This is a genomic window from Aeromonas sp. ASNIH1, assembly GCF_002934285.1.
GTDB lineage: Bacteria > Pseudomonadota > Gammaproteobacteria > Enterobacterales > Aeromonadaceae > Aeromonas > Aeromonas caviae.
Window position 1 is genome coordinate 845,001 of the sequence record NZ_CP026228.1, and the last position, 224,218, is coordinate 1,069,218.

Consider the following 224,218-nt stretch of genomic DNA (forward strand, 5'->3'; position numbering starts at 1 on the left):
GGAAGTGTTTCTCAACAACTTCATCAAGTTCAACAAGCCGCAGGATCGCCTGTTCGCCGGCCAGATTGACCGGATGTCCCGCTTTACCCTGCGCTACGAAGCGCTGGTCAACCAGCACCAGCGTCGCCGCAACCCGACTCGCGGCCTGGCTGGCGGGAAAGTCAGTCTGATCCCGCACCAGCTCTACATCGCCCATGAAGTGGGTCACCGCTACGCCCCGCGCGTATTGCTGGCAGACGAGGTGGGTCTGGGCAAGACCATCGAAGCAGGCATGATCATTCACCAGCAGTTGCTCTCCGGCCGCGCCCATCGGGTGCTGATCCTGCTGCCCGAAACGCTCCAGCACCAGTGGCTGGTCGAGATGCTGCGCCGTTTCAACCTGCACTTCTCCCTGTTTGACGAGGAGCGCTGCATCGAGGCGTTCGCCGATGCGGAGAACCCCTTCGAGACCGAACAGCTGGTGATCTGCAGCCTCGACTTCCTGCGCAAGAAGCGTCGTCGCTTCGAACAAGTGCTGGAAGCCGAGTGGGATCTGCTGGTTGTCGACGAAGCGCACCATCTGGAGTGGAGTGAGGAGGCCCCCAGCCGCGCCTACGAAATGGTGGAAGCGCTGGCCGAACAAGTACCGGGCGTGCTGCTGCTGACCGCGACCCCTGATCAGCTGGGCCACCAGAGTCACTTTGCTCGTCTGCGCCTGCTCGACCCGGAGCGTTTCTACGACTACGACGCCTTCCTTGCCGAGGAGCAGGCCTACGGTCAGGTCGCGAGCGCAGCCCAGGAGCTGCTGAATGGCGAGACCCTGAGCAATGAAGCCAAACAAATCCTCTCCAGCCAGCTGGAAGGGCTGGACTTGAGCGATAGCGCCGCCCGTCAGCAAGCGGTCGCCAAGCTGCTGGATCAGCATGGCACCGGCCGGGTGCTGTTCCGTAACAGCCGCGCCAATATTCAGGGCTTCCCGGAGCGCCACCTCAACGTCTACCCCATGCCGCTGCCGGAGCAGTACAAGACCGCCATCAAGGTGATGGGCATGATGGGTGGCAATGGCGGCGATCTGCAGACCCGTGCCCTGCGCTACCTCTATCCCGAGAAGATCTTCCAGCAGTTCGAAGGCGACAACGCTACCTGGACCCAGTTCGACCCGCGCGTCGAATGGTTGCTGGAACGGCTGCTCTCAGCCCGTCAGCAGAAGGTGCTGGTGATCTGCTCCGAAGCAGCCACCGCCATCGCCCTGGAGGAGGCGCTGCGCACCCGTGAAGGGATCCGTGGCGCCGTGTTCCACGAAGGGATGTCGATCCTCGAGCGGGACAAGGCCTCCGCCTATTTCGCTCAAGCTGAGGGGGGCGCTCAGGTGCTGCTCTGCTCCGAGATCGGCTCAGAAGGTCGCAACTTCCAGTTTGCCAGCCATCTGGTGCTGTTCGATCTGCCACTCAACCCGGATCTGCTAGAACAGCGTATCGGCCGACTGGACCGTATCGGTCAGCAGAACACCGTCGAGATCCACGTCCCCTATCTGGAAGGGACTGCACAGCGCGCCCTACAGCTCTGGTATCACGATGGTCTGGATGCATTCGAGCAGACCTGCCCGACCGCCCGGCCGGTGTTCGAAGCGGTACGTGACGAGCTGTTCGAGCTGCTGGCTGCCAACACCGGCGAGCAGGGCCCCCTCGACGCCCTGCTGGTCAAGACCCGCGAACTGCACGAGCCGCTCAAGGCCCGGCTGGAACAGGGTCGCGATCGCCTGCTGGAAATCCACTCCAGCGGTGGCACCGCCGCCCAGCAGCTGGTCGAGAAGCTCGCCGCCGAAGATGACGACACCGGCATGATCTCCTTCGCCCTCAAGATGTTCGACGAGATCGGCGTCAACCAGGATGATCGTGGTGAAAATGCGCTGGTGCTGACACCCGGGGATCACATGCTGGTGCCGAGCTTCCCTGGCCTGCCGCAAGACGGTATGACTATCACCTTCGATCGCAACACCGCCCTGTCGCGGGATGACATGGCGCTGCTCTCCTGGGATCACCCCATGATGCGTGGCGGCATCGACCTGATCCTGGGTTCCGAGATCGGTGCCACCTCGGTGGCCCTGCTCAAGAACAAGGCGCTGCCGGTCGGCTCCATCTTGCTTGAGCTGATCTTCGTTGCCGAGTCCGCAGCTCATCCACAGCTCTACCGCTTCATGCCGCCGACGCCGATCCGTCTGCTGATGGACAAGAACGGCCAGAATCTGGGCGAGAAAGTGGCGTTTGATGCCTTCAACCGCCAGCTGACACCGGTCAACCGCCACCTTGGCAGCAAGCTGGTTACCGCATCCCAGCCGGTGATCCACGGCCTGATTGGCAAGGGCGAGGTCATTGCCAACGAACTGAAAGCCGGGATTGTAGACAAGGCACGTGCCCAGATGGCGCAGACCCTGCAACAGGATCTGGACAGGCTGGAGGCACTCAAGGCGGTCAACCCGAATGTGCGCGACAGCGAACTGGATTATCTGCGCAATTTGCAGGCAGAATTGCACCACCTGATCGACCAGACCCAACTCAAGCTGGATGCCATCCGCTTTATTGTGGTTACCCATAACTGATAAAACGGTGCAGGCATCATCTGGTTGCTAACGACCAGACCCAACTCAGGCTGGATGCCATGCACTTTTTATCGTGGTTACCCATAACTGATGGGGGCTTGCCCCCGCTTTGACCCAAGATGCGAGACGCTATGTTTGTATACTCCCCGCCCCTGGAACCCTGGCTCGATATCCTGTTCAAGGACAAGGACATCATGGTAGTCAACAAGCCCACTGGCCTGCTGAGCGTCCCCGGGCGCGGCCCCGAGAATGAAGACAGCGTGCTCCATCGGGTCAAGCAGCAGCACCCCAAAGCGGCGGCTGCCCATCGCCTCGACATGGCGACCACCGGCGTGCTGGTGATCCCGCTCACCCCCAACTCCCACCGGGAGCTGAGCCAGCAATTCCGCGAGCGGGAGACCGAGAAGCACTACCTCGCCTGGGTGTGGGGTGAACCGGAACAGGATGCGGGCGAAGTGGATCTGCCGCTCTGCGTCGACTGGCCCAACCGGCCGAAGCAGAAGGTGGATTTTGAGGAGGGGCGTCATGCCCTGACCCTGTGGCAGAAGCTGAAGGTGGAGAACGGCAACAGCCTGATCAAGCTGACCCCGATTACCGGTCGCTCCCATCAGCTGCGGGTCCATATGCTGGAGCTGGGTCACCCCATCCTCGGCGATAACCTCTACGCCAACCCGGATGCGCTGGCGGCTGCACCGCACCTTTATCTTCATGCGGCCAGCCTGACCATCAGCCACCCCAGAAGCGGCGAGCGGATGACCTTCGAGGCACCGGCCCCTTTCCCGGTCTGAGCCTGGCAGATAACAGCCCAATAAAAAGAAAGCCCCCATCGAGAGATGGGGGCTTTTTTATCGCTCAGACGCGGATATCGATCTTGCTTCCGAGGGAAGCACTGGCCGATGTCGGCGCTGCCGGAGCGGATTGCGCTGCTGTTTCCAGCAGTTTCAGTGCGGATTCGCCTTCTTGGGTCTGCTGCTTTTTGGCCAGGCTGGCCACCATCAGTGCAGAACCGAACGACGCATTTGCAGAACTAGAAATATCCATTGTGTACCTCCTGCCAAGAGACTATCGGCCGGGCCCGATGAGACATGAGCCATATCGTTCAACGCAGATATGCCTTGTCCGGCGAGCGCCGGGCCAACCAGCGCTCTTCCATCTCCAGCAATGTCTGATAGGCCTTTTCAGCATGCTCCGGGCGACTGAACAGATATCCCTGCCCATACAGATGTATGTCGGTCAATGAGCGCAGCACATCGAGCTGCCCCTGGGTCTCGATCCCTTCACATACCAGTTTCTTGCCAAGCATGGAGCCCATACGGCAGATGTTGGCGACCAGTTCGGCCGCCTCGATGGAGGTGTCGATACCCTGAATGAAGGACCTGTCTATCTTCACCTTGCTCACCGGCAGCTTCTGCAGATAGCTGAGGGAGGAGTAGCCGGTGCCGAAGTCGTCAAGGGCCAGATGTACCCCCTGCTGGCTGAGATCCTGCATCAACTGCAGCGAGTTCTTGACCTCGCGCATGGTGGTGTCTTCCGTCACCTCCAGCACCAGGCTGGACGCAGGGATATGGTGCTCCATCAGCGCTCTGGCCACCAGCTTCAAGAGGTTGCGCTGGTACATGCCCGGGGAGATATTCACGCACATCTGTAAGTCCACTAAACCCAGGTGCTGCCACTGATGCAGTTGTTCACATGCAGTATTCAATACCCAGCCGCCCAGTTTCTCGGCCAGCTGAAACTCTTCCGCCACCTGGATCACCTCGTTGGGGGGAATAAAGCCAAGCTCGGGATGGCGCCAGCGCAACAGCGCCTCCACAGCTTCACAGCGGCCACTTTCCAGATTGACGATGGGCTGGTAATAGAGCTCGAGCGCATTGTGCTCCAGCGCCATCACCATGTCAGACGCAAGATGCTTGCGCCTGGCCGTCTCGTTGAGCAGGGAACTGTCATAGATGACATAGGGAACATGGGTCTTGCGGCTGTGAGAGAGGGCCTGCTCCGCCCGGCTGAGCAACTCCTGGGTCTGGTTGCTGTCGGTCGGGAAGAAGGCGATACCGATACCGACCTCAAGCCGGAAAGGGTAGTTGTCGATGATGATGTCTTGCTTGATGGAGTGGAGCACTCTGGCCACGAGCTCCCTGACCTGGCGAAGATCGCTCCCCTCCCGTTGCAGCATGGCAAGCTGATCTCCCCCCAAACGCGCCACCCACTCCCCGTTTTCGCACAGGGCACGCAGCCGCTTTGCCACCTCTTGCAGCAGGAGGTCCCCTGTGTTGTAGCCAAACTTGCTGTTGATATCGCGAAAGTCGTTGATGTCGACCAGCACCAGTCCGAAGGAGGTGTCACGGGTGACATAGGCATCCATCTTTTCCAGCAGCGCCAGCCGGTTGGCGAGCCCGGTGAGGGGATCGATCCTAGCGGTCCTGAAATGGCGCCTGGCTTCTCGCACCAGCAGGCCGCTGAGCAGAATGACGGACACCACCAGCCCCAACACCATGAACAGCAGGGCATTGCGCAACTGGCCAAAACGCGCGTCGTTGCCCGTATAGACGTTGATGTTGTTCTGCATGACGGAAGCAAGAGAGTAAGAGAGGGGTTCCTGCAAGGGCGCCAGTGTCATCATGACTTGCTGGTAATCCGGCGTCCCCGGTTTGAGCCTGACCAAATCAGGCTCCAGCTTGCGGATACTGCTTTCGGTCAGTTTCACCAGCCGCAGCGTCTTCGGATTGTCCGCGAGGCTTTTTCTCAATTGGCCGCTCAGGAGGATGGGGGTACGACTCCAGAGAATGTCGTAGCGGAGCAGCAGGGCTTCCTGGTCTATGCCGCCATAGTGGTAAATCTCGACTGCATTGAGAAAGCGGCCCAGCTCGAGCTGCAACTGCATCAATGCCCAGGAGACGTCATAGGTGTACTTCTCCATCACCCGGGTCGCATTTTGTATCTGCACCAGGCAATAGAGGGTGCTACCCGTGAACAACAGAATGGATAGATAAAGAACGCCGAGTAAGGGCCATGCCCTGGTCTTCGCTTTCACCCAGTACTCCCGTAAACCACCGTTTTTACTGCTGAATGTCGATCGCACTCAGTTGCCAGATCATCATGTCGGTGAACTCGGAACGCCTGAGTTCGGGATGCTGATCCAGTGGCAGGATAAACCAGAGCGGCCCCTTGTCACGTACCCGCATGGTCATCCCGTCATCCTGCCAGGCCAGGATAGGATCGTATTGCTTGACCTTATCCCAGTTGATCCGGATCTGGAAACTGTTCAGGGCGGTGAGTGTGATGCTCTTGCCGTTGGCCTTCACCTCAGTCAGCACGTCCGCCAGTTTCGGCCCTACGTATTTGTGCGGTTTGTCCACCCAGGGATTGCTCGTCACCACCTCATGCTGCGGCAGCGCCTGGATCATGGCCATATCGAACAGCACCTCTCCATCTGCCGGATCGGCAGGGTCCAGATTCCCCGTCACCTTGAGAATGACCGGCCCCTGCGGTGTCGCCTGCGCCATGCCCGGCAAGGCCAGGGAAAGGAGTAACGGGAGAAGCCCTAAGTATCGCATGTTCACCTCAGATCATTTCACTATCAACAACTTCAGCTTAGTAGCACTAAAAAAAACGGCCCGCAAAAGCGAGCCGTTTGATGACTTGACGGGATTACATCATACCCATACCGCCCATGCCACCCATATCAGGCATGGCAGGTGCATCTTTCTTCGGCAGCTCGGAGATCATGCACTCTGTGGTGATCATCAGGCCAGCAACGGACGAGGCGAACTGCAGGGCAGAACGGGTTACCTTGGTCGGATCCAGGATACCCATGGCCAGCATGTCGCCGTACTGTTCGGTGTAGGCGTTGTAACCGTAGTTGCCTTCACCGTTCTTCACGGCATTGGCGATGACAGAGGCTTCTTCGCCGGCGTTGATGACGATTTGACGCAGCGGCGCTTCCATGGCGCGCAGGGCAACCTTGATACCGACGTTCTGGTCTTCGTTGTCACCACGCAGGGAGGCCAGCTTGGCAGCAACGCGCACCAGCGCTACACCACCACCGGCAACCACGCCTTCTTCCACGGCTGCGCGAGTGGCGTGCAGGGCATCGTCAACACGGGCTTTCTTCTCTTTCATTTCAACTTCAGTGGCAGCACCCACCTTGATCACGGCAACACCGCCGGCCAGCTTGGCCACGCGCTCTTGCAGCTTCTCACGGTCGTAATCGGAAGAGGTCTCTTCGATCTGCTGACGGATCTGGGCCACGCGGCTTTCGATCAGGGCAGCATCACCCACGCCATCGATGATGGTGGTGTTCTCTTTGGTGATGACGATGCGCTTGGCACGGCCCAGATCTTCCAGGGTCGCTTTTTCCAGCTCCATGCCCACTTCTTCGGAGATCACGGTACCACCGGTCAGGATGGCGATATCCTGCAGCATGGCCTTGCGGCGATCACCGAAGCCCGGCGCCTTGACGGCGGCCACTTTCACGATGCCACGCATGGTGTTGACCACCAGGGTCGCCAGCGCTTCGCCTTCCACGTCTTCGGCCACGATGATCAGCGGTTTGCCCGCCTTGGCCACACCTTCCAGCACCGGCAGCATTTCGCGGATGTTGGAGACTTTCTTGTCCACCAGCAGGATGAAGGGATCATCCAGCTCGACGGAGCCGGTTTCCGGCTTGTTCACGAAGTAAGGGGAGAGGTAGCCGCGGTCGAACTGCATGCCTTCTACCACCGCCAGCTCGTCGTCCAGGCCCTGACCGTCTTCCACGGTGATGACGCCGTCACGGCCGACCTTGTCCATGGCTTCGGCAATCAGCTTGCCGACCTTCTCGTCGGAGTTGGCGGAGATGGTGCCTACCTGGGCGATGGCATTGTTGTCGGCACAGGGAGTGGACAGTGCTTGCAGCTCGGCAACGGCAGCCACAACGGCCTTGTCGATACCACGCTTCAGATCCATGGGATTCATGCCGGCGGCAACGGCCTTCAGGCCTTCGTTGACGATGGCTTGAGCCAGCACGGTGGCAGTGGTGGTACCGTCACCGGCGGCGTCATTGGCCTTGGAAGCGACTTCCTTGACCATCTGGGCACCCATATTCTGGAACTTGTCTTCCAGTTCGATTTCACGGGCAACGGAGACGCCATCCTTGGTGATGGTCGGGGCGCCGAAGGACTTGTCCAGCACCACGTTGCGGCCTTTCGGGCCCAGGGTCACCTTGACGGCATCGGCCAGGATGTTGACACCTTCCAGCATTTTGATGCGAGCTTCGTTGCCAAACTTAACTTCTTTAGCTGCCATGTTCTTCAATCCTTAAATCAATTCGGGAAAAGAGGGAGGGTGATTACTCTTCGACAATCGCCAGGATGTCGGTCTCGGACAGGATCAGTACGTCCTGGCCATCCAGCTTTTCGGTCTTCACGCCGTAGCCTTCGTTGAAGATCACCTTGTCACCCACCTTGACGGCCAGTGCTTTGACATCCCCATTGTCCAGAATTCGACCAGTCCCCACGGCAAGAACTTCACCACGGGTGGACTTCTGGGCCGCAGTGCCAGTCAAGACGATGCCGCCAGCGGATTTGGCTTCAGCTTCGATGCGCTTGATGATGACGCGGTCGTGCAGTGGACGAATTTTCATCGATAACTCTCCCAAAATGAGTCTCTGTGTTGCTTGAGGAATGGCCGCAATCGGCCAAATTTGTCATGCCCCTGATCTGGGGCAACAGGGCTAGCCCTTCAAGGGCAAATACAAAAAAAATATTTTCACGTACTATGAACACCTTCGATGGATCACCCATCCCCAATCAGGAAGGCGGATGGAGACGGCCAGCATTCAGGCCCAAAGCACCTAGAGACTCTGCCTTGAGCCGACCCAATCCCATGCTGACCGCTCCCATGACGCCCATGCTGCTGCGCATGACGGGCCCCATGATCCTGGGCATCATCGCCATCCTCGCCTTCAACCTGGTCGATACCTTCTTCATCGGCATGCTGGGTACCCAGGCGCTGGCCGCCATCAGTTTCACCTTCCCGGTCACCTTTGTCGTCACCTCCCTGAGCATGGGGTTGGGGGCTGGCCTGTGCGCCCTGCTCGGTCATGCCCTGGGGCAGGGTCGCCATGACGAGGCAGCCCGCATCACCACAGACTGTCTGTTCCTTGCCGTCATCCTGGTGAGTCTGCTCGCCGGGCTGGGGGCATTGACCATTACCCCTCTGTTCACCCTGCTGGGGGCCAGCGCCGAGCTCATCTCCCTCATCCACGACTACATGCTCATCTGGTATCTGACCGTCCCCATGCTGGTCGTGCCCATGGTCGGCAATGCGGCTATCCGGACGACGGGGGATACCAAGACCCCCAGTCTGGTGATGGGGGTCGCCGGTCTGGTCAACGGCGTGCTGGATCCTCTGCTCATCTTCGGGCCGGGCCCCTTCCCCGAGTGGGGCATTCGGGGAGCCGCCATCGCCACTTCCCTCTCCTGGTTGATGGCCATGCTGGTCAGCCTCCATCTGCTGCGCAAGCGGGAGACGCTGCTGACCTGGCGCCTCTCTCCCCGCACGCAGTTACTGGCCCACTGGCGCGCCCTGCTCCATGTGGCGGTGCCCGCATCGTTTACCAACATGCTCAACCCACTGGCCAACGCCGTGTTGATGATCATTTTCGCCGGGCTCGGAACCGAGGTGGTCGCCGCCTACGGCGCGGCATCCCGGGTCGAGGCCTTGCTGCTCATCGTGATGATGGCGCTCTCTTCCGTGCTGGCCCCCTTCATCTCGCAGAACTGCGGCGCCGGGAATCCGGCCCGAGCCAAGGCCGCCCTGCTGCTCTGCATGCGCTTCGCCCTGCTGTTCCAGCTTGGGGTCTACGCGCTGACCTGGCTTCTCGCACCCTTCATCGCCGATCTGTTCAGCGATCATCCGCAAGTGGTGCGACTCATCGTGCTCTATCTGCATCTGGTCCCTATTGGCTACGGCTTTCAGGGGATGGTGATGCTGCTGGCATCGGCGCTCAACGGCGTCAGGGCATCGGCGGTGTCACTGCTGATAAACGGCATCAGACTGTTTGTCTTCTTGCTGCCGGGGGCCTGGCTGGGGGCAAAACTGGGAGGAGAACAGGGGATCTATCTGGGGATGCTGCTGGCGAACCTGGCCGCCGGATTGCTGGCATGGGGGTATGCCCGCCACAGATTCGAGCGGCTGTGCCATCAGGGGAAACCCTGACTGCACAGCTCGGGGCTCGCGATTACTCTTTGCGTTCGAACTCCCCTTCGATGGTATTGCCACCCCCTCGCGGGGATTGTCCGGGTCTGTCATCGCCCGGGCCTGGTTCAAACGGCTGCTGGCGAGCCTGGAAGCCCCCCATCTGCATCCTGAACTGATTGCTGCCAATCAGCTTGTCGGCCAGCATGTTGCGCAGCCAGGGCTGCAGCAGCAGGATACCGACAATATCGCTCACAAATCCCGGGATAATCAGCAGCAAGCCCGCCAGCGCCAGCATCATGCCACCCATCACCTCGCGGCCGGGCATCTCCCCCAGCTGCATCTTCTGCTGGGCAGTGAGCAGGGTCTTGATCCCCTCGCTGCGCACCAGAGACGATCCCAGCACGGCGGTCAGCACCAGCAAGCCAACGGTCGGCAAGGCCCCGATCACGGAGCCCACCTTGATCATGACGGTGAGCTCCAGCAATACCAGCCCGACCAATAACAGTAACAACTTGCCCATAGCAACCTCGGAGCGATGAATGAATGGACCCGGGGTGTCCGGTCGGCAGCCGCACATCGCTGATGCTGGCGCGCCGGGTTCAGGTCTTCTGACATTAAAATGGGGCTGGTTGATCATTTTTCAAGCCTCTCCTGCCGCAGGCCCCGGAATACGGATAAATATTTGTCCGCCCAACTGGGATTGAGGTGGTTGTTCTGTCAAAGTTAATCGCCCGATTGCAATATCTGTTTAATGACCACAAGAAATTTGAGGTTGCCTCAAATTTAGTGATCCAGGTCTAATACCGGATACCTCAATTGGGGTAACATCAACACCAGTCATTGCACAGGGAGCAACTGGCTCCCAACTGCCCCACCCGATGTGTGGTGCTTCAGGATGAAATGTGCGTAGGGAAATCGCGACCACTCGGTGAGGATCGTTTCCATTTATTTGATTTCTGAGGCATAACAATGAGCGACATCAAGAACGTCCGCATTGAAGAAGACCTGCTGGGCACCAAAGAAGTTTCCAACGACCTCTACTACGGCGTGCACACCCTGCGCGCTGTTGAAAACTTCAAGATCAGCACTCAGAAGATTTCTGACGTTCCCGAGTTTGTTCGTGGCATGGTCCTGACCAAGAAGGCGGCTGCACTGGCCAACGGTGAACTGGGCACCATCCGTCCCGAGATCGCAGACAAGATTGTCGAAGCCTGCGACCTGATGCTGAACACCGGCAAGTGCTTCGATCAGTTCCCGGTCGATGTCTATCAGGGCGGCGCCGGTACCTCCGTCAACATGAACACCAACGAAGTGCTGGCCAACATCGCCCTCGAGCTGATGGGACTTGAAAAGGGTCGCTACGACGTCATCAACCCCAACGATCACGTCAACAAGTGCCAGTCCACCAACGATGCCTACCCCACCGGTTTCCGCGTGGCCGTGGTCAACAGCACCGACACCACCCTGCACGCTCTGGAAGCCCTCATCGCCGCCTTCGATGTCAAAGCCAAGGAATTCAAACATATCCTGAAAATGGGCCGTACCCAGTTGCAGGACGCCGTGCCCATGACCCTGGGTCAGGAGTTCCACGCCTTCGCCGTCACCCTGCGTGAAGAGATCAAATCCATCAAGCGTTGCCAGGAGCTGCTGCTGGAAGTGAACCTGGGCGCCACCGCCATCGGTACCGGTCTGAACACTCCGCCCGAGTACTCCGGTCTTGCCATCAAGCGTCTGGCCGAGATCACCGGTCGTGCCTACGTGCCGGCAGAGGACCTCATCGAAGCGACCTCCGACTGCGGCGCCTATGTGATGCTGCACGGTGCGGTCAAGCGTCTGGCCATGAAGCTCTCCAAGATCTGTAATGACCTGCGTCTGCTCTCCTCCGGCCCGCGCACCGCGCTCAAAGAGATCAACCTGCCGGAAATGCAGGCTGGCTCCTCCATCATGCCGGCCAAGGTCAACCCGGTCATTCCGGAAGTGGTCAACCAGTCCTGCTTCAAGGTATTCGGCAACGACGTCACCATCACCTTCGCTGCCGAGGCCGGTCAGCTGCAGCTGAACGTCATGGAGCCGGTGATCGGTCAGGCCATGTTCGAATCCCTGAGCCTGATGGAAAAAGCCTGCATCTCCCTGCGCGAGAAGTGCGTGGAAGGCATCACCGCCAACCCGGACATCTGCATGAACCACGTGCTGAACTCCATCGGCATCGTGACCTACCTGAACCCCTTCATCGGTCACCATGAAGGCGACATCGTCGGCAAGATCTGTGCCCAGACCGGCAAGAACGTCCGCGAAGTCGTGCTGGAACGCGGCCTGCTGACCGCCGAACAGCTGGACGAGATCCTCTCCATCGAGAACCTGATGAACCCGCAATACAAAGCCAAGCGTTACACCCGCGAAGCCACCGTATAAGCGAGCAGATGGGCCGGGGTTATCCCGGCCCATTTAAAGTCAATTCCCGAGCGGTCTCCCCACAGCCCCATCGGGAATTGGCTTTTCAGCCTAATAAAACCTAAAAAAACTGGAAAATGGAGTGTTCGCTATGATTGGAATCGAGTTACTTGTCGTGCTCGCCGCTATCTATCTGGGGGCCCGGATAGGCAGCATAGGTATCGGCTTTGCCGGTGGTCTGGGGGTATTGGTGCTGACCTGGGGGCTGGGCATGCCCATCCCGAGCGATCAGCTGGTGACTTATCTCCCGTGGGACGTGATCATGATCATCGCGTCCGTCATCTGCGCCATTGCCTGTATGCAGCTGGCCGGCGGGATGGATTATCTGGTGCACCTGGCCGAAAAAGCCCTGCGCAAGAATCCCAAGCACATCACCTTCGCCGCGCCGGTCGTCACCTACCTGATGACCATGCTGGCCGGTACCGGTCACACCGCCTTCTCCACCCTGCCGGTGATCGCCGAAGTGGCCAAGGAGCAGGGCATTCGCCCCTCCCGTCCGCTCTCCATCGCGGTCGTTGCCTCCCAGATTGCCATCACCGCCTCCCCCATCTCGGCGGCCGTGGTCGCCTTCTCCGGTATGCTGGAGCCGCTTGGCGTCGACTACCTGACCCTGCTGGCCATCTGCATCCCGTCCAGCTTCATCGCCTGTCTGCTGGGGGCCTTCATCGCCAACCTGCTGGGCAAGCCGCTGGATCAGGACGAAGTCTATCTGGAGCGCAAAGCCAAGGGACTCATCAAGCTGCGCGGTACCAGCCAGGTTGAGATCAAGCCTTATGCCAAGCTCTCCGTCGGCATCTTCGTCGCCTCCATCGTGGCCGTGATGGCCTATGCCACCGCCATCTCCGGCAATGTCGGCCTCATCAGCAATCCGCCGATCCCCCGCGATGGCGCCATCATGGGCATCATGCTCTCCGCCGCCACCCTGATGGTCCTGTTCTGCAAACTGGACGCGGCCCAGATCACCAACATGCCGACCTTCAAGTCCGGTATGTCCGCCTGTATCTGCGTGCTGGGCGTAGCCTGGCTGGGCAACGTCTTCGTGAAGGGCAACATGGTCGAGATCCAGGCGTTCGCCGGCGATCTGCTGAGCCAATACAGCTGGCTGCTGGCCGTGGTGCTGTTCTTCTCCTCCATGCTGCTCTACTCGCAAGGTGCCACCACCAAGGCCCTGATGCCTGCCGCCCTGGCACTGGGTGTCAGCCCGCTGGCGGCCATCGCCTCCTTCGCCGCCGTGAGCGCCCTGTTCGTGCTGCCGACCTACCCGACCCTGCTGGCCGCGGTCGAGATGGACGACACCGGCTCCACCCGCATCGGCAAGGCCGTGTTCAACCACCCCTTCTTCATCCCGGGTGTAGCCACCATCGCCATGGCTGTGGCGCTCGGCTTCTTCTTCGGTGGTCTCATCCTCTGACCGGTGAACCACCCCATGTAAAACGGCCCGAACGGGCCGTTTTTTTATGCCAGGCCACCGCCGGGCTCCCATGAAAAAGCCGCTCCCGGGAGCGGCTTTCGTCATCTTTGCAGCATCCTCAGACCGTGGTCTGGCGGGTACCGAAATAGTCGGCTAGGAAGTCGTCGAACGACAGGCTGTCACTGCGTTCCCGCTCCCGCTGCTTGGCCAGGGAGTCCCGTGCCTCGCCGGCAAAATAGGCCTCGTCCCAGTACTGCAGCTCGCCGGCCAGCATCTCTTCCCGGTAGCGGCTCGCCAGCGCATCGCCGAAGCAGCCGTTGTCCTGGCCGCTTGAAAGCAACTGCTTGAGCAGGCGGGCGGAGTAGGTCTGCTCGGGGTCGAGCAGCTTCTCACGGTGCATCGCCAGCGTCTCGCGATAGCGGTTGCGACCGCAGCAGCGATCCAGCAGCGCTGCGACCTCGGCCAGCTCGTCAAACAGCTTGAGGCCGTACTCCTTGAGGCCGATGGCATTGCCCTGCTCATCTTCAAGCGTCAGGCCGGGGCGACGCCCCTCCAGCACCACCTTGTTCTGGTTGCGGCGGTTGCGGGCAACCTCGTCATCCGAGAGCACGGGGGACGGGCGCAACAGGCACCAGACCAGGAAGAGATCGAAGAAGCGGATCTGATCCACCTCGATACCGAACGGGGTGAAAGGATTGACGTCCACCGTGCGCAGCTCGATGTATTCGATGCCGCGCTGCTCCAGCGCATCCGAGGGCTTCTCGCCGCTGCGGGGGGTGCGCTTGGGGCGGATCGGCGCGTAGAGCTCGTTCTCCAGCTGCAGCACGTTGTCGTTGAGCTGGCGGTACTCGCCGTTCACCTTGACCCCTATCCTGGCGAAGTCGGGATCATGGGTGTTGATGGCCCGGCGCAGGCTGCTCACATAGGCGGGCAGGCTGTCATGACTGATCTTGAGCCCCGCCTGGGCGCTGTTGGTGTAACCGAGATCGGACAGGCGCAGAGCCGTGGCATAGGGCAGGTAAAGGGTGCCCTTGCCGGTCTTCTGGAACGGCAGGCTGCTCTTGCGCCCCTTGAGGAAGGAGTCGCAGATGGCCGGAGACGCGCCGAACAGATAGGGCACCAGCCAACCGAAGCGGTAGACGTTGCGAATAAGCCCCATGTACTTGTCGGAGATGAAGCGCTGGCTGCAGCAGCCCTCTCCCACCAGATCCTGCCACTCGCACCAGAAGCTGTCCGGCATGGAGAAGTTGAAGTGCACCCCGGCGATCACCTGCATCAGGCTGCCGTAGCGGTTCTTCAGCCCCTGGCGATAGAGGGTCTTCATCCGCCCGATGTTGGAACTGCCGTACTGGGCCAGGCGGATGCTCTCCTCGTCACCGACGAAGCAGGGCATGGAGAGGGGCCAGATCCGCTCCTCTCCCAGATGATGAATGGTGTGGCGGTGAATGTCGCCGAGCTGCTCGATCAGGCTCTCGATGGAGTCGGTGGCCGGCGTGATGAACTCCAGCAGGCTCTCGGAGTAGTCGGTGGTGATGTTGGCATGGGTCAGGGCCGACCCCAGGCTTCTGGGGTGATCGGTCTGGGCCAGGGTCCCTTCGGGGGTGATGCGCAGACATTCGCGCTCGATCCCGCGCCGGATCCCCTTGAGGGCGGTCACCCGTTCCGGGGTGCCCAGCGCAGCCAGCAACTCGGTGAGCGACAAGCTAGTAGTAGTCATATTCACGGCTCATGTGTGGCCGCCCCACCCGGGGCGGCACTTATTGTTGCGACGCCCCTCAGGGCAGTTGCAGTGGATAGATGGGAAGATGAAGCTCGCTCAAGGGTTTTTCAAGCTTTTGCTTGTCTCCCACCACCACAATCACCATCTCGGCCGGATCCAGCCAGCGGGCTGCACTGGCCTTCAGCGTCTCGGGTGACACCGTTTTGATCAGGTTGTTCTGGGCCTGCACATAGTCCGGCTTCAGGTCGTACATGATCATCTGCAGCAGGAAGCCAGACTTCTGCCCCAGGGTCTCGTAGGAGAGCGCATCCTGCTGGGAGACGGCGCTGCGCATGTAGGCCAGCTCCACCGGGGTGGGCCCGCTCGCCCGGTAGCCGTCCATCTCCTTGAGGAACTGGCGGATGGCATCCACAGTCGCATCGGTGCGCACGTTGGCGCCGGTCGCGAAGACCCCCGCCTCGCGGTTGGCCTGGAAGCCCGAGCTGGCACCATAGGTGTAGCCCTTGTCTTCCCGCAGGTTGAGGTTGATGCGGCTGTTGAAGTTGCCACCCAGGTTGAAGTTCATCAGGTTGGCGATGAAATAGTCTCCCGTGGTGTCAAACGGCATGGCGCGGCGGCCGATGCGGATCACCGACTGGGGGGCCCCCGGCTTGTCCACCAGATAGATGCCTGGCTTGGCCTGCTCTCCCCCGGGCTTGAGATCCCCCAGGGTCGGGGCGGCTCCCTGCCACTGGGTCAGGAAGGCGAGACCGGATTCCACCTGCTGGGCGGTCACATCACCTGTTACCACCACCTTGGCATTGGCCGGATTGTAATAGGCCTCATAGAAGCGCTTCACATCCGCCAGGGTCAGCTTCTCCACGTCCGCCAGCACCCCGTCAGAGGGTTGGCCGAGGCGGTTCTGCTTGCCATAGACCAGTTCGCGGAACGCCTGACCCGCCAGCCACTCGGGTTGCTGCTCGCTCTGCTTCATGCCTTGCAGCATCTGGGTCTTGAGCCGCTCGAAGTCCGCTTCCCGCAGGCCGGGTTGCAGCAGCACTTCCCGCACCAGCGCCAGGGTTTCGGGCAGCTTGTCCGCCAGACTGCTGATGGTGATGAGGTTGTTGTACTGGGCGCTGGAGACACTGATGCTGGCGCCGAGTTTTTGCAGCTCGTCGCTCAGCTCGGCCTCGGAGAGGCGCGTCGTCCCCTGCTCCAGCATGGCGGCGGTGAGACTGGCCAGCCCCAGTTCTCCCTTGCCTTCGGCCCGGATGCCACCCGGCAGGGCGATCATGATGGAGACGGCCGGGATCTCGTCGCTGTGGGTGCCGATGATCTCGATCCCCTTGTCGAGCTTGCCACGCCAGATGGCGGGCACCTTGACACTCACCGCATCGGCCGCCTTGGGCTGCACGCTGCGATCGAAGTCATCTTTCACCGGCCGCTCGGCCAGCACTTTGTCATGCTTGCTGTAATCCGGCAGCTCCCGCTTGGCGGGAGTGAAGTTCGGGGTCGCGGCCTGCCAGTCGCTCTTGCCCTTGGGCACCACGCTCAGCACCACGGCAGGCTTGTTCTGGATGAACTTGTCGTAGGCAGCCTTGACGTCAGACCCCTTGACCCGGGCGATGGCATCCAGATTCTTGAACACATAGTCGGGATCCCGGGCCAGCACCTGCCCCATGGCAAGCTGGCTGACCTTGCCCTCGATGCTGTCGAGTCCCCAGATGGCGGACGCGCGATAGCTGCTGATGGCCTTCTCCAGATCCGCGGGCTTGATGCCGCGCTGGGCGAACTCGCCGATCACCTTGTCCACCTCGCCCTTGAGGGTCTTGAGGCTGCCATCCGCCGCCGGATTGGGGTAGGCATAGACCGTCAGGGTACAGGCCAGCTCTTCGCAGGAGTGGGAGGCACCCGCCTCGATGGCCTTGCCGGTTTTCACCAGGGACTGGTAGAGCATGGAGCTGGCAGAGCCCCCCAGCACATCGGCAAAGATGTCCAGCGCCGGCTCCTGCGGGTCACCCAGGGAGACGGTCGGGTAGCTGATATACAGGAGCGGCAGATGCACCTTGTCTTCCAGCGTCACGTAGCGGGTTGCCGGCAGGGTGGCAGGCTGGGGCGTCGGTTCTGCCACATCCGGACCGCGCGGGATGGAACCGAAGTACTGCTCAATCCAGGCCAGCGCCTGCTTGGTATCAAAGTCGCCGCCCAGGGTCAGGGTCGCGTTGTTGGGACCATACCAGCGCAGGAAGAACTGCTTGAGGTCGTTGACGTCGACCCGGTCGAGATCCTCCACATAACCGATGGGTTGCCAGGAGTAGGGGTGGGTACGCGGATAGAGTGCCTCCCCCACCCGCTCGCCCACCAGGCCATAAGGCTGGTTGTCGATGCGCTGGGCCCGTTCGTTCTTGACGGTGGCGCGCTGGATCTCGAACTTCTTCTGGCTCACCGCATCGAGCAGGAAGCCCATGCGATCCGCCTCCAGCCAGAGCACCTTCTCCAGCTGGTTGGCCGGCACGGTTTCGTAGTAGTTGGTGCGGTCCTTGTTGGTGGTGCCGTTCATGTCACCGCCCGCCTCGTTGATGATCCGCATGTGTTCCTGATCACCAACGTGCTTGGAGCCCTGGAACATCATGTGCTCGAAGAAGTGGGCAAAGCCCGACTTGCCCACGGTTTCCCGGGAGGAGCCGACGTGATAGGTGACGTCCAGATGCACCAGGGGATCGGAGTGGTCGGGGGCCAGGATCACGGTCAAACCGTTGTCCAGCTTGTACATCTGGTAGGGAATGCCGAGCTTGCCCTCTTGTTTGACCTGCTCGGACACCAGGGTCGGGGCCGCCAGCACGGGAAGGGAGAAGCCCAGCAGCATGCTTAATGGAATGAGTTTGTTCACGGGTACCTCGTGAGTGACAAAAGGGCTAGAAGATCTGACTGGCCAGCAGAAACACCAGGGCATAACGAAGCAATTTGCCGAGCCCGATCAAGATGAGGGAGCGCCAGAAGGAGAGGCGCAGCCAACCAGCCAGCAGACAGAGACCATCGCCGACCACAGGCGTCCAGGCAAGCAGCAGACACCAGTGGCCATGACGTTTGAGCCAACCAAGGGCTTTTTGTTCCCCACGGCCTTGAAAATCTTCCGGTTTTTTCTTGTGGGTGGCGAGCCAGCCGAGCCACCAGGTGGTCATGGAACCCAGGGTATTGCCCAGCGTCGCCCAGAAAAGCAGGCTGGTCATGCTCCACTCCCCCTTGACCGCCATGGCGCCCAGCAGCACTTCCGAGCTGCCGGGCAACAGGGTGGCGGAGGTGAAGGCACTCAGAAACAGCCCTCCCAGCCCCATCCCGGTGAAGTCTATCATCCGGGCTGGCCGTCTGCGGCGGACATGCGCAGCAACAGCTTGCCGCGCACATGGCCCTGCTCGATGGCCTGATGGGCCAGCGCCCCTTCTGCCAGCGTGTATTCACCGGAGACGGTGATCTTCACTTCCCCCTGGCGAAGCAGCGTCAGCATCTGGGTCAGCTGCGTTCGATCGGGATGGACCAGCATGCCGACAACCTCGACACCGAGCTCGGCCCCCGTGTCCTTGATCTGCTGGGCCGTGATGGTGGGTACCGTCACCAGACGGCCGCCCGGCTTGACGCAGGCCAGCGCCGCCTTGCCGCTCTCGCCCCCCACCAGATCCAGCACCAGATCGAACGGACCATCGGTGATCGCCTCGGTGCACCACCCGGCCTGGTGGTAATCCACCATCCGGCTCGCCCCGAGACTATGAAGGAAGCTGTGATTGTCGCCGCTTGCCGTGGCAACCACGTGGGCACCATAGGCGGCGGCAAACTGCACCGCCAGATGGCCGACGCCACCGGCACCGGCCAGGATCAGTACCCGTTGCCCCGACTGCAAGCCACCGTGCTCCAGCAGCCCCTGCCAGGCGGTGAGTCCCGCCAGCGGCAGGGCCGCTCCCTGCCTGAGGCTCACCCCATCGAGCTTGACCAGCTCCTCCTCGCGGGCCACCACGGATTCGGCATATGCACCGGCGGCGATGGGGAAACCCACCATGCCGCACACCTGATCCCCCTCGGCCAGGGAGGTCACGCCGGGCCCCACCTTTTCCACCACACCGGAGACGTCATAGCCCGGCGTCCAGGGCAGGTTGTCCTTGTTCTGGGCGGCCGCCCAGCCGAGACCGGCCCGAGTCTTGGCATCGATGGGGTTGATCCCCGCAAAGCAGATGCGCACCCGCACTTCGCCGTCGGCTGGCACCTTGTCCAGGGAAGGGTTGAGCCTGAGTACCGAGGGGTCGCCGAATGCGGTAATCTGTAGCTGCGTCATTGCACAATCCATCCTGTTGATTGATCAAGGGTCAACAGAATAACAGCGAGGACACCATGGCTCGAATGTTTCTTATTCCTCTGTTGCTGGCCCTGGGGTGGTGGGCGTTTCTGCTCTACTTCCGCATTCCGCTCAAACAGGGGGCAAAGGGCTTTTACTGGATCATCGGCATCGGCGGCGGGCTTGCCGCCTTCCTCTGCCTGATGATGGTGCTCACTCACTAGGGTTCGGGGACAAGGGGGAAGAAGAGAAGATGCTGCATGGACTGAACCATCTCACGATGGCAACCGGCGATCTCGACAGCAGCGTTGCCTTTTATGTCGACTTGCTGGGATGTCGCCCCAGGGTGAGATGGGCACGGGGAGCCTATCTCACCCTCGGCGATCTCTGGCTCTGTCTCTCCTGCGATCCTCCCCAACCGGCCAGAGATTACAGCCATGTCGCGTTTGGCATCTCGCCTGAACAGTTTCCTGCCTTCTGCGCCCGTCTGCGCGCGGCGGGCGTCGTGGAGTGGAAGAAGAACAGCAGCGAAGGGGATTCACTCTATCTGCTGGATCCCGACGGGCACCGGCTGGAAATCCATGCAGGCAACCTGGATAGCCGGCTCGCTTCCCTCAGACAGCAGCCCTATGAGGATCTGATCTGGTTCGACTGAGCCGGATTCATCCCTGCTCGGCACGAAGATGGTAGTGACGATTGCTGCCCTGCCCCAGCACGCCCTGCGCCAGCAGATGCTGGAACACCCGGTCCACCTCCTCCAGAGACAGTGACAATGCCTCAGCCACCTTGCGTTTGCTGCATTTGAGCTCGCCGCTCTCCAGCGCGCCGCGCACCTGGGCGACCACGGCTGGTTCGGGCACGGGTCTGCTGATGGCTGGCGGCTCCGGGGTCGGCACTGCGACCCTGGCCTCGGCTTGCGCCTTCTCCCGTTGCCACATCCATTGACGGCGGAAGCGGTTCTCCTCACCGATCAGGCTGACGAAAAAAGCACCAAACGCATCGAGCAGGATAGACAGGAAGCAGACCAGCAGGAACTGCACCTGGCCGATGCTCATGCCCACCCCGTCCGCCAGACTGCTCATCAGCCCCAGCATGGAGGACTGCTCCCCCAGCGGCTTGGCGTCCCGCTCCTGGCGCAGCTCGTCCTGACGCAGCCTGAGCTTGGTGTTGGCCTGCTGCAGACCGCTGACGCCGCTCGAGATACGCGCCATCTCGATGTATTTGCGGGCCGCTTCTTCGTTGAGCTGGATCTGCCGCTCTATGCTGGCTATCTGCTCGTCGAAACGGGCTATCTCCCGCTCGTGACGCGCCTGCTGACTCAGGATGGTGTTGGTGGCGCTGTTGATGCCGCCGATACTGCCCCCGATGGAGATGGCGGCCAGCACGCTGTAGAACAGCAGCGACCAGAAGGCGCCGCCCAGATCCCGCCTCGCCTTGCACTCGCCGTACTCGTACCAGACGTAGAACTTGCCCAGCTCGAAGATGATGGCCAGCCCGCCGAACAGCCACTTCATCAGGGGGTTTTCGTCGATGGAGAGAAACAGCAGCAGGGAGAAGACGATGGAAGCCAGAATGGCCAGCCCGGTAAAACTGTAGACAGTCGTGAGGGCGAACCATCCCTTGGGGTAGCGCAATGCGGCGCAAGCCTGTGTAGTCATGATGAAGCGGGAACCGTCTGCAGGAAAAGTTGGCTGCCGATTATAGTCGCCACTCCCCCGGAGAGAAGGGCAAATCCCCGAATTCCCGCCCATGGACGATCAGCTGCCCAGAGTGCGACCAAAACGTGCAAATCGGCAGCAGAAAAACACTACAATCGACCCCGTACCTGAAGGACATCTGCGGTTATGCTCGGGTTAAGCCCGCCGCATTACACTCATTTCCACCGAACACGACTCGAGGACATCATGAACAGAACGACGGCTTTGTTGCTCTCTCTTTTTCTGATCACTGGTAGCGCTCTGGCACAGGACGAAGGGAGCCAGACCTTCTCCGTGGATGCGCTGACCTTCAATCTGGACTGGAATGACACGCAGTTTGACTGGTCCCAGAGCAACTGCTTCGATCTCGGGAGCGGTGACACGGCCGCCGCCGACTGCAAGAGGATCAACCTCAATCTGGAGGATGAGACGCAGCGCAACCAGCCCCCCAGCACCAACCAGATCAGCACGCAACCGGATCAATGATCCCCCTGACAGGAGCCTTGATGCGATGACCCACATGACCATGACTTCCCGCGGCGCACTGCTGCTCTCCCTGCTTCTGGTTCAGGGAATGGCCTTTGCTGCCCCCCCCCTTCCAAACACGATGACGACATCCGGATCTCCACCGACCGGGGCCGGGTAAGCCTGGATTGGGACGACAAGGAGTACGAGTGGTGGCAGCACAACTGCCTGGATGTCAGCACCCGGACCAGCCGTATCCAGCTCAACTGCGACAACGTGGATGGCAAATACCGCGACCATTACAACCGCAGCATTCACAGTGGCAACAACCCGGGTCAGGGCCATGACAAGCCCGGAAACAAGCACGGCGGCAACGGCCACCAGAAACACTGACCAGCATGCCCATGGACATGGTTGAGGGGCCTGTGGCCCCTGGAGTCATCTCCCCTACCAGTAGTTTTCCATGCTGATATTGCCGGGGGCGCGACGCAGGTTCTTGGCAAGCCCCAGCCCGAGAAGGGTCTGCTGAGTCTCTTTCACCATGGCGGGGTTCCCGCAGATCATCACCTGGCTCAACTCGGGGGAGAAGTTCAGCCCCACCCTCGCCTGCAAGCTGCCATCGACGATGGCTGCCGGGATGCGCCCTGCCATCGCCCCCGGCCAGGTCTCACGACTGACGAAGGGAACATAGCGAAAACGCTCGCCATGCTGCTCGGCAAAACTGGCGATAAGCGGCTGGTAGCTGAGCTCTTCCCCTTTTCTCACCCCGTGTACCAGCACCAGATGCTCGAAGCGGTCGAAGACCTGTCCTTCTGCCAGCATGGCGAGGAAGGGGCCGATGGCGGTGCCGGTTGAGAGCAGCCAGAGGTCCCGTCCCGGGGGAATCTCATCCAGGGTCAGGAAACCGGTGGCCTGGGACTGCACCAGCAGGCTGTCGCCCACCTGCAGGGAACCGAGAGAGGGGCTCAGTTCACCGCCGGGGATCTCCACCAGATAGAATTCGTGATAGGGCGTGCCGGGAGGATTGACGAAGGAATAGGCACGCTGGACGCGACGCTCGCCCTGCTCCAGAGCCAGCTTGGTGAATTGACCCGCCTTGTAGGGGGCAAGTTCCGCCTCCACACGCAGGGAGAGCAGGGTGGGAGTCCACTCGATGCGCTCGATGACCCGACCTTCAACCCAGGCAGCCATAAAGGTTCTCCTCCAGAGGAACAGACCTTCACTTTACCCCTTGATCTGAAAATAAAAAACCCGCGCATGTGCGCGGGTTTTTCTGCAAGAGCGGAACGCTATTACAGAGCAACAACCTGGATTTGTACGGTTGCTTTGACGTCAGCGTGCAGCTGAACAACAACTTCGTACTCACCAGTGTTACGCAGAACGTTGCCCATGCGGACTTCGCTCTTGGCAACGGCTACGCCGGCAGCCGTGATGGCTTCAGCCACGTCACGGGTACCGATGGAACCGAACAGCTTGCCTTCGTCGCCAGACTTGGAGGCGATGACAACGGCAGCCAGCTCACCCAGCTTGGCAGCGCGCTCTTCGGCAGCAGCCTTGTTGGCAGCCAGTTTGGCTTCCAGCTCAGCGCGACGAGCACCGAAGGCTTCGATGTTGGCCTTGGTGGCCATAACAGCTTTGCCTTGCGGGATCAGGTAGTTACGGGCATAACCAGCTTTTACGGAAACTTGGTCACCCAGACCGCCCAGTTTGGCGATCTTATCGAGCAGGATAACTTGCATTACCTTTCCTCTATAAATTTCGTTGAGTTAGGCGTAAGCGCCGGGCCGATTCTTACTTGTTGTGCAGATCGGTGTACGGCAGCAGAGCCAGGTAACGAGCACGCTTGATGGCGCGTGCCAGCTGACGCTGATACTTGGCGCGGGTACCGGTGATACGGCTCGGTACGATCTTGCCAGATTCAGTGACGTAGTTTTTCAGAGTAACGATATCTTTGTAGTCGATCTCGGTAACGTTCTCGGCGGTGAAGCGGCAGAACTTACGACGACGGAAATAACGTGCCATGGCCTTTATCCTCTAATGCGGTGATCTAAGAATTACTCTTCGGAAGACGCTTCAACAGCATCTTCGCGACGCTCGTCGTCACGACGGGTGAAGCGCTCTTCCTTGGCCTTGGCCATCGGAGAAACTTCAGTCACGGCGTGCTTGGTGCGCATGATCATGTTGCGGATAACGGCATCGTTGAAGCGGAAGTTGGTTTCCAGCTCATCGATAACGGCCTGTTCAGCTTCTACGTTCATCAGAACGTAGTGAGCCTTGTGCAGCTTGTCGATCGGGTAAGCCAGTTGACGACGGCCCCAATCTTCCAGGCGATGAATGGTACCACCAGCGGTGGTGATAGCGCCGGTGTAACGCTCGATCATGCCAGGTACTTGCTCGCTCTGGTCCGGATGAACCATGAAGACGATTTCGTAATGACGCATTTTAGCTCCTTACGGATTAATTCAGCCTCCGCCCAGGTGCAGCCAGACCTCGGAGGCAAGGAACATAGTGATGTTTAGACGCTGCTTTCTAGGGCGGCGTATTGTACGAAATCACCTCTCCCACTGCAACTGGCGAAGCAAGATGTTTTTCTCGATGAGCCCGATACAAAACTTTAATTGATAACAATTATCATTTAGATCCATACTCTCCTCATATCCCCACGGAGGATGACAGTATGCAACCTGCGCTCACCACGGCCATACCGGCCCGCAAATTCAAGCTGACCCTGCTCGGCCCCGCCTTCATCGCCGCCATCGGTTATATCGACCCGGGCAATTTTGCGACCAATATCCAGGCCGGCTCCACCTTCGGCTATCAACTGCTGTGGGTAGTGGTGTGGGCCAACCTGATGGCCATGCTGGTGCAGACCCTCTCGGCCAAGCTCGGTATCGTCACTGGCAAGAACCTGGCGGAACACATTCGTGATCGTCTGCCCAGGCCCGCAGTCTGGGCCTATTGGGTGCAGGCCGAGATCATCGCCATGGCCACCGATCTCGCCGAGTTCATCGGCGCTGCGGTCGGCTTCAAACTGCTGCTCGGCATCACCCTGCTGGAAGGGGCCTGCATCACCGCCGTGGTCACCTGGGGGATCCTGATGCTGCAATCCCGCGGCCAGAAGCCGCTGGAGTTCGTGGTGGGGGGCCTGCTGCTGTTCGTGGCCGCCGCCTACATCGTCGAGCTGGTGTTCTCGCGCCCCCACCTGCCGAGTCTGCTGGAAGGGGCACTCTTCCCCGGCCTCCCCAATGGTGATGCTGTCTATCTTGCCGCCGGCGTGCTTGGTGCCACCGTGATGCCCCATGTCATCTATCTCCACTCGGCCCTGACCCAGCATACCCAGGAGCAGGGCACGGTGACCCAGCGACTGCACAGCACCCGGGTCGACGTGGCCATCGCCATGACCATCGCCGGCTTCGTCAACCTGGCCATGATGGCCATGGCGGCTGCCGCCTTCCACAGCTCCGGCAATCAGCAGGTGGCCGAGCTGGAAACGGCCTACCAGACCCTCACGCCCCTGCTGGGCCCGGCAGCCGCCACCCTGTTCGGCCTCTCCCTGGTCGCCTCCGGCATCTCCTCCACCGTGGTGGGAACGCTGGCGGGGCAAGTGGTGATGCAGGGCTTCGTGCGCTTCACCATTCCGCTCTGGCTGCGCCGAGCCATCACCATGGCTCCCGCCTTCGTGGTGATCGCCATGGGCCTCAACACCACGGAAATTCTGGTACTGAGCCAGGTAGTGCTGAGCTTCGGCATCGCCCTCGCTCTTATTCCGCTGCTGATCCTGACCGGTGATCGCGCCCTGATGGGGGCACATCGCAATCACCCCGTCACCCAGGCCGTGGGGCGCCTCATCGTCGCCCTGGTGATCGGCCTCAATGCCTATCTGCTGGTCACCACCCTCTAACGCCATCTTGAGGCTCATTGACCCGGGTTGATGAGCCTCTTCGCACTTTCGCGTATGCTGCCCCTTTCCCTTCTCATCATCTCGTTGCGGGAGCCCTGCCATGGAACATACCCGAGCCAGCTTCGTACTGGGCCACCATCAGGAACAGGCCAGCGTTGTCTGTTGCAAACAGGGGGATCCGACCCTGCTGGTCACCGACCTCACCCCCTTTCATCCCCAGAGCCACCTCTGGCCCGATCAACCCGGTGACGTGGGCACTGTGCGCTGGGAAGGGGGGGAAGCGGCCGTGGGCCCCTGCCGCATGGGAGCCATCAGTCCCGAGGGCGAGCTGTTCGTGGATACGGAGATTCCGGTCAAGCGGGGTGCGGATGGGTGGGCTTTCGTGGTGGTGCATCCCCTCGCCGGTTCCCATCACCTTGCCATTGGCTCGCCTGTGGAACTGACAGTGGATGCCGAGGCACGCCATGCCCTGAGCCTGGGCCACAGCGCCTGCCACCTGGTGGCACTGGCCCTCAATCGGGCGCTCACGCCCTATTGGCGAAAGGAGACAAGCGAGCTTGACGCTCTCGGGCAGCCGGATTTCGACCGCCTCGCCATCCAGCTCTCCCGGGTCGAGCCCAGAGGATCAAAGGAGCAGTACCGGATCGGCAAGAGCCTTCGAAAAAAGGGAATTAACAGCGAGGCACTGCTGGCCGACCTCGACAGGATAGCGCTCCAGGTCAACGAGCAGCTGATGCGCTGGCTCAAAGAGGGAGGCGAGATCCGCCGCAGCCGGGCCGGTGAGGCCATCATCGATTCCCGCTACTGGCATGGCATGCTGGAGGGTCGGGAGATCACCATTCCCTGTGGCGGCACCCATGTGGGCAGTCTGACCGAGTTGGGCCAGGTTCAGGTGACGCTGGCCTCCAGTGAAGAGGGATTAACCCTCACCACCCGGGTCACTCCCTGAACCACCCCAGCCCTCCTGATGCCGCACCGCCCTGACCGGGGCGGTGCCCCGACAGAGAGGCCCGCAGGCAGATCAGCGCGGCGGTATCTAATCCCGGGCTGACGACCACACGGCCACGGGGTAGCAAAAAACCATGAGATGCACCACGGATGAGGGGCCACTTGCCCCTTTCCTGGCGCCTGACGATGTCAGGCAGGCTCCCTTCGCATCCCCATGTGAGGGATGTCATCTTCCAGATACCCTTCCCCTTCGGCCACGAAACCATGCTGGCCGTAAAAACCTTGCAGGTGGGCCTGTGCACCGAGCCAGATGCTGTGTGCAGGCCAGCGTGCCTCGCACTCTCTGACCGCTTGCGCCAGCAGGCGGTGACCCAGTCCGCCCCCCCGCGACGTGGGAGAGGTGACCACGCGGCCGATGGCTGCGCCGCAGTCATCACCAATGCCGGGCGCCATGATGCGGGCATAGGCCGCCAGGTGAGCACCCTCACGACCGAGCAGATGCAGCACGCCGTCACGGCGATCCAGCCCGTCCAGATCCTGGAAGGGACAGGTCTGCTCCACCACGAACACCTCGGCGCGCAGGGCAAGCAGCTCATACAATTCATCCGTGGTCAGCTCGGACCAGGATTTCATACTCCAGTTCATGAATGACTCCTGTTTAATGGGGTCTGACAGCATAATCTTGCTCCCGACGAGGGGCATTAACCTTGGTTAAGTTGGCCCCCTTCTCATCCAATGCGGACATGGTCGACAAAGAGCCGCTCTCTGCCCAGGTTCATCGGCAATCCCTTCTGGCTCAACCCTGATCGCGCGTTTTCAGCCGCCTGCGGATGCGGCTCAGGCTGATGGGGGTGATCCCCAGATAGGCGGCAATCTGGTGATCCGGAACCCTGGCATCCAGCGCGGGGAAGCTGCGCAGAAAATGCTGATAGCGCGCCTCTGGGCCCCCGGTCAGCAGCAACAGCTCTTTCTCCTCCTTGATGCGCAGTTGCACTTCAAGGAGATGGTGATACCAGGCGGGCCAGCAAGGGAGTCGGCGCAGATCCGCCAGCGGAAGAAGCTGCAGTCGGCAAGGCTCCAGCGCCTCCACACTGTAGCGGGCGGGCTCACCACTGAGCAGGTGGTGGAAGTCGATAAACTCGTCCCCCTCCCAATAGAACTCCTTGATGTACTCGCGGCCATCCGCCAGCACCACCCTGGCCCGCAGCAACCCCTCCTCCACCCTGACCAGCAGCGCCGGACTGTCACCGGCATGCCAGAGGCAGGTGCGAGGGGGCAAGGTCAGGGAGCGGACAAAAGAGAGGAGGCGCTCGGCCTCCTGCTCATCTGCAACCCGTTCCCAGACAAAGGGGGGTCTGTCGGTCATCGTCTTGTCAGACGCGGCGCTGGCGCACGGCTTCGAACAGGCAAACACCGCTCGCCACCGAGACGTTGAGGCTGGATACCGCCCCCGCCATGGGGATGCTCACCAGCTCGTCGCAGTGCTCGCGGGTCAGACGGCGCATGCCCTTGCCTTCGGCCCCCATCACCAGCGCCATGGGGCCGGTGAGTTTGGCCTGATAAAGATCGTGATCCGCCTCGCCGGCGGTACCCACGATCCAGACGCCGCGCTCCTGCAGCTCGCGCAGGCTGCGGGCCAGGTTGGTGACCTGGATGAGCGGCACCACTTCGGCGGCGCCACAGGCGACCTTGCGCACCACGGACGTGAGGCCTGTGGCCTTGTCCCGCGGCACGATCACCGCATGTACCCCGGCCGCATCGGCACTGCGCAGACAGGCGCCGAGATTGTGCGGGTCGGTCACCCCGTCCAGTACCAGCAGGAAGGGCGCTGTCTCTTGCGCCGCCAGACCGTCCAGCAGACTGGCCAGGTCGTGCTCGGCCAGCTTGGGCGCTTCAATCACCTTGGCCATGATGCCCTGGTGATTGTTACCTTCCGCCTTGTCATCCAGCGTCTTGCGATTCACGCTCTGCACCCTGATACCGAGGGACTCCAGCTCGGCCAGCAGGGGATGCAGCCGCTCGTCATCGCGGCCCTTGAGAGCCCACACCTCGATGAAGCGCTCGGGGGTGCGCTCGAGCAGCGCGGAGACGGCGTGAATGCCGTAGATCAGTTCAGTACTCATTTAGTGCTCTTGGCCTTGTCGCGAGCCTTTTTGCTCGGTCGTCTGTTGCTGGGCTTGGCACGGCCACCCTTGTCGGATTTGCCGCTCTCCTTGCCCTCTTTGCGTTTCTCGTGGCGCTGGGCGCTCTTGGCCTTCTCTTTCTTGATCTCGGCCTGCTTGCGCGCCATCTCCTTGGCGTTCTTGCCGGTGGCCTTGAGGGGCTCTTCCACCATCACGAAGTCGATCTTGCGATCGTCCAGGTTCACGCCCATCACCTTGACCCGCACCTTGTCACCCAGACGGTAGCGACGGCGGAAGTTCTCGCCGATCAGCTGCTGGTGCAGCGGGTCGAACTGGTAGTAGTCGTTGGTGAGGGTGCTGACGTGCACCAGACCGTCGATGTGGATCTCCGCCAGACGCACGAAGAAGCCAAAACCGGTGACGCTGGCGATGACGCCGTCAAACTCGTCACCCACGTGATCCAGCATGTACTCGCACTTGAGCCAGTCTGCCACGTCGCGGGTGGCATCATCGGCACGGCGCTCCGTCATGGAGCAGTGCTCGCCCATCGGGTCCACTTCTTCCAGCTGGTAGTGGTAGCCACCGCTCGGGGTCCACTTGTGGCGCAGGTTGGCCTGCTGCTCCTTGGCGGTCTGGTACTTGATCGCCCGGTGCAGGATGAGATCCGGGTAGCGACGGATCGGCGAGGTGAAGTGCGCATAGGACTTCAGGGCCAGACCGAAGTGACCGATGTTGTCGGCCTGATAGATGGCCTGACGCATGGAGCGCAGCAGCATGGTGGAGAGCAATTCCGCATCCGGGCGCCCTTCGAATTTGGCGGCCAGGTCGGCAAAGTCCTTCGGCTCGGGCTCCAGGCCCCCCTTGAGCTCCAGACCCAGTTCGGCCAGGAAGTCGCGGAAGCCGGTGAGACGCTCCTCGCCCGGGCGGTCGTGCACCCGGAACAGGGCGGCGGCCTCGTTCTTCTCGATGTAGCGGGCGGCTGCCACGTTCGCCTGGATCATGCACTCTTCGATGATCTTGTGGGCGTCATTGCGCACCAGCGGTACGATACGGTCGATCTTGCGCTGGGCGTTGAAGATGAAGCGGGTCTCCTCGCTTTCGAACTCCACCGCACCGCGTTGATGACGGGCATGCTTGAGCGCCTTGTAGAGGTTGCTCAGCTCCTCGATGTGGCCCACCAGCGGATCATACTGCTGACGCAGCTTGGGATCCCCGTCCAGGATCGCCGCTACCTTGGTGTAGGTCAGGCGAGCGTGGGAGTTCATTACCGCTTCGTAGAACTTGTAGCCGGACATGCGGCCGGCGGCGGAGATGGTCATCTCGCACACCATGCAGAGCCGGTCGACCTGCGGGTTCAGGGAACACAGACCGTTGGAGAGCACCTCCGGCAGCATGGGCACCACGAACTCGGGGAAATAGACCGAGTTGCCGCGCTGATAGGCTTCGGTGTCGAGGGCCGTGCCCGGTTTCACATAGGCAGAAACGTCCGCGATGGCGACCCACAGGCGCCAGCCGCCTCCACGCTTGGCTTCACAGAAGACAGCGTCATCGAAGTCGCGGGCGTCTTCCCCGTCGATGGTCACCAGCGGCAGGGCGCGCAGGTCGATGCGACCCTCTTTGGCCTTCTCCGGCACCTGCTCGCCCAGACCGGCGACCTCCTTGGTCACCTCTTCCGGCCAGGTGTGCGGAATGCCGTGGGTACGCAGGGCGATCTCGATCTCCATACCGGGCGCCATGTTCTCACCCAGAACTTCCAAGACGGTACCGACCGCATTGAAGCGGGCAGTGGCGCGCTGGTTGATGCGCACGACCACGACCTGGCTCTGGCGAGCCCCCTTGTTCTCCCCTTCCGGGATGATGATGTCCTGGCCGATGCGGCTGTCATCGGGTACCACAAAACCGACGCCGTTCTCGACGAAGTAACGACCGACGATGTCCGCCTCGCGGGATTTGAGCAGGCGCACCAGACGCGCTTCCTGACGACCCTTGCGATCGATCTCGGTCGGCTGCACCAGGGCATAGTCGCCATGCATCAGGCGCTGCATCTCGCGGTTGTTCAGGAAGAGATCCGCTCCACCACCCTCGGGGCGCAGAAAACCGAATCCATCTTTGTGGCCAAGCACATAGCCTTTGACCAGATTCAGGCGATCCGGCAGGGCGTAACATTGGTTGCGGGTGAACACGAGCTGCCCGTCTCGCTCCATGGCGCGCAGACGACGTCGCAAGGCTTCCAACGGCTCTTCATCGGTCAGCTTGAGGACCTTGGCCAGCTCTTCCCGGGACATGGGTTTCTCATGGCCCTTGATGAGCTCCAGCAGCATCTCGCGACTGGCGATGGGGTTTTCGTATTTTTCGGCCTCGCGTTGGAGGAAAGGATCTTTTTGAGACATAAGCAGGCCTTAGGGTAGGTAATAACGCAGACATTATATCGGAGGGGGGAGCTAATGGCATCCATCGACTGCCTTTTGGCCATTCTCTCTGTCATACTGGACACAGTTTGCAGGTATGTGAGACTCGGAACTCATGAGCAAGGACTCGTTCGCCCAATCTGCCGCCTATTTGAAACAGGCGGTTCCCCTGATGATCAAGTATCAAATTCCCACCACGCCGAACAACTATCACCTTTGGTACAGCTACGTCTCCGGCGACATGCCCGAACTCAACCATGCCGTCGATCAGGCGATAAAGCAGCAGGGAACCTTCTCCCTGACCACCTGCGAGCGTCTCTACCACCAGCACCTTGCGGCCCAGGACGAGCAGCAGATGGAGGCGATGAAACTCAACCTGGCGGCCATGGCCAGCGAGCTGAGTCACTCGATGCAGGATGCCATCTCCGATACCGGGCTGTTTCAGGAGATGCTCGACAAGAGTTTCGACAAGCTGAGCAAGATAGACGACGAGGGGCTCAGCCTGGAAGACACCATGGGGATCCTGCGGGATCTCGTGCGCGAGTCACGTGACGTACGCATGTCCACCCTCCACTTTCGCAACCAGCTCAGCAGCGCCGAGAAAGAGATAAAGGAGCTGAAACAGGCCCTGAACGAGACGAGAAAGCTGGCCACCGAGGACCCGCTCACGTCTCTGCTCAATCGACGCGCCTTCGATCTCGAGATGGACAGCCTCATTCGCAGCAAGCAGCCCTTCTCGCTGATCCTGACCGATATCGATCGCTTCAAGAACTTCAACGACGAATACGGACATCTGCTGGGGGACCAGGTGCTGCGCATCGTCGGCAAGCGGCTGCGAGAGGCCAGCAAGGAGGGCATAACCGCCTATCGCCTGGGGGGTGAGGAGTTTGCCCTCTTGGTGCCAAACCGCGCCCTGGCGCTGACCCGCCAGATGGCCGAGAGCCTGCGTCGCGTCATCGAGCGGATGTCGATTCTGGATCGCAAATCCGGGCGACGCATCGATCACATCACCGCCTCGTTCGGCGTGGGGGAATACATCTCTCAGGAGACGGCAGACACCCTGATCGAGCGAACCGACAAGCTGCTCTACAAGGCCAAGGAGCTGGGGCGCAATCGGGTGATGCCACTGCCCTCCTGATCCCACCAGATGCAAAAAGGCCGGTCATTGACCGGCCTTTTTCATGCTTCCCTTCTCGGGATCAGAGGCTTTTCAGCTTCTCTTCCGGCAGGGCCAGCTCGTCATTGTGGTTGACACCGATACCGCGCTCCAGCACATGGCGGGCGATGGCATGGGCCTCTTCCAGCGAATGCATTCTGTAAGTACCGCACTGGTATTCGTTCAGCTCGGGGATCTTGCCCTGATCCTGCACGGTCAGCACGTCGCTCATGGCGGCCTGCCAGGCAGCGCCAACACGGGCTTCATCCGGCGCACCGATCAGGCTCATGTAGAAGCCGGTGCGGCAACCCATGGGAGAGATGTCGATGATCTCCACCCCATTCCCATTGAGATGATCACGCATGAAGCCGGCAAAAAGATGCTCCAGGGTATGGATGCCGCGCTCGGAGAGGATCTCCTCGTTCGGCACGCAGAAACGCAGGTCGAACACGGTGATGGTGTCCTTGTTCGGGGTCTGCATGGTCTTCGCCACTCGCACTGCCGGGGCGGCCATGCGGGTATGGTCGACGGTAAAACTGTCCAATAACGGCATTTCTGACTCCTGATTTGGTTACCAGAACCAGCCCCCGCTGGAGAGCTGATCCTTGCATTGTCGATACTGGGCACCGTAGCGCTGGGCACGGGCCTCCACCTTGCGGGAGACCTTCAGCAGCCATCCCTTGCTGCGGTAGCTGCCACGTCGGTAGCCCCCCCAGCCTTCGTGATAATTGAGATACTGGCCATAGGCATCCCACTTGGACGTGCCGTTGAGCCGCTGTGCCTTGTGAGTGTACCAGCCCATGAAATCGATGGCGTCGGCAAAGTCGTCGCGATCGCTCCAGCCGTTGCCGGTTTCCCGCTGATAGTCGGCCCAGGTTTCGTCTTTCACCTGGGCATAGCCGTAGGCTGAACTGGCCCGCCCGGTGGGGATGAAGAGGAAATACTGCATCGGCGGCTGGGCATCATGCACGAAGGAGGACTCCTGGTACATCATGGCCATCACTACCTGGACAGGTGTCCCCCACTTCTCGTTCATCTTGAGCGCCGCCTCGTGCCATTCGGGTTTCTCCCGAAAGATCTGGCACAGGTTTTCCGGCTGGGCCGGCGGCCGGGTGCTGCACGCGGTGAGTGCCATCAAGCACGCCGCCACGACCCCGATACGGTAAAACGACATCAGAGCGACAGACTCTTGCTGTTCATCACAGGGCACATCCACCACATCAGATCGCGTCTTCGTTCTCTTCACCAGTACGAATACGAATGACGCGCTCCACCTCGCAGACGAAGATCTTGCCATCACCGATCTTGCCGGTACGCGCTGTGTTCTGGATGGCTTCCAGGCAGGCATCGAGATCCTCGTCCTGCACCACCAGCTCCACCTTCACTTTCGGCAGGAAGTCGACCATATATTCGGCGCCGCGATAGAGCTCGGTATGGCCCTTCTGGCGGCCGAAGCCTTTGACTTCGGATACGGTCATGCCGTTGATGCCGATCTCGGCCAGGGCCTCGCGCACATCGTCCAGCTTGAACGGTTTGATGATGGCTTCAATCTTCTTCATGGTGACTCCTTACCAGTTCTGTTTGCCGAACCCGGATGTAATGGGGTAACGGCGATCCTTACCAAAGTTGCGAGCCGTAATGCGGGGCCCGACCGCCGCCTGACGGCGCTTGTATTCGTTGAGATCCACCAGCCGGATCACCTTGCGCACCACCGCTTCCTCGAAGCCTTCCGCCACCATGTCGGCGACAGACGCATCCTCTTCCACGTAGCGCTTGAGGATGGCATCCAGAATGTCATAGGGGGGTAGGCTGTCCTGGTCCACCTGATCCGGTGCCAGTTCGGCCGACGGGGGACGATCGATGACCCGCTGCGGGATCACGTACTCCACGCTGTTGCGATATTCGCACAACTTGAAGACCAGGGTCTTGGGGACATCCTTGAGCACATCAAAGCCACCCGCCATATCGCCGTACAGCGTGGCATATCCCACGGCCATCTCGCTCTTGTTGCCAGTGGTCAGCACGATACGGCGGCGCTTGTTGGACAGCGCCATCAAGAGCACGCCGCGGCAGCGGGCCTGCAGGTTCTCTTCGGTGGTGTCGCGGGCAGTCCCTTCAAACAGAGGCGCCAGCTGGGTCATGAAGCCTTCGAACATGGGTTCGATGGAGATGATGTTGAACTCCACCCCCATCCGCTCGGCCTGCTCCTTGGCATCCTCCACGCTCATCTGGGCGGTGTAGCGGAACGGCATCATCACCGCCTGCACCTTGTCCGCCCCGATGGCATCGGCCGCAATGGCCAGGGTCAGCGCCGAGTCGATGCCGCCGGAGAGACCCAGCACGGCGCCGTGAAAACCGTTCTTGGTGACATAGTCGCGCACCGCCAGCACCAGGGCCTGATAGATCTCGGCCAACGGCTCCAGCGGTGCGGCGGGTTCCCGCTCCTTCACCGGCTGACCATCGGCAAAGCGCACCAGCGCCAGCTCTTCGGCAAATGGAGCAAGCTTGTGGGTCAGCTCGCCCTGGCTGTTGAACACTTTGGAGCAGCCGTCGAAGATCAGCTCGTCCTGGCCGCATACCTGGTTGAGGTAGATGAGCGGCAGGCCGGTCTGATCGCAGCGTTCCGCCATCAGCTCGCGGCGGACCCAGGGTTTTTCCTGATCATAAGGAGAGGCATTGATGGTGAGCAGCAGCTCGGCCCCCGCCGCCTTGGCGGCCAGCGCCGGACCCGGCTGCCAGAGATCTTCGCAGATGAGCAAACCCAGCTGATGGCCACGGAACGGCACCACACAGGTATCGGTCGCCGCAGTGAAGTAGCGCTTCTCGTCGAACACCCCGTAGTTGGGCAAGTCCTGTTTGAAATAACGTGCCCGCAGTTGCCCGCGCTCATAGAGAGACGCCGTATTGTAAAGCGCCCCCTCTTCGCGCCAGGGATGGCCCACCAGAATGGCACATTGGCCCTGCCATGCCGCGATGCGGGACAGAGCGGCCTCGACCCGGACCATCAGGTCGGCGCGCAGCAGCAGATCCTCAGGCGGGTATCCTGTCAGGGCCAGCTCGGAGCAAACCAGCAGATCGGCCCCTTGCTGATCGGCATGGGCTGCTGCCGCCAGTACCTTGTCACAGTTATCTTCGATGGCGCCTACCGTCAGATTTAACTGGGCAAGCATCAGAGAGAGGGCTTTTGCCATGGCGATGCATCTTGAATTCGAAAATGATGGGGAATGATAAAGAAAAGGCGCTGGCTGTGCCAGCTCAACACTTGGGCTTTGCGCTGGTGTTCTGGCTGTCTGGAGATAAGATGTAACTAATCGAGGGAGATATTGACATGATCAAGGACGAGAAAGGATTCACCCTGCTGGAACTGATGATCGCCGTCAGTCTGGGGGTCATCTTGCTTGGTATTGGTGCACCGGCCATGTCGAGCCTGCTCAATGAGAATGCCTTGAAATTTGAATCTCGCACACTCTTGAAATATCTGCGTTTTGCTCGTAGCCAAGCCATCGACAACCAGCAATCTGTCACTGTGTGCCTTGCCAATGCCAGTGACAATTGTGTCACCGCCAATCCGACCCAATTCCTCGTGTTCGTCGACGGTAATGGCAATGACATTTTCAATAACGGTGAGCAGATTCTGGCAAGAAGCCCTCAGCTATCTGACTCGCTGACTGCTGCAAACAATCGAACTTCCACTACCTTCAGCCCTGATGGCACCAGCCTGGGTACCAATGCCACTATCACGCTGTGTCGTTCAGGAAATGCCCAGATAAATCTGGTCATCTCTCCCTCCGGCCGCACCACCCAATCTACCCAGGCAAATATCTGCCTCTGAATGAAGTCCTTCGCTATCGCAGTTGACGGGCATCCTGTTGCTGACCCTCTTTAGACTGGAAATTTTCCTCCGCAGTGCGGCATTCCAGGATTTTCTTCACAGGCTGTACCGCACCATCCACCTCGTATCCTCTTTGTTTGAATTTATCCTGCACCGCCTTTGGCGTGTTGTCTGCCACAGTACCGTGCAGGACAACCTTCTGGCCGTTAACCAACTCGACATAACATTTTATGTCATCTGCCAAGACGGACCCGGATAACAAGAGGCACAAACCCAACACCCCGCTGCGTGTTTTCATTGCGCCTCTCCTTCGTAGAGGTAAATTTTCTTGGGCGACATATCCATCTCAGCCTCCTCTGCCCCCTGGTTGCACTCTCCCGCTCCGGTACAACGCTCAGGCTCACCATCCCCTTCATCTTTCAGGATGACCTCTTCCCCGACACCGCCTCCAATAATGCGGATCTTGGCATCGTCTCCTGCATGCACCACCAAATCGTCGGCAACCTTGTTCTGTACTTCGACATAACGCTCAGGTGTCTGGTTGCCTTCAAGATCAACCACATAACGGAAGGAACTGCCATAATGCATGTCTACCATGTATTGCCGTGCAGCCCCGATGGATTGAATGGTGCATTGCTGGAACGACTGCACTTGCGGCAGGAACGAGGTGAAGTAAAGCTTGCCCTGAAGTACGACCCCGGCCCCCATGGATTTCTCACCCGGTTCGTTCAACCAATTGACCCACCCTTTGGCAGTGGTAATTCCCGCCTTGGTCGCCAATATTCCATCCGTGTTTGTCTGGGCAGACAAAGGATCAGAGGTCACATCATAAAGGTCAGTAATCAAGATGGGGCTTCTTGCCTGCGCATTGGCGGCACGCGGCACGACATCATAATCACGCAACATGAAATAGCCATTGCGGACGGTCGCTTCCGATGAGGGGCGATTGCGGTCTCCACTCCCAATCAGCACTGCATCAAAGGGACGATCCTGATAGGAATAGACCACATTCCCTCCCACAACGGTGCGAGTGACCTGCTTGTTGATGGTACGCACCACGATAGGCTGGGTGAAGAAACGGCGATCATCGGCTTGAGTGACATCCGACCCCAGGCTGGCAAATTTGAAGACGCGCCAGTCAGATTTGTTGGTGCCAGGGAGATCCATGCGCCAGATATTGCCCCCCGTATCACCCACATAGATGCGATCGACTTTGCCATCACCATCGCTGTCAAGCGTAGCTACCGATCCGGGCATGCTGTCGGTCATCTCCGTGACCCTGAGGTTGCTGGTTGAAGTCGCTGCTGGGGTCGCACTGAATATCAGCGCCCCTGTATCGGCATTGACGATGTAGATACCTCTGCCCATGCTGTCACTGGTTCCCAATCCCAGCACGCTCTTGTTCACGTCATAACCGCCAGCAAAAATAAGCACGGGATCACTGACTCCCGGCACAAACGCGACTTCCGGCACCGACCAGGTCAGCCCCAACTCACCAAAACCAGTCGTCAGACTGTTCAGACGCCATTTCAGTGTCGGCGTATCCGGGCTGGAAACGTTGAATGCATAATAGGCTTTGCCGCCGCTCCTCAAGCCGGTGAATACCCAGACAAAATCGCTTTCCGAGGATTTCAGCACCCCGTTGCGATTGGCATCTTTGATAAGGGCCACCGGAGAAGAGTCAACACCGTAGATATGTTCGGCTGATTCCGCATTGAGACGCAGCGCCTTCTGATTGGCCATGAACTCATAAGGTATCGCCGCCCAGCTTTCGTCTATGGTGCTCCCCATGTCCTTGAACATATGCAGGAAACCGGCATTGGTCCCAAACAGAATACGCAAGTCCGGTGCATCCGTCGGGTTACCGGATTGCGGGCCATAGTTCAGCACCAGGGGACGTGAGTGCAGGGGGTCACCCATGATATGGGCGCGGATCAGGGTTGATGTATCAAAGTCCTCATCGTCGACATCCAACCCCTTGGTCCAGTTGATCAGGGAATCGAGTTCAGTCGTCGTAACTGCCTGCATGAAGGTCATGAGCGCGGCTTCACTGCCAGCCTGCGTTACCAGATTTGCCTTGGTCAGCTGATCGAGACGGTTCTGGGCATTGTTGATGACATAGAGGCTGCGGTTGCTTTTCCCCGCCAACATCTCTTGCGCCCCACCTTCGGCCACAACGTTCCCGTCACGGCCGGATGACCAGAAAGTCTGGGCACTGTCGATGATGGTGCCATCAAACTTGATAGCAGGCAGTCCCCGGCTGTCAGCCACATAACCATCAGGAGAAAAGATCAGTTTTTTCAGATTGCCCCGCCATCTGGGACCATCATCCGGCTCAAACATGGCGTAATAGATGTTGTTGAGACTGCGTGTCCGGTCAAAGTTGTTGCTGGCAATGGCGGGGGACACCAGCGAGGTATTGATCCGCAGGATCGCCAGCAGCGACGCCTTCAACGCATCACTCAGGGCAGAGGCGTTGGTTGCCGGATAATAAACACCGCCACCACGACGGGCGGTTTCAGCAAGCAAATTACCGGCCCCGCTGATCGCCTCGTCACCAAACCCGACGGTAAAGGTCGTGACTGTCTGGGTACCAGGAGAAACGGCATTCACATCCTTGTGTTTCATATAGCCCGCCAATGCGGCCAGATAACTGCTGGACCTGTTCCCCGAACCATAAGAAACGGTAGTGCCATAAGCCGCTTTTTCATCGCTGGACAATGTATTTACCAATCCCTGGACAAAGGTATTGGCATCCCCGTCCTGAGTCGGCTCCCCATCGGTGATGTATATGACGTAGCCGTTGTTTGAGCAGTTGTCATAGGGGGCTTGATAGGTACCTGTCGGGCTTTCGGCGGTCGTATCTCTCGTGCCTCCTTGCAAGCCATAAACAACGCTTCGTCCCCCGAAGAAGCGATACGCCTCACTCAACGTCTCGCATAATGGTGTGTTGGTACTGGCAGTCAGTCCTTCGACCCTGTCGAGCAGGTCTTGTTCTCCGGTCTTGCCATTCGACAACGTGACCTCGCTACCCAGAATATCCCGGACAACTCTGCCGCCATTGGTACTGCTACTGTCATTCCTGTTGAAAATAGCCAGACCAAAATCAACCCCGGGGGCAGATGATATCAATCCTTTGACTGCATCTTTGGCAATACGCAGCCGGGATTCTATAGAGTAACCCGTAGGCCCGTAATACCACCTGATATAGTTGGCAGAATAAAGCACCACGGCCGTATTGCTGGCATTAACAGAGTCTCTTGTTGCCGCTGTATAAAACCATGAGCCTTGATTATTGCTGGTTTTATTGACCGGATACCCGGTGCCAACACTCCAAGTACCTGTGTATGGGTTGGCAGGGTTATTTGCGGTCACATCCTGCTTGCAATCGACCAACTCGATGTTGTTTTCCTGATAACCACTAATTGAATACCAGCTTCCCCTCCCTCTCCCCGGAGGGTTGCCACTTGTCACTTCATAAGTCCAGACTTGCGACTGAAAATAACCGATACTTGCAAGAGGCCCCTTGGAGGTGGCACAAGCGTTCAGTTTGTCAGAGAAACGCTTGTTGCTATTAATAGCGGGAATGCTCCCATCGGTTGAAAAATAGATATATCGTTTAGTATTGCTTTTGTCGGGATCATTGCTCAAGGCTGGATAGACAGTCGCTGGATTATAAGCTTCCTTTATCTGTTCCATGGTGTCAGCCATACTGCCGGAGTTATCAAATATCAACAGCACTTTAGGTCTGAAATCACCAGCCTTATTAAAGTCGTATATAAAAAGCTCGGTGTCATCGGCTCGTGTTGACGTCATGCCAAAAACAAGACTGCACCAGCATAAAATTGAACCGAATCGTTGTAACCACATATCCTTCGCTCCTATTTTGTGAGCAGTGGCTGTTCCACACCCGCAGTCCAGGTCAGCGGGCGAGAATATTTTCCATAATTGACACCGGCCTGTAGCTCGACATATTTGCATACAGGAATCACATTGCTGCTGCTGGCATCCACCTTGCGTTTGCAGACAGTTTCCGTGCGATTGGTGAGGGCCACATTGGCTGAATTATTGCTGCTATTGACACTGATGGCAGCACTCGCCCCCTGCGCAGAACCTATGTTTGCAATCACCGTCGATATGTTATTGCTCTGTACCGCCGCTTCGATGATGCCTTCCAGTCTGTGTTCTGCCTGCCTGAAATTGGCCGCAGAGCCTGCCATCTTGAGATCCTGCCCGGAGGACTGCATCACCACCACGGCGATCAGCGTCAGAGGTACCAGAATGATCAGCGCGACGATCAGGGCTACGCCATGCTGAGACCTCATGAACCACCTCCAGTCATGACCACCGGGTTGCGCAGCGACACGCTGCTCTCCAGCAGCAAGCGACGAAACCCATCCCCATTGCCTGATACGCTGGTACTACCTACCTGATAGATGTTGTTGTTCACATAGCTGCTGGATGCTTGCGACGATCGCACCAGAATAAAAACACGGGCAGCAACGACACGCCCTTCGCTCCATTCCTGCTCGGTCACGTTTGTAGACGCGACATAGCGATCAATGACCCCATCGGCAACAGGAGTGTCGTCAACACCAAACAGCACCGTCATGCGCTCAATCCCTTCCGCCATGGGGCCTCCTATCAGAACCGAGCCCCCATTGGCAGTCAAGTAACGCTTTCTCAGTTCCGGGTTGCCTGCGGCATTGGGAGCGAGATAATAGATAAAGTGCTGGTATTCCCAGAGCTGACGAGCCGGCATATCTGTCATCGTGGGCACTGTTTCTCCCCCTTTGAACATCAGCGCCGCTTGCGTCGTAGTAGCAAGATAGAAGCGATTATCAGTAGCTGCGGCATCGGCCAGGGGCTGCCCAATCAATCGCTTGATGCTGATGACATCCGTATTGGCAATACGTGACGTCACGGGAATACAGGCAAAAGCCCCCCCGTTAATCGCCCTGTTATTGTCCACCCGAGCGACCCAGACCCCCCGATTTGTTCCCACGCTGGGTGGCAAGCTGCCACGCCCCAAATTGTCCAGACAATCGTTCGCCGAAAGCACCGCAGACCCGCTGCTGAGAGTCACGCCTTGCCCCGTTGCCATGGGGGAACCGGTGTAGTCCCCCCAGAAGCCCGCCCACTTCAGGTCCTGGGTTACCAAACGCATCGCAATACGTCCATTCTCCTGCAACTCGCTCTGATCGAAAGCATCTTCCGTTGTGGCGCGGGAAGCCACGAAGATGCTCAAGCCGCCGCCGACCAGAAATACGCCGATCAACATGGCAATCAGCCATTCAATCAGGGTGAAGCCACGGGCATTCATAGTGTGGTCGTCAGTACGAACTGACGCCTCTGTCTGTCTGCCGCATTACCCAACCCACAACTGTTGCGCACCGCGGCCACTGCAACGGCACCATCGGACAAAGACTCCCGCCCCTGCCAGAAGATCCCTATGGTCAAACTGTTGTTGGCGCCACGAATCACGCAGCCGACCGGAGATTGCAGAGGTGACGCGGCACCGGATACCGCGGCTCCCAGCAGGGACTGCTGCCAGTAGAAGAGGTCCAGTGCCTGCCGCTCTGTCCTGCTGCAATCCGACATGGTGCCATTGTTGTTGGCACAGCTCGGCATATCCAGGATCGCGTTGCCGGATACCACTGTCGTTCCCTGACCAGCCCAGCTGTCTTTGTTGATCCTGGCGCGTTCCACCAGATCATTGGCTAGCCAGTTGGCGATGGTGCGCTGACGCGCTTCGTAGCTGGAAAACTTGGCGGTGACCTGCATGGCAACCAATCCCAGCAAGCCGAAGGAGAGCACCACGGCCGCAATCATCACCTCCAGCAGGCTGAATCCCCTCGTGTGTCGATGGTGCAGTGGTTTCATCGCCTAGTCCCAGCAAGCATTGTTGACGGTATCTCCGAGCCGGGTGGCACTCCGGGTGCCATCCTGGTCGATGGAGAAAATGATGCAGTCGCTGTCTGACCCCTGCGCACCAGAGGCCGTGGCAAACAAGATGTATGTATTGACCCCGGCCGAGATGACCAGGTGATAGAAGCCGGATTCGGAGTTCTCCGAGATATTCAAGTCGGCTGCAGATGAGGTATACCGATTGAAGTCCATAAAATAGGTTTCTTGTCTGTTGGCGGCGTCCAACAGCATTTTTTTGGCATCAATTCGGTGGCTGGACAGCAGGTAACGCTGATAGGAGGGATAGGCAATAGTGCCAAGAATCGCCACGATTGCGACGACAATCATCAATTCAATGAGAGAAAAGCCTCGATAGAACCCAATCATAACCCATCCTTGGTGACTGGCGGTTCATATAGTCTAATGCCGGATAGGTCGCAACGACAAATCCGGCATCAGGAACATAACTCTTTATTCTCAGGCCATCCTGGCCACATTCAAATAATTCTAAGCTCGGGCGGCACTTCAAACACCACATTCTCTTCTCGGCCAGGATGCTCGGTCACTATCTTGCCTCCCAACTCGCGCAGACGAGCAATGACATTCTGAACCAGCACATCGGGGGCTGACGCACCCGCCGTGACCCCGATACGGGCAACTCCGTCCAGCCATTGCGGCTCAATCATGGAGGCATCGTCGATAAGGTAGGCCTTGGCGCCCACCTTCTCGGCCAGCTCCCGCAGACGGTTGGAGTTGGAAGAGTTGCGCGACCCCACCACCAGCATGGCGTCCACCAGCCCGGCCATCTCCCGCACCGCATCCTGGCGGTTCTGGGTGGCATAGCAGATGTCATCCTTGCGCGGCCCCTGGATCTTGGGGAAGTGCGCACGCAAGGCATCGATGACGTCTGACGTCTCATCCACGCTGAGTGTCGTCTGGGTGACGAAACAGAGGTCGTCCGGGTTCTTCACCTTGAGTTTGGCCACATCTTCCGGCGTCTCCACCAGATACATGCCACCCTCACTGTTCTCGTACTGTCCCATGGTGCCGATCACCTCGGGGTGGCCGGCATGGCCGATGAGCACGGCTTCGGAGCCCTTGCGACTGGCGCGATGGACCTCCATGTGCACCTTGGTCACCAGCGGACAGGTGGCATCGAACACCTTGAGGGCGCGGGATTTGGCCATCTCGCGCACGACCTTGGCGACACCGTGAGCGGAGAAGATGACGATGCTGTCATCCGGCACCTCGTCCAGCTCTTCGACGAAAACGGCACCCGCCTCCTTGAGCTTGTTCACCACGTAGCGGTTGTGCACCACTTCGTGACGGACATAGATCGGGGCACCGAACTTCTCCAGCGCGCTCTCGACGATGCTGATGGCCCGGTCGACACCGGCACAGAAGCCACGGGGGTTAGCCAGCAGAATATCCATCAGTGCACCTTCTCCTCGTCATCAACCCCCAGGATCTCCACCTCGAAGGTGACGGTGTGACCGGCCAGGGGGTGGTTGAAATCGACCGTGACCGACATCCCTTCCACCGCCCGGATGATCCCGGGCAGTTCACTGCCGTTGGGCTGGTCGAACAGAATGATGGTACCCACCTTGGGCTCAACTTCGTTACCGAATTTGGCGCGATCGAGATGGTAGATGTTGTCGGGATTGGAAAGGCCAAACGCCTCTTCCGGCGCCAGGGTAAAGCTCTTGCTCTCCCCTTCGCGCAGCCCCAGCAGGCATTGCTCGAAGCTCGGCGTCAGACTGCCGTCTCCCATCCGCAGACGGGCAGGCTTGCCGTGCAGCGCCGTGCTGTCGGCCACCGAGCCATCTTCCAGTTTGATAGAGAAATGGAACAGCACGCTGCTGTCCGCAGCAATCAGCTGGCTCATGAGGTCGCGTCCTGTTTTTTCTCGCCACGAAAGCCATCCAGCACGATCATGGCGGCACCGATGAAGATGAAGCTGTCGGCCAGATTGAACGCCGGCCAATGGGCGCGCTGCCAGTAAAAGTCGAGGAAGTCGACCACATGGCCCAGCACCAGTCGGTCAAACACGTTGCCGAGCGCCCCGCCGATGATCAGGCTGTAGGCGATACCGCTCCAGCGCTGGGTGACCGACTGCTTGCGCAGCCAGTGGATCAGCAGGCCACAGATGGCGAACGCCAGAACAGCGAAGAACCAGCGCTGCCAGCCTCCCTGATCTGCCAGGAAGCTGAAAGCCGCCCCCTTGTTGTAGACGTGGACCAGGTTGAAGAAGGGGGTGATCTCCACCCCCGGGTAGCCAAACGGCAGCAGCTTGACCACGGCGAGCTTGCTCGCCTGGTCCAGTACGAAGGCCAGCACCGCCAGCCACAGCCAACGCAGGCCACTTTTATGTTGAGTCATGTTCATCAGGCAAATTGACGCGTTTCGCCGTCACCCTCGACGTTGGTGACGCAGCGGCCACAGATCTCTTCATGACCCGTAATGGTGCCCACGTCTTCCACATGGTGCCAGCAGCGGTCGCACTTGGCGGCGGCAGACTGGGCCACGCAGAGCCACAGGTCATCGCGCTCGGTTGCCACGGCCTCTGCCGGTGCAGCATCGACGCTGACCACCTTGGCCTTGGAGGTGAGCAGCACGAAGCGCAGCTCATCGGCCAGGGCGTTCAGACGCGCGGCCAGCTCCGGCTTGGCGAACAGGGTCAGCTCGGCCTGCAGAGAACCGCCGATGCGCTTCTCGCCACGGGCCACTTCCAGCGCCTTGTTCACTTCACCGCGCACGGTGAGGATCTCGGCCCAGAACTCGTCGTTCAGCACTTCGCCCGCTTCCAGCCCGAACAGGCCGTCGTACCACTCCTCGGTGAACACGAACTCGCCGCGCTCGCCCGGCAGCAGGGCCCAGATCTCGTCGGCGGTGAAGCTCATGATGGGCGCCATCCAGCGCACCATGGCCTCGGCGATGTGATAGAGGGCGGTCTGGCAGGAGCGACGGGCCAGGCTGTCAGCCTTGGCTGTGTACTGACGATCCTTGATGACGTCCAGATAGAAGGAACCCATCTCGATGGAACAGAACTGCATCAGCTTCTGGGTCACGCCGTGGAAGTTGTACTCGTCGAACGCGGCCACGATCTCGGCCTGTACCGCTTTGGCACGGCCCACTGCCCAGCGATCCACCACCACCATGTCGGCAGGCGCCACCATGTCGGTCGCCGGATTGAAGCCGTTCAGGTTGGCCAAGAGGAAACGGGCAGTGTTGCGGATACGACGATAGGCGTCGGCGGAGCGCTTGAGGATCTCGTCGGAGACGGTCATCTCACCGGTGTAGTCAGTGCTCGCTACCCACAGACGCAGGATGTCGGCACCCAGCTTGTTCATTACATCTTGCGGGCTCACCACGTTGCCGATGGACTTGGACATCTTGCGGCCCTGACCATCCACGGTGAAGCCGTGAGTCAGCACCTGGTTGTAGGGAGCCTTGTCTTTCATCGCCACGCCGATCATGAGCGATGACATGAACCAGCCACGGTGCTGGTCAGAGCCTTCCAGATACATGTCGGCCGGCTTGCCGTTGAACTCGGGACGGGCGTCGACCACGGAGGCGTGGGTAGAACCGGAGTCAAACCAGACGTCCAGGGTGTCGGGCACCTTCTCGTAGTTGTCGGCATCGGCGCCCAGCAGTTCGGCCTTGTCCAGATCCCACCAGGCCTGGATGCCGGACTGCTCGACCCGCTTGGCCACCTCTTCCATCAGGCGCACGGATTCCGGGTGCAGCGCCTGGGTATCCTTGTGAACGAACAGGGAGATGGGCACGCCCCAGGTACGCTGACGGGAGATACACCAGTCAGGACGGTTCTCGACCATCGCCTGGATGCGATTCTTGCCCCAGGCCGGGACCCAGCCGCTCTGGCCGTGTTCGGCAATGCCCTGAGTCTCGATACGCTCGATCTCTTCCAGGGCACGCTTGCGCAGACCCTTCTGCTCCATGCTGATGAACCACTGGGGGGTGGCACGGAAGATGATCGGGGTCTTGTGACGCCAGCAGTGCGGGTAGGAGTGGTTGAATACCTTGTGATGCAGCAGGGCACCGCGCTCGGTCAGCACCTCGACCACGGAGGCGTTGGCCTTGAACACGTGCTGGCCGGCAAACAGTTCGGTATCCGGCAGATAGACGCCGTTGCTGCCAACCGGGTTGGCGACTTCCAGACCGTACTTCTGACCGACCACGAAGTCTTCCTGACCGTGACCAGGGGCGGTGTGCACCGCGCCGGTACCGGCGTCCAGGGTAACGTGGTCACCCAGCACCACAGGTACGTCGAAGCTGTAGAAGGGGTGGTTGAAGCGCAGCAGCTCGAGTGCGGCACCCTTGGCGTAACCCAGGTTGTGGAAGTGCTCGATGCCTGCGCGATCCATCACATCCTTCACCAGCTCAGCGGCCAGGATCAGACGCTCGGGATTGTCGCCCTCAACCTGCACCAGTGCGTAGTCGAGATCGGCGTGCATGGCGATGGCGCGGTTGGCCGGCAGGGTCCACGGGGTAGTGGTCCAGATCACGGCAGAGAGCGCGCCCTTGCCGGTGTGGCCTTCGGCGCAATCAAACTTGGCGGCAACGGCAGCCTCGTCGACGGCCTTGAAGCGCACGTCGATGGAGGGGGAGTTCTTGTCGTAGTACTCCACTTCCGCTTCAGCCAGCGCGGAGCCGCAATCGGTACACCAGTGCACCGGCTTGGATCCTTTGTGCAGGTGGCCGTTTTCAACGATCTTGGCCATGGAGCGGATGATGTTGGCTTCGGTCCCAAAATCCATGGTCAGGTAGGGGTGTTCCCAGTCACCCAGCACGCCCAGACGGATGAAGTCGGTCTTCTGCGCTTCGATCTGGGTTTTGGCGTATTTGCGGCACTCGGCGCGGAACTCGGCGGCGGAAACCTTCTCGCCCGGCTTGCCGACCATGCCTTCCACTTTCAACTCGATAGGCAGACCGTGGCAATCCCAGCCCGGTACATAGGGGGAATCGAAGCCAGAAAGGCCTTTGGACTTGATGATGATGTCTTTGAGGATCTTGTTGACCGAGTGACCGATGTGAATGCTGCCGTTCGCATAGGGGGGGCCATCGTGCAGAATGAAAGAAGGCTTGCCCGCTTTGGCGCGGCGAATGGCGCCGTAAAGATCCTGATCGTACCAACGTTTCAACATGTTGGGTTCGCGTTTGGCCAGATCGCCACGCATCGGAAACTCGGTTTCCGGCAGATTCAGGGTGTGTTTATAGTCGCTCATCAGTCCTGGGTTCCCTTCTTTTCTAAAAGAGTGCTGGGTAAATGAAATTGTGGCAGCCCGAACCAGGCTCGGGCCGCCAGGGCATCTCGTTCGATCTGCTCTTTCAAGGCGGTGAAAGAGTCAAATTTCTGCTCTTCGCGCAGCTTGTGGCGAAGCAGCACCTTGACCTGCTGACCATATAGATCACCAGAAAAATCAAATAGATGTACTTCCAATCTGGCTTGTGTACCGCTCAAGGTCGGGCGTACACCCACATTGGCGACACCGGGGAAAGTCTTGCCGGAACATATCACTTCCACCGCAAACACGCCACCGACCGGGACAACCTGGCGTTTGAGGGCCAGATTCGCGGTGGGAAAACCTATGGTGCGCCCCAGCTTGTCGCCATGGGCCACCCGGCCGCTGATGGCATAGGGGCGACCGAGCATCAACTCCACCTCCGCCATGCGACCCGCTTTGAGGGCCTCGCGCACCAGGGTGCTGCTGACCCGCTGGCGGGAAAGCTGGAAACTCTGGGTGCTGATCACCTCGAACCCGAAGCGCCGACCGGCCTCCTCCAGCAGGTGGAAGTCCCCTTCCCGCCCCTTGCCGAAGCGAAAATCGTCGCCGACCACCAGATAGTGCACACCGAGTTTCTCCACCAGCAGTTGCTCGATGAAGGTGCTGGCTGCCTGCTCGGCAAAACGATGGGTGAAACGCACGCAGAGCATGCGATCGATCTGCATTCCCTTGAGGGCTTCGTACTTCTCCCGCCAGCGGCTGAGGCGGGCGGGCGCGGCACTGCCCGCAAACAGCTCCAGCGGCTGGGGTTCGAACAACATGACACAGGCGGGCAGGCCAAGTTGGGCGGCCTTCTCCTGCAAGCGGGCCAACACCGCGTGGTGCCCCTGATGAACCCCATCGAAGTTGCCTATGGTCAATACACAGCCCCGGTGACGGGGCTTGATATTGTGAATGCCGCGAATAAGCTCCATCAGTGCCTTGTGCGTTGCTGCCATGGAAATCGGCGGATTATATATCAGGCAGCAGGCAGGGTCAGCCCTGCCGTTGAGCCGATTTAGCCATCCCGCCCACTTCTCGGACTCGGCCAGGAGCATCGCACCTCATTGGCGGGTCAACCCGACAGCCCCTGAGACCGCTCCCATCTCCCTTGTGCTGTCCCCCGGCCCTGCCGCTGGTTCGTTATTGCTGATCGGCTCTCAGGTGCCGTGGCCGGATCCCCAATGCCAAGAGGACAATGCCATACAGCGCTCCGCCCAGGCAGAGCAGCAGGGTCAACTCCAGGCTGGCCTTGCCCATGCTCCAGGCCCCCCATTGGGCGAGATCCGGTGACAGATAGGCCAGAAGCCCCCCCATCAAGACCGTTGCCGCCAAGAGCTTGAGGCAGAACAGCCCGGTGTTGCGGGAAGGGCGATAAACATCCTGCTGATAGAGCCCCTTGAACAGCAGTGCGGCGTTCAGGGTGCCGGAACAGGCGGTGGCGAGAGCCAGCCCCACGTAGCCGAGCGGATAGATGAAGATGAGGTTGCACACCATGTTGGCTACCATGGCCATGATGCCGATACGCACCGGCGTCCTGGTATCCTGGCGGGCGTAATAACCGGGGGCCAGCACCTTGATGAGCATCAAGGAGAGCAGCCCCGTAGTGGAGGCCAGCAGGCTGGCACTGGACATGCTCACCTCGTGCAGACCGAACTCACCGCGCATGAAAAGTACCCGCAGTATGGGCTCGCGCAGTACGGCGATGCCGACCATGGCTGGCAAGCCGAGCAGCATCACCATGCGCACCCCCCAATCCATGGTGCGAGAGAAATCAGCCGGATCCGCATCCACGTGTTTTCTGGCCAGGGCAGGCAGGATCACCGTGCTGATGGCCACCGCAAAGAGGCCGAGGGGAAACTCCAGCAACCTGTCAGAGTAGTAGAGATAGCTGATGGCACCGGTGGCCAGAAACGAGGCCAGCATGGTGTTGATCAGCAGGTTGATCTGGCTGACCGACACGCCGAACAGGGCCGGGATCATCAGGGTACGGATCTTCACGACCCCGGGATGGTGCCAACCCCACTTGGGCCAGACCAGCATGTTGAGCTGGCGCAGAAAAGGGTACTGGAACAAAAACTGGACCAGACCGCCGAGGAAGACACCGATCGCCAGGGAGATCTCGGGGCGCTCCATCAAGGGCGCTATCCACCAGGCCGCCGCAATCATGGTGATGTTGAGGAACACCGGCGTGAAGGAGGACACGGCAAAACGGCCAAAGGTATTGAGAATGGCCCCCGCCATGGCGGTGAAGGTGATGAACCAGAGATAGGGGAAGGTGATCTTGAGCATCAGACTGGCCAACTCGAACTTCTCCGCCGCCGGTCCGCCGTGCAGCCAGTCCCAGAACCAGCCCCAGCCAAAGAGGGCCGTCAGGACACCGGAACCCAGCACCCCGAGCAAGGTGACCACGGTGACGATGCCACCCAGGGTGCCCGCCACCGCCGCCAGCAACTCGCGAACCGCCTGCTCGTCACCGTTTTTCTTGTACTCCGTCATCACGGGCACGAAGGCCTGGTTGAATGCCCCTTCGGCAAAAAGACGGCGCAAGAAGTTGGGAATGCGATTGGCGAAGAAGAAGACGTCTGCGGCCACCCCGGCACCGAGCAAATTGGCGATGACCACATCGCGCACCAAGCCCATCACACGGGATGCCAGCGTCATTCCGGACACTATCATGCCGGATTTGATCAATTTCTTACTCAAGACGAGGCCTCTGGAACTGTCGGAAAGAAAAGAATGCTGTTAGAATCGGCCGACAGTTTAACCGTCTCCCATCTGACACACCACCGGGGGGCGGTGTTTATTTGCACAAATCATTTGACAATATGTGGTTGGGAAGGCATATTTCCGGGCCTTTTCAATACACTCGCTAAGACAGTTTTAGGAGTTTTACCTTGGCTAACATCAAATCTGCTAAGAAGCGTGCTCTTCAGTCAGAGAAACGTCGTCAGCACAACGCCAGCCGTCGTTCCATGACCCGTACCTACCTGAAGAAAGTGATCGCTGCCATCGCCTCTGGTGACAAGGCTGCTGCCACTGCCGCTTTCGCTGTTGCTCAGCCGATCATGGATCGTATGGCGACCAAAGGCCTGATCCACAAGAACAAAGCTGCTCGTCACAAGAGCCGCCTGTCTGCCCAGATCAAAGCCATGGCTTAATCAGCATCCGCTGATGAAAGCTGAAAAAACCGGCCTAGTGCCGGTTTTTTATTTGGGGTCGCTACAGTACAGTCTGTGCAACAGTCCGATCATCTCACGCACTTCATGGCTGCGCAGGGAATAATAGACCGTCTGGGCTTCCTTCCTCGTCGCCACCAGCTCATCCCGGCGCAACACCGCCAGATGCTGCGACATGGCTGACTGGCTCAATCCCAATACCTCGTTCAGCTCGCCGACCGACAGCTCCCTATCCAGCAACTGGCACAAGATAAACAGCCGCCGTTCATTGGCCAATGCCTTGAGCAGGGTGACGGCACGCCCGGCATTCGCTTCCATCTCTTCCAATTGCATCTCACCCTCCTCTTCCAAGACTGGCATCATAGCGCCGTCACCGTCGATTTAAAACGAGAGGCTTGCCGGCTGAATGGCCGTGAAATCCTCCTGCCCCGCAAAGAGGAAGGAGAAATCACTCTCGCATACTCGCTTGACCGCAGGATGTTGGATCATCCGCTCGGCAAAGATGACGTAATACTCCTCCATCAGATCCTGGGTTTCACCTAGCAGCATCACCTCCTCCCCCTCCAGGATCTCTTCCCGATAGATGGTCGGAGCCATGAAGATGCCCTGGTTGAAGAAGCCGAACGCCTTCATCAGCGCCGCATCATCGAATTCTCCCAGAATACTGGGGGAAATCCCCTGCTGCTCGAACCACTGGGTCAGTTGACGACCCATGGCGGTACGGCGGCCCGGGATGAGCAGCTTGCGCTCTTCCAGGCAAGCAGGGAAAGGCTGGGAGGGCAGAGGCGCCTTGCAGAAGAAACTGACGCCGCATCCCCCCAGGCGCTTGGACAGCAACCCGGCATGCTGGCTGGAGTCCACCGGGCAGTCAGAGAGGATCATGTCGAGCTTGTGCTCGCTCAACTGCTCCAGGAGCAGTTCATGGGTCGACTCGAAGCAGCGCAGGTGAATGGAACCGTCATTGGGGATCACGGAGAGCAGTACCCGGCTGGCGAGACGCTTGGAGAGTGCATCGGCGATGCCCACGTCGAACAGGATCTGGCTCTCCTTGCGGTAGTTGACGATATCCAGCATCTCGTAGGAGAGGCTGAACATCTTGTCCGCATAGCGAAATACCAGTTGGCCAAGCTCGGTGGCCTCAAGGGAGCGCCCCTTTCTGATCAGCAACTTGCCGCCAAGACGCTGCTCAAGCAGTTTGATCTGACCGGTCACGGTCTGTGGGGTCAAAAAGAGGGCTTCCGCCGCCTGCGTGACGGAGCCCTTCTTCTGAGTCATCCAAAAATAGTAGAGATGGTTGTAGTTAAGGTGTGACATCCGATGGGGTTCCCGCGCCAGGCGGGCTCCGGTAGCAGCTGAGTTCAACCGCCAGAATGTCATACATGTCGCTGATCGAGTCAACCTTGTTCGCGTCGAACTGTGCCTGCAGATGGGCCTTGAGACGACCGGCATCCGGCATTCGCTCGGTACAATAGCGCTTGTTGGACAGCTTGACTCGCTCGCCGGCACGACTGCTCAGTGCCCGTTCGGCGAAGGTCTCTCCGAACCGGGCTTTTACCTGTGAGTCCCCCAGCATGAGTGCGCTGTCGACCACCCCGTTGAGATAGGCAGAACAACTTGCCGAGGTGGCATCCCGCTGACAATCAACCAGGCTATTCGCCCAGATTGCAGGGCTAGCCAGCATGACTAACCATCCTAGTTTTCTCATAACCCCTCCGTACTTTGATTCGCCTCCCGATTGGGCAGCGATATCCGCAGGGCGATGTAACCGATCACAGCCGCGAGTGTGGAACCTGCCAGGATCCCGAGGCGCGAGTAGCTGCCGTAGTCCAGTCCGCCATGCTCGAATGCCAGCGATGCGATAAACATCGACATGGTAAAGCCGATGCCACACAGAATGCTGACGGCAAAGATCTGTCTGAAGTTCACTCCTTGCGGCAGTTGGGCAATGCCTGATTTCACTGCCAGCCAGCTGATGGTGAAAATCCCGAGCGGCTTGCCGACGAAGAGCCCCAGTATGATCCCCATGGGGAGCGGATTGAGCAGAGCCGAGAAGTAGATCCCCTCCAGCGATACCCCGGCGTTGGCGAAAGCGAACAGTGGCAGGATCAGGAAGGCGCTCCAGGGGTGCAGCACATGCTCCAGATGCTTGAGTGGCGATGCGTAACGCTTGCCGTTGAGGGGGATCATGAAGCCCACGATGACCCCCGCCAGGGTCGCATGGACACCGGACTTGAGCACGGCAACCCAGAGCACCAGGCCGACCAGCATATAGAGTCCAATCCTGTCCTCACCACGACGATTCATCCAGAGCAAGGCCAGGGTGGCCACCACACCTATCGCCAGCGCAGTCAGCGACAGTTGCTGGGTGTAGAAGAGGGCAATGATGATGATGACCCCCAGATCGTCCATGATAGCCAGCGCCAGCAAGAAGACCTTGAGGCTGGTCGGTACCCGCTTGCCCAGCAGCGCCATGACCCCGAGAGCGAAGGCGATGTCGGTGGCGGCCGGAATTGCCCAGCCAGCACGGGTAGCCTCGTCTCCGTAGTTGAAGAAGCTATAGATGAGGGCCGGTGCCAACATACCCCCCACGGCAGCAATGGCCGGGAAGGTTGCCTGCACCCGGGAGGAAAGAGCTCCCTCCAGCATCTCTCGCTTCACCTCGAGACCCACCAGCAGGAAGAAGATCGCCATGAAGCCATCATTGATCCAGAGCAGCAGCGGCTTGTTGATGTCGAGGGCCGCGATGCGAACCTGCACCTCGGTATTGAGGAAGCTCTGATAGTGTTGCGCCAGCGCCGAATTGGCCAGGCCGATGGCAAGCAGGGCGGCCAGGATCAGAATGATCCCGGAAGCGGACTCCAGTTTGAGAAAACGCTTGAATACATCGCTCATATCTAACTACCCATAAAATTGCATCTTTTCAGTCTAGGGCTCGAGTAGCTCAATGAAAAATCGTTTCTTACGGCTGATAACAACGAAAAAACCGAAAGCAAAACGAATAATGCCTGCTATAAGCAGGTTATCTCCCCCTTTTCAGGAGCCGCCTCCCAGCCCGAAAATTGCATATTAATTCACAAAAATGCAAAAAGGCGCCAGCAGGCGCCTCTAATAGCTGAGTGTAGATTCATCGTCACCTGAGAGACGGGGCTCGCCCCGTACTCATAACCTACTCAAATGGCGACAGGCGCCTTGATCCCAGGATGGGGATCATAGCCCTGGATCTCGAAATCCTCGAATCTGTAATCGAAGATGGAGTCAGGTTTGCGCTTGATCACCAGTTGCGGCAAAGGGCGCGGCTCGCGGGTGAGTTGCAGTGCCGTCTGCTCCATGTGGTTGGAGTAGAGGTGCACGTCGCCGCCGGTCCAGACAAAGTCCCCCACTTCCAGATCGCACTGCTGCGCCATCATGTGGGTCAGCAGCGCATAGCTGGCAATGTTGAACGGCAGGCCAAGGAAGACATCACAACTGCGCTGGTAGAGCTGGCAGGAGAGCTTGCCATCCGCCACATAGAACTGGAAGAAGGCGTGGCAGGGTGCCAACGCCATTTTGTCCAGCTCGCCCACGTTCCAGGCGGAGACGATGATGCGGCGGGAATCCGGGTTGTGCTGGATGTCATCCACCGCCTTCTGGATCTGGTCGATGACAGACCCATCGGCCGCCGGCCAGGAGCGCCACTGGGCACCATAGACAGGCCCCAGATCACCGTGCTCGTCGGCCCACTCGTCCCAGATGCTGACACCGTGCTCTTTCAGATAGGCGGTGTTGGTATCGCCGTTGAGGAACCAGAGCAGCTCGTGAATGATGGAGCGCAGGTGGCACTTCTTGGTGGTCACCAGCGGGAATCCTTCCGCCAGATTGAAGCGCATCTGATGACCGAACAGGGAGACGGTCCCGGTCCCGGTACGATCGGATTTGACGGTCCCTTCATCCAGAATTTTCTGCATCAGGTCGAGATAGGCACGCATTATTTCGCCTCCTTGGGTGCATTGCCGAACAGACGGGGCTGCTTGTAGGCGGCCCAGACCATGAGCGCACCCGCCACTATCATCGGGGTAGAGAGGATCTGGCCCATGCTGATCTCGTTGAAGTAGAGACCCAGCTGGCTGTCAGGCTGACGAACAAACTCCACCAGGAAGCGGAACAGACCGTAGAAGAGCAGGAACATGCCGGAGATGGCGCCACGGGGCGGGTGCTTGCGCCAGAACAGGTTCAGGATGATGAAGAGCACCACCCCTTCCAGCGCGAACTGATAGAGCTGGGACGGGTGACGCGGCTCGGGGCCAGCCTCGGGGAAGATGATGGCCCAGGGGACATCGGTCACCCGACCCCACAACTCGCCGTTCATGAAGTTGCCGATGCGGCCAACACCGAGGCCAAACGGAATCAGCGGCGCCACGAAATCCGCCACGGTGAAGAAGTGGCGTTGGGTTTTGTGGGCAAACCAGATCATGGCGGTGATCACCCCGATGAGGCCGCCGTGGAACGACATGCCACCGGTCCATATCTTGAACAGATAGGTCGGGTCGGCGAGGAAGAGATCGAAGTTGTAGAACAGCACATAGCCGATACGGCCACCCAGGATCACCCCGAGAAAGCCATAAAACAGCAGGTCGGATACCTCGTTGCGGGTCCAGCCGCTATTGGGTGCATCGGCGCGGCGACCTGCCAGCCACATGGCGAAGGCAAAACCGAACAGGTACATGAGACCATACCAGCGTACCGATAATGGTCCCAAACTGAATGCTACGGGATCAATCTGCGAGAAAACCCAATATCCGTCGTGCTGCATAGGCGGCCCCAATCATAAGAAAAGCCGCATTCTCCGATCATTCTTACGCAGTAACAAGGTGGAATATCAATCGGGCAGCCTGACCTTGTGCCCAGCCCGCAGCAAGCCTCCCAGACCGTGCTCTTCCAGATAGCGGGCAAACAGGCCGCGCAGCACGTGAGGATTGTCATGCTTGAGACCATCCGCCATCAGCGCCTTCAACTCGCCAAGGTCGGATTGCCGCAGCACGTATTTGATACGGGAGATGTTGTGGGTATTCATGCTGAAACGACGATAGCCCATGGCCAGCAGCAGCAGCACTCCGACCGGATCGCCAGCCAGCTCGCCACAAACAGAGACCGGCTTGTGATAGCGCCGGGAGGCATCGACCAACAGTTGCAAAGCGCGGATCACCGCGGGATGGAAGGCATCGTAGATGCTGGCGACACGGGCATTGTTGCGATCCACCGCCAGCAGGTACTGGGTCAGGTCGTTGCTGCCCACCGACCAGAAGTCGATGAGCGGCGCCATCTCCGGCAGGATGTACAGCGCGGAGGGGACTTCGATCATCACCCCGAGACTGGGGTAGCGGATCACCGCATCGCGGCTGGCCGCTTCTTCCGACACCTCGCGCCACGCCTGATCCAGCAGACGACGGGAGGCCTTGATTTCACTGACGCTGCTGATCATCGGCAGCATGATGGCCAGATTGTCCAGCCCTTCGCTGGCCCGCAACATGGCCTTGAGCTGAACCAGGAAGAGTTCGGGGTGATCCAGGGTGAGCCGGATCCCCCGCCAACCAAGGAAGGGATTTTCCTCCACGATGGGGAAATAGGGCAGTTGCTTGTCCCCCCCCACGTCCAGAGTCCGCATGCAAACCGGGCGATCCCGATAGGTTTCCAGGATCCCGCGATAGCGGGCAGTCTGCTCCCACTCCGAAGGGAAGCAGTCCTGCAGCATGAAGGGGATCTCGGTGCGATAGAGCCCGACCCCGTCCGCCAGATGATTGAGGGAGATCTCGGTATCCGCACTCAGCCCTGCGTTGAGCAGCAGAGAGACCTTGGTGCCGTCGGCAGTCTCGGAGGGCTGGCTGTCGACGCTACGCACTAGGGTGTCGAGTGCCCGCTCCTCACTCAGCAGTTGCCGGTACTCGGTCAGGATCACCTGGTTGGGTTCGATGAAGAGATCGCCGCTGTAGCCATCGATGACCAGAGTGCGACCGCCGATGTCACCGAGGGGCAGATCCACCCCCATGATGGCCGCCACCCCCATGGCACGGGCCAGGATGGCGGCATGGGAGTTGGTCCCGCCCTTGAGCGACACCACACCGCTCAGAAATTCCCTCGGGATCTCCGCAAGGATGGTGGCCGTCACTTCATCGGCGACCAGCACCACGGGTTCGCCGATGGTAAGCTGCTCGGGTTCGTCCTGCACCAGCCGGCTGATGAGCCGCTGGGCGATGTCTTTCACATCGGTGGAGCGCTCCCGCAGATAGGGATCCTTCATCCCCTTGAACTGCTCTATCAGCCGATCGCTGATGAGTTTGACCGCCGAGATCGCCGTCCAGTGTTCCTTGCTGACCTTGTTGCGGATGGGCTTGATGTAGCCGGGATCGTTAAGCAGGTGCAGATAGATGTCGAAGATGGCGACCGAGTCCTGGCTGTAGCTCTCGCGAAAGCGCAGTGCCAGGCTCTCCAGATCATGGCGCACTTCCTCTACCGCCAGCTCGAGACGGGCAAGCTGCTTGGCATGATCTTCATCCTTGCGCGGCGTGATGGTATTGAGCGCCTTGCGCGGACGCCACACCCAGGCCTTGGCGATGGCGATGCCACTCGCCCCGGCAATACCGCGCAGCGGCTTGCTCCAGTCGGTCTTCTGCAGCCACCCCTTGGCCTGGGCCTGGGCGATGCGGGCAGCCAGCTGAGCCGCCAGGGTGACCATGAAGGACTCCTCCCCCTCATCGAAGAGGCGGCTCTCCTTCTGCTGCACGACCAGAATCCCCACCACCTGACGCTGATGCATGATGGGAGCGCCGAGGAAGGAGCGAAACGCCTCTTCCGCCACATCGGGCAGGAACTTGAAACTGGGGTGAGAGGGGGCATCGGCCAGGTTGATCAGCTCTTCACGCTGACCCACCAGGCCGACGATACCCTGCTCGAACGGCAGGGTGGCCTTGCCCACGGCCGATTCGGCCAGACCATCGGTCGCAGCCAGTCGATAGCGGCGCATGTCGGGCTCGGCCACATAGACGGAGCAGCAGTCCACCGTCATGGCGAGCCGGGTCTGGCTCACCAATGCTTGCAAGGCCTGTTCGAGGGTGTTGGCCTCGGCCATGCTTTCCACGATGCGTCTGAGTTCCGTCAGCAACTAGTTGTGCTCCTTAACGCGAGCGGTTGCGCCGCCCATCTTTTCGGTTAGCCTGCACCACGGGGACTGGCATGGCCAGCGGGGCAAACTCCTTCATCACCCGGCGGTAAACCTCCCGCTTGAAGGAGACGACCTGACGAACCGGGTACCAGAAGCTGACCCAACGCCAATCATCAAATTCCGGGTGACCATGACAGCCAAACTGGATCCTGGCCTCTTTGCCAGGATCGAGCTGCAACAAAAACCATTTCTGCTTCTGGCCAATACAGACCGGTGAACTGTCCCAGCGGACGAGTCGTTTGGGTAAGCGATACTTCAGCCAGTTGCGACTGGTCGCCAGTATGGTCACATCGTCCTGCTTGAGGCCTATCTCCTCATACAGCTCACGATACATGGCCTGTTCCGGCGATTCACCATCATCAACCCCCCCCTGCGGAAACTGCCAGGAGTGCTGCCCATAGCGCTTAGCCCACAATACTTGTCCGTCACGGTTACAGATCACGATGCCGACATTGGGACGAAATCCGTCACCATCTATCACGTGATCACCTTATAAAGGCTGAATCTATAACGAGATTGTTCCACATTCACCCCGTGGCGGCAAACAGGGACTGTCATCTTCCATTCATGAATAACTTGGCATTTCAAGCAAAGTTATAAACAAATTGAAGGTTCATGCTAGGCAAGTTGCCCACCCAGACTGTGCATAAACCTGTGATCAAGCAGGTATATACAGTAGTTTTATACTGTGGCATTGCACGGAAGCATATCATACCCGATTCACTTAAAAACAAAATATACATTTAAATACATAAGGTTATAGTTTAATTGCTGGATCAAGATCCATGTCTTTTGCCTAAGAGGATCCAGCCTGTCAATTGTGAACAAGTTCGACTGCTCAAAGATCCACCAAGACGGATTTATCCACAGATATGGCGCATTATCTGCACCGAAATGGCGCTGAAAATCGGCGTACTCTCACATTTATTTCTGGTGCCACGCTTCCTTTCACCACTTTACGCCAGTTATCCAAGATTTCTGTGGATAACTGTGTGCAACAGCTCGCACAAACCCTTGGACAACTCGTTTATGCGGGGAACCGGCGGGCCAACATACTGGATAAATAAAGTAAAACCCTTTAAAATCATTTAGATATGTTGAATTCTGTCACCCATATCTCCCTGTGTATAGTCGGGCGAGGATCGGTTATAAAATCAGCGATACCATGCAAGGATCCGTATTGCGATGTCTATTATCTCCAGAGGAGCCCTCATGCCTGCCAATCCCCAGTCAGAACAAGAGCTGCTCAGTCGAGCCTACGCCATGGCTGGCTTCACTCTGGCCCAGCTTGCCGCAACGGCGGGCATCCCCGTACCGCGGGATCTCAGACGTGACAAGGGCTGGACAGGGCAGTTGATCGAGTGGCAGCTGGGGGCCAGTGCAGGTAGCCGTCCCGAGCAGGATTTTCCGGATCTCGGTATCGAGCTCAAGACGATCCCCGTCGATCCTCAAGGGCGCCCGCTGGAAACCACCTTTGTCTGCGTGGCCCCCCTCATCGGGGTCAGCGGCCAGCGCTGGGAGGAGTCGAACGTGCGCAACAAGCTGTCGCGGGTGCTCTGGATCCCGGTGGAAGGCAGCCGCGACATCCCTGTCGGCGACCGTCGCGTCGGCATGCCGCTGCTATGGAGCCCGAATGAAGAGGAAGAAGGACTGCTGCGCCAGGACTGGGAAGAGCTGATGGACATGATAGTGCTGGGGGAAGTGGAGCAGATCAGCGCCCGCCACGGCCTGGTATTGCAGCTGCGCCCCAAGGCGGCCAACAGCAAGGCGCTGACCCGCGCCATCGGCCGCAATGGCCAACCCATCATGACGCTACCACGGGGCTTCTACCTCAAGATCGAGTTCACCCATCAGCTCCTGAAGCGCCATTTTGCCCTCCCCCTTTGATCCTGTTTATCAACATCCTTGTCATAAAGTGATATAAAAATAACCAGCACTACTTTCTTCGCAGCCAGTGACAAGGAGTCCATATGCCGATCAACAAGCAATTCCTCAAATCCCGTCCCGAGGTCAAGGTGACCTTTGCCGTCGAAAAGGAGGCCGCCGGTGATGCCGAGCAGGTCTTGCTGCTGGGTGAATTCAGCCAGTGGCAGCCCATTGAACTGAAGAGGATGAAAAACGGGGAGTTCAAGGCGACACTCAACCTGCCGACCGATGGCCCCAGCCATTTCGAGTATTGCTATCAGCTAGTGCAACCCGATGGTGAAACCCTTTATGACAACGACTGGGAGGCGGACGACTACGTGCCTGGCCCCTTCGGGCGTGACAACTCTGTGGTGCGGGTCAGCCAGCCCAGTTGAGCCAATACCCCGCACACGGATACAAAAAAGGCTCGCCATTGGCGAGCCTTTTCACTACCTGTCGAGCTTTTCGCCGACATACCGACACCAATTCGAATCGAATTAGTTGAGCTTCTCTTTGATACGAGCAGCTTTGCCGGACAGGTTGCGCAGGTAGTACAGTTTGGCGCGGCGAACATCACCACGACGCTTCAGTTCTACACTGTGGATCAGCGGAGAGTGAGTCTGGAATACACGCTCAACACCTTCGCCGTTGGAGATCTTGCGAACGGTGAAAGCAGAGTGCAGACCGCGGTTACGCTTGGCAATCACGATGCCTTCGAAAGCCTGCAGACGCTCTTTACCACCTTCTTTAACACGAACTTGAACACGTACGGTGTCGCCCTGGGCAAAAGCCGGGATGTCGGTACGCAGTTGCTCTTGTTCAAGCTGCTGAATAATCTTGCTCATTGTCTTTCCTTACCTAGGATAAACTGAAAACTCTACTTAACGCTGTCACGCACTTCGCGGACATACTCGGCAAGAAGTGATTCTTGCTCGTCAGTCAGAGCTAGGTTGTTAATAAGTTCCGGCCTTCTCTGCCAGGTTCGTCCGAGCGATTGCTTGAGTCGCCAGCGCCGAATCACTTCGTGATTGCCGCTTGTCAGCGCCTCGGGCACCGTCAGCCCATCCAACACCTCCGGCCGAGTATAGTGGGGATGATCCAGCAGCCCATCCGTGAAGGAGTCCTGCTCGGCACTGGCCTGATCACCCAAGACCCCCGGGACCAGACGCGAAACCGCATCGATCAGGGTCATGGCAGGCAACTCGCCGCCACTTAACACGTAATCTCCGATAGACCACTCTTCGTCGACTTCGGTTTGTATCACGCGCTCATCGATACCTTCGTATCGACCGGCGACCAGAATCAGTTTCTGATTCGTCGCCAACTCGGTCACGCCCGCTTGAGTCAGCTTGCGTCCCTGAGGAGAGAGATAGATGACTTTCGCCCCGTCTCCCGCCGCTTGCTTGGCTGCATGAATGGCATCACGCAGCGGCTGAACCATCATCAACATGCCGGGCCCACCACCATAAGGACGATCATCGACCGTACGGTGTTTGTCGTGGGTGAAGTCCCGAGGGTTCCAGCACTCAATCTGCAGCAGGCCACTCTTGACGGCCCGACCCGTTACCCCGTGCTCGGTAATGGCTCGGAACATTTCCGGGAAGAGGCTAATGACCCCAATCCACATAAGAAACCTCCGGCACCCGTGTTAGCGCGGGAAACTAGAAACCAGGATCCCAATCAACTTCGATTGTTCGAGCAGTCAGATCAATATTCTTGATCACCTGCTCTTCCAGGAACGGTATCAACCGCTCCTTTGCACCAAAGGCATCTTTTACATTGGCCTCAACCACCAACACATCGTTGGAGCCGGTTTCCATCAATTCGGTCACCTTGCCCAGGTCGTATCCCTTGGTGGTTACCACGGAGCAACCAATGAGGTCACGCCAGTAGAACTCCCCTTCGGGCAACGCAGGCAACAGATCGGCGGGGACGCCAATCTCGACGTTGGTCAATGCCAGGGCATCCTCACGCACATCGATACCATCGAGTTTGCAGATCAGACCCTTGTTGTGACGCTTCCAGGATGACACCCGGATTTCACGCCACGCCCCGTTCTGATTGATCAGCCAGGGGTTGTAATCGAAAATCGCTTCGGCAACATCGGTGAAGGAGTTCACTTTAAGCCAGCCCTTGATCCCGTAAACGGTCCCCAGGGTGCCCAGAACTACAGGTTTTTCCACCTTAACTCCCTACCGTTTGGCTGATTAAGCAGCTTTGGCAGCGTCTTTGATCAGCTTGGCAACGCGGTCAGAAACAGCGGCACCAGTAGCAACCCAATGCTCGATACGAGCCAGGTCCAGGTTCAGCTTTTCAGCGTTACCAGCAGCAACCGGGTTGAAGAAACCGACGCGCTCGATGAAACGACCGTCACGGGCGTTACGGCTGTCAGCAACTACTACCTGGTAGAACGGACGCTTTTTCGCGCCACCACGTTGTAAACGAATGGTTACCATATCGTCCTCATAAACATCTAATGAACAAGGCCTGCAAATACGCAGACCCTAGCTTAAAATAAGCCGCGTAATTCTACTTGGATTCGTAATAATTGCAACCAAGCCAGCTATTTTTTGCGCAGGGATTGGCATGAAAAAGGCTCACAAGGGTGAGCCTTTCTGCCTGACCAGCAGGAAAATCAGAACGGACCGCGACCGCCACCACCGAATCCGGGGGGCAGCATGTTCTTCATCTGGCCCATCATCTTGCGCATGCCGCCCTTGCCGGACATCTTCTTCATCATGCGCTGCATCTCGGTGAACTGCTTGAGCAGCTTGTTCACATCCTGGACCTGCATGCCGGAGCCCGCAGCGATGCGGCGCTTGCGGGAGCCCTTGATGAGATCGGGATGGGCACGCTCTTTCGGCGTCATGGAGCTGATGATGGCCTCCATCCGCACGGTGAGCTTGTCATCCATCTGATCCTTGATGTTGTCCGGCAGGCCGGACATGCCGGGCAGCTTGTCGAGCATCCCCATCATGCCACCCATGTTGCGCATCTGGGCCAGCTGCTCACGGAAGTCTTCCAGGTCGAAGCCCTTGCCGCTCTTGACCTTGCTGGCCAGCTTGGCCGCCTTCTCTTTATCGACGTTGCGCTCCACCTCTTCGATGAGAGAGAGCACATCCCCCATGCCGAGGATGCGGGAGGCGAGACGATCCGGATGGAACGGCTCCAGCGCGTCGGTCTTCTCACCCATACCGATGAACTTGACCGGCTTGCCGGTGATATGGCGAACCGACAGTGCGGCACCACCGCGGGCATCACCGTCTGCCTTGGTAAGGATCACACCGGTGAGCGGCAGCGCTTCGTTGAAGGCCTTGGCGGTATTGGCAGCATCCTGGCCTGTCATGGCATCCACCACGAACAGGGTTTCGACCGGCTTGATGGTGGCGTGCAGATCCTGGATCTCCGCCATCATTTCGCCATCGACGTGCAGACGACCGGCAGTATCGACGATCACCACGTCATAGAACTTCTTGCGCGCCTGATCGATGGCGGCAGTGGCAATGGCGATCGGTTTCTGGCTGGCATCACTCGGGAAGAAGTCGACACCGATGTCGCCCGCAAGGGTCTCAAGCTGCTTGATCGCCGCCGGACGGTAGACGTCCGCACTGACCACCAGCACCTTTTTCTTGCTGCGCTCCTTGAGCAGTTTGGCCAGTTTGCCGACCGTAGTGGTCTTACCGGCCCCCTGAAGACCTGCCATCAGGATGATGGCCGGCGGCTGGGCAGCCAGGTTGAGCTGTTCGTTGGCCTCCCCCATTACGGTGACCAGTTCGCCATGGACTATCTTGATGAAGGCCTGGCCCGGGCTCAGGGATTTGGCCACTTCCTGGCCCACGGCTCGTTCCTTGACGCGCGCCACGAAATCGCGCACCACCGGCAGGGCGACGTCCGCCTCGAGCAACGCCATGCGGACTTCGCGCAGGGTATCCTTGATGTTCTCTTCGGTCAGGCGGCCGCGGCCGCTGACATTGCGCAGGGTGCGCGAGAGTCGTTCAGTCAAATTCTCAAACATGACGCTTTCCGGTTCTTGGCGTGACACTGGGGGCATTATACCCCGGTCAGCACTCTAGGGACGATTACTCGCCGCTTGCCGCGGCGGCCTGCCATCGAACGGGCAGGTCAACAAATGGAGGGCAGTATACCCCAGTCAACGCCGGAGGACGATTATTCGCCGCAGGGTGACCATCAACGCCTACTTATATGTGGGCAGTTAGCCTCTGGCACAACTGGCGAGCATATCTTGTGCAAGGTATACTGCCCCTCTTATCCATAAAGCTTGTTTGACAACGACCTGGTTATGATCGTGATCTCTGTTCTGGCCCTGGCGTTTTACCTGCTGGCCATCATCGCCTCGCTGCACCTGCTGCTCAGCGCCAAGCCCGTCGGGCAAGTATCGCTGTTCGCCTGTGTCGGCCTGGCCCTGACCGCCCATGGCATGGCGGTGGGCAGCGAAGTGCTGGCCACCCATTCCGGCCAGAATCTCAGCATGTTGAACGTGGCGTCCCTGGTCAGCCTTATCATCAGTTGCTTTATGACCTGCGTCACCCGACGCTTCAACGGCTGGATCCTGCTGCCCGTCGTCTACAGTTTTTCAGCCCTGCTGCTGGCAGCCAGCGCGCTCATTCCCGGGCGCTACATCACCCATCTGGAAGCGCACCCCCAGTTGCTGCTGCACATAGGCCTCGCGCTGATGGCCTATTCGGTACTGATGATCGCCTGCTTGTTTGCCCTCCAGCTTGCCTGCCTGGACAGGCAACTAAAATCCAGAAAGATCAGCCACCTGCCAGCCATGCCACCCCTGATGACGGTGGAGAAGCGCCTGTTTCAGCTCATTTCCGCAGGTCTGCTGCTGCTGACCCTCTCCATCGCATCCGGCCTGTTCTTCCTGGAAGACATGTTTGCCCAGGGCAAGTCCCACAAGGCCATCCTCTCTATCCTGGCCTGGTGCGTCTACGCTCTGCTGCTCTGGGGTCACCATACCCGTGGCTGGCGCGGCCGCAAGGTCATCATGCTGAGCCTCATCGGCAGCCTCATCCTGACACTGGCCTATTTTGGCAGCCGTTTCGTCAAGGAAGTGCTGCTTAGCTGACACACGAACATTCCCCAACCATCCTTACAGGAGCCCTTCTTGGACAGTATCTCAACGAGTACATTGCTGATTGTTCTCGTTATCTTGATCCTTTTGTCAGCCTTCTTCTCCAGTTCCGAAACCGGTTTGATGTCGCTCAACCGCTACAAGCTGCGGCATCTGGCCCAGACCAAACACAAGGCTGCCCGCCGGGTCGAGAAGCTGCTGGCCAGGCCGGACCGCCTGCTTGGCCTCATTCTCATCGGCAACAATCTGGTCAACATCCTGGCCTCCGCCATCGCGACCATCGTCTGCATCCGGCTGTTCGGGGATCTCGGCGTCGCCATTGCCACCTTCGGGCTGACCCTGGTGGTACTGGTATTCGGGGAAGTCACCCCCAAGACACTGGCGGCCATGTTCCCCGAGCGGATAGCCTACCCTGCCTCCTGGATCCTCAAGGGGCTGATGGTGCCGTTCGCCCCCCTTGTCTGGCTCATCAACAGCATCACGAACCTGCTGCTGAAACTCTTGCGTCTCGAGCACAACAAGGATGACTCCCTCAATTCCGAAGAGCTGCGCACCATCGTCAATGAGGCGGGCAATCTCATTCCCAAGCACCACCAGGAGATGCTGATAAGCATTCTGGATCTCGACAAGATGACGGTGGAGAACATCATGGTCCCGCGCAGCGAGATCTCCGCCATCGACATCAATGACGACTGGAAGATCATACTGCGCCAGCTGGCCCACTGCGCCCACACCAAGATCCTGCTCTATCGCGACAACATCGATGACGTCGTCGGCTTCCTGCACTCACGGGACGCCCTGAGACTGGTCGCCCGGGATCAGTTCAGCAAGTCCAGCCTGCTGCGGGAAGTCGACCCCATCTATTTCATCCCCCAGGGGACCCCCCTCAACGTGCAGTTGGCCAAGTTCCAGCGCAACAAGGAGCGAATTGGCCTTATCGTCGACGAATATGGCGATATTCAGGGGCTGATCACCCTGGACGACATCCTGGAAGAGATTGTCGGTGACTTCACCACCTCCATGACACCGACCCCGAGTGACGAGATCCATCCCCAGCCGGACGGCTCCTTCCTGGTCGAAGGCTCCGCCAGCATCCGCGAGCTGAACAAGGAGATGGACTGGCACCTGCCCATGGACGGCCCACGGACCCTCAATGGCGCCATCCTGGAGTACCTTGAGGAGATCCCCCAACCCAACATCAGTGTCAGGCTGGCGGGCTACCCTATCGAGATTCTCGAAGTGGAGAACAACATGGTGAAGATGGCGAGGATCATGCCGCACCTGTACCGGGACGATTCAGGGTACGAGGATTGAAAAAAGGCTGCCAATGGCAGCCTTTTTGTTTCACTCGCTCTCGTCATCCGGCTCCAGCACCAGAGTGGGGATGAGCTCACCGAACACCTGCTGCAACTCGTCACGGTTTGCCAGCAAATCCTGCAGCGTATAACCATCCATCACCGCGAGGAAGGCGTTCATCGCCTCCTTCAAGGCACTCTTGAGCAGACAGACGGAGACGATATGGCAGACCGGGGAGCTGCAGTCGATCCCGTCCAGATTGCCTTCCAACGCCCGGATCACTTGTCCGATATTGATCTCGTCGGGGGAGCGCGCCATGCGGATGCCACCATTCTTGCCGCGTTGTGACTGCAGATAGCCCAGTTTTACCAACTGGTTCACCACCTTCACCATGTGGTTGCGGGATACGTCGTACAAGGCGGATACCTTGGCCACGCTCGACAGTTCCCCCTCCGGCAGGGTGGCCAGATAGAGCAAGGCTCTCAATCCAAAATCGGTATAGCTCGTTAGTCTCATAGTGCCTGTAGCGCCTAGCGCGAAGAATTGATGATTGATCCAGATCAATTAAACATTTAGGATGCAACTTAATAAGTGACATTCCAGATGTTCAATTAGAAAGGACCTCCTATGTTAGACCAAGCCACCATCGCCGTCATCAAGAGCACCATTCCTTTGCTCGAATCGGCGGGCCCTGACCTCACACGGCACTTTTATCAGCGCATGTTCAGCCACAATCCCGAGTTGAAGGATCTCTTCAACCTGGCTCACCAGCGTAGCGGGGGACAGCCCTTGGCACTGTTCAGTGCGGTGGCGGCCTATGCCAGGAACATTGACAATCTGGGGGCCCTGGCCGGAGCCGTTGAACGCATCGCCCACAAACACACGGGTTTCCTGATCCAGCCGGAACAATATCACATTGTGGGTAGTCATCTCTTGGCCACGCTCAAAGAAATGGGTGGCAACGCTGTCACGGAGGAGGTACTTACCGCCTGGGGCAAGGCGTACGGTGTGCTGGCCGACATCTTTATCGGCCGGGAGAGCGAGCTCTATCGGGAGAAGGCAAGCCAGGACGGTGGTTGGCAGGGAACCCGCCCTTTCATCATCAAGGAGAAGCGTCAGGAGAGTGAACTCATCACCTCTTTCGTCCTGGCCCCCCTCGATGGCAACCCCGTGTTGCGTTTCAAACCGGGGCAATATCTCAGTATCAAGCTGGTTCATCCCGCCCTCGAGCATCAGGAGATCCGCCAGTACTCCCTCTCGGACGCCCCCAATGGCCGCGACTACCGCATCAGCGTCAAGCGCGAACCCAGGGGTCAGGCCTCCAACCTGTTGCATGATCATCTTCACATCGGTGACACGGTCGACATCATGCCGCCGGCCGGCGACTTCTTCCTGCAAGAGGTGACAGACACGCCCGTGGTGCTGATCTCCGCCGGGGTCGGCCTCACCCCCATGCTGAGCATGCTCAACCACTTGCTGGCCGAGGGCCCGGATATGGATATTCGCTGGCTTCACGCCTGCGAACACGGCGCCCACCACGCGTTCAGGGACGAGATCCGGGCAAAGAGCAGGCAACACGGGAAACTGGAGAGCCGGATCTGGTATCGGGAGCCGAGGGAGCAGGATGTCAAAGGAGAGGATTACGACTTCAGCGGCACTCTGGCGCTGGAGCAGGTCACCGACCTCATTCCGGCCAACGCCCACTACTATTTCTGCGGCCCTGTCCCGTTCATGAAAGCAGTCAAAGCTCAGCTGGAGAATGTGGGCGTGCCTGCCGAGCGGATGCACTACGAGGTCTTCGGCCCCCATCAGGGCCTCTGATCCCTCCCCTGACCGGGAAAATGCACAAGGCCCACAAGCACAGCTTCGTGGGCCTTGTAATATCAAAGCGGGCTACCAGAACTCAGTGCATCGCCTTGGCACGGGCGATGGCATTGGCGGGCATCCGGTTGCCGAGCCGGCTGAGCAGGCTCGCCGCCTTCTGGTGCATGGCCTTGTCGCCGATGACGGCGCCGTGCAGCCAGTGATACGCCTCCTCGTAATCCAGGGGACTCCCCATGCCCTGCAGCAACATCTCCACCCACTCCATCTGTGCCCGCAAGAAGCCCAGGCTCGCGGCTTCCCGCATCAGGGTCTCGGCCCTCACCAGATCCTTCTGAACCAGGATCCCCTTCCAGTAATAGCGGCCAAGCTGTTCCAGCGCCGGCGCCAGCCCCTGGTTGGCGGCCTCCCACATGTACTGCACTCCGATCTGGGCGTCCGGCTTGGTGCAAACCCCCCAGGCCAGCATGTCTCCCCAGAGGAACTGATAGGCAGGGATCTTCATCACCGAGGCCCGCGCCTCGATATCCTGGGTGAGCTGGCACCTGTCCTGCTTCACCCGGGCCAGATGGCGCCCCTGCTCTATCCAGTTGAGCAGTTCGTCCTGGCGATAGAGCGGCACGGCCTGCAACTCTCCCGCAGCAGCGGATGCCTGTGTCGTCGCCCTGGGCAGCGGCGCAGCTGCCGGTGCGGACGGTACAGGTGCGGATGCGGATGGCGCCTGGGCTGGCGCAGCTGACACAGGGAGGGATGACGTGGCGACAGAAGAGGCTGGCGTCAGGGCTGGCTGGGCCGATGACGAGGCCGGTGACAAGGGTGCAAACGCCGCGGATGGCGGCGCGGCAGCAACCGCCACCGCCTGGGTGGGCGCGGCGGCCGAGGTGGGCTCCGCCCCCTGCAAGGGGAAGCTGCACACACCGATAATGGCGATGAGGGTTCTTGGTTTTATCATAGGGATCTCCTGCTGCCTTCTGTTATCGGCAGCCAGGGCCATCTCCTTAGCCGCCACACCCAATACCGAAAATAACAAAGGGGAGCCTGGGCTCCCCTTGCGGTCGACGTAGCAACTTACTTGACGAAGTCGACGCCCAGCTGGATGTCGGCCTTCAGGGTGGCCAGCATGCTGTCCATCGCTTCCTGCTCGAAGGCGCTCAGCTTGCCGTAGTCCAGCACGGTTTCGACACCGTTCTTGCCGAGCAGCACCGGCTGCGCGAAGAAGGTGGCGTGCTCTCCGTTGCCTTCCACATAGGCACACTCGATGACGTTGGCTTCCCCTTGCAGACCCTTGATGAGCGACAGACCGAAACGGCAGGCTGCCTGACCCATGGAGAGAGTGGCGGAACCGCCACCGGCCTTGGCTTCCACCACTTCGGTACCGGCATTCTGAATGCGCTTGGTCATGGCAGCCACTTCCTCAGCGGTGAAGCTGGCGCCTTCAACCTGGGAGAGCAGCGGCAGAATGGTCACGCCACTGTGACCGCCGATCACGTTGACACGTACCTTGTCAACGTTCAGGCCCTTGGCTTCGGCCACGAAGGTCTCGCCGCGGATCACATCCAGGGTGGTCACGCCGAACAGGCGACGCTTGTCATAGACACCGGCTTTCTTCAGCACTTCGGCGGCGATGGCGACCGTGGTGTTGACCGGGTTGGTGATGATGCCGAACAGTGCTTTCGGGCAGGAAGCGGCACACTTTTCCACCAGGTTCTTGACGATACCGGCGTTGATGTTGAACAGGTCGGAACGGTCCATGCCGGGCTTGCGCGCTACGCCGGCAGAGATCAGCACGACATCGGCGCCGACCAGAGCCGGGCTCGGATCTTCACCGCAGAAACCTTTTACTTTCACGTCAGTCGGGATGTGGCTCAGGTCCGCCGCCACGCCCGGAGTGACCGGGGCAATGTCATACAGGCTCAGTTCGGAACCGGCAGGCAGGCGGTTTTTCAACAGCAGAGCGAGGGCTTGGCCGATGCCACCGGCGGCACCCAGAACGGCAACTTTCATGATCAACTCCATGTCTAAGCGTAGGTTTAAGGTTGTTTCTAGTTGGGTTAACGCTGATTCTTATTGTGCGCCTCACCTTAAAGGATCCCCTCCTAAAAAACAATCTGATAACAGTTGTAATCACGGGTTCTGTGAGCCAGGGAACAAGCGGCGATGAAAGCGGAGAGGAATATGCGATAAATGGGAGGAAAGACACAGATTTCCTGTGCTCCCCTCACCATTAAGAGGTAAATGTGACTGCTTCAGGACTGGAAAGCCAGTGCCCGACGCTCACACCAGCGGAAACCAATTGTTAACAATCCATTCATGGTCAGATAGAGCGCTCCGGCCACGGTGAACACCGCCAGGGTGTCATAGGTCTGGGCATTGAGACGCTGGGCCAGCCCCATGATGTCCATGATGGTGATGGTACTGGCGAGCGAACTCCCCTTGAGCACCAGGATCACCTCGTTGGAATAGGCGGGGACCAGCCGACGGGCGGCATGGCGGGTCTTCATCCACAGGGTCTGTCCGGCCGAGAAGCCGAGCGCACGGCAGGCCTCCACTTCACCGGCGGGGATGGCGTCGAGCGCCCCTTTGAACAGCCGGGTGGAGTAGGCTGCGGTATTGAAACCGAGCGCCAGCACGGCGCAGAACCAGGGTTGCTTGAGCAGCGGCCAGAGCGGCCCCGCCTTGAGCCATTCAAACTGGCCAGGCCCGTAGTAGATGAGGAAGATCTGGATGAGCAGCGGCGTACCGGTAAAGACCAGTACCCAGAGCTGCACCAGCTGGGTCGCCACCGGAATGCGACGCTCCAGCACCCAGGTCATGCCGGCCGCCATCAGCACGCCCAGCAACAAGCTGAACGCGGTGAGCTGCAGGGTGATCGCCAGCCCTCCCAGCAGGGTCATCAGGTAATCCTGCATGGTCAGCCTCCGTAACGGCGGGTATAGCGGGACGCCTGCTTCAAACCGAATTCACTCACCAGACTAATAGCCAGATAGATGAGGGCGGCAGCGGCGTACCAGGTGAAGGGTTGATAGGTGCTGGCCGAAGCCATCTGTGCCTGACGCATCATCTCGTTCACCCCGATGAGGGAGACCAGAGCGGTGTCTTTCAGTAGCACCAGCCACTGGTTGCCGAGCCCGGGCAGGGCGTGACGCCAGGCCTGGGGCAGCACGATGCGAAAGAAGGTGTGCCCCTTGCCCAGGCCGAGCGCCTGCGCCGCCAGCCGCTGCCCAGGGGGCACCGCATTGAGGGCGGCACGCAGGGTCTGGGTGGCGTAGCTCGCAAACAGCAGGGAGAGCGCCAGCACACCGCAGGCGAACGGGCTGAACTCCACATACTCCCCGGTGATGAGGAACAGCACCTGGGTCGAGCCGAAGTAGATGAAGAGCACCACCAGCAACTCGGGCAGACCACGGATCAAGGTGGTCAGGGTGGCCACGGGCCACACCAGCCAACGCTGCTTGCTCAACTCAGCCGCACTGAATGCCAGTGCCAGCACCATGCCACCGACCAGGGATGCCAGGGCCAGCCCGAGGGTCATCCAGGCTGCATCCAACAACAGGCTCAACATGGCTTACTGCGCGAAGTACTTGTCATAGATCTTCTGATAGGTGCCGTTGGCCTTGATCTCGGCCAGCCCCTTGTTCAGCTGGGTCAGCAGTTCCTGGTTGCCCTTGGCCACCGCGATGCCAAAACCGGTACCGAAGTACTTGGCGTCGGTCACCGGGGTACCGACCACGGCGTATTCCTTGTGCTGCTTGAGCCAGTCGGCGGCCACCGCCGTATCGGCAAACACGCCGTCAGTACGGCCATTCATCATGTCCAGGAAGGCGCTCTGGTAGCTGGCGTAGGGCACGGTCAGCAGACCCTTGCTCACCCAGTTGTCCACCAGATAGGACTGGTGAGAAGTGCCGTTCTGCACGCCGACTGTCTTGTCCACCAGATCGTCCGGCCCCTTGAAGGTCTCTTTCTTGGCGACGAACACCGCGGAGTTCTCGTAATAGATGTCGGAGAAGTCGACCTGGGCGGCCCGCTCCGGCGTCACGTCCATGGCGGCGATGACGGCATCATAGCGACGGAACTTGAGGCTGGGGATCAGGCTGTCGAAGGCCTGGTTGTGGAAGCTGCACTCCAGCTTGGCCTGCTCGCAGACAGCGCGGGCCAGATCGATGTCAAAGCCCTGGAACTCGTTCTTGTCATCCAGGTATTCGAACGGCGCATAGGTTGCCTCGGTGGCGAACTTGATCTCTTTGGCCAGCACAGAAGTGCTCAGCAGACCCATGGCGGCGATCAGCAACAGACTCTTTTTCATGACAGCTTCCTTATCGACTCAATATCAATGCATCAAGAATTCGGCAAACCGGCTGGTTTGCGGGGACTGGAAGATGGCGGCGGTGCCGGATTCGATGATCCGCCCCTTCTCCAGATAGATCACCTGACTGGCCACCTTGCGGGCGAACTCCACCTCGTGGGTCACCACCACCTGGGTGATGCCGGTCTGGCTCAGGGTGCGGATGATCTCCGCCACCTCTTTGGTAATTTCGGGATCCAGGGCAGCCGTCGGTTCGTCAAACAGCAGCACCTGGGGATCCATCATCAGGGTCCGGGCAATGGCGACCCGCTGCTGCTGGCCACCGGAAAGCCGTGCGGGCCAGGCGTCCCGTTTGTCGGCCAGTTGCAGCTGGGCCAGCAAATAGGCCCCTTTCTCGATGGCCGCGTCGCGGCTCATGCCGAGCACCTTGACGGGCGCTTCAATCAGATTCTCCATCACGGTGAGGTGCGGCCACAGATTGTACTGCTGGAACACCATGCCCACCTTGCGGCGCAGCGCCTGTGCCTGACGGTTGAATTCGGCAGTAGAGAGGCTGGACGGGAAAGAAAATTCACAGTCTGCGATGCGCAACACACCGGCATCCGGCGTGTCCAGCAAGTTCATCATGCGCAGCAGAGAGCTCTTGCCTGCCCCGCTCGGGCCCAGCAATACCAAGGTCTCGCCGGGAGCAGTCCGAAAGCTCACCTGCTGCAGTACCGGCACCTTGTGCCAGGATTTTTCGATGCCGATTAATTCGATACCCATACAGCCCAATTGAATAAGTTTTCAAAATTTCGTCCTGATTCTAGCGCCAGCATAAGTTGATGCAAGCTATATTTGAATCAATATGCAGAACAAGCGCCGCTTCCTTGCCAAAACAGGCATATGAATGCAAAATAGCAGCGCTGTTCGTATCTGCCGCCTGAGCGTGACAGGCGGTCACTCCCCTCATTCGTGAGTCCAAGATGAAACATAACGACAAGCAAGAAAAACTGGCCAAGGCCTTTAAAGCCTTGCTGAAAGAGGAGCGTTTCGGCTCCCAGGCAGAGATAGTGACTGCCCTGCAAGAGATGGGCTTCGAGAACATCAACCAATCCAAGGTCTCGCGCATGCTGAGCCGCTTCGGCGCCGTTCGCACCCGCAATGCCAAGATGGAGATGGTCTACTGTCTGCCGGTGGAGCTGGGCGTGCCCACCACCTCCAGCCCCCTCAAGAACCTGGTGCTGGATGTCGACCACAACGGCGCTCTGGTGGTGATCCACACCAGCCCCGGCGCAGCCCAGCTGATCGCCCGCCTGCTTGACTCCCTCGGCAAGGCCGAAGGGATCCTCGGCACCATCGCCGGTGATGACACCATCTTCATCACCCCGACCAGCGATACCGACATCGAGGAGCTCTACCTCTCCGCCCTCGAGCTGTTCGAGCAGACGCCCTGATCCGGTCGCCTTGGGCAATCCGCACAAAAATCCCGGCCTTGGCCGGGATTTTTTGTTTTGAGCGGTCGGCAGGCCGGGCTTATTTGCCCTCGGCCACCAGAAAATCGACGGAAGGGGCGAAGAAGGCCGCGCCGGTCACCGCCCGGGTGAAGCGCAGCAGGTGGTCGAAGTGGCTGCCTTCCCCTTTGTACATGCTGGCCAGCATGGCGTTGAAGTGCAGCGGCGTGCGGCAGCAGGAGATGAAGTAGAGCCCCTGCTCGCTCATGGTGCCCCAGGGCATGCTCTGGCGCAGGATCTCCATGGACTCCCCCTTCGGGGTCTTGAGGTTGACCCGCTTGATGTGGGAAGTGAGCGGCTTGTCGGCGAACTCGTATTCGATGTTGTCGACTTTGGTGCGGCCTATGATGTCTTCCTGCTCCTTCAGGGCCAGCTTCTCCCAGTCGCTCATGGCGTGGACCCAGCGCTGCACGTGGATGTAGGAGCCACCGGCGAACTCGCCGCCGTCCAGCAACGCCACCACGGCGCGGTGCTCATCCTGCGGGTTCTCGGTGCCGTCGACGAAACCGGTCAGATCCCGGCAATCCTGGTTGCGAAAACCGCGGACTTCCTCGGCCAATTCAACAAGCCCGGCCAGCAGGGCCATGACGCGATGACCGGCATGATGCAGCACGTCCACCCGATCAGCACGCAACTGCACGAACAGATCGAACGGGGTATTGGGGGCCTCCTGACCGTTGGCGGATTGCGCCATGAAACCGCGGAACTGGGGCGGCCGGGCGGCAGGATAGAGATCATCCCAGGCGTCGGCCCCGACGGCGACCAGACCGCTGAAGGCCGCATCGGGGAAGTCGGCGCTCACCGCCTCCCAGAGTGCTGGCAGGCTGGCCAGGCGGGAGGTCAGGGCAGCGGCGTCACCGGTGCGATTGAACATCAGATAGAGGGCGTGCAGATTCGGCTCTGCGCAGATCCCGGCTTGGGCTTTCATGTCTCTCTCCAAGTGCGTTGGCTATGGGCGTGGCGCGATTATAAACCAGCGCGCTTCCAGTTCATTGATTTCACGACAATACCACGCACTCATGGCAAGGGGTCAAACAACACCAGGGCATGAGGAGCCACGGTCACCCGCGCGCGCTCCCCTTCCAGGGGCTCACCGATGCTGGCTTCCAGTTGCTGGCCGCCACACTCCACCAGTACCCGACAGTGATGGCCCAGGAACTGTTGCTCACGCACCCGGATCTCACCGTCATCCGCCGCCGTCAGCGCCAACTGCTGGGGTCTGAGCATGAGCTGCAACCGCTCCCCCACCGCGCGGCCATGGGGCTCCTGACCGCAGATGGTTCCAAGGAGGGTCTGCACGCAGTGGCTGTCCACCACCTCGGCCGCCAGATAGTTGACCCCGCCGAGAAACTCCGCCACGAAGCGGTTCCCGGGGCGGCGATAGAGCTGCTCCGGCTCCCCCACCTGTTCGATGCGACCGGCGCGAAACAGAGCCAGCCGGTCGGCGAAGGCGAAGGCCTCTTCCTTGCTGTGGCTGACGAAGATGGCACCAATGCCTTGCTGTTTGAGCAGGGCGCGGATCTCGAGGATCAGTTTCATCCGCACCTGGGTGTCGATGTTGGAGAAGGGCTCGTCCAGCAGCATCAGGCGCGGCTTGCACACCAGGGCGCGGGCGATGGCCACCCGCTGCTGCTGGCCGCCGGAGAGCTGGTGGGGATAGCGCTCCCCCAATCCCTGCAGGTTGACCAGCGCCAGCGCCTCTTCCACCTGCTGCTGGCGGCTGCCGCGATCCTGCCCGGTCAGGCCGAAGCCGACGTTCTCGGCCACCGTCAGGTGAGGAAAGAGAGCGTAATCCTGGAAGATCATGCCGATATGGCGGGCCTCCGGCGGCACACTCACTCCGGGGGCATCGAGCAGGGTCTCTCCCAGCCGGATCTCCCCCTGGGCCAGGGGCAGCAGACCGGCCACCGCCTTGAGCAGCGTGGTCTTGCCACAGCCGCTGGCCCCCAGCAGACAGACGATCTCGTTGTCGGCCACCTGCAGGGAGAGCTGCTCCAGCACGGGGCGGCCATTGTAGTGACAGCTGACCTTCTCGATATTCAGGCAGGACAAGGTTCTTTTCCTCTCGCGTAGTGATGCCGGACGGGGCCGCTCAATGGCCTGGACCATCCAGGGTACGGTTGATCCACAGCAGGGGAATCAGCCCCACCAGCACGATGACGATGGCACCGAGCGCCCCCCGCTCCAGCATCTCGTCCGAGACGAACTGATAGACGTGGGTCGCCAGGGTTTCGAAGTTGAACGGCCGCAGCAGCAGGGCGGCGGGCAGCTCCTTCATGGATTCGATGAACACCAGCATGGCGCCGGCAAAGAGGCCGCGCCGTACCAGCGGCAGGTGAATGCGACGCAGCATGCCGCCCGCCCCCTGCCCCAGAGAGCGGGCCGCCATGTCGAGGCTGGGGGAGATCTTGCTCATGCTGCTCTCCACCGACCCGATGGCGATGGCCACGAAGCGCACCAGATAACCGAACACGATGGCGGTGAGGGTGCCGGTCAGGAGCAGACCGGGGCCCGGCATCCCGAGCCACTCGGCCAGATCGTTGATGCCAAAATCAAGGGCCGTGAGCGGCACCAGCACGCCGATGGCCAGCACGGTCCCCGGCATGGCATAGCCCATGGCGGCGAGGCGCAGGGGCAGCAGGCTGCGAGTCCCCCCATCGAGGCGACGGAAGAAGCCGAGCAGCAGGGCAATGGCCATGGCCAGCAGGGCGGTCAGGGCCGAGATGGCAAGGCTGTTGCCCGCAAAGCGCACGAATTCGGGCGTCCACGACAGCGCGAAGTAACGCACCCCGTAATCGAACAGGATGACGAACGGCAGGGCGAACCCCGCCAGCACCAGGCCCCAGCACCAGAGCCCGGCCAGCACGCCCCTCAGGCCCCCGAGGGGGTAACGCAGGGGCTGCTCGAAGCCCATGGACTTCTGGAACACCTGCTGGCGCTGGCGGGAGCGGCGCTCCAGCGCGATGAGCAGCACCACCGCCAGCAGCATCAGACAGGAGAGCTTGGCGGCGGTCGCCAGGCTGCCGTAGCCTAGCCAGGTGTCGTAGATGGCGGTGGTCAGGGTATTGATGGCAAAGAAGTGGACGGTGGCAAAGTCCGCCAGAGTTTCCATCGCGACCAGAGATGCCCCCACCATGATGGCCGGGCGGGCCAGGGGGAGGCTCAGGCGGCGAAAGCTCTGCCAGGGGGTGCAGCCGAGCAGACGGCTGGAGTGAATGAGGCTGACCGACTGCTCCAGGAAGGAGGCCCGTGCCAGCAGATAGACATAGGGGAAGAGCACCAGCGCCAGCACCCAGGCGGCGCCCCCGAGGGAGCGAATGGCCGGGAACCAGTAGTCGGTCGGTCCCTGCCAGCCAAACAGGGCACGCAGCCCCGCCTGCAGCGGGCCCGAGTAGTCGAGCAGGTCGGTATAGACGTAGGCAACGATATAGGAGGGCATCGCCATGGGCAGCATCAGCGCCCATTGCAGGGCGCGGCGCCCCGGCACCTCGCACATGGCAACCAGCCAGGCGGTGGGCACTCCGAACAGCAGGCTGAGGCAGACCACCCCCAGCACCAGACCGGACGTGTTTCGCAGATAGTCGGGCAGTACGGTATCGGCGAGGTGGGCAAACAGTTCCCCATCAGCCGAGAAGGCGGAGAAGACCAGGGCGAGTACCGGCAAACCCAGCAGCAGGGCGGTGGCCCAGCTGCCGGCAATCCATCCAAAATGTTTCATGAGTCCACAGAAGTTGATGGGGCCGTTGGCCCCATCTGATTACAAGTCGAATTTCACTTCATCCAGCAGTTGCAAGGCGTCCTTGCGGTGCTTGGCATAATCGCTGACCGGCATGGGGTCAGACTTGAACGTGCCCCAGGACTTGACCATGGCAGAAGGCTCGACCCCCGCCTTGACCGGGTACTCGGCATTCACATCCGCATACATGTGCTGGGCGGTATCCCCGGAGAGGAACTCCATCAGCTTCTGTGCTGCATCCTTGTTCTTGGCATACTTGGTCATGGCCACGCCGCTCACGTTGACGTGGGCACCGCGATCACCCTGGTTCGGGAAGTTGATTTCCACCGCGTCGGCCCAGGACTTCTGCGCCGGATCCTTCAACATGGCACCCAGGTAGTAGCTGTTGCCCAGGGAGACATCACAGATGCCGTCCTTGATCGCCTTGACCTGATCACGGTCGTTGCCCTGGGGCTTGCGCGCCAGGTTGGCCTTGACCCCTTCCAGCCAGGTCTTGGTATCCGCCATGCCGTGATGGGCAATCATGGACGAAACCAGCGCCACATTGTACTCGTGCTTGCCGCTACGGGTACAAATTTTTCCTTTGAATTCAGGCTTGACCAGATCTTCGTAGCGGATGGTGTCGAGCTTGCCGAGACGCTCCTTGCTGGAGTAGATGGCACGCACCCGGGTGGTCAGGGCGAACCAGCGGTTGTCCGGATCGCGATAGATGGAGGGGATGTTCTCCTGCAGCGTCTTGCTGTCCACCGGCTGCACCAGGTCCTTGTCCACCAGCTCGGTCAGACGGCTGATGTCCACGGTCAGCATCAGATCGGCCGGAGAGAGCTTGCCTTCCCGTTCCAGACGCTCGTTCAGCCCCTCTTTGGCAAACACCACATTGACCTTGATCCCGGTCTCCTTCTCGAACTGCTGGATGATGGGCTTGATCAGCTCATCCTGACGGTTCGAGTAGACGTTTACCTCCTGGGCGGCGAACGCCGACTGGGCGACAAGCGTGGAGAAAGCCAGTGCCAACATCTTCATTTTCATCATCCGTTCCTTGTCTGCGTAAAGAGTGATAACCATTTTCGTTTGCATTCTGCATGAATCGGGAGGAGAGGATCAAGGCGGTTTGCTGGGTTGGAACGATCTATTTAATCAGCGGCCAAACAAAAAGACCGGATGGAATCCCATCCGGTCTTTCGACGACCACCCATTCACACTGTCGGCAGAACCTGCCCGGACCTTTGCCCGACCCGGCTGGGCAAAGGAGCGTACTCAGAGCGCCTCGTCGTCGCTCTCGCCAGTACGAATGCGCACCGCTTGCAGCAGGTCATAGACGAAAATCTTGCCGTCACCGATCTTGCCGGTATAGGCCGCCTTGCAGATGGCCTCGATCACCCCTTCGACGTTCTCGTCTGCGGTGGCGATCTCCAGCTTCACCTTCGGCAGAAAGTCGACCTGGTACTCGGCCCCCCGGTATAATTCGGTGTGCCCCTTCTGGCGACCAAAACCCTTCACTTCGGAGACGGTCAGGCCTTCCACCCCCAGGTTGGCGATGGCCTCGCGCACGTCGTCCAACTTGAAAGGTTTGATAATCGCAGTAATCAGCTTCATCTGGTTGCTCCCAATCCATGGTATGTCACGAATGGGTCATCAATTCTTGTGCCAATTATTTTTATCGTTTATTTTCATATAGATAGATATGACACTCTGAGCCAGAAAGGCTCAGGATCACCAAGGAAGCGCATCTCGCCCCATAATGAGGCACCAAGCTGCACCAGACTCCCTTGATGCACCAAATGAGAGCATCACCCCATGTTAGTCATCTCCAACAGCGTGATCATCCCCTGGCATGAACTGCAATTCCAGACCATGCGGGCCCAGGGCAATGGCGGCCAGCACGTCAACAAGACCGACTCCGCCGTCTGGCTGCGCTTCGATTATCGCGACTCCCCCAGCCTGCCGCCGCTCTACAAGGAGGGACTGGAGCGGCTCAGCGACAGCCGGGTTCACGACGGCTTCATCCAGATCAGGGTCGAGACCCATCGCAGCCAGGACATGAATCGCAAGGAGGCCATGAGCCGCCTGACCGAGCTGCTGAAAAAAGCCGCCTGGCGCCCCAAGGCCCGCCACGCCACCAAGCCGACCCGCAGCTCCCAACGCAAGCGGGTCGATGCCAAGAAACGCAAGGGAGAGATCAAATCCACCCGCGGCAAGCCCGTGCTGGAGTGACCTGCCACAAGCCCGAGGACAAGAGAATGCAGTACAGCTTTTGTGAATGCGCCAAGGGGCCCCTGCTCATCGCCATCGATGGGGCCGGGCTGCGCCACGTGGAATTCATGCAAGGGGAGCGCCCCGTCCTGCCGCAACCGGAGTGGCAGCGGGATGATGCCGCCCTGGCCCCCTTCATCGAGCAGTTTGCCGCCTACTTTGCCGGCCGCCTGCGGCGCTTCGATCTCCCCCTGGCCGCCACGGGCACACCATTCCAGCAGGCCGTGTGGCGGGCGTTGTGCGACATTCCCTACGGCGAGACCGTCAGCTACCTCCAGATTGCAGAGGCCATCGGCAACCCCAGGGCCGTGCGGGCGGTGGGCGCCGCCAACGGCCGCAATCCCCTCAGCATCATAGTGCCCTGCCACAGGGTCATAGGGCGCAGCGGTGAACTGACCGGCTACGGGGGAGGCATCCCCATCAAGCGCTGGTTGCTGGCACTGGAGCAGGAAACCGCAGACCACTTCGCGCTGACCCCATGAAAGGGCGCGCCTCCTGTCAAATGCGGGTTGCGGGTGCAGGCACCACAGACCACAGGCCACTCGCGCGGATCCTCTGACGAGCGGCATCTCCATCACATACGAGTTGCTGGTCCCAACAGCAGACCGAAGGCGGCGTTGCACTACCCATGACGGGTAACACCACAATTACATGCTAGTTGCTTGCCATCTGGCAGTATGGTTGCGTGATGTGTTGAGCCATCAACGGGATAATCTGCCGCCGGATCCGCCCCATGGCAGGAGCATGCCCACCGCCCCGATTCATCTTTCCTTTGAGCCGCACAACAAAATAAATCGCTGATTATTTATTTTATTTCAGCATCAAACATTTAAAAATCACATTACCGCAGCATTTCGAAAATGAACACAGTATGAAGAATCGCCTCAGAAGCGCTTCAGAGAGCATCAGGCATCATGGCTTCACACTTGGATGGGACGGCTCATCCCTCATTCAGGTGGCACCCATGTGACGCTTCCAATCTGTCTTTTCCCCGCGCCTCCCCAGAGGCGCTTTTTTTGCCTGCAAGCGGGTGCAAAAAAGCCCGCCGAAGCGGGCAATGACCGGAAGGTGCTGACTTCCAGGGTCTATCAGAGGGCGAGGAACAAGCCTGCCAGGGAGGCGCTCATCAGGTTTGCCAGCACCCCCGCCAGGATGGCGCGCATGCCGTAGCGGGCGATGAAGGACTTGCGCTCCGGCACCATGGCCCCCAGGCCGCCGATGAGGATCGCCATGGAAGAGATGTTGGCGAAACCGCACAGGGCGAAGGTGACGATGGCCTTGCTCGACTCGTTCAAGGTCTGATCCTGCACCAGGGCAATGAAGGCGACGAACTCGTTGATGACGATCTTGGTGCCGATCAGGGCACCGGCCGCCTGGGCCTGATCCCAGGGGACGCCGATGAGCCAGGAGACGGGGGCAAACAGCCAGCCCAGGATGATCTGGAAGCTCAGCTCCAGCCCCACCAGGTCGCCGGCCCAGCCCAGCAGGCCGTTGAGCAGGGCGATCACGCCGACGAAGGCCAGCAGGGTCGCCCCCACGGCGACGGCGATGTTGAGACCCGCCATGGCGCCATCGGCTGCCGCTTCAATGACGTTGGTGGCGCGGGGGATCTCCACGTCTTCGTGGTGATCTTCCTCTTGCGCGGCGGGCGGCACCAGGATCTTGGCCATGGCAAGCCCGGCAGGGGCGGACATGAAGGCCGCCGCAATCAGGTATTTCAGCTCGACCCCGATGCTGGCGTAGCCCACCAGGGTGCCGCCGGCTACCGAGGCCAGCCCGCAGCTCATCACCGCAAAGAACTGGGAATCGGACATCCTGGAGAGATAGGGTTTGACCACCAGCGGCGCTTCCACCATGCCGACGAAGATGTTGGCGGTGGCAGAGAGGCTCTCGGCGCGGCCGGTGCCCAGCAATTTCTGCAGGCCGCCGCCGAGCAGGGCGATCACTTTGGGCATCAGGCCGATGTGATAGAGGATGGCGATCAGCGCGGAGAAGAAGATGATCACCGGCAGCACGTTGAAGGCGAAGATGAAACCGAGTTTGAACTTGGCCAGATCCCCGAACAGGAAGGCAATCCCCTCCTGGCCGTAGCCGATGACGCTGCTGACGCTCTCGCTGACACCGTTCAAGACCTGCTGACCGGCGGGCAGCCAGAGCACCAGGGCGGCGAAGAGCACTTGCAGGCAGAGGGCAAAGCCCACTGTTCGCAACGGGATACGACGACGATTATCAGAGCAGAGTGCGGCCAGGGCCAGGATGCTCAGGATACCAAGCAGGGCAATCATGGGGATTCCATCCAGTGAGGCTGAAGATGGGCGCGGATTCTGCTCCCCTCCCCTCACCGCCGCAACCCTGCCGGGTTACAACCCTGTTAGCAAAAACGTTTGCACGATATCGGTTGCGCCAACTGACTGATTTGACACAACTTTGAAACCGCACTCACGCCAGTGTTCTTGTATGGAAACGATTATTCCTCGGTGCCGGACAATTTCCCCCCGAGCCAGGGTGCGAGTCGCTGCGCCCAGTAGGGCCCGGGTCCGAAGCTCTCCTTGAGGAAGTCGATGAACAGCCGGATCTTGGGATCCAGATGCTCTCGCCTGGCATAGACGGCGTGCACCGCCATCTTCTGGTTCGGTTGCCACTGGGGCAGCAGAGGGATGAGCTGACCAGATTGCAGCTCCTTGTCCAGCAGGTAGTTGGCCACATAGGCGATGCCGAGCCCGGCCAGGGCGGCGTCCCGCACCGCTTCCGCCAGATCCACCCGATAGTTGCCCGCCACCTGCACCTTCTGGCGCTCCTTGCCCTGGCGAAATGACCACTCGTGGTAGCGACGCTCCCGGCTCTGGTAGGTGATGCAATTGTGATGGGCCAGATCCCTGGGGTGCAGTGGCGTGCCGTGACTCAGCAGATAATCCGGCGAGGCCACCAGCACGAAACCGATGTCTGCGAGTCGCTGCCCGACCAGGGACTCGGGTTTGTCCTCGTAGGTGGTGATCCAGAGATCCAGCCCCTCATCCACCAGATTGGTGCGGTGATCGAACAGGGACACCTCCAGCTCCAGATCCGGATAACGTGCCTGAAACGCCTTGAGGCGCGGGATCACGTGCAATCGCCCGAAGGATTGACCAACCCCCAGATGGAGCACGCCGCTCACCTTGCCACGGCGCTCCGCCACCATGGACTCCGCCTCCAGTGCCACCGCTACCAGAGCGCGGCAGTGGCGGGCATACTCCTGACCCAGTTCGGTGAGCCCGAAACGGCGGGTAGTGCGCTGTACCAGCTGGGCGCCGAGCGCGGTTTCCAGCAGGGCGAGCTGCTTGCTGATGTGGGATTTGGAGACCCCGAGGCGGCGCGCAGCCGCCGAGATGCCCTGTTCACGAACCAGGGCATCGAAGATCACCATTTGGGGAAGACGTTGCAGCACGGTGTCACCGGAGTGGATGGCGGGGCTGCATTATTCCAGAGTGGCCCGCCATGGGGTAGGGTCAGTGCCCCAGGGCATCGATGATCTGCTGTTTGAGAGGATCATCCGACGGATTCTGGTTGGCGCCATAGCTCGCAATCAGCTTGCCGTCCCGCCCGACCAGGTACTTGTGGAAGTTCCAGTTGGGCGCATCACCGTCGGCAGCCGCGGCCAGCCCCTTGAACAGCGGCACTGCATCCGAACCCCGCACCGCCACCCGGTTGAACATGGGGAAGGTCACCCCGTAGTCCCGGCGGCACACCTCGGCGGTTTTGTTCTCGTTGCCCGCCTCCTGCCAGAAATCGTTGGAGGGGAAGCCCAACACCATCAGTCCCTTCTCCTTGTAGCCCTGATAGAGGGCTTCCAGATCCCGGAACTGACCGCTGTAACCGCAGTAGGAGGCGGTGTTGACCACCAGCACCACCTTGCCCTCGGTCAACTGGCAGAGGTTGTGGCGCTGGGTGCTGTTGAGCTCCCGCATCTCCACGTTGAAGTAATCGGGGCAGGCGGCAGAGACCGCGCCCGAGCCGAGCATCAGCAGCAGGGTGAACCATTTCATCGACATGACTCCCATTGTTTTGTCCATCATACGCAAGACCCCGGAATCTGGTTCAGGGATCAGTGCAGGGGGATCCCGGTCAGCCAGCCGTGTCCCCAGAAGATAAGCAGAGCCGTGAGGGCCAGCCCCGCCCCCAGACTGATCCCCGTCCCCTGCCAGGTGGCGGCGGCACGAGGGTGACGACCCCACTCCCGCATCGAAATCCAGACGATGCTGATGAGAGCCCAGAGACCGAGCCCGCCAAACAGCACCAGAGAACGCGCCTCGCTGTTCACCGCCAGATGGGCCCCCGACCAGAGCAGCACCCCGAGCAGCTGGGGATGCACCAGCCAACGACGGAAATGGTTCGCCCCCTGCCCCGCACACAGCAGGACAAGGGCGATCGGCATGATCCCCATCACCAGGGTGGGCCCCCAGACAGGCAGAAAATAGAGGGGCATGGGACTGGCACTGCGCCAGCCTGCGAGGATGCAGCCGATGGCGACGAACACCAGCAGCGAGAAGAGCCCCTTGTAGCGGTTCTCCCCCAGCCGATCCCGCAGACGGGCGCGGTGCTGTGCCGCGAAACAGGGGTAAAGATGGGTCAGGGTGAACAACACCACCCCCAGGGTCAGCAGGATCATGGCTCGCACCTCGCATATTGCCCCCCGGAATGGGAAGCCCTCCCTCAGGCGGGCCTTGTTTCTCGTGGCTCCCTCACTGTCGGGAGATCACTATGCCGCAAAGCCCCTTGTCAGAATACAAAAACCATATGAAAGACAGCAGGATAATAAAAAAAAGCCGACCCAAGGATCGGCAAGTGCGTCAGAGGTGCCACGCCGGGCCGCTCACTCTGCTGCACGGGGCAGGGTCAGGCCGATGCACCGCATCGGCCAGGAGAAAGGGTCATTTGCGCAGCAGGTAGAGAGCCGCCACGTTGCGGGCCGTGAGCTGCAGGTTGGTGGTGGCGGTGGCCAGCGCCTCCGGCAGGGACATGGCCCGATTGACCACGGCGAACACCGCATCCAGCCCGTGCTCATGCACCACGCCGCAGTCATCGGTGAGGCATCCGGCGATGCCGATCACCGGCTTGCCGAACTGCTTGGCACAGCGAGCCACCCCGATGGGCGTCTTGCCGTGGATGGTCTGGCTGTCGATGCGGCCCTCGCCGGTGATGACCAGATCCGCATCGGCCACCGCCTCGGCCAGGTTCAGCGCCTCAATGACGATCCGGATGCCGGGTTTGAGCTCGGCGCCGAGCAGCCCCACCAGGGCTGCCCCCATGCCGCCTGCGGCCCCCGTTCCCGGGATCTCCTTCACCTGCTTGCCAAGCGCCTGCTCGATGCAGTCCGCGTAACGGGCCAGATTGGCATCCAGCTCGGCCACCATCTCGGGAGTTGCCCCCTTCTGCGGACCGAACACGGCGGACGCCCCTTTGGGGCCGCACAGCGGATTGTCCACGTCGCAGGCCACCTCGATGGTGAGTCCGCTCAGACGTGGATCCAGCCCGCTCAGGTCGATGGTGGCCAGCTCGGCCAGACCGGCACCGCCCGGCGCGATGGGGGTACCATCTGCTTTCAGGAGCTTGCCGCCGAGTGCCTGGATCATGCCGGCACCGCCGTCATTGGTGGCGCTGCCGCCGATGCCGAGGATGAGGTGGTTCACCCCCATCTCCAGCGCGGCCAGGATCAACTCCCCGGTGCCGACACTGGAGGTGAGCCGCGGATTGCGCAGCTCGGGCGCCACCAGATGGAGGCCGGAGGCCGCCGCCATCTCGATGACGGCGCGCTTGCCATCCCCCAGCAGGCCCACGAAGCCCTGCACCCTGTTACCGAGGGGGGCGGTCACCTCGACCGGCAGGATGCGACCACCGGTGGCATCCACCAGAGACTGCACCGTCCCCTCGCCGCCATCGGCCATGGGCAGCTTGACGTAGGTGGCATCCGGCAGCACCTGCTTGAAACCGGCCTCGATGGCATCGGCCACCGCCATGGCGCTCAGGCTCTCCTTGAATGAATCGGGGGCGATCACAATTTTCATATCAGTTCCTTAGGCGAGGCCAAACACGCCAAACATCAGGGTGGAGACAACGGCGATGGTCAGACCGACCGCGGTTTCGTAGGGGATGAGCTTGAGTCGCTCGCCGACGCCCATGTGGACGCTGCCGCCGGTGGCATGGAAGAAGGAGCCGTGGGGCATGTGGTCAAACACGGTGGCGCCGGCGTGGATCATGGCGGCCCCTGCCAGGCTGCTGATCCCCAGTTCAATCAGAGTGGCGCTGAACACGTTGGAGGCCACCACGGTCCCGGCCGTGGTCGAGGCGGTCGCCAGCGACATCAGGGCACCGGAGATGGGGGCCAGCAGATAGGAGGGCAGACCGGAGGCGGTCAGGCCGCTGATGAGCACATCTTTCAGGCCGGAGTTGGCGATGATACCCGCCAGGGTCCCCGTCCCCAGCAGCATGATGGCCACCGGCGCCATGCGGGCCAGGCCCGAGACGGCAAACTGGTTCACCTTGGTGAACTTGCCCATCATCAGGGCCCCCACCAGGCCGCCGAGGGGCAGCGCAATGAGCGGGTCCACCACGATGCCGGCGATGGGACGCAGGGCCAGCAGCAGGATGGCGACCAGGGGCGCACTGATGGCGGCGGCAAAGCCGGGCAACTTGGCACCGTCAAAGCTCACTACCTCGTCGGCCGCCACCTTGCTGCCCCGGTTGTTGAGGCGCTTGGCGAGCCAGTAGGCCATCACCAGACCGAACAGGCCGGGAATGATGCCCGCCGCCATCACCGAGGTGAGAGGCAGGTGGAAGGCGTCGGCTGCCGCGATGGCGTTGGGGTTGGGAGACATGACGTTGCCCGCCTTGCCACCGCCTATCATCGCCAGCAGGATGGCCGCCTTGGAGAGATCGGCACGGCGGGCGATGGCCAGCGCAATGGGGGCGACCGTGATGACGGCCACGTCCACGAAGACGCCGACCGCGGTCAGGATCAGGGTGGCCAGCGCCAGGGCCAGCAGGGCGCGGGTTTCGCCGAGTTTCTTGACGATGGTCTCGGCGATGGTGGTGGCGGCGCCCGATTCGATGAGCACCCCGGCCAGCACACCCGCCGCCAGGATCCGCATCACCGCCGTGGTGATCCCCTGGGCGCCGCCGATCATCAGGGCGACGGTCTGGGTCAGGTCAGCGCCACCGATCAGGCCACCGGCCAGGGCACCGACGATCATGCCGTAAGCGGGCGGCACCTTCTTCAGGATGAGGAAGATGGCGATGGAAAGCGCGGCGAGCGCGCCGAGCGCGGAGACTGGGATCATGACGGGCACCTTGTTGTTGTAATGAGTGGCGCCATTATGGGGATCCCCGCCAGGAATGCTTTGGCCATAAAACCAAAAAAAGCATTTACCGGCCTTGTATTTTTGTTGGAAAAGACAAGTCAGCTATCGAGACTGAGCCCGAGATAGAGCAGAAACTTGTCATCTAACTTGCTGAAATTCAAGCCAGTTATCTGCTCTATCCGGGTCAGTCGATAACGCAGGGTGTTGGGGTGAATGAACAGGGCTTCGGCACAGGGATGCAGATCACAATCCTGCAAGAAATATTGGCGCAGCGTCTTTTGCAGCGTTCCCTTTGTGTCCTCCTGCGCCAGCTTTTGCAGCGGAGCCCGCAGCTGATCCGCCTGCCAGGAGTCCGCCAGGGTGCCGAGCAGCACTGAAAGCCGGTAATCCTCGAAGAAATAGACCTGCTTGCGGGGCGACTGGCGCATGCCACGGCGCAAGGTGTCTCGCGCCGTCTGGTAGGAGAGCGCCAGCCCGGGGATGCCGGCGAAGTAATCACCCACCCCGATGCGAACCTTGAAATGGGGAATACGGGAGAGCAGCTGCCGGATCCGGCTGCGCTCCTGCGCCGACTGCCAGACGCCGTCGCTGAGCTGGGCGGGTTTGAGCACCACTATCTCGTCCAGGCCGTTGATGGCCACCAGGTTGTCCCGCTCCGGGTTTTCCAGCAGGTGAACCAGCTCCCTCACCTGGGCGGGCTCGGCCTCCTCCAGCGCCAGCACGGCCACCACCCGGGGCTGGGCGAGATCCAGCTCGAGGAAGCGGGCCACCTGTTGCAGTTGATCGGCCCGCCCTTCGCCGCGAATGAGCTGCAACACCAGCTCCTCCTTGTGGCGCTTGTCCCACTGCAACTGCTCGGTGAGTGCCGCCTGTTCCAGGATGAGCTCGGCGGTCATGCGCACCAGCTCGGCGTAAGCACGCACGATGTCCGGATCCCCAGAGATGCCGATGACGCCGAGCAGCTCCCCCTGATAGGCGATGGGCAGGTTGATGCCAGGCCTCACCCCCTTGAGCTCCCGGGCGGTGGCCTCGCTTATCTCCACCACCCGGTTCTCGGTCAGGGCCAGCACGGCCCCCTCGTGGCGCTGGTGCAGCCGCTCCGGATTGCCGGACGCAATGATGAGTCCCCGCTCATCCATGACATTGACCGAGAACGAGAGGATCTTCATCGCCCGGCTGACTATCTGATGCGCGAGCGCGTCGTTGAGCTGCATTGCCTCTCCATACCATTCGTTGACAGGGTCCCCGGCATGCGCCATCACCGGGATCACCCGTTAAAGATCCCACATCATCAAGACAAGCGCGGGGGGGATCGCTAGAATAGGCCACTTTACGCTATCAGTGCCCCACCATGGATCAAGGATCCGGCATCATGCCGCTTTGCGCCGTGGTGGTTTCACCCTCCGATATGGACTCCGCTATGGATTATGAATTTCGCCGCGACCCGTTCGGTGGCTATCGCGCCCGGTTCTCCATGGGCCATGAAGCCATCGGCCAGTGGTTGATCGACGAGGTGGGCAAGGACGAGGAGAAGCTCGACGAGCTGTTCGCCATCATCGACCAGCTCTCCAGCCGGGCCCGCACCGAATACCGGCTGCTGGGGGGCGACTACTCCCTGCTGCTGACCCACGAGGAAGCCGAGGTGAAGGCCAATGTCCTCAATATCGAGCAGGACGAGGATCTCGACGATCTCGCCTACTACGATGATGAACAGCTGGCCATGTGCGGGCTGGAAGATTTTGCCCAGGTACTCGGCTCCTGGCGCGCCTTTATCCGCAACGAGGATATGGGCTGATTACCCCCATTCGGGCGAGCATGCCCCTTGCAACCCAACAGGATTGACTATGTCCATTTACGATTTTGATGACGAACTGCCGGAAGACGAGCTGGATCAACCGAAGAAACCCGCCCAGCCCAAGAAGAAGGGCAAGCAGGTGCTGAACACCCAGGTCAACCTGAGCCCGCGCGATGCCAGCCGCCTGAACGGCATGCACGTCGAGGCCATCACCACTCTGGATGACGTCAGTCTGCCGAAGAACGTCATCTTCAAGGCCGGTCTCATCGCCCTGGGCGAGCTGGAAGCCAGCAAACGCGCCGACATCATCGCCCGGGTCATCGCCGAGTCCGGTCGCTGATACGGGAAGACCATCGCCTCTCTCGGTGACATCTTGCCGCCGCCCAAGCCGGAGCCCAGCTCCGGCTTTTCATTGCGCGTCTTCTGCCGGCCAGTCCCTTTTCCTTGAACCAGACCATGGGGATCGTTAAGGTGCGCCCTTCATTCATACAAGGAGACTCGATGTTACCACTCCCCGATATCCTCATCTGGCTCGTCCTGGGGCTCGCCGTACTCTGCTGCCTCGCCCGCCGGACCAGGCCCGGCATGCTCCTGCTGGGACTAGCCCTGCTCACCGCCCTCTGGCTTGAGCGACTCGCGCCCCTCGCCGCTCTTGTCAGCCTCGCCGGTCTGCTGCTGGCCTGGCGTACCCCCACCCTGCCCCCACCCTGGCGTGGCGTCGCACTGACGCTGATCCTGCTGTGGTCCCTCGCCCTGACGCTGCATCTGGTGCCCGGCTTTGACAATCTCAGGGTGCTCGACAAGGTACAGGCGGGCCCGGCCAGCGTGCCCTTCACCCTCTACCTCAATCTGGACAAGCCGCTCATTTTCTTCGCCCTGCTGCTGGCCGTCCCCGGCCTGCTCGGCCCGGGTGGAACGATGCGCTGGCGGCCGCTGGCCCTGCTCATCCTGCCGCTCGCGGCCCTGCTCATCACCGCCTGGCAACTGGGCGCCCTCAAACCCGAAGCGGGACTGCCCCACTGGTGGTGGCTGTTCGCATTCAACAACCTGCTGTTCACCTGTGTGGCGGAAGAAGCGCTGTTCCGGGGATGCATCCAGCAAGGGGTGGCAAGCCGAAGCACGCCCTGGGCAGGTCTCCTGGTCGCCAGCCTGCTGTTCGGCGCAGCCCATCTTGCCGGGGGCCCGTTGCTGGTGTTGTTCGCCGCGCTGGCGGGGGCCTGCTATGGCCTGGCGTTCCAGCTGAGCGGGCGCCTCAGTATCGCCATCCTGCTCCACTTCCTGTTCAACTTCGCCCACCTGGCCCTGTTTACCTATCCCCTGGCCAGCCACTGACGTCGAGCACCGATTCACCGGGCAAAAAAATGCCCCGCCCCCGTGGGGGCAGGGCATCTGCATTCCCCCTGCAATCTAGTCGACGTAGAAGGTCTGCTGGAAGGTCAGCGTCTGCTGCTGCCCCTCCCCCATGATCTTCAGGGTGAACTGATAGGTGTCCTCATTGCGATAGGGCAGCACAGCCAGGTAATAGATGGCATTCCCCTCTTTCACCTCCTGAAAATTCAGGGTGCGAAGGGTGCCGGTCAGATTGCGGGCTTCGCCGCTGATCCCCACCGCCTGTGCCACCCCCTGCTTGTTCTGCACCGCGATATTGACGATGCCGTTATAGCGGCTGCGCTCCAGGCCATAGGTCCTGGCTACCTCGGGGGTGAGGAAGCTGGAGTTGAACGCGCTGTAGTGCACTTTCCAGGGGCCCAGCTCCTGCATCTGCTCAGCCCGCAGCGGCAGCGTCATCAGGAGTGCCAGCAGGCAACTCATCCAGGCTGTTTTCATGATGTCATCCCTCTCGTATCAACCCTGATTATCGAGCAGAGCGGCTATCTCGGCGGGGATCTGCTTTGGCGCGTCGATGGCGACCGTCTTGTGCCGACCCAGCTCCCCCCGCAGGATGCGAACCTGCCCCTTGGCCACCTTGCACTGCTTGGCCAGGTACTTGATCAGGTGACTGTTGGCCTGACCATCCACCGGCGGTGCCGTGATGGCCACTTTCAACTCGTCACCGTGCAATCCGATGATCTGATCCCGGCTCGCCTTGGGCTGGATCATCAGATGCAACACCAGCTCGTCCCCTTCCAGCAGGACGGCGGGCATCAGATCATCCACCACAACTGGCCGAACAGATCCCCCATCAGGTAGTTGATGGCCTGCAGCGCGATGAAGGCGACCAGCACGGAGAGATCCAGCCCGCCCAGTGCAGGCAGGATGCGGCGAATGGGGGCCAGGAAGGGTTCAGTGAGCTGGTGCATCACGTATTCAATGGGGTTGCGACCCTGGCTGACCCAGCTCAGGATGGCGCGGATAAGCAGGATCCAGAAGATCATGGAACCCGCTTTCTTCAGCACGGTGAGCGTCGCAAACAGACAGAGAGTGAGCCAGTCCGCCTGCAGCACATTCATGCTCTTGAGCAGGACCAATTTGCCAAAGGCGATCAGCAGCGCCAGCAGCACAGAGGCCATGTCCAGCCCGCCAAAACCCGGGATGACGCGGCGCAGGGGCACCACCAGCGGGTTGGTCAGCTTGACCACCATCTGGCTCATGGGGTTGTAGAAGTCGGCCCGCGCCCACTGCAGCCAGACCCGCAGCAGCACCACCATGAGGTAGAGATCAAAGACAGTGTTAATCAAAAAGTAAGCCGTGTTCATCCGGGCTCCTTGCTAAAAGGGATTCAGAAAAGGGTTTCCATTTCGCCGGCCCGGGTAACGGCCGCCTGCATGGCTCTTGCGGTCAGCGGCATCAGCCCCTGCTCCTGGAATGTCTTGACGGCCTCGGCCGTGGTCCCGCCCTTGCTGGTCACCTGCTCGCGCAGGGTCTGCAGCGACAGCTCGGGATTCTGCTCCACCATGGCGGCCGCTCCCAGGGCGGTTTGCTGCACCAGCAGGCGGGCCTGCTCCGGCGTAAAGCCCATGGCCTCGGCCTCCTCGGCAATCGCCTGCATGAACAGGAAGAAGTAGGCCGGGGCACTGCCCGCCGCCGCAATGACGCCGTTGATGCCGGCCTCCTCATCCACCCAGAGGGTCTTGCCCACGGATTGCATCATCTGTTCGGCCACCGCCCGATCGGCCTGCCCGATGGCGGGCGGTGCATAGAGCCCGGTCATCCCCAGCCCCAGCAAGGAGGGGGTGTTGGGCATGGTGCGAATGATGCGATCGTGACCGCCTGCCATCTCCTGCAAGCGCGCGACGCGAATGCCGGCGGCGATGGAGATGAGCAACTTGCCATCCAGCGAGCCAAGCTCGGCCACCAGCGCCGTCAGCATGCCCGCCATCAGCTGGGGCTTGACCGCCAGCACGATCACCTCGGCCTCCCGGGCCGCCTCGGCGTTGTCCTGGGTGATACGGATGCCGAACTGGCTGGCCAGTTCGTCCAGCTTGGGGCGGCTGGGATTGGCGGCGATGATACGCTCTGCCGGGTAACCCGCCTGGATGAGGCCGGCAATGATACTGCGGCTCATGTTGCCTGCCCCGATGAAGGCGAGGGTTCTCTGCTGCATCAAACACTCCTGTTACTGACATCGCAGCGGATGCCGACCCAGCCTGTGCGGGCTGACAGCATCACACGCGCCTGTTTACCTGAAAAAAGCACGACCGGGGTGTTTCTCGCCCCGGCTCTTGCTCATGAATAGTCACGGGCCCCGAAGATGGCGGTCCCGACCCGCACCATGGTGCTGCCATGGGCAATGGCAGGCTCGAGATCCTCGGTCATTCCCATCGAAAGGGTGTCGACGCTCGGGTATTGTTGCGCAAGCTCGGTGAACAGAGCCTGCATGCGCGCCATCTGGGCCGCCAGCACCCCCTCGTCGCGGGTATGCTCGGGGATGGCCATCAGACCGCGCAACCGCAGCCGCTCGCTTTGGGCTACCAGGGAGGCCAGGCGGAAAATCTCTTGCTCCGACGTACCGGATTTGCTGCTCTCTCCGCTAATATTGATTTGCAGACAGATATTTAGCGGCGCGAGCCCACCCGGTCTCTGATTGTTGAGGCGTTCGATGAGCTTGTCGCGATCGACACTTTGAACCCAGTCGAACCGCTCCGCCACCAGCTTGGACTTGTTCGATTGCAGCGGGCCGATAAAGTGCCACTCTATGTCTGTACAGGCGTTCTGTTCGCGCAAGGCATCAATCTTGAGCGCGGCCTCCTGGGCGTAGGATTCGCCAAAGCGCCGCTGACCGGCGGCATAGGCAGCCTGAATGTCCCCCAGCGGCTTGGTTTTGCTGACAGCAAGCAACTGGATGTGATCTGGGCTGCGGCCAACACGCCGGGCAGCCTCTACAATACGTTCCTTTACCTGAAGCAGGTGCTGGGCAATCTGGCTCATATTTCGTTCGTAATCTTGTGATGGGAGAATAACAAATCTATGGATATCACAGAGTTATTGGCATTCAGTGTAAAGCATAAGGCCTCGGATCTACACCTCTCGGCCGGGGTCCCCCCGATGATCAGGGTTGATGGGGAGGTTCGCAAGATCAATTTGCCCGCCCTGGATCACCGGGAAGTCCATGCTCTCATTTACGACATCATGAATGACCACCAGCGCAAGGAGCTGGAGGAGAACTTCGAGGTGGACTTCTCCTTCGAAGTGCCCGGCATGGCACGCTTTCGGGTCAACGCCTTCCAGCAGGCGCGCGGCTCGGGCGCCGTGTTTCGTACCATCCCGAGCACCGTTCTGACCCTGGACGATCTGGGGGCGCCGGAGATATTTCGCAAGATAGCGGAGTACCCTCGCGGCCTGGTGCTGGTGACTGGGCCCACCGGCTCGGGCAAATCCACCACCCTGGCCGCCATGGTCGATTACATCAATGACAACTTCCACCACCACATCCTCACCATCGAGGATCCCATCGAATTCGTGCACGAGAACAAGCGCTGCCTGGTGAACCAGCGGGAAGTACACCGCGACACCAAGAGCTTCAGCAACGCCCTGCGCTCGGCCCTGCGGGAAGACCCGGATATCATCCTGGTAGGTGAAATGCGGGACCTCGAAACCATCCGTCTCGCCATGACCGCCGCCGAAACCGGTCACCTGGTGTTTGGCACCCTGCACACCTCCTCGGCTGCCAAGACCATCGACCGTATCATCGACGTCTTCCCCGGCTCGGAGAAGGACATGGTGCGATCCATGCTCTCCGAATCCCTGCGGGCGGTCATCTCCCAGACCCTGCTCAAGCGTATCGGTGGCGGCCGGGTGGCGGCCCACGAGATCATGCTGGGGATCCCGGCGGTGCGAAACCTCATCCGGGAAGACAAGGTGGCCCAGCTCTATTCCGTCATCCAGACCGGGATGACCCACGGCATGCAGACCATGGACCAGAGCCTCAAGCAGCTGGTCAACCGGGGGGTCGTCGCCTCCCTCGATGCCAAGGCCAAGGCGGTCGATCCCAATACCATTTAAGCTCGCACACCCAAGGAGTCGCCATGAACATGGATGTTCTGCTCGCCGCACTGGTTGAACAAAAGGGCTCGGATCTCTTCATCACGGTCGATGCTCCCCCGACCCTCAAGGTCAACGGGCGTCTGGTGTCGCTCGGACCAGCCCCCCTCGACAAGACGACGGCGCTGGCGTTGATCAGGGAGAGCCTGGACGAGACCCACTTCGAGCGCTTCCTGCACACCCGCGAGGCCAACTACGCCATCCAGCGAGGCTCGCTGGGGCGCTTTCGGGTCAGCGCCTTCTGGCAACAGGATATGCCGGGCATGGTGCTGCGCCGCATCGAGACCCGCATCCCCACCTTTGACGAGCTGGTGCTGCCTCCCATCCTGCAGGAGGTCGCCATGGCCAAACGCGGGCTGGTGCTTTTCGTCGGCGCCACCGGTGCCGGCAAGTCCACCACCCAGGCGGCCATGATCGGCTTTCGCAACCAGCACGGTGACGGCCACATCCTGACGGTGGAGGATCCGGTGGAGTTCGTCCATCAGCACGATCGCTGTCTGGTGACCCAGCGGGAGGTGGGGATCGACACCGCATCCTTCGATGTCGCCCTCAAAAACTCCCTGCGCCAGGCCCCGGATGTCATCCTCATCGGTGAAATCCGCTCCCAGGAGACCATGGAGTTCGCCATCCAGTTCGCCGAGACGGGGCACCTCTGCCTCGCCACCTTGCACGCCAACAATGCCAACCAGGCGCTGGATCGCATCCTGCATCTGGTCCCCCAGGAGAAGCACCGCCAGTTCCTGTTCGATCTCTCCTTCAACCTGCGCGCCATCGTCGCCCAGCAGCTGCTCCCCTCCGCTCATGGGCAGCGCCGGGTCGCCGCCTTCGAGATCCTGCTCAACACCCCGCTCGTCACCGACATCATCCGCAAGGGAGAGATGCACAGACTCAAGGAGGTGATGACCAAATCCGGCGAGCTCGGCATGCAGACCTTCGATCAGGCGCTGTTCACCCTGTTCTGCGCCGGCCAAATTGGCTACAGTGAGGCCCTTGCCCATGCCGACTCCGCCAACGACCTGCGACTGCTCATCAAGCTGTCGGGTCGCGAGCAGCTGGGCGCAGGCACTCTCGACAACGTGACCCTGGATGAATGAGGGGCGTGCGTCACCGCTAGTAAAGGACAGTTATGCTGATTGTGGTTTCCCCGGCCAAGACGCTGGATTACGAGTCACCCCTGGTGACCTCCCGTTTCACCCAACCCGAACTGCTGGACCACTCCGCAGCACTGATCACCCGGGCTCGTCAACTGAGCCCGGACCAGATCGCCAGCCTGATGAAGATCAGCGACAAGCTCGCCGGCCTCAACGCCGCCCGCTTTGCCGAGTGGCAGCCTGACTTCACGCCGGCCAACGCCCGCCAGGCGCTGCTGGCCTTCAAGGGGGACGTCTACACCGGTCTGGCCGTAGAAGATTTCAGCGAGGCCGACCTCGACTTTGCCCAGGCCCACCTGCGCATGCTCTCCGGCCTTTATGGCGTACTGCGGCCGCTTGACCTCATGATGCCCTACCGCCTGGAGATGGGGATTAGGCTGGAGAACCCGCGCGGCAAGGACCTCTACCAGTTCTGGGGCGACATCATCACTGAGCACCTGAACAAGGCGCTGGCGGCCCAGGGGGACGACGTACTGATCAACCTCGCCTCCGACGAGTATTTCAAGTCGGTGCGCCCGAAAGCCCTGCAGGGGCGCATCATCACCCCGGTCTTCAAGAACGAGAAGAACGGCCAGTTCAAGATCATCAGCTTCTACGCCAAGAAGGCCCGCGGCATGATGGCACGCCACATCATCAAGCATCGGCTCACCCGGGTGGAACAGCTGACCGGTTTCAATGCCGACGGCTACTACTTCGTACCGGAAGAGTCCGACGCCAATACCCTGATGTTCAAGCGCGCTGAAAATTAATTACACATTCAAGGGAACCAAGTCGGAGATCCTCGGGTCTGACTCTGTGAATCCTCTGTTGTAAGCACTTTTTGTTGGCCGACGTCCTTGCGTCGGCTTTTTTCTGCGCCTCTCTCAGGCCACTCCCCAGGCAGCAGACAGCAAAACGGCCATCCTGGGATGGCCGTTTCAACTGTGCTCGGGGGCATTACTTCTTTTTCTTCTTTGCCGACTTCTTGGCATCCTTCGGCTTTTTCTTCTTCACCGGCACCCGCGCTTCCTTGTGTCTGGGGCGCAGCTCATCGATCACCCGGCGCTTGAGGCGCTCCTCGGTGTAGCGTTCGATCTTGGCGACCATGGCCATGTCGTGAGCTTCCACCAGGCTGATGGCGCAGCCACGGTTGCCGGCACGACCGGTACGACCGATGCGGTGCACATAGACATCCGCACCGTAGGGCATGTCGTAGTTGATGACATGACTGACGTTCGGCAGGTCGATGCCGCGGGCGGCCACGTCGGTGGCGATGAGGAAGGGCACCTCCCCTTCGTGGAACTTGCGGATAGACTCGATGCGCTTGGCCTGCTCCATCTCGCCACGGATCCAGGCGCAGGGCACGCCTGCCGCCTGCAACTGGCCGGAAAGCTCCGCCAGTCGCTCACGGGTCTTGACGAAGATGATGGCCTTCTGGGTCTCCGGGTTTTTCAGGATGTGCACCAGCAGAGCCAACTTGTGGGCGGCATCATCGGCCAGGTGGATCCACTGGGTGATGGGGCGGCGCTCGCTGCGGGGCGGCTCGGCGTGCAGCTCAACCGGGTCTTTGAGGATCTCGCTCGCAAACTTCTCGAGGCCGGCCCCTTCCAGGGTGGCGGAGAAGAGCATGGTGTGCTTGCGGTAGCGCGCCTCTTCCACGATGCGGTTCACGTCCTTGATGAAGCCCATGTCCAGCATCCGGTCCGCTTCATCCAGCACCAGCACCTCGATGTCGTGGCTCTCGAACTCCTCTTTCTCGATGTACTCGAGCAGACGACCAGGGGTGGCCACCACGATGTCGGTGGTCTTGGTCAGGGCAGGCAGCTGCTCTTCATGGCTGACACCACCGATGATGGTCTCGATGCTGAGATGGGTGTGCACCGCCAGGGCCTTGGCGTGAGCACTCACCTGCAGCGCGAGCTCGCGGGTCGGAGTCAGGATCAGCATGCGGCACGGACCCGGCTTGCGGCGCGGGAAGTCCAGCAGGTGCTGCATCGCGGGCAGCAGGAAGGCGGCGGTCTTGCCGGTTCCGGTCGGCGCAGAGGCCAGAATATCGCGGCCGTCCAGGGCTGGCTCCAGCACCATCTGCTGGATGGTGGTGGGGCGGGTGAAACCCATCTCGGCCAAGGCCCGACTGAGGGCTGGATTCAGGTCGAAATCATCAAAGGACTGGCTCATGGCAATACTCGGTCATTAAGGAAGCGGCAGATTATAGGCGATTATGCCGCCGGCTCCTATGGTGACTGTGGCTTAGCCGCTATAATCGCCGGCCATTTTCCGCGGGCAGGCACAGGAGGAGGGCCGAATGGGGCGCAACAACGGTTTCACGTTCAAGCAATTTCACATCGATCACGACCGCTGCGCCATGAAGGTCGGTACGGACGGCATTTTGCTGGGAGCCTGGGCGCCGGTCGACAACGCCCGCCGGGTGCTGGACATCGGCACCGGCAGCGGCCTCATCGCCCTGATGCTGGCCCAGCGCAGTACGAACGGCTGCCACATAGACGGGGTGGAGCTGGATAAGGATGCAGCCATGCAGGCCCAGGAGAATGTGGCGGCCTCCCCCTGGCGTGAGCGGGTCACCATCATAGAGAGCGCCATTCAGGATCACCTCGCCCCCCCTTACGATCTCATCGTCTCCAACCCGCCCTATTTCCCGGCAGGCCAGACACTCCGCGATCCGGCCAGGGCTCTGGCCCGTCATACCGGGGGGCTCGCCCCCAGGGGATTGCTGGCCGCCAGCGATCGCCTGCTGAGCCGTACCGGGCAACTGGCCCTGGTGCTGCCCACGGCGATGGCGGATGAAATTTTATGCATTTCGTCGAGTTATGATCTGTATGAGCGTTGTTATCTGGCTGTTACTACCAGAGAGGGGAAAGAGGCAAATCGTGTTTTATTGCTGCTTGGCAGAGGATTAAATAAGTGTGAGAGGGGTGAAATTGTGATCCATTCTGCCACGGGAGGCTATTCCGACAGATATATCCAACTAACCAACCCCTTCTATTTGAAGATGTAAATTTTGCCTTGAACTATTTTTTCACATCATTATGCTGACTGCTAAATGAGCGCCCGCTCAAGACCAGTTCAAACCACTGGTCGCGATGAAAAAACCAGCGGGGCTCTTTTTTTTACCCCCGGAAAGTGCCGGTCAATGACAAATAAAAAACTATAACAAGCAATAGTTTACAAGACAGACGAGGTTGAACTTGACGAAATCACTCACATTGTCCGATGTACTCGGATTGGGCTTCATGACCTTTGCGTTCTATCTGGGCGCAGGCAACATCATCTTCCCGCCCCTGGCCGGCTTCATGGCGGGTGAGCACCTCTCCCTGGCCATGCTGGGCTTCCTGGTCACCGCCGTGGGCCTGCCCCTCATCACCATCATCGCCGTCGCCAAGGCTGGCAACGGCTGGGCCGGCATGACCAAGCTGCTGCCGACCGGCGTGGCCACCGCACTGGCCGTCGCCATCTACATCATCATCGGCCCGGCCTTCGCCGCCCCCCGTACCGGCCTGGTGGCCTACGAGATGGGCCTCAAGCCCTTCCTTGGCGACATGGGACCATCCGGTCTGGCTGCCTACACAGTACTGTTCTTCGGCGTGGCCATCCTGGTCTCCCTGAACCAGGGCAAGCTGATGGATGCCATCGGCAAGTACCTGACCCCGCTGCTGATGCTGCTGCTGCTGACCCTGGCCATCGGTGTCTTCGTCGCACCGCAAGGAGGCATGCCTGCCGCATCCGGTGACTACCAGAGCACCCCCTTCGTGAAGGGCATTCTGGAAGGCTACAACACTATGGACACCCTGGCGTCCCTGATGTTCGGCGCCCTGATCGTCGACCTGCTGCGCCAGAAAGGCATCCATGACTACCAGAGCCAGTTCAAGTACCTGGCCATCGCGGGCATCATCTCCGCCATCGGTCTCTCCGTGGTCTATGTCTCCCTGTTCCAGCTGGGTAACACCGCTGCCGGCGTCGCCACCGACGTGAGCAACGGCGGTGCCATCGTCAACGCCTACGTGCTGAGCCTGTTCGGCCAACCGGGTCAGTTCATCCTGGCTGCCATCATCACCCTGGCCTGCTTCACCACGGCCGTCGGCCTCATCTCCGCCTGCTCCGACTTCTTCCACAACCTGACCGGCATGAGCTACAAGAAGCTGGTCGTGCTGCTGGGTGTCATCTGCGGCGTCGTGGCCAACGTGGGCCTGAGCCAGCTCATCAGCCTCTCCATTCCGGTGCTGGTCGCCATCTACCCGGTTGCCGTGGCGCTGGTGCTGGTCACCTTCCTGAAGGGTTACTTCGGTCGCCCCCGCCTGGTGTTCCGCTCCGTGCTGCTGGTCGCCTTCCTGTTCGGCTGCCTGGACGGCCTGGGCGCCGCCGGCATGAAGATGGATGCGTTCGCCTTCCTGCCGCTGTTTGACAAGGGCCTGGCCTGGTTGCTGCCGACCCTGCTGGCCTGTGGCCTCGGTGTCATGGTGCGTGGCAATGGCAAGCTGGCAGCAGAAGCAGCCTGATAACAGATCTTGACCAAATAAAGAGGCCAGCATTCGCTGGCCTCTTTTTTGTTGGTGCAATCTGGTCCATCCGTTGTGGAGAGCGCTCCTCAGAGTACGGTTGCGGGCTTGGGTTTGCCTGCAAGACCGTACCAGTGATGCTCAAACCGGCCCGCATGCCAGCGCAGGGTGCCCCAGGGCTGGTCAGCCTGCCAGCGCGGGAAGTTGATCTCCACGCGGTTGTCTTCGTACTTGTAGAGAGAGGTGCTGATCTCGATATCCGACAGGATAAGCAGCACCACCCCACCGATGACACTCCATTTCAGCATCTTCCACATGGCGATTACTCGAAGCAGATCTCGATGGTGGCACGGCCATACTCCGATTCGAACGGCATCATGATCTTGGCGCCGTCGGCCCGGTGAGTAATGGTGTGATTGGGACCGGAGACGATGACCGGGGTCGCCATGTCGAACTCATAGCCCTTCTCCCCCAGCATGCGTTTGGCGCCGCCCGTCACCATGTTGGTGATCTCGCCCACCATGTCGGTCACTTCCTCGTTGATGGTGGCCGGCGCCTCCCCCAGCATGCGACGCATGATCTCCAATGCCAGCCCCTTCTCGAAGCTGATGGAGAGGGAACCCCGGGTCTGCGGACCCACCATGCCAATCAGGCCGGAGACATCTCCCCGAGCCAGCTCGTCCGTCTTGCGCTTGGGCGCGCCCGGTTTGAGTTCCAGCTGTGCCATGGTGGAGAGCACGTTGAGCAGGGAGAGCAGGAACGGGTTTACAAAATCAGCCTTCATCTTGACTTCCTACGGTAGCGGAACAGCGGGCACATTGACCATGGGCTTCTATGGTCTTGTTGGTAATAGTAAAACCATGCTGATGAGCCTGCTCGGAAAAGGCGCCGTCGATGGCGGGATCGTGCAGCTCCACTACCTCACCGCAACGATCGCAGATCAGCAGTTGCATCGGGTGGGCATGGTCGAAGTGGCAGCAGAAGATGAAGGCGTTGAGCGACTCCACCTTGTGGGCAAAGCCCTGTTCGAGCAGGAAGTCGAGCGCCCGATAGACGGTAGGTGGTTTGGCATGAGCCTCGGTCTGCTGCAACTGGGCCAGCAAATCATAGGCACTGATGGCATTGCCGTGGGCGGCAAGCAGCCGGAGCACCTGGCGCCGTGTCGGGGTGAAACGGATCCCGCGCTGCTCGCAGAGGCGTTCCGCTCGTTGTAGAAGTTGGTCTTGATTCATGTTCACGCAGATACCCTGTCAATTAGCCGGATACTATCACAGGGCCCCCAGTGCGCGGCGACAAAATTCATTTTCTGGGGCTGTCTCACGTTGTGATAGAATCCCGCCCCTTGTTTGGCCAACCCGGATGATTTTTATGCAGGCGCAGCGCTTTTCCATCGCCCCCATGCTGGACTGGACCGATCGGCATTGCCGTTATTTCCACCGTCTGATGACCCGCCAGACCCTGCTCTATACCGAGATGGTGACCACGGGCGCCATCATCCACGGCAAGGGCGACTATCTGGGTTACAGCGAGCAGGAACACCCTCTCGCCCTGCAACTGGGTGGCAGCAACCCGGCAGACCTGGCCCGCTGCGCCAGGCTCGCCGAGGAGCGCGGGTATGACGAGGTCAACCTCAACGTCGGCTGCCCTTCCGATCGGGTGCAAAACGGCCGCTTCGGCGCCTGCCTCATGGGCGAACCCGCGCTGGTGGCTGATTGCGTCAAGGCGATGCGCGACGTAGTCGACATTCCGGTCACCGTGAAGACCCGTATCGGCATCGACGAGCAAGACTCCTACGAGTTCTTGCAGGCCTTCATCGAGCAGGTAAGGGACGCCGGTTGCGATACCTTCATCGTCCATGCCCGCAAGGCCTGGCTGAGCGGTCTGAGTCCGAAAGAGAACCGCGAGATCCCGCCCCTCGATTATCCTCGCGTCTACCGGGTCAAGCAGGATTACCCGGATCTGACCATTGCCATCAACGGCGGGGTGACCAGTCTGGAGCAGACTCTTGAACATCTGCAGCACCTCGACGGGGTCATGATGGGCCGCGAAGCCTACCAGAACCCCTACATTCTGGCCCAGGTGGACAATCTGGTGTTCGGCGAGAACCGTGCCGTGCCGAGCCGCCACGAGGTGGTGCGGATGATGCTGCCTTATATCGAACAAGAGCTGGCCAAGGGCAACTACCTCTCCCACATGACCCGCCACATGCTGGGGTTGTTCCAGAACATGCAGGGGGCGCGCGCCTGGCGTCGCCATCTGAGCGAGAATGCCTGCAAGCCGGGGGCCGACATTCAAGTGGTGCTGGACGCCATGGCCAAGGTGCCGGAGTTCGCGCCAGCCGACGCGGTGGAGTGATCATGTACCGCTTCACAGGATCCTGGCTGCACAAGGCCCTGGTGCGTCTGTGCGCCGGCCTGCTCACCATTCTCGGCATCAAGCTCAGCGCCTTCTATTTCATCGGGCTGCTGATCGTGCTGGGGCTGCACCGGGACCAACTCCTGGGCTGAACGCCACCTCTCTCGAACAAGAAAAAGCCGGCGCCCCTGCGCCGGCTTTTTTGTCACCACGGAGGCGGCCCGACAGTCTGGCTTACTCCTCCTGAACCATGAACTGGAGTTCAGGGGGAGAAGAGGTCAGCACATCGGCGCAGTAATCCCAGGTCGAGATGCGGTAGTGCTGCAAATCTTCATCCAGGTGCAGTCCATCGGATTCCTGATGGAACCAGCTGGCGAAACGGGACGGGGTGATGAGCTGGATCTGCTCCTCGATGACGTGGCTGTCCCGCCCCTCCGCCAGATCGCAATCCTCCATCACCCGCACCGCGAAGATGTGGCGAAAACTCACCCGGCACAGGGGCAACGGAGGCAGATCGATGCTGCGAGCACGCCCCAGCATGACGGTCAGGGTGTCGCTCCAGATATCCTGATGCAGTTCGGCCACGACCAGGCCGGGAGGGAGTTGACGAGAGGGAGCCCAGGGGACGGCTACCTGCCGAATGGCATTTTTCTGTTCCATATCCACCTCGCTACAGCGCATGCCATATCCTGAGTGTATCTGAAACAAATTTTGACGAAGATGGCAAGAAAAAACCCGGCACAAGCCGGGCTTCATTTGATTACAAGACGACCTTATTTGACGGCGTCTTTCAGCGCCTTGCCAGCCACGAAGGACGGCACATTGGCAGCTGCAATCTGGATCTCTTTGCCGGTTTGCGGGTTGCGACCGGTACGGCCCGCGCGATGGTTGACCTTGAAGGTACCAAAACCCACCAACTGAACGGCATCGCCCTCTTTCAGGCTCTGGGTAATACCATTGATGATCTCTTCCAGAGCGACTTTGGCCTGAGCTTTGCTGAGGTCTGCTTTGGCGGCAATTGCATCGACAAGTTGAGCTTTGTTCATAACATTTCCTTTATGATCGGGCATTTAGCACCGGGCCACTCTATTCAAAAAAAAACACTCAGGCAAAGGCTTTATCAGCCGGATTGGCTTGAATGCTGGGGTTTTCATCAAGATCTGCGGAAATAGTCACATATATCGCCCCCTTGTCCCCTGGATGGGCGACAGGATGCGAAGTACCGGCGGGGAGAGGCATGCAAATCCCCGCCTGATGTAACAATATCCCTACACTCCTATTGACGGTCAACTGGATTTTCCCTAGTTATAGGAGTGTCGTCAGTCGATGAGAATGACCGGAGGCATGCGACCCGAGAGCCGCATGTCATGCCCATGGAGGGACTATGTTAACTGAACTGGAAAAAACCAAGCGCGCACTGGCAGGCAAGCACAGAGCAATAGATGACTGGCTGGATGCCAGACAGGCGTTGCTGGTCGAGTACATGCGACTGGCAGGCCTCATGCCCGCCAAGTGCAAGCAACGCACCCTCCCAGGCCATGTAGAACTGCAACGTTTTTGCGAACAACTGGTCGACTACGTCAGCGCAGGCCATTTCGAGATCTACAACCATGTCGTCACCGCCTTTGAGCAAGCCAGCGGCGACAAACTGGAGCTGGCCAAGCGCATCTACCCCCATATCCGTGCCTGTACCGAATTCGCGCTGGAGTTCAACGACAAGTACAGCAACGCCGACGAAGCCCAGTTGCTGCAACTGGACGAGGATCTGAACCAGCTCGGCCCCGTGCTGGAGGACAGGTTCAAACAGGAGGATCGGCTGGTCAAGGCGCTGCAGGTGGTGGAATCCCTCAGCCATCAGCAGGTCTGATATTCAATATCGGAGCCAGTTCAATATCCTGGCGTGCCAGCTGGATTACACTCTGCAACATGAAGAATGAGCATCTTGCTCGCACGCAGACCGGAGACGACCATGGCCGAGCGCCGCCACTTTACTCGGATTTTCTATTTGACCGCCGCCAAGCTCACCCAGGGTGAACACCAGTGGCGCACCCAGCTGGTCGATGTCTCCCTGCAGGGAGCCCTGCTGCTCAGACCCGAGGATTGGGTCGCCAGCGAGGACAAGGAGTACGAAATCTGCTTCGTGCTCGGGGGCAGCGACATCGAGATCAAGATGCAGGTCGAGCTGACCCACGAAGCCAGCAAGAAGCTGGGGTTTTACTGCCACCACATCGACATCGACAGCGCCACGCACCTCAAGCGGATGATCGAGCTGAACATCGGAGAGGAGCAACTGCTCCATCGCGAGCTGGAGCAGTTGCTGCAAGAGCACCGAGACCACGTCCCCCCCGAATCCTGAGCGGGCAGGCAGAAAAAAAAGGAGCGTCCATACGCTCCTTTTTCATGGTCGGTTACAGGGCCTCGAGGGCATCTGAGAGTTTCTTCACCGGCACCACCTCCATCCCCTCGATGGGATGTTTGGGCGCATTGGCATGCGGGACGATGGCTCGGCGGAAACCGTGCTTGGCCGCCTCCTGCAGTCGCTCCTGACCCGAGGGCACGGGCCGTATCTCGCCGGAGAGTCCCACCTCACCAAAGACCACCAGATCCTTGGGCAGGGCCTGATCCCGGAAGCTCGACACCATGGCCAGCAGCAGCGCCAGATCCGCACTGGTCTCCTCGACTTTGACGCCACCCACCACGTTGATGAACACATCCTGATCCGCCATCTGCAACCCGCCGTGACGATGCAGCACCGCCAGCAGCATGGCGAGGCGGTTGTGGTCCATCCCCACCGCCACCCGGCGCGGATTGGAGAGCTGGGAGTAATCCACCAGCGCCTGCAACTCCACCAGCAGGGGGCGCGTGCCTTCCCAGATCACCATGACGATGGAGCCCGGAGCCTGCTCCTCCCCGCGGCTGAGGAAAATCGCGGAAGGGTTGCTCACCTCCTTCATTCCCTGCCCGGTCATGGCGAAGACCCCCAGTTCGTTGACCGCACCGAAGCGGTTCTTGTGGGAGCGCAGGGTGCGAAAACGCGAGTCGTGCCCGCCATCCAGCAGCACGGAGCAGTCGATGCAGTGCTCCAGCACCTTGGGACCCGCCAAGGTGCCGTCTTTGGTGACGTGGCCCACCATGAAGATGGCCACATGATTCTGCTTGGCATAGCGTGTCAGCAGCGCCGCCGACTCCCGCACCTGAGAGACGGACCCCGGCGCAGACTGCACATCCGCCACGTGCATCACCTGGATGGAGTCGATGACCATGATCTGAGGCTGCTCCTGCTGAGCGATGAGGCAGATCTGCTCGACACTGGTCTCGGACAACATGCGCAGCTTGTCCGTGGGCAGACCCAGCCGACCGGCCCGCATCGCCACCTGTTGCAGTGATTCCTCACCGGTCACATAGAGGGTCTTCATGCGCTGCGCCAGGCCGCACATGGTCTGCAGCAACAGGGTCGACTTGCCGGCCCCGGGGTTGCCGCCGATGAGAATGGCCGAACCAGGGACCACGCCGCCACCGAGTACGCGGTCCAGCTCCTTGAAGCCCGAGCTGAAACGGGGGATCTCCGTGGTCGCGATCTCCGCCAGGGTCTGCACCTGGCTGCCGACGGCGCCCGCATAACCGGTATAGCGAGCGCTCTTGCCGGGTGTCGTCACCCCCAGTCGCACCTCGGTGATGGTGTTCCATTCCTTGCACTCGCTGCACTGGCCTTGCCAGCGGGTGAAGTCGGCTCCACATTCGGAACAAACATAGGCGGTTTTGTTTTTGGCCATGGATAACTCGGGGACAGGATGAATTCCTGCTTGATATACTTGTTTGCGACCGGCAGATCAAACCCAGAATCGGAAAAGTGACTTTCCGCGGCAGGAATACATGGATTCAGAACAACCACTACATCTGATAGAACAACTTGTCCCCCTGCTCCGGGAAAAGGACTTCGACGAAATCTTCAACCGTCTAACCCAGAACGAAAATACGAACAGCCGGTTCCTGCTGAAGATGGAACTCAAGCGCAAGTGCACCCCCTGCCGGCGCGTCATCGACATGCGCAACGAGCTGGGCGCCCTCTGTCAGGTGCATGAGTTCGACGGGGTGACCCACTTCATGCCCGCCGAGGCCATCGAGCTGTTTCAATCCCAGTGCTACCTCTACCGGGACAGCTACACCCTGGGGGTCTACGAGGCGCTGCAAGCCTGGTACAAACTCAACCAGGGGCGCAGCGACAATCTGGCGCTGCCCATCAGCCCGTTTCGTCCGTTCGATGTCAGCGCCATCCCCTTCGCCAGCCATTACGGGCGACAGGAAGAGCGCATGCACTTCAGCTCTCCCATGGTGCTCCAGCTCGCCAACGGCGAGAAGATCCTCGCCAAGAGCTCCGACATCTCCCTCGGCGGCATCCGGGTATCCGTGCCCTATCTGCCCGACTACCAGACAGGCGACCTGATAGCCGTCTTCTTCACCGGACTGGAACGCGATCATCCCCATCCCCTGCTGCGTGACCCGGTCAGCTACCAGATCCTGGGGGAGGAGAGAAAAGAGGACAAATTCTGGCTCAGGCTGCTCAAGAACGGCGAGCATCCGGTGTTCGACGAGTTCCTGCGCGACTTCATCGAGCGCAACCGCAGCCGCTATCGCGTCAGCGTCGACTACCTGCTCTCCGCCGCCGTCATCAAGGGGTATGAGCAGTTCTATCTGCCGCGCATGACCGGCATGCCCCTCTATTTCGGCAAGGGCAGCGTCCCCGCCCTCGAGATCGCCCTGCGCACCGAGAACAACCAGCACATTCTCGAATACTGGCGCGACGCCAAGAACCGCGACATGCTCGCCAGCCTCTTCACTGCGGCCCGCATGCCCTCGTTGCTCCCAGGCAAAGAGGGGCTGCGCGAGACGCTGATCTACAGCTTTACCCATGCGGTACGCAGCCACCTCTACTTCTTCTCCGCGACCCGGGAGGAGCTGGAACAGAGCGGACTGACCGCGCTCTTCTTCCAGATCGGCGCCCGCCGCCCCAGCTGGCGGGTGTACAAGTTCAGCATGGAAGCCTGCACCCTGCGGGAGGCCGACCTCGACAACCCCCAGGGCGGGGCGAGCCAGTTGCAGGACAGGCTGCTGCGCGAGCGCCTGGCCCAGCTCGGATACGTGGGCATGCTGCAGGAGATAAACCTGGACAACCAGCGCGACGAGTTCCAGCGAGAGACGGGTCAGGAGCCGCTCAACGCCAACGCCTTGCAGCGCTTTGGCCATGACATCCATGCCGCCCCCTTCGAGATAGAGACGCTGCACTATGTGCAACTGCGCAAGGAGGCGCGCTACATGCACAAGACGGCCATCGTCTTGCATCACAAGGAGCGATCCTGGGTCGGCTGGACCCGAGACATCTCTGCCCACGGCATGCAAATCGAGCTGGAGGAGCCGTTCGACGGGGAGAAGGGAGACATCATCACTGTGGCTCTGCCCCGCTTGCAGGAGCTCGCCAGGAACATGGACCTGCAACGCCTGCCCTATCGGCTGGTCAGCCTCAACCTGAGCAGAACCGTGCTGCATCTGTGCATCGAGGGGACGGCTGAGCGCCATACCGGCCACCAGTTCTTCAGCCTGCTTATCGAAAGCAACCAGAACAAGCTCAAGACCACCCGGGAGTTCAATCGCTATCGCGGCATGGCCAGGGCGCTGCGCAACCTCTACACCCACCACCTGTTCAACACCCCCGTCTATGTGAACAAGCTCAAGGCCGCCCCGAAACTGGCCGCGGCCGGCCTCTCGCCACAGCCACGCAGCCTTTCCCGTCTGCTGCGCATCTGTGCCGAGCAGGATCAGCAGTTGAACCTGTATCCCCTGTTCCAGGGGGCACTGCTCAAGGCCCTGCTGCTCAATCCCCTGCGCGCCATCGAGCGGGAAGACAAGCCGGAAGAGGAGGAGGTCTACATCGCCGCCCTCCATTCCCAGGGGGGAACCCCCCTGTTTCGCAGCCACCTGGCCAGCAGCTTCAGCTCACCGGATCAAAAGCGCCGTTTCATCGAACTGGCCCGGCAACAGGGAGAGTTCTATTCGGTACTGGTGGGTATTTCGCGCACCGGCCGCCCGGACACCAGCTTCATCGCGGGTGAACTGGACTACATCGCCAAGTTCGCCATTCACAAGGCCAAGAAGCTGGAAGAGGAGCTCTGGAGTGTCGTGGGCGTGGGTGAACTGACCGATACCACCGAGGCGACCCTGTTCCGCCTTGGCATACCATCCGGGCCCCGCTAGCCAGCAGGGCCGGGAGACAACAAAAAACGGGCACGCAAGTGCCCGTTTTTTGTCTATCAGGCAGCCTGGGGGTTACGCAGCCAGGCGAGGATGTCGGGGAAGTGATCCTCCTGTGCCTGGGGGGCCGTCAGCATGTTGATGTGGTCGTAATCGAGGCGGTTGCCGTTGTCCCGCCCAAGGCGGGTGTGGCGGGCGGCCGAGCCCATCTCGTCGCTGAAGCGGCGCACGTCGACGGGGTGGCCAAGTACCTTGTCCGCCTTGGCGGAGATCATCCAGAGCGGGGGCCAGTTGACCCGGCTCGCCGCCTCGTCATAGGCGAAGCCGTCAAAGGGGTCCAACCAGGGCCCGCACTTGACCCAGGGGATGGTCTCCTGCAAGTAGCGCAGGGGCTCATCATCGGCCCCTATCTTCAACCGGCGGGCGGCCAGAAACCCCCGGCGGCGCGCCAGCCAGGGGGCGAGCCGGTTCCAGATCAGATCCACCTTCAACCAGCGCTCCGGGTTCTGCACCGAGACCCCCCGCTTGGTGCCGAAGAACACCAGGCTGGCAACCTGCTCCGCCAGCTCGGGGAAGCGCACCAGGGTCGAGGCCATGATGACGCCGCCCCAGGAGTGGGCCATCCAGTGCACCCGGGCACCGGCATGGCGGGCCGATACCCAGCGCTGCAGGGCGGGCAGATCCTCGGTGATCAGCTCATGCTGGCCGTGGCCGGCCCGCTCGGCGATGGTCGGTGTGCTCAGACCCCGACCACGCAGATCCGCCACATAGACCTGATACCCGTGGCGAGCCAGAAAGCAGGCAAGCCCCTTGCCCGATTCGGTGTAGAAGATGCGGCCGTTCTCGATGGCCCCGTGCACCATCAGGATGGGGTCGGCATGCACCGCGACACCGGGCTGGATATGGCGCACATGGAGTCGATGCTCACCGCAGGGGACAAACAGGGATTGCTGTAACAGTTCCATCTCGTGATCGGCTCCTCCTTGAGCGGGATCAGCACCAGCGTCGGTCGCGACAAGCCAGGGCGCCGAGCAGGCAGAGCACCCCTTCCAGATCGTGGTGATTGAGGGTCGCCGCCGCCTGGGCACGTACCAGGGGTTTGGCATGAATGGCAATGCCAAGCCCCGCCACCGCCATCATCTTGAGATCGTTGGCACCATCGCCGACCGCAACCGTCTGGGATGCAACCACCCCGTACTCCGAGGCCAGCTGTTGCAGTGCTTCGGCCTTGGCGGCGGCATCGACGATGGGGCCGCTCACCTTGCCGGTCAGCAAGCCCCCTTCCACCGCCAGCTCGTTGGCGAAAATGGCATCCAGACCCAGAGCACGCTGCAACTCGCCGGCAAAGCGGGTGAAGCCACCGGAGGCGATCGCCACCTTCCAGCCAGCCTGCTTGAGGGCATCGACCATGAGTGGCAGGCCCGGCATCCAGGGCATGTCGGCCGCCACCTCGTCGAGGATGGTGACCGGCGCCCCTTCCAGCAGCGCCACCCGGGCACGCAGACTGTCGGCAAACTCCAGCTTGCCCTGCATGGCCGCCGCGGTAACGGCCGCCACTTGCTCACCGACCCCGGCCAGCCGCGCGATTTCGTCGATGCACTCTATCCTGATCGCGGTGGAATCCATGTCCATCACCAGCAGACCGGGCTCACTCAGGGTAGGCAGGGCGGCCAGATGACACAGGTCGATGTCCCACTCCTGGGCTTTGAGCGCCTGCACCAGCTCGGGGGAAAAGCGGTTGGTGCCAAGCAGCAGCAGCGGAATACCGGCCTGCTCCCCTGCGGGATAGAGGCTTGACTCAAGCCCCAGGGCATCCAGCTGCTGGGCCAGGCGGGCCAGATGACCGGCCTCCAGCCCCTTGCCAAACAGGACAATCCAGGCGCTGTCGTGGGCGTTGGCCGCGGGCAGCAGGGCTTCGTTGGTGAGCTGCCAGCAGGGGGCACAGCTCAGGGCCCCGGACCAGTCGTGCAGGGAGCGGGGAAGTTGGGACAACAACATAAGAGAGACGCCTTCCTTGGAAATCATGGGGTTCATCATGCGGGCCCAGAGTAGCGTATTGCTTTTTGTACAGGCAAGCGCCAAGATCCCGCCTGCGGTGCGGGCAGACATGGAAACAGACCACCCTGTTTCCCGCTTCGCGGCACCGGGGCACCAGCCAGCCCCGCTCATCCATTACCAGAGGCCCGGTTCTGTGCGTCATCTTCCCATCAAACGTGTTGTCAGCCTGGCGGCGGGAGTCCTGCTCGGTCTCTGGGTGCTGGTGCTGCTCATCCACATGCAGGGAGAGAGCCAGGCCGCCCTGCACGCGGCGGCACGGGACAGGGCACAGGCGCTGGTCGCCTATGCCGCCCGGGACATGCGCCGCTGGATCAAGGAGGATAAGGAGAGCGAACTGGAGAGACTGGCGCAGGATCTGGCCGCCGAGCCTGACATTCTGGATGTCACCCTCTATGACGCCCGCGGCATTCCCCTCGCCCAGTCGGACAACGCCCTGCCGCTGGACAGTCTGCTGCCCATCGGCAGCGACAACAAATCCCTGCCGGAGCAGGGCAAGGGGCGCATCCAGTTCGTCCAGGAGATCCAGGACGGAAACCTGACCCTGGGCTATCTGAGGATCACCCTGGAAGAGCAGAAACTGCTGGCCGCACAAGATACCCATCTCAAGGTCAACCAGGAGAAACAGCGCCTGATGCTGCTGGTGATGCTGCTGGCCGGCCTGCTCATCTCCTACGGGGTGCGTCGCAACTACATGCGGGTGCGCAAGCACAAGAAACAGAGCAAACCCGCCGCTCCGCAATAAGCGGGAGTGGATCACATCCTCCGGCTTGTATATAACACTGGCAAGATCACTGGCAGGAGAGCCACATGATTGCCCCCCCTTGCCGCTGGATGAACACAGTCGACTGGAACGACTGCGCATCCTCGGCCTGCTCGACCACGAGCCCATCCATCAGCTTGATCGCCTCACCCGGCTCATCACCCGGCATTTCGCACTCCCCATCGCCATGGTCTCCCTGACCGACGTGAACAGGCAGTGGTTTCTCGCCCGCACCGGGGTCGATATGTGCGAGATCAACCGGGAGCACTCCTTCTGCGGTCATGCCATTTTGCGCCCCGACATCATGCAGGTACCGGATGCCAGACGGGATCTCCGCTTTGCCGACAATCCGCTGGTGACCGATGATCCCGGCGTGGTCTTCTACGCCGGCCGCCCCCTGCGCGCCCTTGATGGCGTGGTGCTCGGCACCCTCTGCCTGGTGGACCATGTGCCGCGCCATCTCGATGAAGAGGCCTGCCGGGATCTCGACGACTTCGGCCGCCTGGTGGAGAACACCCTGCACGATCTGGAGCGGCGCCACCAGGTGCGCACCCTCAACCAGGTGCTGGAAGACAAGGAGCACCTCTTCACCCTCACCTTCAACCAGTCGTCGGTGGGCATGGCCCTCTCCTCCCTCGAGGGGAAATGGCTGAGAGCCAACCCGGGGCTGGAGCGGCTGCTCGGTTACAGCGAGCACGAGATGCTGAGCCGGACCTGGCTCGCCATGACCCATCCCGAAGATCTGCAACGGGAGCAGCCCCTGTTCGATGCCCTGATCGCGGGGCAACGGCAGGATTACCGGCTGGAGAAGCGGATGATCCGGGCCGATGGCACCCAGTGCTGGGTCCAGCTCAGCGTGACCCTCTGCCAGAGCCGCACCATGGCCCCCCACATGATCGCCGTGTTTGCCGACCTCACCGAGCGCAAACAGGCCGAAGCCGAACTCGTGCGGCTGCAGCAAGGGCTCGAGCAGCAGGTGCAGTCACGGACCCGGGAGCTCTCCCGCACGGTGGAACAGCTGCATCAGGAGATGCGCGAGCGCGGCGCCATGCAGCAGCAGCTGTGGCAGGAGCAGCGCCGCTTGCAGCACATGCTGGAGCACACCAGCAATGCCTTCCTCGAGCTCGATGCCGATTTCATCATCACAGGCTGGAACCCGGCCTCCACCACCCTGCTCGGCTGGCACGCCGACGAGATGCTGGGCCGTCCCCTCTTCGGGCTGCTCGGCGCCGAGCATCCCCTGCTGAGCCTGTCAGGCAACCCGCAGAGTCCGCCACGGCGGCTGGAGTGCGACATCATCACCCGCGCAGGCCGGCACATCCCGGTCGAGGTGATCGCCGAGCGTTACCAGTTCGACGGCAAGGTGCGCATCGCCCTGTTTTTGCACGACATCACGGCCCGCCGCCAGGTGCTCGCGGAGATCGAGCGTGGCCGTGCCCGACTGCGGGCCATCACCGATGGCCTGCCGGTCACCATCAGCATGGTGTCGCCCGAGGGGCGTTACCTCTTCGCCAACCAGGCCTATTGCCGCTACTTCGGGCTCGATACCGAACAGATGCGGGAAATGAGCGTGCGGGACGTCATCGGCGAGGAGGCCGACGGCAGGGCCATGGCCTATGTGGCAAAGGCCCTCGCCGGTGAACAGGTGAGTTTCGAGCGCCGCTTCGATCTGCCCATAGGTCAGCGTGACCTCAGGATCACCATGATCCCGAGCCGGGGCGACGAGCCCGGGGTCTACATCCTCGGCAGCGACATCACCGAGTTCAAGGCGCTGCAAAGCCAGCTGGAACACGAGGCGGCTCACGACCCCCTCACCGGCCTGCCCAATCGGCGCGCCTTCACCCTGCGCCTCTCCCGGGAGCTGGAGCGGGTGCGCCAGAATGCCGAACCCCTGGGCCTGCTGTTCCTCGATCTCGACGGCTTCAAGGGGATCAACGACAGGCTGGGACACCACGTCGGCGATGCCCTGTTGCAACGCTTCGCCCAGGTGCTGAGTGCCGAGGTGCGCCCGGGGGACATGGTGGCGCGCCTGGCAGGTGACGAGTTCACCATCATACTGCCTGCCCTGCGCCAACCCGCGCAGGAGCTGCCTGCCCTGTGCGAGCGGCTGCTGGCGGCCATGGCGGTTCCTGGGGACGTGGCTGGTCATCAGCTGCCCCTTGCCGGCAGCATAGGGGGCGCCCTCTGCCACTCGGGCCAGTATTGTCACATCGACGATCTGCTGCACCGGGCCGATGCCGCCATGTACCAGGCCAAGCAGTCGGGCAAGGGGCGCTTCGCCCTCGATCTCTGACCGTGCTTCGCAAAAATGCAAAACGGCGGCCCGAGGGCCGCCGTTTTTTTATGCGCGAGGGGGATCAGTTGTCACCCAGCAGGACGGAGTCCAGCGCGATTTCGATCATGTCGTTGAAGGTCAGCTGACGCTCTTCGGAGGTGGTCTGCTCACCGGTACGGATATGGTCGGAGACGGTGCAGATGGTCAGCGCCTTGGCACCGTACTCGGCGGCCACGCCATAGATACCGGCGGCTTCCATCTCGACACCCAGGATGCCGTATTTTTCCATGACGTCGAACATGGAGGGGTCCGGGGTGTAGAACAGATCGGCGGAGAAGATGTTGCCCACGCGCACGGCCACGCCCTTGTTCTTGGCAGCCTGAACGGCATTGGCCACCAGATCGAAGTCGGCGATGGCGGCGAAGTCGTGGTCCTTGAAGCGCAGACGGTTCACTTTGGAATCGGTGCAGGCACCCATGCCGATCACCACGTCACGCAGTTTCACGTCTTCACGCACGGCACCGCAGGAGCCCACGCGGATCAGGGTCTTCACGCCGTAGTCGGTGATCAGCTCTTTTGCGTAGATGGAGCAGGACGGGATGCCCATGCCGTGACCCATGACGGAGATGCGACGACCCTTGTAGGTGCCGGTGAAACCGAACATGTTGCGCACGTCGCACACCTGCTCGACGTTCTCCAGGAAGGTTTCGGCGATGTACTTGGCACGCAGGGGGTCGCCCGGCATCAGCACGGTATCAGCAAAGGCGCCATCTTTCGCATTGATATGAGGAGTTGCCATTCTCTTTATTCCTTCACACTAGGTTGAGTTTTATTGTCTTTATGGATTGTCCGCTGCCTGCGCGGCGGCGGTACATTACAGGAAACCAGGGCCCTGTGGCACCCCGGGCAGGCGAACCGGCCCGGGGTCACCATCACAGGAAGCTGGTACCGTATTGCAGCTTGGGCAGGCCGTGGTAGGCCGCGATGCTCTGGCCGATGTCGGCGAAGGTCTCGCGACGACCGACGGAGCCCGCCTTGACCGGCTTGCCGTAGAACAGTACCGGAATGTATTCGCGGGTGTGGTCGGTACCGCTCCAGGTCGGGTCACAGCCGTGGTCGGCGGTCAGCACCACCACGTCGCCATCCTGCAGCAGGTCGAACAGCTCCGGCAGGCGGGAGTCGAAGTACTCCAGCGCATCGGCGTAGCCCTTGACGTCACGGCGGTGACCGTAGGAGGAGTCGAAGTCGACGAAGTTGGTGAAGACGATGGTCTGGTCACCGGCCGCTTTCACCTCTTCCAGAGTCCTGTCCCACAGCTCGGTCAGACCGGTCCCCTTCACCTGCTTGGTGATGCCCTGCTGGGCATAGATGTCGGCGATCTTGCCGATGGAGACCACCTGGCCACCCGCTTCCTTCATGTAGTCCAGCACGGTCGGCGCCGGCGGCAGCACGGAGTAGTCGTGGCGGTTGCCGGTGCGCTTGAAGTTGCCCTTGCCGCTGCCCACGAACGGACGCGCGATGACGCGGCCGATGTTGTAGGGCTCCAGCAGCTCGCGCACGATGTGGCACAGCTCATAGAGCTTCTCGAGGCCATAGGTCTCTTCGTGGCAGGCGATCTGGAACACGGAGTCGGCAGAGGTGTAGAGGATCGGCTTGCCGGTGCGCATGTGCTCTTCGCCCAGATCGTCCAGCACCTGGGTGCCGGAGGCGTGGCAGTTGCCCAGATACCCGGGCAGACCGGCCTTCTCGACGATGGCATCCAGCAGCTCCTGCGGGAAGCTGTTGTGATAGTCGTGGAAATAACCCCACTCGAACAAGACGGGCACGCCGGCAATCTCCCAGTGACCGGACGGGGTGTCCTTGCCGGAGGAGAGCTCCTGGGCAAAGCCGTAGGCACCGATCACCTCGACATCCTTGTTCAGTCCGGCCGGGAAGGTGCCGCTGGCGAGTTCGCCCGCGTGGCCCAGACCCAGCTTGCTGAGGTTTGGCAGGTTGAGAGCGCCACGGCCCTCGATCTCACCGGCGGCGCACGCCTTGGCGATATGGCCAAGGGTATTGGCACCCACGTCGCCGAACTTGTCGGCATCGGCGGCAGCACCAATACCGAAAGAGTCCATCATCAGAATAAAGGTACGTTTCATGGGACTTCCCCTTGTTACAAATCAGCCAGACCGATGCGACGGTAAACCTCGGGCAGCGCCTCCGGTTGGGTGTCGCCGATCTTCACGGCAGCCTGCACCATGCGGGCTGCCTCGGCAAATTGAGCTTCTGTCTGAGCGTGGATCAGGGCAAGCGGCTTGTCAGCATCGACGCTCTGACCCAGGCGGATAAAGTCGGTCAGACCGACCGCATAATCGAGTTTGTCGGCGGCGGCGCGGCGACCGCCCCCCATGGCCACCACGGCCAGACCCAGTTCACGGGTATCCATCGCGGTGACGAATCCGCTGTGGGCCGCGTAGACGGGGCGCACGATGGCGGCTTTGGGCAGGTAGGCGTCGTAGCGCTCCATGAAGTCGGCGGGACCACCGAGGCCGGTCACCATGCACCCGAAGATCTCGGCTGCCTTGCCGTTGTCCAGCACCGCTTGCAACCTGGTGCGGGCATCGCCGTCATCGCTGGCAAGACCGGCGGAGATCAGCATCTCGGCGCACAGGGCCATGGTCACTTCGTGGATGCGCTGGTTGCGATACTCACCGGTCAGGTAGCGCACCGCTTCGCGCACTTCCACGGCGTTGCCGGCGCTGGAGGCCAGCACCTGGTTCATGTCGGTCAGGAGTGCAGAGGTGCGGCAGCTGGCACCGTTGGCCACGGCGACGATGCTCCTGGCAAGCTCTTCAGAGGCTTCAAAGGTCGGCATAAAGGCGCCGGAGCCCACCTTCACGTCCATCACCAGCGCTTCCAGCCCGGAGGCAAGCTTCTTGGAGAGGATGGAGCCGGTGATCATGGCAATGGATTCAACGGTGGCGGTGATGTCCCGTACCGCATAGATACGCTTGTCGGCCGGGGCGAGATCGCCGGTCTGGCCGATGATGGCGACCCCCGCCTCTTTCACCACTTTCAGGAAGCGGTCGTTGTCGACCGAGGTCTGGTAGCCGGGGATGGCATCCAGCTTGTCCAGGGTACCGCCGGTATGGCCGAGACCACGGCCGGAGATCATGGGCACGAAACCGCCACAGGCGGCGACCATGGGGCCCAGCATCAGGGAGACGACGTCACCCACGCCGCCGGTGGAGTGCTTGTCGACGATGGGGCCGCCCAGATTGAGGTGATCCCAGGTCAATACCATGCCGGAGTCGCGCATGGCGCAGGTCAGGGCAACCCGCTCATCCATGGTCATGTCTTTGAAGTAGACCGCCATCGCCAGCGCCGCAATCTGGCCCTCACCGATGGTGTTGTTGGTAATGCCCTGAACGAAGAATTGAATCTCTTGGGTACTGAGCGCTTCACCGTTGCGCTTCTTGCGAATAATTTCTTGAGGCAAAAACATCTTTCATTCCCTCCGCCATTGCTGGCGTTACACAAGCCTGAATCCTTGCCCACACACCGCATGGTGGGGGCGAAACAGGGCGGACCAGGTCCGCCCTCTCATCGACCTATTAGTAACCGCTGGTGTTGGCCGGCTTGTCGCCATGCCCCAGTGTGGCCAGCAGGCTGGCCAGCAGGCTGGAGGCACCAAAGCGGAAGGTGCGGGCGGATACCCAGTCTTTGCCCAGGATCTCTTCGGCCATGGCCAGGTACTGACCCGCCACGGCGGCGTCTTTCACGCCACCGGCCGGCTTGAAGCCCACTTTCGGGTTCTTGGCCTTGATCACTTCCATCATGATGCGCGCCGCTTCCGGGGTCGCATTGACCGGCACCTTGCCGGTGGAGGTCTTGATGAAGTCGGCACCGGCATCGATACAGATTTCGGAAGCGCGGCGGATCAGCGCCTCTTCTTTCAGTTCACCGGTTTCGATGATCACTTTCAGCAGGGCTTGGCTACCACAGGCTTCCTTACAAGCTTTGACCAGATCGAAGCCGACCTGTTCATTGCCGGCCATGAAGGCGCGGTACGGGAACACCACGTCCACTTCGTCGGCACCGTAGGCCACGGCAGCGCGGGTTTCGGCTACGGCGATCTCGATGTCATCGTTGCCGTGCGGGAAGTTGGTCACGGTCGCGATGCGCACGTCGGCGGCGCCGATTTCACGCAGGGTCTTGCGAGCGATGGGGATGAAACGGGGATAGATGCAGACGGCGGCGGTCAGACCAGCCGGTGACTTGGCCTTGCGGCACAGGTCGATCACCTTCTGATCGGTGTCGTCATCGTTCAGAGTGGTCAGGTCCATCAGGTTCAGGGCGCGTTGGGCGGCCACTTTCAGATCAGTCATGCTATGTCTCCAAAGTCTTGTTAAGCCCCATCACCCGCGAGCGGCTTCACCGAACACCAAGGGTCGGCAGAGACGTTCCCGGAGCAACGGGATATGGAATTGCAGCGCAAATGCACAGGCAATACGGCTGCAAATAAGGCAAGAGCCCTGTCACTTTCTTACAAAAGTGCGGACTTGGTTCCATGAAGACTTGAGAAAGGCCGACTACGCAGACCCGACTTCCCAATCAATTCCATTTGACCGCCAACACCCGGATTCACCGGGCATTAGTCAATGCCAGCACCCTGCTGGCATCGCCTATTTCAGCCGAGATACCCCGTGTTTGCAAGCCGGATTTGCCAATTTCAGAGGTACCTCACACCCGGCAAATCCAGCGCTGGAAGGCGCTTAAGAGAAGAAGCGGGTCAGGATCCAGGAGTAGGCAATGCCCCCCAGATAGACCCCCACGATCCCCATGACGCCGGAGAGGACGGGCGGCGCCGGTATCGGCAACTTGAGGAAAGAAAACAACACCCCAACGATAAAGCCAGCCGCCATAGCCAGTAGCACTTCATTCATAGAACCTCCGATTTGACTCACTTTATTATTAGTCTTGACAGGAAAACGGTTGTCACCACCCCAAACGAGAACGCCACAGCAAATCGCTGTGGCGTTCGTCTTTATCCTGTCAGTCAGGCGATGTTACATGCCGGACAGCGCCAGGAAGAAGCCTGCGATGGTCGCAGACATCAGGTTGGACAGGGAACCTGCCAGCACGGCCTTCAGACCGAACTTGGCGATGGTGCCGCGACGGTTCGGTGCCATGGAGCCCAGACCACCCAGCAGGATGGCGACGGAGGACAGGTTGGCGAAGCCGCACAGGGCGAAGGAGATGATCGCCTTGGTGTGCTCGGACATGGCCACACCGTTGATCAGTACTTCATCCTTCAGGTAGGGGGCGAAGTTCAGGTAAGCCACGAACTCGTTGACCACCAGCTTCTGACCGATGAAGGAACCGGCCACGACCGCTTCGCTCCAGGGCACACCGATCAGGAAGGCCAGCGGGGAGAACAGCCAGCCCAGCAGCAGCTCCAGGGAGAGTTGCGGGTAACCGAACCAGCCGCCCACACCGGAGAAGATGCCGTTGATCATGGCGATGAGGCCGATGAAGGCCAGCAGCATGGCACCCACGTTCAGGGCCAGTTGCAGACCGGCGGAGGCACCGGCGGCAGCGGCGTCGATCACGTTGGCCGGCTTGTCGTCCAGCTCACCTTCTGCGGTGTTCTCGTCGTAGCTCGGGGTCTCGGTTTCCGGTACCAGCAGCTTGGCGAACAGCAGACCACCCGGGGCAGCCATGAAGGAGGCGGCGATCAGGTATTCCATCTTGACGCCCATGGAGGCGTAACCGGCCAGTACGGAGCCGGCAACGGAAGCCAGACCACCACACATGACGGCGAACAGCTCGGAGTCGGTCATCTTGGAGATGAAGGGACGTACCACCAGCGGGGCTTCGGTCTGACCGACGAAGATGTTGGCAGTGGCGGAGAGGGATTCGGTACGAGAGGTGCCCAGCACCTTCTGCAGACCGCCGCCCAGCAGCTTGATCACCCACTGCATGATGCCGAGGTAGTAGAGTACCGCGATCAGGGAAGAGAAGAAGATGATGACGGGCAGGACGCGGAAGGCGAAGACGAAGCCACCGCCACCGAACACTTCGAACATCTTGTTGCCAACCAGACCACCGAACAGGAATTCGATGCCGTTCTGGCCATAACCGATGACGCTGGAGACGGCGTCGGACACGCCTACCAGGATGTCACGACCGACCGGCACGTAGAGCACGAAGGCCCCCAGACCGGCCTGGATGGCAAAGGCGCCACCTACGGTACGAATTTTGATTGCCTTGCGGTTGCTGGAGAACAGCACCGCAATCAGGACGAGCGTCGCCATCCCTACCAGACCCATTATCAGATTCATTATTAACACTTCCTCTTTAGTAGCACCTGCCAGCTTGTTAACGATTTGTGTATTGAAGCCGCTAATCAAGGGTGCGCATTATACTAATTACGGTGCGACAAAATAGAATACTGGTCACATTTTATAAGCCACAAATGGCCTGAACATCGTTTAATTAGACCGCAAACGATTTTTATGGGCCCTGTTTTTTATCACTCGGTCATCATTTGATAATCAAATGTTAATTTCATGATTTCCTGGGGGGAACAGCCGCCGGGTGGAGTCATGTAACACCGAAATAACATCCTCCAGCGGTTGCTGCCGCAATTGTGCCAACAAGCGGGCTATGGTCGGCAGGCTGGCCGGCGTGTTCACCTCCCCCTGCTGGCCTTGCAGCGGCATGTCGGGAGCGTCGGTTTCCAGCAGCAAGGCCTCCAGCGGCATCTGGCGTATCGCCTCCCGGGTCTTGTTGGCCCGCTCATAGCTGATGACCCCCCCGATCCCCAGCCTGAAACCCAGTTGCCAGAACACCTCCGCCTGATGCAGGGAGCCGCTGAAGGCATGAATGACCCCCCCTTGTGGCGGAGTGCAGCGCCGCAGGATCTTGGCGACCGTGTCGTTGGCACGCACCGAGTGGACGATGAGGGGCAGCTCATGCGCCATGGCCAGCCGCACCTGCGCCTCGAACATCTCGACCTGCCCCTCCTGCGGCACATGGGAGCGCAGATCCAGCCCGCACTCCCCCACGGCCACCAGCCCACGGGGCCGACTCGCCAGCAGGGTCTCCAGCCGGGTCAGTGCATCCCGGGGCTGCTTGCCCACATACCAGGGATGGATCCCCAGGCCATAGCGGATGTCGTCGTGGCGCCCTGCCAGCGCCACCACCCGCCCCCAGTTTTCCTCTCCCACGGCGGGGATGATATACTCGCCCACCCCCAGCTGGCGCCACCGGGTCAGCAGCGCCTCCCTATCGGCGTCAAAGACCGGAAAATCGAGGTGGCAGTGGGTGTCTATCAATTCCATGTCGCGCTTACCTGTCTGTCGTACTCAATGGGTTCATTCCATGCCAACACACGTTTCCCGAGGCTTTACCCTGATAGAACTGGTGCTGGTCATCATCGTGCTGGGGATCCTGGCCGTGACCGCCCTGCCCCGCTTCATCAACATCCAGGACGACGGGCTCAAGAGCAGCGTCTCGGCCACGGCGGGCAGCTTTGCCAGTGCCGCCCGGCTCGCCCACGCCGGCTGGGCGGTCAAGGTTAAGGGGGAGCCTCTGGCACTCTACAACTTTAGCGGCATGGGCAGGCAGGATCTCGACATCAACAGCCATGGCTGGCCGGTTGGCACCAGGGAGGTCAGGGGCCCGATACCGTCTTCCCCGGTGGCGACAGCGATCAGATCTCCGTCAGCAGCCGGGACGACTGCGAGAGCCTGTTTGGCGCCCTGCTCGATACCGATCTGACGGTGGCCGATGAGTTGCACCAGGATTCAGACAGTGACTACATCTCCCGGCTCATCCCGGCAGACGCTCAGGCTGACGGCGCCCTTCGTCACGACAACTGCCGCTATACCCTGCGCAGCTCCGTTGGCCGCTTCCCGGCATACCCCGACGGGCTCTCGTTCGACTACAACAGCGTCACTGGCGCCGTGACCCGCCAGTTCCAGTGAGGTCGTCGCCCTTCTCCGGGCGCTTCTCCTCTTCATCATGGCGTACCGGCGCGCAGCAGCGCCGGTTCTCCGGTGTGAGTCCCCACTCCTGGCACCAGGCATCGTAGCGAGCCAGCCAACGCAGCAATATCCCCTTCATGGGCGCCTCCTTGTCTTGATGGTTTCCCCACAAGCCTGCCCCAATCCAACTCCCCAGACCAGCATCTCGGGGCCAGCGGCGTCATGGCCTGTCCAGCGGCAGCAGCAGCCCCATGGAAATCTCGTCCACATAGCCCTCGTCCAGCCGATAGGCCTGCCGTCTCACCCCTTCCTCCACGAACCCGCACTTGCGATACAAGGCGTGGGCCACCTCGTTGTGGGCCATCACTCCCAGCTCCAGCCGGTGGATACCGAGATCCCTCGCGGCCGCGATCAGGGTACGCAGCAACCGTTCACCCCATCCCTGCCCGCGCGCCCCCGAACGCAGCCCCATCACCACCAGGGCGCAGTGGCGGTTGCGTGCCAGGCCGCCACCAAGGAGCGCGGCAAACCCTTGCACCTCCCCCGCCAGCTCCAGCAGCCACATGGCCTGGTTGGGGGACGCGGCCATGGCCTCGAGCCGCCTGCGCTGCCCCGCGATGTCCGAGGGGCGCTCTCCCGCTTCATACAGCATGAAGCGGGTCTCCCTGTCCAGTTGCCCGAAGAAGCTGTCCAGCGCCGCCGCATCCTCCACCCCTGCCATACGAATCATCACGCCGACCTCCCTGCCTGGTGGTTCTGCCGACCACGACCATAAAAAACGACTCCCTCAGGAGTCGTTTTTATCAGAGCCATCTGGCTAACGCCACGCCCTCGGCCCGATCAGGCTTTCGCTGGCAGGCTCAGGCGAGCAACCGCTTCCACGTGCATGGAGTGCGGGAACATGTCCACCGGCTGCACCTCGTCCAGCACGAAGCCCTGTTTGACCAGCCAGGCGAGATCCCGGGCCAGGGTCTGGGGGTTGCAGGAGACATAGACCAGACGGCGCGGCGCCATGGCCACCAGGGTCTGCAATACCGCCTTGTCACAGCCCTTGCGGGGCGGATCCATCACCACCACGTCGGCACTCACCCCGTCGGCATGCAGGGCAGGCATCAGCTGCTCCGCCTTGCCCACGTGGAACTCGGTCTGCTCGATGCCGTTGAGGGCCGCATTGCGGCGGGCGTCGCTGATGGCGCTCTCCACCGACTCGATCCCCACCACCTTGGCGGCCTTGCCTGCCAGGAACAGGGAGATGGTGCCGATGCCGCAATAGATGTCGAACACCGTCTCGCTGCCGGTCAGCTCGCAATACTCCAGCGCCTTGGAGTAGAGCACGTCGGTCTGGCTCGGGTTGTTCTGGAAGAAGGAGAGGGGCGAGATCTCGAATTCGAGCTCGTGGATCTTGTCGCGGATCACCCCGCTGCCCAGCAGCACCCGGTTCTTGTCACCCAGGATGCGGTTGGTACGCGCCTCGTTGATGTTCTGCACCAGAGTAGTGACCGGCAGATCCGCCAGGGCCGCCAGCAGCTCGGCTTCGAACGGCAGCGCTTCGCCCAGGGTCACCAGCACCACCATCAGCTCGCCGCTCTTGAAGCCCTTGCGGGTCATCAGGTTGCGCACGCAGCCGGTGTGGGCCACCTCGTCATAGGCCGCGATGTCGTGCTCGCGCATCCAGTTGCGTACCCGGGCATTGAGCTCCACGTGCAGCGAATCCTGCACCGCGCAATCATCGGCGGTGATGAGGTCATGGGAGTGCTTGCGGTAGAAGCCGATCTCGGCGCCCGCCTCGCTGCCACGCACCGCGTACTGGGCCTTGTTGCGATAGGCAAACGGCGTCTCCATGCCGAGGATGGGGTTGACCACGGCCTCACCCAGCCCGACCTGCTCCAGTGCGCTCTGCACCAGGCTCTGCTTGAGGGCAAGCTGGGCCGGATAGGCCAGCGGGCGCACCTGGCAGCCACCGCACTCGGTGTTGGGGCAAAAATCGGCCACCCGATCGACGGAGGGCTGGGTCAGCTCGACCAGCTTGCCGTGCAGGTAGTTCGGTTTGACCTCGGTCAACTCGACCAGAGCCTGCTCACCGGGCAGCAGACCCTCGACAAACAGGGGGCGATCGAACAGGCGACCCTTGCCATCCCCCTTGTCGGTCAGTTCCAGAATATCGATCTGATGTTGGTGTCCCACTAACGGCATGAGCGGCTCCGAAGGCATGAAAGAGAGGGTGACGACGGGGCAGACCCGGCGACCCCGAATAAAGGGTGGCAGAGTTTAGCGGAGATCCGCCCAAAATGCAGGCATAAAAGACCCTGCAAACACAAATAGCGACCCCGGCCACCAGCGGCCCGGTCCGGGCAGCCTGGCCAGCCCGCCCCAATAAAAAACCGCCGGACGGGGCCGGCGGTATGACATTCATGGCAGCAGGATCAATGGCTGTAGGCTTTCTCGCCGTGGCTGGTCACGTCCAGCCCTTCGCGCTCGGCATCTTCCTTCACCCGCAGACCGATCAGCAGGTCCACCAGCTTGTAGGCCACGGCCGAGACCAGGGCGGTCCAGACCACGGTCACCCCCACGCCGATGACCTGTACCTTGACCTGGGCCAGGATGGAGTATCCCTCGGCCACCTGGTTGGTCACATAGTCCCACACCCCGGTGCCGCCCAGATCCGGGCTGGCGAACACCCCGGTCAGCACGGCCCCCAGGATCCCGCACACCCCGTGCAGGCCGAACACGTCCAGGCTGTCATCGGCCCCCAGCAGACGCTTGAGACCGTGCACGCCCCACAAACCGGCAACGCCGCTGAGCAGGCCGATGATGAGGGCGCCCCCCACACCGACGAAACCGGCGGCAGGGGTGATGGCGACCAGGCCCGCCACCGCACCGGAGACAGCGCCAAGCAGGGAGGGACGGCCCTTCATCGCCCACTCGGCGAAGGTCCAGGAGAGGGCGGCAGCGGCAGGTGCGATCCAGGTGTTGGCGAAGGCCAGGGCCGCCGTGCCGTTGGCTTCGAGGGAGGAGCCAGCGTTGAAGCCGAACCAGCCGAACCACAGCAGGGCGGCACCGATCATGGTCATGGTCAGGCTGTGGGGGGTCATGGGGTCACGGCCATAGCCAACCCGTTTGCCCACCATGAAGGCCCCTACCAGACCGGCCACCGCGGCGTTGATGTGCACCACGGTGCCACCGGCGAAGTCCAGAGCGCCGTGCTGGAACAGATAGCCTGCGGTGGCACCGGCCGCTTCGGCGGCGGCCGCATCCGTGTAGGCATCCGGACCCGCCCAGTACCACACCATGTGCGCCATCGGGATATAGGCGAAGGTGAACCAGATCACCGCGAACAGCAGCACCGCCGAGAACTTCATCCGCTCGGCAAAGCCGCCGACGATGAGCCCGCAGGTGATGGCGGCAAAGGCGCCCTGGAACACCACGTAGATGAACTCGCTGATCCCGACCCCCTTGCTGAAGGTGGCGGCGATGGAATCCGGCGTCACCCCCATCAGCAGCACCTTGTCGAAGGAACCGTAGAAGGCGCCGCCCTCGGTGAAGGCCAGGGAGTAGCCGTAGACCACCCAGAGGACGGTGATGAGGCAGAACAAGGTGAACACCTGCATCAGCACGCTCAGCATGTTCTTGGCGCGCACCAGGCCGCCGTAGAAGAGGGCGAGGCCCGGCACGGACATCAGGATCACCAGGGCCGCCGCCACCATCAGCCAGGTATTGTCCCCCTTGTTGATGGTCACGGTCGCGGCCGCCTGTACCACATCGGCCTGCGCGGCCACATCTTCGGCCCAGCCCGGGGCGGCCATGGTGGCGGCCAGCGCCAGCAGGCCAGTCATTACGAGTCTCTTGAACATACAGCCCTCTCCTTGTCGTCCCGGCATCCGGGTCCATTTCCTGATATGCATTTCCAACCTGGCCACCTGCCCACCGCACCTGTGTGGCTCACGGAGACATCATGGCGACATGAGATGGGGAAAGCATAAAGCAGGCCAAGAAAAATAATCCTTTTATTTCATGCCGTTATGTTTTTATCACATTCAACGCGCACCATCTTGGCGCACGATGCCCGGTTACAGGGGGAAAATCGCACTTTGGCTGTGCATTGCCGGGAAAATGCACCAGGATGACCCAACCACCTCACAATGACGGGGCGAACCCCTGGTGATGTCACCCTGGCAGGCTTATCTATCCCGCTAAGGTATTTATGAAATAAATGAAATGGGCCATACCATGGTGAAATTAAATGAGGCTGACGGCCAATATCCCCCCACCCGAGGGGCACAAGCACTTTAAGAGTGCAAACGCGCGCCATTCGTCTGGCTTGCCCCGAAATGCCCGGTCATACTGGCAAGCCATCTTCCCCTGTTCCCAGCGCCGCGAGGAGCCCATGCCCAATCTCAACGTGACCGAAATCAAGGCCTTCGTGCCTGCCCGGGATTTCACGCTGTCAAAGCAGTTCTATCAGGATCTCGGCTTTACCCTGGCCTCCGATGGCGACGGCGTGGCCTATTTTCATCTCGGCAACGCAAGCTTCCTGCTGCAGGATGGCAACCCCCCGGGGCTGGCCGAGCAGCTCATGATGCACCTCCTGGTGGAGGACGTGGCCGCTTGGCGGGCCCAAGTGGAGGCGAGCCAGATCGCCGCCCGCTACAGTGTCCGGGTCACAGAGCTCGTCACCCAGCCGTGGCGCATGAAGGAATTCTGTCTGTACGATCCCGCCGGCGTGCTGTGGCGCATCGCGCAGAATATCGACTGAGGGGATGGCAGTCCGAGAGGTTGATGGCCTGACAGCCTGTGGGTCTGAAGGGCTGAGGGGCTGAGGGGCTGAGGGGCTGAGGGTACACCTCTTCGCACCGCCCGGAAAAACAAAAGGCCATCCGCGAGGATGGCCTTTTGTCATGGAATCTGATGGTGCCCGGGGTCGGACTCGAACCGACACGTATTGCTACGGCGGATTTTGAATCCGCTGCGTCTACCGATTTCGCCACCCGGGCAGCTGCGAGGGATTATACGAATGGCGCTTGGCCATGCAAGGTGTTTTTCTTGCGCCCACCGTTGTTTGCTCATTTATTCAACGCCTTGCCGATGCCAGGCCAGTTACATAAAATGCCCGCATCATATTAATGGAATAATCATCATGGCCAAGCGCAAGACCCCCTCCCCTCTTCAGCCTGCTCCCCGGCATCCGTCCGCCGGTCTGCTGCGCCGTCTCGGCGCCCTGCTCTATGACTATCTGGTGGTGATTGCCCTGCTGATCATCGCCGGCTTCATCGGCATGGGGGTGGCCCACCTGCTGCTGGCCACCGGCATGGCGCACGTTCCCGAGGGCAAGGATGCCGCCTGGCTGCTCACCAGCCCCCTCTACAGCGCCTGGCTGGCCTTCGTCATCTGCGGTTTCTACACCTGGTTCTGGGTCCGCGCCGGCCAGACCATCGGCATGCGGGCCTGGCGCCTGCGCATCCAGAACCTGGACGGCAGCAACATTCGCGTCACCCAGGCCCTGATCCGGCTCGCCACCTCGGCCTTTGGCCTGGGCAACCTGCTGTGTGTGTTCAATCGCGCCCGCCCCCGCGCCTTCCAGGACATCTGGGCCGAGTGCGAGGTGGTGGTGCTTGGCAAGACGGAAAACCTGGAGCAGCTCAATCGCTGATCCCAAGACGGCAACGAAAAAGGGCACCCCGAGGTGCCCTTTTTGCTGACCAGAACTGACGGCTTGCAGCCCAGAACCTTGACGGAAACGGTGCATCGAGAGCAATGGCCGCCTTTTGTCAGCAGCCCGCCGCCCTTCAGGCCGCTACTGCTTGCGGCTCAGGATATAGAAGGAGATGCCGCCAAACAGCAGGCTGGGTGCGATGGCCGCGAGGATGGGCGGGACCGCATAGACCAGGCTGACCGGGCCGAACACCCTGTCGCTCACATAGACCGCGAAGCCGGTCATGATCCCCATCAGCATCCGCGCCCCCATGCTCACCGAACGCAGCGGGCCGAAGATGAAGGAGGAGGCGAGCAGTATCATGGCCACCACGGAGAGCGGTGAGAGCAGCTTACGCCACATCTCCAGCTTGTAGCGTCCGGCATCCTGCTTGTTGGCATCCAGATAACCGATGTAGTCCCGCAGCCCCGAGATGGGCAGGTTCTCGGGATCGATGCTGACCACCCCGAGCTGCTTGGGAGTCAGCTCGGATTGCCAGGCCATCTGGGCATGCTCTTCGTCCTGGATCCGGGTGGGATCGTCAAACCGGGTGATGTGCACCTGTTTCAGCAGCCAGTGGTGATCCTCGAACACCCCCTCCTTCGCCTGCACCACGTCGATCAGGTTGCGGGACGGAGTGAAGCGGTAGAGGGTGATACCGGTCAGGGCGCCATCGTTGCGCACCCCGTTGATGTTGACGAAGTTGTTGCCATCCCGTGCCCAGACCCCGTAGGCCGAGACCGTGAGCCGCCCTTCCGACATGGCCCCCGCCTTGATGTCATCCGCCATCCGCTTGGCGGCCGGTGCGACGTACTCTCCCATCAGCCCCACCAGCAGCATCAGGGGAATGGCGGTCTTGAGCGCCGCCATGACGATGCTGATCTTGGAGCGTCCCGCCGCCTGCATCACCACCAGCTCGGAGCTGGTCGCGAGCTGGCCCAGACCGATGAGGCCACCGAGCAGGGCCGCCAGGGGGAAGAAGAGCACCGCCTCCTTGGGCATGGAGAGCAGCACGTAGTAGAGGGCGTTGAGCATGTCGTAGTTGCCTTCCCCGACCGCCTTCAACTGCTCCACGTACTTGATGAGCGCGGCCAGCCCGACCAGGGTCAGCTCGCACAGCAGGATCGACATGAAGATGACCCTGCCTATGTATCTATCGAGAATGCCGAACATCAGCAGAGACTCCCAGGTTGCAGCATCATGCTGACTTTCTCTTGAACAATTGCCCTTTGACCCCGTTCCACCAGCTGGTGCCCTGCAGGTTGAGAGGCAACCCTATCAGCAGCAGATAGACCAGGGGCACCAGGAACATCCCGGGCCAGTGGGGCAGACGCCCGCTGTCGATGGCCGACCGGGCGGCACTGAGCAGCAGGAAATAGGAAAGATAGAGCAGGATGGCCGGCAGCAGCTTGGCGTAACGCCCCTGACGGGGATTGACCCGCGCCATCGGCACCACCAGGAAGGTGAGCACCAGAATGGAGAGGGGCAGCGACAGGCGCCACTGCAATTCGGCCATCAGCTGGTTGTCCTGGGTGCCGAGCAATGCCAGGGTCGGCTTGGCCGCCGCCTTGCGGTTGGATCGCTCCATCTCCTGCTGGCGGATCACCAGGCTGTATTCACGGAACTCCGAGACCTGGAACTGCTTGCCGGTGAAATGCCCCTCGTAGCGCGAACCATCCTTCAGGGTCAGCCACTGCAAGCCGTTGCTGTCGGCGGTCACCTGCCCCTCGTTGGCCACCACCACTGACGGGGGTGAGCCACCCTCGGCCCGTTGCAGCACGAAGATTTTCTGCAACTCCGACCCCTTGTCGTTCAGATCCTGGATGTAGGCCACCAGGCGCCCCTTGTCGAGCTCCATGAAGCGGCCGGCCTGCAGGAAAGAGATACCGGGATCGGCCTTGAACTCGTCGATCACCTGGTACTCCCGCTCCTTGGCCTGGGGGGCGACCCAGCCGGTGTTGAACGCCGCGACGGCGGCGGTCAGCAAGGCCAGCACCAGGGCGCTGCCCATGATGAAACGGTGACTGAAACCCACCGCGTGCATCACCGTCATTTCGCTTTCCGCGTACAAACGGCCGTGAGCAAACAGAATGGCTAAAAACAGACTGATAGGCAGCATCAACAACGCCATATTCGGCAGGTTGAGCAGCAGGAGGGTGGATACCAGGCGCGTCGGCACCTCACCATCGGCGGCATCGCCAATGATCTGGATAAATTGCTGGCTGACGAAGATAAGCAGCAGCACGAACAGCACCGCCAGCTGGGTTTTCAGGGTCTCCCTGAACAAATATCGGAAAACGATCACAGTCATTCCCAAGTAAACTTGTGTTTTTAGTCGAATGCCTGAAAAATAGGGCCCTATATTGGATTTTTACCAGTTTGAACTGCGGAGCCTGTGACTGTTCGCTCCGCCTCTGATACCCCAACAAGCACCGCATTATTCAATAAATGGTGCCTTTTGTCTTTAGGATGTAGGAGATTCCATGGAGTTCAGTGTAAAGAGTGGCAGTCCTGAGAAGCAACGCAGTGCCTGCGTCGTGGTCGGCGTTTTTGAGCCCCGCCGCCTCTCTCCGGTTGCCGAACAGCTGGACAAGATCAGCGACGGCTACCTCAGCTCGCTGCTGCGCCGTGGCGACCTGGAAGGGAAACCGGGCCAGATGCTGCTGCTGCATCAAGTACCGGGTGTGCTCAGCGAGCGCGTACTGCTGGTCGGGTGCGGCAAGGAGCGCGAACTCGACGAGCGCCAGTACAAGCAGATCATCAACAAGACCATCACCACCCTGAACGAAACCGGCTCCATGGAAGCGGTCTGCTTCCTGACCGAGCTGCACGTCAAGGGTCGGGATACCTACTGGAAGGTGCGTCAGGCGGTGGAAACCACCAAGGCGGGCCTCTACAGCTTCGATCAGTTCAAGACCAACAAGGCCGAACCGCGCCGTCCGCTGCGCAAGCTGGTCTTCAACGTGCCGACGCGTCGGGAACTGACCATAGGCGAGCGCGCCATCAATCACGGCCTGGCCGTGGCGAAAGGGGTGCGCATCTGCCGCGACGTGGCGAACATGCCGCCCAACGTCTGCAATCCCGCCTACCTCGCCTCCCAGGCCCGCCGTCTGGCGGATGCCTATGACAACATCACCACCAGGGTGGTGGGGGAGCAGGAGATGGCCGAGCTCGGCATGAACTCCTACCTGGCGGTGGCCCGTGGCTCCGAGAACGAAGCCATGATGGCCATCATCGAGTACAAGGGCAACGCCGACGCCAAGCCCATCGTGCTGGTGGGCAAGGGGCTGACCTTCGACTCCGGCGGCATCTCCATCAAGCCGGCAGACGGCATGGACGAGATGAAGTACGACATGGGTGGCGCAGCCTCCGTGCTCGGCACCATGCACGCCCTGGCCCAGTTGCAGCTGCCCATCAACGTCATCGGCGTGCTGGCGGGCTGCGAGAACATGCCGGGGGGCAACGCCTACCGCCCCGGTGACATCCTCACTACCATGTCCGGCCAGACCGTCGAGGTGCTCAACACCGACGCCGAAGGCCGCCTGGTGTTGTGCGATGCCCTCACCTATGTGGACCGCTACGATCCCGAGACCGTGATCGACGTAGCGACCCTGACCGGTGCCTGCATCATCGCCCTTGGCCACCATACCTCTGGCCTCTTGGCGAACCACAACCCCCTGGCCCACGAGCTGCTCAACGCCTCCGAACAGGCCGGCGATCGCGCCTGGCGACTGCCCCTGTTCGACGAGTATCAGGAGCAGCTGGAAAGCCCGTTCGCGGACATGGCCAACATCGGTGGCCGTCCGGCCGGTACCATCACTGCCGCCGCCTTCCTGTCGCGCTTCACCAAGAAGTACAACTGGGCCCACCTGGATATCGCAGGGACCGCCTGGAAGAGCGGCAAGGAGAAGGGTTCCACCGGCCGTCCTGTGCCCCTGCTGACCCAGTTCCTGCTCAACCGGGCCGGCGTGGCGGACGTCGAAGACAAGGAGTGATCCCCTTCCCCATCGACTCGAAAAGCGATGCGAGAAGGCGTTACCCTGTATCACAAGGAAGAGGCCTGCCTCTTCCTTGTTTCATTGAGAGAATCCGGGAAGTCCGTGCCAGACGCGGCTCCCGAAGACGGCCAATCGCTGTCCGTCACAGCCAAACGGGACCGACCTGATGAGCCAAGTGACCTTTTACCTGATGAGCCAGCCCGATGATGCGGATGCCTCCGCCGTCGAGCGCCTCGCCTGCCAGCTTGCGGCCGATGGCTGGAGCGCAGGCCACCTCTATCTGCTGTGCGAGGACGAGGCCCAGGCCCTGCGTCTGGACGAGCTGTTGTGGCAGTTGCCGCCCGATCGCTTCGTGCCGCACCAGTTGCAGGGGGAGAGCGGTCAGGCTCCAGTGGAGATAGGCCATCAGCCGCCACGGCGGCGCTATGCCTGCCTCATCAACCTGGCCCGGCAGACACCTTTGTTTGCAGGACACTTCGCTCAAGTGGTAGATTTTGTCCCCACTGACGAAACGCAAAAGCAGCAAGCCCGCGAGCGCTACAAGCACTATCGCCAGGCGGGCCATACCCTCGAGATGAGGGATCAGCCCGTCCTTGCCGCACCGGATCCGGCTCAGCCCTGACTGTGCCACCCTCGATCCACGACGAATCAACAACAGACTCCATCCATCCAGAATACGGCGAGACCATGGAAAAGACTTTTAATCACAACGCCATCGAACAGGCGCTCTACCAGCACTGGGAAGCCCAGGGCTACTTCAAGCCCCACGGCGACACCAGCAAAGACTCCTTCTGCATCATGATCCCGCCGCCGAACGTCACCGGCAGCCTGCACATGGGTCACGCCTTCCAGCAGACCCTGATGGACACCCTGATCCGCTACAACCGCATGCAGGGCAAGAACACCCTGTGGCAGGCGGGTACCGACCACGCCGGTATCGCCACCCAGATGGTGGTTGAGCGCAAGATCGCCGCAGAAGAGGGCAAGACTCGCCACGATTACGGCCGGGAAGCCTTCATCGACAAGATCTGGCAGTGGAAGGAAGAGTCCGGTGGCACCATCACCCGTCAGATGCGCCGTCTGGGTGACTCCGTGGATTGGGAGCGCGAGCGCTTCACCATGGATGAGGGTCTCTCCGCCGCCGTCCAGGAAGTGTTCGTGCGCCTGTACGAAGACGGCCTGATGTACCGCGGCAAGCGTCTGGTGAACTGGGATCCCAAGCTCAACACCGCCATCTCCGACCTGGAAGTGGAAAACCGCGAGATCAAGGGCCACATGTGGCACCTTCGCTACCCGCTGGCCAACGGCGCCAAGACCGCCGAAGGCCAGGATCACCTGATCGTCGCCACCACCCGTCCGGAAACCATGCTGGGCGATACCGCCGTGGCCGTGAACCCGGAAGACCCGCGCTACAAGGCGCTGATCGGCCAGCACATCCTGCTGCCGCTGGTGAACCGTCTGATACCCATCGTTGCCGACGAACACGCCGACATGGAGAAGGGCACCGGCTGCGTGAAAATCACCCCGGCCCACGACTTCAACGACAACGAAGTGGGCAAGCGCCACAACCTGCCGATGATCAACATCTTCACCCTGGACGCCCACGTGCGTGCCGAGGCCGAAGTGGTCGATACCAATGGCAACCCCAGCACCGCCTATGACGCCGCCCTGCCGACCGAGTTCGCCGGGATGGAGCGCTTCGCCGCCCGCAAGGCCATCGTCGCCAAGCTGGACGAGCTGGGCCTCCTGGCCGAGATCAAGGATCACGTGCTGCAACAGCCTTACGGCGATCGCGGCGGCGTGCCCATCGAGCCCATGCTGACCGACCAGTGGTACGTGCGCGTGGCCCCCATGGCCAAGACCGCCATCGAGGCGGTGGAAGATGGCCGCATCCAGTTCGTGCCGAAGCAGTACGAAAACATGTACTTCTCCTGGATGCGCGACATTCAGGACTGGTGCGTCTCCCGTCAGCTGTGGTGGGGTCACCGCATCCCGGCCTGGTATGACGATGCCGGCAACGTCTACGTGGGCCGCAACGAAGAGGAAGTGCGCGCCAAGCACAGCATCCCGTCCGTGACCGTGCTGCGTCAGGACGAAGACGTGCTCGACACCTGGTTCAGCTCCGCCCTGTGGACCTTCTCCACCCTGGGCTGGCCGAACAACACCGAGGCGCTCAAGACCTTCCACCCGACCGACGTGCTGATGAGCGGCTTCGACATCATCTTCTTCTGGATTGCCCGGATGATCATGATGACCATGCACTTCATCAAGGACGAGAACGGCCAGCCGCAAGTCCCGTTCAAGACCGTCTATATCACCGGCCTCATCCGTGACGAAGAAGGCCAGAAGATGTCCAAGTCCAAGGGCAACGTGCTGGACCCCCTCGACATGATCGATGGCATCTCCCTGGAAGACCTGCTGGAGAAGCGCACCGGCAACATGATGCAGCCGCAGATGGCCGAGAAGATCGCCAAGCGCACCGCCAAGCAGTTCCCGGAAGGGATCAATGCCCACGGCACCGACGCCCTGCGCTTCACCCTGGCGGCGCTCGCCTCCACCGGTCGTGACATCAACTGGGACATGAAGCGCCTGGATGGCTACAACAACTTCTGCAACAAGCTGTGGAACGCCTCCCGCTATGTGCTGATGAACACCGAAGATCAGGATTGCGGCTTTGCCGGTGGCGAGATGCAGTTCAGCCTGGCGGATCGCTGGATCCAGTCCCAGCTGCAAGTGGCCATCCGTGACTTCCGCACCGCCCTCGATACCTACCGCTTCGACATCGCTGCAGGCGTGTTGTACGAATTTATCTGGAACCAGTTCTGTGACTGGTATCTGGAGCTGACCAAGCCGGTACTGACCAAGGGCTCCGAGGCCGAGCAGCGCGCTGCCCGCCACACCCTCGTCAGTGTCCTCGAGACCCTGCTGCGCCTGGCACACCCGATCATCCCGTTCATCACCGAAACCATCTGGAAATCGGTCGCCCCGCTGGCCGGCGTACACGCCGACACCATCATGATTCAGGCTTTCCCGGAATTCGACGCCGCCAAGGTGGACGACGCCGCGATGGCGGATCAGGAGTGGGTGAAGGAGTTCATCGTCAGCATCCGCAACATCCGCGCCGAGATGAACGTGGCCCCGAGCGTGCCCCTCAACGTGCTGCTCCAGTGCGATGCCAAGGATGCCCAGCGCGCCGCTGACAACGAGGCCTTCCTCAAGTCGCTGGCCCGTCTGGAATCCATCCGCGTACTGGCGGCCGGTGAAACCGCCCCGCTGTCGGTCAAGAAATTGATCGGTGCCACCGAGCTGATGATCCCCATGGCCGGTCTCATCGACAAGGAAGCCGAGCTGGCCCGTCTGGCCAAAGAGGTGGCCCGTCTGGTGGGCGAGTGCGGCCGCATCGAAGGCAAGCTCGGCAACGAAGCCTTCGTCGCCAAGGCGCCGGAAGCGGTCATCATCAAGGAGCGCGAGAAGCTGGAAGATTACCGTCTCCAGCTGACCAAGCTGGAAGCCCAGCAGGCCGAGATCGCCGCGCTCTAAGCCACAGCGCAACATGACAAGCCCCCGTTTATCGGGGGCTTTTTCATGTCAGGGGTTCAGTTCTCCCTCTCCTGCCCCGCAGTTTTATCCCTCCCGCCGGGACGATATTCAAAAATTCACGAGCCAAATCACCTCCTTTCACAAGCGCAGAGCCCGCAAATTCATTACACTGCCAGCGGTCTTTTCTATCGGGAGTGCTGCTGCAGTATGGAAATATTGATCCTGTTTGGATTGATTTTGCTCAATGGCGTCTTCGCCATGTCGGAAATCGCCATCGTGACGGCACGCAAGGCACGCCTCGCCAAAATGGCGAGCGAAGGGAGCCGCTCCGCCGCCATCGCCCTCAAGCTCGGGGAAGATCCGACCCATTTCCTCTCCGCCGTACAGATCGGCATCACCAGCATCGGCCTGCTCAACGGTATCTATGGCGAGTCCCTGCTGGCCCAGCCCTTCGCCCTCTGGCTGCAGGAGTGGGGGCTCTCCCCCAAGAGCAGCAGCCTGCTCGCCACCGTCATCGTGGTCGTGCTGGTCACCTATCTCTCCATCGTGGTAGGGGAGCTCGTGCCCAAACGCCTCGGACAGCTCAGCGCCGAGCGCATTGCCTGTCTGGTAGCCCGCCCCATGCTCTGGCTGGCGACCCTGACCCGTCCCTTCGTCTGGTTGCTCTCCGCCTCCACCAACGCCAGCCTGCGGCTGCTGCGGGTCGATCAGCGCAGCAGCAACAACGTCACTCAGGAGGAGATCCACGCCATGCTGGTGGAGGGCTCCGAAGCGGGGGTGATCGAGGACCATGAGCACACTATGTTGCGCAACGTGTTCCGCCTCGACGAACGCAGCCTGGCCTCCCTGATGGTGCCGCGCAGCGACATCCGCTATCTGGACCTGTCACTGCCGCTGGAAGTGAACCTCCAACGTCTGGTGGAGTATCGCCACAGCTTCTTCCCTGTCTGTGACGGCAGCCTGTCGGATCTCGTCGGCATCCTCAACGTCAGCAAGGTGCTGCACGCCTACATCAAGGGAGAACCCATCGTTCTGGCGGCGCTGACCCAGGACGGCAGCCTGCTGCCGGAGACCCTTAACGGCCTGGAGCTGCTCAACCACTTCCGTACCCACTCCGAGCACATGGTGCTGGTGGTGGACGAATATGGCGAGCTGCAGGGGCTGGTCACCCAGCAGGATCTGCTGGAAACCCTGGCCGGCGACTTCCAGCAGGAAGATGGGGAGGACAACTGGGCCTTCCAGCGCGCCGACGGCAGCTGGCTGCTCGACGGCCTCATTCCACTGCCAGAATTGAAGGACTGTCTGGAGCTGGTTCGTCTGCCGGAAGAAGAAAAACATCACTATCACACCCTTGGAGGGCTTATCATGCTGCTCCTTGGCCGCCTTCCCCAGACCGGAGACCTGGTCACCCTGGAACAGTGGCAACTGGAAATCGTGGATATGGACGGCCTGCGCATCGACAAGGTGCTTGCCATGCCCTTGACCGACCAACCCAGCTAACCTGCGGAGTTTGCATGTATGGAGCAGTTTTACCACCTGGCTCACGCCTTTATGCATCAGGATCTGGCGACACTCTCTGATCCCAAGATGGTCTTCATGGTCTATGTCGTCCTGCTGACCTTCCTGGTGCTCGAGAATGGCTTTATCCCCACCGCCTTCCTGCCAGGGGATACCCTGCTGATCCTGACCGGCGTGCTGATCTATCAGGGGGTGTTGCCGATGGCGGTGGTCCCGCTGCTGATCATGGCGACCTTCGTCGGTACCTGGCTTGGCTACATGCAGGGGCGTTTCCTCGGCCACACCCGGATGTATCACAGGCTGATGTCCCATCTCGATGACAAGCACAAGGAGAAGGTGCACTACCTGCTCAACAAGTACGGCATCATCACCCTGATCACCGCCCGCTACATCGCCTTCGTGCGTACCGCCTACCCCTATATCGTCGGCGCCAACGAGATCCCCCAGGGGCGCTTCCTGGTGGTCAACCTGATCAGCTCCATCATGTGGATCTGCCCCCTGGTCGGGCTGGGTTACTACCTGAGCCACACCAAGCTGGCCGCGCAGTATGAGTCCCAATTTCTCAGCGTCATTCTCTACCTGCCGGTCGTGCTGCTGGTGGGCGGCCTCATCGCTCTGGTCTGGCGCTGGTGGAGCAGACGCAAGCCCGGCGTCTCCAGAGAGTGAGACAAACCACAGGGTCGCCCACAGGCGGCCCTTTTTTATGGAAAATAGTGGCGAATTCCCCCTGCCCGCTCTTGTAAAGCAGGGGCAAAAATGAGTGAATCTAGCGCCTTTTTTCGCTGTGGATGGAGTTGGTTGTATGGGGTGTTGGATTCGCGCAATCGCGCTGGTAGGTGGATTGATGGGACTGCTGGGTTCGCAGACAGCCCTGGCGACCCCCGACCCGGCCAAGCTGCAGCTCAAATCGGGCAGTGCCCTGGTGATGGACGTCAACACCGGCAAGACCCTGTATCAGAAAAACCCCACCCGGGTGCGCCCCATCGCCTCTCTCACCAAGCTGATGACGGCGCTGGTGGTGCTGGATGCCCGCCAGAACCTCAATCAGACCCTGACCATCGATCAGAACGACAGGGACAACATCAAGCACACCTATTCACGGGTGCGTATGGGCACCCAGGTCAGCCGCCGCGACGCCCTGCATCTGGCGCTGATGTCCTCCGAGAACCGCATGGCCTCGGCGCTTGCCCGCCACTACCCGGGGGGTCGCCAGGCCTTCATCCGCGCCATGAACAACAAGGCCAGACAGCTCGGCATGCGCAACACCCGCTACTATGACTCCACCGGTCTCTCCACCCGCAACGTCTCCACCGCCCAGGATCTGGCCAAGCTCCTCTCTGCGGCCTATCGACAGCCGCTGATCCGTGAATTCACCCAGGACACCAGCAGGGAGATGCGCTTTCACAAGCCGGCCTACAGCCTGATGTTCAACAATACCAACCCGCTGGTGAAGAACCCGGACTGGGATGTACGCCTCTCCAAGACAGGCTATACCGACGAAGCGGGCCGCTGCCTGCTGATGCGTGCCAAACCGGATCGTCAGGAGCTCGCCATCGTACTGCTCAACTCGGTGGGCAAACGCACCCCTGTCGGGGATGCCAACCGCATCCGCAAGTGGCTGAAAAGCTGATTCTCTCCACGAAGACATGAAAGGATGCCGCGGCATCCTTTTTTATTGCCCGCCAAATGCCTCAGCAGGCCGCCAGAGGGCGCCAGCCCCGCACAGCATAGATGCGCATGGTGCGGGCACCCAGGTCGCCACAGGCACGGCCACGGGATGCATCAGCAGCCTGCCAGGCAAGATACGTCGAGAGTGGTTACCCAGGGGCACGTGCAGCCAGGGGGAACCGTCCCCCGTGTGAGCGTCAGGGAGAAGGACACGAGAGAGACAACCCCATGATGGGGAGGAGGATATCGCCCATAAAAAAACAGCCCCGACTGACGTCGAGGCTGTCTGTATGGTGCGCCCGAGAGGATTCGAACCTCTGACCACCTGGTTCGTAGCCAGGTACTCTATCCAGCTGAGCTACGGGCGCTCACAACTTGTTGCACTGCTTGAAATATGGTGCGCCCGAGAGGATTCGAACCTCTGACCACCTGGTTCGTAGCCAGGTACTCTATCCAGCTGAGCTACGGGCGCTCATAAATTGTTGCACTGCTTGAAACATGGTGCGCCCGAGAGGATTCGAACCTCTGACCACCTGGTTCGTAGCCAGGTACTCTATCCAGCTGAGCTACGGGCGCTCATAAATCATTGTATTGCTTGAAATGGTGCGCCCGAGAGGATTCGAACCTCTGACCACCTGGTTCGTAGCCAGGTACTCTATCCAGCTGAGCTACGGGCGCTCTGTTTTCAAACGATAAAAAAAGCTTACTCAACAGTAAGCCTTCTTTAGTGCCGACTTGCTGATGGTCAACACATGACTCCAAGAGTCAAATATGGTGCGCCCGAGAGGATTCGAACCTCTGACCACCTGGTTCGTAGCCAGGTACTCTATCCAGCTGAGCTACGGGCGCAAAATGGCGGAGAAGGGGGGATTCGAACCCCCGATGCGGGTATAAGCCGCATACTCCCTTAGCAGGGGAGCGCCTTCAGCCTCTCGGCCACCTCTCCGTTTGCGGGGCTGATAATACTTCACAGGGATTTTTAGTCAAACACTTTTTTGGAGAAAACAGAGCGTTCGCTCAGCATTTGGCCAAAGAGTGGAATATTCAAGCAATATCGACACTTACCCAGTAGTTTCGCGCTCTGCAGGCCGATTTGCAGGCCCCTGAAAAACAAAAGGCGACATCCGGGATGTCGCCTTCAGGCAGCCATGAAATGGCTTAGAAATTCGGTTGGCCCGGGACTTTCTCGGCCTGTATCCGCATGTAGATCTCTTCGCGGTGTACGGAAACCTCTTTCGGTGCATTCACACCGATACGAACCTGGTTCCCTTTTACGCCCAGTACGGTAACGGTTACTTCGTCACCAATCATCAGGGTTTCCCCTACACGACGAGTCAAAATAAGCATTCGCTTGCTCCTGTATCCTGTTTTGTATTTATATCGATATGCGCCATTATCTTACAAAGATACCGATATGGTAAATGGTTGAAACTAAATCAATCAGGGATTGTTTCCCAAGGGCTGCTCATGAGGCTCTTGATCCAACCCGAACGCCGAGTGCAACGAACGCACGGCCAACTCCAGGTACTTCTCGTCAATCACCACGGATATCTTGATTTCAGAGGTGGAGATCAGCTGCATGTTGATCCCTTCCTCACCCAATACCTTGAACATGGTGCGCGCTACACCAGGATGATTCCACATGCCGACCCCGACGATGGAGACCTTGGCGATCTCTCCGTTGCCCTGCACGCAGGCGGCCCCCAGCTCGCTGGCGGTCTCCTCCAGCAAGGCGCGGGCCCGGCGATAATCATCACGATTCACCGTGAAGGTGAAATCGGCGGTACCATCCCCCATGGTGTTCTGCACTATCATGTCGACATCTATGTTGGCGTCGCTGATCGGATTCAGGATCTGCGCGGCCACGGTCGGCCTGTCCGGCACACCCAGAATGGTCAGGCTGGCCTCGTTGCGATTGAACGCAATGCCGGATACCAGGGGTGCTTCCATCCTCTCACCTCCATATGTGATTAAGGTTCCCTCTCCGTCGACGAAACTCGACAGCACCCTTAGCGGCACACGGTACTTGCCCGCGAACTCGACCGAGCGGATCTGCAACACCTTGGCACCGAGGCTCGCCATCTCGAGCATCTCCTCGAAGGTGATGGTATCGAGGCGACGCGCCTTGGGTTCGATGCGCGGATCCGTGGTATACACCCCGTCCACATCGGTAAAGATCTGGCACTCATCGGCCTTGATGGCCGCAGCCACGGCCACCGCGGTGGTATCCGAACCACCTCGGCCCAGGGTAGTGATGGCATTATGCTCATCGCGCCCCTGGAAACCGGCAATCACTACCACCTTGCCGGCACCGAGTGCGGCTTCCACCTGCTCGGTGTCGATACGGGTGATGCGCGCCTTGCCATAGGCGGAATCGGTGTGGATGCGGACCTGATCACCGGTCATCGAGACTGCGGGGCAACCGCGCTTGTTGAGCGCAATCGCCAGCAGTGCAATAGTGACCTGCTCACCGGTGGAGATCAGCACATCCATCTCGCGCCGGTTGGCATCCTGGTCCAGCTGCTGGGCCATGCCCAGCAACCGGTTGGTTTCGCCCGACATGGCGGAGACCACCACCACCACGTCATGTCCCTGGGCACGGGTCAGTTGAACCCGCTCAGCAACTGCTTCGATCCGCTCCAGCGTGCCGACCGAGGTGCCACCGTACTTCTGTACATAGAGTGCCACAGATCACCTCGCCCGCTTACAGGCGCTCTTCCAGCCAGGAGTGAACGGATTGCAGCGCCGCCGGCACCGCCTCAGGCTGGGTACCACCCGCCTGTGCCATGTCGGGACGACCACCGCCCTTGCCACCCACCTGCTGGGCCACCAGATTGACCAGCTCACCAGCTTTGACCTTGCCGGTCAGGTCATTGGTCACGCCCGCGATCAGGTTGACCTTGCCATCACTGCTGGTTGCCAGCAGCACGACACCGGATTTCATCTGGTTCTTCAGCTCGTCCAGCATGCCGCGCAGGGATTTGGGGTCGACCCCTTCCAGGGCGGCAACCAGCACCTTCTGGCCATTGATGTCGATGACCTGGCTCAGCAGGTCGTTACCCGCCTGCGCCGCCAGCTTGGCCTTGAGCTGTTCCAGCTCGCGCTCCATCATCTTGGCCTTGTCCAGTACCTGGCGAACCTTGTCGGCGATGGAGAACTGATCGCCCTTCACCAGCGCGGCGGCCTCTTCGATCTGTTCACCCAGCTGGTGCATCAGATCGATGGCGCTCTTGCCGGTGACCGCTTCGATACGGCGCACGCCAGCCGCGATGCCGCTCTCGGCGATGATCTTGAAGAAGCCGATATCACCGGTGCGCTTGGCGTGAGTACCGCCACACAGCTCGGTGGAGTAGTCGCCCATGCGTACCACGCGCACATCGTCTTCATATTTCTCGCCAAACAGCGCCATGGCACCGGCTGACTTGGCCTCTTCCAGCCCCATCAGCTGGGTGGCCACCTCGTGGTTGGCACGGATCTGGGCGTTGACGAGCTCCTCGATCCGGCGAATGGTCGCCATGGTCAGCCCTTCGAAGTGGGAGAAGTCGAAGCGCATGCGCTCGGCGCCCACCAGGGATCCTTTCTGGGTCACATGCTCACCCAGCGCCTGGCGCAAGGCCGCGTGCAGCAGGTGAGTCACGGAGTGGTTAAGGGCGATGGCCTGACGACGGTCGCCATCGACCACGGCCTCGACCTCGGCTCCCTTCTCCAGGGTACCCAGTTCCAGATAGCCCTTGTGGATGATCGCCTTGCCCGCTTTCTGGGTGTCGGTGACGGCGAAGATGCCGTCATCCACCTTGAGGATGCCGCTGTCACCCACCTGACCGCCGGACTCCGCATAGAAGGGGGTCTCCGCCAGCACGATCACTGCCTCTTCACCGGCGATGAGGCCATTGACCTCGACACCATCCTTGTAGATACCGACCACCTGGGTGTTCTGGCTCAGCTGCTTGTAACCGGTAAAGGGGGTCTCGAAATCGAGCTTCAGCACGTCGTTGTAGTTCACGCCGAAACTGGAAGCCTCTTTCGCGCGGGCGCGCTGCTTCTCCATCTCGGCCTTGAAGCCCTCTTCGTCGATGCCGATCTCGCGCTCGCGCACCACATCGGCGGTCAGGTCGGCCGGGAAGCCGTAAGTGTCATAGAGCTTGAACACCACTTCACCCGGGATAACCTTGGCATCACCGAGGTTGGCCAGGACGTCTTCCAGCAGCAGCAGACCTCTGTCCAACGTGCGGACGAATTGCTCCTCCTCGATGCGCAACACTCGCTCGACCAGCGGCAGCTGAGCGATCAGTTCTGCCGCCACATCCTTCATCTGCACGGCCAGCTCGGCAGCCAGCTTGTAGAAGAAGACGTCGGTAGCACCCAGCTTGCGGCCGTGACGCACGGCGCGGCGGATGATGCGGCGCAGCACGTAGCCGCGACCTTCATTGGAGGGCATGACTCCGTCAGCCACCAGGAAGGCGCAGGAACGGATGTGGTCCGCGATGACGCGCAGGGACTGGTTGCTCAGATCCGTGGTGCCGACAATCTCGGCCGCCTTCTTGATCAACGCCTGGAAGATGTCGATCTCATAGTTGGAGTGCACCCCCTGCATGATGGCGGAGATCCGCTCCAGACCCATGCCGGTATCCACGGACGGACGGGGCAGCGGCTCCATGGTGCCGTCAGCCTGACGGTTGAACTGCATGAAGACCACGTTCCAGATCTCGATGAAGCGGTCACCATCCTCTTCCGGTGAACCGGGAGGGCCACCCCAGATGTGATCGCCGTGGTCGTAGAAGATCTCTGTGCAAGGACCGCATGGGCCGGTATCGCCCATGGCCCAGAAGTTGTCGGATGCATAAGGAGCACCCTTGTTGTCACCGATGCGCACGATGCGATCGGCCGGCACGCCGACCTCTTTTTCCCAGATGTCGAAGGCTTCGTCGTCAGTCGCGTAGACGGTCACCAGCAGGCGCTCTTTGGGCAGCTTGAGGGTACCGGTCAGGAATTCCCATGCAAACCGGATGGCGTCCTGTTTGAAGTAGTCACCGAAGCTGAAGTTGCCCAGCATCTCGAAGAAGGTGTGGTGACGGGCGGTATAGCCGACGTTTTCCAGGTCATTGTGCTTGCCGCCAGCCCGCACGCAACGCTGGGCCGTGGTGGCACGGTGATAGGCACGCTTGTCGGCGCCAAGGAACACGTCCTTGAACTGGTTCATCCCTGCGTTGGTGAACAGCAGGGTCGGATCGTTGTGCGGTACCAGCGAGCTGGAAGAGACAACCTGGTGTCCCTGGGTGCGGAAATACTCGAGAAACGCAGCGCGAATCTCTGACGTGGACATGTACATGGAAAATCCTGCTTGATTCGAATACGGACTTTTAACCGCATTAATGTAAGTTTTCTGCAGGGTAAAGTAAAACGTGGGGACCCTTGACGGGTGAAATAGCCCCCAAGGGGCCAGCGTTTGACAGCAGCACCCGCAAGGACGTCACAACAGGGGGGCTTCGGGATGCCTCGCTCGACCACAGGGCCGCCATCGACAGACCCGGCGAAGGGCTGATATTCCCCACCAGCCGCACCGCACGCCAGTTGCTATAGGTGTTCAACCTCGGCGCGCCACTATTGCTCACCTTGCATGGCTGAGAGGGCGTAACGGGCTTGTTCCTGGGTAAAACCACGCCCCATCAGATATTTGAGCCACTTCATGCGCAGTTTGAAGTCGGCAAGGTCGGTCGCCTTTGCCCGACGCGACAACAACGCAAGCGCCAGTTCGAACCAGTCGAGCTCGGGTTGATCCAGGGCAGCCTCGATCTGGGTGTCATCCAGCCCCTTGCGGCGCAGGTCGAAGCGGATCCTGAGCGGACCATGGCCTTTGGCCGCACCAGCACGCACCGCCATGGCACCGTAACGCTCATCATTGACCCAGCCATAGCCACGGCAATGGTCGAGTACAACGGCAACCACCTCCTCCTCGAATCCCTTCTGACGCAGGCGTCTGGCCAGCTCCGACTCGGCACTCTCGCGACGGGCCAGGCTGCGCATGGCGTAGGCACGGGCGGCCGCCAGCTGCTCTTCAAAGGTCAATTCGACGGGCTCGCCCGTTCCGTTCACAGATTCATCCGCCATAAACAACAAGGCCGGGTATCAACCCGGCCTTTCCTCATTCCTTATTCGAACTCTTGTTCGTTTTCAGCTTCAAACTCGTCGTATTCGGCAGCCGTGGCCTTCTCTTCCACCGGCGCGGCGCCAGAGAGCAGCAGCTCGCGCAGCTTCACTTCCACCTCGGCAGCCAGTGCCTTGTTTTCGGAGAAGAGCTTCATCACGTTGGCTTTGCCCTGGCCGATCTTCTCGCCGTTGTAGCTGTACCAGGCACCCGCCTTGTCGATCAGCTTGTGCTTGACGCCGAGATCCACCAGCTCGCCCTCCTTGGAGATGCCGGCACCATAGAAGATCTGGAACTCAGCCTGCTTGAAGGGTGGCGCCACCTTGTTCTTGACGACCTTGACGCGGGTCTCGTTACCGACCACTTCGTCACCCTCCTTGATGGCGCCGGTACGACGGATGTCCAGGCGCACGGAGGCGTAGAACTTGAGCGCGTTACCACCGGTGGTGGTCTCCGGGCTGCCGAACATGACGCCAATCTTCATCCGGATCTGGTTGATGAAGATACACAGGCAGTTGGCGTTCTTGATGTTGGCGGTCAATTTACGCAGCGCCTGGGACATCAGACGAGCCTGCAGGCCGACGTGGGAGTCACCCATTTCGCCTTCGATTTCCGCTTTCGGGGTCAGGGCCGCCACGGAATCGACGATGATGACGTCGACGGCATTGGAGCGCACCAGCATGTCGCAAATCTCCAGTGCCTGTTCACCGGTATCCGGCTGGGAGATGAGCAGGTCGTCAACGTTGACGCCCAGCTTGGCGGCATAGATAGGATCCAGTGCGTGCTCCGCATCGACGAAGGCACAGGTCTTGCCCTTCTTCTGGGCTTCGGCGATCACCTGCAGGGTCAGCGTAGTTTTACCGGAGGATTCCGGACCGTAGATCTCGACGATACGACCGCACGGCAGACCACCGATCCCCAGCGCCACGTCCAGAGAGAGAGAGCCGGTGGAGATGGCTTCGATATCCATGGTCTTGCTGTCGCCCAGACGCATGATGGAGCCTTTGCCAAACTGCTTTTCGATCTGGCCCAGCGCAGCCGCCAGTGCCTTCTGTTTGTTCTGATCCATGCCAATCTCCGCTGGGAATCGTGAGTAAGAAGTGAAGTTGGGCTAAGTATACTGTTTATGCATACAGTATCAAGCCCAATTTATTTGAGCAGTGCCAGGAGTCCGGACAAGGCCTGTCTGACCGCCTGCTGGCGCACCTGATGGCGATCCCCATCGAAACGGGCAAGCAGGGAGTGGTGACGACCGGTACGATCTGCCCAGGCAAACCAGACAGTGCCGACCGGTTTCTCCTCGCTGCCACCACCAGGCCCGGCGATACCGCTGATGGCCACGCAGATACCCGCATCGGAGCGGGCCAGGCAGCCCCGGGTCATCTCCAGCACCACGGGTTCGCTGACGGCGCCGTGGCGCAACAGGCTGTCGATGCTGACGCCGAGCATCTGCTGTTTGGCTTCGTTGGTGTAGGTCACGAAACCGCGATCGAACCAGGCAGAGCTGCCGGCAGTATCCGTGATGGCAGTGGCAACCCCGCCGCCGGTGCAGGATTCCGCCGTGGCGGCCAGCCAGCCTCTGGCCAGCAGTGCCTCGCCCAATTCCCGGGATAAGCGGGAGATCTCTGCTTCAAGTCCCATCATCGCGTCCTCTTCCGGCCTCTTCCAGGCGAAATATGGCGCTCATTATGCAGTTGCCCCGCCCCTCGGGCAACCGACCCCGGGGCCACTGCGTCAGCAAGTTGTCGTCGCTTAAGCTCCAGTACATGGCTGCTCGTTATCATGTTCCAACACCGCCATGCATGCGGTTTCCATCCCATCAGACCAAGGAGAAAGCCGGATGAAGCATCCGTTCAACGTCGCCATGACAGCCCTCGCAATGTGTATCGCCACCCATGCCTTTGCCACCGAGGGTACCGCCGAGCTGCAGAGCGAGACCACCCTGGCCCAGGAGCTGAACCTCTCCAGCGCGCAGGTGGAGCAGATCAAGGGGCTGCGCGAGCAGGCCACCAGGGAGCTGGGCTCAATCAAGCTCGACGCAATCGGCCAGGACGTCATCGTCAACATGATCAAGTCCGGCAAATGGGATGAAGTGGCGGCGAGAAAGCAGTTGCAGACCATCAGCGACGTACAGGCCGAGGCCCGCTACCATCGCGCCCACTACCTGTTCGAGGTGAGCCGGGTGCTGACGCCCGAGCAGAAAGCCAAACTGCACGAGATGCTGAGCGGCGACGAAGCCATGTACTGAGGGCGACACTCTCCCCGTCTCTCCCATCCCCGCATCCGTACGGGGATGCTATTTCTCCTCCCCCATGCCTCTTCTCGGCCAGGCTCCCCCCAGGCCACTCTGGTCAGCATCAGCCGGATGCACAGATCCGCGACGGGTGCATATTCCGGCCGATCATGAACACCGATTCCGGTTCAACGTGAACACCATTTCCGGACCAATGTGAACGCTCATTCCGGCTCAACCTGAACACTTTGCTCCTCCTTTCCGGAAACAGTGTTCAACATCCCGGAATCACTGTTCACATTCACCGGAATCATCCTTAACGCATTGATTTAACAACCTTTGATACGCTCTCCCTTTTGCCAGGGAAGAGCCTATGTCTGCCAAGAGGATTGCAATGCGTAAAATTCGTGAAGTGCTGCGACTGCGGCTGGAAGCTGACCTCTCTGTTCGCCAGATAAGTTGCTGCACCAAGGTCAGCGTTGGCTCCATCCAGAAACTCCTCAAAAGTGCCCAGACGCTCGGCCTGACCTGGCCCTTACCTAGCCAGCTTGATGATGGCCAACTGGCGGCCCTGTTCTATCCGCAGGCCGATACCACCATCTCGGCCCGCCATGTTGTACCGGATTGGCCCTCTGTCCATCAGGAGCTCAAGCGTAAGGGGGTCTCCAAACAACTGCTCTGGGAGGAGTACACCCAGCGCTATCCCAACAGCTGTTACAGCTACTCCCAGTTCTGCGACCGTTACAAATCCTGGTGTCAGTTGCAAAAGCGCTCCATGCGCCAGATCCACAAGGCGGGGGAAAAGCTCTTTATCGACTACTGCGGGCCCACGGTGCCCATCGCCTCGCCCTCCACGGGGGAGGTCCGTCAGGCCCAGATCTTTGTCGCCGTGCTTGGTGCGTCCAACTACACCTTTGCCGAGGCTACCTGGTCACAGTCACTGCCGGACTGGTTGCAAAGCCATGTCCGTGCCTTTGAGTTTTTCGGCGGTACACCGGCACTGCTGATCCCCGACAACCTCAAAAGCGGTGTCAGCAAGGCTTGCCGATACGATCCCGAGCTCAACCCCAGCTACCAGCAGTTGGCCGAGCACTATCAGGTGGCAGTGATGCCAGCTCGCCCTTACAAGCCCAAGGATAAAGCCAAGGCTGAGGTGGGTGTGCAGATCGTCGAGCGCTGGATCCTCGCCCGCTTGCGCCACCAGACCTTTTTCTCGCTGGCCGAGCTCAACCAGTGCATCCGGGCCTTGCTGGACGAACTCAACGAGCGCCCGTTCAAGCAACTGCCCGGTAACCGGCGCGAGGCGTTTGAGCAGTTGGACCGCCCGGCGCTGGGACCACTGCCGGTGCATCCCTATCGCTATGTCGCCATCAAAACGGTCAAGGTCAACATCGACTATCACGTCAGCTATGAGCAGCACCACTACTCGGTGCCACACCAGTATGTGGGCCAGCAACTGGAGCTCCATGCTGGCGACACTTTGCTTCAGGTCTATCACCAGCAACATCTGGTCGCGAGCCATCCGCGTAAAACCATCCCGGGGATGAGCACGCTCCCGGAACATATGCCGGAACGCCACAGCAAACAGCAACGCTGGACGCCAGGCCGTCTCAAGCAATGGGCTGCTGACATCGGACCGGGCACCTTGTGCTGGGTTAGCGAACGGCTGGAAGAGAAAGCCCATGCCGAGCAGGCATACCGACTCTGCCTGGGGCTACTGAGTCTTAGCCGGGAGTATCCGCCATCACGGGTCGAGGCCTGCTGCCAGTTGGCTAATCGGGAAGGACTGGTGCGACTCAAACAGCTCAAGTCGGTGCTGAGCAGTGGCCGCGACAAACTGCCCGCAAGCCCGCTGAGCTACCCAGAGTTATCGCAAGAGCACGAGAACATCCGTGGCCCCCAGAGCTTCCACTAAAGAGGATACGCCCCATGACCCAACAAACCCTGACCCGCCTGAGAAACCTGAAACTGACCGGCATGGCGGATGCAGTGCAACAACAACTGGAACAGGCCAGTACCTACGAAGGGCTGCCCTTCATCGAGCGTCTAAGCCTGCTGGTCGAACACGAACAACTGAGCCGGGAGCAACGTAAACAAGCTCGGCTAGTCAAGCAGGCGCGGCTCAAACTCCAAGCCACGGTGCAAGAGGTGGACTACCAGTCTGCACGCAACCTGGAGCGGTCACAGGTTGCAAACCTGGCCCAAGGAGAGTGGCTGCGCCGAGGCCAGAACCTGCTCATTACCGGCCCCTGTGGCTGTGGAAAAACCTACCTGGCTTGTGCGCTGGGCTACCAAGCCTGTCAGCAAGGGCATAGCACTCGTTACTACCGGCTGCCACGTCTGCTGCTTGAACTGAGCCAGGCCAAGGTAGATGGCAGTTACGCCAGACTGCTGGGTCAACTGGCAAGGATAGAGCTACTGGTCCTTGATGACTGGGGACTGGAAGCGGTGAATGCCGAGCAACGCAACGCACTGCTGGAGATCATGGATGATCGGTATGGGAAATACTCGACGGTCGTGGTCAGTCAGTTGCCAACGGAAGAGTGGTACGCGAGCTTGGGGGACAACACCCTGGCAGATGCGATCCTGGACCGGCTGATGCACAACGCTCACCGGCTGTCACTGAAGGGAGAATCGATGAGAAAGAGGAGAAGTGAGTTGACCCAATCTGAACAGTCGAGTTAGAAACGGGATGACGTGAGCGCGTTAAGGATCAGGGTGTTCACGTTGGCCGGAATGGCTGTTCAACTTCGCCGGAATACGCAACGGGACGCCGGCTTTGCCCCCAAGACGGAGATTCCTCCTCACCATCTTGCCTCGAGCATGTAGAATGGCCCCCAGATTCAGACCCATGACGGCAGACGTTTGCCCGCAAGAGCACCTTCTGGAATAGCACATGACAGCACAATACCAAGCGCCAGGCGCCAACTTGAGCGCCCACACCCCCATGATGCATGGGTGTTTGCTTGTTGATTTACAAGGATATTTATAGGTTAATAATAACAACCTACACTTTAACCTATATTTGTAGCAGCTACTCTATAGATGGCATTGTTTCAGGGTTAGGACGTCACCAACAGCCAACATCCTCAATCAGAACCGCTTAGCAAAAAGCAAAGAAAATGGGGGCTCCTTGGCCCCCACTGCGTACACATCATTCGTCCTCATCCTCTGGATGCTCGTCATACCCCCGGCTCTGCCAGTAAGCATCATGCTCAGGGTTTAACTGACGGGAACGGTTGTCATCATCATCTTTTTTTGACATCACAGCCTCCAGAACATCACACGGCAAAGCCCTTGTTATGCTTCGCAGTGAACCAAGCTAGTCACGGTTATTACTTGCGATTTGGATTCAAGTTTTTACCATTGTTGCCCTGAGTTTGATCGTACTGACGATTAGTGCCAGGAGTGCCACGATTCGGATTCTGCATGTTGGCACTGTTATCAGCTGGTTTGATGGGGGATTGCTTTGACATAGAAGACTCCTTGAACGTTGATGGTCGTCAGTGCAACGTTGCGCTGACAAGACTCATCATCAATCAGTGCAATGCACTAAAAAGCCCTTCCAAACAAAAAGTCTACTGTTGCAGAGAATTCTTTTGCAGCGCCAAATTCTGCCTCGATATGTTGAGCGAGTTTGACCAGTTCAATTGGCCCATTTTCAGCAGCCAAGGTGACACGAACCGCATGTTGCGCTGCAACATCCAGTTCACCATCCAAGTAGCAACGTAGCATGGGATCAGCCTTGGCAAGGCTGGCACTACGAGCAACATTGCAGTCCAGAAGCCCCATATCCCCCTTCAATAAGATCTGAGGTAACACCTCAAATGGGTTATCCAACCTGTGTTTTCGGAGATCTAGATCAGGTGTCGCAAGTTTATGAACGAATGTTGCCGCATTCACGTTCAGATGGACAAGCTCCAGCAACGATTGCCGATTCATCACAATCAGGCCAGCAAGCTTGGCTGCTCTCTGCCGCACCTCTACATCATCAAAGATCAGCTTAACCTTGGCGGGATCAGGGAAGATCGCCAGCAACAACGTTGCATTGAACAATGTTGTTAGCTCGCACGTTGGTAAGCTTCTGTGATTTCGGTGAGAGATACGTTGAACATCCATATGTATCAGTTCATTGCGAACCAAGCTGTTCAACTGATCTTTGAGCTTGGGGTAGCTCGTCAACTTAATCCCAAACAGGTCCCTTACTGCATCTGCCAAGGTGTGCGAACTCATGATTGACAAGCTCCCCGTAACAACGACTCGGTTGATGGCGGCAAGCTCTTCTCATCTTTGTAACCTGCAACGTACCGTGCCCGCTTTAACCAGTCCCCCTTACAATCATGACCACGGTCATATTCATCGATCACGCCCTTGCAATAACCAGCACGTAATGCTTCAGAAAGTGACGTTATCAAGGCAGCTTTGAACGTGTACTGCTGATTGTTCTCATAGATCTGGATAGCTTCAACGCAACCTTCAATCAAAGTTGTCCGATTAGTCTCAGCCATCACCATCTTGGGCAACATCAGGATGAGTAACATTGGGACATAACGTAGCATCATCGCGCTTGCTCAACGGTTGGGGTAGAACGAAGGGATTGAAAACGAGGAGCTGCCAGATAGAGCGCTACCAGTAACAACAAACAATCTAAACGTTCATAGATTGCATCGCCGTGATACTCGCTAACATCGCCTCATGTACAGGATCTTTAGCGCCAACCAATTGAAATAGATATAAAAAAGGCTTCGTTTGTGATCTAATTTTATCGCCAAACAAAATCAACACGCGCGAAGCCTATGACCATTATTAATGCTAATCACTATCTGGAGCAACTCCTGGCTCCCGCCGCACTCGAGCGCATTGCTCGGCTCTGCAAGTTTTGTCTGCGTCAGCGCGCCATTACCCCTGCCATGCTCGTACCTGCACTGTTGCGGGCCATGGGGGGCGACCAGGTCAATGACATTGCCAGCTTACACCGTCATTTCAATGCCTTGCAGCTGACGAAAGAGCATCAGGTTTCTTACAAACCGTTTCACAATCAGCTGCGTAAAGAGAGCTTTGCCCTGTTTATGAAAGCGCTGGTCGAACGGGCCATCGCCTTGCGTATCGACCATCAACTCAAAGCGGCCTCCCTCGGCGCGTTCAAGCAGGTGTTATTGCACGATGGCACCTCCTTCGCGGTGCACCGGCGTCTGGCGGCTGACTTTCCCGGCCGGTTCAAGACCATCAGTCCGGCGGCTATCGAGTGCCATATGACCATGTCTCTGTCGGAGCAGAGCCCACTGTGCATGAGTGTGTCTGCCGATACCGCAGGGGAGCGGCAATTTCTCCCTGAGGCTCACAAGCTGGCCAACTGCCTGCTGCTGGCTGACGCGGGTTACATTGACAGGGCCTGGTTTGAGCAGGTGAACGACGCTGGCGGATTTTATCTGGTGCGAGGAACGCAAAGCCTGAACCCCAAGATAATCCAGGCCTGGCGCGGTGATGGACGGGAAGTGCCAAAACTGGCGGGACTGTCACTGAAAGAGGCAGGACGGCGGCGCTGTCGGGCCGAGGTGCTGGATATGGTGGTGAAGTCCGGCAAGGTCGAGTACCGCTTGATCCGACGCTGGTTTGCCGAGGAAAAGCGGTTCTGCTTGTGGATGACCAACCTGCCGCGAGCGGCATGGTCAGCAGAGCAGGTGATGAGCCTGTATCGCTGCCGTTGGCAGGTGGAGTTGTTATTTAAAGAGTGGAAATCGCACAACCGGCTCAAGGGGTTTGTGACGGGGGAGAAAGCCATCGCCGAGGGATTGGTGTGGACGAGTTTGCTGTCGCTGGTGATGAAAAGGCGGGTCGCGCAGAGTGTGATGACAGGGAAGCTATCGATGTTGAAAGCGTCAAAGAACAGTACGACATGGTGGTTGCCGCTATTGGAAGCAGTGGCCCATAGAGCGCTGACAGAAATAAGGGAAAGACTGGAATGGGCAGCTGATTATTTGGCCAATAACGCTTGCCGAACCAAGCAGAGAAAATCGATACAGAACAGGACCTTGGAAGGAGTTTTAAAGGGACTCAACGCTTAAGGTCCTGTACATGAACATCGCCTACAAGCAACGTTGCATCAGCAACAAATATGATGCCTACTGTTGCAAGCTCGACCACGTATACCCACCCCCAATATTGCAATGGTCGCAACAATCTCTGCCTGTAGGGCGTTGAACAATACTGGCAGTACCGCCAATGACGCCACAGCAAAAAGATCAGTAACAGCAACGTTCCCTTCTCAACAATGTCCATATCAGCTATCCCCTCGCCATATTCGAAGATGGCCGAAAAGAACGTCACAACGTAGCCTCCCCCAAGGCCCAGCAGCAGAAACCGCCCGAGCCAATAACACAACCGCTGGCACAAGCTCATCAAACGGTTATCACATCGTTGTAGCAACGAAGGTGATTCGGCATGGAACGTTGCATTACCAGATATCTGGCCAGACTCTGCGTGCAAGGTCTTCATGTAAGTACACCATCCTTGGGTGATATTTGATCCCTAAAGGGGAGGCATCAAGCCTCCCTAATCTTCCCGACAGATCTCACGCCCATGCCTCGCACAGCGCCTCGGCCTGGGCCAGCACCAGCTGGGTGGCCTCCTCCTGGCTGTCGGGCGGGTACTTGTACTTGCGCAGGATTCGCTTGACCAGCAGCCGCAGCTTGGCACGCACGCTCTCCCTGCTGCTCCAGTCCACCGTCACGCTGCTACGTAGGCTCGCCGTCAGTTCATGGGCGATCTTGGCCAGGATCTCGTCCCCAAGCGCCCTGACCGAGGCCTCGTTGTTGGCCAGCGCATCGTAGAAGGCCAGCTCGTCGTCGTTGAGCCCGAGCTGCTGGCCACGGCCACAGGCGCTGGCAAACTTCTTGGCCATCTCGATCAGCTCCTCGATGACCTGGGCGGTCTCGATGGAGCGGTTCTGGTAACGCTGGATCACCTTGCCGAGCAGCTCGGAGAACTTCTTCTCCTGGGCCAGGTTGGTCGAGAGGCGGCTCTTGATCTCCCCCTCCAGCAGGCGCTCGAGCAGCTCCACCGCCAGGTTGCGTTCGGGCAGGTTGCGCACCTCGGCGAGGAAGTCCTCATCGAGCAGGCCGATGTTGGGCTTGTCGAGCCCCACCGCCTCGAACACATCCACCACCTCGCCAGACACTACGGCGTTGCCGATGATCTGGCGGATGGCCAGCTCCCGCTCCTCGTCGGTCTTCTTCTTCGCCGTGAGCTCCTTCTTGGTGAGGATCACCTTGACGGCCTGTAGGAAGGCCACCTCGTCGCGTACCGCCCTAGCCTCGTCCAGCGTGCAACAGAGGCTGAACGCCTTGCTCATGGCCAAGGCATGGTCGGCGAAGCGCTTCTTGCCGTCCTCCTGCCCCAGCACATGGTTGGCGGCACCGGCCAGCAGCTTGTGGCCACCGGTCAGGTAGTCGCCGTAGTCAAAGCCATGCAGCAGGGCCCGCAGCACGTCGAGCTTCTCCTCCAGCACCGCATAGGCCTCGTGGGCATCCACCGTTGGCTGCCCGCGCCCCTTACTGCTGGTGTACTCCTTGATGGCCGCCTTGAGCTCGTTGGCGATGCCGATGTAATCGACCACCAGCCCACCCTGCTTGTCACGAAACACCCGGTTGACCCGCGCTATCGCCTGCATCAGGTTGTGCCCCTTCATCGGCTTGTCGACGTAGAGGGTGTGCATACATGGGGCATCGAAGCCGGTCAGCCACATGTCGCGCACGATCACCAGCTTGAGCGGGTCGGCAGGGTCCTTGAAGCGCGCCTCGAGCCGCTTCTTGACCTTGCCCGGATGGATGTGAGGACGCAGCAGCTGCTTGTCCGAGGCACTGCCGGTCATCACGATCTTGATGGCGCCCTGCTCGGGGTCGGGATCGTGCCAGTTGGGGCGCAGCGCCACGATGGCATCGTAGAGGTGGACGCAGATCTCGCGGCTCATGGCCACCACCATCGCCTTGCCATCCTGCGCCTGGCCGCGCTCCTCGAAGTGGGCGACCAGATCGGCGGCCACCTGCCTGATGCGTGGCGTGCTGCCCACCACCTTCTCCAGCGCCGCCCAGCGCGATTTGAGCTTGGCCTGCTCGCCCTCCTCCTCGTCTTCGGCCAGCTCCTCCACCTCGTCGTCGATGTGGGGCAGCTCCTCCTGCTTGAGGGAGAGCTTGACCAGCCGCGACTCGTAGTAGATAGCGACCGTCGCCCCGTCCTCCTTGGCCTGCTGCATGTCGTAGACGTGGATGTAGTCGCCAAACACCGCGCGGGTGTCCCGATCCTCACCAGAGACCGGGGTGCCGGTGAAGGCCACGAAGGTGGCATTGGGCAACGCATCGCGCAGGTGCTGGGCATAGCCCACCTGATAGCGCGACGCGCCTTCTGCCACGCCCGCCTGAGCGACCTTGAGGGTGGCACCGAAGCCGTACTGGGTGCGGTGCGCCTCGTCGGCGATCACCACGATGTTGTGACGCTCTGACAATACCGGGAACAGATCCTCGTCCTCCCCCGGCATGAACTTCTGGATGGTGGTGAAGACGATGCCACCGGAGGGGCGGTTGCCGAGCTTGGCGCGCAGATCCCCGCGCGTGCCGACCTGCACCGGCTGCTCACGCAGCAGATCCTGCGACAGCGAGAAGACACCAAACAGCTGGCCATCGAGGTCGTTGCGATCGGTGATGACCACGATGGTCGGGTTATCCATCGCCGTCTCTTGCATCACCCGCGCCGCGAAGCAGGTCATGGTGATGCTCTTGCCGCTGCCCTGGGTGTGCCACACCACGCCCCCCTTGCGGGTGCCCTCTGGCCGCGACGCCTGCACCACCTGAGCGATGGCCGAGCGCACCGCGTGGTACTGGTGGTAACCGGCGATCTTCTTGACCAGGACGCCGTCCTCCTCGAACAGCACGAAGAAGCGCACGTAGTCGAGCAGCAGGGCGGGCGTGAGTATGCCGCGCACCAGGGTCTCCAGCTCGCCGAAGGGACCGAATGGATCGAGGGTAACCCCGTCCACCGTGCGCCACTGCATGAAGCGCTCTGCATTGGCCGACAGCGACCCCATGCGCGCCTCGCTGCCATCGGAGATGACCAGGATCTCGTTGTACTGGAACAGGTCCGGGATCTGCGCCTTGTAGGTCTGCAACTGCTCGAACGCCTTCCAGATGTCGGCCTGCTCGTCGGCGGGGTTCTTGAGCTCCAGCACCACCAGCGGCAGGCCGTTGAGGAACAGGATGATGTCGGGGCGGCGGGTGTGGTGGGGGCCCTTGATGGAGAACTGGTTGAGGGCGAGCCAGTCGTTGGCGGCCGGATCGGCAAAGTCGGCGAGGCGCACAAAGTCGCCCACTGTCTCCCCGCCGCGCTGATACTCGACCCTGACCCCACCCACCAGCAGACGATGGAAGGCGCGGTTAGCCATCAGCTGGGCCGGGGTGTCAAGGTTGAGCACCTGGCGCACGGCATCCTCGCGCGCCCCGGCTGGCACCTTGGGGTTGAGCCGTTGTATCGCCTCGCGCAGCGCGTCTTCCAGCACCACCTGACGAAAATCGCTGCGCCAGGGGTTATCCGAATCCGGGGCTACGTCGTAGCCGCAGACGGTGCGATAACCCACCTCGGCCAGCCACCCCATCACCTCTTGTTCTAGTTGGTCTTCGGTCATCGTTCGTTGGCTCTGTCTTGTAATGGGGAGTCTGAGATCGGGCTCCATGGCGGCCACTTACACCGCGATCTGCTTTTCCACCGCCATCGCGATCAGAGGGGCTACCTCATGCAGGCCCTCCAGCGTCAGTTTGCCTGCCTGATACATCTGATACCAAGCTCGGCGTTGCTGCAGTACCCGTTCATCATCGCGCAGATGCAAGCGGATCAGGGTCTGCTCTGCTAACCCGTGCAATGGCTCGGGCACCCGCTCCGGCACCAGTACCAGTTGCAGTGAGGGCAACAGCACCTCAAACCACCCTGAACGCACATCCAGCGGGTCAAGAATTCCTACCGCTTTGTTTTTGCTGCTATTGATCCAACCAGCCGCAAACCGGTAATTGGCCCATTCATAGGCCAGGGATTCGTCGGCATCGATAGGTAGGAAGTGATCCACCGTACCCACCGGCTCATACATGGCACCATAGGCACACAGTTGACGAAATCCATCGGCCAGCTGCGGTTTGAACGGACTCCAGTAATCTCGGGGACGCTGACCGGGCTTGCGATCCGCCTTGGGATTAGCCTGTAACCATTGCTGCCCTGTCTGGCGGCACCTCGCGTCAAACTCGGCGGGCTCGGTCAGCCTCGTCTTGTCGATCTCGATCATGCGCCGCCCTTCGGTTTGCTACCGGGGATCTGCTGTGTCTCAACCAGCCAGCGCGGCCAGAAATCATCGTGCCCGGCCAGTACCCGCAGCAGCTCCTTATGGATGGCCGCCTGGGTCTTGAGATTGCTGGGCAGGGGCGACTTGTCGCCTCGCATCCAGGCTTCCGCCGCCTCAATGGCTCGCTCGGCATCGATAGATCGTGCCTGGCGCAGACCGAAGGCATCGGATACCAGCCAGTTCACCACATCACCCTGCTTGGCCCAGAGCTCCTTCGTCACTTTGGCCTGTCCACCGTCCAACTGGATGTTGAACACGGCATCCTTGTCTACATCAAACTCCGGCTCTACCGACGCCAGCACCAAGGGGGAATGGGTCGCCACGATCAACTGCACCGGCACCTTCTTACCGGTCAGAGCCTGCATCACCCTCAGCAGTGCAGGCACGACCCGCCGCTGCCATTGCGGATGCAGGTGACACTCTATTTCATCGACCAGAAAGATGATCTCCTTGGCCTGCTTGCGACCAGTCTGCTCACAAGCCAACTGATGCTCGCGCCAGGTCCAGACCAACAGATAGGCCAGTGCCGCGATGCGCCGCATGCCAGCCGAGGCGTGCACCAAGGCCACGTCTTGGCCATAGGGCATGCGCAGGGAGGGGTAGTCCTTGACGTCCAGACCGAGGCGAACCGGCTGCCCCGGCACAAGTTGCTCGTCGTCCGAGGCAGACAGCGCCTCCAGCACCTTGCAGAGGTCGGCAAAGGCTGGATCCTGCCCCTTCTGCCACAGCACCCAATCGTGGATGAGACCATTGCAATAACGAATGCCACCTGGCCCTTCCAGTCCGTTCCACACCTGTTCCGGCGTAAAGTTGAAAGCTCGTGCCCGCTCGGCGCTCTCCTCTTTTCCATCGCCCTGCCAGTAGTTGCGTGCCGGATCCCAGGCCGAAAAGCTGCCATCAACCCCGGCATAGATCACCACCCCCGGAATAGCGGGACGCCCCTGCTTGGTGGGCCACAGCTGCTCACTGCGCTTGAAACTGCTGGTTTCGGCAAAATCGCCCGGTGTGGACTTGCTGTAGGCGTAGCTAATGGTGCTCTTCGCCTTGCCCTTGGGGGGGATTACCGCGATACCCCGTGCCCAAGTGCGGGTCAGCGTCCACCAGGCGATATCGAGCAGGAAGCTCTTGCCCAGGCCATTATCGCCGGTGATAAAGTTGAGCCTTGGGGCAAAGTCGACCGGTCCGAAGGTATCGGCGGGGCCGACCCCGGTGAGTGATAGGCTTTTCAGCATATTTGGCCTCTATCAGAACAGTGGCCCGGCATCACCGAACCAATAAATCGAAAATAACCGGGTAGTGCCAGACCAAATTTGCTTTGGTGGTCACCTCGGCCACAAGGAATGACTGTGGCCAGGCTCAAGAGTGTTTGATATTTAGCTAGCAACGAGCACTCCAACTAGAAACAGCCTCATCTCTTCAGGCGCCATCTGCTTATCTAGAGACTGCTCTCTGAGCTTGTTGAAGAATTCTCGCACGGCAGGATCGCCCGCTGGGGTGATGGTATCAAGCCACTGACCAACTACGTGTCGCATCAGATCCACCGATTGTTGAGATTGCACCAACGTATATGCCGTTAGTGCTTCTTCTGCTTGCCGTACAAGCTCAATCTTCAGGTTATTGGATTGCATCGCTCAGCTCCTTTTGTGCGTTAGAGAGCCTCAGTTGACCCGAAATCAGACGGGGTAGCAAGGTTGTGTTTCTTTTAGCCAGCATGATTCCAACACCCTGCGCTTGCTGCATCAAAAAACTCTACACTCTCGATACCTGCGTACTCTTTAAGCATTTTTCTCATCTGTGATATTTCAGACTTAATCTCGTCTTCAGTCTTGTTACCAACAAACACAGACACTGCGGCACGGGGGCATTTTGATAACGCCAGTTGATGAAGGATATGAGTATCCTGTTTGCCTATGCTCCAGCCATAAATAGTGATGCTATCTTTGGGGCTAGGTAATGCCTGCTGAAACACGTGTGACAGATATTGAGATTTGCTGATAGCGGCTACCTTTTCTGTCGCCGAGCCCTCACACACAAACAGAGGTTGACCATCATTTTTACGCCAGCGTTTGGTTATGCTGTTCAACAGACCATCGCTGTCGGCAACCAGCTTACTTTCTTCGCTGCCCTTGGTTTGGTACAGGGCTAGATTACCATGGGGATAAAACACCTTAGTCATCCCCTGTTCAGGCTCAACAGAAAGCTGAGTATTGAAAAATAGTTTTTGAAGTTTCTTGGATGACAAGTGCAGATTCTTAGACACAAACCCATCGTTAAAACGCCTGTTATTTACTTGATTATTGCCGAGTAACGCCCAGTAGATGATCAAGTCGTAGTTGAGGCTGAATACTGTCGAAAAACCCGCCATAAACCTGCCAATTTGCACGAGCCCTTGTTTATCACATATGACCTTGTCTGGATGAATTCCTTTTACTGTATTGATAAGTGCGCGTCGCACGTCTGTATATGCCTTGCGAACTTTCTGACTCTCGATTTTGGCAAGCTCAAATTTTTGATTAATAAAGTCAGCCTGCCACAAGCGATATAACACCCCTTCAAAATCACGGCTATCTTTGGTGAATTGCTCAAATACCTGCTGTGCGGCAACGCTGATAAGCCCGTGAGCACAACCATACTCATACAAGCTGTTATAACGAAAATGGGGCTCTACAGCGATACTGCCACCATTCCCAACGATCAGCGTGTCACTGTAATCAGCATGTAACTCCCGCCATTCCTTTAGATCCACCAATTCAGCTTACCTCCTCTACCATGGCCTCTACCTCTGGCAGCCGCAGTTGGCCGGAGATTAGGCGGGGCAGCAGGGTGTCGCGCAGAGTGGCGAGGGTTTGGGCTTGTTGATGATTGGCCGCAACCTTATTGAAGATTGGTTGGGCAACTTCATGGAACGCGCACAGCACGTCACCATCAGGCACCACACATGACAAGCCGCTTACTACCTCAGATCGCACTGCCGGGTAGGCACCGCCATCGGCCACATGCGCCAGATGGTCGATGCTGTTGTCAGACGTCGCCGCCAGAAAAACAAATTCAGTGTTGCGATCATGCCGTGGTCGAAGCACTGCGAAACCAGTGCTACCCGTGAGGTTGGCGCTAGCGTTGCTGATGAAGGCAAAGGAGCGGTTTCCGGGCCGTACAGTGCCGACGATAGTGTCGCCATCTCGAAGAACCCGCCGGGCGCGGCTCGGTGCTTCTTCAAAACTGAACTCAGTCACCTCTGCGATCACGTTGTCCTTGGTATTGGCCAAATCGACATAGCGCACCGATTCTGGATGTGTTCTGGAAGTCCAGGACTCAGGGTTCAGGTCGGACAAGTCTGCCAACGTGCCAACCCGCCACCCCTTTGGCACTATGCCGAGCTCGGACTCTTCGAAGCTGGCGGGGAACAGGGCTGCAACCTCGGGAGAAAGACCGGCGGGCTCCTCGCCAAGGGCGCGGGCATGGACCGGGTCGAAGTCGACAAACCACGACTTGAACAGCGCCTGGGCGATGGCTTCCAGCGTGGCGTTGGTCTCGCGCAGCAAGGCTATGCGGTCGTCGAGCATCCTGGCGATACCGCCTATTTGGATCTGCTCGCTGTCTGAAAGCTTAGGAATTACGACTGAACCGATACCCGCAGCACTGATGTTTGCTTGGGCACTTCCCGCTGATGCCCCCTCAATGAGGTTGTCGAAACCTGGAAGTGAAACAACCGCATAAACAAAATCATCAAATAGATGTCCTTTCTTCGCAGAGATCCTTGCCACTCGTTGATTAAGGTATGCAGGTTCAGTAAGACGAAACCGGCCTGCCTTTCCGACTGTAGCCCCCGTCATGGCCATTAGGATGTCACCATCTAACAGCTCAAACCGTTCAAGCCCTTTTAGCTTATCGGGAGCGATGCGATCCACGTTTGCCAGCGAAACACTAGGCGGCTGAATGTTTGCTATTTTGACAACAGCCACCCCTGTATCTGAAAAGTCCGCGCTCTTGAATGCAAAGCCTCCCTGTACCTCTGCGATATCCGAGAGTTTGCAGGTATCAGAACTCATATCCCAGCCCCCCCAGCTTCTGGCGAATGACCTGATCCAGTTCTGCGCCCTTGCTCATCTGCTCGCCCAGCTTCTCCGTGAGCTTCTGCATCTTGTCGGCAAAGGCTTCATCGTCCTCCTCCACCTCCTCGGCACCGACGTAACGGCCCGGTGTGAGCACATGACCGTGCTCGGCGATCTCTGCCAGGGTCACGCTGCGGCAGAAGCCCGGCACATCCTCGTAAACCAGTTCGGTCTCGCCGTCTGACTTCCAGGCGTGGAAGGTATCGGCAATCTTGGCGATGGTGGCCGCATCCAGCTCGCACTGCACCCGACTCACCATGGTGCCGAGCTTGCGGGCGTCGATAAATAGCACCTCGCCGGGGCGGCTGCGCTTGCTCTTGGCGAGGAACCAGAGGCTGGCGGGGATCTGGGTGTTGAAGAACAGCTGGCCCGGCAGGGCTACCATGCACTCCACCACGTCCGCCTCCACCATGCGGGCGCGGATCTCCCCTTCGCCGCTCTGGCTCGAGCTCATGGAGCCGTTGGCCAGCACGATACCGGCGCGGCCACCGGGCTTGAGGTGATAGAGCATGTGTTGCAACCAGGCGTAGTTGGCGTTGCCTGCGGGCGGGGTGCCATAGACCCAGCGCGGGTCGCCATCGAGGCTGCCGTGCCACCAGTCGCTGATGTTGAACGGCGGGTTGGCCAGCACGAAGTCGGCGCGCAGATCAGGGTGCTGGTTGCGGGTGAAGGTGTCACCGGGTTCCTTGCCGAGGTTGTAGTCCATGCCGCGAATGGCGAGGTTCATGGCCGCCAGGCGCCAGGTGGTGGGGTTGGACTCCTGGCCGTAGATGGAGACATCCCCCAGCTTGCCGCCGTGGGACTCGATGAACCGCTCGGACTGCACGAACATGCCGCCCGAGCCGCAGCAGGGGTCGTAGACCTGGCCATGGTGCGGGGCGAGCACCGCCACCAGGGTCTGCACGATGCTGGCGGGGGTATAGAACTGGCCGCCCTTCTTGCCCTCGGCGTTGGCGAACTCGCCGAGGAAGTACTCGTACACCTGGCCCAGCACGTCGCGGGCGGCGCCCGGCTCGTCGCCGAAGCCGATGGTGGAGACCAGGTCCACCAGCTCGCCGAGCTTGCCATCGGGCAGCTGGGCGCGTGCGAAGCGCTTGTCGAGGATGCCCTTGAGGCGGGGGTTCTCCTGCTCGATCAACACCAGCGCGTCGTCGATGCGCTTGCCAATGTCGGCCTGCTTGGCACTCGCCCGCAGCGCCTCCCAGCGCCCCCCTTCGGGCACCCAAAACACGTTGACCTCGCGGTAGTAGTCGCGCTCTTCCAGCTCCTCGGCCAGAAACTCGGCATCGGCGTCGTGCAGGTAGTAATCGTCGCTCTCGTCGGTGAAGCGGCGCTCAAGCTCTGTCCGGCGCGCCTGGAAGGTGTCGGAGACGTACTTGATGAAGATGAGGCCCAGCACGATGTGCTTGTACTCGGCGGCGTCCATGTTGGCGCGCAGCTTGTCGGCCGAGGCCCAGAGGGTGCGCTTGATGCCGTCGATACCGCTCTCGGCCGGGGCGGCCTCTTTGGCTTGCTTGGCTGGCTTGCTCTTGGCGGGCTTGGCCGCTGGCGCAGTACCATCCGCACTCACTGCAACGCCTTCGGCTCGTAGCACCGAGCCACCACGACCCCGTCCTTTGCGCAGCTTTCCAGCCTCTATCAGGGCGTCACGGGCCGCCGTGAACTGCTCTTCGGTCAGCTCACCGAACTGCCCCTTGAGTGTTTCCAGCAGGGACTGGTTGCCGATGCTGCTGCCATCCTCGGGGACGGCGGCCAGCAGGGCGGTGGAGAGTGTCTGGGGGTCGAACATGTGTTACTCCGGCAATGGCCGCGCCCGATGGGCACAGACAACGAAACAGGTGGACGGACGAAGCATAGAAGCGCACCGAAACGGCAACGTTGCGGCCCATCGCTAACAGGGTATCGAGTCTATACAAATGAACCTGATAGTAACATGGGGGTGAGTCACATCAGGGCATTACAGTAACAGGCTCGTACTGCGCACTCCGAACTGCTACTGGGCATTTGTAATGAGCCCAACAGTTGGTGCATGGTATCAACCTGCGACACAGGCTGCATGCTGATAGGTAAGAACCATGCAAGGAACCAAGATTCCCTTCGGTGAACGTGACGATGTTCTGCTGCGTGCCTTCGAGGTTGCAAACGGGCTCGCATGCAACTGTATCTGTCCTGGATGCCGGAAACCGTTGGTTGCCGCCAACGGGGGATTGAAGGTTATCCCTCACTTCCGGCATGCCCAAGCCGAAGATTGTTCCCGAGGCTATAAGGAAGGTGTTCGACGTGCAGCTGTCGCCCTGATTGCAACCCAGCAACGCCTTACACTCCCGGCCTACTACCACCAGATCAACGCCACGACCCACTCCGGATCCACCTTGCGAAGCGATGTCACCTTCCCCTCAGAGGTCATCCTCGCCGACAACGTTGTACGGTTCGTGGATCTCGGGGCGGTAAGGGCACATGCGGTGGTTACCAAGGCAGAACGTCAACTGCTGGTATGGATAAAGGTATCATCTCGTACCCAACACGAACGGCACCAGCGCCTTGCCAGCATTGGGGCCTCAGCGATAGAGATCGATCTCAGTCGACTGACACTTGAGCTGATCAATGACCCAGCAACATTCGAGTATGCGGTCCTATCCAATCCCGACAACAGATCCTGGATCCGTTCTCTGCGAGGGGAGAGGTTAGGGGAACGAGCAGCAGAGAAGATGGCCGCTGAAGTTGCAACCGACAATGCCCGATGGGAGCAGGAAAGGGCTCGCTATCGGGCACTGGAAGAGGCCCGACGAGCAGAACACGAGGCCAAGTTTGTAGCAGCCGCCAAAGCACTTGCGGCGCAAAGGAAGCTACAGTCGGCGGCTGTTGAGGCCCAACGTGCCATGAACCAAGATGCATGCCTGCAACGTTCAGAACTGCTCGTGAGTCAGGTACTTCGTGCGGCCCGTGAGTGGGGAGGCAACGCTGTCGAATGCACGGCATGTTACCTACTTAGCCCGCCAGATACACAATCCTGCCCCTACTGTGCAAGCAACGCCAGTCCGATGCCGCCATTCACGGTATCGACTGAGTATGCGGCTACGATCCACCATCGAATGCGCAGTTCACCCAAACCGAATCGGTCAGTGCAAGCAGCGCCGATCCTGCGAATCCAACCTGAGCTGCCTGATGACTAAATAACTGATCCCAATAGTGCTACACCTTCGCTGTGCCATAGCCATTCCCCGGGAAAGGAGACACGGTATCCATGAAGTGTTTCACTCGGGCCAGCAGGTTTGCCATCCCTCTGCATTGATGATTGCGCGTGATGGTTTCATGTAACTTGTGCCATAGCCGTTCTATGTGATTAACCCAAGGGCTGTAAACTGGCTGGAACACCAGGCAGAACTTGGGATTCTTCTTCAACCATCGCTCGGTCTGTTTGCTTTTGTGAATGATGTAGTTATCGAGGATCAACGTGATGGTTTTGGCTCGTCGGTAGTGGTGGCGCAGCTTTTCCAGCATGGCAATAAACAGCGATGAGTTTTTCTTGATCCCGCTGACGTAAAGTACCCTTCCGTTGCCTGCGTGGAGAACGCCTGCCAGATAATGCTTGGCATTCTGCCCCGGTGTGACAACCCGCTTTTGCTGCGCTCTGAACATCCAGTCGGCTCCTAATTTGGGATTGAGGTCTATATCGACTTCATCCTCATAAAACACCGGATTATCGGCATCACAGCGGGCCAGCGCGGCGTCGATATTCGCCATTTTTTCCTGATAGGCTGGGTCTTTTATCCGCAAGGTCGGCACGGGCCTGCGCCAGACAATGCCCATACGAGGTAACCATCGGCGGAGCGTGGAGGCTGCCACATTGAGCCCTGTTAACCGATTGATTTTTATAGCCAATAGTTCAGTACACCAACGGCTGCGCTGATAACCAAAATCTTGCGGAGAAAACTGCATGAGCAGCACCAGTAGGGTGACAATCTTGGCGATAGGTAAGACTGGGGCACGGCCAGCCGGTAAGGCTTCTAGCGCATCTATGCCTTCATCTCGATACCACCGAAGCCAACGACCGATGGTCGAGCGCGCAGCGCCGGTAAGGTGATGAACATCGGTGATCGTGCGTCCTTCATGTAACAGCAAGATGGCCATCAAGCGACGAGCATGTCCTTTATCACGGGTGGCATGGATGATTTTGTGAATGCGGCGCCGTTGTGGTCGTGGCAGAGGTGGTAGGATAGGCATCAACTCAGTCCTTTGGGTGTGGCTTGTTTTGTTTAGCGACTAATCAGATCGCACAAACTGGACTGAGTTCCCTTCCTCCGGTGATCTACTATTCGGAACAGCTATTTAGTGTTGGCCAACTAATAAAGTGAATAGACAGTTCCATAGCACTGTTTGGTCAATCCAAGCACATAGAGTACCAAAGAGTCATCTTTTACCACGGACAGACTCCTGCAACGTTGCTCCATATTGCCGTACCTCATACATGAACTCCAAATCAGCTAATTTCAACGAATCCAGCATCAGTAATGAATCAACAAACTTGCCATTTGATAACCGATACTTCTTTGTTAGCCTGTTGCCTTCTTCATTGTACCGAGCTTCCACTCGCTGCCACATGAACTTACAGATATACGCAATTTGCTGTAATGGATCCTTGAACTTTTGAAACAGAACAGGCCTACGTTTTCGAACGTTGACGTTGATTGGTGGACTCTGGTTAGCAAACACTTTACGAAGTCTCTCCCACTGTGGAGAATGGGAGTCTTTGCATCTGACCAAGAGGTGGAAATGGGGCATCCAACGTTGATACTCTGATTGATAATCCACTTCAAAGAAGCCTATCACAATGTCCTTTACACCTGCGCGATCTAGTTGTTTGCGTAACCTATCTTTCAAACGAACAATATCTTGGCGTTTTAACTCGCGAGCCATCTCATCATAATAGATGAAGGTTGCAGCTTTCCACTCTGTATAGTCCTCACAGAAACGTGTCAATTGACTTATCTTCCTTAGTCGCAACCGCCTTACACATTCAGGGCATGCAAGACTATAGCAAGGCTCCTCCTCATTACATTCCGATAGCTTTTCAGCAAGTGACCTCGCCTCATCATCACGAGATCTTAAAAGTTTATTTATTCGTACATCCTTCTCCTTCCAACATGCTTTGAGTGTCTCAAACTTTGGCAGCAAAGAATCAACATCAATAAGTTCGCTTACCCTTGCATTCATGAACTTGTTCATTATGAATACCTGATGATTCGTGGTGTACGTTCTCAAAGCCATAATCTGCCCCTGTGCCAACACAACTACATGCTCTAACAGAAACAAGCGGTCTGTCGTGAAACGGTGAACTTAACTAGAGGGTTCGATAAAGGTTGAGAATGTGAAATGGACTATCAAGCACAGCAACTTAGTTGCTCATATGCTGGACTCACTCTGGTTTGGTATATTGCAGGGCATTCATCCAGCCTTGTATATCAGAAGAACGCCACATCACTCGACGGCAACCCTTCTGCTGAACTGAACTTGGAAAGTCTCCCTTCTTTATCAGACGATAGATCGTAGCGCGAGAGATGGTGCAACATTCGATAACTTCGGCCAGGTTCAGCAAACGTGTTTCATGTTTCATAAATGACTCCTCGTAATGGTCGAAGGTCATTTACAGATTTCGAAAACAGGAGCGGCGTGACGCATTCTCTTCTCCTCAATGTCGTTGCAGAACGTACTGAAACACGTTGAATGTGCCACCACCATGGGGTCATATGCCTAATGTCCCATCTTGAGCAGGCTTCAGCTTTAGAGCCATTCATGGTTACCACGTACAGAGAAACCCTGTGAGGACGACAAGGAGCGAGCCGTGAAACATACCGGTCATGGTGGCTCGATAGATGGTTGAAACTGTTGAGCGTGTGGTTCAGTGGCATGGTTAACCACCTGCCTCAGGAGCTCTCAGAGCTAGGGAAGGAGAGCAGACGTTTCAAGGCCGAATGCCTTCCGGATTACAACGTCGTTGTAATCCGTTGCAACGTACGAGCAAAAAACACAACGTAACAGCATGAAAAACATGATTATTTTTCAATGTGTAGAAACATGAAAATCTGAAACCTTCGCAATTCTAGGACAGCACAAATGGTCTGGTTTACAACGTTAGGGAGCAAACACTCCATTCAGTGATCTCTCTGGTCTGCCCTAACATATGATGATGAACTGTCGCGACAACCCACCATGACCGATGTGGATGACACGACTTTCGATACAACCACTCCATCGATACCTCCTTGATGCACTAGTAGCCATTCAAGTGTCACTACGCGTCGGATGGTATCATCACATCGATGAACCTCCAGTCTCGCTCCGCTCACTTGCTACCGCAGTATCAGCAAACAGAGATAACGTTGCAGATGTATACCAACCAGATTCTTGATTTCAAATCTAGTTCGTCCACACTACGATGAAGTCATCAACGTATCCAGATAGTCTGCCCAACGCTGCAACGGTAATCCCCCCGAAAAACTGAGGTGCTCATAAGTAGAATTTTCTCGTATCTTGAACGCAGGAGGTTCTACATGAAAACATCACGCTTTAGCGATGCACAGATCATCGCCATCCTCAAGCAGGCCGAGTCTGGTTCACCCGTCCCTGAGCTCTGCCGTGAGCATGGCATCAGCTCCGCCACCTTCTACAAGTGGCGCTCCAAATTCGGTGGCATGGATGCCTCTCTCATGGCGCGCCTCAAAGAGCTGGAAGAGGAAAATCGTCGCCTTAAGAAGATGTATGCCGAGGAGCGCCTAAAGGCTGAGATCATCTCCGAGGCGATGGCAAAAAAGTGGTGACGCCATCTGCCCGCAGGGAGATGGCGACCAAGGCTGTGGCTCATTACGCCATTTCTATCCGTCTGGCTTGCCAGGTGTTCAAGGTGAGCGAGGGTTGCTACCGTTATCAGCCCGTGCTGGCTGATGAAAACCAGGAGATTGCCGACTGGCTACTGCGCCTCACCGCCAACCAGCGCAACTGGGGTTTCGGACTGTGCTTCCTGTACCTGCGTAACGTCAAAGGCTTTGGCTGGAACCACAAGCGGGTCTACCGGATCTATCGGGCGCTAGAGCTCAATCTGCGGATAAAACCCAAGAAGCGGCTAGTACGCGCCAAGCCGGAGCCGTTGGCAGTCCCTGACCAACCGAATCACTGTTGGTCGATGGACTTTATGCATGACCAGCTCAGCGATGGTCGTTCGGTGCGGTTGTTTAATGTGATCGATGACTTCAATCGCGAAGCACTGTGCATCGAGGTGGATTTTTCCTTGCCTGCCTCGCGAGTCAAACGGGTGCTGGAGCAGGTCATCGAGTGGCGGGGCAAACCAGCCGCAATCCGCTGTGATAATGGTCCGGAATACATCAGCGAAGAGCTCAAGCAATGGGCGCAGCAGAAGAGGATTGCGCTGAGGTATATCCAGCCAGGCAACCCGCAGCAGAATGCCTACATAGAGCGATTTAACCGCACTGTGCGTTACGACTGGTTGGGCCATTACCTGTTTGAGTCACTGAATGAGTTACAGGAATTTGCCACGAACTGGCTGTGGGTTTATAACCATGAGCGGCCCAATATGGCGCTGGGCGGCTACACGCCGAAACAGCGCTTGGCACAGGCCGCATGACCTCTACTTTTGAGTGCTCCAAAAAATGGGGGGATTACCCAACCACTCTCGGCTTTGCTCTGTGTATCTATGAAGATCATATGTGCCGATCAAACCTTTCTTGGTATGCCCGAGAATGGCTTCTGCTACTTCAGAAGGACATTGCAAACGAGACAGTCCTGTTCTAACCGTTCGACGGAGATCGTGGGGAGTCCATCGAGGAATATCTAACATCAAGTCTGCTTCTCTCATTACCCAAGCACTTTCAGTTAACTGCTTCTGTTTAATTGGCTTTCCCGTCCTCTGGGATGGGAACAAGTAAACTTCATTTCCTATCTTATTTATTCTGAGAAAATGGATGCATTGACGAGGGAGTTGAATCTCTCTTGCGACACCAGTCTTTGACTCTCTGATATGGAACACTCCCTCATTAAGGTCTATGTTTCGCCAAGTAGCCTCACATATCTCACCTGTCCGGCATCCTGTCCATAACGTCATTCGAAATATGTTCTTTTGCACTTCAGTGAATTTTGAGCTAGGCAACCAAGCGAGAAACAGCTTAATTTCATCGTCATTCAAAAAGCGACTACCTTTTTTTGATGTCAGCTTCACCTTTGTTCGAACCAAACTCACTTTTGCTTGAAGCGCAGGGTTGATAAATTGATCGTCAAACTTTCCCATCCCCATTGAATAATCGTAAGCGGCTAGAATTTCGCGCAATACATTTCCAGCCTGAACATTAGCGCCTCGATTCACGATGGACATAACAAGATCAATAATATCTTGTCTACTCACATCACGAGCCAATCGCTCACCAAGCATTGGAACCGCATCGCCATACAGAGTGCGCCTAGCCTCAGCCTGACCTTTCTTTTTCCTTGCCCCACTCTTTATCGTACCATTAGGTAAACGTTGATCTTCTATATGGTTTTGTAGATAAAGCTCGATCATCGCTTGAAGGGTGAACATCCCGAGTTCGCTTTCATTCTTGATTTGCTGTTTAAGCTCAAGCGCGGCAGCTCTCGCCTCGGTAGCCGGACATCGGCCTTGTTGCCTGATGAGCTTAAGCTCCCTTAGCTTTATACGGGCCTGCTCTAAGGATACGGCTGGAAATACGCCAAGTGAGATCTGAATTAACTTATTTGTTACTGGGCTCGTATAACGATAGAAAAATGTCTTTTTACCTGTCTTCCCACAAGTAACACGAAGCCCTCTGTTGACCCCATTGTCAGCCTTATCGCTATCCGTTGGCTTCATGACTTCAATTGCTCTAAAGGACAGTGCTTTGTTACCCTTGTCCGCTGGCATAACCGACCTCCTATGGCTGATGCATACGCTCTCCTAGCTTGGCCGCATGCATAGGGCTTAATGTCACTGTAGGCTACAAAATCAAAACCTACACTTCAACCTACATTTTCGCCTGCGATTGGGTGAGATCGAGTGAGACTCTCAGAGCAAACAAGAGACCACGAAAACACCATAAGCCATTGTAATATAAGCATGTAAAGAGAGATAACTACATGTCAGCAATAGAGAATCTCCACAATCACACACCAATGATGCAGCAGTATCTGACCCTCAAGGCCGAGAACCCGGAGATCCTGCTGTTTTATCGCATGGGTGACTTCTACGAGCTCTTCTACGACGACGCCCGCAAGGCCTCCCAGCTGCTCGACATCTCCCTGACCAAGCGCGGCCAGTCGGCCGGCAGCCCCATCCCGATGGCCGGGGTGCCCTATCACGCCATCGAGGGGTATCTCGCCAAGCTGGTACAGCTCGGCGAATCGGCCGCCATCTGCGAGCAGGTGGGGGACCCCGCCACCAGCAAGGGGCCGGTGGAGCGCAAGGTCATTCGCATCATCACCCCAGGTACCGTCTCCGACGAGGCGCTGCTCAGCGAGCGGCAGGACAACCTGATCGCCGCCGTCTACCACGATGGCCGCCGCTTCGGTTACGGCACCATGGACATCGGCTCCGGCCGCTTCTTCATCAACCAGTTCGAGAAAGAAGAGACCCTGCTGGCGGAGCTGCAACGCACCAATCCGGCGGAGCTGCTCTACCCCGAATCGTTCGCCTTCCTGCACCATGTCGAGGGTCGCCGCGGTCTGCGCCGCCGCCCGGAGTGGGAGTTCGAGCTCGGCACCGCCCGCAAGCTCTTGTGCCAGCAGTTCGGCACCCAGGATCTGGTGGGCTTTGGGGTCGAGCAGAGCGAGACCGCCCTGTGCGCCGCCGGCTGCCTGATGCAGTACGTGAAAGACACCCAGCGCACCGCCCTGCCCCACATTCGCAGCGTGCGCCTGGAGCAGCCCGATCATGCGGTCATCATGGATGCCGCCACCCGCCGCAATCTGGAGCTGACCCAGAATCTGGCCGGCGGTCACGACAACACCCTCTCCGCCGTGCTCGATTGCACCGCCACGCCGATGGGCAGCCGCCTGCTCAAGCGCTGGATCCACCAGCCGATCCGCGATCGGGTGATCCTCAAAGGTCGCCAGAGCACCATCAAGGAGCTCATCGAGCAGAACCTCTATGACGAGCTGGGGAGCCTGCTGCGCCAGGTCGGCGACGTGGAGCGGGTGCTGGCGCGTCTCGCCCTGCGCAGTGCCCGCCCGCGCGATCTGACCCGGCTGCGGCAGGCTTTCGCTCAGCTGCCCGAGTTGCAGCGTCTGCTGGCGGAGAGCGAGCACGAGGCGGTGCAGCAGCTGCGCGAGCGGGCGAGCACCTTCCCCGAGCTGTTCGACCTGCTGGAGCGTGCCGTGATGGAGGTGCCGCCGGTGCTCATCCGCGATGGCGGCGTCATCCGTGAAGGGTTCAATCAGGAGCTGGACGAGCTGCGGGATCTGGCCAATGGCGCCACCGCCAGCCTGGCCCGCATCGAGGAGCGGGAGAAGGCGCTCACCGGCATCAACACCCTCAAGGTGGGCTACAACAAGGTGCACGGCTTCTATATCGAGGTGAGCCGCGCCAACAGCCACCTGGTGCCGGCCCACTACATCCGCCGCCAGACGCTGAAAAACAACGAGCGCTACATCATCGATGAGCTGAAGAAGTACGAGGACAAGGTGCTCACCGCCCAGGCCCAGGCGCTGGCGCTGGAAAAACGTCTCTACGAAGAGCTGCTCGACGCCCTGCTGCCCCACCTCGGCGATCTGCAGGAGTCTGCTGCCGCACTGGCGGAGCTGGACGTGCTGGCCAACCTGGCCGAGCGGGCAGAGACCCTCGACTATCGCTGCCCCACCCTCATCGACGAGGATCAGATCCTCATCGAGGCGGGCCGCCATCCGGTGGTGGAGCAGGTGATGACCGACCCCTTCATCGCCAACCCGATACGGCTGGAGCGGGAGCGGCGGATGCTGATCATCACCGGCCCCAACATGGGCGGTAAATCCACTTACATGCGCCAGACCGCACTCATCGTGCTGCTGGCCCATATCGGCGCATTCGTGCCCGCCGACAGCGCCCGCATCGGCCCCATCGACCGCATCTTCACCCGCATCGGAGCGTCGGATGATCTCGCCTCCGGCCGCTCCACCTTTATGGTGGAGATGACCGAAACCGCCAATATCCTCAACAACGCCACCGCCCGCAGTCTGGTGCTGATGGACGAAATTGGCCGCGGCACCAGCACCTACGACGGCCTCTCCCTGGCCTGGGCCTGCGCCGAGCAGCTGGCAAGCAAGATTGGCGCCTACACCCTGTTTGCCACCCACTACTTTGAGCTGACCCGCCTGCCCGAGCTGATGAGCGGGCTGGCCAACGTCCACCTAGATGCGGTGGAGCACGGCGACACCATCGCCTTCATGCACGCGGTGCAGGAAGGTGCGGCCAGCCGCTCCTACGGCCTGCAGGTAGCGGCGCTGGCCGGGGTGCCGAAATCGGTGATCCACCAGGCCCGCCACAAGCTGCACGAGCTGGAGAGTGCAACTCCGGTGGCCGCCGGCGAAAGCCGTCCGGCTCCGGTCACTCTCGCCCCGCAACCCCATCCTGTGGTGGAGGAGCTGGCAGCAGTACGCCCGGACGAGCTGACCCCGCGACAGGCCCTTGACCTGCTCTATCGACTCAAGCAGATGCTGTAGCTACCGACCGCCGAACAGGCATGAAAAAGGGGAACCGCGAGGTTCCCCTTTCGTTTGACCGAACCTGTTATGTCATCAGCCCGGACCGATGCGATCCATCAGGCTCAGATTGACCGACCCCGGATGGCGCTTGAGCTTCTGCCTGTATTCGAACTGGTGCTGGCTCTCCTGTTTGAGCCCCTGCATCAGGGAGTAGCACATGGCCAGCATGATGACCGAGAAGGGCAGCGCGGCGATGATGCTGGCGGCCTGCAGGGCGGCAAGCCCGCCGGAGACCAGCAGAATGGCCGCGACCAGCCCCTGCCCCAGTCCCCAGATGGCGCGGTGCAGCACCGGGGGATCCTGGTCGCCGATGGAGAGCAGCGTCGTAATCACGAGCGTGCCCGAGTCGCTGGAGGTGATGAAGTAGGTGCAGATAAGCAGGGTCAGCACCCCCTTGGCAATCCAGCCGAAGGTCTCCCAGTGCAGCAGTTCCACCGTCTTGTAGAGCGCCATGGTGACATCCTGATTGACCGCTTCCACTACGCCGCCGCCACCGAACAGCTCCAGGTTCATGGCAGTCCCGCCGAACACGGTGAGCCAGAGCATGCCGAGCAGAGAGGGCACTAGCAGAACACCGAGCACGAATTCACGGATCGTGCGCCCCTTGGAGATGCGAGCGATGAACATGCCGACAAAGGGTGCCCACGCAATCCACCAGCCCCAGTAGAACGCGGTCCAGCTAGACTGCCAGGACGAGGTACCGTTGGCTTCGGTATTGGTCCAGAAGCTCAGCTTGACGATGTTCTGCAGGTAATCACCGATGTTCTGCACATAGGCGTTGAGGATGTAGGTGGTCGGCCCCAGCACCAGGAAGAGGCCAAGCACGAACACGCTCAACCAGATATTGAGTTCGGAGAGGATCTTCACCCCGCGCCCGACACCGGAGATGGCCGACAGGGTGGCAATCAGGCTGATGCCACCGATGAGCCAGAGCTGGTTCGCTTGTGACACGCCCATGCCGAACATCTGGTTGAGGCCGGTGTTCATCTGGGAGACGCCCAGCCCAAGGGAGGTCGCCACCCCGAACACGGTACCGAACACCGCCAGCACGTCGGCGGCATGGCCCCAGAAGCCGTAGATGCGATCGCCAAGAATGGGATAGAGCACGGAGCGGATGGCCAGCGGCAACTTGCGCCGGTAGCTGAAGAAGGCCAGCGACAGGCCGACGATCACATAGATGGCCCAGGGGTGCAGACCCCAGTGGAAGAAGGTGAGGCGCATGGCGATCTGGGCCGCTTCTGGCGTCATGCCTTCGGTGATGAAGGGGTTGCCCTGCAGGTGATACATGGGCTCGGCGATGCTCCAGAACACCAGGCCTATGCCCATGCCTGCGCTGAACAGCATGGAGAACCAGGCAAAGTAGCCAAACTCCGGTACCTGGTCGTCGTCGCCCAGCCGGATGCTGCCAAAGCGGCTGAACATCAGGTAGACGGCGAAGAACAGGAACAGGGCGACCACCAGGATGTAATACCACTTGAAGCCAGCAATGATGGTGTCCTTGGCCCCGGTAAACCAGGTGCCTGCGGTATCCGGATCAAAGACGCCGAACAGCAGGAAGAGGGTCACGATGGTGAGGGCCGTCATGGCCATGGTGGGATTGAGGCCTTTCAAAAGCCCTTTGGTTGCTCGCATCGGGCCTCCTTAGTCGTTGTTGAAAAAGTCTTCACCCACGTGATCGCCGGCACCGCCGATGGCGCGATAGGCCAGACGACCTGCCACCTGCTCACGGTGATCCACCAGGGTCACCGACGGCTGACCGTTCACTGCGTGGCGTTTGCCAAGGAAGATCGCCATGGGCACCCCCAGATTGGAGACACCGCTGGTGATCCAGAGGCGGTTGAAGTCATAGGAGCCACCGATGAACTCCAGCTGTGCCAGTCCATTGTCCAGACCCGCCAGATAAAAGTTCATGGCACTCTCGTCGGGGAAGAGGTGAACCAGCACATAGGCATAGCGCAACTCATTGACCAACTCCTTTAGACTAAAAGAACCTGTGTTGCTGCAAGAGAGCGGCAGCTCGCCATCGTAGTGGTGTACCTTGAGGTTGTTGGGGTCCTCGTCATAAGCAGGTTGATAACGCACAAATGCCGCGGTATCCGGCAGTTCATAGCGAACTCTGACCACACGCAGGTCGGCAACCAGGGACTTGATATCCAGGTCGTCATGCATGATTTCACTCCTCAAATATCGGGTTGGAATGGGGCAATTGTCCGATAACCTAACACAATATTCATTAGAGCTAAAACCATTACATCAAAAACCATATTGACCTTGTTATGGATTAGGCGGAGAATTTCGCGCCTCTCCACAGCTCTGCGATGACCTAGACCCCATGGAAAAACATGATGAAGTGCTGATCGCCCTGCGCCAGATCATCCGTGCCATCGACATGCACTCCAAGCGCTTGATCAAGGAGGCCGGCCTGACCTCGCCCCAGCTCCTGCTGCTCAAGGGGATCGACGAGCTTGGCCAGATCTCCATGCGCCAGCTGGCGGATCACACCAACATGAGCCAGGCCACCGCCACCACCATCATGGACCGGCTGGAGAGCCGCCAGCTGGTGCAGCGCATTCGCAGCGAAACCGACAAACGCAAGGTGCATGCGACGCTCACTGACGCGGGACGCGCCCTGCTTGCCCAGGCTCCGACCCCCTTGCAGGAGAGTTTCATTCAACGCTTTCAGGCACTGGAGAACTGGGAGCAGGGGTTGTTGCTCTCATCCCTGCAACGCATCTCCGCCATGATGAATGCCGACGGCATCGATGCCGCCCCCGTGCTGAGTGTCAGCCCCCTGACTGAAGAGCGGGCCTGAACCGCAGCCATAAAAAAAGCTCCCGACCGGGAGCTTTTTCTATGGGCAGTACGCGATGGCGTTACGCCTCCAGGCTGATGCCGATGTTGGAGACGCCGTCCTGGGCCGCGAAGGCGCGGATGGCAAGGATGCGGTCGCTGTCCCGTTCATGGGCCACCCGTTTGAGCAGTTCGACCTGGAACTCCAGCTCCGCCTCCATGTACTCGTGCTCATAGAGCTCATCATCGCTGAGGTCCCGCTCTTCCAGCATCTCGATGAAGCCGGCGACCGTGCCGACAGACGCATGGCTGGCGTCGTTGGCTTCTTCCCCCACCCGGCAGATCACCGAGTTGTAGGCACAACCCAGCGCCACGCAGGCGTCCAGTGCCGGATAGGCGCCGTAGGATTCAAACTTGCGGGGATCGGGAATGTAGACTTCAAACGCTTCCAGAATGGCACCAAGATTGACGCGGGATCCCTTGACCGTCAGGTAGTTCCACATCTGATCCAGCGCGTGACGGAATGCCCTCGCATCCCCGGAACCGGAGGCCTGGGTAAAGAGCACATAGTTGGGGTACATGCGCTCTGCCAGCGCCAGGGTATAGACGGTTTGCTGCCAGGGCTGCAGCTCGGCCAGTCGCTTATAAAACTTGTCACCAAACACTGGAGTCGGATCCTTTGCAAAATGTGGGGCAGATTGTAGCCCACGAGGGCCCCGTCTAAAAATGAAAAAGCGCCCTGCTCGACTATCTTGCCCGATCAACTGGGGTAAGATGGAGACAGCATCCCTCTCGCCTTGCCATAAACACGATAAGGAACAAGAGTATGAGCCAACGTACCCTGCTGCTGTTGAGTCAGGACAACAGCCACTATGAACGCCTGCTCAAGGCGGCCCATCTTCCCCATCTGCACATTCTTCGGGCCGACAATCAGGCCGAGGCCGAACAGCTTATCGGTGACGCTCATATCCTGATGGCCGAGCCTGCCCGGGCCAAGCCGCTGCTGGCCAAGGCCGGCAAGCTCAGCTGGCTCCAGTCCACTTATGCCGGGGTCGACGTGCTGCTGGACGCCAGTTGCCGCCGCGACTACCTGCTCACCAATGTCCGCGGCATCTTCGGCCCCTTGATGAGCGAGTATGTGTTCGGCCATCTGCTCAGCCTGACCCGCCAGTTGCCACTCTATCGCGAGCAGCAGCAACAGGGCGTCTGGCAGAGCCATCCCTATCAGGGCTTGAAGGGAAAGACGCTGCTGCTGCTCGGCACCGGCAGCATAGGGCAGCATATCGCCCACACCGGCAAACATTTTGGCATGAGGGTGCTCGGCATCAGCCACAGTGGCCGTGAGCGTGCCGGGTTCGATCAGGTGTACCAATTGCCGGCACTCAACAAGATGCTGGCCCAGGCCGATGTCATCGTCAGCGTGCTGCCCGCCACCCGCGAGACACGCCATCTCTTCACCGCCGAACGCTTCGGCCACTGCAAACCGGGCGCCATCTTCTTCAACGTCGGCAGGGGCAATGCCGTCCATGAGGGGGATCTGCTGGCGGCACTGCAAGCCGGCAAGCCCGCCATGGCGGTGCTCGATGTGTTCGAGCAGGAACCCCTGCCCGCTGACAGCCCGCTCTGGCACCAGCCCAATCTCATCGTGACGCCCCACAACAGCGCCTACAGCTTCCCGGAAGATGTGGCCCAGATCTTCATCCGCAACTACATCCGCTTCATCGATGGTCAGCAGCTGGACGGCAGGATCGACTTTGACAAGGGTTATTGAAGCCGTTCTGCAATGAAAAGGCCCCGCCAGTTTGCGGGGCCTTTTTCGTCAGGAGGGAGCCGTTCAGCCCGCCTCCATCTCTTTGCGGTAGCTCTTCACCTTGGCGAGGAACTGACGCTTGTCCTTACCGGAGAGCGGCTCCGCCATCGGCAGCTTGATCTTCATGGGATCCACCGGGCGGTTGTTGATGCGCACCTCGTAGTGCAGGTGAGCACCGGTGGAGCGGCCCGTGTTGCCGGAGAGGGCAATCTTGTCACCCATCTTCACCTTCTGACCCGGCTTGACCAGCAGCTTGCTCAGGTGCAGATAACGGGTCATCAGGGTACGGCCGTGCTTGATCACAACATAGGTGCCTGCCAGCGGGTGGCTGGTTGCCTTGAGGACCACACCATCACCGGTCGCCATGATGGGCGTGCCTACCGGCAGGGCAAAGTCGGTCCCCTCATGGGGCCGGACCTGCCCGGTAATGGGATGACGGCGATTCGGGTTGAAACTGGAGCTGACCCGGTAACGGCTGTGAGTCGGATAACGGCGGAAGCCGCGCTCCAGGCTGTTTGCCTGACCGTCATAATAGTTGCCATCTTCCGACAACCAGGCTGACACGGCCTTGCCCTGGCTGAACACCTCGACCCCCAGCAACTGGGTATTGCCCGTACTCTTACCGTCGACCGTCTCCTGACGGACCAGCACCTTGAACTTGTCACCTTTTTTCAAATCCTTGGCGAAGTTGAGGCGCCACTGGAACAGGTTGGCAATCTTCTGGATGTGGTTGGCCGGGATACCGGCATTGCGGGCGCTGACGTAGAAGCTGCCGTTGATGACACCGTCATAGCTCTTCTGCTGCCACTCTACCTCTTCATTGAGCATGTTGGCGCTATAGGTGTCGTCGGTACGCTCCAGCACCAGGGTCTGCTTGATGTTCAGGCGGATCTTCAACTGCTGCAGAATGTTGTCCTGATCGATCAGCAACTCGATGGTCTGACCGGGTTTGAGACGCGCCAGGTTGTTCTTGGCATCCGCATCCAGCACCTTGTAGAGGGTGGTGGTGGACAGCCCCAGGTTGTTGAAGATGGTGGTCAGGTTCTCGCCATTGCGAACCCGGTAATCTTGCCATTGAGGCGTGGCATCCGCCGGGATGTCGTCTTCGGGAGCGGCTGACTCGACCAGCTCGTGATCCGGAATGTCGTTGAAGTCGGTGTTGTCTTCGTTGGTTGCGGTGCCCGTGGTGGCGATCGGCAACTCCAGACGCAGTGGCCGCTCCAGGATGTCACCGGGAGCTGGCAATACGGCTACCGCTGACAGCGTCATGGCCGTGAGCAATAGCATGGCATAGAAATGCTTGCGGGGAACCGGGGGTTCCCAATTGGCAGCCTGGGCTACCAAGGGACGGAGACGTTTCATCCGCTATCCTGTTATTAGATCTAAGGGTGGTGGTTGTGGGTCTGTTTTTATGAGTTTTTATTATGAAAACCGAATATCTGGCTTTTAGACCTAAATACTTACAAAAAGTTCATAGCTCCATGCACGAAACTCACATTTTATGCATAACCTTCCAGCATAGGCAGAAATGATCGTCATTTTCAGCCATTTTTTTCTATTTTTAAGAACCAAGTCCGGTTGTGGTGCTCTCCGGCCCAGAAAATGTTGCAAAAACATCTCCATGGAGTGGGTATGTCATTGGCAAAATTGTTAAATGTAATCATCCTAATCCTCTTCACCATCGGCGCCGCGCTGCTGCTCGTGCTGGAGATCACGACGGTACGACAGTCTATTCTCGACCAGATGTCGGCCAACCTTGAAACCGCCATCACCGCACTGGGGCTGGTGCTGCAGGGCACTCTGCTCAACGATGACAAGGTCCTTGCCGAGACCATAGTGAACGCCATGTTCGACGGAGGTTTCGTCAACTCCGTCGTCCTGCTGGATCCGGATGGCCAGGTGCTGTTCCAGAAGGTGTTCCACACCGCACAGCAAAATATTCCAGGCTGGCTCCCCTCTGTTATCGACATGCCGCCGGTCAAAATTGAGCAGGAGTTGACCGACGGCTGGCGTATTCTCGGTACCCTCACGCTCGAGGGGCACAAGGGTTACGCCTACCAGCATCTGTGGAACGCCATCAGTCGTACCGGGCTCGCGTTGCTCGTCGGCCTGCTGGTGTTCAGCCTGGTGATCACCTGGGTGTGCCGCCGCCTGATGCACCCCCTCGAACAAGTCAGTCTGCAGCTAACCCGGATCCGCAAACGCCAGTTCAGCGGCAACCTGCCAACCCCGTGGCTTCGCGAATTGCAGGAAGTCGTCGTCTCCATCAACCAGTTGGTCTCCGAACGCAAACGGGACCTGCTGCAACAACGGCTGAAGATCACCCAGCTTGGCAAGCACGACGCCCTCCCGACCCACCAGAAGCTCGTTGGTCTGGTCGACACCGATGGCAACACCTATCAGCAGCATTTCTTCTCCACTCAGGGGAGTATCAGGCTCTACAGCCGCCTGCTACCCAAGCCCCCCCCCACCACGGACAGCTCGCCGGATGAAATTCGGGCGCTGCTCAACGACTGGCTGACCCAGAAGGCGGAAGGGCTCCAGCTACCTCTCAGCCTGCTCGGCCATCCAGACTGGGCGCAGTTTGCCCCCGTGCTGGCCAGCGCTCGTGGCAAGACACTGGACTGGCGCTGGGATCTGGCTATCTTCCCTCCCCTGGCCGAGGAGCGACTGACTGCACTCCAGTCCCAGGGGATTGAGCTGGCGTTCAGCAATATCCCGATGAACAACGACAATCTGGCCAGGCTCGACCCCATCAGACCCGTCTTCATCAGTTGCCAGCTCACCCAGTCCCCCCTTTATTGGAACCTGCTCTCCCAATGCCTCCATGCTTCCGGCTACACCTTGCTGGCGGAAGCCGGCGACGTGAGCGATGTAGACATGCTGCGCAGTTGGGGCATCGATGGTTATGCCACTCAGGAGAATGCATCATGAGGATCCCGCTGCTGCTGCTTGCCCTGCTGTGGCAACCGACCCTGCACGCGACCACCATGACCATAGGCACCGGGGGGGAGCAAGGCATCTATTACCAGGTCATCAAGGAGTTCTGCAGACTGGCCAAAAAAAGTGACCCCACGATGCCCTGCAAACTGCAGGCCAGCTCCGGGTCCATCGAAAATCTCCGCCAGCTGAAAGCGGGAGAGGTCCCCTATGCCCTCGTCCAGTCAGACTGGCTCTATCAGGCCCGCCAGGGCACGGGGCCTTTCGTTGCCCAACCACAACGCGAGCTGAGGGCTATCTTTGCCACCCACGCCGAACCTTTCACCATAGTGGTGCGAGCCGATGGGGATATCACCACCCTGGAGCAGCTCAAGCTGGCCCCCATCGACATGGGCCTGAAGAGTTCAGGGACTCGTCAAACGGCATTGGCCCTGTTCAATGCTCTGGGTGCAAAGGAGCAGGATCTTGATTTGAAGAGCGTCGCCAATCTCTCCGAAGCACTGTGCAGTAAACAGATCGATGCCTATGGCCTCGTCATGGGTCATCCCAACCGTATCGTGCTCGACACCGCCAAGCGCTGCGACGTGCGCTTCCTGGCGATCGAGGGGCCCGTCAGGGACCAGCTGCTCAAAGGAGTCAGGTATTACCAGCGCAGCCAGGTGCCGGCACGCATCTACCCGGGCAACCTCAAGGCAACCCCGACCTTCGCCATCGCGGCCACCCTGGTGACCAATGCCGCCACCCCGGATGAGGAGGTCTATCGGCTGACCCGGGCCATGCTGAGCCAGCAAACCAGTTTCAACGAACAGACCTATGGCTATGCGAACCTGTTTCACAAGGCGCGCAACAAGATAGGCCCGGTGCTGAGTGTCGAACAGCATCCGGGCGCGGCAAAATATTTCGAGGAGTTGAAGACGGCGGGCAAGTTATAGCTGGCGACGGGGGGAGCGAAAATGCTCGCTGGAGAAGCGGCTCTGCATCGAGGTCCACTGGGCCAGGCGATCGGCGCTCCCCGCCAGGGTTCCTTCGCGGCGGGATTTCATGATCCAGATGCTTTTGGCATCGAAACTGTAAACCGGCTGCAGATCATTGCGCTTGCTCCCCGGCAGGATGCGGCCATTGATGTTGTCCAGCACCAAGGGATCTGACTTGATGGTCGAGAAGTACAACGTCACCATGTGGAACTGGTTGTAACGGAGTGCCTTCACATAGGCCAGCCGCAGTTTCTTCTCGTCGACCCCCAGCTCCATCAGGGTGTAGTACTTGGCTATGCTGTAGTCCTCGCAATCCCCCCCTCTCGCCCCGATGAACTCCAGCGGATTGGCCCAATAATCATCATCCCCCCACAGTCTGGGATCCTCGCTATAGGTCAGGTTGTTGAAGTAGTTGTTCACCAACTCCAGCTTCTGCTGGTCCGTGGTTCCGGCCCTTGGCGTCAGCAGCCGAGAGAAGGCCTCGGACCGCTGGATCGCTCTGGCGCCATAGACCGCCTGCATTTTTGCCCTGAGTTCCGGGCTGGCGATGTGTTCGGAAAGACCGGATGCCTGTATGCCGGATCCCAGCAGGGTCAGCGTGCAGGCAGAGACGAGCAACCATTTCATGACTGACACTCCATATCAGATGCTGGAGGTCAGTATAGTTGGCCGCGCCGCCTCTATCGTCAATGTCGGGCAAGGCCTAGCGGCACTGGGCGAAGGCGTCCGCCAACTGCTGCATGAATTGCGGATAACCGTCCGGACCGAGAGGCACCTGCTCGCCGACTTCGTCCAGCAGCAGCACCTTGGCCTCGGTATTGCGGGCAACCGACTCGATCACCGCCGGGGAGAACTGCGGCTCGGCGTAGATGCAGCTCGCCTTTTTCTCTTCCAGCGCCTTGCGGATGTCAATCAGCGTCTTGGCTCCCGGGCGACGCTCCGGGCTCACGGTGAAGTGTCCCTTGGAGCTCATGCCGTAGTGGCGCTCCCAGTATCCATAGGCTTCGTGGAACACGAAGTAGCCCTTCTGATCCACCGCCTTCATCTGCACGGCGATCACCTTGTCCAGGGCGTCAACCTTGCCCTCGAAGGCCGCGAGATTGGCGGCATAGCGCGCCTGGTTGGCAGGGTCCAGCTTGCCCAGTTCGGTCGCAATCGCCTTGGCAATCACCTTGGCCTGGGTTGGACCCAGCCAGATGTGGGGATCCACCCCTTCGTGGTGGTGCCCTTCATGGCCCTCGTCGTGCGAGCCGTGGTCGTGGGCGGCATGGTCATGATCCTTGTCATCATGGTGATGCTCGTCATGCTCCCCCTGGGTCGCATAGTTGTACAGCGGCATGCCGGGAACCTGGGTCAGGGTCAATACATGAGGATGCCGGGCAAGGGGTTTGGCCATGAAGCCTTCCAGTTCCGGACCGACCCACACAACCAGATCGGCCTCGTTGATGCTGCGAATATCGGAAGGGCGCAGGGAAAAATCGTGGGGAGACGCGCCGGTGGGCAGCAGCACCCCGGGCTCGCTCACGCCATCGGTGATCGCCGCCGCGATGAAGCCCAGGGGTTTGATGGTGGTCAGCACCTCGAGGGCACGGACAGGCAGACTCACCGCCATCAGGGCAGTGATCAGAGCAAGAATTCGCATAGAGGTCTCGTCAGGGAATATGTGTGTGATAATATAACAAACCAACGTCGCTGTTATATTATAACTCTCACAGGCTGTAAACCCCGGAGCTGTCATGACCCAACTGGTGGAGCTGAAAGAGGTCTGTCTCTCATTTGACGGACGACTCGTGCTCGACAAGGTCTCCTTTACCCTGAACAAAGGCAAAATCACCACCCTGGTCGGCCCCAACGGGGCGGGCAAGAGCACTCTGAGCAAGCTGGTGCTGGGCTTGCTCCGCCCAGATTCGGGGGACATCGTCCGCCGCCGCGATCTGCGGGTCGGCTATGTACCCCAGCGCCTCTATCTGGACCCCACCCTCCCCCTGACGGTGCGCCGCTTCCTGCAGCTTGGCAAGAACAGCCGCCTCTCCATCGAGGAGGCCCTCAATCGGGTCGGTGCCCAGGATCTGCTGGACAACCGGATGCAAAAGCTCTCCGGTGGCGAGATGCAGCGGGTACTGCTAGCCCGCGCCCTGCTGGTCAAGCCCGAGCTGCTGGTGCTGGACGAACCGGTGCAAGGGGTAGATATCACGGGCCAGATCGAGCTCTATGCCCTCATCAGCCAGCTGGCCGCCGAGTTCCACTGCGCCGTGCTGATGGTCTCCCACGATCTGCACCTGGTGATGGCCAGCACTCACGAGGTGATCTGCCTCAATCGCCACGTCTGCTGCCACGGCGAGCCACAGAGCGTGGCCCGCCACCCGGAATTTGCCCGCCTGTTCGGGCGGCCGGAGCGGGAGGTGCTGGCGGTCTATACCCACCATCACCACTGCGATGGCGAACACCATCATCATGAACCGCAGGCTCCCGTCATCCGCCTGCCCTCTCGCAACAACTAGGAGCTTCACGTGGACAGCTTTCTGTTATACGCCCTCGCGGCCGGGCTCGGCATCGCCCTGCTGGCCGGGCCGCTTGGCAGCTTCGTGGTGTGGCGCAAGATGGCCTATTTTGGCGACACCCTCTCCCATGCCTGCCTCTTCGGCATCGCCCTCGGCATCCTGCTGCAGGTGGACCTCACCCTGGCGGTCGTGGTCTGCTGCCTCGCCATGGCGATGCTGCTGGTCATCATGAGCCGCAACCAGCAGGTGGCCACCGACACCCTGCTCGGCATTCTGGCCCACAGCGCCCTGTCGCTGGGTCTGGTCACCCTGAGCTTCATGGACAACGTGCGGGTGGATCTGATGGCCTACCTGTTTGGAGACCTGCTCTCGGTGCAGCCCATGGACCTGCTCTGGATCTACGGCGGCGGCGCCCTGGTGCTGCTCACCCTGTGGCGGCTCTGGGATCCCCTGCTCTCCATGACCATCTCGGAAGAGCTGGCCCGGGTGGAAGGGGTGCGGGTGGATGTGCTGCGCTGCGTGCTGATGTTGCTGATAGGCCTGGTCATCGCCGTGGCCATGAAGTTCGTCGGGGCGCTCATCATCACCTCCTTGCTGATCATTCCCGCCGCCACCGCCCGCCGCTTCAGCCAGACCCCGGAGCAGATGGCCGGCTTTGCCGCCCTGACAGGCTGTCTCGCCGTGCTGGGGGGCCTTGCCCTCTCCTGGTATCAGGACACCCCGGCCGGTCCTTCGGTCGTAGTCTGCGCCACCACCCTCTTTGTACTGAGCCAGTTCAAGCGCACCTGACCCGCTCCTGATGGCCCTGGTCTCGCCAGTGCCATCAGGCCTCCCGAATCAGACTCCTGCGTCGTGGGCTGCGCCGTCCATTCTGCATAGGGCCCCCAGCCCGTTCAGACGCGTCTGAGAGGCTCGTTTTCCCCGGGTCTCAGGCTCGCCTGCGACTCCTGCCACAGCCACTGACGCAACCGGCTGATGGCGGGTTCATGGGCGCGTGAGCACTTGAAGACGAAATAGAAGTTGTCGCCGGTCTCGAGGGCGTGCAGGGGCAACCGCACCAGACGCGGATCCTCCGGCTGCAACATGTAGTCATTGATGAGCGCCATTCCCTGGTCCCAGTTCGCCGCCTCCAGCGCGAGCAGGATATGGCTGAAATGGTGCACCCTCGCCTCGGGGGGAATGGTCATCCCCCCCATTTCGGCCCAGCGCCGCCAATCTTCCCCCTTCTCGCGGTAGATAGCCTGGATGGAGAGCAGCGGCAACTGCCACAGGGTGGCGGGCCACTCCCCTTCCACCTGCTGCCACATCCGGCGACTGCACACCGGCATCAGCCGCTCCCGATAGAGCAGATCGTGCATGTAGCCCGGCCCTTCGGGGGAGACGGTGATGAAACCGTCCGCCACCCTGTCGGAAAGCTCGGGATCTTCCGCCACCATCTCCAGGCTGAGATCCAGCTCGGGATAGAGCTGGCGCAGCCCGGCCAGGCGCGGGATCAGCCACTTCACCGCAAAGGAGCTGTAGACCGCGAGCCGCACCCGCATCTCGCCTCCACCGCGCAACTGCTCGCTGCTCTGGGCAATCTGGACCAGCCCGGCGGCGATCCCCTCGAAATAGATCTCCCCCTGGGGCGTCAGGGAGAGCAGTCGCCCCTGGCGCAGCAGCAGCCGCTCCCCCAGAAAATCCTCCAGCAGACGGATCTGGTGACTGACCGCACTCTGGCTGACATTGAGCTCCAGGGCGGCGCGGGAAAAACTCAGCAGGCGGGCAACCACCTCGAAATATTGAACGGCGCGCAGGGGGGGCAGCTTCATTATCCAAATTTCTCATGCGTGATGATTTTTTATCATTTTACTGGATAACAGACCGCGGGCTACCCTCCCCTCATCTGAATCTGGAGGTGGTATGAATGCAGTCGGAATAGGCATCCTCTATCTGGTGCTCGGCAACATGGTGGCGGTCTTCTCCGATGCCCTGGTCAAGGTGCTGGAGCCGGACCAGCCCATTTTCCAGTTTGTCTTTTTCCGCCAGCTCTCCGCGGCCCTGCTGCTCGCCCCCTGGCTGCTCTGGTCCTGGCGGCGCAACCCGCCGGTAGCCCTCAAGTGGCACCTGCTGCGGGCCCACATCTGGGCCGTCGGCGTCTGCCTGATGGTGGTCGCCCTCACCCGGCTGCCGCTCGCCACCGCCAACGCCCTCTTCTATGCCGCCCCGCTGCTGATGGTGCCGCTCGCGGTCTGGCTGGCGGGGGAGGCACTCTCGCGCCAGAAGGTGCTGACGGCGCTGCTCGGCTTCGTCGGGGTGCTCATCGTGCTGCGCCCGACCGAGGTAAACTGGGCCGCCCTGGCGGCGCTCGGGGTGGCGCTCTCCCTGGCGGTCAACAACCTGCTGATCAAGCGCATCCCGCTCCAGCAGCCCATCGCCCAGACCCTGTTTTTCACCAATGTCCTGAGCATGCCCTTCATCCTGGCGCTGGCCTGGTGGGAGGGGGGCGAGTGGCAATGGCAGATGTGGTGGCCCGCCTTCGGCTCCTCGGCGCTCATCATGGTCTACGCGGGGCTGTGCGTGATGGCCTATCGCAAGGCGGAGGCGAGCAAGATCGCCTCGGCGGAGTACACCGGGCTGCTGATGGCGGTCGCCATCGGGGTCTGGCTGTTTGACGAACAGCCGGGGCTGCCGCTGCTGCTGGGGTGCCTGTGCATCATACTGCCGCTGGTCGCCATGGCCCGCAGCAAGCCCAAGCCCCAGGCCGAGCCGGCGCTCTAGCCTGCCGGGTCAAGCAGGGGGGCGACCCGCTGCTGCAGATGGGGGATCACCGCCTGCTCGAACCAGGGGTTCTTCCTGAGCCAGAGGGTGTTGCGCGGGGACGGGTGCGGCAGCGGCAACCAGGCCGGGCCATAGTCCGCCCAGTGTCGCACCGTCTCGGTGAGCGATCCTTTCGCCGCCGCCCTCAGGTAGTAAGCCTGCGCATACTGGCCGATGAGCAGGGTCAGCTCGATGTTGGGCAGCAGCATCAGTACCTTGTCGTGCCAGGTGGGGGCACATTCCGGACGCGGCGGCAGATCCCCCGACTTGCCCCTGCCGGGGTAACAGAGCCCCATGGGCATGATGGCGATGCGGGATTCATCGTAAAAGGTGGCCTTGTCCACCCCGAGCCACAAGCGCAGCCGATCGCCGGAGGGATCGTCCCAGGGGATGCCGCTGGCGTGTACCCGGGTGCCGGGGGCCTGGCCGATCATGAGCAGACGGGCGCGCTCGTTGCCGCGGATCACCGGCCTTGGGCCGAGCGGCAGGTGGGCCTCGCACAGGCGGCAGGCCCGGATCTGTTCAAACAGGGGGTCGAGTCGGTTCATGGGCCCGATAGTACCAGAGTTTTCTCCCCGCTCCCGCTTGTGAAAGGGGCGGCGGATACTTATCATGCAGCCGCCATTGTTTAGTTTAATAAACGGAGAGAGATGAAGAACTGGATGGGCACCGGCAGCGCGGCCCTCTCATTCGTGCTGTGGGGCATGCTGCCCCTCTATTACCAGTTCATGCCCGAGATCAACATGTGGGAACTGCTTTCCCACCGGGTGCTCTGGTCCGTGGTGCTGCTGGGAGGCCTGCTTCTGCTCCTCGGCCAGCGGGTACCCTGGGGGGCCCTGCGCGGCGATCCCCGGCAGCTCGGCCTCGTGCTGCTGGCGGGCCCCGTGATGTCCATCAGCTGGTGCATGTTCACCTGGTGCCTGACCACGGGCCAGGTGCTGGCCACCAGCCTCGCCTTCTTCATGACCCCGCTGTTCAACATCGCTTTTGCGGTGCTCTTCCTCAAAGAGAAGCTCACCCCGCAAAAACACCTGGCGGTGGCGCTCGCCCTGGCGGGGCTCGCCTACATGCTCTTCTCCTACGGCCAGCTGCCCTGGTTCTCCCTTGTGATGGGGGCCAACTTCGCCCTCTACGGCCTCATCAAGAAGAAGGTGAAACTGGATGCCGGCACCAGCCTCTACCTGGAGTCCCTGGTACAACTGCCCGTCGCCCTCATAATCATCGGCTGGCTGACCTTGCAGGGCACCAGCCAGTTTATGGCCGGTGACTGGACCGAGCGCCTGCTGCTGATGGGCAGTGCCCCCGCCACCCTGCTGCCGGTGGGGCTGTTCTGCTATGCGGTGGCGCGCACGCCCATGAGCACGGTGGGGCTGCTGCAATACATAGAGCCGAGCCTCGCCTTCCTGCTCGCCCTCTTCTGGTTTGGCGAGATCCCGGATCCGGTGAAATCCGTGGGCTTTGCCTTCGTCTGGGCCGGCCTGCTGGTGAGCCTGCTGCCCCTGCACCGGCTTGGGCGCCAGCGGGCCAGGTGGCGTACCTCGTGACCCTCGCCACCCCCACTCCCTCCCGCTGGTTTGTCTATCTGGTGCGCACCGGCACCGGAGCACTCTATGCGGGGATCAGCACGGATCCCGAGCGGCGACTGCGTCAGCACCAGAGCGGCAAGGGTGCCAGAGCCCTGCGCGGCAAGGGCCCCCTCTCCCTGGTATGGCAGCAGGAGGTCCCCGGCAAACGCGAGGCGCTGCGCCTCGAGTACCGCCTCAAGCAGCAGAGCAAGGCGTTCAAGGAGCGCCTGGTGCACGAGCCGGCGTTGTGGCACGGCTGGAGCCTTTCCTGGCTTGCCACCCCGCACACCGACCCTGTGTCGCCCCCATAAAAAGGGCCACTGCAAGCAGTGGCCAAGGAAGGATGCGAAATCAGGGAGGCTTAACGGTAGGTGTTCGACTGCTTGCGCCTGTTGCTGAGGAGCCAGCACACCACCAGCACCACCAGCAACCAGGGCGCCAGCTTGATGATGAGGGCAAACATGCCGGCCAGGGCGCCAAACAGCACGAAGACCCCGCTCACCAGCAGCATGGCCAGCACGGTGAATCCGGTCAGCGCCATGCCGATCAGCACCAGGATCAAGACGATAAATTCCAGCATGTTGTGCTCCTCACGGGCTTGCACTTGCCGACGGGGCGATCCGGAGATCACCCCAGCCAGCGTTGAAGTTCACGGCGGGGAGGCATGACGAGCACCCCCACCAGATAGAGCGCCAGGGCCAGCGGCGGCATCAGGATCAGGGCGAGCAGGGCCACCACCCGCACCGTCACTCTGGACACCCCCAGCCCTCTGGCAAGACCGGCGCAGACCCCGGTCAGCTTGCGATGGGCGAGATCCTTGGGCCAGGGTGTCATGGTTATGCCTCCACCTTCTGACCTTTGAGCCGGGCCAGCTCCCGCTCAATCTCGTCGTTCAGCTCCAACTCGCGGAACTGGGCCTCGAGGGACGGATTCTGCCCCAGGGTCGCCGCCTCCAGCTGGGCCTCCAGCTGATCGACCCGGTTCTGGAAGCCGTCGAAGCGGGCCACCAGCTCGTGCATGCGCTGGTTGTCCACCTGGGCACGGGCGCGGATGCGGCTGTGGGCGGTCTGCTCGCGCAGGGTCAGCATCTTCTGCTTCTCCCGCGCCTCGGTCAGCTTGGCCGCCAGTCGCTCGCTGTCGGCGGTGAGCTGGGCCAGCACCTCGGCCACCCGCGCCTTGTCCTCTTCCAGCCGCTCGCACTGCTTCATCTCCGCCAGCTTCTCGGTGAGGGCGGCACGGGCCAGATCTTCGCGGCCCTTCTGGATGGCGAGTTCGGCCTTGGCTGCCCACTCCTGGATCTGGTTGCGCAGCGCCTGCTGATGGCGCTCCAGCTGTTTCTGTTCGGCGATGACGCGGGCGGCCTGGGTTCTCATCTCGACCTGGACCTGCTCCATCTCCTCGATCATCAGCCGCAGCATCTTCTCCGGCTCTTCGCTCTTGTCGAGCAGGCTGTGCAGGTTGGCATTGATCACGTCGGTCAGGCGGCTGAATACGCTCATGGTCTGGCTCCTTGTTGATGGGGTGTCACTCTCTTCCCATGACATTACAAGAGCCGTGCCAGAATGTTTTTGCCTTTATTTACAATTAGATGAAAGTTAACGATGGATGTTCACCGGATACAACGTGGTGAAAAAAACCAACAAGATGGTGATTTTCACCAATAAAAAAGGGAGCCAGCGGCTCCCTCTCTTCTCTGCAACCGGGCTCAGGCCGCCGGTCGATGGCCGAGCTTGCCATCCAGCTCCGCCAGCTTGGCTTCCATCTTCTCCCGGCAGGTGTCGGAGAGCTCGCGAATGCCAGCGGCGCCGTGCTCCTTGCTGCACACCGGGGCCATCACCTCCAGCAGCACCTCGCCGTTGTCCCAGCGGTTGAGATCGACCTGACCGAAGTAGCTGGAGCAGACGATGGGCACCACGGGCACCTCGGCCTGGACGGCAGTGTGGAAGGCCCCCGCCTTGAACGGCAGCAGACCGCGCCCCTGGGAGCGGGTCCCCTCCGGGAACATCCAGATGGAGGTGCCGCGATGCTTGATGCGATCCACCACCTGGCCGATGGTGCCGATGGCGCGGGAGCGGTTGGAGCGGTCGATCAGCACGTTGCCGGAAAGCCAGAAGATGAGGCCGAAGAAGGGGAGCCACAGCAGGCTCTTCTTGCCCACCGCCACCACGCCGGGCTGCACGGCGCCGGTCACGGTGAAGATGTCGTAGTTGCTCTGGTGATTGCAGACGTAGACCGCCGGTCCCACCGATTTGACCTCGTCGGCCACCGTCACCCGGACCTTGAGGCCGATCAGCGGGCAGACCGCATGATACATGCGGGCGAAGACATAGACGTTGTTCGGGTGGCGCGGGCGCACCAGACAAAGCAACAGGCCGAACAGGAACCAGAAGACGAGCAGCAGTGCCAGCAGCAGCACACGGGCAAGTTTGAGCATCGAACACCTCGGAATTTGACTCGGCGCAGTATACTGGTCCCCCTTTTAGCGAACAAGCGTTCGCCAGACAGAACCGACCAGCCCCGGACGTCACCGGTCACCCCGGCTTGCCCCACCCGCCATTGCCCGCTAGGATGTGGCCATCTTGATGAACGGGGCGAGCATGATTTTGCAACAACGCGCGGCGACACGACTCCTGCTGCTGGTCTGCCTGCTGGTGCTCAATTGCGCGGCCCAGCCGCTGGCCCGCCTCGCCCTGCTCGATCACGCAGTGAGTTGCCAGACCCTGCCCCAGTTTGCCTCAGCCGACGACCAGGCCGACAAGGGCACGCCCGCCAGTGTGCAGCCCAACAGCTGCCAGCTCAACGGCAAGTGGCTGAGCGCCGCCAGTCTGCTGTGCGTGGAGCAACTCTTCTTCGCCATCGCCTTCGTGATTGCCCTGCTGGTGCCCCTGTCACGGCGCGCGCCGGCACTGCCTCCCCCCATCAATGTCTCGCCGCCGGAGCGGCGACTGCACCTCACCCTCTGCGTCTGGCGGGAATGAGTTCAGCCGCGCTTTTTCAGCCTGCTGTCACTCATTTTTTTGCGAGACCCAACACATGTCGAATCTCTTCAAGGCGGCCCTGCTACTGGGCAGCCTGCTGTGGCAATCCAGCGGATTGGCCAGCGATACGGGGTGGCTCACCCGCCCCCAGAACAGTCACGCCAAGGTCAGGCTGCAAGCCGACCGCAGCGTCCCGGATCAGACCCGCATCCTGCTCGATGTCCAGCTGGAGTCAGGCTGGAAGACCTACTGGCACAGCCCGGGTGAAGGGGGCATAGCGCCCCAGATCCTGTGGGATGAGCCGGTCGGCGACTTCCAGTGGCACTGGCCCACTCCGCGCCCCTTCGAGGTCGCCGGGCTCAGCACCCAGGGCTATCAGGAGCAGGTACGCTTCCCCCTGAGCCTGGGCTACCCGGCCGGACAGCCGCTCAAGGGCACCTTGCGCCTCTCCACCTGCAGCAATGTCTGCATCCTGACCGACTACCCCTTCACCCTGGCGGCGGATGGGCAGGCGCCGGCCGGCTTTGACTTCGCCTGGGCCCGGGCCATGAGCACCCTGCCACAGACGCTGCCCGCCGACACCCGGGTCGAGCTCGGCTACCAGCACAACCTGCTGCAACTGCGGGCCGAGCGGGCAGAAGGCTGGCAGGAACCTGCGCTCTTCATCGATGCGCTGGAGGGGGCCGAGTTCGGCAAGCCCGCGCTCGAGGTAAGCGGCACCACCCTGATCGCCCGGGTGCCGGTCAGCGACGGCTGGCAGGGGGATGCCCCTGACTTGCGCGGTCAATCCCTCGGCCTGCTGCTCGGTAGCGGCGATCAGGCCTGGCAGACCCGCGCCACCATCGCCGATCCCCTCGCCCTGCCGGCACCAGGGCAGCCACTTCTCTGGCTGCTGGGGGCGGCGCTGCTCGGCGGCCTCATCCTCAACCTGATGCCCTGCGTGCTGCCGGTGCTGGCCCTGAAACTCGGCACAGTGTTGCAGCAGCAGGAGCGCGAACAAGGAGGCGTGCGCAAGCAGTTCCTCGCCGCCAGCGCCGGGATCATTGCCTCATTCTGGGTGCTGGCAGCCATGAGCAGCCTGCTGCGCGCCACACAAGGGGCCGTAGGTTGGGGGATCCAGTTCCAGAGCGCTGGTTTCATCGGCTTCATGGTGGCGGTGACCCTGCTGTTTTGCGCCAACCTGCTGGGACTGTTCGAGATAAGGTTGCCCAGCAATCTCAGCACTCGCCTCGCCACCCGCGGCGGCGAGGGGCTCGGCGGCCACTTCCTGCAAGGGAGCTTCGCCACCCTGCTCGCGACCCCCTGCTCGGCCCCCTTCCTCGGCACCGCGGTGGCCTTTGCCCTGGCGGCGCCCCTCGGCCAGCTCTGGCTCATCTTCACGGCCCTCGGCCTTGGCATGAGCCTGCCCTGGCTGCTGGTGGCGGCCCTGCCGCGCCTCGCCCTCTGGCTGCCCAAACCGGGCCGCTGGATGGGGCGACTGCGCATCCTGCTCGGGCTGATGATGCTGGGCTCCAGCCTCTGGCTGGCGAGCCTGCTTGGCAACCATCTGGGCACCACGGCCACCGGCTGGCTGATGGCCGCCATGGTGCTGGCGCTGCTGATGGGCATCCTCTGGCGCTATGGCCTGCGCAGTTTCACCCTGGCCCTCTCTCTCTCGGCACTCATCGGCGGCGCCCTGCTGCTGGGGGGCGCCCTCACGGTGAAAGGGAGTGGCAGCGTCGATCGCATCGCCTGGCAGCCCCTCTCCGAACAGGCCATCGCCGACGCCCTGGCCCAGAACAAGCGGATCTTCGTGGATGTGACCGCCGACTGGTGCGTCACCTGCAAGGCCAACAAATACAACGTGCTGCTGCGTGACGAGGTGCAGCGCGCCCTGTCGGCCCCGGACGTGGTGGCCCTTCGCGGCGACTGGAGCCGGCCGAGCGATGCCATTTCCGCCTTCCTGCGCCAGCGTGGCGCCGCCGCCGTTCCCTTCAACCAGATCTACGGGCCCGGCCTGCCGGAAGGGGAGATCCTCTCTCCCCTGCTGGACAAGGCCGACTTGCTCGACAGCTTGCACAAGGCCGGCCTCGTTCAGGCCGATGCCACCCATTTCTAAGGAGAATGCCATGAGACTGCGAACCCTGACCCTCTGCACCGCCCTGGTCGCCGCCACCCTGGGCACCCCCACGCTGCACGCCGCCCCCTTCACCCCGGAGCAGGAGGCCCGCATCAAGGAGCTCATTCGCGAGACCCTGATCGCCAACCCCGGGATCCTCGACGAGGCAGCCGAATCCTGGGAGAAGCAGAACGCCGCGACCCAGCAGGCCCAGATGGCTGACTTCATCAAGGGCAACCAGGATGTGCTGTTCAACAGCCCCACCAGCCCGCGCCTCGGTGCCAAGCATCCCAAGCTGACCCTGGTGCTTTTCACCGACTACAACTGCCCCTACTGCAAGCAGTTCGACCCGGCAGTCGCCAAGCTGCTCGCGGCCTATCCGGACGATCTGGGGCTGGTGATCAAGCTGCTGCCGTTCAAGGGGCAGACCTCCGCCAAGGCGGCCCAGTACAGCCTGACCCTGTGGCAACAGGATCCTGCCCGCTTCCTCCCCCTGCACGACAAGCTCATGAGCAAGCAGGGGATGCTGACCGAGACGGACATCAACAAGGCGCTGGCCGCCACCGACAACCTGACCCTCAAGCCCGCAGGCAAGGCCACCGAAGAGCTGCGCAACAGCCTGCGCATCGGCACCCTGCTCGGCGTGCAAGGCACCCCGGCGACCCTTATCGGCAACCAGCTGGTGCCGGGTGCCATTCCCTATGACGAGCTGGAGCAGCTGGTGAAAGCCGAGCTGGCCAAGCGGAGCTAAGCCATGGCCGAGGATGCAGGCATAAAGGCCCCCCGCTGGCGCCGCTGGGGCAAGGAGGCGCTCTGGCTGCTGCTGATGGCGCTCGTCATCACCATCCTGGTGGATCTGTGGCGCAGCCCCACCCTGCCGGCGGGGGCCATGGAGGCTCCCTTCACCCTGCAGGACGGCACCACCACCACGCTGGCCGAGCAGAGCCGCGGCAAGCCCCTGCTGGTTTACTACTGGGCCAGCTGGTGCGGGGTGTGCCGCTTCACCACTCCCACGGTGGAGCAGCTCTGGCAGGAGGGCGAAAATGTGCTGACGGTGGCCCTGCGCTCCGGCAGCGATGAGCCGTTGCGCGCCGGGATGGCGAAGAAGGGGCTGACCTTCCCCACCCACAACGACGAGTCCGGGGATCTGGCCGCCCGCTGGCAGGTGGGGGTGACACCGACCTTCCTCGTCATCAAGGATGGGGCTCTGGTGAGCAGCACCACCGGCTGGAGCAGCGCCTGGGGGCTCAGGTTGCGGCTGCTCTGGGCAAGCTGGTAGTCCCCTTCATGCCAGAGATGCAAAGAGCCCGGTATCGCTACCGGGCTCTTTTTCATCAGAGGGCTGACAACCCGCCCTATTGGGCGGCCTCCATCGCCCGCTTCTCCAGATTGGCCTTGATGTCGAGACGCTCAGACTCCCCGATCACCCCGTCACCGTTTTTGTCCAGGCGAGAGAAGAGCGCCTCCTGCCGCGCCATGAACTGGGCCCTGGTGGTCTCCCGCGACGGCTTGAGCTGGCTCATCCGCTCCGGGACCGGCTTGCCTGCCTGCTGCATCACGCCAGCCAGCTTTGCCAGGTTGGCCTCTTTCTCGGCAACCGACAGCACGCCGTCACCGTTTTTGTCCTGCAAGGCGAAGCGCTGGGCGGCGCGCTCCATGAACTGGGCCCTGGTGACATCCCCCATCAGCGGCGAGACGGGCAATATGTCGCTGGCAGAGGCGGCACTGCCTGCCAGCGCGAGCACGAAAAACGCGGACTTGACCATGGCGATGACTCCTTGTGACGGCAGAATCCGGATGGTTCGGACAAGAGGGGGTCGGGCAACGCCGGGGCCTGCCGCCCCCCTCTGCCAGTGTAGCCCCGCCGCCATCTCGCACCGCCCGCTCTTTTCGTACAGAAAGACCGCACTTTCATGGCAGAGGCGCCGGCTTTCCGTTAAAATCTCCGGTTTTTGCCGAGCCTGGTTTGCCGACGTTGCGCCACCAGGTCGACACAGGATGAATTCCACCATGCCAGTGAGGCAGGATCCGTCATGAACAACTACTTCCGGGTGTTGGGCGTCAAGTCCAACGCCAGTGAAAACGACATCAAAAAAGCCTATCGACGGCTGTCGAACCAGTACCACCCCGACAAACTGCACGGGGCGAGCGAAGAAGAGAAAGAGCAGGCAGCCGCCCGGCTGCACCAGGTAAAGCAGGCTTATGAAGTGCTGTCCGATCCGAAACAGCGGGCCGCCTTTATCAAGGATTTCAACAACGTCATCGTGACCGATCCCGCTGCTGCCATGCAGGAGATGTGGGACCAGTTCTACCCCTGAGCCACCAGGCAAGAAGAGCGACTATGCAAAAAAAATGGGACCAGGCACGGCTCAAGGCCCTGCAAAGCGATGCCAGCGAGAACATCGAATCCTACCGGGATCAGGATGACCCCAAGGGGCTCGAGCAGTTCACCGACCAGATGAAGGCCCTGCTGCTGGCCGACATGAGCATGCTGGAGTTCATGCCCGAATACCTGCCGCTCGCCCTCTATGGCCGGGTGCAGTTCCCGGCCAAGGCCAAGTCGCAGTGGAACAAGTGGCTCGCCAGCGGCGAGCAGCCCTCCTGGGACGAGTTCAAGGTGAGCGTCGGCTTCAACAACGCCATCCTGCCACTGGTCAAGGCGGTGCGGGCCCAGAGCGAAGATCAGCTGATGGAAGCCTGCGCCGTGCTGTTCCTCCTGGACAACCCGCTGCCCCGCGGCAGCCACCGCGCTGATGACGATTACGAGCTGCGGGACGAAGAAGAGGAAGACGGGGAAGATGCCGACGCCGACTACCATGGCGGCAGCAACCGCTATGGTGATGACGACGGCGATCAGGATATGTACGACGAAGTCCGTTTCTAATTGGGGCAAGGCATGAGCAACAGTCTGATAGAAATTACCGCCATCGAGATCAAAGAGCTGGCCGTTATCGAGCCGAAGCAGGCCAGCGAGAAGTTCGAGCTGATCGCCAAGACCATGTCTGACGACCAGCTGGCAGAAGTGATTGAAAACATTGATATCGTTACCCTGACCCAGATTAACGGCCAGCACGACATCTCCTTCCCCTCCATCATCTCCGAGCTGATGACCCCGGAGCGGATCCGCGACATCGTCTGCCAGCAGCCGCTCTATTGGGAAGAGGCGATCAAGAACAACGCCGACGAGCTGCAACAGCACACCTTCGACTTCCTCAACTACCTGATCCGCACCCAGGATAGCGAAGCCAAGCAGCGCGAGATCCTCGAGTGCGTGGCCGAAGATCCGGCCGGTCTCTTCTACCTCGCCATCCCCTTTATCGAGTTCTATCGCGGCGATCGCTATGAAGAGGACGAAGGCTATCGCGACGTGCTGCACGCCGAAGAGGAAGATCTCGAAGAGTCCCTGCGCTACAGCGAGCGCCAACAGAGCGAGGATGTCCACGACTACGCGCTGGATGACCCGCGCAGCCTCTTGATGCTCATTCGCGAGCTGGCCCCCGAGGTAGAGAAAGCCATCAAGGCGCTGCTGCGCAACGAGCACTCCACTTGGGACGGCATCATCAACAAGTTTGCCGCCGAGCTGGTGATGCAGGCCAAAGAGAAGAACAAGGTCGAGGAAGACGAGTACGGCGACGTCGACGACATGTTCAGCTTTCTGGATTAAGGAGCCCATTCATGCAGTTAGTCATTCGCGATGCCAACCAGGGCCCCTTTCTGACCCAGGTGCTGCGCTTTGGCCGCGACAACGAACTCTTGAGTCAGCAGCAGCTGGCCGCCATCAAGGGCAAGGCGGTGCTGATGAGCCTGAAATTCGCCGACAAGTACTACAACAAGTACAAGATGCACCTGCTGGAGCAGGCCGCCCACGACGTCATCGGCGTGGTGAGCCTCGGCCTGCAGGAGCTCTCCCAACGGGATCCGGCCAAGGCACTGGCCCTGTTGCAGGCGCCGGAAGGCCCCATCAAGCCGTTCCAGAAGGGCTGGTCCATGCTCATCACCGTCAGCCCCAAGCAGGCTGGCAACAGCCTCTACGGTGACGTGGATGCGCGCCTGCTGGACAAGATCTCGAGCCCCCCCGATGTGGAGGAGTGGCAAGGGTGGCAGGAGTACGAGAAGGCGCTGACCGAGCACAACAAGAGCCGCCTGATGGAGCTCATCGACCAGCACTTCTTCGCCTGCGAGAGCGACCACCCCACCATGGAGGACAAGCTGGCCGAGGCGCTGCTCTACCGCATCCTCTGCGGCAAGGGCAGCGGTGCAGCCCCCCTCAAGGTGAAGCAGGATCTCAAGCGCAAGCTGGCGCGGGAGATTGAGCTCGACGAGGACTGGTACGACACCGACTACCTCGCCGCTCAGCTCGCCCTGATGCTGAGCGCGCTCCCCGCCGACATGGCCGCCGCCCTGCGCCAGGAGCTGAGCCCTGGCTTTGTGCCCAACCTCCTCCATACCCTGGGGTTTGTGCGTCAGTACCAGCAGTTGCAAAAAGAGGACGCCTCGCCGGAGAAGCTCGACAACATGGAGATGCGCGCCGGGATCCGCCACCCCCTGCTCGGCTGGCCCCTCTACCACGACTTCTGATGACGGGCTTTCCCCTTCACCCTGTCCCAACGCCCGGCTTGCCGGGCGTTGTCATCTTTGCAGCTCGCAGATGGCGGCGCCGACCCTATCGGGCAATGGTCCACATGGCGCTCTGCATCCCGGTCTCCCGAAAATCGATCACCACGGGATAGTCGTTGCCACAGCCCGTCACCGTCCAGCGCTCCTGCCAGTGGCGACTGCCCGGCTCCCCCTCGGGAAGTTGCAGCACCACGGGCACGAAGCGCTCCGGCGCGTCACACCCCTTGGTGGCCACCCAGGATGCGACCCCCACCATGGCATCCCGGATCAGCTGCTGATTGGCCAGGGTACCTTCCTGCACGGGTTCACTCGGACTGGCCTCGGCCTGGCACACCAGGGGGAAAAGCAACAGCAGGGCACAGGGTCTCATCACACCTCCAGAGGGGTCAGTCAAAAAGTGGTTCGTTCGGGGCTTTCATCATGACCCGAAACGGCGCCAGACAGAAGAGGCCACCAGGGGGAAGCAGGCGCAGGATCCGGTGCGCGGTGGCGTGCATGCAAGGCGGACTACCTCCTAAGCGTCATTGGCCCACATTTTGTCAGGGATATAATGACTCCCCCATACAAGCCGCCGGGGAACGAGCCGTGAGCAGAAAGCCGGACCGCATGACCGCCATGCAGCAGATCATCGACGCCGTGAAGGCGGAATTTCCGCTCTACCAACCGGATACCTTCAAATGCGGGCCGGACAACACCTGCATCGGCTGCCCCAAGAAGCTGATGGAGCTGGTGGATACGGACCTCTGCTACTGGCAATATCAGATCGATCGCGGCATCCCGCCCAGCTTCGACGAGCTCAACCGCTTCGGCAAGATGTGCAAGAATATCCGCCGGGCCCTGGTGCGCAATGGCCGCATTCCCGCCTGATGAGAAGCAATATGCTGCCTTCATCGGTTTTTTGTGATGGTTTTATCCACCAGATTGAATCACCACCTTATTTAATGGCTAGGTACACCTTGTTCACCGCCTATCGTGCTGATGGCCGACTCAGGTTCATTGCCCCAAGGAGCACAATATGACTCAGGAAAGCATCCAGACCCGCTACACGCTGGATCCCGCCCTTGCCAGCGCCACCGAGCTGGAGCAAGCCATCGCCCAGGCCATCGAGGCCAACAAGCAGGACTTCTTCCCCCTGCTGGAGCGGCTGGTGGATGTGGGTGACAGCCGGGTCAAGCTCAGTCAAAAAGAGCCGCTGCAGGTGCTGGGGGTGGAACTCGACGAGGCTAACACCGGCGGCACTGCCCGCCTCCACTACGAATCCAACTTCGCCGAGAGCTGCCGGCTTATCGACGAATATGACCAGCACCAGACCAGCGTGGCCTTTCATCTCGACGGAGATCAGCTTGTCTTCGACCTTGAACTGCCCATTGCGTGGAACTTCGACAACTAGGGCCCCGGCCCTGCCCACCACAAGAAAGGAGCCTTGCCGGCTCCTTTTTCACTGACTCACCGCATCGCGCGGCTCGTCCCGCCCTCTGCGTCACTCCTCAGGTGAGGTAGTTCAGGTGAGATAGTAACGCCACGACCGGACCGGCTCGGCGTAGCCGACCCGGATGCAGAAGGGCGCCAGATCGTGATTGGCCTGCTCCAGGCTGAGGGTCTGGTGGGCATCTTCCTGGCACCACTGTACGAACTCGCCGCTGTTGAAGCTGTAGTGATCCCCGTGAAAGACCCCGTGGGCCTCGATCAGTCCGATGGCTTTGTCGATCTCCATGATTGGCCTCCTGGCACTGTGCTGCTCCCTTTAAGCTTAGCGAGCAGGGGCGACTAGCGGGGTCTGAACATCCGCTCCATCAGCACTGTGTAGATAGGTAAAAAGGGCAAATAAGAGGGGGCTGGTAAGAGCAGGACAATAATAACCGATTTTCACGAATCGTCTAAGGAAGGTGCGAATAAGCGGGGAAATTCTTCTCGGCTGACTCAGTCATTTCATTTTTTCAGTTTGAGCCGATCTTTTCTCCCGTAAATGCCTTGAATCAGCCTATTTAGACCGTTTCTTCGCCATTTAAGGCGTTATTCCCAGTTTTTAGTGAGATCTCTCCCACTGACGTATCATTTGGTCCGCCCGAAACAGGTTGGCCAGCGTGAATAACATCGCCAGTTGGTTATCGTTTTTCAGCAACCCCTTGTATCTGGCTTTCACGAAGCCGAACTGTCGCTTGATGATGCGAAACGGGTGCTCCACCTTGGCCCGGATGCTGGCTTTCATGTATTCGATGTTGATGGCCGTTTTGTTCTTGCGTGGATGCTGTTTCAAGGTTCTTACCTTGCCGGGGCGCTCGGCGATCAGCCAGTCCACATCCACCTCGGCCAGCTCCTCGCGCTGTGGCGCCCCTTGGTAGCCGGCATCGGCTGAGACAAATTGCTCCTCTCCATGCAGCAGATTACCCAGCTGATTGAGGTCATGCTCGTTGGCCGCGGTGGTGACTAGGCTGTGGGTCAGGCCACTCTTGGCATCGACACCAATGTGGGCCTTCATGCCAAAGTGCCACTGATTGCCTTTCTTGGTCTGATGCATCTGCGGATCGCGTTGCTGCTCTTTGTTCTTGGTCGAGCTGGGTGCCTCAATGATGGTGGCATCGACCAAGGTGCCTTGAGTCATCATGACGCCTGCTTCGGCCAGCCAGCGATTGATGGTCTTGAACAATTGGCGGGCCAGTTGATGCTGCTCCAGCAGGTGGCGGAAATTCATGATGGTGGTGCGGTCCGGCAAGGCGCTATCCAGGGATAACCGGGCAAACAGACGCATGGAGGCGATTTCGTACAGAGCATCTTCCATCGCGCCATCGCTCAGGTTGTACCAATGCTGCATGCAGTGAATGCGTAGCATGGTTTCCAGCGGATAAGGTCGCCGGCCATTACCAGCCTTGGGATAAAACGGCTCGATGACTTCCACCATGTTTTGCCATGGCAGAATCTGCTCCATGCGGGACAAGAAAATCTCTTTTCTGGTCTGACGGCGCTTACTGCTGAATTCACTGTCGGCGAAGGTGAGCTGATGACTCATGATGAACCCTTTTTCATGGCTCCAGATGACAAACATGATCTCATATCAGGGACTTGTTCGCACCTTCCCTAACTACACCGTACTAATCAGCTATAGGTCCCAGTTCGACATGATTCTGTAATCCGCATCACACATTTTTCATACGAATCCCATGTATAGTGCACTATACATTTTTATAATAATCATGAGGGTTGATATTAATGGCAACAATTTATAGAGCAAAGTGCTTAGACTGCAAGCATGAATGGACAAGTAGAGCAGGTTATGGCACACCTGACTACTGCCCGAAATGCCGTAGCCGTAAAGTGGCATCGAGTCCAATCGGTTAAGTTAACCATAAGGTGGAGGTAGCATGGGGTTCTGGGAATCTGCAGGGGATATAGCCAAAAAAGTAGGTAAGGCAGCCTTAGAAGAAGGGCAAGGAGCTCTTGAACGGTCTAGGCAGTACAGAGAAGAAATGCCCATGAAGAGTGATCGAGAACTAGCTCGTATATTCATAAACGAACGAGGTAGTTCACCATTAAAATCTGGCGCAGCCTTACAAGAACTAAAATCACGTGGCTATTCCAATATTCAAGAGATAAAAAACTTAATATAGGACCATGCGTAAGCAAAATCACAGATTAGGCCTGACATTGCGAACTTAAATATTCATCACATATCACAAAAATCAATTAAACTTCAATGGTTAAAATTAATAATAAGGGAGCAACCAATTCGCTCCCTTTTATTAATTACCCTTCCTGATTTTCCCCGGCTACCGATTCTGCGCCGGCGACGGTTTCAATCTCGATGCGATCGACCCGCTGCAGACCACGAGGCAGTTTGGCACCACGGCGGCCGCGCTCGCCGCGGTAGTAGTCGAGATCAGACGGCTTGAGGGTGAGCTTGCGCTTGCCGGCAAACAGGGTCACCGACTGGCCTTGCGGGATGACGGCGGCCATCACCACAAACTCCTCCCGCGCCTTCACGCGAGCAGAGGGGATGCTGATGAGCTTGTTGCCCTTGCCCTTGCCGAGCACCGGCAGGGTATTGAGCGGGAACAGCAACATGCGCCCCTCGTTGGAGATGGCCATGCAGAGATCGGTGTCGGGCGCGCCTATCCTCTGGGGCGCCATGACGATGCCCCCTTCCGGCACGGTCAGCAGCGCCTTGCCGTTCTTGTTCTTACCGATCAGGTCATCGTACTTGCAGACGAAGCCGTAACCGGCATCGGAACAGATGAGGTACGGCTCGCCTTCGTTGCCCATCACCAGATGGCGCACCTCTTCACCGGCCCCCAGCGCGAAGCGGCCGGTGAGCGGCTCGCCCTGACTGCGGGCGGAGGGCAGAGTGTGAGCCTCCAGCGAGTAGGTACGTCCCAGGGTGGAGAGGAACACCGCCTGCTGGTTGCTGCGGCCATAGGCGTGGGCCAGATAACCGTCCCCCGCCTTGTAGGAGAGGCCCTCCACATCCACGTCGTGGCCCTTGGCGGCGCGTACCCAGCCCTTGTCGGAGAGGATCACGGTCACCGGCTCGCTCGGGGTGAGCTCCTTCTCGGTCAGGGCCACGGCGGTGGCGCGCTCCACCAGCGGGGTGCGGCGATCGTCGCCGTACTTCTCGGCGTCCGCCAGGATCTCTTTCTTGAGCAGGGTGCTGAGACGGCGCTCGGAACCCAGGATCAGTTCCAGCTTGTCGCGCTCTTCCGCCAGTTCATTCTGCTCGGCGCGCAGCTTGAACTCTTCGAGCTTGGCCAGGTGGCGCAGTTTGAGCTCGAGGATCGCCTCGGCCTGGGTTTCGCTGATGTTGAAGCGCTCCATCATCACCCGGCCCGGCTCCTCCTCGGTGCGGATGATCTCGATCACCTCGTCGATGTTGAGATAGGCGATCAGCAAGCCTTCGAGGATGTGCAGGCGGGCCAGCACCTTGTCGAGGCGATACTGCAGGCGGCGGCGCACCGTCTCACGGCGAAAGCTCAGCCACTCGGTGAGGATGGTCTTGAGGTCTTTCACCTGGGGCCGGTTGTCCAGACCCAGGATGTTGAGGTTGACCCGGTAGTTCTTCTCCAGATCCGTGGTGGCGAACAGGTGGGCCATCAGCCCCTCCACATCCACCCGGTTGGAGCGCGGCACGATCACCAGACGGGTCGGGTTCTCGTGGTCCGATTCATCGCGCAGATCGGTCACCATGGGCAGCTTCTTGGCCACCATCTGGGCGGCGATCTGCTCCATGATCTTGGCGCCTGAGGCCTGATGGGGCAGCGCGGTGATGACAATGTCGCCATCCTCTTCGCTCCACACCGCTCGCTGCTTGATGGAGCCCTTGCCGGTCTCGTAGATTTTGCGGATGTCGTCGCGGGGCGTGATGATCTCGGCATTGGTCGGGTAGTCCGGCCCCTGCACATGGGCCATCAGCGCATCCAGGCCGGCATTGGGGTTATCCAGCAGCTCCACGCAGGCGTGGGCCACTTCCCGCGCGTTGTGGGGCGGGATATCGGTCGCCATCCCCACCGCGATGCCGGTCACCCCGTTGAGCAGGATGTGCGGCAGGCGGGCGGGCAGCACCACGGGCTCCTTCATGGTGCCGTCGAAGTTGGGCGTCCACTCCACCGTGCCCTGGCCGAGCTCGGAGAGCAGCAGTTCGGAGAAGCGCGACAGGCGCGCCTCGGTATAACGCATGGCGGCGAAGGATTTGGGATCGTCCGGCGCCCCCCAGTTGCCCTGACCGTCCACCAGCGGGTAGCGGTAGGAGAAGGGCTGGGCCATCAGCACCATGGCTTCGTAACAGGCGATGTCGCCGTGGGGGTGATATTTACCCAGCACGTCACCCACGGTACGGGCGGACTTCTTGTGCTTGGACAGCGCCGACAGACCCAGCTCGCTCATGGCGTAGATGATGCGCCGCTGCACGGGCTTGAGGCCGTCGCCGATATGCGGCAGGGCCCGATCCATGATGACGTACATGGAGTAGTTCAAGTAAGCCTGTTCGGTAAAGGTGCGCATTGGCTGGCGCTCTACCCCGTCCAGACTGAGCTCGATGGCATCACTCATGTGATTATCTCTTTCGGTTCGGGAGCTGGTTGGCGCTCTACTTCATCCAACAGACTGAGCTCGATAGCATAACTCATAAGGTTGTTCTCTTGCTATGGCACGCCCTCAGAGGGCACGCCGGAAATGCGGGTCGGCAGGGGGCCGACGGTGAATCACAAGACCCCCTCCCAACCTCCCCCTCCATGAGTGGGAGGAGAGGCTTGGCCCCCTCCCCTTGCGAAGGGGAGGGCCGGGGTGGGGTACTTGCGACTCGCTTTAGATGATGGCGAGGTTGCCCTTCTCTTCCAGCCATTCGCGGCGATCACCGGCGCGCTTCTTGGCCAGCAGCATGTCCATCAGTTGCAGGGTCTCGTCCCCATCTTCCCCTTCTGCCCCCCCTTCCGCGCCCATGGTGAGCTGCACCAGACGGCGGGTGTTGGGATCCATGGTGGTTTCTCGCAACTGCTTGGGGTTCATCTCACCCAGCCCCTTGAATCGGGTCACCATCACCTTGCCCTTCTTCTTCTCGGCTTCGACCCGTTGCAGCACGCCGTTCTTCTCGTCCTCGTCGAGGGCGTAGAAGACCTCCTTGCCGATGTCGATACGATAGAGGGGCGGCATGGCCACATAGACATGGCCCTTCTCCACCAGCGTGCGGAAGTGCTTCACAAAGAGGGCGCAGAGCAGGGTGGCGATGTGCAGACCGTCCGAGTCCGCATCCGCGAGGATGCACACCTTGCCATAGCGCAGGCCGGAGAGGTCGTCGGAGTCGGGGTCGAGCCCGATCGCCACCGAGATGTCGTGCACTTCTTGCGAGGCGAGCACCTGACCGGCCTCCACCTCCCAGGTGTTCAGGATCTTGCCGCGCAGGGGCATGATGGCCTGGAATTCGCGATCCCGCGCCTGCTTGGCACTGCCGCCCGCGGAGTCACCCTCCACCAGGAAGAGCTCCCCCTGCATGGGATCGGCGCAGCCGCAGTCGGTCAGTTTGCCGGGCAGGGCCGGGCCTTGCGTTATCTTCTTGCGCACCACCGTCTTGGCGGCGCGCATCCGGCGCTGGGCGCTGGAGATGCAGAGCTCCGCCAGCTGTTCGGCCAGCTCGGTGTTGCTGTTCAAGTAAAGGCTGAAGGCATCCTTCACCACGCCCGACACGAAGGCCGAGCTCTGGCGGGACGACAGTCGCTCCTTGGTCTGCCCTGCAAACTGCGGGTCCTGCATCTTGATGGAGAGGATGTAGGCGCAGCGATCCCAGATGTCTTCCGGGGTCAGCTTGACCCCGCGGGGCAAGAGGTTGCGGAACTCGCAGAACTCGCGCATGGCATCGAGCAGCCCCTGGCGCAGGCCGTTGACATGGGTGCCACCGAGCGCGGTGGGAATGAGGTTCACATAGGATTCGGCGAGGCACTCGCCCCCTTCCGGCAACCAGCACAGGGCCCAGTCCACCGCCGACTGCTCGGAGCTGAAAGAGCCGACGAAGGGCTGCTCCGGCAGGCAGGTGAACTGCTTGACCGCATCGATAAGGTAATCCTTGAGGCCGTCTTCGTAGCACCACTCCAACTTGATGCCGGTGTTCTTGTCGAGGAACTTGATGGTGAGGCCCGGGCAGAGCACGGCCTTGGCTTTGAGCAGGTGCTCGAGCTTGGAGACCGAGAAGCGCGGCGAATCGAAGTAGCGCGCCTCTGGCCAGAAGCGCACCCGGGTGCCGGTGTTGCGGCGTCCGCAGGTGCCGGTGATGGTCAGCTCCTGCACTTTCTCGCCCCGCTCGAAGGCGATGTCATAGACCTGGCCGTCCCGGCGCACCGTCACCTCGACCCGATCGGAGAGGGCGTTCACCACGGAGATCCCTACCCCGTGCAAGCCGCCGGAGAACTGATAGTTCTTGTTGGAGAACTTGCCCCCCGCGTGCAGCTTGCAGAGGATCAGCTCCACGCCGGAGACCCCTTCCTCTGGGTGGATGTCCACCGGCATGCCGCGACCGTCGTCGATCACCTCGAGGGACTGATCCTCGTGCAGGATCACCTCCAGATTGCGGGCGTGACCCGCCAGCGCCTCGTCGACGCTGTTGTCGATGACCTCCTGGCCGAGATGATTGGGCCGGGTGGTGTCGGTGTACATGCCGGGGCGGCGACGCACCGGTTCAAGGCCATTGAGGACCTCAATGGCATCCGCATTGTATTGAGTGGACATGGAGGGCCTTGCGAATTGACGTTTGGGGGGAATCTTACTCGCTGGGAGGGCCCGGGACAAATGGGGCGCTCGCAAAGGGTGATCCAGAGGGGCTCCCACCTCCCCGCCCGGGATCAGGCGGGTTCCCCGGGCGGGGCCTGCACAAGCTGGGAGAGGGAGCAGTGGAGTCGCCACACCAGCCCCGCCAGAGCCCGGGCCGCCGGGTCTGCATGTTCCCCTAGCCCCTGGCTGATGCGGTCCAGCTCCGCCAGGGTACGCCCCAGGGTCTCGTGCTGCACGCCCCCTTCGGTCAGAATGCCTTTCAGGCAGCGCAGACAGCCGTCCCGCACCAGATAGAGGGCCGGATCCCGGCTGCGCCAGAGCCTGAGCTGCCAGACGATATGGCTGCAATTGAGCAGCACCACGCCCCAGCGCAGCACCCAGAGCCGGGCCCCCTGATCCTGACTCTGGCTGAGCTGGCTCACCGCGTGATAGACCCGGGATTCAAACTCCCCCTCGCTCTGATGCGGGGCCGGGGCCAGCTGGTCCACGAAATCCCGCCGCAGACGATGCATCAGGCGGCGGCTCTTGCGCCGATCCGAGCTGGGCCTCAGGAGCTGGAACGCCAGTCCGGCGCTCATCACCCCCAATGCCTGCGCGAGGCTGCTGTTGACGAAGGCGAGGTAGTCGTAGCTCGGCGGATTGGTGATGGCGAGGAAGGAGCCGAGCAGCACGATGAGCTGGCCCCAGAGCGTCGCCCCCTGGGGGCGCTGCAATTTCAGCAGTTGCAGGGTGATGAGGGCGGGGAACAGCAGGGCGCAGAAGATCCAGAAGTCGTCGATGCGGATCATCAGCCCGAACTTGACCCCGAAGCAGATAAAGCTGAGCAGCACGATGGCCTTGAGCATGGTCTGGGCCCCCTTGGCCGGGGCCGGGGTGGCGGAATAGAGCACGCAGCAGATGGCGAGCAGGGTCAGGGCCGCGGCGCCCGCATCCCACTGGGTGTGGATCCAGAAGGTGCAACCCAGCATCACGCAGAGGAAGGTACGCCCCCCGTTGTAGGCCGCCTCCAGGCCGTCGGTGTGGCTGGTCAGAGAGCTGTGGCGCGGCGGCGCCGGCCACTCCTGACCATCGTGGCGGGCCAGCCTTTCCAGCCAGCGCTGACACTCTAGGTAGCTCCAGCAGAAGTGGCGCAGCCGCAGCCAGAAGGCCTGACAGCGATAATCGTCCCCCGAACGGGCCACGAAGGGCGCCATCAGGCGGGCGATGCGCAGCTTGTCGCAGCCCCCCTGCCCCAGCTCCCGCAGCACGGCGGCCAGCATGGGGGCCGGGTCGACTGCGTCCTCTGGCCAGTGTTGCAGCATGCGGCGCAGCCCCGAGATGAGGCTGACCATCCTCAGCTGGCGATGGAGCAGATAGTTCAGCAACTGGTTGTGGCGACGCAGGCGGTGGTGGCTCCAGACGGCCTGGATGCGCAGCACGTTCAGGGTGAGGATCTGACCGATCACCCCCTCGTGGGCGGTGCGCACATCGGCGCCCGTCTCCCCGAGCCAGAGCAGCTGGGCATGTTCCAGCAGCCGGGTCTGGCTCTTGCCAAGGGAGTCCAGCAGGGTCTCGCCATCGGAGAAACTCGGCAGGATCATCATCATCAGGCCGCCGCAGAGGATGCCGACGATCACCTCGCTCACCCGGGCCTGGGCGATGTCGAAGATACGTTGCGGGTCGGTCAGGTTGACGCAGGAGAAGGCGATGATGGCGGCGGTATAGCCCGCCAGGGCGAAACCGTAGGAGACGTTGTTCTGATGGTGGTTGGAGATGTAGGTGCACCCCCCCAACCAGAGGGCGATAAGCAGGCTGAAGAGCCAGGGATCACCGATGCCAAGGCCGGTGATCATCACCGCCGCCATGGCGCCGATGAGGCTGCCCACCACCCGCCCCAGGCTCTTGCTGATGACGCCCCCCACGGTGGGAAAGCTCACCACGGCGGCGGAGGTCATGGCCCAGTAGGGAGAGTCGAGTTGCAGCACGAACGCCAGCCAGAGCGACAGGCACATGGCAAGGGCATTGCGCAGGGCATAACGCCACTGGCCGCCGTTGGCCTTGCCCCAGGGGGTCTGGCGCCAGAGCGAGGGGATCACTCTAGTCCCCTATGGTGATGGTGCAGGTCGTGCCCGCGATCAAGACCAGATCCGGGGGAATCGCCAGCAGCCTGATCCGCACTGGCACCCGCTGGGCCAGACGCACCCAGGGCACGTTCGGCTTGACGTCGAGCAGCAGCCCCTCACTGCCTTCCAGGCTCTGATCGTGAATGGCGCGCCCTATGCTTTCCACCTCCCCCCTGAGTACCCGATCCCCGCTGTAGAGCACCACCTCGGCCGGTTTGCCGGGGGCGATGTGCCTGAGCTTGGTCTCTTCGAAATAGCCCTGCACATAGAAGGAGTGGGTGTCTATCAGGGCCACCAGGGGCACCCCGGCGGTGGCGTAGTTGCCGACCCTGGCCTGCAGATTGGTGATGTAGCCGTCGCTCGCGGCATGGACCTCGGTCCGGGCAAGGGACCATCTGGCCTGCTCCAGATTGGCCTGGGCCACCTCATAGGCCGCCTTCATCGCCTGGGCATTGAGCCTGGACTCATCCACCGCCTCGGCGGAGATGACGGTGCGGGAGAGGCTCTGGCGACGGTTCGCCTCGTGCTCCGCCTTGTCGAAATCCGACCTGGCCTTGGCCAGGGCCGCGCTGGCGTTGTCCAGCGCGATGCGATAGGGCTCGGGATCCAGGGTGAAGAGCAGCTCCCCCGCCTTCACCAGCTGGTTGTCCTTGACCCCTATCCTGACGATCTTGCCCGACACCTGGGGCGTGATGCTGACCAGCTCGGCCCGCACCTTGCCATCCCGGGTCCAGGGCCCCTGCATGTAGTCGTTCCACAGCCACCAGAGCGACACCAGCGCCAGGGCAAAGACCAGCAGGGTGGAGAAGTATTTGAGGGTCGCAAGGGGTGATTTAGCCATGTAGCAATATCCATAGGGCGCCGCTGACGGCGAGGATGAAGAGGGAGAGATCCATCAGCAGGGGGTGCCAGACCTCGCCGCCGTAGAGCCAGTCCCGCAGCAGATGGTGCAGCGGCAGCCAGCCCAGCAGGCCGAGCAGCACGGCCTTGAACAGGGGCGGAAAGTAGAGCGAGGCCCCGAGGATCAGATCCGGCAGCGCTGAAGCAGTCGTCACGGGTGTGCCCCCTGTTGGCAGAGATGGAATGAAGAGAGAGGCCGGGGTCCGCCGGGAGACGGACAGGGCAAGGTTAACACAGCCATGGCGGGGGCTACACAGGCAGATGACCCCCTGAGGTGTCGTCACGGGAGTGGCACGACAACGCCTCGCCCGTCCTCCCCGCCACCCGTCGGGGCAGTCACCTCGCGTTCAATCGGCTACGGTATCTGCCGGGTGATGCACCCCGTCGCGGGTCGGCACCTCTCCCAGATCGAACGGGTTGACCCCCTCCAGACAGGCGAGGTTGTAGCCATATTCCGCCGGATTGGATCGGCGCTGGTGATGGGTGTAGATGCCGCAGACGCTGCAGAAGTAGTGTTTCGCGGTGCGGGTGTTGAACTGGTAGCAGCGAAGCGCCGCCTCCCCTTGCAGGATGCGGATGCCGGAGAGCGGCACCGAGGCGACGATGGCCCCACGCCGCCGACAGAAGGAGCAGTCGCAGCGGCGCGGATCCACCACGCCATCCGGCAGGGTCAGCTCCAGCACCACGGCGCCGCAGTGGCAGCTCGCCTTGTGTTTCTTCTGGATGGGGGTATTGCCGATGCGTGTGATCATGCTGCCTCCTTGCCGAAGTGTCAGGCTGCGAACCGGTTAATCGAACAGGGTATCCCGCCGCCCCTGCGACAGATGGTCATGCAGGGTGCGCAACTGGGACGCAACCACCCGGTGGCGGGAGAGTTCGGGCAAGGCGTCGATGGGGAAGTACCCCGCCCCTTTGGTTTCATCGGTGTCGGTAAGCAGAGCGCCGCCCGTCACCTCGCACAGGAAGAAGGCCTTGTGGGCGTGGGGCAGCTGCGGGGGATGGGGATGCTTGAGCTTGTCGAACAGGGCCAGCAGCTGCACCGCCCGACAGGCGAGGCCGGTCTCCTCGCACACTTCCCGCACCACGGCGTCCGCAGGCGAATCGCCGATGTCGCACCAGCCCCCCGGCAGGGTCCAGCGCCCGTCACTGCGCTCCTGCACCAGCAGGACATGGCCCGCGTCGTTCTGAATGAAGGCCCGCACATCGAGCTTGGGGGTGGGATAGCCGCTGTCGAGGGCAATCCAGTCGCCGATGGTGTCGGGGGCCAGCTCGCTCTGGCTGGCGATGAGCGTCACCGTGGCCGCTCGCAGCGCCTCGAAGCGGGCGATGTCGAAGGGATCGCGGGAATAGGTGAGCCCCGCCTGGGCCGTGGCCAGCACCTGTTCGAGGAAGGCGGCCAACGGCGGCTGCACGGCTAGAGCCCGAGGAAACGGACGATCTGGGCGGGGTAGCGCTCGAAGCCTGTGAAGGCGTGATCGCCGCCGCACTCCAGGGAGAGACGGGCAAAGCGGTATTCGTCCAGCGCCTTGCGATAGTCGAGCACCTCGTCCTCCTGCTGTTGCAGCACCCAGAGCCGCTCGGGAGCAGTCACCGGCACCGCCAGCGCTCTCAGCTCGTCCATGTGCACAGGCAGCAGTTCATAGCGTTCGCCGCTGTAGGGGTTGGTCTGGGGGCCGAGGTAGTCGCAGAGCAGCTCGTGGGGGCGAACCGCCGGGTTGATGAGGGCGGCGCGGCAACCGTACATCTCGCTCACTCTCGTGGCCATGAAGCCACCGAGGGAGCTGCCCACGGCGCCCAGTCGCAGGGCGCTGCCGTGGCGGGCCTTCAGGTCGGCAATGGCCTGCTCGATGGCTGCCCAGGCGGCCGCCGGGGTGTTGGGCTGGGCCGGGATCACTACCTCGATATCGGGCCTGTTCTCTGCCACCCAGGCCGCCATCTGCTGCGCCTTGGCCGAGCCGGGGGATGAATTGAAACCGTGCAGATAGAGCAGGACGGGCTTCATGCCTGCCTCCCCATTGGCTGCGCCTTGGCCGCGCCGGGAGAGGAGTTGAAACCGTGCAGGTAGAGGAGTACGGGCTTCATGGCAACCCCTCAGTATCCGGTGGCATTGGGGTCGGGCACGAACTGCCCCAGCGGCAGGCGCCACACCTGACTCGCCACCCGGCCATCCGGGTGCAGGGTGAGATAGCGCCAGCCCGGGCCGGATTCGTCCAGTGCGAAACTGTCGGAGAGCGGCTTGAACTGGATGCAGGTAGAGGGGCTGGCGATGAGCCGCACTCCGTGGTGCACCTCGTCAAACTCCTGATGGACGTGGCCGAACAGGATGGTCTTCTGCTGCGGGTGGCGGGCCAGCACGGCGAACAGGTCGTCGGCATTCTTGAGGTTGTGCTGATCCAGCCAGGCGCAGCCCACCGGCACCGCCTGATGGTGCAGGGCGATGAGGGCATGGCGCTCGGGATGCTGGCGCAGGGCCTGATCCAGGGCCGCCAGCTGGTGATCCCCCAGCACCCCGTGGGGTTTGCCGCGCACCTGGGTATCCAGCAGGATCACCTGCCAGTGATCCCCCACCAGCTGCTTGGCCTCGCTGATGCCGGCCGCATGGAGGTATTCGGTCATCAGGGGGCCGTCGTCGTGGTTGCCGGGCAACCAGTAGATGGGGCGAGCCAGGGGCGCCATCATGGAGGCGAAGCGCTGGTAGGACTCCGGGCTGTGATCCTGGGAAAGATCCCCGGTGGCGAGGATGAGATCGAACGGGTGCTCGTTGGCCTGCACCCGCTCCAGCACGGCGGCCAGACTCTGCGCCGTGGGCACGGCCAGCAGCCGCCCCTCGGCACTGGCGAAGAGATGGGTATCGGTAATCTGTAACAGGCGCACACTGCCGTCCGGCGCCTGAGGTAGCTCTGTTTCCAAAATCACGCTTCTTTTTTATGGGTTCGACTAGAGGATGTTAATCAGGCTGGTGCCGTGTTTGAGACAAAATCTCAACCAATCGGCCAAGAATAGATTTACCTGCTCCTTTTCATCCCTGTGATGCATTTTTTGATTGGGATAATCATAACGTGGTTGCAACATTGAAATCTGTTGCGCCGCACACACTTCCGCCATTCGCACATCATGATACAAACGAATCTCTATCCGAGCTTGCAAGTAGCTCGGCAATTCGGGGTTGTGCTGGGCCAGGATCACCTGGCTGGTGAAGCGGCTCTCCTCGGTCACCGTGAGCTGGAACTGCAGGCCGTTGCCGACCTGATAGCGGCGCTCGGCACCCACGCTGCCGCCGGGCGGCAACAGTTTCATCAGCGCCATGTAATTGACCTCGCAGGTACGCTGCAAGGACATCAAATCAGGCACATAGCGCTTCATCGGGCTCTGGACTAATGACATGTCGCGGCTCCCTCAATCAGGGTCCATGAAGGGTGGACCCACTGCACAGTGTTCCAGTCGGACACAGGGCACCTGACCCGGGTCTGAACGAGCGTCACCTCAGCGCCCCGCCAGCCAGCGTGCCCGCAGCTCGCCGTGATTCAGGGCCAGCCACTGCAGGGCGATGACGGAGGCGGCATTGTCGATGCGCCCCTCTTTGAGCCAGGCATAGGCCTGCTCGCGGCTCACCACGTGGACCCGGATGTCTTCCCCCTCTTCCGCCAGACCGTGGATCCCCTTGGCCTGACTGGCATCCACCTCGCCCACGAACACCTCGATGCGCTCGGTGCTGCCACCCGGGCTCACCAGATAGCTGATGGCGTGTTCGCAGCGTCCCACCTCGATCCCTGCCTCTTCCACCGCTTCGCGCCGCACCACTGCCTCGGCGGTCTCCCCTTCATCGATGATGCCGGTCACCAGCTCCAGCAGCCAGGGGGTGGCGCTGGTCTCCATGGCGCCGATGCGAAACTGCTCCACCAGCACGATCTCGTCCCGCACCGGATCATAAGGCAGCAGGGCGGCGGCATGGCCACGTTCGAACAGCTCCCGGACGATGGGGGCGTTCCAGCCACCGGCAAACAGCCTGTGTTGCAGGCGGTAGACATTCACCTTGAAGAAGCCATTATATCCAGCTGATTTTTCAATGATTTTCACATCATCGCTGGAGTAGTGGCAGGTTTGAGGCAAGGCTTGCTGTGACATTCGAGACTCCTGCCAGCTTGACTTGGCTTGGTTTGACCATAATATTCGGGGGCATGAATGAACATTCATTCACTCGCTCTCGCCGACGATGAGGGAAGGATTTTAGCAGCCACAGGGCATTTGGCTAGGCGCGTTGCCGAGAAAACTCGCCCCGGACCTTGACGTTTCCGCAGCTGGAAAAGAGACAGTTCGCAATGAAATCTGCTTATAGTAGAGTGGTTAAGCTGAAATCAAGCTTGGTCGGTGACAATCCCCCCTTCATCCAGCGGACAGCTTTGGGTTGATACAAAAGGTTAAAACTATCATATGAAAAGAACACTCTTGTCAGTCATGGTGATGCTGGGTGTGAGCGGCGCCGCTCATGCCGAAAACCTGCTCGATATTTACCAACAGGCCCAGATCAAGGACACCCAGCTGCTGGAATCCAAGGCCAAGCGGGACCAGGCCTTCGAGAAGATCAACGAATCCCGTGCAGCCCTGCTGCCCCAGATCAACCTGGGCGCCGGCCTGAACTACCTGCAAAACAAGAACGACACCATGACCAACACGGGCGCTACCGGCTCCGTGACCCTGGATCAATCCATCTACCGTCGCAGCAACTGGGTCAACCTGGATCTGACCGAGAAGAGCGCCACCCAGTCCGACGTGGCCTACAACCTCGAGTACCAGAACCTGATGCTGCGTACCGCCCAGGCCTACTTCGACGTGCTCAAGGCCATGGATACCCTGGAATTCGTGCGTGCCAACAAGACCGCGGTCGAGCGTCAGCTTGAACAGACTCAGCAGCGCTTCGAAGTGGGCCTGACCGCCATCACCGACGTACACGAAGCCGAGGCCGAGCGCGATCAGGCGCTGGCGGACGAGATCAATGCCGAGAACACCCTGGACAACAGCTACGAGAGCCTGCGCGAGCTGACCGGTATCGACCACCGTCAACTGGACGTGCTCAACACCGATCGCTTCAGCCCGCAGAAGACCGCGTTCAACTCCGACAAGTGGCTGGAGCTGGCCCTGGACAAGAACCTGGAGCTGCACAGCGCCCGCATCGGCAAGGACATCGCCAAGGAGCAGATCGATCTGGCCAAGACCGGTCATGAACCGACCCTGGATCTGGGCGCCGGCCTGAACGCCGGTTACAACGATTACAAGGACGAGATCCGCAACCCCGAGAGCAACAGCAATCAGGGCAACATCGGCCTGAACTTCAAGCTGCCCATCTACACCGGCGGGGCCACCACCTCCCAGGTCAAGCAGGCACAGTTCAACTACGTGGCCGCCAGCGAACAGCTCGAGCGCAGCTTCCGCTCGGTGCAGAGCACGGTCCGCTCCTCCTACAACAACGTGAACGCCAGCATCGGCTCGGTCCGCGCCTACAGCCAGTCCGTCATCTCCGCCGACAGCGCCCTGAAAGCGACCGAGGCCGGTTACGAGGTGGGTACCCGCACCATCGTCGACGTGCTGGACTCCACCCGCAAGCTGTATCAGGCCAAGCAGAAGCTCTCCGAGGCCCGCTACAACTACATCCTCAGCATCCTCTCCCTCAAACAGGCCGCCGGCATCCTGGAGCAGAAGGATCTGGAAGAGGTGAACCAGGGTCTGATGCCCGCCGCCCAGGTCACCAAGAAGTCCTGAGCCATGCGCACACCATGAGAAAAGGCGACCCCGGGGTCGCCTTTTTCATCTCTGTTCGCCGCTGGAAGTGCGTTGGTCGGGGCCTGCCAGGCAGCGGCCATGTCACCGACCCGGCAGCCCCATCAAAAAACCCGGCCTTGGCCGGGTTTTACGCTTATCCGCGTTCGCGGATGGTCTTGATGATGTCGGTGGTGGAGCAGCCGTCCTCGAAGTTCAGCACTCGCACCTCGCCGCCATTGGCGGTCACCTCGGCGTAACCGGCGATCTCTTCGGGCTTGTAGTCGCCCCCCTTGACCAGGAGGTCTGGCAGGATCTCGGCGATCAGACGCTGGGGAGTGTCTTCGCTGAAGGGGACCACCCAGTCCACGGCACCCAGGGCCGCCAGCACAGTCATACGGCGCTCGGTCGGGTTGACCGGGCGACCCGGCCCCTTGAGGCGACGCACGGACTCGTCGGTGTTCACCGCCACGATCAGGCGGTCCCCCAGCTTGCCCGCATTGGCCAGATAGGAGACATGACCCGCGTGCAGAATGTCGAAGCAGCCGTTGGTCATCACCACCTTCTCGCCGCGCAGACGGGCGGCCTGGACGGCCACCTTGAGCTGGGCCTCGGACATGACGCCAAAGCCGGTCTCCTGCTCAGTGTAGAGGGCGTTGGCCAGTTCCACCGGGCTCACGGTGGAGGTCCCCAGCTTGCCGACCACGATGCCGGCGGCGGTGTTGGCCAGGGCGCAGGCCTCATCCAGACTCTTGCCTGCGGCAAGGGAAGTCGCCAGGGTGGAGATGACGGTGTCACCGGCACCGGTGACGTCATAGACCTCGTGGGCCTGGGCCGGCAGGTGCAGCTCGGGCTGCCCTTCGCGGATCAGGGTCATGCCGTTCTCGGAACGGGTGACCAGCAGGGCGTCCAGCTCGAAGCGCTTGACCAGCTCCAGCCCCCTGGCGACCAGGTCTTCCTCCCCCTTCACCTTACCCACCACGGCCTCGAACTCGGACATGTTGGGGGTCAGCAGGGTGGCACCACGGTACTTCTCGAAATCGGTCCCCTTGGGGTCGACCAGCACGGGGATGCCGGCGGCGCGGGCACGCCGGATCATGCCGGGCACATCGTTGAGGGCGCCCTTGCCGTAGTCGGAGAGGATCATCACGTCCGCCTGGGGCAGCGCCTGCTCCACCTTGCCCATCAGCAGGCTGGCATCCACGTCGTGGAAGGCCTCTTCGAAGTCGAGGCGCAGCAGTTGCTGGTTGCGGGACAGCACCCGCAGCTTGGTGATGGTCGGATAGTCGGTCAGGCGCACGAAATCACAGGCCACCTTGACACCGGCCATCTGGCTGGCGAGGGCATCGGCGGCTTCATCCTGACCGGTCAGGCCCAGCAGCACGGCCTGGGCGCCGAGGGCGGCGGAGTTGAGCGCCACGTTGGCGGCGCCACCCGGGCGCTCCTCGATGTGCTCGACCTTGACCACGGGGACCGGTGCCTCGGGGGAGATCCGGCCGGTAGGGCCATGCCAGTAGCGATCCAACATGACATCGCCAACGACCAGGATGCGGGCTTTTTCAAACTCGGGCAGGGTGATTTTCATCTGTATCGGCTCTCAAAACCTGAAAAATTCAGCGGCCGATTTTATCACACTCTTTTCCGGGGCGTGAAAAAAGCACGGCCCTGCCCCCTGACGCCCCCTCTGACCAGATGACGGCGATTCGCGCCCGCCCCCGCTTTTCGGATAGAATCCTCGACATGCGAGTGACCGCATCCGCGCCGGGCCACCCCACACAGGCCCCCCGGTTCGGTCGGACTCCCCCCTTTGCCTTTGCGAACAAGAGACTCTTCATGGCCCAAGAACACGCTCCCCGCCTCGAACCCCGTCTGTTCCATCCCCGTTACTGGGGGAGCTGGCTGGGCCTCTCCCTGCTCTGGCTGCTGGTGTTGCTGCCCTGGCGCAGCCAGATGTGGCTGGGCCGCCAGCTCGGCACCCTGGCCCGCAAGCTGCTGAAATCCCGCGTCAAGATTGCCCGACGCAACCTGGAGCTGGCGATGCCCGAGCTCAGTCGGGATGAGCGCGAAGCCCTCCTGGTGCAGAACTTCGAGAGCGTGGGCTGCGCCATCTTCGAGGTGGGCATGGCCTGGTTCTGGCCAGACTGGCGGATGCGCCGCCTGATGAAGGTGGAAGGGGAAGAGCACGTCATCAACGCCATGGAGAAGGGCCAGGGGATGCTGCTGCTCTCCTGCCACTTCCTCACCCTTGAGCTCAATGCCCGCTGCTTCGGCCTGGTGCGCCCCGGGGTCGGCGTCTATCGCCCCAACACCAATCCGGTGCTGGAGTACGCCCAGTACCACGGTCGCTGCACCTCCAACAAATACCTGGTGGACCGGATGGACGTGAAGGGGATGATCAAGGCGCTGCGCAACGGCGACGCCCTCTGGTATGCACCGGATCACGACTACGGCAGCCATGCCAGCGTCTTCGTGCCCTACTTCGCGGTGGAGCAGGCCGCCACCATCACGGGGACCGCCACCCTGGCCCGGGTGAAGAACACCGTCACCCTGCCCTGCTACAACATCCGCACCCGGGAGGGCTACACCCTGCATATCGGGGCCCCGCTCGCGGACTACCCAAGCGGTGACGACATGGCGGATGCCAGCCGCGCCAACCGCGAGATTGAAGCCGCCGTGCGCAAGGCGCCGGAGCAGTACATGTGGCTGCACCGCCGCTTCAAGACCCGCCCCAATCCGGACGATCCCGGCTACTACTGATGCCCTCCCGCCCCGTCGACCGGGCAAGTCCAGACGACAGGACAGGATGGCACCGCGCCCCATGAAAAAGCCCTCGCACTGCGAGGGCTTTTTTGTTGGCTGCCAGCGTCTGCCTTACTGGCGGATCAGGCGGTAGATGGCGTAGCCGGGGTGCTTGGCGTCATCCATCGGCAGGGTGGACTGGTACGACAGATCCGCCCCCGCCAGGGCCTTGGCCTCGTCGGTCGGCGAGGAGTAGAGGCGCACGTCCACGTTGGCGGGCAGGGCCTTCATGTGCCAGTTGTTGTTGGCCGCCGGGCTGAAGCCAGCCGGGTTGTCCGCAGACTGGGCCTTCAGGTACTGGGCGATGATCTCCCGCGTCTCGAAGGGATCTTCATGGACGATGTTGCTGCCGTCGATGCCCGGGAAGTGGCCGCCGCCGCTGGCGCGGTAGTTGTTGGTCACCACGTAGAACTTCTGGGCCGGGTCCACGGGCTGGCCGTTGAAGGTGAGGCCGCTGATGCGCTGGCCGTCGCTCACCTTGACCCCATCCTTGCTGTAGCGGGCCGGCTGGGTGATGTCCACCTCGTAGTTGACCCCGTCAATCACATCGAAGTTGTAGGTGGGGAAGCTCTCGTTCACCAGCCACTGCACCCCGGTCTTGCCGGTGTCGATCTGGTTGAACTGGCCGGCGCTCATCTCCAGCCACTCCTTGACGGTGGCCCCGTTCACCTCGACCACCTGCAGGGTGTTCGGATAGATGTAGAGGTCAGAGACGTTGCGCAGGGAGATGTCACCCTGGGCCACGTAAGTGAAGTCGTTGATGCCGTTGCGACCGCCACGGAAGGGGGCCGCCACCGAGAGGATCGGATAGGACTCCTTGAGCAGGCCGTCTTGTTGCAACTGCTCCGCGTGGCGGCGCTGGGCATCGCTCACCAGCTGCACCGAGGGGTCGTCCTGCACCAGGGCGAAGAAGCTGTGGATGGGGGAGGTGATCTTGCCGAGCGGCTCGTCCAGCCACTGGTTGGTGGCGTCGTGATCCGCCTGCACCAGGTCCACCACCCGCTGATCCACCGCACTGCCCTCGCTGGCGTCTATCTTGCGCAGGCTGGCCTGGCTCTGCTTCACCTGCCACTTGCCGTCCACCTGCTCCAGCTTGAGGTCGATGATGCCGAGGTGGTTGCCCCAGTAGCCGGGCATCACGGTGGGAATGCCGCTCAAGGTACCGGCCTTATTGTCCACCTCCGGCAGATCCGGGAAGTCACCCGGGAAGTTCTTGTGGGCGTGGCCCAGCATCAGGGCATCCACCCCCTTCACCTTGGCCAGATGCCAGGCGGAGTTCTCCATCATGGCCTCGTAGCTGCTGGCATTGATGCCGGTGTGAGCCACCACCACCACGATGTCGGCGCCCTTGGCGCGCAGCTCGGGCACATAGTGATTGGCGGTCTCGACCATGTCGGCCACCACCACCTTGCCCTCCAGATGACGCTTGTCCCACTGCAGCACCTGGGGCGGGGTCAGACCCAGGATGCCCACCTTGACGCGCTGGCGCTGGCCCTTGTCATCGGTCACCTCGCGCTCCAGCAGCAGATAGGGGGTGAACTTGTTGCCGCTCCAGTCAATCTGTCCCTTGGCATCGCGCTTGAAGGCCCCCGCCTCGAACACGTTGGCATTCACATAGGGGAAGTCGGCTCCCGCCAGCACCTTGCCGAGGTAGTCCAGGCCGTAGTTGAACTCGTGGTTGCCCAGGTTGCCCGCGTCGTAGCCCAGCTCGTTCATCGCCTTGAACACCGGGTGCGCCTGCTTCTCGAGGTAGCCGGCACCGGACTGCTCGAAGATGTAGTCCGCCAGCGGCGTGCCCTGAATGAGGTCGCCATTGTCGAGCAGCAGGTTGTTGGGGTTCTCGGCGCGGGCGGCGCGGATCAGCAGGGCGGTGCGGGAGAGGCCGAACTTGCGATCCTCCTTGTTCTGGTAGTAGTCGTACCCCAGCACGTTGGAGTGGATGTCGGAGGTCTGGATCAGGCGCAGGGAGACGGTCCCCGGCTGCGCCTTGCTGTCATTCTCGTTGCTGCAGGCAGACAGCAGCACGATGGCGGCAATAGCCCCCAGCTTCATGGTGTTATTCACTGTTTTTTCCCTTTTATTATGGAGTAACGCTTTACCAGCGCCGGGAATTTAACAGACGAATATGTCAGCAGATGGCACCGGGACTCATTTTTATGAAGCCCGGCACAAAAATAGCCTCATGAGGCCGGTATGGCACCCAATGCCAGCTTGGCCGCCAGCACCAGCATGATGAGACCTACAACAAGATCAATGGCTTGCTGCACCCTGCCCCGGGCAAGCCAGGGGGATAGTGCCGCCGCCCCGAACGCCAGTCCGTAGAACCAGACCAGGGAAGCCAGCATGGCCCCCGCCGCGAAGGCGGGTCTGAGCTCCTCGGCAAACTGGCTGCCGAAGGAGCCAAGCAGCATCAGGGTATCCAGATAGACGTGGGGATTGAGCAGAGTGACTCCGAGGGTCATGGCCAGCACGCTCTTGACCCCCATCAACCGGGGCGAGTCCGCCAGGGCCGCCTCCTGGCCGCGCCAGGCACTGCGCAGGGAACGGATACCGAACCAGCCGAGGAAGAGCACGCCGCCCCAGGTCAGCAGGGCCAGGCCGATCGGGCTGGCCGCCAGCAGGTTGGCCCCGCCGAACACCCCGATGCCGATCAGCACGAGATCGCACAGGCAGCAGAGGGTCGCCGTCAGCAGGTGGTGATTGCGGTGAATGCCCCGGCTCAGCACGAAGGCATTCTGGGCCCCGATGGGGATGATCATGGCAAGGCCGAGGGTAAAGCCTTGCAGGGTGGTGGCGAACATGGAGATGCGTTCCTGTGAAAGAGAGAAACGCACTATAAGGGGGCGCGGGTAATCAGAGAAATTCATTCATTTTCTGATGCATTCATAAAACTGATGAAAACCGGGCCGAAACCACACAAAGAAGGTTGTCAATTGCAGGATCTGACAATTGTGGGGTCACAGCCCCGCCCCGAGAATCGGCGGCAGGATGGGACGGCGCAGGACAGCGGTGATGGCGACAGAGGGGATGCCAGGCGACGAGCCGGTGCCGCCGGGCCTGTATTCACTGCAGCAGGGAGGGGAAGTTGGTGACCACCACCTGCTCCAGGTTCGGCAGCAGGATGCCGCTGCTCACCCCCTTGGCGATGGCCTGGTAGCGGTTCATCGACCCCGTCTTGCGGGTGACCTGATTGAGGTGGTAGTTCACGGTGCGCTCCGTGATGCCGAGGATGCAGGCGATCTCCCCCGATGTCTTCCCTTCGCTGGCCCAGAACAGGCACTCGGTCTCCCGCTCCGTCAGGGGCTCCTGGGGATCGTCCTCCCTCATGCTCTGGCGCACGATCCGGATCGCCGCCTCGAAGATGTAGTTGGACATCCAGGAGAGGATGGGCGAGGACTCCAGCATCAGATCGCTCGACGCCCGCTCCCGGGTGATGAAAGAGAGTATGCCGTTCTCCCCCGCCGCCCCGTGCAGCGGGAACGAGATGCCGTTGCGCAACCCGAATTCCGCCGCCAGCCCCATCACATCCATGCTCCCCTCTTGCAGGAAGCGCGCCTTCTCGTCCAGCCGGTTCCAGTAGATGGGCAGGGTCTGCCTGCGGGCGAGCTGGATGATGGGATCGCAGGCCAGCATGTTGTTCAGGGTGTAGGCCTGTACCCAGGAGTCGGGGCACTGGTTGAACAGCACCACCTTGGGCCTTTGCATCGACATGGGCAGGATGAGGGCGAAGCGGTAGTAGTCGTAACCCATTCCCAGGGTGAAGCGGCCGATGAGCTCGGACAACCGGTTGCCATCGGTCACCAGCGTGAAATGTTCCAGGTACTCAAGCAGTTGGTCGCGTGTCATGGGCAAGCCTCCCCTGGCCAAGGCCTTGGATTATAGCGCCTAACCATGAAATGGAGAGACATGAATGCTTGTTTTCAAAGGAAAATTGAAAGAACACCCCAGATGGGAGGTCGAAAACGAGCTCTACCGATTTCGCAACCGCGTCTTCTCCGATCGACTCGGTTGGGACGTGGAATCCCGCCGTGGCCTGGAGCGGGACAACTTCGACAAGCCCGACACCCACTGGGTGCTGATTGAAGACAAGCAGGGGCTGTGCGGCTGCATCCGCCTGCTCAGCTGCGCCCAGGATTACATGCTGCCCAGCATCTTCCCCACCGCCCTCGCTGGCGAAGCCCCGCCGCGCGGCAACGACGTGTGGGAGCTGACCCGCCTCGCCATCGACGCCGACCGGGCCCCTCGCCTGGAGAACGGCATCAGCGAACTCACCTGCGTCATCTTCCGCGAGGTGCTGGCCTTCGCCAGGGAGCAGGGGATCCGCGAGCTGGTGGCCGTGGTCAGCCTGCCGGTGGAGCGCATCTTCCGCCGCCTCGGCCTGCCCATCGAGCGCCTCGGCCATCGCCAGGCGGTGGATCTGGGGGCCGTGCGCGGGGTCGGCATCCGCTTCCACCTGGACGAGCGTTTCGACCGCGCCGTCCATCGCCCCCTGCAGGGCCATTACCGGCCGGCGGGGGATGCTCTGCTCGCCGTCATCTGAGCAAAAAAAGTCCCGGGACCGGCCCGGGATTCAAGACGCTCGCTATGGTCCGTTTCCACCCCATGCAAAAACGGACCGGGTGAGTATCTTATGAATCTCATGTCAGGACTACTGTCACATCTCACAGGGGCGGCCCCGGGCACCGGCCCCCTCCATGGGGGCGGTCAGGTTGTCCTCTGGCGCTCCCTTGAGTAGCATTCTTGCTGAACTCCCTTTTTTCATAAGGAATGCTGATGAAGACGCTGGACTACAAGCTGCTGCTGGCCCTGGACGCGGTGATCCGGGAGCAAAACTTCGAGCGTGCCGCCCAGCGCCTGCACATCACCCAGTCCGCCATCTCCCAGCGCATCAAGCAGCTGGAGCAGCAGTTTGCGGAGCCGCTCATCATCCGCAGCCAGCCGCTGCAGGCCACGGGGCTCGGCCAGAAGCTGCTGGCCCACTATCGCCAGGTGCGCCAGCTGGAGCTGGAGCTGGCCGGCGAGCTCTCCCCCGACGAGCCCAGGGCCCCCATCCGGGTCAGCATCGCCGTCAATGCCGACAGCCTGGCCACCTGGTTCCTGCCCGCCCTGGCGCCACTGCTGGAGCAATACCCCATCGAGCTGAACCTGCTGGTGGATGACGAGAGCCGCACCCTGGACCGGGTGCGCGAGGGGCAGGCGTTCGGCGCCGTCAGCCTGCAACCCCAGCCGCTGGCGGGCTGCTGCGTCGACGAACTCGGCGAGATGCGCTATCTGCTCACCGCCAGCCCCGCCTTCGTCGCCCGCCACTTCCCGAGCGGCCTCACGGCGGCGGCCCTGGCCAAGGCGCCGGCGGTGGCCTTCGACCAGCGCGACGACATGCACATCAGCTACATGGCCCGTCATTTCGCCCTCCCCCCCGGTGGCTACCCCTGCCACACGGTGCGATCCTCCGAGGCCTTCGTCGCCATGGCGGAGCAGGGGCTGGCCTGCTGCCTCATCCCGGAATTGCAGATCCGCCAGCAACTGGAAGAGGGGCGCCTGCTCGATCTCAACCCGGATCACCACCTGGTCGAGCAGCTCTACTGGCACCGCTGGGTGCTGGAGCGGGGGCTGCACAAGCAGATATCCCAGCGCCTGATCCAGCAGGGGCGACGGGCACTGCAACCCCGTTGAGGGGGCCATTCACCTTGGCTTTGGGGGGGTAAAAACGTATAGTGCTGGGCGATTAACCATCAGGTCTCCACTCAGGTTCCCCATTTATGTTCCAAGACAATCCGCTGCTGGCCCAGCTCAAGCAACAAATCCGCGAAAACATCCCCAAGAAAGAGGGTGTGATCCGCGCCTCCGATCGGGGCTTCGGCTTCCTGGAGGTCGATGAGAAGACCAGCTATTTCGTGCCGCCTCCCTACATGAAGAAGGTGATGCACGGTGACCGGGTGAGCGCCCTGATCCGCACTGAAAAAGAGAAAGAGGTGGCCGAGCCGGATGCCCTGCTGGAGCAGGCCGTCACCCGCTTCGTCGGCCGCGTCAAGATGTTCCGCGACCGCCTCAACGTGGTGCCCGACCACCCCCTCATCAAGGACGCCATCAAGGCCCGCGCCAAGAAGGGTCTGGACGAGAAATCCTTCAAGGAAGGGGACTGGGTGGTTGCCACCCTCAAGCGCCATGCCCTGGTGGACGGCAACTTCTCCGCCGAGATCACCCAGCTCATCGCCACCCAGGAAGATCACAACGTGCCCTGGTGGGTGGTGCTGGCACGCCACAACCTGGCCCAGATTGAACCGGCGGACCTGCCGGAGTGGAAGGTGATCGAAGAGGAAGAGCTGCCCCGCCGGGATCTGACCCAGGTTCCCTTCTTCACCATCGACGGTGCCAAGACCAAGGACATGGACGATGCCCTGGCCATCACCAAGCTGGAGAACGGCTGGGAGCTGCTGGTGGCCATCGCCGACCCGACCGCCTATGTGGCCGAGGGGAGCGAGCTGGACAAGGAGGCCGCCCAGCGCGCCTTCACCGTCTACATGCCGGGACGCAACGTGCCCATGATCCCGCGCACCCTCTCCGACGAGCTCTGCTCCCTGAAAGAGGGCGAGGAGCGCAACACCCTGTGCGCCCGTCTGCTCATCGCCGAGGACGGCCTGCTGCTGGAGGAGACCGAGTTCTTCGCTGCCCGCATCGTCTCCCATGCCCGTCTCAGCTATGACGACGTCTCCGACTGGGCCGAGCACGGCAAAGCGCTGGATATCGACGCCGGCGTCCTGGCCCA

Annotated in this window: 224 protein-coding genes, 7 tRNA genes and 2 pseudogenes (2 of these 233 only partly in view); 79 read left to right on the plus strand and 154 right to left on the minus strand. The window is 60.6% G+C overall.

The window, feature by feature from the left end; genetic code table 11:
• Positions 1-2,578 carry the 3' portion of an RNA polymerase-associated protein RapA gene (gene rapA, locus C2U37_RS04025; protein WP_104451871.1) on the plus strand. Its footprint begins 290 nt before the window's first position, so the window shows 2,578 of its 2,868 coding nt (coding positions 291-2,868); its start codon lies off the left edge, out of view; its stop codon occupies positions 2,576-2,578.
• A gap of 131 nt (positions 2,579-2,709) precedes the next feature.
• The gene (gene rluA, locus C2U37_RS04030; RefSeq protein ID WP_104451872.1) at positions 2,710-3,366 is read left to right on the plus strand and encodes a bifunctional tRNA pseudouridine(32) synthase/23S rRNA pseudouridine(746) synthase RluA; all 657 of its coding nucleotides are present in this window, start codon (positions 2,710-2,712) and stop codon (positions 3,364-3,366) included.
• Between the two features lie 64 nt (positions 3,367-3,430).
• Here rluA and C2U37_RS04035 read toward each other — a convergent pair whose 3' ends face one another.
• The 5 genes from C2U37_RS04035 to C2U37_RS04055 form a co-directional block, all read right to left on the minus strand.
• Entirely contained in the window at positions 3,431-3,619 is a 189-nt protein-coding gene (locus tag C2U37_RS04035) for a hypothetical protein (protein ID WP_010673139.1), read from the minus strand.
• A gap of 58 nt (positions 3,620-3,677) precedes the next feature.
• Entirely contained in the window at positions 3,678-5,609 is a 1,932-nt protein-coding gene (locus tag C2U37_RS04040) for a putative bifunctional diguanylate cyclase/phosphodiesterase (RefSeq protein WP_103260830.1), read from the minus strand.
• A 25-nt stretch (positions 5,610-5,634) separates the two neighbouring features.
• The gene (locus tag C2U37_RS04045; protein WP_029313815.1) at positions 5,635-6,132 is read right to left on the minus strand and encodes a molybdopterin-binding oxidoreductase; all 498 of its coding nucleotides are present in this window, start codon (positions 6,130-6,132) and stop codon (positions 5,635-5,637) included.
• A 94-nt stretch (positions 6,133-6,226) separates the two neighbouring features.
• Positions 6,227-7,861 (minus strand): chaperonin GroEL, encoded by a 1,635-nt coding sequence (gene groL, locus C2U37_RS04050; RefSeq protein WP_010673136.1) that lies wholly within the window; start codon positions 7,859-7,861, stop codon positions 6,227-6,229.
• A gap of 43 nt (positions 7,862-7,904) precedes the next feature.
• Positions 7,905-8,198: a co-chaperone GroES gene (locus C2U37_RS04055; RefSeq protein WP_005309514.1), complete on the minus strand. Its 294-nt coding sequence runs from the start codon at positions 8,196-8,198 to the stop codon at positions 7,905-7,907.
• Between the two features lie 242 nt (positions 8,199-8,440).
• On the opposite strand from C2U37_RS04055, the gene C2U37_RS04060 reads away from it, so the two are divergent.
• Entirely contained in the window at positions 8,441-9,775 is a 1,335-nt protein-coding gene (locus C2U37_RS04060) for an MATE family efflux transporter (RefSeq protein ID WP_233768474.1), read from the plus strand.
• 22 nt (positions 9,776-9,797) lie between these two features.
• On the opposite strand, the gene C2U37_RS04065 is transcribed toward C2U37_RS04060, so the two are convergent.
• A complete protein-coding gene (locus tag C2U37_RS04065; RefSeq protein WP_039040009.1) occupies positions 9,798-10,277 on the minus strand; it encodes an FxsA family protein in 480 nt (159 codons plus the stop codon).
• 449 nt (positions 10,278-10,726) lie between these two features.
• Between C2U37_RS04065 and aspA the strand changes: the two genes are divergently transcribed.
• Positions 10,727-12,169: an aspartate ammonia-lyase gene (aspA, locus tag C2U37_RS04070; RefSeq protein ID WP_010673133.1), complete on the plus strand. Its 1,443-nt coding sequence runs from the start codon at positions 10,727-10,729 to the stop codon at positions 12,167-12,169.
• 130 nt (positions 12,170-12,299) lie between these two features.
• Positions 12,300-13,619 carry an anaerobic C4-dicarboxylate transporter gene (locus C2U37_RS04075; RefSeq protein ID WP_010673132.1) on the plus strand — a complete coding sequence of 440 codons (1,320 nt, stop codon included), beginning with the start codon at positions 12,300-12,302 and terminating at the stop codon, positions 13,617-13,619.
• A gap of 118 nt (positions 13,620-13,737) precedes the next feature.
• Here the strand turns inward: C2U37_RS04075 and gshA are convergent, their stop codons facing one another.
• From gshA to C2U37_RS04095, 4 genes are read right to left on the minus strand one after another with little or no spacing between them, the layout of a single operon-like run.
• A complete protein-coding gene (gene gshA, locus C2U37_RS04080; protein WP_029313807.1) occupies positions 13,738-15,336 on the minus strand; it encodes a glutamate--cysteine ligase in 1,599 nt (532 codons plus the stop codon).
• A gap of 58 nt (positions 15,337-15,394) precedes the next feature.
• On the minus strand, positions 15,395-18,208 hold the full coding sequence (locus C2U37_RS04085) for a M16 family metallopeptidase (RefSeq protein ID WP_104451874.1): 2,814 nt from the start codon (positions 18,206-18,208) through the stop codon (positions 15,395-15,397).
• 25 nt (positions 18,209-18,233) lie between these two features.
• Positions 18,234-18,671 carry a YqaA family protein gene (locus C2U37_RS04090; RefSeq protein ID WP_029313803.1) on the minus strand — a complete coding sequence of 146 codons (438 nt, stop codon included), beginning with the start codon at positions 18,669-18,671 and terminating at the stop codon, positions 18,234-18,236.
• Positions 18,668-19,642 carry an NADP-dependent oxidoreductase gene (locus C2U37_RS04095; RefSeq protein WP_199770506.1) on the minus strand — a complete coding sequence of 325 codons (975 nt, stop codon included), beginning with the start codon at positions 19,640-19,642 and terminating at the stop codon, positions 18,668-18,670. The genes C2U37_RS04090 and C2U37_RS04095 overlap by 4 nt, the downstream gene beginning before the upstream one ends.
• A 56-nt stretch (positions 19,643-19,698) precedes the next feature.
• Here C2U37_RS04095 and C2U37_RS04100 point away from each other — a divergent pair, with 56 nt between their 5' ends.
• Both C2U37_RS04100 and fos read left to right on the plus strand, forming a co-directional pair.
• Positions 19,699-19,866 (plus strand): hypothetical protein, encoded by a 168-nt coding sequence (locus C2U37_RS04100; RefSeq protein ID WP_162540495.1) that lies wholly within the window; start codon positions 19,699-19,701, stop codon positions 19,864-19,866.
• A 29-nt stretch (positions 19,867-19,895) separates the two neighbouring features.
• Positions 19,896-20,297, plus strand: coding sequence for a fosfomycin resistance glutathione transferase (gene fos / locus C2U37_RS04105; protein ID WP_104451877.1), 402 nt, complete (start codon positions 19,896-19,898; stop codon positions 20,295-20,297).
• A gap of 7 nt (positions 20,298-20,304) precedes the next feature.
• Here the strand turns inward: fos and C2U37_RS04110 are convergent, their stop codons facing one another.
• Entirely contained in the window at positions 20,305-21,300 is a 996-nt protein-coding gene (locus C2U37_RS04110) for a hypothetical protein (RefSeq protein ID WP_041214492.1), read from the minus strand.
• A 246-nt stretch (positions 21,301-21,546) separates the two neighbouring features.
• Here C2U37_RS04110 and C2U37_RS04115 point away from each other — a divergent pair, with 246 nt between their 5' ends.
• Both C2U37_RS04115 and C2U37_RS25000 read left to right on the plus strand, forming a co-directional pair.
• The gene (locus C2U37_RS04115) at positions 21,547-21,825 is read left to right on the plus strand and encodes a hypothetical protein (protein WP_050485177.1); all 279 of its coding nucleotides are present in this window, start codon (positions 21,547-21,549) and stop codon (positions 21,823-21,825) included.
• A 25-nt stretch (positions 21,826-21,850) separates the two neighbouring features.
• Positions 21,851-22,197: pseudogene (locus tag C2U37_RS25000) on the plus strand (hypothetical protein).
• A gap of 54 nt (positions 22,198-22,251) precedes the next feature.
• On the opposite strand, the gene C2U37_RS04125 reads toward C2U37_RS25000, so the two are convergent.
• The 4 genes from C2U37_RS04125 to rpsF all read right to left on the minus strand — a co-directional run bounded on the left by C2U37_RS04125 (position 22,252) and on the right by rpsF (position 24,245).
• Complete coding sequence (locus C2U37_RS04125) at positions 22,252-22,995, minus strand: ferredoxin--NADP reductase (protein WP_039040002.1); 744 nt, start codon at positions 22,993-22,995, stop codon at positions 22,252-22,254.
• 101 nt (positions 22,996-23,096) lie between these two features.
• Positions 23,097-23,543, minus strand: coding sequence for a 50S ribosomal protein L9 (rplI, locus tag C2U37_RS04130; RefSeq protein WP_010673120.1), 447 nt, complete (start codon positions 23,541-23,543; stop codon positions 23,097-23,099).
• 52 nt (positions 23,544-23,595) lie between these two features.
• Entirely contained in the window at positions 23,596-23,826 is a 231-nt protein-coding gene (gene rpsR, locus C2U37_RS04135) for a 30S ribosomal protein S18 (protein WP_005313392.1), read from the minus strand.
• Between the two features lie 32 nt (positions 23,827-23,858).
• A complete protein-coding gene (rpsF, locus tag C2U37_RS04140; RefSeq protein WP_005331771.1) occupies positions 23,859-24,245 on the minus strand; it encodes a 30S ribosomal protein S6 in 387 nt (128 codons plus the stop codon).
• Positions 24,246-24,481: 236 nt separating this feature from the next.
• On the opposite strand from rpsF, the gene C2U37_RS04145 reads away from it, so the two are divergent.
• Together C2U37_RS04145 and C2U37_RS04150 are read left to right on the plus strand one after the other, a co-directional pair.
• Positions 24,482-25,705: an Nramp family divalent metal transporter gene (locus C2U37_RS04145; protein WP_104451878.1), complete on the plus strand. Its 1,224-nt coding sequence runs from the start codon at positions 24,482-24,484 to the stop codon at positions 25,703-25,705.
• Positions 25,706-25,805: 100 nt separating this feature from the next.
• Entirely contained in the window at positions 25,806-26,654 is an 849-nt protein-coding gene (locus C2U37_RS04150; protein ID WP_104451879.1) for a hypothetical protein, read from the plus strand.
• A gap of 188 nt (positions 26,655-26,842) precedes the next feature.
• On the opposite strand, the gene C2U37_RS04155 is transcribed toward C2U37_RS04150, so the two are convergent.
• The 4 genes from C2U37_RS04155 to rnr form a co-directional block, all read right to left on the minus strand.
• Complete coding sequence (locus tag C2U37_RS04155; RefSeq protein WP_041214489.1) at positions 26,843-27,298, minus strand: GNAT family N-acetyltransferase; 456 nt, start codon at positions 27,296-27,298, stop codon at positions 26,843-26,845.
• A gap of 151 nt (positions 27,299-27,449) precedes the next feature.
• The gene (locus tag C2U37_RS04160; protein ID WP_042014880.1) at positions 27,450-28,019 is read right to left on the minus strand and encodes a Crp/Fnr family transcriptional regulator; all 570 of its coding nucleotides are present in this window, start codon (positions 28,017-28,019) and stop codon (positions 27,450-27,452) included.
• Positions 28,020-28,026: 7 nt separating this feature from the next.
• Entirely contained in the window at positions 28,027-28,776 is a 750-nt protein-coding gene (gene rlmB, locus C2U37_RS04165; RefSeq protein ID WP_041214488.1) for a 23S rRNA (guanosine(2251)-2'-O)-methyltransferase RlmB, read from the minus strand.
• Positions 28,773-31,166 (minus strand): ribonuclease R, encoded by a 2,394-nt coding sequence (rnr, locus tag C2U37_RS04170; RefSeq protein ID WP_049636454.1) that lies wholly within the window; start codon positions 31,164-31,166, stop codon positions 28,773-28,775. Before rnr ends, rlmB begins: the two co-directional genes overlap by 4 nt.
• A 133-nt stretch (positions 31,167-31,299) precedes the next feature.
• Between rnr and C2U37_RS04175 the strand changes: the two genes are divergently transcribed.
• Positions 31,300-32,322, plus strand: a complete 1,023-nt coding sequence (locus tag C2U37_RS04175) for a GGDEF domain-containing protein (RefSeq protein WP_164884712.1) — start codon at positions 31,300-31,302, stop codon at positions 32,320-32,322.
• Positions 32,323-32,383: 61 nt separating this feature from the next.
• Here the strand turns inward: C2U37_RS04175 and luxS are convergent, their stop codons facing one another.
• The 4 genes from luxS to C2U37_RS04195 are packed head-to-tail and all read right to left on the minus strand — an operon-like array spanning position 32,384 to position 35,531.
• Positions 32,384-32,893 (minus strand): S-ribosylhomocysteine lyase, encoded by a 510-nt coding sequence (gene luxS / locus C2U37_RS04180; protein WP_104451880.1) that lies wholly within the window; start codon positions 32,891-32,893, stop codon positions 32,384-32,386.
• An 18-nt stretch (positions 32,894-32,911) separates the two neighbouring features.
• Complete coding sequence (locus C2U37_RS04185) at positions 32,912-33,514, minus strand: transglycosylase SLT domain-containing protein (RefSeq protein WP_104451881.1); 603 nt, start codon at positions 33,512-33,514, stop codon at positions 32,912-32,914.
• A 46-nt stretch (positions 33,515-33,560) separates the two neighbouring features.
• Complete coding sequence (gene glnB / locus C2U37_RS04190) at positions 33,561-33,899, minus strand: nitrogen regulatory protein P-II (RefSeq protein WP_005308848.1); 339 nt, start codon at positions 33,897-33,899, stop codon at positions 33,561-33,563.
• Positions 33,900-33,908: 9 nt separating this feature from the next.
• Positions 33,909-35,531, minus strand: a complete 1,623-nt coding sequence (locus C2U37_RS04195; protein ID WP_104451882.1) for an NAD+ synthase — start codon at positions 35,529-35,531, stop codon at positions 33,909-33,911.
• Between the two features lie 137 nt (positions 35,532-35,668).
• Between C2U37_RS04195 and C2U37_RS04200 the strand changes: the two genes are divergently transcribed.
• Positions 35,669-36,172 carry a GspH/FimT family pseudopilin gene (locus C2U37_RS04200; protein ID WP_010673109.1) on the plus strand — a complete coding sequence of 168 codons (504 nt, stop codon included), beginning with the start codon at positions 35,669-35,671 and terminating at the stop codon, positions 36,170-36,172.
• A 13-nt stretch (positions 36,173-36,185) separates the two neighbouring features.
• On the opposite strand, the gene C2U37_RS04205 is transcribed toward C2U37_RS04200, so the two are convergent.
• The 12 genes from C2U37_RS04205 to murJ all read right to left on the minus strand — a co-directional run bounded on the left by C2U37_RS04205 (position 36,186) and on the right by murJ (position 50,070).
• On the minus strand, positions 36,186-36,470 hold the full coding sequence (locus C2U37_RS04205) for a TapY2 family type IVa secretion system protein (protein WP_041210962.1): 285 nt from the start codon (positions 36,468-36,470) through the stop codon (positions 36,186-36,188).
• On the minus strand, positions 36,467-40,042 hold the full coding sequence (locus C2U37_RS04210) for a pilus assembly protein (RefSeq protein WP_406568612.1): 3,576 nt from the start codon (positions 40,040-40,042) through the stop codon (positions 36,467-36,469). The genes C2U37_RS04205 and C2U37_RS04210 overlap by 4 nt, the downstream gene beginning before the upstream one ends.
• An 11-nt stretch (positions 40,043-40,053) precedes the next feature.
• Complete coding sequence (gene tppD, locus C2U37_RS04215) at positions 40,054-40,497, minus strand: type IVa pilus pseudopilin TppD (protein ID WP_042014886.1); 444 nt, start codon at positions 40,495-40,497, stop codon at positions 40,054-40,056.
• The gene (locus tag C2U37_RS04220) at positions 40,494-41,495 is read right to left on the minus strand and encodes a PilW family protein (protein WP_104451884.1); all 1,002 of its coding nucleotides are present in this window, start codon (positions 41,493-41,495) and stop codon (positions 40,494-40,496) included. Before C2U37_RS04220 ends, tppD begins: the two co-directional genes overlap by 4 nt.
• Entirely contained in the window at positions 41,492-42,055 is a 564-nt protein-coding gene (gene pilV, locus C2U37_RS04225; RefSeq protein WP_104451885.1) for a type IV pilus modification protein PilV, read from the minus strand. Before pilV ends, C2U37_RS04220 begins: the two co-directional genes overlap by 4 nt.
• A gap of 3 nt (positions 42,056-42,058) precedes the next feature.
• The gene (gene tppA / locus C2U37_RS04230) at positions 42,059-42,466 is read right to left on the minus strand and encodes a type IVa pilus pseudopilin TppA (protein ID WP_039039991.1); all 408 of its coding nucleotides are present in this window, start codon (positions 42,464-42,466) and stop codon (positions 42,059-42,061) included.
• A 110-nt stretch (positions 42,467-42,576) separates the two neighbouring features.
• A complete protein-coding gene (ispH, locus tag C2U37_RS04235) occupies positions 42,577-43,512 on the minus strand; it encodes a 4-hydroxy-3-methylbut-2-enyl diphosphate reductase (protein WP_039039990.1) in 936 nt (311 codons plus the stop codon).
• Positions 43,512-43,964: an FKBP-type peptidyl-prolyl cis-trans isomerase gene (gene fkpB, locus C2U37_RS04240; RefSeq protein ID WP_041210958.1), complete on the minus strand. Its 453-nt coding sequence runs from the start codon at positions 43,962-43,964 to the stop codon at positions 43,512-43,514. Before fkpB ends, ispH begins: the two co-directional genes overlap by 1 nt.
• The gene (lspA, locus tag C2U37_RS04245) at positions 43,961-44,464 is read right to left on the minus strand and encodes a signal peptidase II (protein ID WP_010673100.1); all 504 of its coding nucleotides are present in this window, start codon (positions 44,462-44,464) and stop codon (positions 43,961-43,963) included. The genes fkpB and lspA overlap by 4 nt, the downstream gene beginning before the upstream one ends.
• On the minus strand, positions 44,464-47,325 hold the full coding sequence (gene ileS, locus C2U37_RS04250) for an isoleucine--tRNA ligase (RefSeq protein ID WP_104451886.1): 2,862 nt from the start codon (positions 47,323-47,325) through the stop codon (positions 44,464-44,466). The genes lspA and ileS overlap by 1 nt, the downstream gene beginning before the upstream one ends.
• Complete coding sequence (ribF, locus tag C2U37_RS04255) at positions 47,325-48,299, minus strand: bifunctional riboflavin kinase/FAD synthetase (protein WP_010673098.1); 975 nt, start codon at positions 48,297-48,299, stop codon at positions 47,325-47,327. Before ribF ends, ileS begins: the two co-directional genes overlap by 1 nt.
• 208 nt (positions 48,300-48,507) lie before the next feature.
• Positions 48,508-50,070 carry a murein biosynthesis integral membrane protein MurJ gene (gene murJ, locus C2U37_RS04260; protein ID WP_104451887.1) on the minus strand — a complete coding sequence of 521 codons (1,563 nt, stop codon included), beginning with the start codon at positions 50,068-50,070 and terminating at the stop codon, positions 48,508-48,510.
• Between the two features lie 191 nt (positions 50,071-50,261).
• Between murJ and rpsT the strand changes: the two genes are divergently transcribed.
• Positions 50,262-50,525: a 30S ribosomal protein S20 gene (gene rpsT, locus C2U37_RS04265; protein ID WP_005308808.1), complete on the plus strand. Its 264-nt coding sequence runs from the start codon at positions 50,262-50,264 to the stop codon at positions 50,523-50,525.
• Positions 50,526-50,573: 48 nt separating this feature from the next.
• Here rpsT and C2U37_RS04270 read toward each other — a convergent pair whose 3' ends face one another.
• The 8 genes from C2U37_RS04270 to rppH form a co-directional block, all read right to left on the minus strand.
• Positions 50,574-50,876, minus strand: coding sequence for an ArsR/SmtB family transcription factor (locus C2U37_RS04270; protein WP_029313781.1), 303 nt, complete (start codon positions 50,874-50,876; stop codon positions 50,574-50,576).
• Between the two features lie 48 nt (positions 50,877-50,924).
• A complete protein-coding gene (gene nhaR, locus C2U37_RS04275; protein ID WP_010673095.1) occupies positions 50,925-51,857 on the minus strand; it encodes a transcriptional activator NhaR in 933 nt (310 codons plus the stop codon).
• Positions 51,844-52,224 (minus strand): hypothetical protein, encoded by a 381-nt coding sequence (locus tag C2U37_RS04280; RefSeq protein ID WP_183149949.1) that lies wholly within the window; start codon positions 52,222-52,224, stop codon positions 51,844-51,846. Before C2U37_RS04280 ends, nhaR begins: the two co-directional genes overlap by 14 nt.
• A 20-nt stretch (positions 52,225-52,244) precedes the next feature.
• The gene (nhaA, locus tag C2U37_RS04285; RefSeq protein WP_010673093.1) at positions 52,245-53,435 is read right to left on the minus strand and encodes a Na+/H+ antiporter NhaA; all 1,191 of its coding nucleotides are present in this window, start codon (positions 53,433-53,435) and stop codon (positions 52,245-52,247) included.
• A 278-nt stretch (positions 53,436-53,713) separates the two neighbouring features.
• Complete coding sequence (gene thyA / locus C2U37_RS04290; RefSeq protein WP_042014892.1) at positions 53,714-54,508, minus strand: thymidylate synthase; 795 nt, start codon at positions 54,506-54,508, stop codon at positions 53,714-53,716.
• A complete protein-coding gene (lgt, locus tag C2U37_RS04295; protein WP_039039982.1) occupies positions 54,508-55,332 on the minus strand; it encodes a prolipoprotein diacylglyceryl transferase in 825 nt (274 codons plus the stop codon). The genes thyA and lgt overlap by 1 nt, the downstream gene beginning before the upstream one ends.
• Before the next feature lie 66 nt (positions 55,333-55,398).
• A complete protein-coding gene (gene ptsP / locus C2U37_RS04300) occupies positions 55,399-57,678 on the minus strand; it encodes a phosphoenolpyruvate--protein phosphotransferase (RefSeq protein ID WP_104451888.1) in 2,280 nt (759 codons plus the stop codon).
• A 13-nt stretch (positions 57,679-57,691) separates the two neighbouring features.
• Positions 57,692-58,219, minus strand: coding sequence for an RNA pyrophosphohydrolase (gene rppH / locus C2U37_RS04305; RefSeq protein WP_041210952.1), 528 nt, complete (start codon positions 58,217-58,219; stop codon positions 57,692-57,694).
• A gap of 731 nt (positions 58,220-58,950) precedes the next feature.
• Between rppH and mutH the strand changes: the two genes are divergently transcribed.
• Positions 58,951-59,625, plus strand: coding sequence for a DNA mismatch repair endonuclease MutH (gene mutH, locus C2U37_RS04310; protein WP_104451889.1), 675 nt, complete (start codon positions 58,951-58,953; stop codon positions 59,623-59,625).
• An 83-nt stretch (positions 59,626-59,708) separates the two neighbouring features.
• Complete coding sequence (locus tag C2U37_RS04315; RefSeq protein ID WP_103260846.1) at positions 59,709-60,038, plus strand: isoamylase early set domain-containing protein; 330 nt, start codon at positions 59,709-59,711, stop codon at positions 60,036-60,038.
• Between the two features lie 102 nt (positions 60,039-60,140).
• On the opposite strand, the gene rplS is transcribed toward C2U37_RS04315, so the two are convergent.
• The 5 genes from rplS to ffh form a co-directional block, all read right to left on the minus strand.
• A complete protein-coding gene (gene rplS / locus C2U37_RS04320) occupies positions 60,141-60,488 on the minus strand; it encodes a 50S ribosomal protein L19 (protein WP_005313505.1) in 348 nt (115 codons plus the stop codon).
• A 32-nt stretch (positions 60,489-60,520) separates the two neighbouring features.
• The gene (gene trmD / locus C2U37_RS04325; protein WP_010673086.1) at positions 60,521-61,270 is read right to left on the minus strand and encodes a tRNA (guanosine(37)-N1)-methyltransferase TrmD; all 750 of its coding nucleotides are present in this window, start codon (positions 61,268-61,270) and stop codon (positions 60,521-60,523) included.
• Positions 61,271-61,304: 34 nt separating this feature from the next.
• A complete protein-coding gene (gene rimM, locus C2U37_RS04330) occupies positions 61,305-61,826 on the minus strand; it encodes a ribosome maturation factor RimM (protein ID WP_005340394.1) in 522 nt (173 codons plus the stop codon).
• A 24-nt stretch (positions 61,827-61,850) separates the two neighbouring features.
• Positions 61,851-62,099, minus strand: coding sequence for a 30S ribosomal protein S16 (gene rpsP / locus C2U37_RS04335; protein WP_010673084.1), 249 nt, complete (start codon positions 62,097-62,099; stop codon positions 61,851-61,853).
• A 179-nt stretch (positions 62,100-62,278) separates the two neighbouring features.
• Positions 62,279-63,658, minus strand: coding sequence for a signal recognition particle protein (gene ffh, locus C2U37_RS04340; RefSeq protein WP_010673083.1), 1,380 nt, complete (start codon positions 63,656-63,658; stop codon positions 62,279-62,281).
• A gap of 285 nt (positions 63,659-63,943) precedes the next feature.
• Here ffh and C2U37_RS04345 point away from each other — a divergent pair, with 285 nt between their 5' ends.
• A complete protein-coding gene (locus C2U37_RS04345) occupies positions 63,944-64,735 on the plus strand; it encodes a cytochrome C assembly family protein (RefSeq protein WP_104453184.1) in 792 nt (263 codons plus the stop codon).
• Between the two features lie 39 nt (positions 64,736-64,774).
• Positions 64,775-66,055, plus strand: coding sequence for an HlyC/CorC family transporter (locus C2U37_RS04350; protein ID WP_010673081.1), 1,281 nt, complete (start codon positions 64,775-64,777; stop codon positions 66,053-66,055).
• A 30-nt stretch (positions 66,056-66,085) separates the two neighbouring features.
• Here the strand turns inward: C2U37_RS04350 and C2U37_RS04355 are convergent, their stop codons facing one another.
• Positions 66,086-66,553: an Rrf2 family transcriptional regulator gene (locus C2U37_RS04355; RefSeq protein WP_039039978.1), complete on the minus strand. Its 468-nt coding sequence runs from the start codon at positions 66,551-66,553 to the stop codon at positions 66,086-66,088.
• A gap of 111 nt (positions 66,554-66,664) precedes the next feature.
• Here C2U37_RS04355 and hmpA point away from each other — a divergent pair, with 111 nt between their 5' ends.
• The gene (gene hmpA / locus C2U37_RS04360; RefSeq protein ID WP_104451890.1) at positions 66,665-67,858 is read left to right on the plus strand and encodes an NO-inducible flavohemoprotein; all 1,194 of its coding nucleotides are present in this window, start codon (positions 66,665-66,667) and stop codon (positions 67,856-67,858) included.
• A gap of 82 nt (positions 67,859-67,940) precedes the next feature.
• Here the strand turns inward: hmpA and C2U37_RS04365 are convergent, their stop codons facing one another.
• From C2U37_RS04365 to C2U37_RS04395, 6 genes are all read right to left on the minus strand, one after another.
• The gene (locus C2U37_RS04365) at positions 67,941-68,531 is read right to left on the minus strand and encodes a tetratricopeptide repeat protein (protein WP_029313773.1); all 591 of its coding nucleotides are present in this window, start codon (positions 68,529-68,531) and stop codon (positions 67,941-67,943) included.
• Between the two features lie 395 nt (positions 68,532-68,926).
• A complete protein-coding gene (mdh, locus tag C2U37_RS04375) occupies positions 68,927-69,862 on the minus strand; it encodes a malate dehydrogenase (protein ID WP_104451892.1) in 936 nt (311 codons plus the stop codon).
• Positions 69,863-70,104: 242 nt separating this feature from the next.
• A complete protein-coding gene (gene artM, locus C2U37_RS04380) occupies positions 70,105-70,767 on the minus strand; it encodes an arginine ABC transporter permease ArtM (protein ID WP_010673075.1) in 663 nt (220 codons plus the stop codon).
• 2 nt (positions 70,768-70,769) lie between these two features.
• Entirely contained in the window at positions 70,770-71,420 is a 651-nt protein-coding gene (gene artQ / locus C2U37_RS04385) for an arginine ABC transporter permease ArtQ (protein WP_010673074.1), read from the minus strand.
• Positions 71,421-71,423: 3 nt separating this feature from the next.
• A complete protein-coding gene (locus C2U37_RS04390) occupies positions 71,424-72,161 on the minus strand; it encodes an arginine ABC transporter substrate-binding protein (protein WP_010673073.1) in 738 nt (245 codons plus the stop codon).
• 24 nt (positions 72,162-72,185) lie between these two features.
• Positions 72,186-72,926 (minus strand): ATP-binding cassette domain-containing protein, encoded by a 741-nt coding sequence (locus tag C2U37_RS04395; protein WP_041210949.1) that lies wholly within the window; start codon positions 72,924-72,926, stop codon positions 72,186-72,188.
• A 200-nt stretch (positions 72,927-73,126) separates the two neighbouring features.
• Between C2U37_RS04395 and argR the strand changes: the two genes are divergently transcribed.
• A complete protein-coding gene (argR, locus tag C2U37_RS04400) occupies positions 73,127-73,597 on the plus strand; it encodes a transcriptional regulator ArgR (protein ID WP_005308670.1) in 471 nt (156 codons plus the stop codon).
• A 79-nt stretch (positions 73,598-73,676) separates the two neighbouring features.
• Here argR and C2U37_RS04405 read toward each other — a convergent pair whose 3' ends face one another.
• From C2U37_RS04405 to glnK, 5 genes are all read right to left on the minus strand, one after another.
• Positions 73,677-74,582 (minus strand): Dyp-type peroxidase, encoded by a 906-nt coding sequence (locus C2U37_RS04405; protein ID WP_104451893.1) that lies wholly within the window; start codon positions 74,580-74,582, stop codon positions 73,677-73,679.
• 89 nt (positions 74,583-74,671) lie between these two features.
• Positions 74,672-75,706, minus strand: coding sequence for an ABC transporter ATP-binding protein (locus tag C2U37_RS04410; RefSeq protein WP_104451894.1), 1,035 nt, complete (start codon positions 75,704-75,706; stop codon positions 74,672-74,674).
• A gap of 40 nt (positions 75,707-75,746) precedes the next feature.
• Positions 75,747-77,372 carry an ABC transporter permease gene (locus tag C2U37_RS04415; protein ID WP_104451895.1) on the minus strand — a complete coding sequence of 542 codons (1,626 nt, stop codon included), beginning with the start codon at positions 77,370-77,372 and terminating at the stop codon, positions 75,747-75,749.
• 39 nt (positions 77,373-77,411) lie between these two features.
• Entirely contained in the window at positions 77,412-78,419 is a 1,008-nt protein-coding gene (locus C2U37_RS04420; protein ID WP_039039971.1) for a Fe(3+) ABC transporter substrate-binding protein, read from the minus strand.
• 228 nt (positions 78,420-78,647) lie between these two features.
• Entirely contained in the window at positions 78,648-78,986 is a 339-nt protein-coding gene (gene glnK / locus C2U37_RS04425) for a P-II family nitrogen regulator (protein ID WP_005332325.1), read from the minus strand.
• Positions 78,987-79,187: 201 nt separating this feature from the next.
• On the opposite strand from glnK, the gene arfB reads away from it, so the two are divergent.
• The gene (gene arfB, locus C2U37_RS04430) at positions 79,188-79,604 is read left to right on the plus strand and encodes an alternative ribosome rescue aminoacyl-tRNA hydrolase ArfB (protein WP_010673067.1); all 417 of its coding nucleotides are present in this window, start codon (positions 79,188-79,190) and stop codon (positions 79,602-79,604) included.
• Between the two features lie 26 nt (positions 79,605-79,630).
• Complete coding sequence (locus tag C2U37_RS04435; protein WP_104453185.1) at positions 79,631-80,125, plus strand: methylated-DNA--[protein]-cysteine S-methyltransferase; 495 nt, start codon at positions 79,631-79,633, stop codon at positions 80,123-80,125.
• Between the two features lie 606 nt (positions 80,126-80,731).
• Here the strand turns inward: C2U37_RS04435 and C2U37_RS04440 are convergent.
• From C2U37_RS04440 to C2U37_RS04470, 7 genes are all read right to left on the minus strand, one after another.
• A complete protein-coding gene (locus C2U37_RS04440; RefSeq protein WP_041214468.1) occupies positions 80,732-81,928 on the minus strand; it encodes a NupC/NupG family nucleoside CNT transporter in 1,197 nt (398 codons plus the stop codon).
• 182 nt (positions 81,929-82,110) lie between these two features.
• A complete protein-coding gene (locus C2U37_RS04445) occupies positions 82,111-83,046 on the minus strand; it encodes a LysR family transcriptional regulator (RefSeq protein WP_199770531.1) in 936 nt (311 codons plus the stop codon).
• 82 nt (positions 83,047-83,128) lie between these two features.
• Positions 83,129-83,665, minus strand: a complete 537-nt coding sequence (locus C2U37_RS04450) for a glutathione peroxidase (RefSeq protein WP_010673063.1) — start codon at positions 83,663-83,665, stop codon at positions 83,129-83,131.
• A 59-nt stretch (positions 83,666-83,724) separates the two neighbouring features.
• Positions 83,725-84,288, minus strand: a complete 564-nt coding sequence (locus tag C2U37_RS04455) for an NnrU family protein (RefSeq protein WP_042014912.1) — start codon at positions 84,286-84,288, stop codon at positions 83,725-83,727.
• A gap of 262 nt (positions 84,289-84,550) precedes the next feature.
• The gene (locus tag C2U37_RS04460; RefSeq protein ID WP_010673061.1) at positions 84,551-85,684 is read right to left on the minus strand and encodes a glycerate kinase; all 1,134 of its coding nucleotides are present in this window, start codon (positions 85,682-85,684) and stop codon (positions 84,551-84,553) included.
• Between the two features lie 9 nt (positions 85,685-85,693).
• Positions 85,694-86,956, minus strand: a complete 1,263-nt coding sequence (locus tag C2U37_RS04465) for a GntP family permease (protein ID WP_039039966.1) — start codon at positions 86,954-86,956, stop codon at positions 85,694-85,696.
• 119 nt (positions 86,957-87,075) lie between these two features.
• A complete protein-coding gene (locus tag C2U37_RS04470; protein WP_104451897.1) occupies positions 87,076-88,191 on the minus strand; it encodes a sugar diacid recognition domain-containing protein in 1,116 nt (371 codons plus the stop codon).
• Between the two features lie 206 nt (positions 88,192-88,397).
• Here C2U37_RS04470 and C2U37_RS04475 point away from each other — a divergent pair, with 206 nt between their 5' ends.
• The 3 genes from C2U37_RS04475 (at position 88,398) to C2U37_RS04485 (ending at position 90,104) form a co-directional block, all read left to right on the plus strand.
• Positions 88,398-88,772: a YacL family protein gene (locus C2U37_RS04475; RefSeq protein ID WP_039039964.1), complete on the plus strand. Its 375-nt coding sequence runs from the start codon at positions 88,398-88,400 to the stop codon at positions 88,770-88,772.
• A gap of 49 nt (positions 88,773-88,821) precedes the next feature.
• The gene (locus C2U37_RS04480) at positions 88,822-89,112 is read left to right on the plus strand and encodes a hypothetical protein (RefSeq protein ID WP_039039963.1); all 291 of its coding nucleotides are present in this window, start codon (positions 88,822-88,824) and stop codon (positions 89,110-89,112) included.
• A gap of 161 nt (positions 89,113-89,273) precedes the next feature.
• On the plus strand, positions 89,274-90,104 hold the full coding sequence (locus C2U37_RS04485) for a CPBP family intramembrane glutamic endopeptidase (RefSeq protein ID WP_104451898.1): 831 nt from the start codon (positions 89,274-89,276) through the stop codon (positions 90,102-90,104).
• Positions 90,105-90,179: 75 nt separating this feature from the next.
• On the opposite strand, the gene C2U37_RS04490 is transcribed toward C2U37_RS04485, so the two are convergent.
• The 5 genes from C2U37_RS04490 to C2U37_RS04510 form a co-directional block, all read right to left on the minus strand.
• Complete coding sequence (locus C2U37_RS04490) at positions 90,180-90,599, minus strand: DUF4426 domain-containing protein (protein ID WP_029313762.1); 420 nt, start codon at positions 90,597-90,599, stop codon at positions 90,180-90,182.
• A gap of 18 nt (positions 90,600-90,617) precedes the next feature.
• Complete coding sequence (yggU, locus tag C2U37_RS04495) at positions 90,618-90,917, minus strand: DUF167 family protein YggU (RefSeq protein ID WP_010673054.1); 300 nt, start codon at positions 90,915-90,917, stop codon at positions 90,618-90,620.
• Positions 90,917-91,468 (minus strand): YggT family protein, encoded by a 552-nt coding sequence (locus C2U37_RS04500; RefSeq protein WP_010673053.1) that lies wholly within the window; start codon positions 91,466-91,468, stop codon positions 90,917-90,919. The genes yggU and C2U37_RS04500 overlap by 1 nt, the downstream gene beginning before the upstream one ends.
• A gap of 23 nt (positions 91,469-91,491) precedes the next feature.
• A complete protein-coding gene (gene proC, locus C2U37_RS04505) occupies positions 91,492-92,316 on the minus strand; it encodes a pyrroline-5-carboxylate reductase (RefSeq protein ID WP_041210938.1) in 825 nt (274 codons plus the stop codon).
• Between the two features lie 122 nt (positions 92,317-92,438).
• Positions 92,439-93,140, minus strand: coding sequence for a YggS family pyridoxal phosphate-dependent enzyme (locus tag C2U37_RS04510; protein ID WP_049636471.1), 702 nt, complete (start codon positions 93,138-93,140; stop codon positions 92,439-92,441).
• Between the two features lie 39 nt (positions 93,141-93,179).
• Here C2U37_RS04510 and tapT point away from each other — a divergent pair, with 39 nt between their 5' ends.
• From tapT to yaaA, 3 genes are read left to right on the plus strand one after another with little or no spacing between them, the layout of a single operon-like run.
• Positions 93,180-94,214, plus strand: coding sequence for a type IVa pilus ATPase TapT (gene tapT / locus C2U37_RS04515; protein ID WP_010673050.1), 1,035 nt, complete (start codon positions 93,180-93,182; stop codon positions 94,212-94,214).
• A 23-nt stretch (positions 94,215-94,237) separates the two neighbouring features.
• A complete protein-coding gene (locus C2U37_RS04520) occupies positions 94,238-95,347 on the plus strand; it encodes a PilT/PilU family type 4a pilus ATPase (RefSeq protein ID WP_042882153.1) in 1,110 nt (369 codons plus the stop codon).
• A 32-nt stretch (positions 95,348-95,379) separates the two neighbouring features.
• Entirely contained in the window at positions 95,380-96,153 is a 774-nt protein-coding gene (gene yaaA / locus C2U37_RS04525; protein ID WP_104451899.1) for a peroxide stress protein YaaA, read from the plus strand.
• A 187-nt stretch (positions 96,154-96,340) separates the two neighbouring features.
• Here the strand turns inward: yaaA and srmB are convergent, their stop codons facing one another.
• Positions 96,341-97,561: an ATP-dependent RNA helicase SrmB gene (gene srmB / locus C2U37_RS04530; RefSeq protein WP_041210934.1), complete on the minus strand. Its 1,221-nt coding sequence runs from the start codon at positions 97,559-97,561 to the stop codon at positions 96,341-96,343.
• Between the two features lie 127 nt (positions 97,562-97,688).
• On the opposite strand from srmB, the gene C2U37_RS04535 reads away from it, so the two are divergent.
• Both C2U37_RS04535 and brnQ read left to right on the plus strand, forming a co-directional pair.
• A complete protein-coding gene (locus C2U37_RS04535; RefSeq protein WP_104451900.1) occupies positions 97,689-98,399 on the plus strand; it encodes a tRNA1(Val) (adenine(37)-N6)-methyltransferase in 711 nt (236 codons plus the stop codon).
• A gap of 235 nt (positions 98,400-98,634) precedes the next feature.
• Positions 98,635-99,897, plus strand: coding sequence for a branched-chain amino acid transport system II carrier protein (gene brnQ, locus C2U37_RS04540; RefSeq protein WP_052130460.1), 1,263 nt, complete (start codon positions 98,635-98,637; stop codon positions 99,895-99,897).
• A gap of 89 nt (positions 99,898-99,986) precedes the next feature.
• Here the strand turns inward: brnQ and C2U37_RS04545 are convergent, their stop codons facing one another.
• The 3 genes from C2U37_RS04545 to zur are packed head-to-tail and all read right to left on the minus strand — an operon-like array spanning position 99,987 to position 101,129.
• The gene (locus C2U37_RS04545; protein WP_039039956.1) at positions 99,987-100,214 is read right to left on the minus strand and encodes a hypothetical protein; all 228 of its coding nucleotides are present in this window, start codon (positions 100,212-100,214) and stop codon (positions 99,987-99,989) included.
• Positions 100,215-100,219: 5 nt separating this feature from the next.
• Complete coding sequence (locus tag C2U37_RS04550) at positions 100,220-100,681, minus strand: chemotaxis protein CheX (RefSeq protein ID WP_010673043.1); 462 nt, start codon at positions 100,679-100,681, stop codon at positions 100,220-100,222.
• Positions 100,671-101,129 carry a zinc uptake transcriptional repressor Zur gene (gene zur, locus C2U37_RS04555; RefSeq protein WP_010673042.1) on the minus strand — a complete coding sequence of 153 codons (459 nt, stop codon included), beginning with the start codon at positions 101,127-101,129 and terminating at the stop codon, positions 100,671-100,673. The genes C2U37_RS04550 and zur overlap by 11 nt, the downstream gene beginning before the upstream one ends.
• Positions 101,130-101,265: 136 nt before the next feature.
• Between zur and dusA the strand changes: the two genes are divergently transcribed.
• Both dusA and C2U37_RS04565 read left to right on the plus strand, forming a co-directional pair.
• Entirely contained in the window at positions 101,266-102,252 is a 987-nt protein-coding gene (gene dusA, locus C2U37_RS04560) for a tRNA dihydrouridine(20/20a) synthase DusA (protein WP_010673041.1), read from the plus strand.
• Between the two features lie 2 nt (positions 102,253-102,254).
• Positions 102,255-102,404: a hypothetical protein gene (locus tag C2U37_RS04565; protein ID WP_010673040.1), complete on the plus strand. Its 150-nt coding sequence runs from the start codon at positions 102,255-102,257 to the stop codon at positions 102,402-102,404.
• An 82-nt stretch (positions 102,405-102,486) separates the two neighbouring features.
• Here the strand turns inward: C2U37_RS04565 and C2U37_RS04570 are convergent, their stop codons facing one another.
• Together C2U37_RS04570 and hupA are read right to left on the minus strand one after the other, a co-directional pair.
• A complete protein-coding gene (locus C2U37_RS04570) occupies positions 102,487-102,912 on the minus strand; it encodes a hypothetical protein (protein ID WP_029313758.1) in 426 nt (141 codons plus the stop codon).
• 113 nt (positions 102,913-103,025) lie between these two features.
• On the minus strand, positions 103,026-103,298 hold the full coding sequence (gene hupA, locus C2U37_RS04575; RefSeq protein ID WP_005305063.1) for a nucleoid-associated protein HU-alpha: 273 nt from the start codon (positions 103,296-103,298) through the stop codon (positions 103,026-103,028).
• A 338-nt stretch (positions 103,299-103,636) separates the two neighbouring features.
• Between hupA and C2U37_RS04580 the strand changes: the two genes are divergently transcribed.
• Together C2U37_RS04580 and C2U37_RS04585 are read left to right on the plus strand one after the other, a co-directional pair.
• Positions 103,637-104,119: an Rsd/AlgQ family anti-sigma factor gene (locus C2U37_RS04580; RefSeq protein WP_029313757.1), complete on the plus strand. Its 483-nt coding sequence runs from the start codon at positions 103,637-103,639 to the stop codon at positions 104,117-104,119.
• Positions 104,120-104,221: 102 nt separating this feature from the next.
• A complete protein-coding gene (locus tag C2U37_RS04585) occupies positions 104,222-104,608 on the plus strand; it encodes a PilZ domain-containing protein (protein WP_029313755.1) in 387 nt (128 codons plus the stop codon).
• A gap of 52 nt (positions 104,609-104,660) precedes the next feature.
• On the opposite strand, the gene radA is transcribed toward C2U37_RS04585, so the two are convergent.
• The gene (radA, locus tag C2U37_RS04590) at positions 104,661-106,025 is read right to left on the minus strand and encodes a DNA repair protein RadA (protein ID WP_010673036.1); all 1,365 of its coding nucleotides are present in this window, start codon (positions 106,023-106,025) and stop codon (positions 104,661-104,663) included.
• Between the two features lie 100 nt (positions 106,026-106,125).
• On the opposite strand from radA, the gene C2U37_RS04595 reads away from it, so the two are divergent.
• Entirely contained in the window at positions 106,126-108,501 is a 2,376-nt protein-coding gene (locus tag C2U37_RS04595) for a PilZ domain-containing protein (protein ID WP_104451901.1), read from the plus strand.
• Positions 108,502-108,557: 56 nt separating this feature from the next.
• On the opposite strand, the gene C2U37_RS04600 is transcribed toward C2U37_RS04595, so the two are convergent.
• Both C2U37_RS04600 and serB read right to left on the minus strand, forming a co-directional pair.
• Positions 108,558-109,463, minus strand: a complete 906-nt coding sequence (locus C2U37_RS04600) for an alpha/beta hydrolase family protein (protein WP_043153013.1) — start codon at positions 109,461-109,463, stop codon at positions 108,558-108,560.
• A gap of 28 nt (positions 109,464-109,491) precedes the next feature.
• Complete coding sequence (serB, locus tag C2U37_RS04605; RefSeq protein ID WP_041210929.1) at positions 109,492-110,496, minus strand: phosphoserine phosphatase SerB; 1,005 nt, start codon at positions 110,494-110,496, stop codon at positions 109,492-109,494.
• A gap of 193 nt (positions 110,497-110,689) precedes the next feature.
• Here serB and C2U37_RS04610 point away from each other — a divergent pair, with 193 nt between their 5' ends.
• Positions 110,690-111,298 carry an AhpA/YtjB family protein gene (locus C2U37_RS04610; RefSeq protein WP_010673032.1) on the plus strand — a complete coding sequence of 203 codons (609 nt, stop codon included), beginning with the start codon at positions 110,690-110,692 and terminating at the stop codon, positions 111,296-111,298.
• Positions 111,299-111,383: 85 nt separating this feature from the next.
• On the plus strand, positions 111,384-113,609 hold the full coding sequence (locus C2U37_RS04615) for a sensor domain-containing diguanylate cyclase (protein WP_199770532.1): 2,226 nt from the start codon (positions 111,384-111,386) through the stop codon (positions 113,607-113,609).
• Between the two features lie 64 nt (positions 113,610-113,673).
• On the opposite strand, the gene deoD is transcribed toward C2U37_RS04615, so the two are convergent.
• The 7 genes from deoD to C2U37_RS04650 form a co-directional block, all read right to left on the minus strand.
• Positions 113,674-114,390, minus strand: coding sequence for a purine-nucleoside phosphorylase (gene deoD / locus C2U37_RS04620; protein ID WP_005341325.1), 717 nt, complete (start codon positions 114,388-114,390; stop codon positions 113,674-113,676).
• Positions 114,391-114,523: 133 nt separating this feature from the next.
• Positions 114,524-115,732: a phosphopentomutase gene (locus tag C2U37_RS04625; protein ID WP_104451903.1), complete on the minus strand. Its 1,209-nt coding sequence runs from the start codon at positions 115,730-115,732 to the stop codon at positions 114,524-114,526.
• A 14-nt stretch (positions 115,733-115,746) separates the two neighbouring features.
• The gene (gene deoA, locus C2U37_RS04630) at positions 115,747-117,078 is read right to left on the minus strand and encodes a thymidine phosphorylase (RefSeq protein WP_104451904.1); all 1,332 of its coding nucleotides are present in this window, start codon (positions 117,076-117,078) and stop codon (positions 115,747-115,749) included.
• A 109-nt stretch (positions 117,079-117,187) separates the two neighbouring features.
• Entirely contained in the window at positions 117,188-117,961 is a 774-nt protein-coding gene (gene deoC, locus C2U37_RS04635) for a deoxyribose-phosphate aldolase (protein ID WP_104451905.1), read from the minus strand.
• Between the two features lie 387 nt (positions 117,962-118,348).
• On the minus strand, positions 118,349-118,519 hold the full coding sequence (locus tag C2U37_RS04640) for a XapX domain-containing protein (RefSeq protein WP_010673027.1): 171 nt from the start codon (positions 118,517-118,519) through the stop codon (positions 118,349-118,351).
• A 123-nt stretch (positions 118,520-118,642) separates the two neighbouring features.
• On the minus strand, positions 118,643-119,917 hold the full coding sequence (locus C2U37_RS04645; protein WP_039039944.1) for a NupC/NupG family nucleoside CNT transporter: 1,275 nt from the start codon (positions 119,915-119,917) through the stop codon (positions 118,643-118,645).
• Positions 119,918-120,130: 213 nt separating this feature from the next.
• Positions 120,131-120,919, minus strand: coding sequence for a TatD family hydrolase (locus tag C2U37_RS04650; RefSeq protein ID WP_104451906.1), 789 nt, complete (start codon positions 120,917-120,919; stop codon positions 120,131-120,133).
• 40 nt (positions 120,920-120,959) lie between these two features.
• Between C2U37_RS04650 and tppF the strand changes: the two are divergent.
• Positions 120,960-121,564: pseudogene (gene tppF, locus C2U37_RS04655) on the plus strand (type IVa pilus pseudopilin TppF).
• On the opposite strand, the gene C2U37_RS24830 reads toward tppF, so the two are convergent.
• The 4 genes from C2U37_RS24830 to amt form a co-directional block, all read right to left on the minus strand.
• A complete protein-coding gene (locus tag C2U37_RS24830) occupies positions 121,533-121,703 on the minus strand; it encodes a DUF5363 family protein (RefSeq protein ID WP_164882685.1) in 171 nt (56 codons plus the stop codon). The pseudogene tppF and the gene C2U37_RS24830 sit on opposite strands and share 32 nt — an antisense overlap.
• Positions 121,704-121,784: 81 nt before the next feature.
• Complete coding sequence (locus tag C2U37_RS04660) at positions 121,785-122,294, minus strand: GNAT family N-acetyltransferase (RefSeq protein WP_199770533.1); 510 nt, start codon at positions 122,292-122,294, stop codon at positions 121,785-121,787.
• A 110-nt stretch (positions 122,295-122,404) separates the two neighbouring features.
• A complete protein-coding gene (rlmD, locus tag C2U37_RS04665; RefSeq protein WP_104451908.1) occupies positions 122,405-123,757 on the minus strand; it encodes a 23S rRNA (uracil(1939)-C(5))-methyltransferase RlmD in 1,353 nt (450 codons plus the stop codon).
• Between the two features lie 230 nt (positions 123,758-123,987).
• Positions 123,988-125,415 carry an ammonium transporter gene (gene amt, locus C2U37_RS04670; protein WP_104451909.1) on the minus strand — a complete coding sequence of 476 codons (1,428 nt, stop codon included), beginning with the start codon at positions 125,413-125,415 and terminating at the stop codon, positions 123,988-123,990.
• Positions 125,416-125,948: 533 nt separating this feature from the next.
• Here amt and C2U37_RS04675 point away from each other — a divergent pair.
• Positions 125,949-126,317 carry a VOC family protein gene (locus tag C2U37_RS04675; RefSeq protein WP_104451910.1) on the plus strand — a complete coding sequence of 123 codons (369 nt, stop codon included), beginning with the start codon at positions 125,949-125,951 and terminating at the stop codon, positions 126,315-126,317.
• A 153-nt stretch (positions 126,318-126,470) separates the two neighbouring features.
• Here C2U37_RS04675 and C2U37_RS04680 read toward each other — a convergent pair.
• Positions 126,471-126,555, minus strand: a tRNA-Leu gene (locus tag C2U37_RS04680).
• A gap of 143 nt (positions 126,556-126,698) precedes the next feature.
• Here C2U37_RS04680 and C2U37_RS04685 point away from each other — a divergent pair.
• The gene (locus C2U37_RS04685) at positions 126,699-127,211 is read left to right on the plus strand and encodes an RDD family protein (RefSeq protein ID WP_010672963.1); all 513 of its coding nucleotides are present in this window, start codon (positions 126,699-126,701) and stop codon (positions 127,209-127,211) included.
• Between the two features lie 144 nt (positions 127,212-127,355).
• Here C2U37_RS04685 and lptG read toward each other — a convergent pair whose 3' ends face one another.
• Both lptG and lptF read right to left on the minus strand, forming a co-directional pair.
• Positions 127,356-128,426: an LPS export ABC transporter permease LptG gene (lptG, locus tag C2U37_RS04690; RefSeq protein ID WP_010672962.1), complete on the minus strand. Its 1,071-nt coding sequence runs from the start codon at positions 128,424-128,426 to the stop codon at positions 127,356-127,358.
• A gap of 25 nt (positions 128,427-128,451) precedes the next feature.
• Positions 128,452-129,564 carry an LPS export ABC transporter permease LptF gene (gene lptF / locus C2U37_RS04695; protein WP_029313726.1) on the minus strand — a complete coding sequence of 371 codons (1,113 nt, stop codon included), beginning with the start codon at positions 129,562-129,564 and terminating at the stop codon, positions 128,452-128,454.
• Between the two features lie 172 nt (positions 129,565-129,736).
• Here lptF and pepA point away from each other — a divergent pair, with 172 nt between their 5' ends.
• From pepA to pbpG, 6 genes are all read left to right on the plus strand, one after another.
• A complete protein-coding gene (gene pepA, locus C2U37_RS04700) occupies positions 129,737-131,248 on the plus strand; it encodes a leucyl aminopeptidase (protein ID WP_010672960.1) in 1,512 nt (503 codons plus the stop codon).
• Between the two features lie 169 nt (positions 131,249-131,417).
• Complete coding sequence (locus C2U37_RS04705; protein ID WP_010672959.1) at positions 131,418-131,873, plus strand: DNA polymerase III subunit chi; 456 nt, start codon at positions 131,418-131,420, stop codon at positions 131,871-131,873.
• Positions 131,874-131,938: 65 nt separating this feature from the next.
• Complete coding sequence (locus C2U37_RS04710) at positions 131,939-134,791, plus strand: valine--tRNA ligase (RefSeq protein WP_158656227.1); 2,853 nt, start codon at positions 131,939-131,941, stop codon at positions 134,789-134,791.
• Positions 134,792-134,998: 207 nt separating this feature from the next.
• Positions 134,999-136,291, plus strand: coding sequence for a hemolysin family protein (locus C2U37_RS04715; protein ID WP_104451913.1), 1,293 nt, complete (start codon positions 134,999-135,001; stop codon positions 136,289-136,291).
• Between the two features lie 18 nt (positions 136,292-136,309).
• The gene (locus C2U37_RS04720) at positions 136,310-136,975 is read left to right on the plus strand and encodes a DedA family protein (RefSeq protein WP_010672956.1); all 666 of its coding nucleotides are present in this window, start codon (positions 136,310-136,312) and stop codon (positions 136,973-136,975) included.
• A gap of 178 nt (positions 136,976-137,153) precedes the next feature.
• The gene (pbpG, locus tag C2U37_RS04725; protein ID WP_010672955.1) at positions 137,154-137,939 is read left to right on the plus strand and encodes a D-alanyl-D-alanine endopeptidase; all 786 of its coding nucleotides are present in this window, start codon (positions 137,154-137,156) and stop codon (positions 137,937-137,939) included.
• Positions 137,940-138,268: 329 nt separating this feature from the next.
• On the opposite strand, the gene C2U37_RS04730 is transcribed toward pbpG, so the two are convergent.
• From C2U37_RS04730 to alaS, 9 genes are all read right to left on the minus strand, one after another.
• A tRNA-Arg gene (locus C2U37_RS04730) sits at positions 138,269-138,345 on the minus strand.
• Positions 138,346-138,372: 27 nt separating this feature from the next.
• Positions 138,373-138,449 (minus strand) — tRNA-Arg (locus tag C2U37_RS04735).
• A 27-nt stretch (positions 138,450-138,476) separates the two neighbouring features.
• Positions 138,477-138,553: transfer RNA gene (locus C2U37_RS04740), tRNA-Arg, on the minus strand.
• A gap of 25 nt (positions 138,554-138,578) precedes the next feature.
• Positions 138,579-138,655 (minus strand) — tRNA-Arg (locus C2U37_RS04745).
• 94 nt (positions 138,656-138,749) lie between these two features.
• Positions 138,750-138,826: transfer RNA gene (locus C2U37_RS04750), tRNA-Arg, on the minus strand.
• A gap of 4 nt (positions 138,827-138,830) precedes the next feature.
• Positions 138,831-138,923 (minus strand) — tRNA-Ser (locus tag C2U37_RS04755).
• Positions 138,924-139,135: 212 nt separating this feature from the next.
• On the minus strand, positions 139,136-139,324 hold the full coding sequence (gene csrA / locus C2U37_RS04760) for a carbon storage regulator CsrA (protein ID WP_005315760.1): 189 nt from the start codon (positions 139,322-139,324) through the stop codon (positions 139,136-139,138).
• Positions 139,325-139,417: 93 nt separating this feature from the next.
• Positions 139,418-140,665: an aspartate kinase gene (locus C2U37_RS04765; RefSeq protein WP_010672822.1), complete on the minus strand. Its 1,248-nt coding sequence runs from the start codon at positions 140,663-140,665 to the stop codon at positions 139,418-139,420.
• A gap of 16 nt (positions 140,666-140,681) precedes the next feature.
• Positions 140,682-143,306: an alanine--tRNA ligase gene (alaS, locus tag C2U37_RS04770; protein ID WP_010672821.1), complete on the minus strand. Its 2,625-nt coding sequence runs from the start codon at positions 143,304-143,306 to the stop codon at positions 140,682-140,684.
• Positions 143,307-143,389: 83 nt separating this feature from the next.
• Here alaS and C2U37_RS24545 point away from each other — a divergent pair, with 83 nt between their 5' ends.
• Positions 143,390-143,557, plus strand: a complete 168-nt coding sequence (locus C2U37_RS24545) for a hypothetical protein (protein WP_158656228.1) — start codon at positions 143,390-143,392, stop codon at positions 143,555-143,557.
• 21 nt (positions 143,558-143,578) lie between these two features.
• Here the strand turns inward: C2U37_RS24545 and C2U37_RS04775 are convergent, their stop codons facing one another.
• The 3 genes from C2U37_RS04775 to pncC form a co-directional block, all read right to left on the minus strand.
• A complete protein-coding gene (locus tag C2U37_RS04775) occupies positions 143,579-144,085 on the minus strand; it encodes a regulatory protein RecX (protein WP_029313646.1) in 507 nt (168 codons plus the stop codon).
• A gap of 41 nt (positions 144,086-144,126) precedes the next feature.
• Positions 144,127-145,191, minus strand: coding sequence for a recombinase RecA (recA, locus tag C2U37_RS04780; protein WP_010672819.1), 1,065 nt, complete (start codon positions 145,189-145,191; stop codon positions 144,127-144,129).
• An 80-nt stretch (positions 145,192-145,271) separates the two neighbouring features.
• A complete protein-coding gene (gene pncC / locus C2U37_RS04785) occupies positions 145,272-145,763 on the minus strand; it encodes a nicotinamide-nucleotide amidase (protein ID WP_029313644.1) in 492 nt (163 codons plus the stop codon).
• Between the two features lie 199 nt (positions 145,764-145,962).
• On the opposite strand from pncC, the gene C2U37_RS04790 reads away from it, so the two are divergent.
• The 3 genes from C2U37_RS04790 (at position 145,963) to istB (ending at position 149,040) form a co-directional block, all read left to right on the plus strand.
• A complete protein-coding gene (locus C2U37_RS04790) occupies positions 145,963-146,370 on the plus strand; it encodes a Spy/CpxP family protein refolding chaperone (RefSeq protein ID WP_010672817.1) in 408 nt (135 codons plus the stop codon).
• A 358-nt stretch (positions 146,371-146,728) separates the two neighbouring features.
• Positions 146,729-148,270: an IS21 family transposase gene (gene istA, locus C2U37_RS04795; protein ID WP_024944013.1), complete on the plus strand. Its 1,542-nt coding sequence runs from the start codon at positions 146,729-146,731 to the stop codon at positions 148,268-148,270.
• Between the two features lie 14 nt (positions 148,271-148,284).
• Complete coding sequence (istB, locus tag C2U37_RS04800; protein WP_059296348.1) at positions 148,285-149,040, plus strand: IS21-like element ISAs29 family helper ATPase IstB; 756 nt, start codon at positions 148,285-148,287, stop codon at positions 149,038-149,040.
• Positions 149,041-149,690: 650 nt separating this feature from the next.
• Here the strand turns inward: istB and C2U37_RS24835 are convergent.
• The 3 genes from C2U37_RS24835 to C2U37_RS04810 all read right to left on the minus strand — a co-directional run bounded on the left by C2U37_RS24835 (position 149,691) and on the right by C2U37_RS04810 (position 150,917).
• Positions 149,691-149,831: a hypothetical protein gene (locus tag C2U37_RS24835; RefSeq protein WP_199770507.1), complete on the minus strand. Its 141-nt coding sequence runs from the start codon at positions 149,829-149,831 to the stop codon at positions 149,691-149,693.
• Positions 149,832-149,907: 76 nt separating this feature from the next.
• Positions 149,908-150,588 carry a hypothetical protein gene (locus C2U37_RS04805; protein ID WP_104451914.1) on the minus strand — a complete coding sequence of 227 codons (681 nt, stop codon included), beginning with the start codon at positions 150,586-150,588 and terminating at the stop codon, positions 149,908-149,910.
• Positions 150,585-150,917: a hypothetical protein gene (locus C2U37_RS04810; RefSeq protein WP_104451915.1), complete on the minus strand. Its 333-nt coding sequence runs from the start codon at positions 150,915-150,917 to the stop codon at positions 150,585-150,587. Before C2U37_RS04810 ends, C2U37_RS04805 begins: the two co-directional genes overlap by 4 nt.
• Positions 150,918-151,151: 234 nt before the next feature.
• Here C2U37_RS04810 and C2U37_RS04815 point away from each other — a divergent pair, with 234 nt between their 5' ends.
• Positions 151,152-152,420 carry an IS4-like element ISAeme3 family transposase gene (locus C2U37_RS04815; RefSeq protein WP_104451916.1) on the plus strand — a complete coding sequence of 423 codons (1,269 nt, stop codon included), beginning with the start codon at positions 151,152-151,154 and terminating at the stop codon, positions 152,418-152,420.
• Here the strand turns inward: C2U37_RS04815 and C2U37_RS04820 are convergent.
• From C2U37_RS04820 to C2U37_RS04855, 8 genes are all read right to left on the minus strand, one after another.
• Positions 152,410-152,850, minus strand: a complete 441-nt coding sequence (locus C2U37_RS04820) for a hypothetical protein (protein ID WP_104451917.1) — start codon at positions 152,848-152,850, stop codon at positions 152,410-152,412. The genes C2U37_RS04815 and C2U37_RS04820 overlap by 11 nt on opposite strands.
• A 76-nt stretch (positions 152,851-152,926) precedes the next feature.
• Positions 152,927-156,028, minus strand: a complete 3,102-nt coding sequence (locus C2U37_RS04825) for a type I restriction endonuclease subunit R (RefSeq protein WP_104451918.1) — start codon at positions 156,026-156,028, stop codon at positions 152,927-152,929.
• Between the two features lie 57 nt (positions 156,029-156,085).
• Positions 156,086-156,676: a hypothetical protein gene (locus C2U37_RS04830; RefSeq protein WP_104451919.1), complete on the minus strand. Its 591-nt coding sequence runs from the start codon at positions 156,674-156,676 to the stop codon at positions 156,086-156,088.
• Positions 156,673-157,965 (minus strand): AAA family ATPase, encoded by a 1,293-nt coding sequence (locus C2U37_RS04835; RefSeq protein ID WP_042048484.1) that lies wholly within the window; start codon positions 157,963-157,965, stop codon positions 156,673-156,675. The genes C2U37_RS04830 and C2U37_RS04835 overlap by 4 nt, the downstream gene beginning before the upstream one ends.
• Positions 157,966-158,106: 141 nt before the next feature.
• Entirely contained in the window at positions 158,107-158,361 is a 255-nt protein-coding gene (locus C2U37_RS04840; protein ID WP_042048482.1) for a hypothetical protein, read from the minus strand.
• Positions 158,362-158,435: 74 nt separating this feature from the next.
• On the minus strand, positions 158,436-159,479 hold the full coding sequence (locus C2U37_RS04845; RefSeq protein ID WP_158656229.1) for a DUF4917 family protein: 1,044 nt from the start codon (positions 159,477-159,479) through the stop codon (positions 158,436-158,438).
• Between the two features lie 4 nt (positions 159,480-159,483).
• On the minus strand, positions 159,484-160,782 hold the full coding sequence (locus C2U37_RS04850; RefSeq protein WP_042048479.1) for a restriction endonuclease subunit S: 1,299 nt from the start codon (positions 160,780-160,782) through the stop codon (positions 159,484-159,486).
• On the minus strand, positions 160,772-162,634 hold the full coding sequence (locus C2U37_RS04855; protein ID WP_104451921.1) for a class I SAM-dependent DNA methyltransferase: 1,863 nt from the start codon (positions 162,632-162,634) through the stop codon (positions 160,772-160,774). Before C2U37_RS04855 ends, C2U37_RS04850 begins: the two co-directional genes overlap by 11 nt.
• 286 nt (positions 162,635-162,920) lie before the next feature.
• On the opposite strand from C2U37_RS04855, the gene C2U37_RS04860 reads away from it, so the two are divergent.
• Positions 162,921-164,018: a hypothetical protein gene (locus C2U37_RS04860; protein ID WP_158656230.1), complete on the plus strand. Its 1,098-nt coding sequence runs from the start codon at positions 162,921-162,923 to the stop codon at positions 164,016-164,018.
• A 19-nt stretch (positions 164,019-164,037) separates the two neighbouring features.
• Here the strand turns inward: C2U37_RS04860 and C2U37_RS04865 are convergent, their stop codons facing one another.
• From C2U37_RS04865 to C2U37_RS04875, 3 genes are all read right to left on the minus strand, one after another.
• Positions 164,038-165,069 carry an IS630-like element ISAhy2 family transposase gene (locus C2U37_RS04865; protein ID WP_001809438.1) on the minus strand — a complete coding sequence of 344 codons (1,032 nt, stop codon included), beginning with the start codon at positions 165,067-165,069 and terminating at the stop codon, positions 164,038-164,040.
• A 186-nt stretch (positions 165,070-165,255) separates the two neighbouring features.
• Positions 165,256-166,071, minus strand: coding sequence for a hypothetical protein (locus tag C2U37_RS04870; RefSeq protein ID WP_158656231.1), 816 nt, complete (start codon positions 166,069-166,071; stop codon positions 165,256-165,258).
• A 190-nt stretch (positions 166,072-166,261) separates the two neighbouring features.
• Positions 166,262-166,459 (minus strand): helix-turn-helix transcriptional regulator, encoded by a 198-nt coding sequence (locus tag C2U37_RS04875; RefSeq protein ID WP_158196628.1) that lies wholly within the window; start codon positions 166,457-166,459, stop codon positions 166,262-166,264.
• A 937-nt stretch (positions 166,460-167,396) separates the two neighbouring features.
• On the opposite strand from C2U37_RS04875, the gene C2U37_RS04880 reads away from it, so the two are divergent.
• Positions 167,397-168,484, plus strand: a protein-coding gene (locus tag C2U37_RS04880; RefSeq protein ID WP_088821966.1) for an IS3-like element ISAs22 family transposase whose coding sequence is annotated in 2 segments (ribosomal slippage) — positions 167,397-167,649 and positions 167,649-168,484 — 1,089 coding nt in all. Because the reading frame shifts where the segments join, the coding sequence is not laid out codon by codon here.
• Positions 168,485-168,487: 3 nt separating this feature from the next.
• Here C2U37_RS04880 and C2U37_RS04885 read toward each other — a convergent pair.
• Positions 168,488-169,771 carry a tyrosine-type recombinase/integrase gene (locus C2U37_RS04885; RefSeq protein WP_104451925.1) on the minus strand — a complete coding sequence of 428 codons (1,284 nt, stop codon included), beginning with the start codon at positions 169,769-169,771 and terminating at the stop codon, positions 168,488-168,490.
• Positions 169,772-169,983: 212 nt separating this feature from the next.
• Here C2U37_RS04885 and mutS point away from each other — a divergent pair, with 212 nt between their 5' ends.
• Positions 169,984-172,539: a DNA mismatch repair protein MutS gene (gene mutS, locus C2U37_RS04890; RefSeq protein WP_104451926.1), complete on the plus strand. Its 2,556-nt coding sequence runs from the start codon at positions 169,984-169,986 to the stop codon at positions 172,537-172,539.
• A gap of 75 nt (positions 172,540-172,614) precedes the next feature.
• On the opposite strand, the gene C2U37_RS04895 is transcribed toward mutS, so the two are convergent.
• Positions 172,615-174,213: a BCCT family transporter gene (locus C2U37_RS04895; RefSeq protein WP_104451927.1), complete on the minus strand. Its 1,599-nt coding sequence runs from the start codon at positions 174,211-174,213 to the stop codon at positions 172,615-172,617.
• Between the two features lie 9 nt (positions 174,214-174,222).
• Complete coding sequence (locus tag C2U37_RS04900; protein WP_010672814.1) at positions 174,223-174,750, minus strand: hypothetical protein; 528 nt, start codon at positions 174,748-174,750, stop codon at positions 174,223-174,225.
• Positions 174,751-174,913: 163 nt separating this feature from the next.
• Here C2U37_RS04900 and C2U37_RS04905 point away from each other — a divergent pair, with 163 nt between their 5' ends.
• A complete protein-coding gene (locus C2U37_RS04905; RefSeq protein ID WP_010672813.1) occupies positions 174,914-175,393 on the plus strand; it encodes a MarR family winged helix-turn-helix transcriptional regulator in 480 nt (159 codons plus the stop codon).
• Between the two features lie 61 nt (positions 175,394-175,454).
• On the opposite strand, the gene C2U37_RS04910 is transcribed toward C2U37_RS04905, so the two are convergent.
• Complete coding sequence (locus C2U37_RS04910) at positions 175,455-176,036, minus strand: YjaG family protein (protein ID WP_104451928.1); 582 nt, start codon at positions 176,034-176,036, stop codon at positions 175,455-175,457.
• Between the two features lie 161 nt (positions 176,037-176,197).
• Between C2U37_RS04910 and C2U37_RS04915 the strand changes: the two genes are divergently transcribed.
• Entirely contained in the window at positions 176,198-177,142 is a 945-nt protein-coding gene (locus C2U37_RS04915; protein WP_043152907.1) for a D-2-hydroxyacid dehydrogenase, read from the plus strand.
• Positions 177,143-177,205: 63 nt separating this feature from the next.
• On the opposite strand, the gene mepM is transcribed toward C2U37_RS04915, so the two are convergent.
• On the minus strand, positions 177,206-178,543 hold the full coding sequence (gene mepM / locus C2U37_RS04920) for a murein DD-endopeptidase MepM (protein ID WP_041212320.1): 1,338 nt from the start codon (positions 178,541-178,543) through the stop codon (positions 177,206-177,208).
• Between the two features lie 270 nt (positions 178,544-178,813).
• Between mepM and C2U37_RS04925 the strand changes: the two genes are divergently transcribed.
• Both C2U37_RS04925 and C2U37_RS04930 read left to right on the plus strand, forming a co-directional pair.
• Positions 178,814-180,115 carry a LapD/MoxY N-terminal periplasmic domain-containing protein gene (locus C2U37_RS04925; protein WP_104451929.1) on the plus strand — a complete coding sequence of 434 codons (1,302 nt, stop codon included), beginning with the start codon at positions 178,814-178,816 and terminating at the stop codon, positions 180,113-180,115.
• Positions 180,112-181,053 (plus strand): TAXI family TRAP transporter solute-binding subunit, encoded by a 942-nt coding sequence (locus C2U37_RS04930; RefSeq protein WP_104451930.1) that lies wholly within the window; start codon positions 180,112-180,114, stop codon positions 181,051-181,053. The genes C2U37_RS04925 and C2U37_RS04930 overlap by 4 nt, the downstream gene beginning before the upstream one ends.
• Here the strand turns inward: C2U37_RS04930 and C2U37_RS04935 are convergent.
• Together C2U37_RS04935 and znuA are read right to left on the minus strand one after the other, a co-directional pair.
• Complete coding sequence (locus C2U37_RS04935) at positions 181,048-181,722, minus strand: transglutaminase-like cysteine peptidase (protein ID WP_104451931.1); 675 nt, start codon at positions 181,720-181,722, stop codon at positions 181,048-181,050. The genes C2U37_RS04930 and C2U37_RS04935 overlap by 6 nt on opposite strands.
• A gap of 76 nt (positions 181,723-181,798) precedes the next feature.
• Complete coding sequence (gene znuA / locus C2U37_RS04940; protein WP_104451932.1) at positions 181,799-182,737, minus strand: zinc ABC transporter substrate-binding protein ZnuA; 939 nt, start codon at positions 182,735-182,737, stop codon at positions 181,799-181,801.
• Positions 182,738-182,831: 94 nt separating this feature from the next.
• On the opposite strand from znuA, the gene znuC reads away from it, so the two are divergent.
• Complete coding sequence (gene znuC, locus C2U37_RS04945; RefSeq protein ID WP_010672804.1) at positions 182,832-183,596, plus strand: zinc ABC transporter ATP-binding protein ZnuC; 765 nt, start codon at positions 182,832-182,834, stop codon at positions 183,594-183,596.
• A 9-nt stretch (positions 183,597-183,605) separates the two neighbouring features.
• Positions 183,606-184,385, plus strand: coding sequence for a zinc ABC transporter permease subunit ZnuB (gene znuB, locus C2U37_RS04950; RefSeq protein ID WP_010672803.1), 780 nt, complete (start codon positions 183,606-183,608; stop codon positions 184,383-184,385).
• A 104-nt stretch (positions 184,386-184,489) separates the two neighbouring features.
• Here the strand turns inward: znuB and C2U37_RS04955 are convergent, their stop codons facing one another.
• Entirely contained in the window at positions 184,490-185,407 is a 918-nt protein-coding gene (locus C2U37_RS04955) for a LysR substrate-binding domain-containing protein (protein ID WP_104451933.1), read from the minus strand.
• A 91-nt stretch (positions 185,408-185,498) separates the two neighbouring features.
• Here C2U37_RS04955 and C2U37_RS04960 point away from each other — a divergent pair, with 91 nt between their 5' ends.
• Complete coding sequence (locus tag C2U37_RS04960) at positions 185,499-186,356, plus strand: DMT family transporter (RefSeq protein ID WP_010672801.1); 858 nt, start codon at positions 185,499-185,501, stop codon at positions 186,354-186,356.
• Here C2U37_RS04960 and C2U37_RS04965 read toward each other — a convergent pair.
• Positions 186,353-186,943, minus strand: a complete 591-nt coding sequence (locus tag C2U37_RS04965; protein ID WP_104451934.1) for a uracil-DNA glycosylase family protein — start codon at positions 186,941-186,943, stop codon at positions 186,353-186,355. The two genes, C2U37_RS04960 and C2U37_RS04965, sit on opposite strands and share 4 nt — an antisense overlap.
• Before the next feature lie 102 nt (positions 186,944-187,045).
• Here C2U37_RS04965 and rarD point away from each other — a divergent pair, with 102 nt between their 5' ends.
• Positions 187,046-187,939, plus strand: a complete 894-nt coding sequence (gene rarD / locus C2U37_RS04970; protein WP_104451935.1) for an EamA family transporter RarD — start codon at positions 187,046-187,048, stop codon at positions 187,937-187,939.
• On the plus strand, positions 187,936-188,271 hold the full coding sequence (locus C2U37_RS04975; RefSeq protein WP_048209007.1) for a GIY-YIG nuclease family protein: 336 nt from the start codon (positions 187,936-187,938) through the stop codon (positions 188,269-188,271). Before rarD ends, C2U37_RS04975 begins: the two co-directional genes overlap by 4 nt.
• A 50-nt stretch (positions 188,272-188,321) precedes the next feature.
• On the opposite strand, the gene pspG is transcribed toward C2U37_RS04975, so the two are convergent.
• From pspG to C2U37_RS04995, 4 genes are all read right to left on the minus strand, one after another.
• A complete protein-coding gene (gene pspG, locus C2U37_RS04980; protein ID WP_010672797.1) occupies positions 188,322-188,540 on the minus strand; it encodes an envelope stress response protein PspG in 219 nt (72 codons plus the stop codon).
• 47 nt (positions 188,541-188,587) lie between these two features.
• Complete coding sequence (locus tag C2U37_RS04985) at positions 188,588-188,794, minus strand: PspC domain-containing protein (protein ID WP_010672796.1); 207 nt, start codon at positions 188,792-188,794, stop codon at positions 188,588-188,590.
• Positions 188,795-188,796: 2 nt separating this feature from the next.
• Positions 188,797-189,459 carry a phage shock protein PspA gene (pspA, locus tag C2U37_RS04990; RefSeq protein WP_010672795.1) on the minus strand — a complete coding sequence of 221 codons (663 nt, stop codon included), beginning with the start codon at positions 189,457-189,459 and terminating at the stop codon, positions 188,797-188,799.
• A 206-nt stretch (positions 189,460-189,665) separates the two neighbouring features.
• A complete protein-coding gene (locus tag C2U37_RS04995; RefSeq protein ID WP_039039739.1) occupies positions 189,666-190,394 on the minus strand; it encodes a 1-acylglycerol-3-phosphate O-acyltransferase in 729 nt (242 codons plus the stop codon).
• Positions 190,395-190,557: 163 nt separating this feature from the next.
• Here C2U37_RS04995 and C2U37_RS05000 point away from each other — a divergent pair, with 163 nt between their 5' ends.
• Genes C2U37_RS05000 through C2U37_RS05015 form a run of 4 tightly spaced genes read left to right on the plus strand, consistent with a single transcriptional unit; the run spans position 190,558 to position 194,315 of the window.
• On the plus strand, positions 190,558-190,938 hold the full coding sequence (locus tag C2U37_RS05000) for a hypothetical protein (protein WP_039039817.1): 381 nt from the start codon (positions 190,558-190,560) through the stop codon (positions 190,936-190,938).
• 55 nt (positions 190,939-190,993) lie between these two features.
• A complete protein-coding gene (locus C2U37_RS05005) occupies positions 190,994-193,036 on the plus strand; it encodes a protein-disulfide reductase DsbD family protein (RefSeq protein ID WP_199770508.1) in 2,043 nt (680 codons plus the stop codon).
• A gap of 10 nt (positions 193,037-193,046) precedes the next feature.
• On the plus strand, positions 193,047-193,787 hold the full coding sequence (locus C2U37_RS05010; RefSeq protein WP_104451937.1) for a DsbA family protein: 741 nt from the start codon (positions 193,047-193,049) through the stop codon (positions 193,785-193,787).
• 3 nt (positions 193,788-193,790) lie between these two features.
• On the plus strand, positions 193,791-194,315 hold the full coding sequence (locus C2U37_RS05015; protein WP_104451938.1) for a protein disulfide oxidoreductase: 525 nt from the start codon (positions 193,791-193,793) through the stop codon (positions 194,313-194,315).
• A 76-nt stretch (positions 194,316-194,391) separates the two neighbouring features.
• Here C2U37_RS05015 and C2U37_RS05020 read toward each other — a convergent pair whose 3' ends face one another.
• Positions 194,392-194,802 (minus strand): EF-hand domain-containing protein, encoded by a 411-nt coding sequence (locus tag C2U37_RS05020; protein ID WP_041212307.1) that lies wholly within the window; start codon positions 194,800-194,802, stop codon positions 194,392-194,394.
• A gap of 267 nt (positions 194,803-195,069) precedes the next feature.
• Here C2U37_RS05020 and atcJ point away from each other — a divergent pair, with 267 nt between their 5' ends.
• The 4 genes from atcJ to atcC are packed head-to-tail and all read left to right on the plus strand — an operon-like array spanning position 195,070 to position 197,614.
• On the plus strand, positions 195,070-195,354 hold the full coding sequence (atcJ, locus tag C2U37_RS05025; protein ID WP_024943298.1) for a cold adaptation protein ActJcold adaptation protein ActJ: 285 nt from the start codon (positions 195,070-195,072) through the stop codon (positions 195,352-195,354).
• A 23-nt stretch (positions 195,355-195,377) separates the two neighbouring features.
• Positions 195,378-195,920: a cold adaptation protein AtcA gene (atcA, locus tag C2U37_RS05030; RefSeq protein ID WP_104451939.1), complete on the plus strand. Its 543-nt coding sequence runs from the start codon at positions 195,378-195,380 to the stop codon at positions 195,918-195,920.
• Between the two features lie 12 nt (positions 195,921-195,932).
• Positions 195,933-196,700 (plus strand): cold adaptation protein AtcB, encoded by a 768-nt coding sequence (gene atcB / locus C2U37_RS05035; RefSeq protein ID WP_005335887.1) that lies wholly within the window; start codon positions 195,933-195,935, stop codon positions 196,698-196,700.
• A gap of 11 nt (positions 196,701-196,711) precedes the next feature.
• A complete protein-coding gene (gene atcC / locus C2U37_RS05040) occupies positions 196,712-197,614 on the plus strand; it encodes a cold adaptation protein AtcC (protein ID WP_104451940.1) in 903 nt (300 codons plus the stop codon).
• Positions 197,615-197,699: 85 nt separating this feature from the next.
• On the opposite strand, the gene C2U37_RS05045 is transcribed toward atcC, so the two are convergent.
• Positions 197,700-198,023, minus strand: a complete 324-nt coding sequence (locus tag C2U37_RS05045) for a hypothetical protein (protein ID WP_045523112.1) — start codon at positions 198,021-198,023, stop codon at positions 197,700-197,702.
• A 245-nt stretch (positions 198,024-198,268) separates the two neighbouring features.
• Here C2U37_RS05045 and C2U37_RS05050 point away from each other — a divergent pair, with 245 nt between their 5' ends.
• The gene (locus tag C2U37_RS05050; protein WP_039039818.1) at positions 198,269-198,520 is read left to right on the plus strand and encodes a hypothetical protein; all 252 of its coding nucleotides are present in this window, start codon (positions 198,269-198,271) and stop codon (positions 198,518-198,520) included.
• A gap of 148 nt (positions 198,521-198,668) precedes the next feature.
• Complete coding sequence (locus C2U37_RS05055; RefSeq protein WP_104451941.1) at positions 198,669-199,043, plus strand: hypothetical protein; 375 nt, start codon at positions 198,669-198,671, stop codon at positions 199,041-199,043.
• A gap of 111 nt (positions 199,044-199,154) precedes the next feature.
• Here the strand turns inward: C2U37_RS05055 and C2U37_RS05060 are convergent, their stop codons facing one another.
• Positions 199,155-199,367 carry a hypothetical protein gene (locus tag C2U37_RS05060; RefSeq protein WP_104451942.1) on the minus strand — a complete coding sequence of 71 codons (213 nt, stop codon included), beginning with the start codon at positions 199,365-199,367 and terminating at the stop codon, positions 199,155-199,157.
• A gap of 312 nt (positions 199,368-199,679) precedes the next feature.
• Entirely contained in the window at positions 199,680-200,660 is a 981-nt protein-coding gene (locus C2U37_RS05070; RefSeq protein ID WP_026141915.1) for an IS5-like element IS5 family transposase, read from the minus strand.
• Between the two features lie 352 nt (positions 200,661-201,012).
• On the opposite strand from C2U37_RS05070, the gene C2U37_RS05075 reads away from it, so the two are divergent.
• Positions 201,013-201,258, plus strand: coding sequence for a hypothetical protein (locus tag C2U37_RS05075; protein ID WP_082037479.1), 246 nt, complete (start codon positions 201,013-201,015; stop codon positions 201,256-201,258).
• Between the two features lie 136 nt (positions 201,259-201,394).
• Here C2U37_RS05075 and parC read toward each other — a convergent pair whose 3' ends face one another.
• The 12 genes from parC to nudF form a co-directional block, all read right to left on the minus strand.
• The gene (gene parC, locus C2U37_RS05080; RefSeq protein ID WP_104451943.1) at positions 201,395-203,689 is read right to left on the minus strand and encodes a DNA topoisomerase IV subunit A; all 2,295 of its coding nucleotides are present in this window, start codon (positions 203,687-203,689) and stop codon (positions 201,395-201,397) included.
• 255 nt (positions 203,690-203,944) lie between these two features.
• Positions 203,945-205,855, minus strand: a complete 1,911-nt coding sequence (gene parE, locus C2U37_RS05085) for a DNA topoisomerase IV subunit B (protein WP_042877707.1) — start codon at positions 205,853-205,855, stop codon at positions 203,945-203,947.
• A gap of 113 nt (positions 205,856-205,968) precedes the next feature.
• On the minus strand, positions 205,969-207,972 hold the full coding sequence (locus C2U37_RS05090; RefSeq protein WP_104451944.1) for an FUSC family protein: 2,004 nt from the start codon (positions 207,970-207,972) through the stop codon (positions 205,969-205,971).
• A 1-nt stretch (position 207,973) separates the two neighbouring features.
• The gene (locus C2U37_RS05095) at positions 207,974-208,840 is read right to left on the minus strand and encodes an efflux RND transporter periplasmic adaptor subunit (protein ID WP_104451945.1); all 867 of its coding nucleotides are present in this window, start codon (positions 208,838-208,840) and stop codon (positions 207,974-207,976) included.
• Positions 208,833-209,075 carry a DUF1656 domain-containing protein gene (locus C2U37_RS05100; protein WP_039039819.1) on the minus strand — a complete coding sequence of 81 codons (243 nt, stop codon included), beginning with the start codon at positions 209,073-209,075 and terminating at the stop codon, positions 208,833-208,835. Before C2U37_RS05100 ends, C2U37_RS05095 begins: the two co-directional genes overlap by 8 nt.
• A gap of 171 nt (positions 209,076-209,246) precedes the next feature.
• The gene (locus C2U37_RS05105) at positions 209,247-209,651 is read right to left on the minus strand and encodes a GFA family protein (protein WP_039039754.1); all 405 of its coding nucleotides are present in this window, start codon (positions 209,649-209,651) and stop codon (positions 209,247-209,249) included.
• Between the two features lie 36 nt (positions 209,652-209,687).
• Entirely contained in the window at positions 209,688-210,311 is a 624-nt protein-coding gene (locus C2U37_RS05110; RefSeq protein ID WP_104451946.1) for an NUDIX hydrolase, read from the minus strand.
• 2 nt (positions 210,312-210,313) lie between these two features.
• Complete coding sequence (locus C2U37_RS05115; RefSeq protein ID WP_010672774.1) at positions 210,314-210,901, minus strand: YqiA/YcfP family alpha/beta fold hydrolase; 588 nt, start codon at positions 210,899-210,901, stop codon at positions 210,314-210,316.
• A complete protein-coding gene (locus tag C2U37_RS05120) occupies positions 210,898-210,981 on the minus strand; it encodes a YqiA/YcfP family alpha/beta fold hydrolase (RefSeq protein WP_406568197.1) in 84 nt (27 codons plus the stop codon). The genes C2U37_RS05115 and C2U37_RS05120 overlap by 4 nt, the downstream gene beginning before the upstream one ends.
• A gap of 9 nt (positions 210,982-210,990) precedes the next feature.
• Positions 210,991-211,809, minus strand: a complete 819-nt coding sequence (gene cpdA / locus C2U37_RS05125) for a 3',5'-cyclic-AMP phosphodiesterase (protein WP_104451947.1) — start codon at positions 211,807-211,809, stop codon at positions 210,991-210,993.
• 27 nt (positions 211,810-211,836) lie between these two features.
• Positions 211,837-212,283 carry a DUF1249 domain-containing protein gene (locus C2U37_RS05130; RefSeq protein WP_039039758.1) on the minus strand — a complete coding sequence of 149 codons (447 nt, stop codon included), beginning with the start codon at positions 212,281-212,283 and terminating at the stop codon, positions 211,837-211,839.
• Positions 212,284-212,382: 99 nt separating this feature from the next.
• Entirely contained in the window at positions 212,383-213,024 is a 642-nt protein-coding gene (nudF, locus tag C2U37_RS05135) for an ADP-ribose diphosphatase (protein ID WP_199770509.1), read from the minus strand.
• 306 nt (positions 213,025-213,330) lie between these two features.
• Between nudF and tolC the strand changes: the two genes are divergently transcribed.
• Positions 213,331-214,656 (plus strand): outer membrane channel protein TolC, encoded by a 1,326-nt coding sequence (gene tolC, locus C2U37_RS05140; RefSeq protein WP_029313618.1) that lies wholly within the window; start codon positions 213,331-213,333, stop codon positions 214,654-214,656.
• A 154-nt stretch (positions 214,657-214,810) separates the two neighbouring features.
• Here tolC and hldE read toward each other — a convergent pair whose 3' ends face one another.
• On the minus strand, positions 214,811-216,238 hold the full coding sequence (hldE, locus tag C2U37_RS05145) for a bifunctional D-glycero-beta-D-manno-heptose-7-phosphate kinase/D-glycero-beta-D-manno-heptose 1-phosphate adenylyltransferase HldE (protein WP_039039759.1): 1,428 nt from the start codon (positions 216,236-216,238) through the stop codon (positions 214,811-214,813).
• Positions 216,239-216,486: 248 nt separating this feature from the next.
• On the opposite strand from hldE, the gene lpxL reads away from it, so the two are divergent.
• Complete coding sequence (gene lpxL / locus C2U37_RS05150; RefSeq protein WP_104451949.1) at positions 216,487-217,410, plus strand: LpxL/LpxP family Kdo(2)-lipid IV(A) lauroyl/palmitoleoyl acyltransferase; 924 nt, start codon at positions 216,487-216,489, stop codon at positions 217,408-217,410.
• 114 nt (positions 217,411-217,524) lie between these two features.
• Here the strand turns inward: lpxL and C2U37_RS05155 are convergent, their stop codons facing one another.
• The 3 genes from C2U37_RS05155 to C2U37_RS05165 form a co-directional block, all read right to left on the minus strand.
• Positions 217,525-219,504, minus strand: a complete 1,980-nt coding sequence (locus C2U37_RS05155; RefSeq protein WP_199770534.1) for a bifunctional 2',3'-cyclic-nucleotide 2'-phosphodiesterase/3'-nucleotidase — start codon at positions 219,502-219,504, stop codon at positions 217,525-217,527.
• Between the two features lie 128 nt (positions 219,505-219,632).
• On the minus strand, positions 219,633-220,253 hold the full coding sequence (lysE, locus tag C2U37_RS05160) for an L-lysine exporter (RefSeq protein WP_103243798.1): 621 nt from the start codon (positions 220,251-220,253) through the stop codon (positions 219,633-219,635).
• A 262-nt stretch (positions 220,254-220,515) separates the two neighbouring features.
• Complete coding sequence (locus C2U37_RS05165) at positions 220,516-221,298, minus strand: LuxR family transcriptional regulator (RefSeq protein ID WP_010672766.1); 783 nt, start codon at positions 221,296-221,298, stop codon at positions 220,516-220,518.
• Between the two features lie 64 nt (positions 221,299-221,362).
• Between C2U37_RS05165 and C2U37_RS05170 the strand changes: the two genes are divergently transcribed.
• The 3 genes from C2U37_RS05170 to C2U37_RS05180 form a co-directional block, all read left to right on the plus strand.
• Positions 221,363-221,992 carry an acyl-homoserine-lactone synthase gene (locus tag C2U37_RS05170; RefSeq protein ID WP_029313613.1) on the plus strand — a complete coding sequence of 210 codons (630 nt, stop codon included), beginning with the start codon at positions 221,363-221,365 and terminating at the stop codon, positions 221,990-221,992.
• Positions 221,993-222,225: 233 nt separating this feature from the next.
• The gene (locus C2U37_RS05175) at positions 222,226-223,125 is read left to right on the plus strand and encodes a LysR family transcriptional regulator ArgP (RefSeq protein WP_042864507.1); all 900 of its coding nucleotides are present in this window, start codon (positions 222,226-222,228) and stop codon (positions 223,123-223,125) included.
• Between the two features lie 86 nt (positions 223,126-223,211).
• Positions 223,212-224,218, plus strand: the beginning of a protein-coding gene (locus C2U37_RS05180) for an exoribonuclease II (RefSeq protein WP_104451951.1). Its footprint extends 1,015 nt past the window's final position; 1,007 of the gene's 2,022 nt are visible here — the first part of the coding sequence; the start codon lies at positions 223,212-223,214; its stop codon lies beyond the right edge, outside the window.

Excerpts from the sequence above, each read along its gene's own strand:
- rluA (WP_104451872.1), top strand. The coding sequence starts at position 2,710 with ATGTTTGTATACTCCCCGCCCCTGGAACCCTGGCTCGATATCCTGTTC.
- C2U37_RS04035 (WP_010673139.1), bottom strand. The coding sequence starts at position 3,619 with ATGGATATTTCTAGTTCTGCAAATGCGTCGTTCGGTTCTGCACTGATG.
- C2U37_RS04045 (WP_029313815.1), bottom strand. The coding sequence starts at position 6,132 with ATGCGATACTTAGGGCTTCTCCCGTTACTCCTTTCCCTGGCCTTGCCG.
- groL (WP_010673136.1), bottom strand. The coding sequence starts at position 7,861 with ATGGCAGCTAAAGAAGTTAAGTTTGGCAACGAAGCTCGCATCAAAATG.
- C2U37_RS04055 (WP_005309514.1), bottom strand. The coding sequence starts at position 8,198 with ATGAAAATTCGTCCACTGCACGACCGCGTCATCATCAAGCGCATCGAA.
- C2U37_RS04060 (WP_233768474.1), top strand. The coding sequence starts at position 8,441 with ATGCTGACCGCTCCCATGACGCCCATGCTGCTGCGCATGACGGGCCCC.
- C2U37_RS04065 (WP_039040009.1), bottom strand. The coding sequence starts at position 10,277 with ATGGGCAAGTTGTTACTGTTATTGGTCGGGCTGGTATTGCTGGAGCTC.
- aspA (WP_010673133.1), top strand. The coding sequence starts at position 10,727 with ATGAGCGACATCAAGAACGTCCGCATTGAAGAAGACCTGCTGGGCACC.
- C2U37_RS04075 (WP_010673132.1), top strand. The coding sequence starts at position 12,300 with ATGATTGGAATCGAGTTACTTGTCGTGCTCGCCGCTATCTATCTGGGG.
- gshA (WP_029313807.1), bottom strand. The coding sequence starts at position 15,336 with ATGACTACTACTAGCTTGTCGCTCACCGAGTTGCTGGCTGCGCTGGGC.
- C2U37_RS04090 (WP_029313803.1), bottom strand. The coding sequence starts at position 18,671 with ATGATAGACTTCACCGGGATGGGGCTGGGAGGGCTGTTTCTGAGTGCC.
- C2U37_RS04095 (WP_199770506.1), bottom strand. The coding sequence starts at position 19,642 with ATGACGCAGCTACAGATTACCGCATTCGGCGACCCCTCGGTACTCAGG.
- C2U37_RS04100 (WP_162540495.1), top strand. The coding sequence starts at position 19,699 with ATGGCTCGAATGTTTCTTATTCCTCTGTTGCTGGCCCTGGGGTGGTGG.
- fos (WP_104451877.1), top strand. The coding sequence starts at position 19,896 with ATGCTGCATGGACTGAACCATCTCACGATGGCAACCGGCGATCTCGAC.
- C2U37_RS04110 (WP_041214492.1), bottom strand. The coding sequence starts at position 21,300 with ATGACTACACAGGCTTGCGCCGCATTGCGCTACCCCAAGGGATGGTTC.
- C2U37_RS04115 (WP_050485177.1), top strand. The coding sequence starts at position 21,547 with ATGAACAGAACGACGGCTTTGTTGCTCTCTCTTTTTCTGATCACTGGT.
- C2U37_RS04125 (WP_039040002.1), bottom strand. The coding sequence starts at position 22,995 with ATGGCTGCCTGGGTTGAAGGTCGGGTCATCGAGCGCATCGAGTGGACT.
- rplI (WP_010673120.1), bottom strand. The coding sequence starts at position 23,543 with ATGCAAGTTATCCTGCTCGATAAGATCGCCAAACTGGGCGGTCTGGGT.
- rpsR (WP_005313392.1), bottom strand. The coding sequence starts at position 23,826 with ATGGCACGTTATTTCCGTCGTCGTAAGTTCTGCCGCTTCACCGCCGAG.
- rpsF (WP_005331771.1), bottom strand. The coding sequence starts at position 24,245 with ATGCGTCATTACGAAATCGTCTTCATGGTTCATCCGGACCAGAGCGAG.
- C2U37_RS04145 (WP_104451878.1), top strand. The coding sequence starts at position 24,482 with ATGCAACCTGCGCTCACCACGGCCATACCGGCCCGCAAATTCAAGCTG.
- C2U37_RS04150 (WP_104451879.1), top strand. The coding sequence starts at position 25,806 with ATGGAACATACCCGAGCCAGCTTCGTACTGGGCCACCATCAGGAACAG.
- C2U37_RS04155 (WP_041214489.1), bottom strand. The coding sequence starts at position 27,298 with ATGAACTGGAGTATGAAATCCTGGTCCGAGCTGACCACGGATGAATTG.
- C2U37_RS04160 (WP_042014880.1), bottom strand. The coding sequence starts at position 28,019 with ATGACCGACAGACCCCCCTTTGTCTGGGAACGGGTTGCAGATGAGCAG.
- rlmB (WP_041214488.1), bottom strand. The coding sequence starts at position 28,776 with ATGAGTACTGAACTGATCTACGGCATTCACGCCGTCTCCGCGCTGCTC.
- rnr (WP_049636454.1), bottom strand. The coding sequence starts at position 31,166 with ATGTCTCAAAAAGATCCTTTCCTCCAACGCGAGGCCGAAAAATACGAA.
- C2U37_RS04175 (WP_164884712.1), top strand. The coding sequence starts at position 31,300 with ATGAGCAAGGACTCGTTCGCCCAATCTGCCGCCTATTTGAAACAGGCG.
- luxS (WP_104451880.1), bottom strand. The coding sequence starts at position 32,893 with ATGCCGTTATTGGACAGTTTTACCGTCGACCATACCCGCATGGCCGCC.
- C2U37_RS04185 (WP_104451881.1), bottom strand. The coding sequence starts at position 33,514 with ATGTCGTTTTACCGTATCGGGGTCGTGGCGGCGTGCTTGATGGCACTC.
- glnB (WP_005308848.1), bottom strand. The coding sequence starts at position 33,899 with ATGAAGAAGATTGAAGCCATCATCAAACCGTTCAAGCTGGACGATGTG.
- C2U37_RS04195 (WP_104451882.1), bottom strand. The coding sequence starts at position 35,531 with ATGGCAAAAGCCCTCTCTCTGATGCTTGCCCAGTTAAATCTGACGGTA.
- C2U37_RS04200 (WP_010673109.1), top strand. The coding sequence starts at position 35,669 with ATGATCAAGGACGAGAAAGGATTCACCCTGCTGGAACTGATGATCGCC.
- C2U37_RS04205 (WP_041210962.1), bottom strand. The coding sequence starts at position 36,470 with ATGAAAACACGCAGCGGGGTGTTGGGTTTGTGCCTCTTGTTATCCGGG.
- C2U37_RS04210 (WP_406568612.1), bottom strand. The coding sequence starts at position 40,042 with ATGTGGTTACAACGATTCGGTTCAATTTTATGCTGGTGCAGTCTTGTT.
- tppD (WP_042014886.1), bottom strand. The coding sequence starts at position 40,497 with ATGAGGTCTCAGCATGGCGTAGCCCTGATCGTCGCGCTGATCATTCTG.
- C2U37_RS04220 (WP_104451884.1), bottom strand. The coding sequence starts at position 41,495 with ATGAATGCCCGTGGCTTCACCCTGATTGAATGGCTGATTGCCATGTTG.
- pilV (WP_104451885.1), bottom strand. The coding sequence starts at position 42,055 with ATGAAACCACTGCACCATCGACACACGAGGGGATTCAGCCTGCTGGAG.
- tppA (WP_039039991.1), bottom strand. The coding sequence starts at position 42,466 with ATGATTGGGTTCTATCGAGGCTTTTCTCTCATTGAATTGATGATTGTC.
- ispH (WP_039039990.1), bottom strand. The coding sequence starts at position 43,512 with ATGGATATTCTGCTGGCTAACCCCCGTGGCTTCTGTGCCGGTGTCGAC.
- fkpB (WP_041210958.1), bottom strand. The coding sequence starts at position 43,964 with ATGAGCCAGCTGATTGCTGCGGACAGCAGCGTGCTGTTCCATTTCTCT.
- lspA (WP_010673100.1), bottom strand. The coding sequence starts at position 44,464 with ATGAACATGACTCAACATAAAAGTGGCCTGCGTTGGCTGTGGCTGGCG.
- ileS (WP_104451886.1), bottom strand. The coding sequence starts at position 47,325 with ATGAGCGACTATAAACACACCCTGAATCTGCCGGAAACCGAGTTTCCG.
- ribF (WP_010673098.1), bottom strand. The coding sequence starts at position 48,299 with ATGGAGCTTATTCGCGGCATTCACAATATCAAGCCCCGTCACCGGGGC.
- C2U37_RS04270 (WP_029313781.1), bottom strand. The coding sequence starts at position 50,876 with ATGCAATTGGAAGAGATGGAAGCGAATGCCGGGCGTGCCGTCACCCTG.
- nhaR (WP_010673095.1), bottom strand. The coding sequence starts at position 51,857 with ATGTCACACCTTAACTACAACCATCTCTACTATTTTTGGATGACTCAG.
- C2U37_RS04280 (WP_183149949.1), bottom strand. The coding sequence starts at position 52,224 with ATGCTGGCTAGCCCTGCAATCTGGGCGAATAGCCTGGTTGATTGTCAG.
- nhaA (WP_010673093.1), bottom strand. The coding sequence starts at position 53,435 with ATGAGCGATGTATTCAAGCGTTTTCTCAAACTGGAGTCCGCTTCCGGG.
- thyA (WP_042014892.1), bottom strand. The coding sequence starts at position 54,508 with ATGCGTGCCTATCTCGACCTGATGCAGAAAATTCTGGATGAAGGGACC.
- lgt (WP_039039982.1), bottom strand. The coding sequence starts at position 55,332 with ATGCAGCACGACGGATATTGGGTTTTCTCGCAGATTGATCCCGTAGCA.
- mutH (WP_104451889.1), top strand. The coding sequence starts at position 58,951 with ATGCCTGCCAATCCCCAGTCAGAACAAGAGCTGCTCAGTCGAGCCTAC.
- C2U37_RS04315 (WP_103260846.1), top strand. The coding sequence starts at position 59,709 with ATGCCGATCAACAAGCAATTCCTCAAATCCCGTCCCGAGGTCAAGGTG.
- rplS (WP_005313505.1), bottom strand. The coding sequence starts at position 60,488 with ATGAGCAAGATTATTCAGCAGCTTGAACAAGAGCAACTGCGTACCGAC.
- trmD (WP_010673086.1), bottom strand. The coding sequence starts at position 61,270 with ATGTGGATTGGGGTCATTAGCCTCTTCCCGGAAATGTTCCGAGCCATT.
- rpsP (WP_010673084.1), bottom strand. The coding sequence starts at position 62,099 with ATGGTAACCATTCGTTTACAACGTGGTGGCGCGAAAAAGCGTCCGTTC.
- ffh (WP_010673083.1), bottom strand. The coding sequence starts at position 63,658 with ATGTTTGAGAATTTGACTGAACGACTCTCGCGCACCCTGCGCAATGTC.
- C2U37_RS04345 (WP_104453184.1), top strand. The coding sequence starts at position 63,944 with ATGATCGTGATCTCTGTTCTGGCCCTGGCGTTTTACCTGCTGGCCATC.
- C2U37_RS04355 (WP_039039978.1), bottom strand. The coding sequence starts at position 66,553 with ATGAGACTAACGAGCTATACCGATTTTGGATTGAGAGCCTTGCTCTAT.
- hmpA (WP_104451890.1), top strand. The coding sequence starts at position 66,665 with ATGTTAGACCAAGCCACCATCGCCGTCATCAAGAGCACCATTCCTTTG.
- mdh (WP_104451892.1), bottom strand. The coding sequence starts at position 69,862 with ATGAAAGTTGCCGTTCTGGGTGCCGCCGGTGGCATCGGCCAAGCCCTC.
- artM (WP_010673075.1), bottom strand. The coding sequence starts at position 70,767 with ATGCAGGATTACCTGATGACCCTGCTGGGAGGGCTGGCGATCACCCTG.
- artQ (WP_010673074.1), bottom strand. The coding sequence starts at position 71,420 with ATGTTGAGCCTGTTGTTGGATGCAGCCTGGATGACCCTCGGGCTGGCC.
- C2U37_RS04390 (WP_010673073.1), bottom strand. The coding sequence starts at position 72,161 with ATGAAAAAGAGTCTGTTGCTGATCGCCGCCATGGGTCTGCTGAGCACT.
- C2U37_RS04395 (WP_041210949.1), bottom strand. The coding sequence starts at position 72,926 with ATGGGTATCGAATTAATCGGCATCGAAAAATCCTGGCACAAGGTGCCG.
- argR (WP_005308670.1), top strand. The coding sequence starts at position 73,127 with ATGAAACATAACGACAAGCAAGAAAAACTGGCCAAGGCCTTTAAAGCC.
- C2U37_RS04405 (WP_104451893.1), bottom strand. The coding sequence starts at position 74,582 with ATGAAAGCCCAAGCCGGGATCTGCGCAGAGCCGAATCTGCACGCCCTC.
- C2U37_RS04415 (WP_104451895.1), bottom strand. The coding sequence starts at position 77,372 with ATGAAACATTTTGGATGGATTGCCGGCAGCTGGGCCACCGCCCTGCTG.
- C2U37_RS04420 (WP_039039971.1), bottom strand. The coding sequence starts at position 78,419 with ATGAAAATGAAGATGTTGGCACTGGCTTTCTCCACGCTTGTCGCCCAG.
- glnK (WP_005332325.1), bottom strand. The coding sequence starts at position 78,986 with ATGAAGCTGATTACTGCGATTATCAAACCTTTCAAGTTGGACGACGTG.
- arfB (WP_010673067.1), top strand. The coding sequence starts at position 79,188 with ATGTTAGTCATCTCCAACAGCGTGATCATCCCCTGGCATGAACTGCAA.
- C2U37_RS04435 (WP_104453185.1), top strand. The coding sequence starts at position 79,631 with ATGCAGTACAGCTTTTGTGAATGCGCCAAGGGGCCCCTGCTCATCGCC.
- C2U37_RS04440 (WP_041214468.1), bottom strand. The coding sequence starts at position 81,928 with ATGATTGCCCTGCTTGGTATCCTGAGCATCCTGGCCCTGGCCGCACTC.
- C2U37_RS04445 (WP_199770531.1), bottom strand. The coding sequence starts at position 83,046 with ATGGTGATCTTCGATGCCCTGGTTCGTGAACAGGGCATCTCGGCGGCT.
- C2U37_RS04450 (WP_010673063.1), bottom strand. The coding sequence starts at position 83,665 with ATGAAATGGTTCACCCTGCTGCTGATGCTCGGCTCGGGCGCGGTCTCT.
- C2U37_RS04455 (WP_042014912.1), bottom strand. The coding sequence starts at position 84,288 with ATGATCCTGCTGACCCTGGGGGTGGTGTTGTTCACCCTGACCCATCTT.
- C2U37_RS04460 (WP_010673061.1), bottom strand. The coding sequence starts at position 85,684 with ATGAAAATTGTGATCGCCCCCGATTCATTCAAGGAGAGCCTGAGCGCC.
- C2U37_RS04465 (WP_039039966.1), bottom strand. The coding sequence starts at position 86,956 with ATGATCCCAGTCTCCGCGCTCGGCGCGCTCGCCGCGCTTTCCATCGCC.
- C2U37_RS04470 (WP_104451897.1), bottom strand. The coding sequence starts at position 88,191 with ATGCAGCTCAACGACGCGCTCGCGCATCAGATAGTCAGCCGGGCGATG.
- C2U37_RS04475 (WP_039039964.1), top strand. The coding sequence starts at position 88,398 with ATGGATTATGAATTTCGCCGCGACCCGTTCGGTGGCTATCGCGCCCGG.
- C2U37_RS04480 (WP_039039963.1), top strand. The coding sequence starts at position 88,822 with ATGTCCATTTACGATTTTGATGACGAACTGCCGGAAGACGAGCTGGAT.
- C2U37_RS04485 (WP_104451898.1), top strand. The coding sequence starts at position 89,274 with ATGTTACCACTCCCCGATATCCTCATCTGGCTCGTCCTGGGGCTCGCC.
- C2U37_RS04490 (WP_029313762.1), bottom strand. The coding sequence starts at position 90,599 with ATGAAAACAGCCTGGATGAGTTGCCTGCTGGCACTCCTGATGACGCTG.
- yggU (WP_010673054.1), bottom strand. The coding sequence starts at position 90,917 with ATGCCCGCCGTCCTGCTGGAAGGGGACGAGCTGGTGTTGCATCTGATG.
- C2U37_RS04500 (WP_010673053.1), bottom strand. The coding sequence starts at position 91,468 with ATGAACACGGCTTACTTTTTGATTAACACTGTCTTTGATCTCTACCTC.
- proC (WP_041210938.1), bottom strand. The coding sequence starts at position 92,316 with ATGCAGCAGAGAACCCTCGCCTTCATCGGGGCAGGCAACATGAGCCGC.
- C2U37_RS04510 (WP_049636471.1), bottom strand. The coding sequence starts at position 93,140 with ATGAGCCAGATTGCCCAGCACCTGCTTCAGGTAAAGGAACGTATTGTA.
- tapT (WP_010673050.1), top strand. The coding sequence starts at position 93,180 with ATGGATATCACAGAGTTATTGGCATTCAGTGTAAAGCATAAGGCCTCG.
- C2U37_RS04520 (WP_042882153.1), top strand. The coding sequence starts at position 94,238 with ATGAACATGGATGTTCTGCTCGCCGCACTGGTTGAACAAAAGGGCTCG.
- yaaA (WP_104451899.1), top strand. The coding sequence starts at position 95,380 with ATGCTGATTGTGGTTTCCCCGGCCAAGACGCTGGATTACGAGTCACCC.
- srmB (WP_041210934.1), bottom strand. The coding sequence starts at position 97,561 with ATGAGCCAGTCCTTTGATGATTTCGACCTGAATCCAGCCCTCAGTCGG.
- C2U37_RS04535 (WP_104451900.1), top strand. The coding sequence starts at position 97,689 with ATGGGGCGCAACAACGGTTTCACGTTCAAGCAATTTCACATCGATCAC.
- brnQ (WP_052130460.1), top strand. The coding sequence starts at position 98,635 with ATGACCTTTGCGTTCTATCTGGGCGCAGGCAACATCATCTTCCCGCCC.
- C2U37_RS04545 (WP_039039956.1), bottom strand. The coding sequence starts at position 100,214 with ATGTGGAAGATGCTGAAATGGAGTGTCATCGGTGGGGTGGTGCTGCTT.
- C2U37_RS04550 (WP_010673043.1), bottom strand. The coding sequence starts at position 100,681 with ATGAAGGCTGATTTTGTAAACCCGTTCCTGCTCTCCCTGCTCAACGTG.
- zur (WP_010673042.1), bottom strand. The coding sequence starts at position 101,129 with ATGAATCAAGACCAACTTCTACAACGAGCGGAACGCCTCTGCGAGCAG.
- dusA (WP_010673041.1), top strand. The coding sequence starts at position 101,266 with ATGCAGGCGCAGCGCTTTTCCATCGCCCCCATGCTGGACTGGACCGAT.
- C2U37_RS04565 (WP_010673040.1), top strand. The coding sequence starts at position 102,255 with ATGTACCGCTTCACAGGATCCTGGCTGCACAAGGCCCTGGTGCGTCTG.
- C2U37_RS04570 (WP_029313758.1), bottom strand. The coding sequence starts at position 102,912 with ATGGAACAGAAAAATGCCATTCGGCAGGTAGCCGTCCCCTGGGCTCCC.
- hupA (WP_005305063.1), bottom strand. The coding sequence starts at position 103,298 with ATGAACAAAGCTCAACTTGTCGATGCAATTGCCGCCAAAGCAGACCTC.
- C2U37_RS04580 (WP_029313757.1), top strand. The coding sequence starts at position 103,637 with ATGTTAACTGAACTGGAAAAAACCAAGCGCGCACTGGCAGGCAAGCAC.
- C2U37_RS04585 (WP_029313755.1), top strand. The coding sequence starts at position 104,222 with ATGGCCGAGCGCCGCCACTTTACTCGGATTTTCTATTTGACCGCCGCC.
- radA (WP_010673036.1), bottom strand. The coding sequence starts at position 106,025 with ATGGCCAAAAACAAAACCGCCTATGTTTGTTCCGAATGTGGAGCCGAC.
- C2U37_RS04595 (WP_104451901.1), top strand. The coding sequence starts at position 106,126 with ATGGATTCAGAACAACCACTACATCTGATAGAACAACTTGTCCCCCTG.
- C2U37_RS04600 (WP_043153013.1), bottom strand. The coding sequence starts at position 109,463 with ATGGAACTGTTACAGCAATCCCTGTTTGTCCCCTGCGGTGAGCATCGA.
- serB (WP_041210929.1), bottom strand. The coding sequence starts at position 110,496 with ATGTTGTTGTCCCAACTTCCCCGCTCCCTGCACGACTGGTCCGGGGCC.
- deoD (WP_005341325.1), bottom strand. The coding sequence starts at position 114,390 with ATGGCAACTCCTCATATCAATGCGAAAGATGGCGCCTTTGCTGATACC.
- C2U37_RS04625 (WP_104451903.1), bottom strand. The coding sequence starts at position 115,732 with ATGAAACGTACCTTTATTCTGATGATGGACTCTTTCGGTATTGGTGCT.
- deoA (WP_104451904.1), bottom strand. The coding sequence starts at position 117,078 with ATGTTTTTGCCTCAAGAAATTATTCGCAAGAAGCGCAACGGTGAAGCG.
- deoC (WP_104451905.1), bottom strand. The coding sequence starts at position 117,961 with ATGACTGATCTGAAAGTGGCCGCCCAACGCGCCCTGAACCTGATGGAC.
- C2U37_RS04640 (WP_010673027.1), bottom strand. The coding sequence starts at position 118,519 with ATGAATGAAGTGCTACTGGCTATGGCGGCTGGCTTTATCGTTGGGGTG.
- C2U37_RS04645 (WP_039039944.1), bottom strand. The coding sequence starts at position 119,917 with ATGAATCTGATAATGGGTCTGGTAGGGATGGCGACGCTCGTCCTGATT.
- C2U37_RS04650 (WP_104451906.1), bottom strand. The coding sequence starts at position 120,919 with ATGGAATTGATAGACACCCACTGCCACCTCGATTTTCCGGTCTTTGAC.
- C2U37_RS24830 (WP_164882685.1), bottom strand. The coding sequence starts at position 121,703 with ATGAAGGGGATATTGCTGCGTTGGCTGGCTCGCTACGATGCCTGGTGC.
- C2U37_RS04660 (WP_199770533.1), bottom strand. The coding sequence starts at position 122,294 with ATGATTCGTATGGCAGGGGTGGAGGATGCGGCGGCGCTGGACAGCTTC.
- rlmD (WP_104451908.1), bottom strand. The coding sequence starts at position 123,757 with ATGCCGTTAGTGGGACACCAACATCAGATCGATATTCTGGAACTGACC.
- amt (WP_104451909.1), bottom strand. The coding sequence starts at position 125,415 with ATGTTCAAGAGACTCGTAATGACTGGCCTGCTGGCGCTGGCCGCCACC.
- C2U37_RS04675 (WP_104451910.1), top strand. The coding sequence starts at position 125,949 with ATGCCCAATCTCAACGTGACCGAAATCAAGGCCTTCGTGCCTGCCCGG.
- C2U37_RS04685 (WP_010672963.1), top strand. The coding sequence starts at position 126,699 with ATGGCCAAGCGCAAGACCCCCTCCCCTCTTCAGCCTGCTCCCCGGCAT.
- lptG (WP_010672962.1), bottom strand. The coding sequence starts at position 128,426 with ATGTTCGGCATTCTCGATAGATACATAGGCAGGGTCATCTTCATGTCG.
- lptF (WP_029313726.1), bottom strand. The coding sequence starts at position 129,564 with ATGACTGTGATCGTTTTCCGATATTTGTTCAGGGAGACCCTGAAAACC.
- pepA (WP_010672960.1), top strand. The coding sequence starts at position 129,737 with ATGGAGTTCAGTGTAAAGAGTGGCAGTCCTGAGAAGCAACGCAGTGCC.
- C2U37_RS04705 (WP_010672959.1), top strand. The coding sequence starts at position 131,418 with ATGAGCCAAGTGACCTTTTACCTGATGAGCCAGCCCGATGATGCGGAT.
- C2U37_RS04710 (WP_158656227.1), top strand. The coding sequence starts at position 131,939 with ATGGAAAAGACTTTTAATCACAACGCCATCGAACAGGCGCTCTACCAG.
- C2U37_RS04715 (WP_104451913.1), top strand. The coding sequence starts at position 134,999 with ATGGAAATATTGATCCTGTTTGGATTGATTTTGCTCAATGGCGTCTTC.
- C2U37_RS04720 (WP_010672956.1), top strand. The coding sequence starts at position 136,310 with ATGGAGCAGTTTTACCACCTGGCTCACGCCTTTATGCATCAGGATCTG.
- pbpG (WP_010672955.1), top strand. The coding sequence starts at position 137,154 with ATGGGACTGCTGGGTTCGCAGACAGCCCTGGCGACCCCCGACCCGGCC.
- csrA (WP_005315760.1), bottom strand. The coding sequence starts at position 139,324 with ATGCTTATTTTGACTCGTCGTGTAGGGGAAACCCTGATGATTGGTGAC.
- alaS (WP_010672821.1), bottom strand. The coding sequence starts at position 143,306 with ATGTACATGTCCACGTCAGAGATTCGCGCTGCGTTTCTCGAGTATTTC.
- C2U37_RS04775 (WP_029313646.1), bottom strand. The coding sequence starts at position 144,085 with ATGGCGGATGAATCTGTGAACGGAACGGGCGAGCCCGTCGAATTGACC.
- recA (WP_010672819.1), bottom strand. The coding sequence starts at position 145,191 with ATGGATCAGAACAAACAGAAGGCACTGGCGGCTGCGCTGGGCCAGATC.
- pncC (WP_029313644.1), bottom strand. The coding sequence starts at position 145,763 with ATGGGACTTGAAGCAGAGATCTCCCGCTTATCCCGGGAATTGGGCGAG.
- C2U37_RS04790 (WP_010672817.1), top strand. The coding sequence starts at position 145,963 with ATGAAGCATCCGTTCAACGTCGCCATGACAGCCCTCGCAATGTGTATC.
- istA (WP_024944013.1), top strand. The coding sequence starts at position 146,729 with ATGTCTGCCAAGAGGATTGCAATGCGTAAAATTCGTGAAGTGCTGCGA.
- istB (WP_059296348.1), top strand. The coding sequence starts at position 148,285 with ATGACCCAACAAACCCTGACCCGCCTGAGAAACCTGAAACTGACCGGC.
- C2U37_RS24835 (WP_199770507.1), bottom strand. The coding sequence starts at position 149,831 with ATGTCAAAGCAATCCCCCATCAAACCAGCTGATAACAGTGCCAACATG.
- C2U37_RS04805 (WP_104451914.1), bottom strand. The coding sequence starts at position 150,588 with ATGAGTTCGCACACCTTGGCAGATGCAGTAAGGGACCTGTTTGGGATT.
- C2U37_RS04810 (WP_104451915.1), bottom strand. The coding sequence starts at position 150,917 with ATGATGCTACGTTATGTCCCAATGTTACTCATCCTGATGTTGCCCAAG.
- C2U37_RS04815 (WP_104451916.1), top strand. The coding sequence starts at position 151,152 with ATGACCATTATTAATGCTAATCACTATCTGGAGCAACTCCTGGCTCCC.
- C2U37_RS04820 (WP_104451917.1), bottom strand. The coding sequence starts at position 152,850 with ATGAAGACCTTGCACGCAGAGTCTGGCCAGATATCTGGTAATGCAACG.
- C2U37_RS04825 (WP_104451918.1), bottom strand. The coding sequence starts at position 156,028 with ATGACCGAAGACCAACTAGAACAAGAGGTGATGGGGTGGCTGGCCGAG.
- C2U37_RS04830 (WP_104451919.1), bottom strand. The coding sequence starts at position 156,676 with ATGATCGAGATCGACAAGACGAGGCTGACCGAGCCCGCCGAGTTTGAC.
- C2U37_RS04835 (WP_042048484.1), bottom strand. The coding sequence starts at position 157,965 with ATGCTGAAAAGCCTATCACTCACCGGGGTCGGCCCCGCCGATACCTTC.
- C2U37_RS04840 (WP_042048482.1), bottom strand. The coding sequence starts at position 158,361 with ATGCAATCCAATAACCTGAAGATTGAGCTTGTACGGCAAGCAGAAGAA.
- C2U37_RS04850 (WP_042048479.1), bottom strand. The coding sequence starts at position 160,782 with ATGAGTTCTGATACCTGCAAACTCTCGGATATCGCAGAGGTACAGGGA.
- C2U37_RS04855 (WP_104451921.1), bottom strand. The coding sequence starts at position 162,634 with ATGTTCGACCCCCAGACACTCTCCACCGCCCTGCTGGCCGCCGTCCCC.
- C2U37_RS04860 (WP_158656230.1), top strand. The coding sequence starts at position 162,921 with ATGCAAGGAACCAAGATTCCCTTCGGTGAACGTGACGATGTTCTGCTG.
- C2U37_RS04865 (WP_001809438.1), bottom strand. The coding sequence starts at position 165,069 with ATGCCTATCCTACCACCTCTGCCACGACCACAACGGCGCCGCATTCAC.
- C2U37_RS04870 (WP_158656231.1), bottom strand. The coding sequence starts at position 166,071 with ATGAACAAGTTCATGAATGCAAGGGTAAGCGAACTTATTGATGTTGAT.
- C2U37_RS04875 (WP_158196628.1), bottom strand. The coding sequence starts at position 166,459 with ATGAAACATGAAACACGTTTGCTGAACCTGGCCGAAGTTATCGAATGT.
- C2U37_RS04885 (WP_104451925.1), bottom strand. The coding sequence starts at position 169,771 with ATGCCAGCGGACAAGGGTAACAAAGCACTGTCCTTTAGAGCAATTGAA.
- mutS (WP_104451926.1), top strand. The coding sequence starts at position 169,984 with ATGTCAGCAATAGAGAATCTCCACAATCACACACCAATGATGCAGCAG.
- C2U37_RS04895 (WP_104451927.1), bottom strand. The coding sequence starts at position 174,213 with ATGCGAGCAACCAAAGGGCTTTTGAAAGGCCTCAATCCCACCATGGCC.
- C2U37_RS04900 (WP_010672814.1), bottom strand. The coding sequence starts at position 174,750 with ATGCATGACGACCTGGATATCAAGTCCCTGGTTGCCGACCTGCGTGTG.
- C2U37_RS04905 (WP_010672813.1), top strand. The coding sequence starts at position 174,914 with ATGGAAAAACATGATGAAGTGCTGATCGCCCTGCGCCAGATCATCCGT.
- C2U37_RS04915 (WP_043152907.1), top strand. The coding sequence starts at position 176,198 with ATGAGCCAACGTACCCTGCTGCTGTTGAGTCAGGACAACAGCCACTAT.
- mepM (WP_041212320.1), bottom strand. The coding sequence starts at position 178,543 with ATGAAACGTCTCCGTCCCTTGGTAGCCCAGGCTGCCAATTGGGAACCC.
- C2U37_RS04925 (WP_104451929.1), top strand. The coding sequence starts at position 178,814 with ATGTCATTGGCAAAATTGTTAAATGTAATCATCCTAATCCTCTTCACC.
- C2U37_RS04930 (WP_104451930.1), top strand. The coding sequence starts at position 180,112 with ATGAGGATCCCGCTGCTGCTGCTTGCCCTGCTGTGGCAACCGACCCTG.
- C2U37_RS04935 (WP_104451931.1), bottom strand. The coding sequence starts at position 181,722 with ATGAAATGGTTGCTCGTCTCTGCCTGCACGCTGACCCTGCTGGGATCC.
- znuA (WP_104451932.1), bottom strand. The coding sequence starts at position 182,737 with ATGCGAATTCTTGCTCTGATCACTGCCCTGATGGCGGTGAGTCTGCCT.
- znuC (WP_010672804.1), top strand. The coding sequence starts at position 182,832 with ATGACCCAACTGGTGGAGCTGAAAGAGGTCTGTCTCTCATTTGACGGA.
- C2U37_RS04955 (WP_104451933.1), bottom strand. The coding sequence starts at position 185,407 with ATGAAGCTGCCCCCCCTGCGCGCCGTTCAATATTTCGAGGTGGTTGCC.
- C2U37_RS04960 (WP_010672801.1), top strand. The coding sequence starts at position 185,499 with ATGAATGCAGTCGGAATAGGCATCCTCTATCTGGTGCTCGGCAACATG.
- C2U37_RS04965 (WP_104451934.1), bottom strand. The coding sequence starts at position 186,943 with ATGAACCGACTCGACCCCCTGTTTGAACAGATCCGGGCCTGCCGCCTG.
- rarD (WP_104451935.1), top strand. The coding sequence starts at position 187,046 with ATGAAGAACTGGATGGGCACCGGCAGCGCGGCCCTCTCATTCGTGCTG.
- pspG (WP_010672797.1), bottom strand. The coding sequence starts at position 188,540 with ATGCTGGAATTTATCGTCTTGATCCTGGTGCTGATCGGCATGGCGCTG.
- C2U37_RS04985 (WP_010672796.1), bottom strand. The coding sequence starts at position 188,794 with ATGACACCCTGGCCCAAGGATCTCGCCCATCGCAAGCTGACCGGGGTC.
- pspA (WP_010672795.1), bottom strand. The coding sequence starts at position 189,459 with ATGAGCGTATTCAGCCGCCTGACCGACGTGATCAATGCCAACCTGCAC.
- C2U37_RS04995 (WP_039039739.1), bottom strand. The coding sequence starts at position 190,394 with ATGCTCAAACTTGCCCGTGTGCTGCTGCTGGCACTGCTGCTCGTCTTC.
- C2U37_RS05000 (WP_039039817.1), top strand. The coding sequence starts at position 190,558 with ATGATTTTGCAACAACGCGCGGCGACACGACTCCTGCTGCTGGTCTGC.
- C2U37_RS05005 (WP_199770508.1), top strand. The coding sequence starts at position 190,994 with ATGTCGAATCTCTTCAAGGCGGCCCTGCTACTGGGCAGCCTGCTGTGG.
- C2U37_RS05010 (WP_104451937.1), top strand. The coding sequence starts at position 193,047 with ATGAGACTGCGAACCCTGACCCTCTGCACCGCCCTGGTCGCCGCCACC.
- C2U37_RS05015 (WP_104451938.1), top strand. The coding sequence starts at position 193,791 with ATGGCCGAGGATGCAGGCATAAAGGCCCCCCGCTGGCGCCGCTGGGGC.
- C2U37_RS05020 (WP_041212307.1), bottom strand. The coding sequence starts at position 194,802 with ATGGTCAAGTCCGCGTTTTTCGTGCTCGCGCTGGCAGGCAGTGCCGCC.
- atcJ (WP_024943298.1), top strand. The coding sequence starts at position 195,070 with ATGAACAACTACTTCCGGGTGTTGGGCGTCAAGTCCAACGCCAGTGAA.
- atcA (WP_104451939.1), top strand. The coding sequence starts at position 195,378 with ATGCAAAAAAAATGGGACCAGGCACGGCTCAAGGCCCTGCAAAGCGAT.
- atcB (WP_005335887.1), top strand. The coding sequence starts at position 195,933 with ATGAGCAACAGTCTGATAGAAATTACCGCCATCGAGATCAAAGAGCTG.
- atcC (WP_104451940.1), top strand. The coding sequence starts at position 196,712 with ATGCAGTTAGTCATTCGCGATGCCAACCAGGGCCCCTTTCTGACCCAG.
- C2U37_RS05045 (WP_045523112.1), bottom strand. The coding sequence starts at position 198,023 with ATGAGACCCTGTGCCCTGCTGTTGCTTTTCCCCCTGGTGTGCCAGGCC.
- C2U37_RS05050 (WP_039039818.1), top strand. The coding sequence starts at position 198,269 with ATGCAGCAGATCATCGACGCCGTGAAGGCGGAATTTCCGCTCTACCAA.
- C2U37_RS05055 (WP_104451941.1), top strand. The coding sequence starts at position 198,669 with ATGACTCAGGAAAGCATCCAGACCCGCTACACGCTGGATCCCGCCCTT.
- C2U37_RS05060 (WP_104451942.1), bottom strand. The coding sequence starts at position 199,367 with ATGGAGATCGACAAAGCCATCGGACTGATCGAGGCCCACGGGGTCTTT.
- C2U37_RS05070 (WP_026141915.1), bottom strand. The coding sequence starts at position 200,660 with ATGAGTCATCAGCTCACCTTCGCCGACAGTGAATTCAGCAGTAAGCGC.
- C2U37_RS05075 (WP_082037479.1), top strand. The coding sequence starts at position 201,013 with ATGGGGTTCTGGGAATCTGCAGGGGATATAGCCAAAAAAGTAGGTAAG.
- parC (WP_104451943.1), bottom strand. The coding sequence starts at position 203,689 with ATGAGTGATGCCATCGAGCTCAGTCTGGACGGGGTAGAGCGCCAGCCA.
- parE (WP_042877707.1), bottom strand. The coding sequence starts at position 205,855 with ATGTCCACTCAATACAATGCGGATGCCATTGAGGTCCTCAATGGCCTT.
- C2U37_RS05095 (WP_104451945.1), bottom strand. The coding sequence starts at position 208,840 with ATGGCTAAATCACCCCTTGCGACCCTCAAATACTTCTCCACCCTGCTG.
- C2U37_RS05105 (WP_039039754.1), bottom strand. The coding sequence starts at position 209,651 with ATGATCACACGCATCGGCAATACCCCCATCCAGAAGAAACACAAGGCG.
- C2U37_RS05115 (WP_010672774.1), bottom strand. The coding sequence starts at position 210,901 with ATGAAGCCCGTCCTGCTCTATCTGCACGGTTTCAATTCATCCCCCGGC.
- C2U37_RS05120 (WP_406568197.1), bottom strand. The coding sequence starts at position 210,981 with ATGAAGCCCGTACTCCTCTACCTGCACGGTTTCAACTCCTCTCCCGGC.
- C2U37_RS05130 (WP_039039758.1), bottom strand. The coding sequence starts at position 212,283 with ATGTCATTAGTCCAGAGCCCGATGAAGCGCTATGTGCCTGATTTGATG.
- nudF (WP_199770509.1), bottom strand. The coding sequence starts at position 213,024 with ATGTCACAGCAAGCCTTGCCTCAAACCTGCCACTACTCCAGCGATGAT.
- tolC (WP_029313618.1), top strand. The coding sequence starts at position 213,331 with ATGAAAAGAACACTCTTGTCAGTCATGGTGATGCTGGGTGTGAGCGGC.
- hldE (WP_039039759.1), bottom strand. The coding sequence starts at position 216,238 with ATGAAAATCACCCTGCCCGAGTTTGAAAAAGCCCGCATCCTGGTCGTT.
- lpxL (WP_104451949.1), top strand. The coding sequence starts at position 216,487 with ATGGCCCAAGAACACGCTCCCCGCCTCGAACCCCGTCTGTTCCATCCC.
- C2U37_RS05155 (WP_199770534.1), bottom strand. The coding sequence starts at position 219,504 with ATGAAGCTGGGGGCTATTGCCGCCATCGTGCTGCTGTCTGCCTGCAGC.
- lysE (WP_103243798.1), bottom strand. The coding sequence starts at position 220,253 with ATGTTCGCCACCACCCTGCAAGGCTTTACCCTCGGCCTTGCCATGATC.
- C2U37_RS05165 (WP_010672766.1), bottom strand. The coding sequence starts at position 221,298 with ATGACACGCGACCAACTGCTTGAGTACCTGGAACATTTCACGCTGGTG.
- C2U37_RS05170 (WP_029313613.1), top strand. The coding sequence starts at position 221,363 with ATGCTTGTTTTCAAAGGAAAATTGAAAGAACACCCCAGATGGGAGGTC.
- C2U37_RS05175 (WP_042864507.1), top strand. The coding sequence starts at position 222,226 with ATGAAGACGCTGGACTACAAGCTGCTGCTGGCCCTGGACGCGGTGATC.